General features: G+C 68.0%; 213 protein-coding genes, 1 tRNA gene and 1 other RNA gene (1 of these 215 only partly in view). 86 read left to right on the top strand and 129 right to left on the bottom strand.

Annotation, left to right across the window (positions count from 1 at the left end; translation table 11 throughout):
- On the bottom strand, window positions 1-454 hold the beginning of the coding sequence (locus AC07OZ_RS01815; protein WP_495465458.1) for a CapA family protein. Its footprint begins 836 nt before the window's first position; only the first 454 of its 1,290 coding nucleotides appear in the window; it begins with the start codon at window positions 452-454; its stop codon lies beyond the left edge, outside the window.
- Window positions 455-851: 397 nt separating this feature from the next.
- Here AC07OZ_RS01815 and AC07OZ_RS01810 point away from each other — a divergent pair, with 397 nt between their 5' ends.
- The 6 genes from AC07OZ_RS01810 to AC07OZ_RS01785 all read left to right on the top strand — a co-directional run bounded on the left by AC07OZ_RS01810 (window position 852) and on the right by AC07OZ_RS01785 (window position 7,704).
- Window positions 852-1,670 (top strand): hypothetical protein, encoded by an 819-nt coding sequence (locus AC07OZ_RS01810; protein ID WP_495465457.1) that lies wholly within the window; start codon window positions 852-854, stop codon window positions 1,668-1,670.
- A gap of 109 nt (window positions 1,671-1,779) precedes the next feature.
- Window positions 1,780-2,334 (top strand): ECF-type sigma factor, encoded by a 555-nt coding sequence (locus AC07OZ_RS01805; protein ID WP_495465456.1) that lies wholly within the window; start codon window positions 1,780-1,782, stop codon window positions 2,332-2,334.
- A 28-nt stretch (window positions 2,335-2,362) separates the two neighbouring features.
- A complete protein-coding gene (locus AC07OZ_RS01800; RefSeq protein ID WP_495465455.1) occupies window positions 2,363-5,392 on the top strand; it encodes a protein kinase domain-containing protein in 3,030 nt (1,009 codons plus the stop codon).
- A gap of 83 nt (window positions 5,393-5,475) precedes the next feature.
- On the top strand, window positions 5,476-6,171 hold the full coding sequence (locus AC07OZ_RS01795; RefSeq protein WP_495465454.1) for a phosphatase PAP2 family protein: 696 nt from the start codon (window positions 5,476-5,478) through the stop codon (window positions 6,169-6,171).
- Between the two features lie 364 nt (window positions 6,172-6,535).
- Complete coding sequence (locus AC07OZ_RS01790) at window positions 6,536-7,237, top strand: DUF4349 domain-containing protein (RefSeq protein WP_495465453.1); 702 nt, start codon at window positions 6,536-6,538, stop codon at window positions 7,235-7,237.
- Window positions 7,238-7,269: 32 nt separating this feature from the next.
- Window positions 7,270-7,704, top strand: a complete 435-nt coding sequence (locus AC07OZ_RS01785; RefSeq protein WP_495465452.1) for a hypothetical protein — start codon at window positions 7,270-7,272, stop codon at window positions 7,702-7,704.
- A gap of 76 nt (window positions 7,705-7,780) precedes the next feature.
- On the opposite strand, the gene AC07OZ_RS01780 is transcribed toward AC07OZ_RS01785, so the two are convergent.
- A complete protein-coding gene (locus AC07OZ_RS01780; protein ID WP_495465451.1) occupies window positions 7,781-8,230 on the bottom strand; it encodes a hypothetical protein in 450 nt (149 codons plus the stop codon).
- 127 nt (window positions 8,231-8,357) lie between these two features.
- Here AC07OZ_RS01780 and AC07OZ_RS01775 point away from each other — a divergent pair, with 127 nt between their 5' ends.
- The 3 genes from AC07OZ_RS01775 (at window position 8,358) to AC07OZ_RS01765 (ending at window position 10,868) form a co-directional block, all read left to right on the top strand.
- Complete coding sequence (locus tag AC07OZ_RS01775) at window positions 8,358-9,290, top strand: homocysteine S-methyltransferase family protein (protein WP_495465450.1); 933 nt, start codon at window positions 8,358-8,360, stop codon at window positions 9,288-9,290.
- Window positions 9,291-9,448: 158 nt separating this feature from the next.
- Window positions 9,449-10,462 (top strand): tRNA pseudouridine(13) synthase TruD, encoded by a 1,014-nt coding sequence (truD, locus tag AC07OZ_RS01770; RefSeq protein ID WP_495465449.1) that lies wholly within the window; start codon window positions 9,449-9,451, stop codon window positions 10,460-10,462.
- Window positions 10,463-10,499: 37 nt separating this feature from the next.
- Entirely contained in the window at window positions 10,500-10,868 is a 369-nt protein-coding gene (locus AC07OZ_RS01765; RefSeq protein WP_495465448.1) for a glyoxalase superfamily protein, read from the top strand.
- Window positions 10,869-10,900: 32 nt separating this feature from the next.
- Here AC07OZ_RS01765 and AC07OZ_RS01760 read toward each other — a convergent pair whose 3' ends face one another.
- The 3 genes from AC07OZ_RS01760 to AC07OZ_RS01750 form a co-directional block, all read right to left on the bottom strand.
- A complete protein-coding gene (locus AC07OZ_RS01760) occupies window positions 10,901-11,272 on the bottom strand; it encodes a YciI family protein (RefSeq protein ID WP_495465447.1) in 372 nt (123 codons plus the stop codon).
- Entirely contained in the window at window positions 11,269-11,703 is a 435-nt protein-coding gene (locus tag AC07OZ_RS01755; protein ID WP_495465446.1) for a YciI family protein, read from the bottom strand. Before AC07OZ_RS01755 ends, AC07OZ_RS01760 begins: the two co-directional genes overlap by 4 nt.
- A gap of 68 nt (window positions 11,704-11,771) precedes the next feature.
- The gene (locus tag AC07OZ_RS01750) at window positions 11,772-13,034 is read right to left on the bottom strand and encodes a putative Na+/H+ antiporter (RefSeq protein ID WP_495465445.1); all 1,263 of its coding nucleotides are present in this window, start codon (window positions 13,032-13,034) and stop codon (window positions 11,772-11,774) included.
- An 83-nt stretch (window positions 13,035-13,117) separates the two neighbouring features.
- Here AC07OZ_RS01750 and AC07OZ_RS01745 point away from each other — a divergent pair, with 83 nt between their 5' ends.
- A complete protein-coding gene (locus AC07OZ_RS01745; protein WP_495465444.1) occupies window positions 13,118-13,240 on the top strand; it encodes a hypothetical protein in 123 nt (40 codons plus the stop codon).
- On the opposite strand, the gene AC07OZ_RS01740 is transcribed toward AC07OZ_RS01745, so the two are convergent.
- Both AC07OZ_RS01740 and alkB read right to left on the bottom strand, forming a co-directional pair.
- Window positions 13,225-13,671, bottom strand: a complete 447-nt coding sequence (locus AC07OZ_RS01740) for a hypothetical protein (RefSeq protein WP_495465443.1) — start codon at window positions 13,669-13,671, stop codon at window positions 13,225-13,227. The two genes, AC07OZ_RS01745 and AC07OZ_RS01740, sit on opposite strands and share 16 nt — an antisense overlap.
- 151 nt (window positions 13,672-13,822) lie before the next feature.
- Window positions 13,823-14,473, bottom strand: coding sequence for a DNA oxidative demethylase AlkB (gene alkB, locus AC07OZ_RS01735; protein WP_495465442.1), 651 nt, complete (start codon window positions 14,471-14,473; stop codon window positions 13,823-13,825).
- A gap of 176 nt (window positions 14,474-14,649) precedes the next feature.
- Here alkB and AC07OZ_RS01730 point away from each other — a divergent pair, with 176 nt between their 5' ends.
- The 9 genes from AC07OZ_RS01730 to AC07OZ_RS01690 all read left to right on the top strand — a co-directional run bounded on the left by AC07OZ_RS01730 (window position 14,650) and on the right by AC07OZ_RS01690 (window position 25,104).
- A complete protein-coding gene (locus tag AC07OZ_RS01730; protein ID WP_495465441.1) occupies window positions 14,650-15,045 on the top strand; it encodes a nuclear transport factor 2 family protein in 396 nt (131 codons plus the stop codon).
- A gap of 9 nt (window positions 15,046-15,054) precedes the next feature.
- The gene (locus tag AC07OZ_RS01725) at window positions 15,055-15,705 is read left to right on the top strand and encodes a DMP19 family protein (protein WP_495465440.1); all 651 of its coding nucleotides are present in this window, start codon (window positions 15,055-15,057) and stop codon (window positions 15,703-15,705) included.
- Between the two features lie 191 nt (window positions 15,706-15,896).
- Window positions 15,897-17,108 carry a hypothetical protein gene (locus AC07OZ_RS01720; RefSeq protein WP_495465439.1) on the top strand — a complete coding sequence of 404 codons (1,212 nt, stop codon included), beginning with the start codon at window positions 15,897-15,899 and terminating at the stop codon, window positions 17,106-17,108.
- Window positions 17,109-17,114: 6 nt separating this feature from the next.
- On the top strand, window positions 17,115-18,434 hold the full coding sequence (locus AC07OZ_RS01715) for a hypothetical protein (RefSeq protein ID WP_495465438.1): 1,320 nt from the start codon (window positions 17,115-17,117) through the stop codon (window positions 18,432-18,434).
- Entirely contained in the window at window positions 18,434-20,569 is a 2,136-nt protein-coding gene (locus AC07OZ_RS01710; protein WP_495465437.1) for a carboxypeptidase-like regulatory domain-containing protein, read from the top strand. The genes AC07OZ_RS01715 and AC07OZ_RS01710 overlap by 1 nt, the downstream gene beginning before the upstream one ends.
- Window positions 20,570-20,585: 16 nt before the next feature.
- Entirely contained in the window at window positions 20,586-21,719 is a 1,134-nt protein-coding gene (locus tag AC07OZ_RS01705; protein WP_495465436.1) for an aminotransferase class I/II-fold pyridoxal phosphate-dependent enzyme, read from the top strand.
- Complete coding sequence (locus AC07OZ_RS01700; protein WP_495465435.1) at window positions 21,716-22,963, top strand: hypothetical protein; 1,248 nt, start codon at window positions 21,716-21,718, stop codon at window positions 22,961-22,963. The genes AC07OZ_RS01705 and AC07OZ_RS01700 overlap by 4 nt, the downstream gene beginning before the upstream one ends.
- Window positions 22,964-22,987: 24 nt before the next feature.
- Window positions 22,988-24,313: a peptidoglycan recognition protein family protein gene (locus tag AC07OZ_RS01695; RefSeq protein WP_495465434.1), complete on the top strand. Its 1,326-nt coding sequence runs from the start codon at window positions 22,988-22,990 to the stop codon at window positions 24,311-24,313.
- Window positions 24,310-25,104 (top strand): amidohydrolase family protein, encoded by a 795-nt coding sequence (locus AC07OZ_RS01690; protein WP_495465433.1) that lies wholly within the window; start codon window positions 24,310-24,312, stop codon window positions 25,102-25,104. Before AC07OZ_RS01695 ends, AC07OZ_RS01690 begins: the two co-directional genes overlap by 4 nt.
- Here the strand turns inward: AC07OZ_RS01690 and AC07OZ_RS01685 are convergent.
- Window positions 25,052-26,452 (bottom strand): sigma 54-interacting transcriptional regulator, encoded by a 1,401-nt coding sequence (locus AC07OZ_RS01685; protein ID WP_495465432.1) that lies wholly within the window; start codon window positions 26,450-26,452, stop codon window positions 25,052-25,054. The genes AC07OZ_RS01690 and AC07OZ_RS01685 overlap by 53 nt on opposite strands.
- A gap of 234 nt (window positions 26,453-26,686) precedes the next feature.
- On the bottom strand, window positions 26,687-28,918 hold the full coding sequence (locus AC07OZ_RS01680; RefSeq protein WP_495465431.1) for a bifunctional diguanylate cyclase/phosphodiesterase: 2,232 nt from the start codon (window positions 28,916-28,918) through the stop codon (window positions 26,687-26,689).
- A 152-nt stretch (window positions 28,919-29,070) separates the two neighbouring features.
- Between AC07OZ_RS01680 and AC07OZ_RS01675 the strand changes: the two genes are divergently transcribed.
- Window positions 29,071-30,984 (top strand): T6SS phospholipase effector Tle1-like catalytic domain-containing protein, encoded by a 1,914-nt coding sequence (locus AC07OZ_RS01675; RefSeq protein ID WP_495465430.1) that lies wholly within the window; start codon window positions 29,071-29,073, stop codon window positions 30,982-30,984.
- Window positions 30,985-30,993: 9 nt separating this feature from the next.
- Here the strand turns inward: AC07OZ_RS01675 and AC07OZ_RS01670 are convergent, their stop codons facing one another.
- Window positions 30,994-31,425, bottom strand: a complete 432-nt coding sequence (locus AC07OZ_RS01670) for a hypothetical protein (RefSeq protein ID WP_495465429.1) — start codon at window positions 31,423-31,425, stop codon at window positions 30,994-30,996.
- Window positions 31,426-31,523: 98 nt separating this feature from the next.
- On the opposite strand from AC07OZ_RS01670, the gene AC07OZ_RS01665 reads away from it, so the two are divergent.
- Window positions 31,524-32,759: an esterase-like activity of phytase family protein gene (locus tag AC07OZ_RS01665; protein ID WP_495465428.1), complete on the top strand. Its 1,236-nt coding sequence runs from the start codon at window positions 31,524-31,526 to the stop codon at window positions 32,757-32,759.
- Window positions 32,760-32,936: 177 nt separating this feature from the next.
- Window positions 32,937-34,121 carry a class C beta-lactamase gene (gene ampC / locus AC07OZ_RS01660; RefSeq protein WP_495466472.1) on the top strand — a complete coding sequence of 395 codons (1,185 nt, stop codon included), beginning with the start codon at window positions 32,937-32,939 and terminating at the stop codon, window positions 34,119-34,121.
- Window positions 34,122-34,198: 77 nt separating this feature from the next.
- On the opposite strand, the gene AC07OZ_RS01655 is transcribed toward ampC, so the two are convergent.
- Both AC07OZ_RS01655 and AC07OZ_RS01650 read right to left on the bottom strand, forming a co-directional pair.
- Complete coding sequence (locus AC07OZ_RS01655) at window positions 34,199-34,615, bottom strand: YfeK family protein (protein WP_495465427.1); 417 nt, start codon at window positions 34,613-34,615, stop codon at window positions 34,199-34,201.
- A gap of 95 nt (window positions 34,616-34,710) precedes the next feature.
- Window positions 34,711-35,136, bottom strand: a complete 426-nt coding sequence (locus AC07OZ_RS01650; protein ID WP_495465426.1) for a MerR family transcriptional regulator — start codon at window positions 35,134-35,136, stop codon at window positions 34,711-34,713.
- A 92-nt stretch (window positions 35,137-35,228) separates the two neighbouring features.
- Between AC07OZ_RS01650 and AC07OZ_RS01645 the strand changes: the two genes are divergently transcribed.
- The 3 genes from AC07OZ_RS01645 to AC07OZ_RS01635 all read left to right on the top strand — a co-directional run bounded on the left by AC07OZ_RS01645 (window position 35,229) and on the right by AC07OZ_RS01635 (window position 39,385).
- On the top strand, window positions 35,229-36,485 hold the full coding sequence (locus AC07OZ_RS01645; protein WP_495465425.1) for an NADH:flavin oxidoreductase/NADH oxidase family protein: 1,257 nt from the start codon (window positions 35,229-35,231) through the stop codon (window positions 36,483-36,485).
- Between the two features lie 88 nt (window positions 36,486-36,573).
- A complete protein-coding gene (chrA, locus tag AC07OZ_RS01640; RefSeq protein WP_495465424.1) occupies window positions 36,574-37,929 on the top strand; it encodes a chromate efflux transporter in 1,356 nt (451 codons plus the stop codon).
- A gap of 73 nt (window positions 37,930-38,002) precedes the next feature.
- Complete coding sequence (locus AC07OZ_RS01635) at window positions 38,003-39,385, top strand: 3-deoxy-D-arabino-heptulosonate 7-phosphate synthase (RefSeq protein ID WP_495465423.1); 1,383 nt, start codon at window positions 38,003-38,005, stop codon at window positions 39,383-39,385.
- A gap of 27 nt (window positions 39,386-39,412) precedes the next feature.
- Here the strand turns inward: AC07OZ_RS01635 and AC07OZ_RS01630 are convergent, their stop codons facing one another.
- The 5 genes from AC07OZ_RS01630 to AC07OZ_RS01610 all read right to left on the bottom strand — a co-directional run bounded on the left by AC07OZ_RS01630 (window position 39,413) and on the right by AC07OZ_RS01610 (window position 46,678).
- On the bottom strand, window positions 39,413-40,039 hold the full coding sequence (locus AC07OZ_RS01630; RefSeq protein WP_495465422.1) for a chemotaxis protein CheX: 627 nt from the start codon (window positions 40,037-40,039) through the stop codon (window positions 39,413-39,415).
- Window positions 40,029-40,406, bottom strand: a complete 378-nt coding sequence (locus AC07OZ_RS01625) for a response regulator (protein WP_495465421.1) — start codon at window positions 40,404-40,406, stop codon at window positions 40,029-40,031. Before AC07OZ_RS01625 ends, AC07OZ_RS01630 begins: the two co-directional genes overlap by 11 nt.
- Window positions 40,399-42,099 (bottom strand): GGDEF domain-containing protein, encoded by a 1,701-nt coding sequence (locus AC07OZ_RS01620; RefSeq protein WP_495465420.1) that lies wholly within the window; start codon window positions 42,097-42,099, stop codon window positions 40,399-40,401. Before AC07OZ_RS01620 ends, AC07OZ_RS01625 begins: the two co-directional genes overlap by 8 nt.
- Window positions 42,080-42,562, bottom strand: coding sequence for a putative pterin-binding protein (locus tag AC07OZ_RS01615; protein WP_495465419.1), 483 nt, complete (start codon window positions 42,560-42,562; stop codon window positions 42,080-42,082). The genes AC07OZ_RS01620 and AC07OZ_RS01615 overlap by 20 nt, the downstream gene beginning before the upstream one ends.
- A 306-nt stretch (window positions 42,563-42,868) precedes the next feature.
- Complete coding sequence (locus tag AC07OZ_RS01610; RefSeq protein WP_495465418.1) at window positions 42,869-46,678, bottom strand: P-loop NTPase fold protein; 3,810 nt, start codon at window positions 46,676-46,678, stop codon at window positions 42,869-42,871.
- Between the two features lie 186 nt (window positions 46,679-46,864).
- Here AC07OZ_RS01610 and AC07OZ_RS01605 point away from each other — a divergent pair, with 186 nt between their 5' ends.
- The 3 genes from AC07OZ_RS01605 (at window position 46,865) to AC07OZ_RS01595 (ending at window position 49,646) form a co-directional block, all read left to right on the top strand.
- Window positions 46,865-47,833 (top strand): 5'-nucleotidase, lipoprotein e(P4) family, encoded by a 969-nt coding sequence (locus AC07OZ_RS01605; RefSeq protein WP_495465417.1) that lies wholly within the window; start codon window positions 46,865-46,867, stop codon window positions 47,831-47,833.
- A 123-nt stretch (window positions 47,834-47,956) separates the two neighbouring features.
- Window positions 47,957-48,415 carry a BlaI/MecI/CopY family transcriptional regulator gene (locus AC07OZ_RS01600; protein WP_495465416.1) on the top strand — a complete coding sequence of 153 codons (459 nt, stop codon included), beginning with the start codon at window positions 47,957-47,959 and terminating at the stop codon, window positions 48,413-48,415.
- Window positions 48,408-49,646: a M56 family metallopeptidase gene (locus AC07OZ_RS01595; RefSeq protein ID WP_495465415.1), complete on the top strand. Its 1,239-nt coding sequence runs from the start codon at window positions 48,408-48,410 to the stop codon at window positions 49,644-49,646. The genes AC07OZ_RS01600 and AC07OZ_RS01595 overlap by 8 nt, the downstream gene beginning before the upstream one ends.
- A 21-nt stretch (window positions 49,647-49,667) precedes the next feature.
- On the opposite strand, the gene ggt is transcribed toward AC07OZ_RS01595, so the two are convergent.
- The 36 genes from ggt to AC07OZ_RS01415 form a co-directional block, all read right to left on the bottom strand.
- The gene (gene ggt / locus AC07OZ_RS01590; RefSeq protein WP_495466471.1) at window positions 49,668-51,338 is read right to left on the bottom strand and encodes a gamma-glutamyltransferase; all 1,671 of its coding nucleotides are present in this window, start codon (window positions 51,336-51,338) and stop codon (window positions 49,668-49,670) included.
- Between the two features lie 144 nt (window positions 51,339-51,482).
- Complete coding sequence (locus AC07OZ_RS01585; RefSeq protein WP_495465414.1) at window positions 51,483-51,989, bottom strand: DUF1178 family protein; 507 nt, start codon at window positions 51,987-51,989, stop codon at window positions 51,483-51,485.
- A 12-nt stretch (window positions 51,990-52,001) separates the two neighbouring features.
- Window positions 52,002-52,661, bottom strand: coding sequence for an NUDIX domain-containing protein (locus AC07OZ_RS01580; RefSeq protein ID WP_495465413.1), 660 nt, complete (start codon window positions 52,659-52,661; stop codon window positions 52,002-52,004).
- Entirely contained in the window at window positions 52,642-52,977 is a 336-nt protein-coding gene (locus AC07OZ_RS01575; protein WP_495465412.1) for a DUF2818 family protein, read from the bottom strand. The genes AC07OZ_RS01580 and AC07OZ_RS01575 overlap by 20 nt, the downstream gene beginning before the upstream one ends.
- Window positions 52,978-52,999: 22 nt before the next feature.
- Window positions 53,000-54,481, bottom strand: a complete 1,482-nt coding sequence (gene nuoN, locus AC07OZ_RS01570) for an NADH-quinone oxidoreductase subunit NuoN (protein ID WP_495465411.1) — start codon at window positions 54,479-54,481, stop codon at window positions 53,000-53,002.
- Between the two features lie 12 nt (window positions 54,482-54,493).
- Window positions 54,494-55,963: an NADH-quinone oxidoreductase subunit M gene (locus tag AC07OZ_RS01565; RefSeq protein ID WP_495465410.1), complete on the bottom strand. Its 1,470-nt coding sequence runs from the start codon at window positions 55,961-55,963 to the stop codon at window positions 54,494-54,496.
- Between the two features lie 18 nt (window positions 55,964-55,981).
- The gene (gene nuoL, locus AC07OZ_RS01560) at window positions 55,982-58,042 is read right to left on the bottom strand and encodes an NADH-quinone oxidoreductase subunit L (RefSeq protein WP_495465409.1); all 2,061 of its coding nucleotides are present in this window, start codon (window positions 58,040-58,042) and stop codon (window positions 55,982-55,984) included.
- A gap of 25 nt (window positions 58,043-58,067) precedes the next feature.
- Window positions 58,068-58,379 (bottom strand): NADH-quinone oxidoreductase subunit NuoK, encoded by a 312-nt coding sequence (nuoK, locus tag AC07OZ_RS01555; protein WP_067273420.1) that lies wholly within the window; start codon window positions 58,377-58,379, stop codon window positions 58,068-58,070.
- On the bottom strand, window positions 58,379-59,020 hold the full coding sequence (locus AC07OZ_RS01550; protein ID WP_495465408.1) for an NADH-quinone oxidoreductase subunit J: 642 nt from the start codon (window positions 59,018-59,020) through the stop codon (window positions 58,379-58,381). Before AC07OZ_RS01550 ends, nuoK begins: the two co-directional genes overlap by 1 nt.
- A gap of 79 nt (window positions 59,021-59,099) precedes the next feature.
- A complete protein-coding gene (gene nuoI, locus AC07OZ_RS01545) occupies window positions 59,100-59,582 on the bottom strand; it encodes an NADH-quinone oxidoreductase subunit NuoI (RefSeq protein ID WP_431257859.1) in 483 nt (160 codons plus the stop codon).
- 15 nt (window positions 59,583-59,597) lie between these two features.
- Window positions 59,598-60,695, bottom strand: a complete 1,098-nt coding sequence (nuoH, locus tag AC07OZ_RS01540; RefSeq protein ID WP_495465407.1) for an NADH-quinone oxidoreductase subunit NuoH — start codon at window positions 60,693-60,695, stop codon at window positions 59,598-59,600.
- Window positions 60,696-60,708: 13 nt separating this feature from the next.
- A complete protein-coding gene (nuoG, locus tag AC07OZ_RS01535; RefSeq protein ID WP_495465406.1) occupies window positions 60,709-63,042 on the bottom strand; it encodes an NADH-quinone oxidoreductase subunit NuoG in 2,334 nt (777 codons plus the stop codon).
- A 21-nt stretch (window positions 63,043-63,063) separates the two neighbouring features.
- Window positions 63,064-64,461: an NADH-quinone oxidoreductase subunit NuoF gene (gene nuoF, locus AC07OZ_RS01530; protein WP_495465405.1), complete on the bottom strand. Its 1,398-nt coding sequence runs from the start codon at window positions 64,459-64,461 to the stop codon at window positions 63,064-63,066.
- A 12-nt stretch (window positions 64,462-64,473) separates the two neighbouring features.
- Window positions 64,474-65,004, bottom strand: coding sequence for an NADH-quinone oxidoreductase subunit NuoE family protein (locus tag AC07OZ_RS01525; RefSeq protein WP_495465404.1), 531 nt, complete (start codon window positions 65,002-65,004; stop codon window positions 64,474-64,476).
- 11 nt (window positions 65,005-65,015) lie between these two features.
- Window positions 65,016-66,272, bottom strand: coding sequence for an NADH-quinone oxidoreductase subunit D (locus tag AC07OZ_RS01520; RefSeq protein WP_431257862.1), 1,257 nt, complete (start codon window positions 66,270-66,272; stop codon window positions 65,016-65,018).
- 2 nt (window positions 66,273-66,274) lie between these two features.
- Window positions 66,275-66,871: an NADH-quinone oxidoreductase subunit C gene (locus tag AC07OZ_RS01515; protein ID WP_067273439.1), complete on the bottom strand. Its 597-nt coding sequence runs from the start codon at window positions 66,869-66,871 to the stop codon at window positions 66,275-66,277.
- 19 nt (window positions 66,872-66,890) lie between these two features.
- Window positions 66,891-67,367 carry a NuoB/complex I 20 kDa subunit family protein gene (locus AC07OZ_RS01510; RefSeq protein ID WP_067273441.1) on the bottom strand — a complete coding sequence of 159 codons (477 nt, stop codon included), beginning with the start codon at window positions 67,365-67,367 and terminating at the stop codon, window positions 66,891-66,893.
- 182 nt (window positions 67,368-67,549) lie between these two features.
- Window positions 67,550-67,909 carry an NADH-quinone oxidoreductase subunit A gene (locus AC07OZ_RS01505; protein ID WP_067273444.1) on the bottom strand — a complete coding sequence of 120 codons (360 nt, stop codon included), beginning with the start codon at window positions 67,907-67,909 and terminating at the stop codon, window positions 67,550-67,552.
- Window positions 67,910-68,199: 290 nt separating this feature from the next.
- Window positions 68,200-68,284: transfer RNA gene (locus AC07OZ_RS01500), tRNA-Leu, on the bottom strand.
- Between the two features lie 134 nt (window positions 68,285-68,418).
- Window positions 68,419-68,811: a preprotein translocase subunit SecG gene (secG, locus tag AC07OZ_RS01495; protein ID WP_495465403.1), complete on the bottom strand. Its 393-nt coding sequence runs from the start codon at window positions 68,809-68,811 to the stop codon at window positions 68,419-68,421.
- 33 nt (window positions 68,812-68,844) lie between these two features.
- The gene (tpiA, locus tag AC07OZ_RS01490) at window positions 68,845-69,585 is read right to left on the bottom strand and encodes a triose-phosphate isomerase (protein WP_495465402.1); all 741 of its coding nucleotides are present in this window, start codon (window positions 69,583-69,585) and stop codon (window positions 68,845-68,847) included.
- Window positions 69,586-69,633: 48 nt separating this feature from the next.
- On the bottom strand, window positions 69,634-70,620 hold the full coding sequence (locus AC07OZ_RS01485) for an NAD(P)H-quinone oxidoreductase (protein WP_495465401.1): 987 nt from the start codon (window positions 70,618-70,620) through the stop codon (window positions 69,634-69,636).
- A gap of 37 nt (window positions 70,621-70,657) precedes the next feature.
- Entirely contained in the window at window positions 70,658-72,796 is a 2,139-nt protein-coding gene (pnp, locus tag AC07OZ_RS01480; protein WP_495465400.1) for a polyribonucleotide nucleotidyltransferase, read from the bottom strand.
- 306 nt (window positions 72,797-73,102) lie between these two features.
- Window positions 73,103-73,372, bottom strand: coding sequence for a 30S ribosomal protein S15 (gene rpsO, locus AC07OZ_RS01475; protein WP_067273461.1), 270 nt, complete (start codon window positions 73,370-73,372; stop codon window positions 73,103-73,105).
- 187 nt (window positions 73,373-73,559) lie between these two features.
- A complete protein-coding gene (locus tag AC07OZ_RS01470; RefSeq protein ID WP_495465399.1) occupies window positions 73,560-74,849 on the bottom strand; it encodes a branched-chain amino acid ABC transporter substrate-binding protein in 1,290 nt (429 codons plus the stop codon).
- 41 nt (window positions 74,850-74,890) lie between these two features.
- Window positions 74,891-75,949 (bottom strand): tRNA (adenosine(37)-N6)-threonylcarbamoyltransferase complex transferase subunit TsaD, encoded by a 1,059-nt coding sequence (gene tsaD, locus AC07OZ_RS01465; RefSeq protein WP_495465398.1) that lies wholly within the window; start codon window positions 75,947-75,949, stop codon window positions 74,891-74,893.
- 33 nt (window positions 75,950-75,982) lie between these two features.
- Complete coding sequence (gene fdx / locus AC07OZ_RS01460; RefSeq protein WP_067273474.1) at window positions 75,983-76,321, bottom strand: ISC system 2Fe-2S type ferredoxin; 339 nt, start codon at window positions 76,319-76,321, stop codon at window positions 75,983-75,985.
- 58 nt (window positions 76,322-76,379) lie between these two features.
- Window positions 76,380-78,248, bottom strand: a complete 1,869-nt coding sequence (gene hscA / locus AC07OZ_RS01455) for a Fe-S protein assembly chaperone HscA (RefSeq protein WP_495465397.1) — start codon at window positions 78,246-78,248, stop codon at window positions 76,380-76,382.
- Window positions 78,249-78,274: 26 nt separating this feature from the next.
- Window positions 78,275-78,796 (bottom strand): Fe-S protein assembly co-chaperone HscB, encoded by a 522-nt coding sequence (hscB, locus tag AC07OZ_RS01450; protein WP_067273477.1) that lies wholly within the window; start codon window positions 78,794-78,796, stop codon window positions 78,275-78,277.
- A 49-nt stretch (window positions 78,797-78,845) separates the two neighbouring features.
- Entirely contained in the window at window positions 78,846-79,169 is a 324-nt protein-coding gene (gene iscA / locus AC07OZ_RS01445) for an iron-sulfur cluster assembly protein IscA (RefSeq protein WP_067282339.1), read from the bottom strand.
- Window positions 79,170-79,180: 11 nt separating this feature from the next.
- A complete protein-coding gene (gene iscU / locus AC07OZ_RS01440) occupies window positions 79,181-79,597 on the bottom strand; it encodes a Fe-S cluster assembly scaffold IscU (protein WP_495465396.1) in 417 nt (138 codons plus the stop codon).
- 70 nt (window positions 79,598-79,667) lie between these two features.
- Window positions 79,668-80,888 (bottom strand): IscS subfamily cysteine desulfurase, encoded by a 1,221-nt coding sequence (locus tag AC07OZ_RS01435; RefSeq protein ID WP_495465395.1) that lies wholly within the window; start codon window positions 80,886-80,888, stop codon window positions 79,668-79,670.
- A gap of 55 nt (window positions 80,889-80,943) precedes the next feature.
- The gene (locus tag AC07OZ_RS01430) at window positions 80,944-81,477 is read right to left on the bottom strand and encodes a Fe-S cluster assembly transcription factor (protein ID WP_067273486.1); all 534 of its coding nucleotides are present in this window, start codon (window positions 81,475-81,477) and stop codon (window positions 80,944-80,946) included.
- A gap of 113 nt (window positions 81,478-81,590) precedes the next feature.
- Window positions 81,591-82,112 (bottom strand): low molecular weight protein-tyrosine-phosphatase, encoded by a 522-nt coding sequence (locus AC07OZ_RS01425; RefSeq protein ID WP_495465394.1) that lies wholly within the window; start codon window positions 82,110-82,112, stop codon window positions 81,591-81,593.
- Window positions 82,113-82,286: 174 nt separating this feature from the next.
- Window positions 82,287-83,387, bottom strand: a complete 1,101-nt coding sequence (locus AC07OZ_RS01420; protein WP_495465393.1) for an oxidoreductase — start codon at window positions 83,385-83,387, stop codon at window positions 82,287-82,289.
- 1 nt (window position 83,388) lies between these two features.
- A complete protein-coding gene (locus AC07OZ_RS01415) occupies window positions 83,389-83,802 on the bottom strand; it encodes a RidA family protein (protein WP_495465392.1) in 414 nt (137 codons plus the stop codon).
- Window positions 83,803-83,934: 132 nt separating this feature from the next.
- Between AC07OZ_RS01415 and AC07OZ_RS01410 the strand changes: the two genes are divergently transcribed.
- From AC07OZ_RS01410 to AC07OZ_RS01395, 4 genes are all read left to right on the top strand, one after another.
- Complete coding sequence (locus AC07OZ_RS01410) at window positions 83,935-84,822, top strand: LysR substrate-binding domain-containing protein (RefSeq protein WP_495465391.1); 888 nt, start codon at window positions 83,935-83,937, stop codon at window positions 84,820-84,822.
- 106 nt (window positions 84,823-84,928) lie between these two features.
- Window positions 84,929-85,906: an aliphatic sulfonate ABC transporter substrate-binding protein gene (locus tag AC07OZ_RS01405; RefSeq protein WP_495465390.1), complete on the top strand. Its 978-nt coding sequence runs from the start codon at window positions 84,929-84,931 to the stop codon at window positions 85,904-85,906.
- Window positions 85,907-85,956: 50 nt separating this feature from the next.
- Window positions 85,957-87,642 (top strand): rhodanese-like domain-containing protein, encoded by a 1,686-nt coding sequence (locus tag AC07OZ_RS01400; RefSeq protein ID WP_495465389.1) that lies wholly within the window; start codon window positions 85,957-85,959, stop codon window positions 87,640-87,642.
- 171 nt (window positions 87,643-87,813) lie between these two features.
- On the top strand, window positions 87,814-88,959 hold the full coding sequence (locus AC07OZ_RS01395) for an acyltransferase family protein (RefSeq protein WP_495465388.1): 1,146 nt from the start codon (window positions 87,814-87,816) through the stop codon (window positions 88,957-88,959).
- 24 nt (window positions 88,960-88,983) lie between these two features.
- Here the strand turns inward: AC07OZ_RS01395 and uvrB are convergent, their stop codons facing one another.
- Complete coding sequence (gene uvrB, locus AC07OZ_RS01390) at window positions 88,984-91,149, bottom strand: excinuclease ABC subunit UvrB (protein WP_495465387.1); 2,166 nt, start codon at window positions 91,147-91,149, stop codon at window positions 88,984-88,986.
- Between the two features lie 133 nt (window positions 91,150-91,282).
- Between uvrB and AC07OZ_RS01385 the strand changes: the two genes are divergently transcribed.
- From AC07OZ_RS01385 to AC07OZ_RS01350, 8 genes are all read left to right on the top strand, one after another.
- Window positions 91,283-92,485: an amino acid aminotransferase gene (locus AC07OZ_RS01385; RefSeq protein WP_495465386.1), complete on the top strand. Its 1,203-nt coding sequence runs from the start codon at window positions 91,283-91,285 to the stop codon at window positions 92,483-92,485.
- 248 nt (window positions 92,486-92,733) lie between these two features.
- On the top strand, window positions 92,734-94,056 hold the full coding sequence (locus AC07OZ_RS01380; RefSeq protein WP_495465385.1) for a polyhydroxyalkanoate depolymerase: 1,323 nt from the start codon (window positions 92,734-92,736) through the stop codon (window positions 94,054-94,056).
- Window positions 94,053-94,751 carry an electron transport complex subunit RsxB gene (gene rsxB / locus AC07OZ_RS01375; protein WP_495465384.1) on the top strand — a complete coding sequence of 233 codons (699 nt, stop codon included), beginning with the start codon at window positions 94,053-94,055 and terminating at the stop codon, window positions 94,749-94,751. The genes AC07OZ_RS01380 and rsxB overlap by 4 nt, the downstream gene beginning before the upstream one ends.
- A gap of 19 nt (window positions 94,752-94,770) precedes the next feature.
- Complete coding sequence (gene nth, locus AC07OZ_RS01370) at window positions 94,771-95,409, top strand: endonuclease III (RefSeq protein WP_495465383.1); 639 nt, start codon at window positions 94,771-94,773, stop codon at window positions 95,407-95,409.
- A 47-nt stretch (window positions 95,410-95,456) separates the two neighbouring features.
- Window positions 95,457-95,711: a DUF904 domain-containing protein gene (locus AC07OZ_RS01365; RefSeq protein WP_495465382.1), complete on the top strand. Its 255-nt coding sequence runs from the start codon at window positions 95,457-95,459 to the stop codon at window positions 95,709-95,711.
- On the top strand, window positions 95,708-96,049 hold the full coding sequence (locus AC07OZ_RS01360) for a cell division protein ZapA (protein WP_495465381.1): 342 nt from the start codon (window positions 95,708-95,710) through the stop codon (window positions 96,047-96,049). The genes AC07OZ_RS01365 and AC07OZ_RS01360 overlap by 4 nt, the downstream gene beginning before the upstream one ends.
- Before the next feature lie 29 nt (window positions 96,050-96,078).
- Window positions 96,079-96,259: non-coding RNA, 6S RNA (gene ssrS / locus AC07OZ_RS01355), on the top strand.
- A 126-nt stretch (window positions 96,260-96,385) separates the two neighbouring features.
- A complete protein-coding gene (locus AC07OZ_RS01350; RefSeq protein WP_495466470.1) occupies window positions 96,386-96,823 on the top strand; it encodes an EVE domain-containing protein in 438 nt (145 codons plus the stop codon).
- Between the two features lie 25 nt (window positions 96,824-96,848).
- Here AC07OZ_RS01350 and AC07OZ_RS01345 read toward each other — a convergent pair whose 3' ends face one another.
- Complete coding sequence (locus AC07OZ_RS01345; protein WP_495465380.1) at window positions 96,849-97,868, bottom strand: GGDEF domain-containing protein; 1,020 nt, start codon at window positions 97,866-97,868, stop codon at window positions 96,849-96,851.
- Window positions 97,869-98,328: 460 nt separating this feature from the next.
- Between AC07OZ_RS01345 and rpsU the strand changes: the two genes are divergently transcribed.
- The 5 genes from rpsU to AC07OZ_RS01320 all read left to right on the top strand — a co-directional run bounded on the left by rpsU (window position 98,329) and on the right by AC07OZ_RS01320 (window position 101,957).
- Window positions 98,329-98,541, top strand: coding sequence for a 30S ribosomal protein S21 (gene rpsU, locus AC07OZ_RS01340; RefSeq protein ID WP_012346814.1), 213 nt, complete (start codon window positions 98,329-98,331; stop codon window positions 98,539-98,541).
- A gap of 166 nt (window positions 98,542-98,707) precedes the next feature.
- Window positions 98,708-99,154 carry a GatB/YqeY domain-containing protein gene (locus AC07OZ_RS01335; RefSeq protein WP_495465379.1) on the top strand — a complete coding sequence of 149 codons (447 nt, stop codon included), beginning with the start codon at window positions 98,708-98,710 and terminating at the stop codon, window positions 99,152-99,154.
- A gap of 43 nt (window positions 99,155-99,197) precedes the next feature.
- On the top strand, window positions 99,198-99,539 hold the full coding sequence (locus tag AC07OZ_RS01330) for a protein tyrosine phosphatase family protein (protein WP_067273537.1): 342 nt from the start codon (window positions 99,198-99,200) through the stop codon (window positions 99,537-99,539).
- A gap of 280 nt (window positions 99,540-99,819) precedes the next feature.
- Window positions 99,820-100,428 carry a TRAP transporter small permease subunit gene (locus AC07OZ_RS01325; RefSeq protein WP_495465378.1) on the top strand — a complete coding sequence of 203 codons (609 nt, stop codon included), beginning with the start codon at window positions 99,820-99,822 and terminating at the stop codon, window positions 100,426-100,428.
- A complete protein-coding gene (locus AC07OZ_RS01320) occupies window positions 100,425-101,957 on the top strand; it encodes a TRAP transporter large permease (RefSeq protein WP_495465377.1) in 1,533 nt (510 codons plus the stop codon). Before AC07OZ_RS01325 ends, AC07OZ_RS01320 begins: the two co-directional genes overlap by 4 nt.
- Here AC07OZ_RS01320 and AC07OZ_RS01315 read toward each other — a convergent pair.
- Window positions 101,954-102,274, bottom strand: a complete 321-nt coding sequence (locus AC07OZ_RS01315; RefSeq protein WP_331612873.1) for a hypothetical protein — start codon at window positions 102,272-102,274, stop codon at window positions 101,954-101,956. The genes AC07OZ_RS01320 and AC07OZ_RS01315 overlap by 4 nt on opposite strands.
- Before the next feature lie 140 nt (window positions 102,275-102,414).
- Here AC07OZ_RS01315 and AC07OZ_RS01310 point away from each other — a divergent pair, with 140 nt between their 5' ends.
- Window positions 102,415-103,473, top strand: a complete 1,059-nt coding sequence (locus tag AC07OZ_RS01310) for a hypothetical protein (RefSeq protein ID WP_495465376.1) — start codon at window positions 102,415-102,417, stop codon at window positions 103,471-103,473.
- Between the two features lie 7 nt (window positions 103,474-103,480).
- On the opposite strand, the gene sugE is transcribed toward AC07OZ_RS01310, so the two are convergent.
- Window positions 103,481-103,801 carry a quaternary ammonium compound efflux SMR transporter SugE gene (sugE, locus tag AC07OZ_RS01305; protein WP_495465375.1) on the bottom strand — a complete coding sequence of 107 codons (321 nt, stop codon included), beginning with the start codon at window positions 103,799-103,801 and terminating at the stop codon, window positions 103,481-103,483.
- 100 nt (window positions 103,802-103,901) lie between these two features.
- On the opposite strand from sugE, the gene AC07OZ_RS01300 reads away from it, so the two are divergent.
- On the top strand, window positions 103,902-104,921 hold the full coding sequence (locus AC07OZ_RS01300) for a LysR family transcriptional regulator (protein ID WP_495465374.1): 1,020 nt from the start codon (window positions 103,902-103,904) through the stop codon (window positions 104,919-104,921).
- Here AC07OZ_RS01300 and AC07OZ_RS01295 read toward each other — a convergent pair.
- From AC07OZ_RS01295 to AC07OZ_RS01275, 5 genes are all read right to left on the bottom strand, one after another.
- Window positions 104,836-105,825: an amino acid ABC transporter substrate-binding protein gene (locus tag AC07OZ_RS01295; protein ID WP_495465373.1), complete on the bottom strand. Its 990-nt coding sequence runs from the start codon at window positions 105,823-105,825 to the stop codon at window positions 104,836-104,838. The two genes, AC07OZ_RS01300 and AC07OZ_RS01295, sit on opposite strands and share 86 nt — an antisense overlap.
- A 5-nt stretch (window positions 105,826-105,830) precedes the next feature.
- Entirely contained in the window at window positions 105,831-107,234 is a 1,404-nt protein-coding gene (locus tag AC07OZ_RS01290) for a replication-associated recombination protein A (RefSeq protein WP_495465372.1), read from the bottom strand.
- Between the two features lie 21 nt (window positions 107,235-107,255).
- On the bottom strand, window positions 107,256-107,876 hold the full coding sequence (gene lolA, locus AC07OZ_RS01285) for an outer membrane lipoprotein periplasmic chaperone LolA (RefSeq protein ID WP_495465371.1): 621 nt from the start codon (window positions 107,874-107,876) through the stop codon (window positions 107,256-107,258).
- A 26-nt stretch (window positions 107,877-107,902) separates the two neighbouring features.
- Window positions 107,903-110,278 (bottom strand): DNA translocase FtsK, encoded by a 2,376-nt coding sequence (locus AC07OZ_RS01280; protein ID WP_495465370.1) that lies wholly within the window; start codon window positions 110,276-110,278, stop codon window positions 107,903-107,905.
- A 100-nt stretch (window positions 110,279-110,378) separates the two neighbouring features.
- Complete coding sequence (locus AC07OZ_RS01275; protein WP_088383470.1) at window positions 110,379-111,047, bottom strand: Crp/Fnr family transcriptional regulator; 669 nt, start codon at window positions 111,045-111,047, stop codon at window positions 110,379-110,381.
- 192 nt (window positions 111,048-111,239) lie between these two features.
- Here AC07OZ_RS01275 and trxB point away from each other — a divergent pair, with 192 nt between their 5' ends.
- From trxB to rpmG, 3 genes are all read left to right on the top strand, one after another.
- Window positions 111,240-112,199: a thioredoxin-disulfide reductase gene (trxB, locus tag AC07OZ_RS01270; protein WP_495465369.1), complete on the top strand. Its 960-nt coding sequence runs from the start codon at window positions 111,240-111,242 to the stop codon at window positions 112,197-112,199.
- 257 nt (window positions 112,200-112,456) lie between these two features.
- Window positions 112,457-112,690 carry a 50S ribosomal protein L28 gene (rpmB, locus tag AC07OZ_RS01265; protein WP_088407487.1) on the top strand — a complete coding sequence of 78 codons (234 nt, stop codon included), beginning with the start codon at window positions 112,457-112,459 and terminating at the stop codon, window positions 112,688-112,690.
- A gap of 22 nt (window positions 112,691-112,712) precedes the next feature.
- On the top strand, window positions 112,713-112,883 hold the full coding sequence (gene rpmG, locus AC07OZ_RS01260; protein ID WP_067273562.1) for a 50S ribosomal protein L33: 171 nt from the start codon (window positions 112,713-112,715) through the stop codon (window positions 112,881-112,883).
- A gap of 90 nt (window positions 112,884-112,973) precedes the next feature.
- Here the strand turns inward: rpmG and AC07OZ_RS01255 are convergent, their stop codons facing one another.
- The 3 genes from AC07OZ_RS01255 to AC07OZ_RS01245 form a co-directional block, all read right to left on the bottom strand.
- The gene (locus AC07OZ_RS01255; protein WP_495465368.1) at window positions 112,974-113,603 is read right to left on the bottom strand and encodes a DUF3016 domain-containing protein; all 630 of its coding nucleotides are present in this window, start codon (window positions 113,601-113,603) and stop codon (window positions 112,974-112,976) included.
- A gap of 42 nt (window positions 113,604-113,645) precedes the next feature.
- Complete coding sequence (locus AC07OZ_RS01250) at window positions 113,646-114,857, bottom strand: DesA family fatty acid desaturase (RefSeq protein WP_495465367.1); 1,212 nt, start codon at window positions 114,855-114,857, stop codon at window positions 113,646-113,648.
- Window positions 114,858-115,086: 229 nt separating this feature from the next.
- Window positions 115,087-116,355, bottom strand: coding sequence for an RsmB/NOP family class I SAM-dependent RNA methyltransferase (locus AC07OZ_RS01245; protein WP_495465366.1), 1,269 nt, complete (start codon window positions 116,353-116,355; stop codon window positions 115,087-115,089).
- Window positions 116,356-116,427: 72 nt separating this feature from the next.
- Here AC07OZ_RS01245 and AC07OZ_RS01240 point away from each other — a divergent pair, with 72 nt between their 5' ends.
- Both AC07OZ_RS01240 and AC07OZ_RS01235 read left to right on the top strand, forming a co-directional pair.
- Window positions 116,428-116,706 carry a DUF1653 domain-containing protein gene (locus tag AC07OZ_RS01240; protein WP_495465365.1) on the top strand — a complete coding sequence of 93 codons (279 nt, stop codon included), beginning with the start codon at window positions 116,428-116,430 and terminating at the stop codon, window positions 116,704-116,706.
- Between the two features lie 17 nt (window positions 116,707-116,723).
- Window positions 116,724-117,374, top strand: a complete 651-nt coding sequence (locus AC07OZ_RS01235) for a DUF1345 domain-containing protein (protein WP_495465364.1) — start codon at window positions 116,724-116,726, stop codon at window positions 117,372-117,374.
- Between the two features lie 30 nt (window positions 117,375-117,404).
- On the opposite strand, the gene purN is transcribed toward AC07OZ_RS01235, so the two are convergent.
- The gene (purN, locus tag AC07OZ_RS01230; protein ID WP_495465363.1) at window positions 117,405-118,043 is read right to left on the bottom strand and encodes a phosphoribosylglycinamide formyltransferase; all 639 of its coding nucleotides are present in this window, start codon (window positions 118,041-118,043) and stop codon (window positions 117,405-117,407) included.
- Window positions 118,044-118,187: 144 nt separating this feature from the next.
- Between purN and trpS the strand changes: the two genes are divergently transcribed.
- Genes trpS through AC07OZ_RS01215 form a run of 3 tightly spaced genes read left to right on the top strand, consistent with a single transcriptional unit; the run spans window position 118,188 to window position 121,049 of the window.
- Complete coding sequence (trpS, locus tag AC07OZ_RS01225) at window positions 118,188-119,204, top strand: tryptophan--tRNA ligase (protein WP_495465362.1); 1,017 nt, start codon at window positions 118,188-118,190, stop codon at window positions 119,202-119,204.
- 10 nt (window positions 119,205-119,214) lie between these two features.
- On the top strand, window positions 119,215-119,664 hold the full coding sequence (locus tag AC07OZ_RS01220; protein WP_495465361.1) for a DUF3717 domain-containing protein: 450 nt from the start codon (window positions 119,215-119,217) through the stop codon (window positions 119,662-119,664).
- Window positions 119,661-121,049 (top strand): MATE family efflux transporter, encoded by a 1,389-nt coding sequence (locus AC07OZ_RS01215; RefSeq protein WP_495465360.1) that lies wholly within the window; start codon window positions 119,661-119,663, stop codon window positions 121,047-121,049. Before AC07OZ_RS01220 ends, AC07OZ_RS01215 begins: the two co-directional genes overlap by 4 nt.
- Before the next feature lie 3 nt (window positions 121,050-121,052).
- Here AC07OZ_RS01215 and AC07OZ_RS01210 read toward each other — a convergent pair whose 3' ends face one another.
- The 4 genes from AC07OZ_RS01210 to ettA form a co-directional block, all read right to left on the bottom strand.
- Window positions 121,053-122,576: a sensor histidine kinase gene (locus AC07OZ_RS01210; RefSeq protein ID WP_495465359.1), complete on the bottom strand. Its 1,524-nt coding sequence runs from the start codon at window positions 122,574-122,576 to the stop codon at window positions 121,053-121,055.
- Between the two features lie 13 nt (window positions 122,577-122,589).
- Window positions 122,590-123,303 (bottom strand): response regulator, encoded by a 714-nt coding sequence (locus AC07OZ_RS01205; RefSeq protein WP_067282373.1) that lies wholly within the window; start codon window positions 123,301-123,303, stop codon window positions 122,590-122,592.
- A 94-nt stretch (window positions 123,304-123,397) separates the two neighbouring features.
- Window positions 123,398-123,934 carry a Spy/CpxP family protein refolding chaperone gene (locus tag AC07OZ_RS01200; protein ID WP_495465358.1) on the bottom strand — a complete coding sequence of 179 codons (537 nt, stop codon included), beginning with the start codon at window positions 123,932-123,934 and terminating at the stop codon, window positions 123,398-123,400.
- A 249-nt stretch (window positions 123,935-124,183) separates the two neighbouring features.
- A complete protein-coding gene (gene ettA, locus AC07OZ_RS01195; RefSeq protein ID WP_495465357.1) occupies window positions 124,184-125,848 on the bottom strand; it encodes an energy-dependent translational throttle protein EttA in 1,665 nt (554 codons plus the stop codon).
- Window positions 125,849-126,057: 209 nt separating this feature from the next.
- On the opposite strand from ettA, the gene AC07OZ_RS01190 reads away from it, so the two are divergent.
- Window positions 126,058-127,683 (top strand): ABC transporter substrate-binding protein, encoded by a 1,626-nt coding sequence (locus AC07OZ_RS01190; RefSeq protein WP_495465356.1) that lies wholly within the window; start codon window positions 126,058-126,060, stop codon window positions 127,681-127,683.
- Window positions 127,684-127,798: 115 nt separating this feature from the next.
- On the opposite strand, the gene AC07OZ_RS01185 is transcribed toward AC07OZ_RS01190, so the two are convergent.
- Window positions 127,799-128,506, bottom strand: a complete 708-nt coding sequence (locus AC07OZ_RS01185) for a winged helix-turn-helix domain-containing protein (RefSeq protein ID WP_495465355.1) — start codon at window positions 128,504-128,506, stop codon at window positions 127,799-127,801.
- A gap of 447 nt (window positions 128,507-128,953) precedes the next feature.
- Here AC07OZ_RS01185 and AC07OZ_RS01180 point away from each other — a divergent pair, with 447 nt between their 5' ends.
- Together AC07OZ_RS01180 and mnmC are read left to right on the top strand one after the other, a co-directional pair.
- Window positions 128,954-130,528, top strand: a complete 1,575-nt coding sequence (locus tag AC07OZ_RS01180) for a DEAD/DEAH box helicase (RefSeq protein WP_495465354.1) — start codon at window positions 128,954-128,956, stop codon at window positions 130,526-130,528.
- Between the two features lie 123 nt (window positions 130,529-130,651).
- Entirely contained in the window at window positions 130,652-132,589 is a 1,938-nt protein-coding gene (gene mnmC, locus AC07OZ_RS01175) for a bifunctional tRNA (5-methylaminomethyl-2-thiouridine)(34)-methyltransferase MnmC2/FAD-dependent 5-carboxymethylaminomethyl-2-thiouridine(34) oxidoreductase MnmC1 (RefSeq protein ID WP_495465353.1), read from the top strand.
- 45 nt (window positions 132,590-132,634) lie between these two features.
- Here the strand turns inward: mnmC and AC07OZ_RS01170 are convergent, their stop codons facing one another.
- A complete protein-coding gene (locus tag AC07OZ_RS01170; RefSeq protein ID WP_495465352.1) occupies window positions 132,635-133,024 on the bottom strand; it encodes a putative quinol monooxygenase in 390 nt (129 codons plus the stop codon).
- 195 nt (window positions 133,025-133,219) lie between these two features.
- Here AC07OZ_RS01170 and AC07OZ_RS01165 point away from each other — a divergent pair, with 195 nt between their 5' ends.
- On the top strand, window positions 133,220-134,770 hold the full coding sequence (locus tag AC07OZ_RS01165) for a methyl-accepting chemotaxis protein (protein WP_495465351.1): 1,551 nt from the start codon (window positions 133,220-133,222) through the stop codon (window positions 134,768-134,770).
- Between the two features lie 66 nt (window positions 134,771-134,836).
- Here AC07OZ_RS01165 and rpiA read toward each other — a convergent pair whose 3' ends face one another.
- The 5 genes from rpiA to AC07OZ_RS01140 form a co-directional block, all read right to left on the bottom strand.
- Window positions 134,837-135,496 (bottom strand): ribose-5-phosphate isomerase RpiA, encoded by a 660-nt coding sequence (rpiA, locus tag AC07OZ_RS01160; protein WP_495465350.1) that lies wholly within the window; start codon window positions 135,494-135,496, stop codon window positions 134,837-134,839.
- A 76-nt stretch (window positions 135,497-135,572) separates the two neighbouring features.
- The gene (locus tag AC07OZ_RS01155; RefSeq protein WP_495465349.1) at window positions 135,573-136,046 is read right to left on the bottom strand and encodes a DUF6152 family protein; all 474 of its coding nucleotides are present in this window, start codon (window positions 136,044-136,046) and stop codon (window positions 135,573-135,575) included.
- Between the two features lie 76 nt (window positions 136,047-136,122).
- Window positions 136,123-136,551 carry a hypothetical protein gene (locus AC07OZ_RS01150; protein ID WP_495465348.1) on the bottom strand — a complete coding sequence of 143 codons (429 nt, stop codon included), beginning with the start codon at window positions 136,549-136,551 and terminating at the stop codon, window positions 136,123-136,125.
- A 4-nt stretch (window positions 136,552-136,555) separates the two neighbouring features.
- A complete protein-coding gene (locus AC07OZ_RS01145; protein ID WP_495465347.1) occupies window positions 136,556-137,689 on the bottom strand; it encodes a 3-deoxy-7-phosphoheptulonate synthase in 1,134 nt (377 codons plus the stop codon).
- A gap of 52 nt (window positions 137,690-137,741) precedes the next feature.
- Window positions 137,742-138,734, bottom strand: coding sequence for a DMT family transporter (locus AC07OZ_RS01140; RefSeq protein ID WP_495465346.1), 993 nt, complete (start codon window positions 138,732-138,734; stop codon window positions 137,742-137,744).
- 126 nt (window positions 138,735-138,860) lie between these two features.
- Here AC07OZ_RS01140 and AC07OZ_RS01135 point away from each other — a divergent pair, with 126 nt between their 5' ends.
- From AC07OZ_RS01135 to AC07OZ_RS01115, 5 genes are all read left to right on the top strand, one after another.
- Window positions 138,861-139,811: a LysR family transcriptional regulator gene (locus AC07OZ_RS01135; protein WP_495465345.1), complete on the top strand. Its 951-nt coding sequence runs from the start codon at window positions 138,861-138,863 to the stop codon at window positions 139,809-139,811.
- 167 nt (window positions 139,812-139,978) lie between these two features.
- Complete coding sequence (locus AC07OZ_RS01130) at window positions 139,979-141,019, top strand: quinone-dependent dihydroorotate dehydrogenase (RefSeq protein ID WP_495465344.1); 1,041 nt, start codon at window positions 139,979-139,981, stop codon at window positions 141,017-141,019.
- A 197-nt stretch (window positions 141,020-141,216) separates the two neighbouring features.
- Window positions 141,217-141,531 (top strand): iron uptake protein, encoded by a 315-nt coding sequence (locus AC07OZ_RS01125; protein WP_495465343.1) that lies wholly within the window; start codon window positions 141,217-141,219, stop codon window positions 141,529-141,531.
- A gap of 17 nt (window positions 141,532-141,548) precedes the next feature.
- Window positions 141,549-143,234, top strand: coding sequence for a PepSY-associated TM helix domain-containing protein (locus tag AC07OZ_RS01120; RefSeq protein WP_495465342.1), 1,686 nt, complete (start codon window positions 141,549-141,551; stop codon window positions 143,232-143,234).
- Window positions 143,227-143,538, top strand: coding sequence for a DUF3325 domain-containing protein (locus AC07OZ_RS01115; protein ID WP_495465341.1), 312 nt, complete (start codon window positions 143,227-143,229; stop codon window positions 143,536-143,538). The genes AC07OZ_RS01120 and AC07OZ_RS01115 overlap by 8 nt, the downstream gene beginning before the upstream one ends.
- Before the next feature lie 70 nt (window positions 143,539-143,608).
- Here the strand turns inward: AC07OZ_RS01115 and AC07OZ_RS01110 are convergent, their stop codons facing one another.
- The 5 genes from AC07OZ_RS01110 to AC07OZ_RS01090 form a co-directional block, all read right to left on the bottom strand.
- Entirely contained in the window at window positions 143,609-144,106 is a 498-nt protein-coding gene (locus AC07OZ_RS01110; protein ID WP_495465340.1) for an FxDxF family PEP-CTERM protein, read from the bottom strand.
- A 239-nt stretch (window positions 144,107-144,345) separates the two neighbouring features.
- Window positions 144,346-146,706, bottom strand: a complete 2,361-nt coding sequence (gene parC, locus AC07OZ_RS01105) for a DNA topoisomerase IV subunit A (protein ID WP_495465339.1) — start codon at window positions 146,704-146,706, stop codon at window positions 144,346-144,348.
- Between the two features lie 122 nt (window positions 146,707-146,828).
- Window positions 146,829-147,557 carry a lytic transglycosylase domain-containing protein gene (locus tag AC07OZ_RS01100; protein ID WP_495465338.1) on the bottom strand — a complete coding sequence of 243 codons (729 nt, stop codon included), beginning with the start codon at window positions 147,555-147,557 and terminating at the stop codon, window positions 146,829-146,831.
- Complete coding sequence (locus AC07OZ_RS01095; protein WP_495465337.1) at window positions 147,554-148,099, bottom strand: GNAT family N-acetyltransferase; 546 nt, start codon at window positions 148,097-148,099, stop codon at window positions 147,554-147,556. Before AC07OZ_RS01095 ends, AC07OZ_RS01100 begins: the two co-directional genes overlap by 4 nt.
- A 33-nt stretch (window positions 148,100-148,132) precedes the next feature.
- Window positions 148,133-150,133, bottom strand: coding sequence for a DNA topoisomerase IV subunit B (locus tag AC07OZ_RS01090; RefSeq protein ID WP_495465336.1), 2,001 nt, complete (start codon window positions 150,131-150,133; stop codon window positions 148,133-148,135).
- Window positions 150,134-150,347: 214 nt separating this feature from the next.
- Between AC07OZ_RS01090 and AC07OZ_RS01085 the strand changes: the two genes are divergently transcribed.
- The 7 genes from AC07OZ_RS01085 (at window position 150,348) to bamC (ending at window position 157,018) form a co-directional block, all read left to right on the top strand.
- A complete protein-coding gene (locus tag AC07OZ_RS01085; RefSeq protein WP_495465335.1) occupies window positions 150,348-151,820 on the top strand; it encodes an amidohydrolase family protein in 1,473 nt (490 codons plus the stop codon).
- A gap of 114 nt (window positions 151,821-151,934) precedes the next feature.
- Window positions 151,935-153,170: an MFS transporter gene (locus AC07OZ_RS01080; protein ID WP_495465334.1), complete on the top strand. Its 1,236-nt coding sequence runs from the start codon at window positions 151,935-151,937 to the stop codon at window positions 153,168-153,170.
- Entirely contained in the window at window positions 153,167-153,298 is a 132-nt protein-coding gene (locus AC07OZ_RS01075; protein ID WP_495465333.1) for a hypothetical protein, read from the top strand. The genes AC07OZ_RS01080 and AC07OZ_RS01075 overlap by 4 nt, the downstream gene beginning before the upstream one ends.
- A gap of 69 nt (window positions 153,299-153,367) precedes the next feature.
- Window positions 153,368-154,171, top strand: coding sequence for an SDR family oxidoreductase (locus tag AC07OZ_RS01070; protein WP_495465332.1), 804 nt, complete (start codon window positions 153,368-153,370; stop codon window positions 154,169-154,171).
- 2 nt (window positions 154,172-154,173) lie between these two features.
- On the top strand, window positions 154,174-154,830 hold the full coding sequence (locus AC07OZ_RS01065) for a class I SAM-dependent methyltransferase (RefSeq protein WP_495466469.1): 657 nt from the start codon (window positions 154,174-154,176) through the stop codon (window positions 154,828-154,830).
- A 62-nt stretch (window positions 154,831-154,892) separates the two neighbouring features.
- Window positions 154,893-155,774, top strand: a complete 882-nt coding sequence (dapA, locus tag AC07OZ_RS01060) for a 4-hydroxy-tetrahydrodipicolinate synthase (RefSeq protein ID WP_495465331.1) — start codon at window positions 154,893-154,895, stop codon at window positions 155,772-155,774.
- Between the two features lie 83 nt (window positions 155,775-155,857).
- Window positions 155,858-157,018 carry an NlpB/DapX family lipoprotein gene (bamC, locus tag AC07OZ_RS01055; protein ID WP_495465330.1) on the top strand — a complete coding sequence of 387 codons (1,161 nt, stop codon included), beginning with the start codon at window positions 155,858-155,860 and terminating at the stop codon, window positions 157,016-157,018.
- 212 nt (window positions 157,019-157,230) lie between these two features.
- On the opposite strand, the gene AC07OZ_RS01050 is transcribed toward bamC, so the two are convergent.
- The 3 genes from AC07OZ_RS01050 to AC07OZ_RS01040 all read right to left on the bottom strand — a co-directional run bounded on the left by AC07OZ_RS01050 (window position 157,231) and on the right by AC07OZ_RS01040 (window position 159,278).
- Window positions 157,231-157,431: a hypothetical protein gene (locus AC07OZ_RS01050; RefSeq protein ID WP_331612821.1), complete on the bottom strand. Its 201-nt coding sequence runs from the start codon at window positions 157,429-157,431 to the stop codon at window positions 157,231-157,233.
- 156 nt (window positions 157,432-157,587) lie between these two features.
- Entirely contained in the window at window positions 157,588-158,112 is a 525-nt protein-coding gene (locus tag AC07OZ_RS01045) for a hypothetical protein (protein ID WP_495465329.1), read from the bottom strand.
- Window positions 158,113-158,150: 38 nt separating this feature from the next.
- Entirely contained in the window at window positions 158,151-159,278 is a 1,128-nt protein-coding gene (locus AC07OZ_RS01040) for a cupin domain-containing protein (protein ID WP_495466468.1), read from the bottom strand.
- A 134-nt stretch (window positions 159,279-159,412) separates the two neighbouring features.
- Between AC07OZ_RS01040 and AC07OZ_RS01035 the strand changes: the two genes are divergently transcribed.
- Window positions 159,413-159,946 carry an FKBP-type peptidyl-prolyl cis-trans isomerase gene (locus AC07OZ_RS01035; protein ID WP_495465328.1) on the top strand — a complete coding sequence of 178 codons (534 nt, stop codon included), beginning with the start codon at window positions 159,413-159,415 and terminating at the stop codon, window positions 159,944-159,946.
- 54 nt (window positions 159,947-160,000) lie between these two features.
- Here AC07OZ_RS01035 and AC07OZ_RS01030 read toward each other — a convergent pair whose 3' ends face one another.
- The 28 genes from AC07OZ_RS01030 to AC07OZ_RS00895 form a co-directional block, all read right to left on the bottom strand.
- Window positions 160,001-160,492: a hypothetical protein gene (locus tag AC07OZ_RS01030; protein WP_495465327.1), complete on the bottom strand. Its 492-nt coding sequence runs from the start codon at window positions 160,490-160,492 to the stop codon at window positions 160,001-160,003.
- 31 nt (window positions 160,493-160,523) lie between these two features.
- On the bottom strand, window positions 160,524-160,976 hold the full coding sequence (locus AC07OZ_RS01025; RefSeq protein ID WP_495465326.1) for a hypothetical protein: 453 nt from the start codon (window positions 160,974-160,976) through the stop codon (window positions 160,524-160,526).
- Window positions 160,977-161,012: 36 nt separating this feature from the next.
- Complete coding sequence (locus tag AC07OZ_RS01020; RefSeq protein ID WP_495465325.1) at window positions 161,013-161,408, bottom strand: hypothetical protein; 396 nt, start codon at window positions 161,406-161,408, stop codon at window positions 161,013-161,015.
- Window positions 161,409-161,445: 37 nt separating this feature from the next.
- Complete coding sequence (locus AC07OZ_RS01015; protein ID WP_495465324.1) at window positions 161,446-162,120, bottom strand: hypothetical protein; 675 nt, start codon at window positions 162,118-162,120, stop codon at window positions 161,446-161,448.
- Window positions 162,121-162,154: 34 nt separating this feature from the next.
- A complete protein-coding gene (locus AC07OZ_RS01010) occupies window positions 162,155-162,568 on the bottom strand; it encodes a hypothetical protein (RefSeq protein WP_495465323.1) in 414 nt (137 codons plus the stop codon).
- A gap of 119 nt (window positions 162,569-162,687) precedes the next feature.
- Entirely contained in the window at window positions 162,688-163,338 is a 651-nt protein-coding gene (locus AC07OZ_RS01005) for a hypothetical protein (protein WP_495465322.1), read from the bottom strand.
- Window positions 163,339-163,830, bottom strand: a complete 492-nt coding sequence (locus AC07OZ_RS01000; protein ID WP_495465321.1) for an SEL1-like repeat protein — start codon at window positions 163,828-163,830, stop codon at window positions 163,339-163,341.
- Complete coding sequence (locus tag AC07OZ_RS00995) at window positions 163,814-164,251, bottom strand: hypothetical protein (protein WP_495465320.1); 438 nt, start codon at window positions 164,249-164,251, stop codon at window positions 163,814-163,816. The genes AC07OZ_RS01000 and AC07OZ_RS00995 overlap by 17 nt, the downstream gene beginning before the upstream one ends.
- A gap of 150 nt (window positions 164,252-164,401) precedes the next feature.
- Entirely contained in the window at window positions 164,402-164,680 is a 279-nt protein-coding gene (locus tag AC07OZ_RS00990) for a hypothetical protein (protein ID WP_495465319.1), read from the bottom strand.
- Window position 164,681: 1 nt separating this feature from the next.
- The gene (locus AC07OZ_RS00985) at window positions 164,682-168,734 is read right to left on the bottom strand and encodes an RHS repeat-associated core domain-containing protein (protein ID WP_495465318.1); all 4,053 of its coding nucleotides are present in this window, start codon (window positions 168,732-168,734) and stop codon (window positions 164,682-164,684) included.
- Between the two features lies 1 nt (window position 168,735).
- Entirely contained in the window at window positions 168,736-171,147 is a 2,412-nt protein-coding gene (locus AC07OZ_RS00980; protein WP_495465317.1) for an FG-GAP repeat domain-containing protein, read from the bottom strand.
- Between the two features lie 80 nt (window positions 171,148-171,227).
- Entirely contained in the window at window positions 171,228-172,457 is a 1,230-nt protein-coding gene (locus AC07OZ_RS00975; protein ID WP_495465316.1) for a SpvB/TcaC N-terminal domain-containing protein, read from the bottom strand.
- Window positions 172,458-172,721: 264 nt separating this feature from the next.
- On the bottom strand, window positions 172,722-173,777 hold the full coding sequence (locus tag AC07OZ_RS00970) for a YuxH family protein (protein WP_495465315.1): 1,056 nt from the start codon (window positions 173,775-173,777) through the stop codon (window positions 172,722-172,724).
- Between the two features lie 78 nt (window positions 173,778-173,855).
- Complete coding sequence (locus AC07OZ_RS00965; protein ID WP_495465314.1) at window positions 173,856-175,958, bottom strand: sensor histidine kinase; 2,103 nt, start codon at window positions 175,956-175,958, stop codon at window positions 173,856-173,858.
- On the bottom strand, window positions 175,951-176,619 hold the full coding sequence (locus AC07OZ_RS00960) for a response regulator (protein ID WP_067273685.1): 669 nt from the start codon (window positions 176,617-176,619) through the stop codon (window positions 175,951-175,953). Before AC07OZ_RS00960 ends, AC07OZ_RS00965 begins: the two co-directional genes overlap by 8 nt.
- Window positions 176,620-176,735: 116 nt before the next feature.
- The gene (locus AC07OZ_RS00955; RefSeq protein WP_495465313.1) at window positions 176,736-176,996 is read right to left on the bottom strand and encodes a hypothetical protein; all 261 of its coding nucleotides are present in this window, start codon (window positions 176,994-176,996) and stop codon (window positions 176,736-176,738) included.
- A 304-nt stretch (window positions 176,997-177,300) separates the two neighbouring features.
- Window positions 177,301-178,449: an ABC transporter substrate-binding protein gene (locus AC07OZ_RS00950; protein WP_495465312.1), complete on the bottom strand. Its 1,149-nt coding sequence runs from the start codon at window positions 178,447-178,449 to the stop codon at window positions 177,301-177,303.
- A 108-nt stretch (window positions 178,450-178,557) separates the two neighbouring features.
- Window positions 178,558-179,880, bottom strand: a complete 1,323-nt coding sequence (locus AC07OZ_RS00945) for a TRZ/ATZ family hydrolase (RefSeq protein WP_495465311.1) — start codon at window positions 179,878-179,880, stop codon at window positions 178,558-178,560.
- Between the two features lie 96 nt (window positions 179,881-179,976).
- Window positions 179,977-180,957 (bottom strand): nucleoside hydrolase, encoded by a 981-nt coding sequence (locus AC07OZ_RS00940; protein WP_495465310.1) that lies wholly within the window; start codon window positions 180,955-180,957, stop codon window positions 179,977-179,979.
- 20 nt (window positions 180,958-180,977) lie between these two features.
- Window positions 180,978-181,988: a ribokinase gene (locus tag AC07OZ_RS00935; protein ID WP_495465309.1), complete on the bottom strand. Its 1,011-nt coding sequence runs from the start codon at window positions 181,986-181,988 to the stop codon at window positions 180,978-180,980.
- Window positions 181,985-183,001, bottom strand: a complete 1,017-nt coding sequence (locus AC07OZ_RS00930; protein WP_495465308.1) for a LacI family DNA-binding transcriptional regulator — start codon at window positions 182,999-183,001, stop codon at window positions 181,985-181,987. Before AC07OZ_RS00930 ends, AC07OZ_RS00935 begins: the two co-directional genes overlap by 4 nt.
- A 343-nt stretch (window positions 183,002-183,344) precedes the next feature.
- Complete coding sequence (gene gltA / locus AC07OZ_RS00925) at window positions 183,345-184,655, bottom strand: citrate synthase (protein WP_421037247.1); 1,311 nt, start codon at window positions 184,653-184,655, stop codon at window positions 183,345-183,347.
- 30 nt (window positions 184,656-184,685) lie between these two features.
- Window positions 184,686-184,967, bottom strand: a complete 282-nt coding sequence (locus tag AC07OZ_RS00920; protein WP_495465307.1) for an FAD assembly factor SdhE — start codon at window positions 184,965-184,967, stop codon at window positions 184,686-184,688.
- Between the two features lie 40 nt (window positions 184,968-185,007).
- The gene (locus tag AC07OZ_RS00915; RefSeq protein ID WP_067273709.1) at window positions 185,008-185,712 is read right to left on the bottom strand and encodes a succinate dehydrogenase iron-sulfur subunit; all 705 of its coding nucleotides are present in this window, start codon (window positions 185,710-185,712) and stop codon (window positions 185,008-185,010) included.
- A gap of 22 nt (window positions 185,713-185,734) precedes the next feature.
- Window positions 185,735-187,543 (bottom strand): succinate dehydrogenase flavoprotein subunit, encoded by a 1,809-nt coding sequence (gene sdhA / locus AC07OZ_RS00910; RefSeq protein ID WP_495465306.1) that lies wholly within the window; start codon window positions 187,541-187,543, stop codon window positions 185,735-185,737.
- Between the two features lie 3 nt (window positions 187,544-187,546).
- The gene (gene sdhD, locus AC07OZ_RS00905) at window positions 187,547-187,909 is read right to left on the bottom strand and encodes a succinate dehydrogenase, hydrophobic membrane anchor protein (RefSeq protein WP_495465305.1); all 363 of its coding nucleotides are present in this window, start codon (window positions 187,907-187,909) and stop codon (window positions 187,547-187,549) included.
- A gap of 75 nt (window positions 187,910-187,984) precedes the next feature.
- Window positions 187,985-188,425 (bottom strand): succinate dehydrogenase, cytochrome b556 subunit, encoded by a 441-nt coding sequence (gene sdhC, locus AC07OZ_RS00900; RefSeq protein ID WP_495465304.1) that lies wholly within the window; start codon window positions 188,423-188,425, stop codon window positions 187,985-187,987.
- A gap of 126 nt (window positions 188,426-188,551) precedes the next feature.
- The gene (locus tag AC07OZ_RS00895) at window positions 188,552-189,334 is read right to left on the bottom strand and encodes a GntR family transcriptional regulator (protein WP_495465303.1); all 783 of its coding nucleotides are present in this window, start codon (window positions 189,332-189,334) and stop codon (window positions 188,552-188,554) included.
- 255 nt (window positions 189,335-189,589) lie between these two features.
- Between AC07OZ_RS00895 and AC07OZ_RS00890 the strand changes: the two genes are divergently transcribed.
- The 6 genes from AC07OZ_RS00890 (at window position 189,590) to acnB (ending at window position 196,025) form a co-directional block, all read left to right on the top strand.
- Entirely contained in the window at window positions 189,590-190,576 is a 987-nt protein-coding gene (locus tag AC07OZ_RS00890; RefSeq protein WP_495465302.1) for a malate dehydrogenase, read from the top strand.
- A 100-nt stretch (window positions 190,577-190,676) separates the two neighbouring features.
- Window positions 190,677-191,687, top strand: coding sequence for an HpcH/HpaI aldolase/citrate lyase family protein (locus tag AC07OZ_RS00885; protein WP_495465301.1), 1,011 nt, complete (start codon window positions 190,677-190,679; stop codon window positions 191,685-191,687).
- A gap of 189 nt (window positions 191,688-191,876) precedes the next feature.
- Entirely contained in the window at window positions 191,877-192,458 is a 582-nt protein-coding gene (locus AC07OZ_RS00880; protein ID WP_495465300.1) for a hypothetical protein, read from the top strand.
- 237 nt (window positions 192,459-192,695) lie between these two features.
- On the top strand, window positions 192,696-192,953 hold the full coding sequence (locus AC07OZ_RS00875) for an AbrB/MazE/SpoVT family DNA-binding domain-containing protein (RefSeq protein WP_495465299.1): 258 nt from the start codon (window positions 192,696-192,698) through the stop codon (window positions 192,951-192,953).
- Between the two features lie 4 nt (window positions 192,954-192,957).
- Window positions 192,958-193,380, top strand: a complete 423-nt coding sequence (locus tag AC07OZ_RS00870; RefSeq protein ID WP_431266330.1) for a type II toxin-antitoxin system VapC family toxin — start codon at window positions 192,958-192,960, stop codon at window positions 193,378-193,380.
- Between the two features lie 56 nt (window positions 193,381-193,436).
- Window positions 193,437-196,025 (top strand): bifunctional aconitate hydratase 2/2-methylisocitrate dehydratase, encoded by a 2,589-nt coding sequence (acnB, locus tag AC07OZ_RS00865; protein WP_495465298.1) that lies wholly within the window; start codon window positions 193,437-193,439, stop codon window positions 196,023-196,025.
- A 91-nt stretch (window positions 196,026-196,116) separates the two neighbouring features.
- Here acnB and sodC read toward each other — a convergent pair whose 3' ends face one another.
- The 7 genes from sodC to AC07OZ_RS00830 form a co-directional block, all read right to left on the bottom strand.
- Window positions 196,117-196,653, bottom strand: coding sequence for a superoxide dismutase [Cu-Zn] SodC (sodC, locus tag AC07OZ_RS00860; RefSeq protein ID WP_495465297.1), 537 nt, complete (start codon window positions 196,651-196,653; stop codon window positions 196,117-196,119).
- Window positions 196,654-196,690: 37 nt separating this feature from the next.
- The gene (locus tag AC07OZ_RS00855) at window positions 196,691-197,194 is read right to left on the bottom strand and encodes a tetratricopeptide repeat protein (RefSeq protein ID WP_495465296.1); all 504 of its coding nucleotides are present in this window, start codon (window positions 197,192-197,194) and stop codon (window positions 196,691-196,693) included.
- Window positions 197,195-197,333: 139 nt separating this feature from the next.
- Entirely contained in the window at window positions 197,334-198,077 is a 744-nt protein-coding gene (locus AC07OZ_RS00850; protein WP_495465295.1) for an anti-sigma factor, read from the bottom strand.
- Window positions 198,074-198,649 carry a sigma-70 family RNA polymerase sigma factor gene (locus tag AC07OZ_RS00845; protein WP_495465294.1) on the bottom strand — a complete coding sequence of 192 codons (576 nt, stop codon included), beginning with the start codon at window positions 198,647-198,649 and terminating at the stop codon, window positions 198,074-198,076. Before AC07OZ_RS00845 ends, AC07OZ_RS00850 begins: the two co-directional genes overlap by 4 nt.
- A 47-nt stretch (window positions 198,650-198,696) precedes the next feature.
- The gene (locus tag AC07OZ_RS00840; RefSeq protein ID WP_495465293.1) at window positions 198,697-199,308 is read right to left on the bottom strand and encodes a DUF3455 domain-containing protein; all 612 of its coding nucleotides are present in this window, start codon (window positions 199,306-199,308) and stop codon (window positions 198,697-198,699) included.
- A 91-nt stretch (window positions 199,309-199,399) separates the two neighbouring features.
- Window positions 199,400-200,284 (bottom strand): YbgC/FadM family acyl-CoA thioesterase, encoded by an 885-nt coding sequence (locus AC07OZ_RS00835; protein WP_495465292.1) that lies wholly within the window; start codon window positions 200,282-200,284, stop codon window positions 199,400-199,402.
- On the bottom strand, window positions 200,281-201,324 hold the full coding sequence (locus AC07OZ_RS00830; protein WP_495466467.1) for an alpha/beta hydrolase: 1,044 nt from the start codon (window positions 201,322-201,324) through the stop codon (window positions 200,281-200,283). The genes AC07OZ_RS00835 and AC07OZ_RS00830 overlap by 4 nt, the downstream gene beginning before the upstream one ends.
- Before the next feature lie 141 nt (window positions 201,325-201,465).
- On the opposite strand from AC07OZ_RS00830, the gene gbd reads away from it, so the two are divergent.
- Both gbd and AC07OZ_RS00820 read left to right on the top strand, forming a co-directional pair.
- A complete protein-coding gene (gene gbd, locus AC07OZ_RS00825) occupies window positions 201,466-202,626 on the top strand; it encodes a 4-hydroxybutyrate dehydrogenase (RefSeq protein ID WP_495465291.1) in 1,161 nt (386 codons plus the stop codon).
- 56 nt (window positions 202,627-202,682) lie between these two features.
- Complete coding sequence (locus tag AC07OZ_RS00820) at window positions 202,683-203,270, top strand: TetR/AcrR family transcriptional regulator (protein ID WP_495465290.1); 588 nt, start codon at window positions 202,683-202,685, stop codon at window positions 203,268-203,270.
- A gap of 19 nt (window positions 203,271-203,289) precedes the next feature.
- Here AC07OZ_RS00820 and AC07OZ_RS00815 read toward each other — a convergent pair whose 3' ends face one another.
- The gene (locus tag AC07OZ_RS00815) at window positions 203,290-205,017 is read right to left on the bottom strand and encodes an IlvD/Edd family dehydratase (RefSeq protein ID WP_495465289.1); all 1,728 of its coding nucleotides are present in this window, start codon (window positions 205,015-205,017) and stop codon (window positions 203,290-203,292) included.
- 7 nt (window positions 205,018-205,024) lie between these two features.
- A complete protein-coding gene (locus tag AC07OZ_RS00810; RefSeq protein WP_495465288.1) occupies window positions 205,025-206,044 on the bottom strand; it encodes a Bug family tripartite tricarboxylate transporter substrate binding protein in 1,020 nt (339 codons plus the stop codon).
- 151 nt (window positions 206,045-206,195) lie between these two features.
- Between AC07OZ_RS00810 and AC07OZ_RS00805 the strand changes: the two genes are divergently transcribed.
- From AC07OZ_RS00805 to AC07OZ_RS00795, 3 genes are all read left to right on the top strand, one after another.
- Window positions 206,196-207,086 (top strand): LysR family transcriptional regulator, encoded by an 891-nt coding sequence (locus AC07OZ_RS00805; protein ID WP_495465287.1) that lies wholly within the window; start codon window positions 206,196-206,198, stop codon window positions 207,084-207,086.
- 233 nt (window positions 207,087-207,319) lie between these two features.
- Window positions 207,320-208,285 (top strand): tripartite tricarboxylate transporter substrate-binding protein, encoded by a 966-nt coding sequence (locus AC07OZ_RS00800; protein WP_495465286.1) that lies wholly within the window; start codon window positions 207,320-207,322, stop codon window positions 208,283-208,285.
- Between the two features lie 340 nt (window positions 208,286-208,625).
- A complete protein-coding gene (locus tag AC07OZ_RS00795) occupies window positions 208,626-209,531 on the top strand; it encodes a Bug family tripartite tricarboxylate transporter substrate binding protein (RefSeq protein ID WP_495466466.1) in 906 nt (301 codons plus the stop codon).
- Between the two features lie 3 nt (window positions 209,532-209,534).
- Here the strand turns inward: AC07OZ_RS00795 and AC07OZ_RS00790 are convergent, their stop codons facing one another.
- Entirely contained in the window at window positions 209,535-211,919 is a 2,385-nt protein-coding gene (locus AC07OZ_RS00790; RefSeq protein ID WP_495465285.1) for a M66 family metalloprotease, read from the bottom strand.
- Window positions 211,920-212,106: 187 nt separating this feature from the next.
- Between AC07OZ_RS00790 and AC07OZ_RS00785 the strand changes: the two genes are divergently transcribed.
- On the top strand, window positions 212,107-213,642 hold the full coding sequence (locus AC07OZ_RS00785) for an alkaline phosphatase D family protein (protein ID WP_495465284.1): 1,536 nt from the start codon (window positions 212,107-212,109) through the stop codon (window positions 213,640-213,642).
- Window positions 213,643-213,885: 243 nt separating this feature from the next.
- On the opposite strand, the gene AC07OZ_RS00780 is transcribed toward AC07OZ_RS00785, so the two are convergent.
- The 3 genes from AC07OZ_RS00780 to AC07OZ_RS00770 all read right to left on the bottom strand — a co-directional run bounded on the left by AC07OZ_RS00780 (window position 213,886) and on the right by AC07OZ_RS00770 (window position 218,419).
- Window positions 213,886-216,240 (bottom strand): tetratricopeptide repeat protein, encoded by a 2,355-nt coding sequence (locus AC07OZ_RS00780; RefSeq protein ID WP_495465283.1) that lies wholly within the window; start codon window positions 216,238-216,240, stop codon window positions 213,886-213,888.
- A 249-nt stretch (window positions 216,241-216,489) separates the two neighbouring features.
- Window positions 216,490-217,269 (bottom strand): M15 family metallopeptidase, encoded by a 780-nt coding sequence (locus tag AC07OZ_RS00775; protein ID WP_495465282.1) that lies wholly within the window; start codon window positions 217,267-217,269, stop codon window positions 216,490-216,492.
- A gap of 91 nt (window positions 217,270-217,360) precedes the next feature.
- On the bottom strand, window positions 217,361-218,419 hold the full coding sequence (locus AC07OZ_RS00770; protein ID WP_495465281.1) for an AraC family transcriptional regulator: 1,059 nt from the start codon (window positions 218,417-218,419) through the stop codon (window positions 217,361-217,363).
- A gap of 137 nt (window positions 218,420-218,556) precedes the next feature.
- On the opposite strand from AC07OZ_RS00770, the gene AC07OZ_RS00765 reads away from it, so the two are divergent.
- A complete protein-coding gene (locus AC07OZ_RS00765) occupies window positions 218,557-219,420 on the top strand; it encodes a class I SAM-dependent methyltransferase (protein ID WP_495465280.1) in 864 nt (287 codons plus the stop codon).
- Here AC07OZ_RS00765 and AC07OZ_RS00760 read toward each other — a convergent pair whose 3' ends face one another.
- The 3 genes from AC07OZ_RS00760 to AC07OZ_RS00750 form a co-directional block, all read right to left on the bottom strand.
- The gene (locus AC07OZ_RS00760) at window positions 219,421-220,137 is read right to left on the bottom strand and encodes a GAF domain-containing protein (RefSeq protein ID WP_495465279.1); all 717 of its coding nucleotides are present in this window, start codon (window positions 220,135-220,137) and stop codon (window positions 219,421-219,423) included.
- Window positions 220,138-220,189: 52 nt separating this feature from the next.
- Window positions 220,190-221,161, bottom strand: a complete 972-nt coding sequence (locus AC07OZ_RS00755) for a bifunctional helix-turn-helix transcriptional regulator/GNAT family N-acetyltransferase (protein ID WP_495465278.1) — start codon at window positions 221,159-221,161, stop codon at window positions 220,190-220,192.
- Between the two features lie 111 nt (window positions 221,162-221,272).
- The gene (locus tag AC07OZ_RS00750; RefSeq protein WP_495465277.1) at window positions 221,273-221,749 is read right to left on the bottom strand and encodes a response regulator; all 477 of its coding nucleotides are present in this window, start codon (window positions 221,747-221,749) and stop codon (window positions 221,273-221,275) included.
- Between the two features lie 202 nt (window positions 221,750-221,951).
- On the opposite strand from AC07OZ_RS00750, the gene AC07OZ_RS00745 reads away from it, so the two are divergent.
- On the top strand, window positions 221,952-222,912 hold a 961-nt coding region (locus tag AC07OZ_RS00745; RefSeq protein WP_495465276.1), incomplete at its 3' end, for a HAMP domain-containing protein.

Genomic DNA, 222,912 nt, shown 5'->3' with positions numbered 1-222,912 from the left:
ACGCGATCCGCACCGCGGCCGCGCTGGGAGCCGGCCGGGCCACACGAGCCGACTGCATCGCGGGGATCGCGATGTCGCCGGTCGCGTCGGCGAGATCCCAGGCCTCCGGCGTCTCGCCCGGTCGCACCAGCGCGCAGCCCCAGGCCAGCTCCCGTCCGAGCCCGGGCAGGTAGGCGCGCTGCCACCCCGACAGCGTCGGCCTCCAGCGCGCCTCCTGCTCGATGACCTCCTGGCCCGCGGTCGACCATCGACTCTGCGACAGCACGACCCCACCCTCACCACCCGAACGGCCCAGCACCGTGACCACGACGCGGCTGATCGTTTCGTTCTCCACGGCGTCACGCAAGGCGACGGCGCGCAGCTCGAAGCTGTCCCCCACGTTGACCGTCGACGCTGCCAGCGGGTCGCTGCCCGCCGCCACGCGGAGCGTCGCGGTCGTGCCACTGGTGCGCATGCTGCAAAGCAACTCGGTGGATGTTCCCGGTGCCGCAAACGCCGGACCACTCAGGGTCAGACCGGCGAGCAGGGCCAGTCCGACTGATCGCTGCCGAAGGTCCGGCTTCGCGCCCAGGGGATCAGGTCGCAAACGGCGCTCCATCGACAACCAGGCAAGACGGGACATGGCCACTCCGCAATGACGAGGAGGAGGCGCTGCGCCGTCACACCGTCGCAGCACCTGCTACCTCACTGAACGAAGTCCCGGACAGGCGCCGGACATCCGACGGCCGCCGACGGTCGGATTCCCTGTCCCCTCCTTGAGGTTCCGGACACGTGGCCGTCCTCGGCCGCCCATCTCGTTCATCTGGGCAGGACGGCGTGTTGTCTCGCCGTTCCCAAAGGGAGCGAGCGCGATGGACGAGTTGTTCAAGGGCCTGCTGACGGCAGGCACGGTGTTGCTGGTGATGGCGGCAGCGCGACACGGCGGTCGCCGGGTGGCAGGTCTTGTCGCCGCGCTGCCGACGATCACCGCGCCGACGCTGGCGTGGCTGGCGCATGACGAGGGCATGGCCTTCGCGATCAGCGCGGCGATCGGCAGCGTCGCCGCCTGCGCGATGCTGGCGGTCTTCGCGCTGGGCTATGCGCGCGCGGCGCGCTACGGCGGCGGCGCGATCGCGCTGGTCTGCGGGCTGGGCGGCGCGGTGGCGATGGCGCTCCCGGCGAAGGCCGCCAGCGCCGACCTGAGCGCCGCGCTGATGCTCGCGCTCGGCAGCTGCGCGGTCACGTTCCTGGCGATGCCCCGACTCGGGGCGGAGATCGTGTCGCGCCAGCGGGCTCGCTGCTCCATGTGGCTCGTCGCCGCGATGGCCGGCGGGCTGACCGCGATCGCGACGCTCATCGGCCCCGCCATGGGCGGCTTCGCGGCGGGTCTGCTGTCGTCGCTCCCGCTGATCACCGGCCCGGTCGCCATGGCCGAGCACGCCAACGGCGGCCACCGCGCCGCCGCGCTCTTCCTGCGCGGGTACGTGGGCGGACTCTTCGACAAGGCGGCCTTCGGCACCGTGTTCGTCCTGCTGGCGCCTCGCATGGGGGCGATGGCGGCGCTCTCTCTGGCCTGCGCCTGCGCGTGCCTGCTGTCGACCGTACGACTGCGACTGCCGCCACTGGGCGTCACCTCGCCGGCGATACGACCCATGCAAGCGATGGCTCGCGCCTCACGCCGGACGGAGTGACACCAGATGAAACAAGCCTGGCAGGACTCAGGGACGTGCGGCCGTACGGACCGAGAGGAGCGCGCGCTACCATCGCCGTCACCAACCTCGATTTGGACGGAAGCACGGCATGGGGGAAGTGACGCAGTTGATCGGACGGGCGCGCCAAGGCGACCGCGGCGCGTTCGACAGGATCTTCGAGCTGCTCTATCCCGAGCTCCGGCAGGTGGCCCACCGGCGCCTCTCGCGCGGTGCCGGCAACGACCTGATGGCGACGACGGCGCTGGTCAACGAGTGCTACCTCAAGTTCCTGCAGCGCGAGTCGCTGACGCCTTCGGACCGCGCCCACTTCCTGGCCTACGCGGCCACGGTGATGCGATCGATCATCGTCGACGCGGCACGCCAGGCGAAGACGGACCGCCGCGGCGGCGACGCCGAGCAGGTCACGCTGAACTCCGAGCTCATCGGTGCCCTCCCCGCCGCGTCCGACGAGATCCTGGCCGTGCATGCGGCGCTGGAGGACCTCGGCCGCGTCGACGAGCGGCTGGGGCGCGTGGTCGAGATGCGCTACTTCGGCGGCCTCGAGGACGAGGAGATCGCCGAGGCGCTGGGCCTCTCCTCGCGCACCGTGCGCCGCGACTGGGACAAGGCCCGGCTGCTGCTGGCGCACGCGCTGCGGGACTGACGACACCGTCACGGGGTCGGATGAACACATGACGACCCTCTCGAAATTCGAAGGCGACTGGCCCGCGATCAGCGCCTTGCTGGACGAGGCGCTCAACCTCTCGCCGACCTCGCGCAAGGCCTGGCTCGAAGGACTGCTCGGCGAGCACGCCGTGCATCGCGAGGCGCTGCGCGCCCTGCTCGCGCACCAGGCCGAGGTCGAGACGGACGACTTCCTCGACACGCTGCCGCGGCTGTTCGCATCGGAAGCGCCGGCCGACCAGCCCTCGCCCTTCGACGGCGTCGGCCCGGGCAGCCGCGTCGGCACCTACCGGCTGCTCGCCGAACTGGGCCGCGGCGGCATGGGCACGGTGTGGCTGGCAGAACGGACGGACGGCCTCATGCACCGGCGGGTCGCGCTGAAGCTGCCGCGCATGGTCTGGGGCGACAGCCTCGCCGAGCGGCTGGAGCGGGAACGCGAGATCCTCGAGACGCTCGAGCACGAACACATCGCGCGCCTGTACGACGCCGGCATCGACGCGCACGGCCGGCCGTTCCTCGCGATGGAGCATGTCGACGGCATGCCGATCGACGCCTACTGCCGTGCCCATGCGCTGTCGGTGCGGGCGCGCGTCGAGCTGCTGCTGCAGGTGATGGCGGCGGTCGGGCACGCGCACGCGCGGCTCGTCGTCCATCGCGACCTGAAGCCCGGCAACATCCTGGTGACGCCCGGGGGCCAGGTGAAGCTGCTGGACTTCGGCATCGCCAAGCTGCTCGAGGGCGACAGCACGCAGCGCACCGCGCTGACCGAACTCTCCGGCCGTGCGCTGACGCTGGACTATGCGAGTCCCGAGCAGATCCGCGGCGACCCGCTGGGCACGGCCAGCGACGTGTACAGCATGGGCGTGGTGGCCTACGAGGTGCTGGCGGGCGCGCGCCCGTATCGCCTCAAGCGCGGCAGCGCGGCCGAGCTGGAAGAGGTGATCGCCGCGGCGGAAGTCCCGTTGGCGAGCAGCATCGCCATTGCTTCCGCCGCCACCTCCTCCTCCGCTTCCACTGCCAGTGCCGCCACGGCGGGCGACGGCAATGCCGGCAGGAACGCGGATCCGGGCGCCGACCGCTCGCTGCGCCGACAGCTGCGCGGCGACCTCGATGCGATCCTGAACCATGCGCTGAGGAAGTCGCCCCTCGATCGCTACCCGACGATGGACGCCTTCGCGCAGGACCTGCGACGCTGGCTGGACGGCGAGCCGGTCCAGGCGCGGCCCGATGGATTCGCGTATCGCATGGCCAAGCTCGTGCAACGGCACCGGCTGCCGGTGGCGGCCGGCGCCATCGCCGCGGTGGCGCTGATCGGCGGTGCGTCGGTCGCGCTGTGGCAGGCCCACCAGGCGGGTCTGCAGGCGCAGCGCGCGCAGGCCGAAGCGGCCACCGCGCGCGCCGTGCAGGGCTTCCTCGAAGGCGTCTTCCGCGCGAACACGGCCGACCAGGCCGATCCGGCGAAGGCGCGCGACACGACCGCCCGTGAGTTGCTGGACCGCGGCGCGGACCGGATCAATGCCGAACTCAAGGACGCGCCTGCCGCACGACTGCGGCTGCTCACCGTCCTGGCCTCGATGTACCAGGACCTGGGCTTGAACGAGCGCGAGGTCGACCTGCAACGTCAGCGCCTGACGGTGGCGCGCGAGTGGCACGGACCGACCAGCGACGAGGCGGTGCTGGCGATGACGGCGCTGGCCAACGCCTTGGCGCTCAACACCAAGCGGGATGAAGCGACTGCGCTGTTGAAGGAAGCCACGGCCGTGCTGGATGCGCGGCAGGACAGCACCTCGCCGACGCGCCTGCAGGTGGAGATCGGCCAGGCATCGCTGAACCGGCGCGCGGACCCGGTCCTGGCGATGGCCTTCGCCGAGCGCGCATTGACGATCGCCCGCCGCGGCAACTCCAACGCCGACCTGCTGCTGGTGCTGCACATCCTGGGCGACGCGGCCCTGTACGACAGGTCCTTCGAGCGCGCGCAGGCGGCCTACACGGAGGCCGTCCAGCTCTGCGAAGCGAACCCGCCGCTGGGCGCCGGCGAGCTGTCGCTGCTCTATGAGTTCCTCGGCCACTCCCAGCGCGCGCTGAACCGGTACGCCGAAGCCGAGACCAGCATGCGCAAGGGCATGGAGGCGGAGATCGCGCGCAACGCCAACGCGGTGCGCGTGGCGGAGACGCAGACGCACCTCGCGATCTTCCTCAACCTGGGCGGGCGCTTCCGCGACGCCCTGACGGCGCTGGCGCCGGCCTGGCGCTGGAGCGGGACCGCGCCGGCCGATCTGCCGCAGCGCCGCTGGGTCCGCATGTGGCAGGCGCGCGCGCTGGCGAACTACGGTCATACGCAAGCGGCGCTGGCCGTCAGCAGCGACGACGTGGCGGTGCTCGGAAAGCCCCACCCGGTCGACGGCATGGACGAGCAGGTGCTGACGGACCGCGCCTTGGCGCTGACGAGCCTCGGTCGATTGGCCGAAGCGCAGACCTTGCTGGAGCGCCAGCGGCAGGCCACACCCGCCGGCAAGCCGCCGGGCAGGCTCTACAGCCTGGCGCTGCGGCAGTGGCAGGTGCAGAGCGGCCAGGCGCGCGAGGCGCTGGCGGGCCTGCAGGCGCAGCGCGCCGCGAGAAAGGTGCCGCCTGCCCCCACCGCGAGCGAGCCCGTGACGGAGCAGGCCGAGTCCGCCTGGCTCGAACTGAACGCCGGCCATCCCGACGTGGCGGAAGCGCAGGCGCGGCAGGCGCTCGCCGCCATCGTCAGCGGCGGGCATGCCGACTACCAACGGGACAACCAGGCCATCGCCACGCTGGTGCTGGGTCAGGCCTTGCTCCGGCAACACCAGGCCGAGGCCGCGGCGCCGCTGCTGCGGGACGCCGTGCGACTGCACCGGCAGCTCTACGACCCCGCGCTGAGTCCCGCGGTGGCCGATGCCATCGATGCCTTGGCTCAAGCCGAACGCGCGCTGCGCAACGACGCCGAGGCCAACCGGCTGCAGGCGCAGGTCCGCGCGATCCGCGCTGCCCAGCGAAAGCCGGTCGACCTGCCGTGACGACGGGCGGCGATGTCCGCTTCGGGATCGGGATCTCGTAATCAGGGATAGGCGGATGAAGGCATCCGCGCCGGAGATCCCCGATGAGCTATCCGATCCCCTGGTCCGAAGGCCACGCCACATCCGACGGCCATGCCAGATCCGAAGGCCGCGCCACACCGGCCGTGCAGCCGCTGCGCTGGCGCCCCCTGCCCTGCGCCGTGGGGACGTCGGCGGCCTACGCCGCGCTGTACACGCTGTCCAACCAGCTGACGAGTCTGCGGACGGACGTGGGCGCCGGTGTGTTCGCGTGGGAACGCGCGATCCCCTTCGTGAGCTGGACCGTGGTCCCCTATCTGTCGATCTGCGTCTTCTTCGTGCTGTCGTTCTTCATCGACGCGGACAGCGGGCGACTGCGCCGCCATGTGCTGCGGCTGCTCATCGTGCTGGTCGTGTCGGTGCTCTGCTACGCGGTGTTCCCGCTGCGCTTCACCTTCGAGCGGCCGCCGACCGACGGCGTGATCGGCGCCATGTTCGATCTGCTCGGCCACTGCGACATGCCGTACAACCGGGCCCCGTCGCTGCACATCGGCGTGCTGGTGCTGATGTGGGCGCGCTTCGCGCCGGTGCTGCGCGGCGCATGGGCCGCGGGCCTGCATGCGTGGTTCGTGCTGATCGGCGTCTCGGTGCTCACCACGTATCAGCACCATGTGCTGGATGTGCCGGCAGGCGCGGCGTTGGGCGTGGCGGCGATTCTTCTGACGGCGTCGCCGCAGTGCCGAGCCCTCTCAGCAACCTGAGGTGCGGGAAATGAGGCGTGGCCATTCTCTGCTCAACGTCCTCGGCGTCGCCGGAACGGGCATGACGGTCTTCGTCGCGCTCTCGCGGACCGTCCTCTTGTGCCGGGGGATGTGACTGCCCCTCCTTCGCCGTCCAGGGAGCAAACCCTCGCACTCCGGATCCGGTGAGGCAAACTGCGGTCCTCTCAAATGGGCGCTTCGGGCCGTGCAATGCGCCCCGCATTCAACCCGCCTCATGCCCTTCACCGTCGGAGTGCCGATGAATCGTCTGCTGATCGCGTGTCTGTTCCTCGTTGTCTTCACAGGGTGCGCCCCGAAGAGCGAGTCCGCTCCTGCCGGTGTCATGCACAAGGAAAGGGTCGCGGTGGCTGACCCCGCGCGCCCTCCCGGCGCTGTTGCACCGCGCCGCACGCTCGCGTACGAGCACTCCCTCCAGATCGAGGTCGCCGAGGAGAAGCTCGCTGCGACTCATCAGGCGGCGCTGGCCGCCTGCCGCGAGGCCGCCGCGGATCTGTGCGAGGTGCTGGACTCGCGCATCATCACGGGCAAGTACGCCTCCTCGAGCCTGCGCCTGCGCGCGAAGCCGAGCGGCATCCAGAAGCTGATCGCCTCGATGGGCAAGCAAGGGGAGATCACCGGTCAATCCACGACCACCGAGGATCTGGTCGGGCCGATCCAGGACGTCGAGAAGAAGCTGGCCATGCTGACCACCTATCGCTCGGAGCTGGAAACCTTGCGCAAGCGGCCGGGGAACGATGCGGATGCCCTGATCAAGCTCACCCGCGAGTTGGCGCAGGTGCAGAGTGAGCTCGAGGCCGCGACTGGCACACAGGCCAACCTGGTGCGTCGCGTGGAGACGGAGATCCTCACCATCAACCTCCAGGCCGGGCGCGACAAGTCGTTCTGGCAGCCGATCTCGCTCGCCGCGTCGGATTTCGGCGGGAGTCTTTCGCAGGGCATCTCGTCGGCCATCACGGGCGTGGCCTACCTGCTGCCCTGGTCCGTCGTCCTCGGGCTGCTGTTCTGGATCGGTCGCAAGCTGTGGCGGCGACGCAAGCCCCGCTGAGCCCCCTTCGTCCCCTCTGAACCTGAAGCCCAATGACGACAGACGCCATTCAATCAACACCTCGCTGGCGGCGGACCTGGATTGCCGTGATCGCCGGCATCGTCGCTCACTTCGGAGCGTCGATATTGCTGCTGTACGCAGTCATTCTCATCCGGGACCTGGCCGGCACATTCATTGAGCCTCGCCATCTGGACGGGCTCCGCGAAATGAGGGACACACGGTCTGCCGGCTGGTTCGTCGTCCAGGCGGTCAGCCTCCTCAGCGGTGTCGTTTCGGGAATCGTCGCGGCGGTGTTGTCTCCCCCACGGTCCCGCGTCGCCATCAGCATCCTGTTGCTTCTGGCAGTGGGTACCGTCTTCTTCGCTCAGCTCCCGAACCCTCGCTCGGCGCTGGTGGTCGGTATCTGGGCACTGGCCACACCCGTCGGGATCGTCATCGGCGGGTATCTGGGCAGGCGAGCGCGATGACTGCGTCGCAACCGCCTTGCGATGCCTTCAATGTTGAATCCGAATGAGACCGGCGATGGCGACAGTCCCATCGCGTTCAGGTGTCATAGACCCCGCTGTCCCAAGGCGCAAAGAACGCCATGTAGTTCCCCGGCTGCGCTTCGACCGCCAGCACATCGTCGGGATCGTCGCAGTCCCGTCCGATCAGGCCGAATCTCGTGCCAAACCGCTCGACCTCGAACGGGGCCACCTCGATCCGTTGGAACGTGACCGGCCCCAGTCCGTCGAGCAGCCGGCGGTAGGCCTGCGCTTTCGCTTCGGCGTCAAAAGAGCCTCTCGGGCCGAATGACTCGATCTGCGCGCTGATGAACTCCCCCGTCGAATCGAACAGGTAGAGCGCATTGAACTCGCCGCCCGGGCTTCCGCTCCTCGCCGGCTCGAACGGATAGGTCAGGAAGAACTGGCGCCCGTCGGCCGTCCTTCCGACATGTTCCGCGTGGTAGTCGTCATGGTCGATCGCGATCCTGGTGGGCGAGTCTGGATTCATGGCGGCGACGATACCGCACGATCCACGAGCCCTACAAAGCCTCACGGCCCCCTTGATTGCCCAGAGCCCCCCGCCGGCGTATCGTCGTGCCGCCACGAAAGAGCAACGTGGCCGAAGGAGACAGCGCATGAACAGGGCACTTCCCCAACTCGCTGGTGGCATCTTCCTGAGCGACGGCGGCCTCGAGACGTCGCTCGTCTTCCTCGACAAGATTGAACTGCCCTACTTCGCCGCGTTCACGCTGCTGGAGGATGAGCTTGGCCGCGAGCGCCTGAAGAGCTACTACGTCCCCTACCTCGAGCTCTGTGGCGAGACGCCCGGGGCCGGCTTCGTACTGGAAACGCCCACGTGGCGCGCCAGTCCGGACTGGGCCACGCTGCTGGGCATGGATGCCGCGCGCCTGCGAGCGCTCAACACCCAGGCCGCGCAATTGATGTGCAGCATGCGTTCGCGCTGGGCGCCACGCCTCAGCGGGCCGATGGTCGTCAGCGGTGTCATCGGTCCTCGGGGAGACGGCTATGTGGCGCAGGCGCCCGACAGCGTGGACAGCGCCGCCGACTATCACCGGCTGCAGGCCGAGGCGCTGGCCGCAGGCGGGGTCGACATGCTCGCGGCCGTCACGATGACCACCTCGGCTGAAGCCCTGGGCATCTCCCTGGCGGCACAGCGCGTGGGATTGCCCGTCGCCATCTCGTTCACCGTCGAGACGGACGGCCGACTGCCAAGTGGCGAGGCGCTGGGTGACGCCATCCAACGCGTGGACGCGTCCGCTCCGCCGGCCTACTTCGCCATCAATTGCGCACACCCGACCCACTTCGAGAATGCCCCGTCAGCCGGCGAGCCGTGGACAGCGCGCATCCACGGTCTACGTCCCAACGCCTCGACGAAGAGCCACGCCGAGCTCGATGAATCGACCGAACTGGACATCGGAGATCCCAAGGACCTTGCTCAACGGTACCGGGGCCTCAAGAGTGCCCTGCCGCGGTTGAATGTGCTGGGCGGCTGCTGCGGCACCGACTGGCGACACCTTCGTGCCGTGCGGGATGCATGGGTCAGCTAGGGGCGGGGGCGGATGGCGCCACGGCGATGACGTGTCGCCCTTGTTCGTCACCGTGATGCTCGTCGAGGCCTGCGGGCCGGGAGAGAATCACCGTTTCGACTGCCCCTGGTCGGCCAGACAGCCTGTCCCCATCCACAGCTGGTGCCGTCAGACTGCCCATGACCGACGCTCAATACACGACCCTGCCACACTGGCCCAACGCTTATCCGGCGAGCGGCGCCAGCGCCACGCTGAAACTCCTCAACGAGGATTTCATCGTGACCGAACTGCCGCTGCAACTGCCCTCCGGTGCGGGCGAACACATCTGGCTCGACATCGAGAAGAACGGCGCCAACACCGCCTTCGTCGCCCAGCAGCTGGCCGAGGCCGCCGGCGTGGAGGACAAGGACGTGGGTTATGCCGGCCTCAAGGACCGCTACGCCGTCACCCGTCAGTGGTTCAGCATCTATCTACCCAAGGGCGAGACGCCCGACCTGACTCTGCTTCAGCACCCCGAATTCAAGGTACTGAGCCAGACCCGCCACGTGAAGAAGCTGCGCCCCGGCGATCTGCAGGGCAACCGGTTCCGCATCGTGCTGCGTGACGTGACCGGCGACCGCGACGCCATCGAGGCCAATCTCAAGGCCGTGGCGTCACAGGGCGTGCCCAACTACTTCGGCGCCCAGCGTTTCGGCTTTGAGGGCGGCAACGTCGAGCAGGGCCGCGCCATGCTGGCGCGCGAGATCCGCGTGCGCAACCCGAAGAAGAAAGGCATCTACCTGTCGGCGGTGCGCTCCTTCGTCTTCAATGAAGTGCTGGCGCTGCGCATCCGTCAGGGACTCTGGGGCAAGACCCTGCCCGGTGACGTGATGGACGAGGCGGGCCGGCCCACCGGACCGCTCTGGGGACGGGGCCGCGTGAGCACCACCGATGAAGCGCAGGCCCTGGAAAACGACGTGGCCGAACCTCACGCCACCTTGTGCGACGGCATGGAACACGCCGGTCTGGACCAGGAGCGTCGCTCCCTGGTGACGAGCCCGCTGGACATGTCCTGGGAATGGCCGCAAGCCGATCAACTGGTGCTCACGTTCTCCTTGCCCGCCGGGAACTACGCGACCTCCGTCCTGAACGAAATCCTCCGCACCACGGAGCCCGACCGCCACACGGAGAACGAGCCCGCGGCTGTCGAATGACGGTGTCCGCATCTGCAGCCCTAGGATGATCACGCCCATGAAATTCGCCAAGACCACCCCGATCCTGCGCATCTTCGACGAAGCCAAGGCGCTGGAGTTCTACGTGCAGTTCCTGGGCTTCCAGGTCGACTGGGACCATCGCTTCGAACCTGGACTTCCGCTCTACCTGCAGGTCTCCCGGGACGGCTGCGTGCTGCACCTCTCGGAACACCATGGCGACGGCTGTCCGGGTGCGGCGATGCGCATCGAGACGGACGATATCGAAGGCTTCCACGCGGAATTGATCGGCCGGCAATACGGCTACGCCCGTCCCGGGCTCGAGGAGACGCCGTGGGGATCCAAGGACGTTTCGGTGACGGACCCGTTCGGGAACCGGTTGACGTTGACGAACGCGATCAGCACCTGACGCAGGTCCGTCGAGGCCAGCCTTGAGGGCCCTCAGCGGCTCAGGTAGAAGTCCATCGGAATCAGCTCGACGGCCCATCCGCCTGCTTCACCGAGCGTGGCGGCCGGATGCATGGACGCGATGCGCAGCGCTTCTTCCTGGCTGTCCGCCTCGATGATGAACAGACCGCCGACAACTTCCTTTGCCTCCGTGTAGGGCCCATCGGTGACGTGGGTCTTGCCGGCGCTCGGGCGAAGCGTCTTCCAGCCCTCCAGATCGCCCAGCGACGCGGACACCAGCACCTTGCCCGTGGCGCGCATCTTCTCGTCCAGCGCCGGGCATTGGCTCACCAGCGCCTTCACGTCTTCGGGCGACATCTTGGCGAATGCTTCGGGGGTGTAGTAGGCGAGGCCGAGGTATTTCAAGGGAAGTCCTTTGAGGGGTTGATGCACTGACGACGAAGCTGAGCGTCGGAATTCGACAGCGCCCTGCAGAAATCTTGCCGCAGGGTCCGGTCATCGTCACTGCGGCGGTTCCTGAAGCGGCCAGATCTCCACAACGCCGTGCGCCAGGCGCAAGGTGTCTTCGACACCAGCTCGATAGCTTCCTGCAGGTCCTTCGCCTCGATCACGGCAAACCCCGCTATCGGCAAGGTGCTGCGCAGGTAGGCGCCCGATGTCGTCTGAATGCCCGAGTCGTCAGGGTTGCGGACCTGCACCGGCGCACCCGCGATGCCGATCAGCGCGCCACCGGCCTTGAGCTTCGCATCGTGCGCATGCGCCGCGTCTCGCACGGCGGCATCGGTCTGCTGGTATCCGGCCTCGTCGCCGTACCCCACGGTGATGAACTTTGCCATTGACGTCTCCTTTTCGAAGCCAATGGGTTCGGGGGAGCAAGCAAGCCTCCCGATGCCCTCAGCGCCCATCAAAGCAGCAGGAACGCCGCGATGGCCGTCGCGGTGGGCAACAGCGCGCCCAGGAGCAGTCCGCCGGCGCCGACGGTCTCATCGGCGAAGCCGCCCTTGAGCAGGGCCATCCCCGCTGGATTGGGCGCGTTGGCGATGACCGTGAGCCCGCCACCGGCGACCGCGCCCGCGACCAGCAGGTACTTCGCCTGATCGGACAGGCCGGGGATCAGCGAGCCGAGGTAGGTCAGCGCCGCGTTGTCGGTGATGGCGGTCAAGCCCACGGCGCCGAAGAAGAGCGCCAGCGGCTCCAGCCCGGACACCAGCGGCTGCAGCCACCACTTCTGAAGCCCGCCCAGCACCACGAGCCCCGCCAGGAAGAACGCGACCAGCAGCGCCTCGCGGATCAGCAGCGGATCCTGATGCCGGGCATAGGCCTGGGCCACGCCCAGGAAGAGCAGGAACAGCCCCAGGAAGACCACCGGGTGATGCGCCATCAGGACGATGCCGGCCAACAGGGCCAGGTGGAAGGCGATGGCCGGCCACGGAACGGCAGGCGCTTCTTCGCGCGATGCCAGCGGCTGAATTCGCAGATGTCTGCGGAGGACGAGCACGGCCAGGGTCGCGTTGAACATCACGGCCAGGGCGGCCTTCCATCCGAAGGTGCCCGCCATGAACGCGCTGCTCCAGCCCCAGGCACCGGCGACCATCAGCACCGGCGGTGCCGCGAAGGCGGTCAAGGTACCGCCGATGGACACGTTCACGAAGAGCACGCCCAGTGCGAAGTACTTGGGCGGCTCCGGGACGTCGCCGCGGAAGACCAGCGGCGCCAGCAGCAAGGCCGCGAGCGTCATCGCCGCGGGCTCGGTGACGAGGGAGCCCATCAACGGCACCGCGGCCAGGCCCAGCCACGCGGTGACCAGGGGCCGGGGCAACGGGACGAGTCGGGCCACCAGATCGACGGCGCCCAGCACCGCCGCGAGCACCGGACGCGAGCCCGCGACCACCATGACCACGAACACGAACAGCGGCTCGCTGAAGTTGCGGGACTCCGCGTAGCTCACGGCGCTGTCGCCACCGAAGACGAGCGCGAGCGTCGCGATGAGCACCAGGGCCCAGAAGCCGAAGACGATCTCGACTTCGCCCAGCAGATGCAGGAGCCCGGCGTGACGGGGGAATTTCCTGGAGAGCCGCTCGAACTGCTTGGCGGCGAAGGTGTGCAGGAGGGCCGCGGCGAAAAGGCCGGCGGCGATCAGGTCGATGGCCTGAGGATGCATGGACATGGGCAGCGTTGAACCGCGAGGCGGCCCGACCTTCGCTACACCTGCAGACACCCCGTGTGCTGCACCCGGGCTGGAGTTTAGCGGTGCGCCTCGTGTCGCGCTGGATCAGCGTGCCCATCTACCACCGGCTGGCCGAGGCGCAACTGGGACGGCTGCCGGGCAGCGCCCCGGAGGCAGAAGCGCCAACACCTCAATCCCGGCAGTAGCCCTCGCCCGGGTGAACGGTCAGGCACCTCGCCTTGCCCGCCAGCCATTTCATGCCCGTCGCGTTGCCGTCGGTGGGCTTGATCGACTCCTGCTTCCCATCCCGCTCGAAGTGGATGGCGCCGTCCTTGGCGACGCCCTTGAACGTCCGTTCCGCGTCCAGGTCCTTGATGCGGACGTCGTAGCTCGCATCGCCCGTGGCGTCCAGCTGAAGGTAAGTGCCTTCCGGGCCGTTCCAGCGACCCGCCCAGGCCTGCGCGGGGTCAGGCGTTGCCGCTGACGTCGCAGGGGTCGTCGATGTTGACGCTGCAGGCGATGAGGCGACCGAGGACGGGGCAGCGGGATCCGATGGCGTGGGAGCCCTGCGGTCGCAGCCGGCGAGTCCCGCGGCCAGCATGATGATCGAGGCGGCCGTCAACGTCGTGATGTTCATTTCCAGTTTCTCCTTGAGTTCGTGGTGTCCGGGGCGCACGGATACAAGACCGAGCGTGAGCAAGCCAGGTGCCAGGGTCGGAAGCCGGGCGGGCATGGACCTCGCCCGTTCCGGCAGCACGGCGGTGCAGAGCGGCCTGAGCGCGGGCGGCTCACCCTGCCTTGCGGAAGGTCAGGTTGATCCGCTGACTCCCGAGGTCGGGATGGGGATGGTCCTTCAGCGCCATGACGCCGTGATAGCGCAGCCGGTCCTCGGCGCCCCACACGACCACGTCGCCGTGGAACAGCGGAATCTTCGCGGTCGCGTCTTCGCGTCGCAGTCCGCCGAACAGGAAGACAGCTGGCATGCCCAGCGACACCGACACGATCGGCGCGTCCAGGTCCTGCTCGTCCTTGTCCTGATGGAGGCTCAGCTTCGCGCCGGGCGCGTAGCGGTTCACCAGACAGGCGTCGGGTTCGAATCGCTCGAAGTCGGCTGCGGCCGCGGCGTCGTGCGCGAGACGCCTGAGCACCTCAGGCATCGCCGGCCAGGGCGACCCCGTCTCGGGATCGATCGTGGTGTACCGGTAACCCCGACGATCCGACATCCAACCGAGCGTGCCGCAATTGGTCATCGCGACGGACATGGTGTAGCCGCCCGGGGTCACCAGGTGGCGGAACGCAGAGATCCGTTCCACCTCGGCGATCGCCTTCAGCAACTCGCCGGCGACGGGCCGCGCGAATCCCCGCAGCACGCGCGCCCGTGGGCCGATCTCCTGGACGCCATCGATGTCCATGTCGTCGAACAGTCCCCGTGTGCTCACGCTGTGACCTCGTGTCGTGAAAGATCAGGTTGAAGGAATGGGCCAGTCCGGACCTCTGCCCTTGCAGGCCAAGAAGCCCGCCACAATGCCCGAAGCCACTGCCTTGAAGTGTGCAGGAACGGCGACCTCGACAACATGCAAGACACCGACCGACTGATCCACCTCGAAAGCTGATGATGAGCAGCCGCAGCGAAGACCTCCCCAACGCCCTCCACCCCGAGGACTTCTTCCCCGCCCTCGAGATCCGCCGCACCCGCGCCATCGTCGAGCGCGACATGCCGCTCATCGAATCGCTGCACGCGCCGGAGTACGAGCTCATCACGCCCGCAGGCCGGCTCTTCCGTCGCGACGAGTACCTCGCGCTGATCGCCGAGGCGCCCTTCTACGCCGGCTGGGAACACAGCGACATGCAAGTCCGCGCGTCGGAGGACCTCGCTGTCATCCGCTACCACGCGCGACTGAGCTTCCCGTCTGGCAAGATCGTCGACTGCTGGCACATGGACGTCTACGAGCGCCGCGCGGCCGGCTGGATGGCCGTGTGGTCGAAGGCGACGGCCGTGCCAGCCTTGTGACCTGACGCCATGCGATTCGCACTCCTCACCGCCGCCGTGCTCCTCGGAACCACCGCCTGCAATCCCAGCTCATCGTCCGCGCCTGGCGCTCAAGGCGCGATGTCGCCCGAGCTGCGCCAGTCGCTGCAGGAGATCGAACGGAAGGCACGCGAAGAGGAAGCCCGGCGCCCGCGCTTGACCACACTGAACGACGACGCGTGGCGCGCCATCCCCGAGGACAAGCTCGATGCCGCCGTGATCGCGTACATCGAAGGTCGCATCCACGGACAGATCGGCGAGCCGAAGCCGCTGGCCGCCCTGCCGCGCGGATTCCAGATCTTCCACGTCTCGTTCATCGTCGAAGCCGAGGTGGCGAACGGCGGCTTCAATCAGTTCTTCTGGAACAGTTCGGGAGAATCCGCGCCGCAAGTGCCGGCCGCATTGCGGGCCCTGGGCGCGGACGAAGCGGCCGCCCAGTTCGAACAGGTGTGGCGCGTCGCGGAACAGGATCGTCCGCGGCTCGCGCCATTCAAGGCGCGAGGCTCCTTGCAGGCCTTTTCAGAGTCCTACAAGGGCTCGCCGCTGAACGCCTACGACGACCCGTTCATGGCACTGGCGATGAAGTTTCCCGCCCTGCGCGTCGAGTATCTGAAGCGGCACATCGAGCAGTTCCGGGAGTGATCGCCGCGGTCGACGCCGCACGCGCCAGACAGCCACGGACGAACGTCCTTTCGGCCATGAAGCCCTCGCCACGCCGAAAAGCGAATCGCGCTTCGCCGCCTTCGACGCTTCCGGGGCCATTTCCCAGGTAGATCCACACGCCAACGCAGTGGCACGGTGCTTGCAAAAGATGAGGCAAGGAGCACCGCCCCATGTCGCATCCACTGGCCGAATACAGCCCGGAGACCGAGGTCCAGGAAGCCCCCCAGCCGGGGCCGCTGGCCGCCGTCGCGAAGCGCACCCCGGCCTCGGTCGGTGTCTTCAACGAAGGCCAGGTGCTGGAGCTCGCCGCGCAGTTGCTGGAGGCGCGCAGCGCGCCAGCGCTGGCCGCTTCGCTCAACCACCTGATCGCCCGCACGGCGCATCAGATCGGCACATCCGTCAATCCTGCCGCGGCGCGCGCGCTGCAAGGCGCGCTCAGCCAGGCCGCCCTCCGCGTCCTCCCCTGCACCGCCTGCCCGCGTGGCAACCAGCCTCTGGCCGCGGCGACGCGCGCCGCCGGCCTCGAGCTCGAAGGCCTCAGTCCCGAGGACAAGGAATTCGAGCTCGCCCGCAACTTCGTGCGCCTGGCCGCCGACGCCGTGCGCCACCTCGTCACCTCCCCTGACCGCCCGTCACCCCAGCGCGCCGCGCAGGCCGCGCTGGCACTGGCCGCGCGCCATCACGCCCCCGGTCTGCTTTCCTCACCCCCTCTCACCCAGGAGCCCACCATGCACGACATCGATCGCAACCAGATGGAGTACGAGAACGAGCAGTTCGAATACGGAGAGAACGAGTGGTCGACAGAATCCGGCGCGTTCAGCGAGGCCGAAGAACTCGAGCTCGCCGGCGAGTTGCTGTCCGTCGCCAACGAAAACGAGCTCGACCGTTTCCTCGGCGACCTCGTCAGCCGCGCGACCAAGGCCGTCGGGTCCTTCGCGCGCTCCCCCATCGGGCAGGCCGTCGGCGGCGTGCTCAAGGGTGTCGCCAAGAAGGCGCTGCCCATGGCGGGCACCGCCATCGGCACCTACTTCGGCGGGCCGCTGGGCGCCAAGATCGGCAGCGGCCTGGCCAACGCCGCCAGCAACGCGCTCGGCCTCGAAGCCGAGATGGCCGGCGAGGACCGCGAGTTCGAAGGCGCCAAGCAGTTCGTGCGCCTCGCCGCGCAGACCGCCGCGCAGGCCGCCTCCGCGCCGCCCAACGCCGACCCGCGCGCCGTCGCGCAGCAGGCCGCCGTGGCCGCGGCGAAGCAGCACGCGCCGGGCCTGCTCACCGGTGGCGCCGCGGCTGGCGCGAACACCCCGCAGACCGCCGGACGCCCGGGCGCCGCCACCAGCGGCCGCTGGGTCCGCCGCGGCCATCGCATCGTCATCTTCGGCGCGTGAACCACCATGGCCATCGGCACCTATCCCGCGTGGTTCCTGATGCAGGAATCGCGAGCGCTGCTGACGCGGCTGGCGCGGGTCAAGCCCTTCGCGCTGGTCGAGCCGATGCTGCCCGCGGCCAACCTGCTGCCGGCCACGCAGAGCGCGATCGAAGGCCACCTCATCGCGGGCCGGCGCGAGTTGCGCCGCCTCGTCCACGGCTTCATGGGCTGGCTCGCCAGCAGCGCCGCGCAACGCGCCAGCGCCGCCGAGGCGCAACGCCGCTTCGCCTATCTGCGGTTGAAGTTCAACGCCGTGCTGACGCAGTTCGACCTCTTCAGCGACGTCGTCACGCAGCGCAGCGAGAACGAGAGCGGCGTCTGGCTCTCCGGCCTCGACGTGCTGTCGGCCGACGCGCTCGCGCTGCGCGGGCGCTACTACCAGTCGCCGCCGGTGATCTGCTACCTCGACCGCGGCCCCGGCGCGGCCATCCGCCGCGCGCGCACCCGCCTGCCCGGCGGCGGCACGAGTCCCGTGGCCGTGATCCGCGTGCCGCGCGAACGCATGATCGGCAGCGGCATCGCCTCGTCGCTCGTGCATGAGGTCGGCCATCAGGCCGCGGCGCTGCTCGGCCTCGTCGATTCGCTGCGCCCGGTATTGCGCGGGCTGCAGCAAGGCGCCGGCGACGGCGCGGTGGCGTGGGGCCTCTACGAACGCTGGATCAGCGAGATCGTCGCCGACTTCTGGTCCGTCGCGCGCATCGGCGTGGCTGCGCCGACCGGGCTGATGGCCGTGGTCAGCCTGCCGCGCGCCTTCGTCTTCCGCATCAACGTCGACGACCCGCACCCGGTGCCGTGGCTGCGCGTGAAGCTCAGCTGCGCGATGGGCGACGCGCTCTACCCGCATCCGCAGTGGGCGCGGCTGGCCGCGATGTGGGAAGCCTTCTATCCGACCCGCGGCCTGGATGCCGAGTCGCTGCGTCTGCTGGATCGCCTGCAGGCGCTGATGCCTGCCTTCGTCAGCGTGCTCGTGCAACACCGCCCCGCGGCGCTGCGCGGCCGCACGCTGGCCCAGGTGCTGGACGTGGCCGAACGGCGGCCGGCCCGGCTCACGGCGCTGTTCCGGCTCTGGACGCGGGTGCCGGCGCTGATGTACCGGGCGCCGCCGTCGCTCGTCTTCGCGGTCATCGGCCAGGCGCGCTGCGACGGCCGACTCAGTCCCGAGGACGAATCCCTGCTGCTCGGCAAGCTGCTCACGCACTGGGCGCTCACCAGCACGCTGGACACCTCGTTGGCCTGCGCCGCGGCGCAGGGCCGCCGCTTCACTTCCACCGAAGGAGAACCCTGATGAGCAAGCACCACCACGACCACGACGACGATCGCCGGGCCTCGATCGAGGTCCGGGTGCGCGACCACGGCGGCGCGCACCGTCCGATCGCCCAGGCCCAGGTCGGCCTGTTCAACGCCGCCGGACTCGAGGCCGGCACATGGCCGGCCGACGACGACCTGCGGCAGCTCAAGCACAGCGACGACGACGGCCATCTTCGATTCGACGACGTCGAATCGGGCAGCTACAGGCTCTGCTTCCTGCACCACCCGAAGACATGGTCGGAGAGCTTCACCGTCGGCGAACGCGGCGCGTGCAGGCAAGACCTGGAACCGGACTTCTGCGCCCAACTGGAGCCGCGCTGGTTGTCGCGCGACTGCAAGGAACTGGATTGCCGCGCGCCCCAGGCCGGCGACCATCTGAAGGCCACGGTCAGTCACGCCAAGGACGCCAAGGTCCGCATCGTTCCGCCGCCCGGGTCGACCGAGCTGTCCCACGACAACACCGCCACGACGTTCTCCACCGCCGTGTCGCACGCCGGCCGTTTCGAGTTCGCCTACGAGCTGCGGTCTTCGGCGCTGGGCGTCGCCGCAGGCAAGCCCCCGTCCGCGCTGACGCTGACCCACGCCGGCCATGTCGCCCCGCTGCCGGCTCAGCCCGTCACCGGGCAGCTCGGCATCGCGCTCACCCGCACCGAGACCGAGCCGACCGAAGACATGACACTGTGGCTCGCCATCCGCAACGGCACCGATGCGCTGGGCTTCAACCACTACCTGCGCTTCATGGACGTGCTGTTCGGCGGCCGGCGCCACGGTCCGCGCCACGGCGACCGAGGCAGCGATCGGAGGGGCTTCGGCGATGGCGGCGTGAACGGCCAAGGTGGCCACGGCGGCCACGGCGGCCGCGGCTTCGAAGCCGAGAAGGAGGCGTTCGAGAAGCTCTCGCTGAAGCGCTTCCTGCCCTTCAACGACAGCGACGCGTACCGCGTGCTGAAGGCCGCGACCGAAGCCTTCGTGATGGTCAACTGCGGCGTGCTGCAGGGCGGCGAACACGACAACGCCTTCCATCCGCGCCACGACAACGCCTACCTGGACCGGCGCGACCTGCCCGCCTTCGACGACGCGCGCGGCAGCTTCGACGGCTACCTCGAACGGCCCGGCGGCATCCTGCCCTACCTCGCCCTCGTGGCGCGCAAGCTGCCCGACATCCCGATCATCGAAGGCAACCCGGACGGCGCCAACCTGGCCGTCGGCTTCGTGCACGACAAGCTGGCCAACCCCTGCCTGGTCGAGCTGATCTGGTCGTACTGGCACGAGGAGGCGATGCTGGTGCAGACGATGAACGCGGTGACGCGGCGCTTCCAGAACCGCGGCGCGCCGGGCACGCCCGATCCGCTGGCCAACCTCGAGATCGACCCGCTGCGCCCGCTGAACAGCGTGCTGTGGGGCTACACGCAGGACGAGCAGCATCGGCTCACCGTGAACCGGCGCAATGCCGAGTACGCCCACCAGTACGGCCTGACGCTGCGCGGCAAGGCGGTGAAGGACTTCCGGATCGCCGACTCGCGCTCGCAGTTCCTCGAGGGCTTCCACCACCTGCTGCGGCTGCTGACCTCGTTCTACAAGCAGGACGACGACACCACGGTCAAGGCCGACGCCTTCCCCGTGCTGAACGCGCTGAAGGAGGTCCACCTGGTGATGTCGCAAGGCGCGCACAACAACTTCGGCGAGCTCGCGACCACCGCGCGCATCGAGATGCTGATGCAGCAATGGCTGCTCGGCCGCCCCGAGTTCCGCGAATTCCTGCCCAGCCGCATCATGGTGGCCTACCCCGAGCCGTGGATGGACCGCGTCGATGCGATGAAGAAGCTGCAGGGCTGGACCGACACCAGCGTCGTGCACTTCCGCAACCTGGCGATCTTCGGCGAGCAGATGATGCTGTCCATCCGCTTCGGCGCGTGGAGCGAGGTCTACGAGCCGACCCAGGCCTTCAACTGGGCGCGCTTCTGGCGGCCGCAGGTCCAGGGCTACATCCACGCGTACCGCGCGGCGACCGGCGTGGACCTCGGCAGCGAGACCTTCGACCCGAGCGCCGATGCCACCCCGCCGTCGCTGCTGATGCAGCGCCGGCTGGCCCAGCAGCAGCGCAACGCCTGACCCCGGGAGCGCGGCCATGCTCGACTTCACGTCGTCGCTGTACCTGGGGCTGCGTCATCCGGTGGGCTCGCACCACCCGCTGGACGGCATCCGGGGCTGGCCGGCCCTGAGCCTGGGCCGCCCCGCGGCGCTGCAGGCGCCGCCAGGCGCCGACGCGGTGGCGCGCGAACTCGCTGCGCTGCAGGGCTGCGAGGCGGCCACGCTGCTGCCGTCGACGCTGCACCTGTTCTGGGACCTGTTCGGGCAGCTGGCAAGACCTGGCACCGTGATCTGCGTCGAAGACGGCACTTACGCCATCGCGCGCTGGGGCATCGAACGCGCCGCGGCGCGCGGCGCGACGGTGCATGGCTTCGCGGCGGCCGATGCCGATGGGCTTGAACGCCTCGCCGCCCGTGCAGCCCAGGCCACCAAGGACACTGGGACCGGCGGCGCGGGTCCGCGGCTGCTCATCGTCTGCGACGGTTTCCGTCCAGGCCGCGAGCATCAGTCGCCGATCGGCCGCTACGCCGCGACGGCCGCGCGCCATGGCGGCTGCCTGGTGCTCGACGACACGCAGGCGCTCGGCGTGCTCGGGCCCGCGGGCGGCGGGTCGCTGCGCCAGCACGGCCTCGAGGGCGCGCCGGTGATCGTCGGCGCATCGCTGGCCAAAGGCTTCGGCGTGCCGATGGCGGTGCTGTCCGGCAGCGCCGCGACGCTGCGCTGGTTCGAGGCCCGCAGCGAGACACGCGTGCACACCAGCCCGCCGACGCTGGCGGTGATCGAGGCGGCGCGCCACGCGCTGGCGCTGAACCGCCGCTTCGGTGATGCGCTGCGGGCTCGCCTGATGCAACGCGTGCGGCAGTTCCGAAGCCGGCTTGCGGCGCTGCGCCTGCGCTGCACGGGTGGCGATTTCCCGGTGCAATCGCTCGCGCCGCTGCCCGGCGTCGACATGTCGGCGCTGCACGCCGCGCTGCTGCGGCGACAGGTCCGCACCGTGCTGCACGCCGAAGGCGCGTCGGATCAACCGCCCCCGCCATCGCAGGCGCGCCTGAGTTTCGTGATCACCGCGACACACACCGCGGCCTGCATCGAGCGAGCCGTGTCGGCGCTCGTGCAAGCCCTGACCGCGTTGCGGCGCCCCATCCACCCCTTCCTTGCGGAGGCTCCATGAATCCCACGACATCCTTCGAGTTGCTGTCCACCGGCAACGAATTCGAAACCGCGTCCGAAGAGTTCGAGCGCGGTTATCGGGGCGGCCGCTCCGGCGGTCCCCGTTACGGCGGTTCGCAGCGCCGCTATCCGTCGTCACAACGGAGATCGCCCCAACGGTCGTCGCAACGGCCCCCGTCGCCATCGTCCCGGCCCTCGCGCTCGTCGCCCTGGGGCCGTTATGGCGGCCCCGCCTGGGAACCCGCGCCGTGGCCGGCCTGGGGTGGTCCCGGCTCGCGCTACCAGCGCTGCATGCAGCAGTGCCTGGCGTCGCCCTATGCGCCCCCCTATGCGCCACCGTATGCGCCACCAGAACCTGCCCCCGTTCCCGCTGCCGACCCTGGTCCGGCGGCGGCGCCCGATGCCCCCAGCGAGGAGATGAGCATGCACCCGATCCGTTGCAACTGCCCCCGATGCGGTGGCGCCCAGGAGACCTTCGAGTTCGCCGCCGAGGGCGCAGGGGAATACGAAAACGAAGGCCTGGGCGAGTACGAAGGCCAGTACGAAGGGCAGTTCGCGGGCGAGTACGAATACGAGGGTCAGCACGAGAGCCAACACGAGGGCGCATTCGCAGGGGAATACGCCGGGGAATACGCAGGCGAATACGAAGGCCAGGGCGAGTCCGGTTCGCCGTTCAGCGAGGCCGAGGAGATCGCCCTCGCCGCCGAACTGCTGTCGGTGTCCAGCGAGGCCGAACTCGAGCAGTTCCTCGGCAAGCTGTGGAAAGGCGTCAAGAAGGTGGCCGGCACGGTCGGCAAGATCGCCAAGCCCTTCTCGGGCGTGCTGAAGGCGGTGGCCAAGAAGGCGTTGCCCTTCGTCGGCGGTGCGCTGGGGTCGATGATCCCGATCCCGGGCGTCGGCACCGCGCTCGGCACGGCGCTGGGCAGCGCGGTGAGCTCGGCGCTGGAGATGGAATTCGAAGGCCTGGAGCTGGAGGACCGCGAGTTCGAGATGGCGCGCCGCTTCGTGCGCATCGCCGGCACGGCCGCGCAGCAGACCGCCGACGGCACCGCGCCGGCCGAGTTCGAGGCCGCGGTGGCCGCCGCCGCGCAGCAGCACCTGCCGCATTTCAGCGGCCGCGTGCTGCCAGGCATGCCGGGTGCGCCGGGCACGCCGGCTCGTCCGGGCGGACCGGGCGCCGCGGGCCGCCGCCATGGCGGCACCTGGACACGCCGCGGCGCCACGCTGGTCTTGCACGGCGTCTGATCAGGCGCTCACCGGGAGACGCACATGGACACGCGTGAATTCGAGATCGTCGGCGAATGGGGCCTGGGCAGCGTGATCGGCGGCATCGGCAGCCGCATCGGTCAGATCGCCGGACAGGTCGCCGGCAAGCTGGCCGATGCGGCCGGCGGGGGCGCCGGCATCATCGACCTGACCGACAAGGCCGACAAGAGCAACCGCCACGGCATGCGGCCGGCCTCGCAGGTGAAGGCGCTGGTGCTGCACCAGATGGCCTGCTGCCGCAACCGCAAGAACGCGTTGACGGACTACCTGAAGATCGGCTCTCACTTCGCGATCATGGCCGACGGCCGCATCCTGCAACTGCACCCGGAGCTCGCGATGGTCTGGGCCAGCAACGGCTTCAATCACGGCAGCGTCGCGGTGGAGTTCGCGGGCAACTTCCCCAACACCAAGGGCAAGTGGTGGCAGGGCGACAAGTACGGCCGCGACCAGGTCACGCCGGCGCAGCTGGAAGCCGGCCGCCGGCTGGTGCGCCATCTGGTCGCGAAGATCGGGCTGAAGACGATCCTGGCGCACCGCCAGAGCAGCGCCTCGCGCGAGAACGATCCCGGTCCCGACATCTGGTACCACGTCGGGCAATGGGCCGTCGACACGCTGAAGCTGAGCGACGGCGGATCGGGCTTCAAGGTCGGCGACGGCAACGCGATCCCCGAGCTGTGGCGCACCTGGGGGCGCAGCGCGCCGGTCAAGGAGGCCGAGTTCGGTGAGGTCGGCGAGGTCGGTGAACACGGCGAACAGGAAGGCGAGCAGGAGAGCGCCTTCGGTCCCCTGAGCGCCGACCTGGAATGGCTGAAGGGGTCCTTCACGCGCGCGCAGATCCGCAAGGCCGGCAGCGCCTTCCAGCACTTCGGAGGCGTCTACATCGCCTTCAAACCCGGTGCCACGCCGACCACGCCGACGATCCTGAAAGTCGGCATGAGCGACACCTTCGGCCGGCGCATGGGCGACAAGGAACACGTCGACCTCGAGCGGGACCACAAGGCGCTGCGCTACTACCTGGCCAAGGTCCGCGGCCATCGTGGCGCGCAAGGGGTGGCCGGCGTGGTGCGCATGGTCGAGCTCGCGCTCGTCCGCCTGATGCATCGCGCCGGAAAGCTGGGCGACAAGGACCTGCCCTACAAGCTGACGCCCACGCTCGGCGCGATTCGGATCAAGCATGTCCTGCCGCCCGACCTGGCGGATCTGATGTCCGTCGCGGTGACGAAGACCGCGATCGATCCGAAGGTCCGCCTCCCGATGCCGGCGGGACAGCTCGTCCTGCCCAAGGGCGTGGCGTGGGAGTTCGAGCACGTCGCCCCGGCACGGCCATGATCATCGACTGCCACTGCCATGCCGGCCCCGGCGACGGCTTCACCGGGCCGTGGGACAGCGGCGCGCCGCTGCGCGACTACGCGCGGCGCGCCGCGCAGGCCGGCATCGGACGCACGGTGATCTTCGCGGCCTTCCACTCCGACTACGAGCGAGCGAATGCCGAGGTCGCGCGCATCGTGGCCGCGCAGCCGCGGCGCTGGATCGGTTTCGTCTTCGTGAACGCGGCGCGCGACCGCGGTCGCATCGGCGAACTGGTGCGCACGGGCGTCGAGGAGCACGGCTTCGTCGGCATCAAGCTGCATCGCCACGATGCCAACATCTCGCGCGAGGTCTGCGAGGCGGCGCGCGAATACGCGCTGCCGGTGCTCTACGACGTGGTCGGAGAAACGGCGCAGGCGGAGCTGCTGGCGCAGGAGTTCCCCGACGTGGACTTCATCGTGCCGCACCTGGGCAGTTTCTCCGACGACTGGCGCGCGCAGCGCGCGCTGATCGATCCGCTGGTGCGCCACGCCAACATCCACGCCGACACCTCCGGCGTGCGCCGCTTCGACATCCTGGCCGAGGCCGTGCAGCGCGCCGGCGCGCACAAGCTGCTGTTCGGCAGCGACGGCCCGTGGCTGCATCCCGGCGTCGAGCTGGCCAAGGTGCGCGCGCTCGGCCTGTCCGCGTCGGACGAGGCGCTGGTGACCGGCGGCAACCTGCTGCGCCTGACCGCGCGTGCACGGCGCCGCGCCACGCTCACACCAGCGCGCGCTGGCTGGCTCGCCGGATCTGCAAGGCACGGTCGGTGACGCCCAGGCGCGCCGCGGCGCGCTGCAGGTTGCCGTCTTCGCACTCCAGCGCCATCTCCACCGCGAGCTCGGTGGCGCGCTGGCTGATGTCCTTCATGCCGATGCCCAGTTGCACCGCCGAGCGGACCGCCGACCGGAAGCTGTTGTCCGGCCACAGCGGCGGCGCGCCGGGCACCGCATGGTCCTCCGGCGGGATGTCGCCGACGGTGATCGGCCCGCGGCCGCAGTGGCGCTGGCAGATGCGCGTGACCAGCTGGCGCAGGTCGCGCACGTTGCCGGGGTAGTCGCGGGCGACGAGGAACTCGCGCACCGCGGGATCGATGGTCGGCTCGACGGCCGGACCTTCTGGCCCGTCCCGCCCTTCCCGCCCGTTCGATGCCGGCAGCAGCTCGCGCATGAAGTGCAGCGCCAGCGGCAGCACGTCGTCCTTGCGCTCGCGCAGCGGCAGCGTGCGGCACTGCCAGCCGGCGATGCGGTAGTAGAAGTCCGCGCGGAAGCTGCCGTCGGCGATGCCGCGCACCAGATCGCGGTGCGTGGCCGAGACCAGGCGCAGGTCGCTGTGCTGCCAGGTGTTGCTGCCCACGCGCTTGTACTGGCGCTCCTGCACCGCGCGCAGCAGCCGGGCCTGGAGCTCGCACGGCAGCTCGCCGACCTCGTCGAGGAACAGCGTGCCCTTGTGGGCCAGCGCGAAGGCGCCTTCGCGCGATCCCACCGCGCCGGTGAAGGCGCCACGCTCATGGCCGAAGAACTCGCTGCCGGAGAGCTCCGGCGACAGCGTCGTGCAGTCGACGACGACGAACTCGCCCTTGTCGGGACGCGGGTCGAGGTCGTGGATCAGCCGCGCGATCAGCTCCTTGCCGGTGCCGCTTTCGCCGGTGATCAGCACCGACGCCGAGGTGGAGACCGTCGCCTCGATCACGCCGCGCATCGTGCGCCGCCACGCCGGGCTGGTGCCGACCAGGCAGGACGCGACCGCGGGCGAATCGACCAGGGCATCGACCCGGCGCCAATGCTGCAGCCGCGCGCTGATCTCGTCGGCCGTCGCGGGCAGCTCGGGCCACTGCAGCACATCGCGCGCGCCGGCATGCACGAGGTGCCATTGCGCGGCGCTCGACAGGGCCTCGGCGCCGACGCAGATCGCCAGCACCAGTGCGCTGTCGCCATGCCGTCGCAACAGCGTGAGGACTTCGTCGTCGCAGGCGCCGAAAAAGACCAGACCCAGCGTCGCGCCGTCCTCGGGCGTCGACGCGCTCGCGGCGATGCCCGCGCGCGCCAGCAGCGAGAGGCATCGCTCATGCAGACCGGCGTCGCACGACCCGGTAAAGGCGATCCAGGCCGACGGCGCCAAGTGCTCCCCCCAAGGAATGTCTTGTCCGATTCGTAACCGGCGACCTTCCCATTCCCTTTCGAGAGGCCTGAACCGCGATCACGTCCGAGTCAGTCTAGGTTCTGTGGTCCTGGGCGACATCCCTAACCTCGTGATGCAACGAGATGCTTCCGCAGTGCTGATGAGGCAGAGCGGAGAAAGATCGACGACTTCATCTTGTGGTCACACCGCCATCACCCCGCCCTCATCCCGCCCTCACCCGCCCTCACCCGCCCTCACCCGGCCCTTCCCATCGCGCTTCCCGCGCAGCATCTCGTGGTCCGCGCGCTCGATGAGCTCATGCGCGCCGGCCTCGTCGTCCGGCGAGAACACCGCGACGCCCGCGGTCACGCCCACCGTCACGGTCACTCCGGAGGTCAACACGATCGGCTCGCCGATCGCGTCGACGACACGTGCCAGCACCGCCCGCCATTCCCCGTCCTCGATGCAGGTCAGGACCAGCACGAACTCGTCGCCGCCCAGCCGCGCCACCGTGTCCAGCGGGCGGATGCCCGCCATGAGGCGCGCCGCCACGGTCTGCAGCAGCTGGTCGCCCGCGTCGTGCCCCTGCGCGTCGTTGACCGCCTTGAAGCCGTCCAGATCCAGGTAGCAGACGGCCACCTGCTTGCGCTCGCGCCGCGCCAGCGCCAGCGCCTGCTCGATCCGGTCGTACAGCAGCACGCGGTTGGGCAACTGCGTCAGCGCGTCGTGGAAGGCCGCGTGCGCAAGGTTCTCATGCGCCGTCTTCATCGCGGTGATGTCGACCGCCATCGCGAAGATCTCGGTGTCCGACAAGGGCACCGCGCCGAAGTCCACCCACACCGCCTCGCCGGACTTGCTCCGCATCCGGATCTGCGAGCGGTAGTAGCCGTGCTCGGCCATCGCCGCGTAGACCTGCCGGCCCACCTCCTCGAACTGCTCTTCGTCCCAGTAGAAGACCCGCGCGGACGCGCCCTGCAACTCGCCCGGGCCGTAGCCCAGCAGCCGTTCCACCGCCCGGTTGCGCCAGGTGATCGTGCGGCGCGCGATCTTCGCCATGCCGACCAGGTCGCTGTCCAGCATCGCCGCCTGCTCGCGCTGCAGGCGCCGCTGCTGCGTGACGTCGCGGCCCGACGAGAACACCAGCAGCTCGCCGCCGATCTCGGTGACGCTCAGTTGCAGCTCCACATCGATGACCTCGCCGTCGTCGCGCCGGTGCTGCACGTCGATGCGCTGCCGGTCCCCCGCCTTGATCCGGGAGAGCCAGCCGGCGATCGCGGCCTCGTCCTGGTTGACGTCCCAGCTGGCGATGTGCCGCCCCAGCAGCGATACGCGCGTCGACTTCAACATCTCCGCGAACGCGTCGCTGAACTCCACCAGCCGCCCCCGCCGGTCGACGATGTGGATGCCGTCGGCCGAGACGCGCATCAGCGCCTGGATCCGCTGGCCCTGATCGGCCAGCGCCTGCATCGCCCGGTCCTGCCGCCGCGTGGCGCGATGGACCTGCCACATCGCCAGCGCCACCAGCAGCCACGCGAGCGCGGCCAGCGAGACCACCGTCCCGGCCTGCTGCCGCCAGGGCTGGAAAAAACGATCGTTGTTCACGCCGGCGTAGACGACGAAGGGCCAGTCGTCCAGCGCGCGGTAGGCCGTGGTGCGGTCCTGTCCGTCGATCGTCACGATCGACACGAAGGTCCCCTGGCGCGGCTGCGCGGCCAGCATCTCGCGCAGCTTGTCCGTGACCTGCGTGTCGCCCACCTTCCCCTGCGCCGCACTGCCCGGCGCCATGCGCGCGACCAGCCGCAGGTCGTCGCGGCGCAGCGTCATCGCGTCGAGCGGCGCGAGGTCGTAGCGTTCGAAGAGATGCCGGAAATGATCGACGCCCACGGTCACGTAGACGAAACCCGCGAAGCGGTCGCGCACCACCAGCGGCCGCCCGAAACCGATCACCCAGTTGCCGGACACCCGCGAGACCAGCGGGCCGGTGACCTGCGTCACGGGCTTCGAGAGGTCGCGGGCCTTGATGAAGAAGTCGCGATCGGTGATCGACGCGGGCGAGTTGGCCGGCAGCCGCGTGCCCCAGCGCACCTGCCCGGTCGCGTCGGCGGCGCGCAGCGCCTCGATGCCGAAGAGCAGGCCGAAGCGCGCGTTGAGGACCTCGTTCAGCACCGCGTCGGAGGCGCCGCCCGGCGCGGCCAGCAGCCGTTCCATCTCGCCCGCGGTCGCGCGCAGGACCGCGTCGACGCGGCCCATCTCGGCGGCGACGTTGAGTTGCGCGACGGCGGCCAGCCCTTCGGACACGTCGCGCGCCTGCGCCGCGTAGGCGCGGTGGGACGTGGCCAGCACATGCGCGACGAGCGCGCCCAGCACCAGCGCGACGGTCAGGTTGGCGCCGACCAGCCAGGCCGTCATGCGGCGCCGGCGGCGCACGGCGCCGTCGACGAGGACTTGCGGATCGGAAAGCGGCATGCCGGGATGGTGCCTCAGCCGGACGCCGTCCGACACCCGTGACGCGGCCTCGGCCCCTGTGTTTTCCCGAGTCCCCACATTCGGGGATGACCGGCGCGCGCATCCGTCCTAGCCTTCGACTTTCACTCAGAAGAATCATCGGGGGGATGGCCATGGACACGAACGACGGCACCGAGCCCAGGAAGCGCAACCTCGTGCTCTTCTGCGACGGCACGAACAACACGCTCACCGGCGGCATCGAGGACACCAACGTCCTGAAGCTGTTCGGCTACCTGCGCAGCCAGCAGCCCACCATCGATTCGCTGCTGTACTACGACCCCGGCGTCGGTTCGCCCGACTCGGCCCCGCCCACCGGCCTCATCGACCTGATCAAGCGCCGCTGGGCGCGCATCGCCGGGCTGGCCTCGGGCCAGGGTGTCTACGACAACATCGGCGAGGGCTACCGCTTCCTGATGCGCCACTTCGACGAGCGCATCGACGATCGCATCTTCTGCTTCGGTTTTTCGCGCGGCGCGTTCACGGCGCGCGCGATCGTCGGCATGGTGAACCTCTTCGGCATCCTGCGCCCCGAGCACGAGGAACTGATCCCGACGCTGGTCCGGATCTACTTCTCGCAGCCGCCGATCGAGGAACAGGCCGAGGGCCGCAAGAGCTGGCGGCGCGCGCTCGCCCGCGTCGTGCACCGCTGGTTCGCCAGACCGGGCCAGGAAGGCGCGCGCGGCGCCCAGGGCGGCGAGGAGGCCACCGCGGCCTCGCGCAACCGGCTCGCGGAGCAGGTCCGGCGCAACTTCGCGCGGCCCGCGGACGTCTTCTGGGTCGGCGTCTGGGACACCGTCGAATCGGTCGGCCTGCCGCCCTTCGGGTCGCGGGACAACCCGGCCACGGCGACCTTCGCCGACAAGAAGCACATGCTCCATGTCCGCCACGCGCTGGCCTTCGACGAGCACCGCTGGCCCTTCCTGCCGCGCGTCTACGACTCGCCGAGCCGCGTCGACGTGCCGGGCGTCGACCGCTTCGACCGGCTGATCGTGCGCACCCTGCGCCAGCTCTGGTTCCCGGGCGTGCATTGCGATGTCGGCGGCAGTTATCCGTCGCAATCGGACGAGAGCCGGCGGTATCCCCACGGCCGCACCGGCCTGCCCGACGCCTCGATGGTGTGGATGCTCAACGAGGCGGCGGCGGAGCTCGGCGTCCCGCCGCTGACCCGCCTGCCCGCCGGCAGCGATGCCTTCGGCATGCCGCTGCCGGAGCCCTTCGTGGGCACGCTGCCGCTGCGCCACGACGCGCTGCACGACACGCCGCTCTGGGCGCTCGCCGGCATGACGGTGCGGCGCACGACGACGGAGGAAGTGCGCATCCCCAAGGGCCGGCAGCGGATCCCGGTCGACGTGGTGGCCGAGTCGCCGCCCGCGCCGTTCCAGGGCCCCAGCGTCTGGGACGAACGGCGATCGCTGCCGTGGCTGCTGTCCGCGATCGCCGCCGGCGCCGTGCTGCTGCTGCTGTCCGGCTGGAACCTGCAGCAGCTGCCCTTCCTGCAGTCGAGGCTGCCGCCGCAGGGCGACTGGTCGGACTGCCTGATGCGCTGCGCGGTGGCGCCGCTGGAATTCGCCCGGCACCAGCTGGGTCTCCTGTTCCATGGCTGGCCGCATTACCTCGGCTGGATCCGGCAGGAGCGCGCGGCCCTCTTCCTGGGCCTGGCCTGGGACCTGGCCTTCCTGGTGGCGGCGGCCTATCTGCTGTCGCGGCTGGCCACGCGCGTGTTCACGTGGATGGCGGGCTGGCGCAAGCCCGGGGACCATCGATCGCGGCTGCTGCTGGCCATCGGCTGGCTGCCGGCGCTGGCCTTCGGCGCCGATGCGCTCGAGGACCTGTCGACGATGGCCGCCGTGGTCATCGACCTGGTCGGCATGCCCAGGGTCGCGAGCCTGACGCTGCTGCTCATGAGCGCCTTCTCGGTGGTGAAGATCGCCGCCTGGACACTGGGCATCGTGATCTTCGGCGGCGGCCGCTCGCTGCTGGCGGTGCTGCCGATCAAGACGGTCGGCAAGGTCGGGCGCAAGGCCTGACCCCACCGCTCAGAGGCTTTCCATCGCCTTCTCTTGCGCCTGCTCCTTCAGCGTGCCGCCCTTGGGCTTGAGCAGGTCGCGGGCGTTGGGGATGCCGGAGCCGGCCGTTGCAGGCGACGGCGGCGCCTTGTAGGCCGGCATGACGGAGATCGTGCCGCCCTTGACCGCCTGCTCGGTGCTGCCCGCCGGGCAGGCATCGTTGGTGTAGAGCACGCTGCCGTTGACCAGGCAGCGGCGCGCGCGGCCGGGGGTCGGATTCGCCCGCGGGCCGTCCGCCGTTTCGGGCGGGCTCTCGGCGAAGGGGTTCCTGGGAACCTCGACCTTCTCCGCCTGGCGCTCGACCTGCCGCGCGGCATCGCGCAGGAACGGGATCTCGTCCCGCTTCTTCCAGCCGACGACGCCCAGGACGGCGACCACGATGATGAGCAGAACGGCTCTCACGTCTTGTTCTCCCTGTTTCTCTTTGACGGACGGATTGTCACCGCGCCGCAACCTCCCGCAACGAACATGACACGCACATCACGACCTTCATCGCTGTCATGCCCTTCACCTCGACGTCTTCGCTCCGCCCTGCCCGCACTTCACTTCGCGGCGTCGCCACACCGCGCCTGGCGCTGCTGCCGGTGCTGCTCGCGGCCGCCACCCTCGCGGCCTGCGGCGGCAGCGACGACGATGCCGGCGCGCCGATCAACAGCGGCAACACGACCGTGTCCAGCCTGCGCCTCATCGGCCAGCAGGTGCTGCCGCGGCGGATGGACTACGCGGGCACGACCGTCGGCGGTCTGTCCGGCGTCGACTACGACCCCAAGACCGACACCTACGTGCTGATCAGCGACGACCGCACGACCACCGACTCCGCCGGCGCGCCGCGGATGTACACGGCCAAGCTGAGCTTCGACGCGAGCACCTTCAGCGCGGTGACCTTCACCGGCGTGGTGACGATGAAGCAGCCGGACGGCAGCGTCTATCCGAAGGTGCCGGACGCGAAGGTCGCGGATCCGGAGTCGGTCCGCGTGGATCCGGTCACCGGCAACTGGGTCTGGCTCAGCGAGGGCGACCGCACGCTGACGAGCGCGCCGCCGCGCGTGATCAACCCCTTCATCCGCGAGATCTCGCCGGCTGGCGCCCACGTGCGTGAGTACACCTTGCCGACGATGTTCCAGATGAGCGCGCAGGAGACCGGTCCGCGCGGCAACCTGGTCTTCGAAGGGCTGACCTTCTCGACCGACACGCAGTCGGCCTGGGTGCTGATGGAAGGCGCGCTGATCCAGGACGGCGCCGCGCCGACACCGACGACGGGCAGCGCCTCGCGCCTGACGCGCTTCGATCGCGCGAGCGGCGTGGCCAACGCGCAGTACGTCTATCCGATCGAGAAGGTGCAGGCGACGCCGGTGCCGGCGGACCAGTTCACGGTCAACGGTCCGACGGAGATCCTGGCGCTGTCGCCGACGCGCTTCCTGGTGCTGGAGCGCAGCTTCTCGGTCGGCGTGATCGGCAATCAGGTGCGGCTCTATGAGATCGACACCGCCAACGCGACCAACGTGCTGACGGCGGCCTCGCTGACCGGCGCGACGCCGGTGACCAAGAAGCTGGTGCTGGACTTCGAGACGCTGAAGACGCAGCTCGGCGGCATCGCCAACCTCGAAGGCATGACCTTCGGACCGAAGCTGGCCAACGGCAAGCGCAGCCTGGTCGTCGTCGCGGACGACAACTTCCCGACGGCGGATTCGCCGACGGACCGCAACCAGATGCTGGTCTTCGAAGTCCAGCCTTGAACGCCTGCTGACGCGATCGCGTCGGAGACGCCTCGCGCACGGCATCGCTCGCGCGTTACGGCGGCTGGCCGTAACGCGCTTTTCGTCTTCAGCGAATGGCGCCAGCCTCTAAGGTTCGGGATGAACGCCGCGCTTCCCGCGCGGCCCGATTCCTACGACTCCAACGAGGCTTCATCGATGCATGGGATTCCACGCGCCGCAGCGCTTGCCGCTTCCGTACTGACACTGCTGTCCGCGCAGGCCGCGCCCGACCAGTCGCCCGACGCGGCTTCCATCCGCGCGGCCGTCGACGCGGCGGTCCGCCCGATGATGGCGAAGAACGACATCCCCGGCATGGCCGTCGGCGTGACGGTCGGCGGGAAGTCCTTCGTCTTCAACTACGGCGTCGCAGCCAAGCAGTCCGGCAGGCCGGTCGACGACAGGACGCTGTTCGAGGTCGGCTCCGTCAGCAAGACCTTCAACGCGACACTGGGCGCGAAGGCGCTGGTGGAGGGCAAGCTGCGGCTGTCGGATCACCCCAGCCGTTTCCTGCCCGCGTTGAAAGGCCATCCGATCGACCGCGCGACGCTGCTGAACCTCGTCACCTACACGGCTGGCGGCCTGACGCTGCAGGTGCCGGACGCGGTCACCGACGAGGCGTCGCTGATGCGCTACCTCCAGCAGTGGAAGCCCGACTTCGCACCGGGCGAGAAGCGGCGTTATTCGAATCCCAGCATCGGCCTGTTCGGCCGCACGGCCGCCGCGGCGATGGGGCGTGACTACACGGACGCGGTCGAGTCGGACCTGCTGCCCCAGCTCGGTCTGCGCGAGACCTACCTGCGGGTGCCGGCGGCGGCAATGGCCGACTATGCCACGGGCTACGACAAGGTCGAGCATCAGGGTGCGGCCCAGGACATGGCCGTGCGAGTCTCGCCGGGTGCGTTCGACTCGGAGTCCTACGGCATCAAGACGACGGCGGCGGATCTCGTGCGCTTCCTGCAGGTCAACATCGACCCCACCGGCCTTGACGGGACGACCCGCCAAGCGGTCGAGGCGACGCACATCGGCCACTTCCAGGTCGACGGCATGACGCAGGGCCTGGGCTGGGAGCAGTACCCGTGGCCGGTGTCGCTGGCGCAGCTCCAGGCGGGCAACGCGCTCGGGCGCGTGACGACGGCGGTGAAGCCGCTCGACGGCACGCCGCCGGGACCGCGGCTGTTCAACAAGACCGGCTCGACGCGCGGCTTCGGGACCTACGTCGTGTTCGTGCCGACGCAGCGCATCGGCGTCGTGCTGCTGGGCAACCGGAGCTGGCCGATCCCGGAACGGGTCGATGCGGCCTACGCGATCCTCGGCAAGCTTCAGTCGCTCGGCGCCCGCTGAAGCGGGTTCAGCGGAACGCCTTCAGCAGGACAACTGCCGCGAGAGAAGGTCAGCCAGAGCAGTTCAGCACGACGACTTCAGCGCGCGGGCGAAGGCGCCGAGGCGCCCTTCCCCGCAGCGCGCACGAGCGCGAGCTCGCGTGTGAGCCAGGTCTTGCTCTCGACGGGCGCCGCGCCGCCGCAGCGGACCAGATAGGGCTTGCCGCTCATGCTGCTCTTCGAGGCGCCGAGGTCGATGAACTGTTCCGCGGTCTTCACCAGGTTCTTGTCCTCGAGGTAGCTCAGCTTGCGCTCGAGGTGGGACTTCGCCTCGGCCGCGGAGTGCCAGTCACCGTTGCGGTTGAACTGGCAGGACGAGGCGGTCAGCTTGTCGAGCAGCGCATTGACCTCGGCCTTCGCGGCCGGCGGCAGCGGGTCGGCCCGGACGGCCGTCGGCGCGGCGAGACAGACGGCGCAAGCGGCGGCGAGGACGAGGGAGAACGATGGGATGCGCATGGGCAGAGGCTGTCTTCGGGTCCGGTGATCGCGTTGGTTGATCGGGTCGGATGACCGACGCCCATCAGGAGCCGCGATGTTGCCATGCGGCGCGGTCAGGCCTTTCGTCCGACCGGCGCAGGACCTTCGAGCGCCGTCCCGAGATAGGCGCTCCCGTCCAGGCACTCGCCGCGCGTCCATCCTTCCGTGAAGGCCTGGGTGAGGCGCTGCAGCTCGGCGTCCTGCACGTCGAGTTCGACGCGCATGCGGGCGATCTCCTCGCGCCGCCGTTGCAGGCTGGCGAGCACGAGTTCCTTCGGAATCTTCCCGTCGCCCTGCGCGAACACCTGTCTCAAGCTGTCCAGCGAGAAGCCCAGCCGCTGCGCGAGCTGGATGACCTGCAGGCGCTCCATCGCGTCCGTGCCGTACTCGCGGTAGCCGTTGAGCCCGCGCGCGCCTTCCGGCAGCAGGCCGCTGGCCTCGTAGAACCGGATCGCCGAGGCCTTGATCCCGATCCGTTTCGCCAGTTCTCCGATGCGCATCCTCGACTCCCTGAAAAGCTGAAAAAAGGCGCTTGACCTTCAAGCCAACTTGAAGCTTACGCTGCCGGCATTGCTGAACTCAAGCCCGGACCATGCCGACAGAATCGTCCCCCGCCCTCCACGACCCGCTCGTCCTGCCCAACGGCCAGACGCTGAAGAACCGCATCGCGAAGGCCGCGATGGAAGAGGCGCTCGCCGAGCCGGGCCAGGTGCCGGGCATCGGCAGCCAGACGCTCTACCGCCGCTGGGCCGAGGGCGGCGCGGGCCTGCTCATCACCGGGAACGTGATGGTCGCGCCCGATGCCCTGACCGGTCCCGGCGGCCTGGTGCTCGAAGCCGGCACGCCGCTGGCGCCCTACCAGGCCTGGGCCGGCGCGGCCCACGCGGGCGGCGCCCGCATCTGGATGCAGATCAACCACCCGGGCCGGCAGGTGTTCGCGGCGCTCGGCAATCCGGGTTACGCGCCGTCCGAGGTCGCGATGGAGATGGGCAAGCACGGCAAGCTCTTCGCGCCGGTCCGCGCGCTGACCGAAGCGGAGATCGCCGCCATCGTCCGCCGCTTCGGCGACACCGCGCGCGCCGCCCGCGAGGCGGGCTTCGACGGCGTGCAGATCCACGCGGCGCATGGCTACCTGCTCTCGCAGTTCCTGTCGCCGCTGGCCAACCGCCGCACCGACGGCTACGGCGGATCCATCGCGCATCGCGCCCGCCTGCTGCTCGAGGTCGTGCGCGCCGTCAAGGCAGTCGCGGGGCCGGACTTCGCGGTCGCGGTCAAACTCAACAGCGCGGACTTCCAGCGCGGCGGCTTCGACGAAGCCGATGCCCGCGCGGTCATCGGCCTGCTCAACGCCGAAGGCATCGATCTGCTGGAACTGTCCGGCGGCAGTTACGAGAGCCCGGCCATGCGGGGCCGCACGGCCGACGGTCGCACGCTGGGCCGCGAGGCCTACTTCCTGGAATTCGCGCAAGACCTGGCACGGCTCGCCCGCATGCCGGTGATGACGACCGGCGGCATCCGGCGGCGGGCCATCGCCGAACACGTGCTCGCCAGCGGCGTGGCGCTGGTGGGACTGGGCACCGCCCTCGCCTACGAGCCGGACCTGCCCAGGCGCTGGACGACGGCGGAGGCCGTGGCCGCGCCCATCGCCGTGAACTGGAAGAACAAGGCGATCGGCGGCCTGGCGACGATGGCGTTGGCCCGGCGCCAGTTGCGGCGCATGGCCGCGGGCTCGACGCCGACGCGGCATGCGTCGCCGTTCTTCACGCTGCTGCTGGACCAGTGGCGTGCGTCCAGACTGACGCGGCGCTACCTGCGCTGGCGGCAGGACACGGCGGCGCAGCGGCGATAGACACGGCGCCGCCCCGCGGGGGCGATGAGGCACACTTCGCAGCCATCGCCCGGGCCTCGCGTCCGGCCCGCCGTCACCCGATCCCCGCATGACCAGCCCTGTTTCCAGTCCGCCGGACCGGCCCACCGCGGTCGGATTCCGGGAAGCCCTCCGCTTCTGGCTGAAGCTGGGATTCATCAGCTTCGGCGGCCCCGCCGGGCAGATCGCGATCATGCATGCGGAGCTTGTCGAACGGCGCCGCTGGATCAGCGAGCGGCGCTTCCTGCACGCCCTCAACTACTGCATGCTGCTGCCCGGCCCGGAGGCCCAGCAGCTCGCCACCTACATCGGCTGGCTGATGCATCGCAGCTGGGGCGGGCTGGTGGCCGGCGGACTCTTCGTGCTGCCGTCGCTGCTCATCCTGATCGCGCTGTCGTGGATCTATGCCGCCTTCGGCACGCAGCCGATCGTCGCGGGACTGTTCTACGGGATCAAGCCAGCCGTGACGGCGATCGTGTTGCACGCGGCACATCGCATCGGCGGGCGCGTGCTCAGGAACGGCTGGCTGTGGGCCGTCGCGATCGCGGCCTTCGTCGCGATCTTCGCCTTCGACACGCCCTTCCCGTTGATCGTGCTGACGGCCGCCGTCATCGGTGTCATCGGCGCGCGTGTCGCGCCGGCGGCGTTTTCCGGCGGCGCCGGGTCCCACACGGCGCAGGTCGGCTACGGGCCCGCGCTCATCGACGACGACACGCCCTCGCCGCCGCACGCGCGTTTCACGCGGCGCCGGCTGCTGGGCGTGCTCGGCATCGGCCTCGGCCTGTGGACCGTCGCGATGGGCGGTCTGATGCTGCTGTACGGCACCGACGGCGTGCTGACGCGCATGGGCAGCTTCTTCACGAAGGCCGCGCTGATGACCTTCGGCGGCGCCTACGCGGTGCTGCCCTACGTGGTCCAGGGCGCCGTCGACCAGCATCAGTGGCTCAGCGGACCGCAGATGATCGACGGGCTGGCGCTCGGCGAGACCACGCCCGGACCGCTGATCATGGTGGTGGCCTTCGTCGGCTTCATGGGCGGCTGGAACACGCAGGTCTTCGGGCCCGACGCGCCCTTCCTCGCCGGTGCGGTCGCGGCCGCCGTGGTCACCTTCTTCACCTTCCTGCCGTCCTTCGTCCTCGTGCTCGCCGGGGGACCGCTGATCGAATCCACGCACGGCAATTTGCGACTGAGCGCGCCGCTCACCGCCATCACCGCAGCCGTGGCCGGTGTGATCGTCAATCTTGCGTGCTTCTTCGCGGGGCACGTGTTCTGGCCGGAGGGACTGCACGGGCGCTTCGACCTCGGGGCCGCGCTGATCGCCGCCGGCGCGGCGATCGCGCTCTTCCGCTTCAAGTGGGGCGTGCTCCCCCTGCTCGGTGTCTGCGCGGCGATCGGGCTGGCGCGGTCGATGGTCATGGGGGCCTGAGGTGTCGCAGGCACTGCCACCGCTCCTCGACGACGCGCTGCGGCGGGCAGTCCGCCGTTACCGCGCGCCCGGGTTGCCCGCAACCTTGGAGGATGCGCGGGCCGTCGGAGCGGCGACCGCGATCGCCGTGGCCATCGAGCACGCACGCTCGGCGCTCGCGCGCGGGGAGGCCCCGGGAGACGACGTGCAGACGCTGTTCCTCGATTCACTCGCGCAGTTGATCGGCGAGGCGATGCGCCCGATCAAGGCGCACGGCAGCGAAAGCGACGACAGCACCCAGGACCACTCAGGCGGCGACCATCAAACGACCGGCGGCGATCCCGCCTTCCAGGCCATGGTGCTGCGCCACCGCTCGCCGGTCGTGCGCGAGTACGCCTCGCTCAGCGCGCATGCGGAGCGCGACCGCCGCGCGGTCCGCGCCGCGGTCAACGCCCTTGCCCATCCCGAGAAGACGCAGCGCCGATCGCCGGGGCCGACGAAAGAGGCGCTCCTGGCGCTCCACGCCGCGGCCGAGGCCAGCGACTGGGCGCGGGTGGCCGAGGCCCTTGTGCCGTTGCGCGATGCGTCCGACGTGCGCGCCGAGCCGCCGCTCCATCGCGGCCTGGAACGCCTGATCGATGAATCCGCGCTGACGCGCCTGCGTCGACTCGACACCCTGGCCGCCGACGCGCTCGTGGCGCGTTATCGCGCGCTCTGGGATCGGCAAGGCCCGGTCGCGGGCAGCGAGCAGGCGGCCGCCAACGGCGCTGGCGCCCAGCAGCGCGGCGATGCGGTGGAAGCGCTCGCGGTCGAAGCGCTCGACGCACTGGTCGAGCGCATGAACGCACAAGCCGGCACGGCGCGCTACCGCGTGGCGGCCTCGCTGCGGATTCCGCCGTCTTTCCCCGGCGACGCCCAGCGCGCGAAGAGCGAATGGGATGTGGCGCTGCTGCGGCGCAATGAGGCCACGACGCCCGACGAGGACTGGGATCTCTGCCTGCTGGTCGAGGCGAAGGCCTCGCCCGACGCGGCGACGACCGACCTGCCCCGTCTGCTGCGCGGTCTGCGTCTGCTGGCGCAGGCCGACATCGACACGACCTATGTGTTCGCCTCGAATGGCGGCGAGGTGCGCCTGCGCGGCGCTTCGCTGAACGCGCTGCCCACCGAGGAAGGCGAACTCGCGCGCGCCGTGCTCTATTGCTGCGATGGCGCCGAGGAACGCGCGCCGCGCCTACTCAATGCGGCGAGCCGCATGCAGCTGCTGTCCGCAGACGCCAGCCTGGACTTCGCCGTGCTGATCGAGGACGGCGCGCCGGCCGGTCCGCAGCTGCTGAGCCCGGTGTGGCATCTGCTGCTGGAAGCGCCCGCCTTCACCTCGGTGCTGCGCCAGTACGTGACGCTGCGCGCCGTGCGCGAACTGATGCTCCATCCGCGCGATCTGCTGACGGCCGTGCAGGCCCTGCCCAGCGGCGCGTGAGCGCGCGCCGTCGCGCCAGCCAGCCGCTCAATGCACCGCCGGCCCCGGCGGCATCGCATCGCCGACGAAGCGGCGGATCGCCGCCTTGAAGTCCTCGAGCGAGGTCGTGTTCATGATGAAGATGACGAAGCCCTCGGTGTTGCTCTCGTGCAGGACGAAGCGGATATGGATGAACATCACCGCGTGGTTCTGCGCCCGCGCGCCGATGATGCGGCGCGCCGTGTCCACCTGCAGCTGCGGCGACTGTGTCTCGAAGGGCTGCGCGAACAGCTCCGCCAGCGCCGCCATGCAGGCGTTGAGGATGATGTTGCCGACCTCGGTCATCGCGTCGCGCATGACCTCGTCGAGCTGCTCCTCCGCCACCGCGTCGCCGCCCATGCTGCGCACCAGCGCGCGGCTGCCGTCCTCCGGGAAGATCAGCAGCGCGTCGCCACCGAACACGCCCTTGAAGGATTGGCGCACGCTGTACATGCGCTTGTCGTCCTTGGACAGCTTGGCGCCCGCCTGACCGACGGTCATGAAGCTGATCTCGGGCACGGACAGCAGCACCTCCTCGCCCACCAGCTGGCTCATCGCCTGCGCCGACTTGCCGACGCCGATGTTGAGGATCTCCGACAGCGCGTCGCGCTGCAGTGGGTCCAGGTCAAGCAGCATGACGGCCTCCGTCGGCGAGTTGGACGAGTCGCTGCGCCGTTTCGGCGCCGATGGGCTTGGGCAGGAAGACCAGGCCGCTGGAGGCCGCCCGCTCCTGCACCGCGGCCTGGACGTTGGCGGTGAGCAGCGCGATCGGCACGTCGGGCTGCACGGCGCGGATCGCCAGCGCGGTCTCGATGCCGTCGCGGCCGGGCATGTTCAGGTCCATCGACACCACGTCGAAGCGGTGGGCCGCCGCCAGCGCGATGGCTTCATCGCCGTTGGCGGCCTGATGCAGCTGGAGGTCGGGGATCAGCTGGCTCAGGAAGTTCTGCAGGATCATGCGCGACATGCGGCTGTCGTCGACGATGAGGACGGTTCTAGGCATGGTGGGGCATCGGTTGGGGATGATCGGAAACCGGCGCGACGACCACGCGGTCGCGTCCGGCGGCCTTGGCGGCGTACAGCGCCGCATCGGCCTCGTGGAGCAGTTGCTCCAGCGTCTGCATCTGCGGCAGCGCTGGTGACGGCGATGAAGGCGATGAAGGCGATGAAGGCGACGAGTGCAGCGACGGCGGCGTCTGCGCGGCGATGGCCATCAGTTGCGCCACGCCCACGGACATCGTCGCGCGCAGCGGTCCGCCGGCGGTGGGTCCGAGGTCGGTGATCCGGAGCTGCTCGACCAGGCGCTGCGCCGCGTCACGCGCCGACTCCAGCGCGGTCTCGGGCAGCAGCGCGCAGAACTCCTCGCCGCCGACGCGCGCGATCAGGTCGGCGTCGCGCAGCACCGTGCGCAGCAGTTGCGCCACGCGCCGGATCGCCTCGTCGCCGCAGGCATGGCCGTGCTCGTCGTTGACGCGTTTGAAGTGGTCGATGTCCAGCATCAGCAGCGAGATCGGATGCCCGTAGCGCCGCGCCTGCTCGATCATCTGCGCGCCCTTGTCGAAGAAGGCGCGCCGGTTGTCCAGCCCGCTCAGCACGTCGGTGCCGGCGAGCGCGCGCAGCCGGTCCTCGAGCGCCTTGTGCGTCGTGATGTCGTAGCACCAGACGAGGTGGGCGAGCCGGCCCTCCTCGACCTCGATCAGCTGCGCGGAGACGGAGACCCAGTCCTGCTCGCGCCCGTCGAACTGCGCCTCGACCGCGTCGACGCGGCCGAACTGCTCCAGCTCGATCGCGAAGTGCTCGCCGCGCGCCGGCGCCTGGAAGACCTCGCGCAATGCGAGCGGCTGTCCGACGCGGGCACGCTGGCCGAGCCGGTCGAGGAAGCGCTGGTTCATGAATTCCACGCGGCCGTCGGCGGCGTTCAGCAACGCGACCTCGCTGGGGCTGGCGTCGAGGATGAAGTTCAGCAGCGCCTTGCCTTCGGCCAGCTGGCGCGTGCGGCGCTGCACGCGCGATTCGAGGCGGCGGTTCAGCAGGCCGCGGTGCTGCGCGAGGCGCTGCGTCCAGCGGGACTGCACGTAGAGCCGCGCGATCAGCGCGAACATGCCGAGCACCAGGCCGCCGAGCACCCAGCTCAGCAGCGCGAAGCGGTCGCGCAAGGCGAGGCGATCGGCGTCGGCCTGCTCGGTGATCGCCAGGTGCAGGTCGACGAGCGCCTGATCGGCGCCGTCGATCAGCCAGGGCGACTGACGGCGGACCTCGACGGCCAATGCGGTTGCGGCGCCTTCGTCCGCGCGCAGCCGGTCGGCCCATTGCAGCACCTGCGCGCCGATGCGGTCGAAGCGCTCGCGCGTCTGCGCCGTCATCAGGCGCGGCGACACGTCGTTGCGCGGCGTGTCGCGGTCGGGCCGCAGCAGGCTGACCATCACCTCCAGCCGCAGTCCCAGCTCCTGCGCCGACACGCCGGCCGGCGACTGGGCGGACTGCTGCAGCTTCTGCAGCTCGCGCTGCACGCTGACGGCGTGCCAGAGGTCCTGGTCGGCGCCGGGGCTGCCGAGCACGCGCACCTGGTGCAGCGTCCACCACAGCGCCCAGCCGGCGGCGACCGCGAGCACCAGCACGGCGGCCAGCATCGGCCGCAGCCAAGGGCTGTCCGCGCCGTGGCGCGCGGCCTGGCGGTCACTCGAGGGTGATCTCATGGACCTGCCAGATGGTGCGGTTGATGTAGGCCTGCGTGTTGAGCTCGGCGGGGAAGCGGTCGAAGGGATAGATCAGGATCAGCGGTCCCTTGTCGCGCACGGCGATGTCCTGCCCGTCGCGGCGGTAGGCCAGCACGGGGTCGTAGCGCGTCAGGTCTTGCGCGGGCACGGTCACGGCGTAGGCGTTGAGCGCGGACAAGGCCAGCGACCGGGGCACGGCGCCGGCGAGCTTGACGAGCTCGCTCAACGGCACGCCTTCCCACTCGCTGGCGCCGGCCATGCCGAGGGAGGCCGGCAAGGCGGTGCGCAGGCGCCTGGCGGGCAGCCGGCGCAGGTCGTCCAGGGTGAAGCGCCAGCTGCGGCCGTCACGGGCGCGCAGGACCAGCACCGGGGCCGGCACCTTCGGGGACCGGGCCGCGCGATTCGCATCGCTGGCATCGCGAATGGCCGCTGACGCAGCCATCCTCGTGTCGGCCGCGGGCGCAGGGTCCGCGGCGTTCACGGCGTTCGTCAGCGTGAGGAGCGGGCTGACCAGCCACCACCATCCCGCACGCCCGAACGAGGGAAAGCATCGTCTCATCGGGGGGAACATCCAACTTCACCCGGCGCCTCCGCGGCGCCCGGTCACCCCGTTATATCGTCCTGCGAACGCCGGGGTTGACCGGAAGATCCCCCTGCCTGTGGGGGAGATCGGACAACTGCAACGTGTCCGGGAATGACCCCATAACCGGAGGTCAAGGGGTGGGAACAATGGGTGGGTTGTGGGGGGTCACTTGACGTCGGGACGAGCCGACATCGTCTGGCTCTCCGCCTCCCGGCCGATGCTCTCCTCGAACGAGGGCCGCATGTCGAGTTCCTCGGATTCGCCGGGCATGCGAATGCCGTCAAGGAGACGGGCGAAGACCTCCACCTCTTCCACACGCGGTGGCCATCCGGTCTCGAACAGCAGCGCGTGCTTCGCGATGAAGAGCTCCGCCTCTTCAGCCAGGCGCACGTCGTCGTACTGGGAGAAGGTTGAGAAGTCGCCTTGCCGGTTGTAGACCAGGTCAGATCGGAAGCGCGACAGCCAGTCCCCGCCAAAGGCTTCGTGCAGAGCACCCAGCGCCACCAGCTGCTGGGCAGCGATACGTCGATTCGGCTCTGCGCGAGGCATGTCCGCTGCTGAGGCCGAGTCGTTGCCCTTCGTGGCAAGACGACGCAGCCGCGCCTTGATGTCGTCGAGCAAGGTGCGATCGCGTTGCTCGCCCTGCTGGAGCATCTCGAAGTAGCGCAGCTTGTTGCCGAAGCGCTTTACGGCACGAGGGGTATGGGCAGACTCGCGAACCAACTCGGTCCAGACCTTGAGCGCGTCGCGGAAGTCCTTTGAATCGGTGGCTTCCCGATGGCGACGGCTTGCGGCTCGCAGCATCAGCAGCCCCGCCGACGCGGCGCCGACGACCAGCACGCCGGCAACGATCCATTGATGCGCATGACTCTCGGCGCCGGATTGCACGACCACCCTCGCCTCGGACTGCGCGGGAGAACGTCCCCATGCCCGCGACGGATCGGACGCCGAAAGGCCAGCCGTGGTCGCCGAAGCCGGTGCGCTCGCGTTGGACGCGATCATCGGGGCGGACGCGGCAGTTGGCGCCGATGCGGGGGCCAGGTCTGGCACTTCCACCTTCGACGGTGAATCCGGGCGCAGCAGTACACCGAGACTCACTCCGCCCGCGATCGCGACAGCCAGCGCCAGCCACATTGCGTGGCGACGGAGCCCCTGCATCGCCTCACGTCGCCACGACGACGGGACTGCTATCGCCGGATCGTCGGTCAGCAGGCGCCACGCCTCGTACGACTGCGCGGTCGGCACCTTGATCTCCAGGTTGATCAGTTTCTGCAGATAGTTGGCCGCATAGGCTCGCCGCTGTTCTCGCGCGGCATGCTCGGGATCGGCCTTGGCGTCCGAAGCGGACGCACTCGCAAGTTCTTTGGCGATGCGCTCGAATGCAATCGCCAATGCCGCCTGCACCTTATCGGTCGCCATACCGAAGAGCACGAAGCACTGCCCCGACGAGGTCAGAAAGTTCACCGCCTCCATGATCTCGAGCACGGCCTCGGGCCGGCAACGGTCGAGATCGTCGATGACGACGACCACGCGCTCGGGCAGCGCGCGCGAGACTTCGCCGAACTGCTCGGCGAAGCGCGTGCGGAAACTGTTCTGCTCTGCGGCGAGCTTGGGCTTCATGCCTTGCAGCCCACCAGCCAGCAGCGCCGCCGGATCGGCACCGAAGGCCGTCAGCGCCTTGCGCAGCGCGGCCAGCGTGGTGCCCGCAACGGTCAACAGCGCGAGCCACTCTGCCCAGGGCAACGGCGGCGCATTCGCGGATGCACTTGTCGGCGAGACCGCGACCTTCGACGGTTCCTGTCCCCCGAGCGGACCCAGCGCCTGCCCGATGCGCTGGAGCATCCGCGTCTCTGCCACCAAGTCGTTCACTCCCACATGCAGCGTGACGAGCGCCGCCACCGCCGTGCATAGCAACACCGTGAACGCCCAGTGCTTGCGCGAGCGAAGCCAGAGCAAGCGCAACCGAAAGCCGATGCCATCGAGGCTCAACCACGGCGGCAAGGCCTGCTTGCTCAACGCGCCCAGCAGCGCGGCGAAGAGGTGATCTTCCTTCTGGTGGTGCCAGGCATTGAACCAGATCGGTCGCGAGCCGTGCTTCCGCAGATCCGCGCAGACGAGACCCATCAACGAGCTTTTGCCCGAGCCCCAGTCGCCAGTGATGGCGAGCGTCAGCGGCGGCTCGGTCGCGGGATTGCGCAGGAAGCGGGAGATGCCCGCAGCAAGCGGCTCGAAGTTGAGCCGGTCCTGCTTGGGATCGGTCAACGCCGCGTCGGTTGCTGGTGTGTCGGCCATTCCGCCCGCACCCGGACGCGACTGCATGAACAGGCGCCAAGCGCGCAGGAACATCGGCACCGAAAGCAGCAGCGCGAGCCAGTACCACGGCGCTGGATAACGCGCGTACGTGCGGGGATCGCTCCACGTGCGGCCGCCGTCGAGCGTGGCGAGCAGCATGCCGCCGTCGCCGACGGCCCAGCCGCGCAGGCCATCCTCGCCGATGTAGCCCGCGCGTAGCCCCTCTGGCAGAGGCATAGGGGGCATCAAGGACCCGCGTGGACGCTCCATCGCCGCTCGCGCATCCGACGTGGTCAAGTTTCCAGGCCCCCACAGCGCGCCGCCGTTGGTGGTCTCGATTACGCGCTTGCCGTCCATGTCCACCGCCCAGGCCTTCATGCCGTCGGCGCTGACGTGCAACAGTCCCAGGCCACCCGACATGTTGACCAATTGCGGGTACCACGAGTCGCCGCCATCTTCGGTCCTGAGCACCGTACCACTGATGCCAAGCGCCCAGCCCCGACGGTTGTCATCGGCGAAGCCCACGCTCGACAACGCGTGCAAGGCGCTCCGCGTCGCTGGAGACCACGACGCGCCGCCGTCCTTTGACACGACCAGAGCGCCCCTTTCACTCAAAGCCCAGGCAAGTTCACCATTGCTGCTGATCCGGACCGCCGCCATCCTCCTGTATTCCTGGTCAATCTGGGATCGCCACGTGCGCCCGCCATCCACCGAATGGGCTGTCCAGGAGAAGAGGCGGGTCGCAACGCCTCGTTGGCCGTCCCGGCTGAAGTCGACGCGCTCCAGCGGAGGAAGCTTGGCCGGAGTCGGTGCGGTCCAGGTCTTGCCGCCGTCATCCGAGAATGACAACGCGCCACGCTCGCTGAGCAACCCTACTCGCTTGCCGTTCGCGCTCCAAAAAGCCGTTGCCCACCCATTCCCGTATGGAGAGCCTGCAACATTCTGGTCCCTCTCCTCCGATTGCACCGGCACTGGCTGCGCGGGTGTCGATTGAACAGTCGTCGACATCCCTAGAGTGGGCGTCGCGCCTCCGAAGTCGCGCCAGTTCTGCCCGCTGTCCTCAGTCATGAAGACCTGCCCCAGTTCGCCGACCGCCACACCCACGCGTCCGTTCACATCAAAGCGCACGGCCTTCAACCGCGCACGACCCAGACCATTCATGGGTCGCCATGTCTCGCCGCCATCATCCGTGGAGATGCCCGCCCCATCATTGCCGACCGCCCATCCTCTGCGCGCATCGGACGCAAACTCGACGTCCCGCAAGTAACGGTCGGTTCCCGAGCGTTGGAGCCGCCAGTGCGTACCGCCATCAAATGACGACACGACCGTGCCTCTTTCTCCTACGGCCCAAAGCCGCTGGCCATCGTCACTCGCATGAAGAGCGGCCAACTGACGATCAGTGCCTGTCGACTGCGGGTGCCAGCGGGCACCACCATCTGGCGTCGCGACCATGACGCCACCTTGACCCGCGAGCCACCACCTTTTGCCGCCGGCGTCGACTGCGATCGAGGTAAAACTCCCACTGACGTCTGGCAGGCGCAGGAACGCATTGCGCTCAACGGGATACCCCCACCAGCCCCAGAGACCGCGGTCCGCCCGGGTAACGGCCAGCGACGAATTCACCGGCCCCGGTGGTTGCAGCAGCGCCGCCGCGGTGGTCAGGGTGCACCAGACGAGCCCCATCACCAGCCATGCACGACCACCGCGTCGACGCGTCGCAGGCGAGCCGGGAGGAGGAGCTTGCATGGCAGGGTACGAGTCGGTGACCTCGCTCGTATATCCCGCGCTTTCGGCCCGCGCATCCTCAATTCGGATGACTCCGCGCCGCCGCACAATCCACGCGTTCCGAACCACGAGAGAGCCACCGGCATGCGCCTTGCCACGATCCGACTCCGCCTCACACGCACGACGCTGGCCGCGATCGCGGCGGTGAGCCCGATGACCGCCACGGTCTCGATGGCGCAAGTCTCCCCGACGGCTCCGCCGACTCCGCGGGTCCAGGCTGCACCCGCCGACGAGCCACCGATCATCGGGCGCGAAGGCGTGACGGCCACCTTGTGGTTCCAGACCGCCGTCGAGCGGCGGGCCGCGACGCTGGCGGTCTACCGCGCCGCGACCGCCCGCCTCCCTGCCGCCCGCAAGGCTACGCGCGAGACCGCCTCGCTCGAGCAGTCCGCGCAAGGCGGCTTCGCCCGCAAGCCGCCGGCGATCGTGCTGGACGTCGACGAGACGGTCGTCGACAACTCACCCTACGAGGCGTGGCGGATCCGCGCCGGCAAGCCCTACGACAGCCCGTCGTGGGCTGCGTGGGTGGCCTCCGCGCAGGCCACCGCGATCCCGGGCGCACCCGAGTTCATCGCCCGCGCCCGCGCCCTCGGATTCCGCGTCGTCTTCGTCACCAACCGGACCTGCCCCGCCACGGGTCCCTATGGTCCCGACGGCGCCCACGCCGCGTGCCCGCAGAAGGCGCAGACGCTGGCGAATCTGGAACGGGTGCTCGGCCACCCTGTCGCGCCCGACGACCTGATGCTGCGCGGCGACCGCGCCGAATGGGCCGAGTCCGACAAGAGCGCAAGGCGCCTCGCGGTAGCGCGCACGCATCGCATCGCCATGCTGGTCGGCGACGACCTCAACGACTTCGTTCCGCGTGCGAAATACGTCGAGCAGGACCACGCGAAACACTGGGGACTCACCTGGGTGCCCATTCCCAATCCGACCTACGGATCTTGGGGCGACTCACTGACGCTGCCCCAGCGCTACGACGCGCTGAAGCCCTGGAGCGGCCCCGTCGCCGCCGAACCAGCCGCCCCCGCGCCGGGAGCGTCCGCCGCCCAGTAGACGATCAACTCAAGGCCACCGGACGCGGCCCCTTGAGGGCTTGTGGGCTTGGCGATTTGAGGGCTTGACGATTTCATTTACAGCTGTAATCATTCATTCGATTACACGCGTAAACGGAACCCCATGCCCGACGACCTCCCCGCCATCACCTCCGCCGAAGCCGAGGTCATGGAAGTGCTCTGGCGCTCCTCGCCGCTGTCGGCCGAGGACGTCGCCGCCGCGCTCGCCGACCGGCAGGACTGGCAGCTCGCCACGGTGAAGACGCTGCTGAACCGGTTGCTGAAGAAGGACGCACTCGTCGCCGAGCGCGACGGTCGGCGCTTCCTCTATGCGCCGCGCTTCCCGCGCTCCGACTGGGCGCACGGGGAGAGCCTCTCGCTGCTCGACCGGCTCTTCGGCGGCAGCCTCGCGCCGCTGGTGTCGCACTTCTCATCGCAGCGCAAGCTCAAGGCCGCCGACGTCAAGGCGCTCAAGCAGCTCATCGAGGACTACGAGCAGCGCGACACGAAGCCGGCCAAGTCGGCCATCGCGGGCAAGAGCGTCAAAGCCGGCAGCGCCAAGGGCGGCAAATCCAATGACTGACGCCCTGCTCCACACGCTGCTGCGTCAGACCGCCCTGCTCTCCGTGACCGCGCTGGTGCTGCTCGCGCTGCGCCGTCCGTTGGCGCGCCAGCTCGGACCCGGCTTCGCTTACGTCAGTTGGGCGCTGCTGCCGGTGTTGCTCATCGTCGGCCTGCTGCCGGCGAGCGTGCCTGCAACGCAGTTCTCGGCGGAACTCGTCCGCCAGATCGCACCTGCGCTGGGTCAGGCGACGACGCCCTCGTTGCAAACACTGGTGCCGACCAGCAGCGCCCCGCTGTGGCTGACGGCATGGGCCGTCGGTGCGCTCATCGTCGTCGCGCGGATGGCGTGGCTGCAGCGGCGTTTCAGCGCGCAAGGCCCGGCGCTGGTGGGACTGTGGCCATCGCGGTTGGTCCTGCCGCCCGACTTCGAGCAGCGTTTCGACGCAGCCCAGCGCCCGCTGGTCCTCGCGCATGAGGAGGTCCATCGCCGCCGCTTCGACAACCACTGGAACGCCCTCGCCGCCGCCCTGTGCGTGCTGCACTGGTTCAACCCGCTGGTCTGGCTCGCGCTGCGCGCGATGCGCGCCGACCAGGAGCTCTCCTGCGACCACGCCGTGATGCGCCGCCATCCCGGCCGCGAAGCCGACTACGGCCGCGCCTTGCTCCGCGCCCAGCAGTCCCTGTCCCCGCTCCAGCCGTGGTCCGGCTGGCGCTCGTCCCACCCATTGATCGAAAGAGTCGCCATGCTCGCCGTCCGCCCCCGTTCCCGCTCGCGCCGCCTGTTCGGCGCCTGCGCCCTCGCCGTGCTGACCCTGGGCGCCGCAGGTGCCGTTCATGCCGTCAACGCGGTGATGCCGGAACTCGCCCGGGACCCGATTCCGCTGGACCTCTACATCGAGGTCAACGGGCGCGACAGCACCCTGACCAAGGACAAGCGCGTGTCCAAGATGCGCCTCGTCACCGAGGAAGGCAAGACGGCGCTGGTCGTGCTCGGCGGCCGGCCGGATCAGCCGACGCCGGACCAGGTCCGCGTCGAGATCACCGCCAAGCGTCGCAACGACCAGCAGCTGACGATGACCTTCGCCGTGAGCGAGGGCGGCCGGCCTCTGATGAAGAACACGGTGCAGGTGAAGGAAGGCGTCGAGGCGACCGTCTGGTCGGCCCCGGACGACCTCAAGCAGAGCGAGGTTCTCATCCGCGTGCGCAGCATCACCTTGGCGGAAGTGCCGGGCTACAAGAGCGCACGCTGAGGTCCGGCTCGCTCCGATCCTTCAATACCCGGCCGCCAAGCCCGAGTTGCGCCGCGGATCATTCGCGCCGTAGAAGCGGTTGTTCCCCACGGGCTTCCCGTTCAACGACGGCGCGCCGACGATGATCGCCGCCAGGTGGTTGGCCGGATGCGGCGCGCCCAGCTTGTGCCCCATGCCTTCGAGCACCTTGCGCGTGTCCGGCGAGAACGCATACGGCTCGACGTTGGTCACGTCCGGCAGCCACTGCTGGTGGAAGCGCGGCGCGTCCACCGCCTCCTGCACGTTCATGTCGAAGTCGATCGCGTTGAGCATGGTCTGCAGCACCGCCGTGATGATGCGGCTGCCGCCCGGCGTTCCCACCACCATCACCGGCTTGCCGTCCTTGGTCACGATGGTCGGGCTCATCGACGACAAGGGCCGCTTCCCGGGCGCGATCGCGTTGGCCTCGCCCTGCACCAGTCCGTACATGTTGGGCACGCCGATCTTGGACGTGAAGTCGTCCATCTCGTTGTTGAGCAGCACGCCGGTCTTCGCCGCCGTGACCTTCGCGCCGAACCAGTCGTTCAGCGTGTAGGTCACCGACACCGCGTTGCCCCACTTGTCCGCGATCGAGTAGTGCGTCGTGTTGCTGCCCTCATGCGGCGCGACGCCGGGCTTGATGTCCATTGACACGCCGGCCTTCGCCGGATCGATCGCCGCGCGGATCTTCGCCGCGTAGTTCTTGTCGAGCAGCCGTTGCAGCGGGTTCTTCACGAAGTCCGGATCGCCCAGCGTGCTGTTGCGATCGACGTAGGCATGGCGCATCGCCTCGATCTGGTAGTGCGCGCCCTGCGCCGATCCCCAGCCGAGCTGCCGCAACGGGTAGCCCTCGAGGATGTTCAGCATCTCGCAGATGATCACGCCGCCCGAGCTCGGCGGCGGCGCGGAAACGACGTGATAGCCGCGGTAGTCGCATTCCACCGGCGGCAGCTCGCGCGTCTGGTACTGGTCCAGGTCGGCCTGCGTCAGGATGCCCTTGCCCGCCTGGCTGGACTCCACCAACGCCTTCGCCACCCAGCCCTTGTAGAAACCGTCCGTGCCCTTGGCGCCGATCTCGCGCAGCGTCTTCGCGAGGTCCTTCTGCACCAGCTTGTCGCCGGCCTGGAAGGGCTTGCCCTTGTTCAGGAAGATCGCGCCCGAGGCCGGGTCGGCCACGAAGTCCTTGGTGGCCGTCTGGAACATGTCGACGTCGCCCTGGTCCAGCGCGAAGCCGCGGTCCGCCAGCGCGATCGCCGGCGCGATCAACGCGGGGCGCTTCATCGTGCCGTACTTCTCCCGCGCGTACTCAAGACCTGACACCGTCCCCGGCACGCCCACCGCGAGGTGCCCGTGCGTGCTCAGGCCCTTGACGACGTTGCCGTCCTTGTCGAGGTACATGTTGGCCGTCGCGGCCAGCGGCGCCTTCTCGCGGAAGTCGAGGAATGTCTTGCGGCCGTCGGCCAGCTGGATCGTCATGAATCCGCCGCCGCCCAGGTTGCCCGCCGCCGGGTACACGACCGCGAGCGCATATCCCACCGCGACCGCGGCATCGACGGCATTGCCGCCGTCCTTCAGCACGTCGACGCCCACGCGCGTCGCGAGGTGCTGCGCGGTCACCACCATGCCGTTCTGCGCGGCCACCGGCGCGGCCGATGCTGCGAGAGACGGCGCCATCGGCGCAAAGGCCATGGACGCGGCCACCGCCGCGGCACACGTGAGCAAACGGAAAGTCTTCATGAACCTGATTCCTCAAGAGATGCGACGGGGCATTCGACACCCGCAGTGGTGTCGCCCGCAATCCCAAGCGGCGTCAGGTCGTTACTGGAGAGGGTCTTTCAGCGCGTCGGGCACCGGCAGTGCGACGATGTCGATGCCCTCGTCCGCAAGCTCGCGCGCCTCGTCCAGCGTCGCGTGGCCGCGGATGCCGCGCTCCTCGGCTTCGCCGTAATGGATGCGGCGCGCCTCGGTGGCGAAGCGGTCGCCGACGTCCTCGGTCTTCGCCATCAACGAGCGCACCGCCTGCATCATCTGCTTCTGCAGTTCGACTGCGATGGCGGGCACGCCGTCCGGCACGGTCGGACCCGAGGGCAGCGAGTGTGGCGACGGCGGGGTTTCCGATCCGGTCGCGCGGGACTTCGCCGTCGTCGGTGCGGCGGTGGAGGAGAGATTCAGCCGCGGGGCGCTCGGCATCCGCCGCACGGCCGCGCTGTTGCACAGCGGGCAACTCAGCAGTCCGCGCTCCTGTTGCGACTCGAAATCGGTGGCGGACGCGAACCAGCCCTCAAAGGCATGGCCGGCCTCGCAGGCCAGGTTCAGTACCAGCATGATGGACCGATGCTAGCGGCTGGACGCGTCTTCCGCCGGTATCCAGTCCAAAGGCCATGCGCCGGCCCGCCAGCGCTGCAGCCATTGCAGGCAGATCAGGGTCTTCGCGTCGGTGACGCGACCGTCGAAGGCCATGCGGTCGAGCTCGTCCTCGGCCACCGGCAGCAGGTCGAGGAATTCTTCATCGTCGAGTTGACGCTCGCCGGCGATCAGGCCGCGCGCGAAGAAGATCTCGATGCGCTCGTCCGAATAGGCGATCGCGTTGTGCAGCACGCCCGCGTAGGCCCATTCACGCGTGCGGTAGCCGGTCTCCTCGAACAGCTCGCGCATGGCGCAGCGCAGCGGCGTCTCGTCCGGATCCAGCTTGCCCGCGGGAAACTCCAGCACCACGCGGCCGAGCGGATAGCGGTACTGGCGTTCCAGCAGCACGCGGCCGTCGTCGAACAGCGGCACGATCACCGCGGCGCCGGGATGGCGGATGTACTCGCGTGTGGCCTCCCGGCCATTGGGCAGCGCGACGCGGTCGCGCTTCACATGAAGAAAATTGCCCCGGAGGATCCAGTCGGACGCCAGCGGGGCTTCGCGCAGATGCTCGTCGGCATCGGGCGCCGGCGGGATGCCGATCACGCCGTCATCATCGGGTCGGTTCGCTTCAGGCAGCTTCTTCGTCATCGAACTCTCGCACCTTGGCCCGCGAGCGGCGCAGGTAGCGCCACACGAAACCCGGGAAGCCCAAGGTCACGAACATCGCGAGCGCGGCGGCGTAGAACTCCCAGCCTTGCGGGAAGCGCTGGCCCTGCGTCGACTCAAGGCCGAAGCCCACGGCCAGCGTGACCAGCGCCAGCAGGAAGAGCTCCAGCAGGCGCCAGCCGCCCGCCTTCGGATCGCGGCGCGGCCCGACCAGCAGGATGCGCGAGCTCAAGTACGGCAGGTTGGCCGCGACGAGCGCGACCACCAGCACCATCCAGACTGAAACGCCTTGATCCATGGTCGTGCTCTCTTGCTCTCGCTCAGTGCGCCAGCGCGCGGACGACGGCCTGCGTGCACAGCGCCAGCAGGCCGCTCGGCACCAGGCCCAGCACCAGCACGGCAGCGCCGTTCAGCGACATCACCACGCGGGCGTCCGCCGGGGCCGTCAGCGGGCTGTGATCGGTCGGCTCATCGAAGAACATGACCTTCACGACACGCAGGTAGTAGAACGCGCCGACCAGCGACAGCAGCACCGCGATCACGGCCAGCCAGATGTACAGCGACTGGCCCGTCGTGACCATCGCCTGCAGCACGGCCAGCTTGCCGTAGAAGCCCACCATCGGCGGGATGCCGGCCAGCGAGAACATGTAGATCGCCATCACGAAGGCGAACCACGGGCTGCGCTTGAACAGGCCGGCCAGATCGCTGATCTGCTCGGACTCGAAGCCCTGGCGCGCCAGCAGCATGATCAGGCCGAAGCTGCCCAGCGTCGTCAGCACGTAGGTGATCGCGTAGAACATCGCCGAGCTGTAGGCGTTCAGCGCATGCATGTCCGGCTGGCCGTTCACCACGCCCGAGGCCAGACCCAGCACGACGAAGCCCATCTGCGAGATCGTCGAATAGGCCAGCATCCGCTTCAGGTTGCTCTGCGCGATCGCGGCCAGGTTGCCCACGACCAGCGAGGCCACCGCCATCACCAGCATCATCTGCTGCCAGTCGGTCGCCAGCGGCAGCATGCCTTCCACCAGCAGACGCAGCGTCATGCCCAGCGCGGCCAGCTTGGGCGCGCCGCCGATCAGCAGCGTCGCGGCCGTGGGCGCGCCCTGGTAGACGTCCGGCACCCACATGTGGAAGGGCGCGGCGCCCAGCTTGAAGCCCAGGCCGGCGACGACGAAGACCACGCCCAGCACCAGCACGCCCTTGTTGACGGTGCCGGTCGAGATGACCTCGAACACGCGCGGGATCGACAGCGAACCCGTGGCGCCGTACATCATCGACAGGCCGTACAGCAGGAAGCCCGAAGCCAGCGCGCCCAGCACGAAGTACTTCATCGCGGCTTCGGTCGAGATCGTGTGATCGCGACGCAGCGCCGTCAGCGCGTACAGCGACAGGCTCATCAGCTCGAGGCCGAGGTAGGTCGTCAGGAAGTTGTTGGCCGCCACCATGACGTTGACGCCCAGCAGCACCAGCAGGCTCAGCGTGAACAGCTCGCCCTTGAGGATGTCGCGCGACTCCGCGTACGGACGCGAGTAGACCAGCGTGATGATCAGCGCGACGGCGCTGACGCCGCTCAGCAGATGGCTCAGCGGGTCGACGACCAGCATGCCCTGCATCGTCTCGGTGGGCACGTCGCCCATCGCGGCGAAGTGCATCACGCCGACCACCGCCAGGCTGAGCTGCGTCAGCCAGTAGGTCGTCGTGCGGCGCGGATCGGTGACGAACAGGTCCACCAGCGCGACCACGCAGGCCAGCGCCAGCAACAGGATTTCGGGATAGACCGCGACCCAGTTCATGTCGTTCATTGTGTTGGGCCCTTATTGGATCTTGGACACCGCGACGTGCTTGAGCAGCGCGTCGACGGATTGATGCATCACGTCGGTGAACGGCTTCGGGTACACGCCCATGTAGAGCGTCGCGATCGCCAGCACGCCCAGCATCAGGAACTCGCGGCCGTTGATGTCGGTCAGGTTGCGCACGTTGTCGTTGGTCACCGCGCCGAAGTAGACGCGCTTGATCATCCACAGCGTGTAGGCCGCGCCGAAGATCAGCGCCGTGGCCGCCAGCAGGCCGATCCAGAAGTTGTGGCCGACGGCGCCCAGGATCACCATCCACTCGCCCACGAACCCGGCCGTCGCCGGCAGACCGCAGTTGGCCATGCCGAAGAACACCGCCAGCGCCGCGAACTTGGGCATCGTGTTGACGACGCCGCCGTAGTCGGCGATCTCACGCGAATGCACGCGGTCGTACAGCACGCCGATGCACAGGAACATCGCGCCCGACACGAAGCCGTGCGAGATCATCTGCACCAGGCCGCCGGCGATGCCGAGCTCGTTGAAGATGAAGAAGCCCAGCGTCACGAAGCCCATGTGGGCGACCGACGAGTAGGCCACCAGCTTCTTCATGTCGCGCTGGACCATGGCCACCAGGCCGATGTAGATCACCGCGATCAGCGACAGGCCGATGATGAACCAGTCGTAGTGACGCGCGGCGTCAGGCGCGATCGGCAGCGAGAAGCGCAGGAAGCCGTAGGCGCCCAGCTTCAGCATGATGGCCGCCAGGACCACCGAGCCGCCGGTCGGGGCTTCCACGTGGGCGTCCGGCAACCACGTGTGCACCGGCCACATCGGGACCTTCACCGCGAAGGCCGCGAAGAACGCGAAGAACAACAGTGACTGCGCCGACATCGGCAGCGGCAGCTTGTGCCACAGCAGGATCTCGAAGCTGCCCGACTGGCTGTACAGGTACAGCAGCGCGATCAGCATCAGCAGGGAGCCGGCCAGCGTGTACAGGAAGAACTTGAAGGCCGCGTACACGCGACGAGGTCCGCCCCAGACGCCGATGATGATGTACATCGGGATCAGCGTGGCCTCGAAGAACACGTAGAACAGCATGCCGTCGAGCGCGCAGAACACGCCGATCATCAGGCCCGACAGGATCAGGAAGGCGCCCATGTACTGGTGCACCCGCGTGTCGATCACTTCCCAGGCCGCGATCACCACGATGATCGAGATGAAGGCCGTCAGCGGGACGAACCACATCGAGATGCCATCCACGCCCAGGTGGTAGTGGATGTTGAAGCGCGGGATCCAGGTCGCGGCCTCGACGAACTGCATCGCCGCCGTCGAGGTGTCGAAGCCGCTGATCAGCGGCAGCGTCACCAGGAAGGACAGCACGGCGCCGACCAGCGCCATCCAGCGCACCGCGCCGGCGTTGTTGTCGCGCCCGAGCGCGAGCAGGAGGCCACCGCAGACGATGGGCAGCCAGATGGAGAGACTTAGCAACATTCTTATTCTCCGCCCGCGTCAGAGGCCGAACAGGGCCTTGAATTGGGGCCCCATGTAAGGCCACAGCTGCCAGGTCATCAGACCGACGACACCCAGGATCATCACCAGCGCGTACCAGTAGAGGTGGCCGGTCTGGACCAGCCGCACCAGGCCGGCGACGCCGCCCACCGTGCGCGCGGAACCATTGATCAGCACGCCGTCGATGACGCCCTGGTCGCCGCCCTTCCACAGGCCGGATCCGAGCGCGCGCGCGCCACGGGCCAGCACGTTCTCGTTGAACCAGTCCATGTAGTACTTGTTCTCGAGGATCGTCACGATCGGGCGGAAGATGCGCGCGATCGCGGCCGGGATGGCCGGGCTGATCATGTAGAACCAGTAAGCCACGGCCACGCCGGCGATCGCCAGCCACAGCGGCAGCGTCTGCAGGCTGTGCACCGCCATCGCAACGGCGCCGTGGAACTCCTCGCCCAGCTCGCTCATCGCGTGATGGACCTCGTGGTTCACGAAGATCGAGTCCTTGAAGAAGTCGCCGTGCAGCATCGGCTTGATCGTGAAGAAACCGATCAGCACCGACGGGATCGCCAGCAGCACCAGCGGCACGGTCACCACCCACTTCGACTCATGCGGCGTGTGGTCGTGCGCGTCACCATGATGGTCGTCGTGATCATCGTGGTGGTCGTGCTCGCCCGGGAAGGGCTTGTGGTGGAAGTTCTCCTTGCCGTGGAAGACCAGGAAGTACATCCGGAAGCTGTAGAACGCCGTCACGAAGACACCGGCCACCACCGCGACGTACGCGAAGGTCGAGCCCGGCAGATGCGACGCGTGCACCGCTTCGATGATCGAGTCCTTCGAGTAGAAGCCCGAGAAGAACGGCGTGCCGATCAGCGCCAGCGAGCCCAGCAGCGAGGTGATCCAGGTCACCTTCATGTACTTGCGCAGGCCGCCCATGTTGCGGATGTCCTGATCATGGTGCATGCCGATGATCACGGAGCCCGCGCCCAGGAACAGCAGCGCCTTGAAGAACGCGTGCGTCATCAGGTGGAACACCGCGACCGAGTAGGCCGAGGCGCCCAGCGCCACCGTCATGTAGCCCAGCTGCGAGAGCGTGGAGTACGCGACGACGCGCTTGATGTCGTTCTGGATGATGCCCAGGAAGCCCATGAACAGGGCCGTGATGGAACCGATCACCAGCACGAAGCTCAGCGCCGTGTCGGACAGCTCGAACAGCGGGCTGAAGCGCGACACCATGAAGATGCCGGCCGTCACCATGGTCGCCGCGTGGATCAGCGCGGAGATCGGGGTCGGGCCTTCCATCGAGTCCGGCAGCCACACGTGCAGCGGGAACTGCGCCGACTTGCCCATCGCGCCGATGAACAGGCAGATGCAGGCCACGCTCAGCATCATCCACGGCTCGGCGCCGAAGGGGTTGGCGAAGCCGATCTTGGCGAGTTCCGCCGACTTGGCGAAGGTCTCGGTGTAGTTCAGCGAGCCACCGTAGGCCACCAGCAGGCCGATGCCCAGGATGAAGCCGAAGTCGCCGACCCGGTTCACCAGGAAGGCCTTCATGTTGGCGAAGATCGCCGTGGGCTTCGTGTACCAGAAGCCGATCAGCAGGTAGGACACCAGGCCCACCGCTTCCCAGCCGAAGAACAGCTGCAGCATGTTGTTGGACATCACCAGCATCAGCATGCTGAAGGTGAACAACGAGATGTAGCTGAAGAAGCGCTGGTAGCCGGGGTCTTCCTCCATGTAGCCGATGGTGTAGATGTGCACCATCAGCGAGACGAAGGTCACCACGCACATCATCATCGCGGACAGGCCGTCGATCATGAAGCCGACTTCCATCTTCAGGCCGCCCAGCACCATCCACTCGTAGACGGTCTGGTTGAAGCGCGCGCCTTCCAGCACGGCCTGCAGCGTGATCACCGAGATGATCAGCGCCACCAGCACGCCGAGGATGGTCACCACGTGGGCGCCGCGGCGGCCCACCTGCTTGCCGAACAGGCCCGCCACGATGGCGCCGGCCAACGGCGCCAGGGGCACCGCCAGCAGCATGTTCTGAGAGAGAGTTGCAGACATTGTTTTTCTCGCTTCCTGACGCTCGTCAGCCCTTCAGGGCGTCCAGCTCTTCCACGTCGATGCTGCTGCGGTTGCGGAACAGCACGACCAGGATCGCCAGGCCGATCGCCGATTCGGCGGCCGCCACGGTGAGGATGAAGAACACGAACACCTGGCCGGCCATGTCGCCCAGGTAGTGCGAGAACGCCACGAAGTTCATGTTGACCGCCAGCAGCATCAGCTCGATGGCCATCAGCAGCACGATCAGGTTCTTGCGGTTCAGGAAGATGCCGATCACCGACAGCGCGAACAGGAACGCGCCCAGGATCAGAAAATGGTTCAGGCTCAGCGCACCCATCACGCGGCTCCTTCGTTCTTGTCAGCGGCCGGCAGGGACGGCGCTTCGACGGTCGGGGCGACCTTGACGATCTTCAGGCGGTCGGCCTTCTTCACGCGCACCTGCTGCGAGGCGTCCTGGTGACGCGAGTCCTTGCGGCCGCGCAGCGTCAGCGCGATCGCCGCGATGATCCCCACCAGCAGCAGCACCGCGGCGATCTGCACCGGGAACAAGTAGTTGGTGTAGATCTCGATGCCCAGCAGCTTGGTGTTGCCCAGCTGCGCCATGTTGGGGATCTCCGGCGCGTTCTCGACGCCGCGGAAGCCGCCCATCAGCACGGCCGCGATCTCCAGCGCGATGACCGCGCCGACGAGGCTGGCCACCGGCAGGTGCTTCCAGATGCTCTCGCGCACGGCGGTGGACTCGAAGTCCAGCATCATCACGACGAACAGGAACAGCACCATCACGGCGCCGATGTAGACCAGCACCAGCGTGATGGCCAGGAACTCCGCCTTCAGCAGCATCCACAGACAGGAAGCGCTGAAGAAGGACAGGATCAGGAACAGGGCCGAGTGCACGGTGCTCTTGGCCGTGATGACACGGAACGCAGAGGCCAGCAGCACCAGCGAGAAAACGTAGAAAAGCGCGGTAGTGATATCCATGCGATGTCCTGCAAGCAGGCCGCCGGTCGCGGTCCTCTCCCCTCGCCTGTCGGCGCGGTGAAGACAACCGCCGGACCGGTCAGCGGTACTTGGCGTCGGCCTCCTTGCTGGCTGCGATCTGCGGCTCGTACCGGTCCCCCACCGCCAGGAGCATCTCCTTGGTGAAGTACAGGTCGCCGCGCTTCTCGCCGTGGTATTCGAAGATGTCGGTCTCGACGATGGAGTCGACCGGGCAGCTCTCTTCGCAGAAGCCGCAGAAGATGCACTTGGTCAGGTCGATGTCGTAGCGCGTCGTGCGGCGCGAGCCGTCTTCGCGCACGTCGGATTCGATCGTGATCGCCATGGCGGGGCACACGGCCTCGCACAGCTTGCAGGCGATGCAGCGCTCTTCACCGTTCTCGTACCGGCGCAGCGCGTGCAGACCGCGGAAGCGAGGAGACAGCGGGGTCTTCTCTTCCGGGAACTGCACCGTGATGTTCTTCGAGAGGAAATGCCGGCCGGTGAGGGCCATGCCCTTCAGCAGCTCGGTGAGCATGAAGCTCTTGACTAGGTCCTTGATCACAGCGGGTACCTCGGATTACTTCCAGATATTGAACGGCGACTGGATCCACAGACCCACGACCACGAGCCAGATCAGCGTGATGGGGATGAAGATCTTCCAGCCCAGACGCATGATCTGGTCATAGCGGTAGCGGGGGAAGGTCGCGCGCACCCACAGGAAGCAGGTCACGACGAAGAAGGTCTTGGCGAACAGCCAGAACCAGTTCCAGAACGCCATCGAGTGCTGGATCCACGCGGGCGTGTCCATGCCCAGCAGCGACCAGGAGATCGGGGCCGACCAGCCGCCCAGGAACATCAGTACCGCGAGGGCCGACACCAGAATCATGTTGGCGTACTCGGCCAGGAAGAACATCGCGAACGACATGCCCGAGTACTCGATCATGTGGCCGGCGACGATTTCCGATTCGCCTTCGACGACGTCGAAGGGGTGGCGGTTCGTCTCGGCCAGGCCGGAGATGAAGTACACCAGGAAGATCGGCAGCAGCGGCAGCCAGTTCCAGGACAGGATGTTCACGCCGTGCGAGGCGAACCAGCCCTGCTCCTGGCTCATCACGATGGCGCTGACGTTCATCGAGCCCGTCACCATCAGCACGACGACCAGGCAGAAGCCCATCGCGATCTCGTACGAGACCATCTGGGCCGAGGCGCGCAGCGCGCCCAGGAAGGCGTACTTCGAGTTCGAGGCCCAGCCCGCGATGATCACGCCGTAGACCTCGAGCGAGGTGATGGCCATCAGGAACAGCAGGCCGGCGTTGACGTCGGCGATCGCGGCGCCCGGGCCGAAGGGCACGACCGCCCAGGCGGCCAGCGCCGGCATGATGGTCATGATCGGGCCGAGGAAGAACAGGCCCTTGTTCGCGGCGCTCGGGACGATGATCTCCTTGAAGATCAGCTTCACGGCGTCGGCGATCGGGGTCAGCAGGCCCAGCGGACCGACACGGTTCGGACCCGGACGGATCTGCGACCAGCCGATGGCCTTGCGTTCCCACAGCGTCAGATAGGCGACGCAGCCCAGCAGCGGCAGCAGCACGGCGATGATCTTGAGCACGCTCCAGACCACCGGCCAGACCACACCTCCCAGCAGCGAGGCGCCGGCGTTATAGAAGTTTTCCATCGTCGTCTCGTCCTCAGGCCTTGGTCACGGCGATCGCGCCGGTGAACGCGCCCAGTGCGGCGGTCTCGGGGATGCCGGCGGGGATGCGCACCACGGTCGCGGGCAGCGATGCGTCCAGCTGCGCGGCCAGCACGGCCTCGCCGCCGTCCTGCGTCACGCGCACCTGCGCGCCCTTCTCGGCCAGGCCGAGTTCGGTCCACAGCGCCTGCGGCAGCGACGCGATCGCCGCATCACGGCCGTCGCGGGTCAGTTGCAGCGAAGTGGCGCGGCGCACCAGGGCGTCGGTCGCATAGATCGGCACCGTGGTCAGGCGTTCCAGGCCTTGCACCGGCGCGGCCGCAGCGGATTGCGCCGACACGGTGTTGCCCAGTCGCTCGGCCAGGTCCAGCGACGAGCCCAGTGCCGCGGTGCGGACCTGCTCGGAGCTGTCGAAGTCGAAGCCTTGCAGGCTCAGCAGGTTGCCCAGCACGCGCAGGATCTTCCAGCCCGGACGGGTCTCGCCGCGGGCCTTGGCCACGCCGACGAAGCTCTGCAGGCGGCCTTCCGCGTTGACGAAGCTGCCCGAGGTCTCGGTGAAAGGCGCCGTCGGCAGCAGCACGTCGGCGAACTCGACCACCGGGCCGGTCTTGAACGGCGTCAGCACGACGACCATCTCGGCCGCGTTGATCGCCTTCTTGGCGGCGGCGGCGTTCGCGCCGTCCAGCACCGGGTCGGTGTTGAGCAGCAGCAGCGCCTTGGCCGGCTGGTCATTCAGCAGTTGGGCTGCCGTGCGACCGCCCTGCCCCGGACGCGCGTTGACGAGCTGCGCGCCGACGCTGTTCGCGGCGGCCGACAGCACGCCGACGGTGGCGCCGGTCTGCTCGCCGATCCAGTTCGCCAGCGACAGCAGCGTCGCGGCTTGCGGATGCTGGACCGCGGCGTTGCCGATCAGCACGGCCTTGCGCTCGCCCGACAGCAGCGTGTCGGCGATGGCCTTGGCGGCGTCGGTGGCGGTACCTTGGACCGGAGCGCTGACGCCCTTCGCCGCGCCGATGGCGGCGGCGACGTTGGCCAGTTCAGCGACCCAGGTCGACGGGGCGGCGGTGATCGCGGCGGCGACCGGCATCTTCCAGTCTTCGACCGAACCGGCCAGCGACACGACCTGCGCGCCGCGGCGGGCCGCCTGGCGCAGGCGTTGCGCGAACAGCGGATGGTCCTTGCGCAGCGACGAGCCGACGACGAAGGCACGGTCCAGCTGCGACAGCGACGCGATCGCGGTGCCCAGCCACAGCGCCTTGCCGTCCGCGGCGCGCAGCGCCGGGTCGGTGACGCGCAGCTGCGTGTCGATGTTCTCGCTGCCCAGGCCGCGCACCAGTTGCGCCAGCAGGTGCAGTTCCTCGACGGTGCTGTGCTCGGAGCCCAGCGCGGCGATGGAGGCACCGCCCTTCTCCGTCTTGACCTGCTTCAGGCCGTTGGCGACGTACTCGAGCGCGGTGGTCCAGTCGACCGGCTTCCACTCGCCGCCCTGCTTCAGCATCGGCGTGGTCAGGCGTTCGTCGCCGTTCAGCGCTTCGTAGGAGAAGCGGTCGCGGTCCGCGATCCAGCACTCGTTGACGGCTTCGTTCTCCAGCGGGACGACGCGCATCACTTCGTTGTTCTTGACCTGGACGATCAGGTTCGCGCCAGTCGAGTCATGTGGGCTGACGCTCTTGCGACGCGACAGCTCCCAGGTGCGGGCGCTGTAGCGGAAGGGCTTGCTGGTCAGCGCGCCCACCGGGCAGATGTCGATCATGTTGCCCGACAGCTCCGAGTCCACGGTGCGGCCGACGAAGGTCTGGATCTCGCTGTGCTCGCCGCGGTGCGCCATGCCCAGCTCCATCACGCCGGAGATCTCCTGGCCGAAGCGGACGCAACGCGTGCAGTGGATGCAGCGGCTCATCTCTTCCATCGAGATCAGCGGGCCCACGTTCTTGTGGAACACCACGCGCTTCTCTTCCGAGTAGCGCGAAGCGCTGGCGCCGTAACCGACGGCCAGATCCTGCAGCTGGCATTCGCCGCCCTGATCGCAGATGGGGCAGTCCAGCGGGTGATTGATCAGCAGGAACTCCATCACGCCCTGCTGGGCCTTGATGGCTTTCTCGCTCTTGGTGCGGACGATCATGCCCTGCGTCACCGGCGTGGCGCAGGCGGGCAGCGGCTTGGGCGCCTTCTCCACGTCCACCAGGCACATGCGGCAGTTGGCCGCGATGCTCAGCTTCTTGTGATAGCAGAAGTGCGGGATGTACGCGCCGGCCTTCTCGGCGGCATGCATCACCATGCTGCCTTCGGGCACTTCGACCTTCTGGCCGTCGAGTTCGATTTCAACCATAGTTCTTCTCAGCGGCTCCGATCAGGCGTGCGCCGGCGACTTCGCCGTGGCGGACGGGGACGACGCGGCAGGCGCCTTGTTCTGCTGGGCCTGTTCGATCATCGCGATGAACTCGCCCTTGAAGTGCTTCAACATCGCGCGCACCGGCATCGCCGCGGCGTCGCCCAGCGCGCAGATGGTGCGGCCCTGGATGTTGTCGGCCACGGAGTTCAGCAGGTCGATGTCCTCGACGCGGCCCTTGCCGTGGGCGATGCGCTCGATCACGCGGTGCATCCAGCCCGTGCCTTCGCGGCAGGGCGTGCACTGGCCGCAGGACTCGTGCGCGTAGAAGTAGGACAGGCGCAGCAGGCTGGTCACCATGCAGCGGGTCTCGTCCATCACGATGACGGCGCCCGAACCCAGCATCGACCCGGCCTTGGCGATGGAGTCATAGTCCATCGTGCACTGCATCATGACGTCGGCCGGCAGCACCGGGGCGGACGAGCCGCCGGGGATGACCGCCTTGAGCTTGCGGCCGCCGCGCATGCCGCCGGCGAGTTCGAGCAGCTTCTCGAACGAGGTGCCCAGCGGGATCTCGTAGTTGCCCGGACGCTCGACATCGCCGGAGATCGAGAAGATCTTGGTGCCGCCGTTGTTGGGCTTGCCGACTTCGAGGTAGGCCTGGCCGCCGTTGCGGATGATCCAGGGCACCGCCGCGAAGGTCTCGGTGTTGTTGATGGTCGTCGGCTTGCCGTACAGGCCGAACGAGGCCGGGAACGGCGGCTTGAAGCGCGGCTGGCCCTTCTTGCCTTCGAGCGATTCCAGCAGCGCGGTTTCCTCGCCGCAGATGTAGGCGCCGAAGCCGTGGTGGCCGTGCAGTTGGAAGCTGAAGTTGCTGCCCAGGATGTTGTCGCCCAGGTAGCCGGCCGCGCGGGCCTCTTCCAGCGCGGCTTCGAAGCGTTCGTACACCTCGAAGATCTCGCCGTGGATGTAGTTGTAGCCGACCTTGATGCCCATCGCGAACGCCGCGATCGCCATGCCTTCGATGACGATGTGCGGGTTGAACATCAGGATGTCGCGGTCCTTGCAGGTCCCCGGCTCACCCTCGTCGCTGTTGCAGACCAGGTACTTCGCGCCCGGGAACTGGCGGGGCATGAAGCTCCACTTCAGGCCGGTCGGGAAGCCCGCGCCGCCGCGGCCGCGCAGGCCGGAGGCCTTCACTTCGGCGATGACCTGGTCGGAGGTCATGCCCTGACCCTCGCCCTGGGCGAGGATCTTGCGCAGGGCCTGGTAGCCGCCGCGCGCTTCGTAGTCCTTCAGCGACCAGTTCTTGCCATCGAGGCCCGCGTAGATCTGCGGGGTGATGTTGCGGTCGTGGAAGCAGGTCTCGGCACCCGTGGCCTGCCACTTCGAGAGGTCGATGTTCGCGATGTTGGTCATCGTCCAGGTCCCTCAGTTCTTGTTGGCCGCGTGGTGCGCTCTCAGCGCATCCACCAGCTCATCGAGACGTTCGGCGCTCATGAAGCTCAGCATCTGGCGGTCGTTCACCAGCATCACCGGCGAGTCGGCGCAGGCGCCCAGGCACTCGCTCTGCTGCACGGTGAAGACGCCGTCGGCGGTCGTGCCGCCGGCCTCGACGCCCAGCTTCGAGCAGAGGTGGTCCAGCGCCTTCTGGCCGTCGCGCAGCTGGCACGGCAGGTTGGTGCAGACGTTCAGCTTGAACAGGCCCAGCTTGCGCTGGTTGTACATGTTGTAGAAGGTCGTGACCTCGTAGACGGCGATCGCCGGCATGCCCAGGTACAGCGCGATCGCGTCCTCGGCCTCGCGGGACACGAAGCCCTGCTCCTGCTGGACGATGGACAGGCAGGCCATCACGGCCGACTGCGCCTGCTCGGCCGGGTACTTCGCGACTTCGCGCGCGAAGCGGGCCGCGGTGGCCTCGCTCAACACGAACCCGGTGCTCACAATTTCAGTGCTGCTCATGCGGTCACCACTCAACGGTCAATTTCACCGAACACGATGTCCATCGTGCCGATCACGGCCACCGCGTCGGCAATCATGTGTCCGCGGGCCATCTCGTCCAGCGCGGCCAGATGCGAATAGCCCGGCGCGCGGATCTTCAGCCGGTACGGCTTGTTGGCGCCATCGCTGATCAGGTAGATGCCGAACTCGCCCTTCGGGTGCTCGACCGACGCGTAGGCCTCGCCCTCGGGGACGCGGAAGCCTTCGGTGAACAGCTTGAAGTGGTGGATCAGCTCTTCCATGCTGGTCTTCATCGCCACGCGGCTCGGGGGAGCGACCTTGTGGTTGTCGGTGATGACCGGACCCGGGTTGGCCTTGAGCCACTTCACGCACTGCTGGACGATGCGGTTGGACTGGCGCATTTCCTCGACCCGCACACAGTAGCGGTCGTAGGTGTCGCCGTTGGTACCGACCGGGATGTCGAAGTCCATCTTGCCGTACACGTCGTACGGCTGCGTCTTGCGCGTGTCCCAGGCGATGCCGGAGCCGCGCAGCATCGGGCCGGTCAGGCCCAGGTTCAGCGCGCGCTCGGGCGTCACGACGCCGATGCCGACCGTGCGCTGCTTCCAGATGCGGTTGTCGGTCAGCAGCGTCTCGTAGTCGTCGACGTTGGCCGGGAAGCGGTTGCAGAAGTCCTCGATGAAATCGAGCAGCGAGCCCTGGCGGTTCTCGTTGAGCTTGTCGATCGCCTTCTGGTTCTTGATCTTGCTGACCTTGTACTGCGGCATCGAGTCCGGCAGGTCGCGGTACACGCCACCCGGGCGGAAGTAGGCCGCGTGCATGCGCGCGCCCGACACCGCCTCGTACATGTCGAAGATGTCCTCGCGCTCGCGGAAGCAGTAGATGAGGATGTTCATCGCGCCGCAGTCGATGCCGTGCGCGCCCAGCCAGAGCAGGTGGTTCAGGATGCGGGTCAGCTCGCCGAACATCACGCGGATGTACTGCGCGCGCTCAGGCACTTCCAGACCGAGCATCTTCTCGATGGCCAGGCAGTACGCGTGCTCGTTGGACATCATCGACACGTAGTCGAGGCGGTCCATGTAGGGCAGCGACTGGATGAAGGTCTTCGTCTCGGCCAGCTTCTCGGTGCCGCGGTGCAGCAGGCCGATGTGCGGATCGGCGCGCTGGATGACTTCCCCGTCCAGCTCCAGCACCAGGCGCAGCACGCCGTGCGCGGCCGGATGCTGCGGGCCGAAGTTCAGGGTGTAGTTCTTGATTTCGGCTGGCATGCTCACAGGCCCCCGTAGTTGTCTTCGCGGATCACGCGCGGCGTGATCTCGCGCGGCTCGATGGTCACCGGCTGGTAGATCACGCGCTTCTGCTCGGGGTCGTAACGCATCTCGACATGGCCCGTCACCGGGAAGTCCTTGCGCATCGGGTGGCCGATGAAACCGTAGTCCGTCAGGATGCGGCGCAGGTCCTCGTGGCCTTCGAAGATGATCCCGTACATGTCGAACGCTTCGCGCTCAAACCAGTTGGCGGCGTTCCAGATCGGGGTCACGGCGGCGACCGACGGGAAGTCGTCTTCCGGCGCGAAGACCTTGACGCGCACGCGCCAGTTCTTGTTGATCGACAGCAGGTGGGAGACGACCGCGAAACGCGCGCCTTCGTAGGCGCCGTCCTTGTAGTCGGAGTAGTCCACGCCGCAGAGGTCGATCAGCTGCTCGAAGCGCAGCTCCGAGTGGTCGCGCAGCAGCTTGGCGACGTTGAAGTAGTCCTTGGCCGCGACGGTGATCGTGATTTCACCCAGCTCGCGCTTGAACGCGACGATCTGGTCGCCCAGCACGCTGTGCAGGGCCGCCTGCAGGGTGTCGAGTTTGATGGTCATGAGGTCTGCCTGCTTCTGCTCAGCGAGCGATGGTGTTCTCGCGGCGGATCTTGGCCTGCAGCTGCAGGATCCCGTAGAGCAGCGCTTCGGCGGTCGGCGGACAGCCCGGGACATAGACGTCGACCGGGACGATGCGGTCACAGCCCCGCACGACCGAATAACTGTAGTGGTAGTAGCCGCCGCCGTTGGCGCAGCTGCCCATCGAGAGCACCCAGCGCGGCTCGGCCATCTGGTCGTAGACCTTGCGCAGCGCCGGCGCCATCTTGTTGCACAGCGTGCCGGCCACGATCATGAGGTCGGACTGGCGCGGGCTGGGACGGAACAGCATGCCGAAGCGGTCGATGTCATAGCGGGCGGCGCCCGCATGCATCATCTCGACCGCGCAGCAGGCAAGACCGAAGGTCATCGGCCACAACGAACCGGTCTTGGACCAGTTCACCAGCTTGTCCAGCTGGGTGGTCATGAAGCCTTCCTTCATTACGCCTTCGTTACCCATATCGAATTCCCATCTTTCGAGATCAGCGGAGAAGGCACGTCGGACTGCGGTCGCTGCGTGAAAGCCACGCTAACGCCGCGTTGACGCGTTGCCCTTCCCTAACGGACACGCGCCCGAAACGGGCGCCGTGTCTTCATGCGTTCACGGATCCGGCGCGTCATCGCGGATCCGCCGTCGGATCGTCACTCCCAGTCGAGCGCGCCCTTCTTCCATTCGTAGGCGAAGCCCACCACCAGGATGCCCAGGAAGAGCATCATCGCCCAGAAGCCTGCCGGACCGATCTCGCGCAGCGAGACGGCCCACGGGAACAGGAAGGCGATTTCCAGATCGAAGAGGATGAAGAGGATGGCGACGAGGTAGTAGCGCACGTCGAACTTCATGCGCGCGTCCTCGAAGGCCTCGAAGCCGCACTCGTAGGGGCTGTTCTTCGCCGCATCAGGGCGACGCGGGCCCGCCAGGAAGCCCAGCACTTGCGGAGCGATACCCACTCCGCAACCGACCAGGATGAAAAGGATGACGGGCAGGTATTGTTCCAGGCTCACGACTTGCTCTCGTTGTATGGCCGGGATTAGATACTGCCGCCATGACGCGACAAAACCAATTCCCGACGTGTCACCGAAGATTGGCGGGCCGGGGCCGACCAACGATTCGGCAAAAGCAACGGGCGCGCCGCCAGCGATTATCCAATCGCTCACGGACCGCGCCCGCCTTGTCCTCCGGAAATTCGCACACGTGATGTGTGCCGGGATTTCCTGAGTCCTACGACCTGCTTGATCACTCTCGATCCGGCTTTCCGGCTAGATCGCGAAGACCATGGCAGGCCGATTTATTCTGGTGCCGACGGCGAGACTCGAACTCGCACAGCTTTCGCCACTACCCCCTCAAGATAGCGTGTCTACCAATTTCACCACGTCGGCTTGTGATCACCTTTCAGTGACCTTGTCTTGACGGTTTGCGCTTCAGACAGCCTCGAATTCTATAGCGCTTTCAGAGCTCCAAAAGGAAACCAAAGCAATTTTGTCGAGGTGCTTGCGCTTGCCGCCCAGCTCTGTCAGTTGGAGGCGCCGGATGCGGCAGCCGAAGGCGCCGCCTGCGGAGCGATCGAGGCGCCCGGCAGCACGGCGGCCGAGGCCGGCGCGGCGGGGTTGGCGGCGCGTTCGAGCAGCAGCTCGCCCGCCGACGGACCCGAACCGATGCCGCCGTCACGATGGCTGCCCATGTAGGCCAGCGCCAGCGTCGACACGAAGAAGATGGTCGCCGCGACAGCCGTCGAACGCGACAGGAAGTTCGCGCTGCCGGTCGCGCCGAACAGCGAGCCCGAAGCCCCGCTGCCGAACGACGCGCCCATGTCCGCGCCCTTGCCATGCTGCACGAGCACCAGGCCGATCATTGCCAGCGCCGCGAGCAGTTGCAGCACCAGCACCAGATTCATCATCACTTGCATTGCTATTTTCTCCAGGAACCTTGAACGCCAGCTTCAGCCGGCAGCGCGGCAGATCGCCGCGAAATCGACCGCCTTCAGCGCGGCGCCTCCGATGAGGCCGCCGTCGATGTCAGTCTGCGCAAACAGTTGGACGGCGTTGTCAGGTTTGACGCTGCCGCCATAGAGGATCTGCATCTGTTCGGCCTTCTGCGTGGCCGCGCGCAGCTGCTGACGCAACAGCGCGTGCACATGCTGCGCCTGCTCCGGCGAGGCCGTCAGGCCCGTGCCGATCGCCCACACCGGCTCGTAGGCCACCACGATCTCGCCGATGCAATGCGTCAGCGTGTGGATGACCGCCGCGAGCTGGCGCTTGACGACCTCTTCGGTGCGACCGGCTTCGCGCTCGGCCAGCGTCTCGCCGACGCAGACGATCGGCGTGACGCCGTGCGCCAGCGCGGCCTTGGCCTTGTCGGCGACCAGTTGGTCGCTTTCGGCGTGGTACGCGCGACGCTCCGAGTGACCCACGATGGCATAGCGGCAGCCCAGATCCGCCAGCATGGCCGACGACACCTCACCGGTGTAGGCGCCCTGCTCGTGCGTGGACACGTCCTGCGAGCCGTACGCGACCTGCGTGCCAGTCAGCGCGAGCGCCGTGTCCGTGATGTACGGGAACGGCACGCACACGGCGACCTGGGCGTTCCACGGACCCGCTTCCTTGAGGCCCGCCAGCAGCACGGCGTTGGACGCACGGGTGCCGTGCATCTTCCAGTTGCCGACCACCAGTTTCTTGCGCATCAGATCAACTCCCTTGAATCCGAAAAATCCTGCGGATGAGCGGACCGCTCACCAGCTCAGCACGATCTTGCCGACGTGCTCGCCCGACTCCATCAGCGCATGCGCCGCGGCGGCTTCCGACGCGGGCAGTTGCCTGAAGATCACCGGCGAGATCGTCCGCGACTCGAGCAGCGGCCACACGCGCTCACGCAGCGCGCGGGCGATGCCAGCCTTGAACGCGATCGGACGCGGGCGCAGCGTGGAGCCCGTGATCGTCAGCCGGCGGCGCAAGACCTGACCCGCATCGAACTCCGCCTTCACGCCGCCTTGCACCGCGATGATCACGGCACGACCGTCGTCGGCCAGGCATTGCACGTTGCGCGCGACATAGCTGCCGGCGACCATGTCCAGGATCACGTCGACGCCGCGACCGCTCGTGGCCGTCTTCACTTCCTCGACGAAGTCCTGGTCGCGATAGTTGATCGCGACATCGGCGCCGAGCGCCAGGCAGGCCTTCGCCTTTTCCGCGTTGCCGACGGTGACCAGCACCGTCGAGCCCAACGCCTTCGCCAGTTGGATGGCCGTCACACCGATGCCGCTGCTGCCGCCATGAACCAGCAGGCTGTCGCCGGGCTGCAGGCGCGCGCGTTCGAAGACGTTGCTCCAGACGGTGAAGAAGGTTTCCGGCAGGCTCGCCGCCTCGACCATGCTCCAGCCTTTGGGCACCGGCAGGCACTGGGCCACCGGCGCGACGCAGAGCTCGGCATAACCGCCACCTGCGACCAACGCGCAGACCGCGTCACCGACCTTGAGGCCGGCAGCGGCCAGCGCCTCGACGTCACCCGACTCGACCGTGCCCGCGACTTCCAGCCCTGGAAGATCGCTGGCACCGGCCGGCGCCGGATACGCGCCCTTGCGCTGCAGCACGTCCGGACGGTTGATGCCGTAGGCCTGCACGCGGATCAAGCACTCGCCGGCCCCGGCGACGGGGTCGGCACGCTCGACCAGCTGCAGGACCTCCGGTCCGCCGGGCTGGGTGATGGCGATCGCCTTCATGACGTGAAGCGAGGTGACGTGCCGGACAGCCGGCCGATTACTCGGCCGAGCCTTCGCCGTGGCCGTGGTTCGGCGCCGGAGCGTCGCGGTCCAGCAGCGCCTTCATCGACAGCTTGATGCGGCCCTTCTCGTCGGTCTCGAGCACCTTGACCTTGACGATCTGGCCTTCGCTCAGGAAGTCGGTGACCTTCTCGACGCGCTGGTGCGCGATCTGGCTGATGTGCAGCAGGCCGTCCTTGCCGGGCAGGATGTTGACCAGCGCGCCGAAGTCCAGGATCTTGGTGACCGGGCCTTCGTAGACCTTGCCGATCTCGGCTTCCGCGGTGATCTCGGCGATGCGCTTCTTGGCGATCTCGGCCTTGGCGCCGTCGGTCGACGCGATCGTGATCGTGCCGTCTTCGCCGATGTCGATCTGCGTGCCGGTCTCTTCGGTCAGCGCGCGGATGGTCGCGCCGCCCTTGCCGATCACGTCACGGATCTTCTCCGGATTGATCTTCATCGTGTACAGGCGGGGCGCGAACTGCGAGATCTCGGCATTGGCCGAGCCTTGCGCGCCGACCATGGCTTCCAGGATGTGCAGGCGGGCTTCCTTGGCTTGCGCCAGCGCGACCTGCATGATTTCCTTGGTGATGCCCTGGATCTTGATGTCCATCTGCAGCGCGGTGATGCCCGAGGTCGTGCCGGCCACCTTGAAGTCCATGTCGCCCAGGTGATCTTCATCGCCCAGGATGTCGGTCAGCACGGCGAAGCGGTTGGCGTCCTTGATCAGACCCATGGCGATACCGGCGACGTGCGCCTTCAGCGGCACGCCGGCGTCCAGCAGCGACAGGCAGCCGCCGCAAACCGACGCCATCGAGGAAGAGCCGTTCGACTCGGTGATCTCGGAGACCACGCGGATCGAGTACGGGAAGTCTTCCTTGGTCGGCAGCACGGCGACGAGCGCGCGCTTGGCCAGACGGCCGTGGCCGATTTCGCGGCGCTTGGGGCTGCCCACGCGACCGGTTTCGCCGGTGGCGAACGGGGGCATGTTGTAGTGCAGCATGAAGCGCTCGGAGTACTCGCCGGCCAGCGCGTCGATGGTCTGTGCGTCGCGGTCGGTGCCCAGCGTCGCGGCGACCAGCGCCTGCGTTTCACCACGGGTGAACAGCGACGAACCGTGGGCGCGCGGCAGCACGCCGTTGCGGATCTCGATCGCGCGCACGGTGCGGGTGTCGCGACCGTCGATGCGCGGTTCGCCGGCCAGGATCTGACCACGGACGATGCGGGCTTCGATCTCGAACAGCAGGCCGTCGACTTCGACGCCGTCGAAGGCGGTGCCTTCGGCGGTCAGGGCGGCCTTGACCTTCGAGTAGGCCGAGCGGCAGGCTTCGGTGCGGGCCTGCTTCGAGCGGATCTGATAGGCGGCGCGCAGCTCTTCTTCGGCCAGGGCGGTGACCTTGGCGATGAAGGCTTCATCCTTGGCTGGAGCGACCCAGTTCCAGGACGGCTTGCCGGCGTCGCGGACCAGTTCGTTGATCGCGGCGATGGCGGTCTTGCCCTGGTCGTGACCGAAGGTCACGGCGCCCAGCATGATGTCTTCGCTCAGTTGGTCGGCCTCGGACTCGACCATCAGCACGGCGGCTTCGGTGCCGGCGACGACCAGGTCCAGCTTGGAGTCGATCAGCTGGGTCTTGCCCGGGTTCAGCACGTACTCGCCGTTGACGTAACCCACGCGGGCGGCGCCGATCGGGCCGTTGAACGGGATGCCGGAGATGGCCAGCGCGGCGCTGGTGGCGATCAGGGCGGCGATGTCGGCCTGGACTTCAGGGTTCAGCGACACCGTGTGGACCACGACCTGGACTTCGTTGAAGAAGCCTTCCGGGAACAGCGGGCGGATCGGGCGGTCGATCAGACGCGAGGTCAGGGTCTCGAGTTCGCTCGGGCGGCCTTCACGCTTGAAGAAGCTGCCGGGGATCTTGCCGGCGGCATAGGTCTTCTCGATGTAGTCGACGGTCAGCGGGAAGAAGTCCTGGCCGGCCTTCGGCGAGGACTTGGCGACGACGGTCGCCAGCACCACGGTGTCCTCGATGTTCACCAGCACGGCGCCGGAGGATTGACGGGCGATCTCGCCGGTCTCCATCACGACTTGATGCTGGCCCCATTGGAAGGTCTTCACGACCTTGTTGAACATGCTCATTCGAGTTCTCCTCAGTTCAGGGATGCGCCGCTCACGGTGCGGCACAAGGACCGGGAGTGAAACTGGGTTTGGCGGGATGCCATTCCAGAGCGGCTGCTGGCCCCGGCTGCTGCCGGCGAACGCGTTGCAAACGCTTTGGAATGACACATCGGCGCCACGTCAGTTCAACTCCGTTGTGTGACCGGTCCGCTGACCGGTCGGGCTGCCTGCCGGAACACTCCGGCCGACAGCACGCTGAAAGCACGCAGAAACGACAAAGAGCCTGTTGGAGTCAGACCAATCAGGCTCTTTGCTTTCATGCGCCGATTACTTGCGCAGACCCAGCTTCTGGATCAGGGCGGTGTAACGGTCGGCGTCCTTCTTCTTCAGGTAGGACAGCAGGCTCTTGCGCGCGTTGACCATCTTCAGCAGGCCGCGGCGGCCGTGGTGGTCCTTGGCGTGCAGCTTGAAGTGGGGGGTCAGTTCGTTGATACGCGCGGTCAGCAGGGCCACTTGGACTTCCGGCGAGCCGGTGTCGTTGGCGCTGCGCGCGTTGGCCTTGACGATCTCGGCCTTGTTTTGGTCGAAGCTGGACATGATGCGTTCCTTGTTCCGGAATGATTCGGAAGGTCCGCCGGCATGGCCAGTGAAGGCGTCAGGTGCGCAGACGGTTTCCGAGGTTTGACTTGCGATCACAGGTGAAACCGACCCGTGTCGTGCTGATTGCCGCCGCCAGGACGAACCTGACAGGACAGCCGGGGAGTATAGCCGCAAACCGCCCTTCTCAGTAGGGGCGCTTCATCCGGCAGCTGGAAGGCTGCTCCGCCTGGCCGGCATCGAGGAACCGCAGCGTCCGGAAACCGTAGCCGGAGCCTTCGTTGTCGTGGGGCGCGCCCGCCTCGCCGGCGCGGCGCATGACGCTGACGTACAGCGGCTGCTGGAGCTGATGATCTGAAGGACGCATCCAGCCCTGGTGCGCCACGCCGAGCGATCGGCCGTCGAGCGTTAGCCCTTCCAGCGCCAGCGCGACCGCCTTTGGCTCGACGCTGCCAGCCTTCTCCATCGCAGCAACCAGCATCTCGACCATCAGCTGCATGCGCGCATGGAGGTAGTCGTGCTCCGGCTTCGGGAAGCGCTGGCGGAACGCCGCGTAGAAGCGCTCCGAGTCCAAGGTGCCGACGTTCGGGTGCCACTCGGCGACCGCCAGCACACGGTCGACGCCCGCCTCGCCCAGCACGCCGGGCACGCCCAGCGCATTGCCGTAGAAGGTGTAGAAGCGCGCATCGAGCCCGATGTCCTTCGCCGCCTTGATCAGCAGCGTCAGATCGTTGCCCCAGTTGCCGGTGAGCACCGCCTGGGCACCGCTCGCGCGGATCTTCGTCGCGTAGGGGAGAAAGTCCTTCACGCGGCCGAGCGGGTGGAGTTCGTCGCCGACGATCTGCAGATCGGGACGACGCTTCGCCAGCATCGCCCTCGCCTGCTCGCGCAGATGCTGGCCGAAGCTGTAGTCCTGGCCGATCAGGTAGAGGCGCTTGAGGCTCTTGTCCTGGGCGATCACCTCGACCAGCGCCGCCAGGCGCATGTCGGTGTGGGCATCGAAACGGAAGTGCCAGAAGCTGCACTGCGCGCCGGTCAGCGCCGGATCGACGGCCGCGTAGTTGAGGAACAGCGCACGGCGGTCGGGCTCGCGGGCGTTGTGCTTGTCCAGCGCGCCGATCAGCGCGCTCGCCACGGCGGAGCTGTTGCCTTGAAGGACCACCGGGATCGCCTGATCCGTCGCTGCACGCAACATCGACAGCGACTCCTCGACGGAACCCTTGCTGTCGAAGCGGACGATCTCGAGCCGGTGCGCACCACCTGGCAGCTTCACGCCGCCGCGGGCGTTGACGCGCTCGGTCGCCCAGATGAGATTGCGGAAGACCGCCTCGCCGCCGTTGCCGAGCGGGCCGGAGAGCCCTTCGATCAAGGCGAGGCGGATCGGCGCGGCAGGAGCAACAGGCGCGGCCGCGACCGCGGCAGCCGTGACGGCTTGAGCGGGCGCAACGCCCGCGGCGAGCGCGGACACAACAGCCATCGCGGCAGTCAAGGCGACCGCCGCCCTCCCCGTCCAGCGCGTCACAGCTGGGCCGGGCTGGCGAGTTGCGACAGATCCCAGCGCGGCTTGACCTCGAAGCCGCCGCCGCGCGTGAGGTTCGCCATGTCGCGCTGCAGGCGCAAGCCGGCCGCGAGCGCGATCATGGCGCCGTTGTCCGTGCACAGGTGCAGCTCGGGATAGTGGACGCGCACGCGGCGCCTCTCGCAGGCCGCATCCAGCTGCTCGCGCAAGCGCTTGTTGGCGCCGACGCCGCCCGCCACGACCAGACGCTTCAGGCCGGTCTCCTTCAGCGCCAGCAGCGCCTTCTTGACCAGCACCTCGACGATCGCGGCCTGCGTCGACGCCGCGAGATCGGCGCGCTGCGGCTCGGTGATGCCGCCGGGCTGCGCCTCGAGCTTGCGGACTTGCGTCAGCACTGCGGTTTTCAGGCCAGCGAAACTGAAATCAGGCTTGCCGCTGTGCATGAGCGGACGCGGCAGCGCGAAGGCTTCCGGATTCCCCTGCTCTGCCAGCTTCGACAGATGCGGGCCACCGGGATAGGGCAGGCCGAGCAGCTTGGCCGACTTGTCGAAGGCTTCGCCCGCGGCGTCGTCGATGGTCTCGCCGAGCAACTCGTAGTTGCCGACGTCGTCGACGCGCATCAGCTGCGTGTGACCGCCGGACACCAGCAGCGCGACGAATGGGAACTCGGGCGGGTCCGCCGAGAGGAACGGCGACAGCAGGTGACCTTCGAGATGATGGATGCCCATCACCGGCCGATCGAGCGCCGCGCCCAGCGATGCGGCGACACCCGCACCGACCAGCAACGCGCCGGCAAGACCCGGCCCCTGCGTGTAGGCGACGACGTCGACATCCGCCAGCGACAACCCGGCGCCCGCGAGCACCTCGCGGGTCAGCGGCAGCACGCGGCGGATGTGGTCGCGCGAGGCCAGTTCGGGCACCACGCCGCCGTAGGCCTGGTGCATCGTGATCTGGCTGTGCAGCGCATGCGCGAGCAGCGTCGGCACGCCGTCGCCGGACGCGTCGACCAGCGCCACGCCGGTTTCGTCGCAGGAGGATTCGATGCCGAGGACGCGCATGGGATCAGTCGTTCCGCTTCGCGGGGCGAAGGCTCAATGGTTCTCTTTGGCGTGATTGATCGAGTACTTCGGGATCTCGACCGTCACATCCTTGTTGGACAGGATGGCCTGGCAGGACAGGCGCGAGTTGGGCTCCAGGCCCCAGGCGCGGTCCAGCATGTCTTCCTCGTTCTCTTCCATTTCCGACAGCGACGCGAAGCCCTCGCGCACGATCACGTGGCAGGTCGTGCAGGCGCAGACCTGGTCGCAGGCGTGCTCGATGTCGATGTGGTTGTCGAGCATCGCCTCGCAGATCGTCGTGCCGGAGGGAGCCTCGATCGACTTGCCTTCGGGCGCGTATTCGGGATGGGGAAGGATCTTGATGACGGGCATGGGGAGGTGTCCTTGAGGCTGGCGGGCGGCGCTGTTCCGGCGGGGCGTCGGCTTGCGGTCAGACCTGATCGATGCTGCGGCCCGTGAGGGCCTGCTGGATGCCGCGGTTCATGCGCGCGGCGGCGAAGGCCTCCGTGCCCTTGGCCAGCGTTTCGACCGCGGCGGTGATCGCATCGGCATCCGCGACCGCGTCGTCAGCCTGCGCCTTCGCGAGCAGATCCGTCTGCAGCGCGGCGATCTCGGCGCGTTCGGCGTCGCTGAGCAGATCGCCGTCGGCGCGCAGCGCGGACTGGGTCGCGAGGATCATCCGCTCGGCGTCGACGCGCGCTTCGCGCAGCTTGCGGGCGACCATGTCGCCCTCGGCGCTGGCGAAGCCCTCGCGCAGCATCGTCGCGATCTGGTCGTCGGAGAGGCCGTAGCTGGGCTTGACCTGCACCGCCGCCTCGACGCCCGAGCCCAGCTCGCGCGCGGAAACGCTCAGCAGGCCGTCGGCGTCGACCTGGAAGGTCACGCGGATGCGGGCGGCGCCGGCCACCATCGGCGGAATGCCGCGGAGCTCGAAACGTGCGAGCGAGCGGCACTCGCTCACCAGCTCGCGCTCGCCCTGCAGCACGTGCACGGCCAGCGCGGTCTGACCATCCTTGAAGGTGGTGAAGTCCTGCGCCTTCGCCACGGGGATCGTGGCGTTGCGCTCGATGATGCGTTCGACCAGACCACCCATCGTCTCCAGACCCAGCGACAGCGGGATCACGTCGAGCAACAGGATCTCGCCATCGGCGCTGTTGCCGGCCAGTTGATTCGCCTGCACGGAGGCGCCGAGCGCGACGACTTCGTCGGGATTCAGATTCGTCAGGACTTCGCGGCCGAACAGCTCACCGACGACGCGGCGCACGATCGGCATGCGCGTGGAGCCGCCGACCATCACCGTGCCCTGCACTTCTTCCGCGGGAATCTTGGCGTCGCGCAGCACGCGGCGCACGGCCAGCAGCGTCTTGTTGACCAGCGGCTGAGCCAGCTCGTCGAACTGACCACGGGAGACCTCGACGCTCAGCGCGCCGGCGTCGAGCGCGGCGCCCAGCGTCACGCGTTCATGATCGGTCAGCGCTTCCTTGGCTTGACGTGCGGCCACCAGCACGCGGCGCTTGTCCGCCGCGCTGCTGACGCTCAAGCCCGCCTGCGTCAGCGCCCAGTCGGCCAGCAGACGATCGAAATCGTCGCCGCCGAGCTGCGCGTCGCCACCGGTGGCTACCACCTCGAAGACACCCTTCGTCAGGCGCAGCAGCGAGATGTCGAAGGTGCCGCCGCCCAGGTCGTAGACGGCATAGAGACCTTCGCTGCCGTTGTCGAGCCCGTAGGCGATCGCGGCGGCAGTGGGCTCGTTGATCAGGCGCAGCACATTCAGGCCCGCGAGCTGCGCGGCATCCTTGGTCGCCTGGCGCTGCGCGTCGTCGAAATACGCGGGCACCGTGATGACGGCGCCGAACAGGTCGTCGTTGAACGTGTCCTCAGCGCGCTGGCGCAGCGTGGCGAGGATCTCGGCGCTGATCTCCACTGGCGACTTCAAGCCCTCGCGCGTGACCACGCTCAGCATGCCGGGCGTGTCCTCGAAGCGGTACGGGAGCTTGTCGCGGTTGGCGATGTCGTCGAGACGGCGACCCATGAAGCGCTTCACCGAGACGATGGTGTTCTCCGGATCCTCGGCCTGCGCGGCCAGCGCGTCGTAGCCGAACTGGCGGCGGCCTTCCGGCATCACGCGCACGGCCGACGGCAGGATCACGCGACCCTGGTCGTCCGGCAGGCACTCGGCGACACCGTGACGCACAGCCGCCACCAGCGAATGCGTCGTGCCGAGGTCGATGCCCACCGCGATGCGGCGCTGATGGGGATCGGGCGACGCGCCGGGCTCGGAGATTTGCAGCAGGGCCATGTTGTCTTGTTCTTCGAATGTGGGATTCAGGAATGCTCGAGCGCATCCAGCCGATGGTCGATGTCCGAGCGGAAACGCGTCAGGAACATCAGCGCGCGCACCGATTCGGCGGCGCCGGCGGCGTTGTCCTCGTCATCGAGCTGGCGGCCGGCCTGCGCCAGCAGCGCGCGTTCGCGGTCCGCGACCTGCTTGTCGATGGCGAGGATCGCGTCGGGCGTCTTCGCCTCGTCGAGCGACTCACGCCACTCCATCTGCTCCATCAGGAACGCCGCGGGCATGCGGGTGTTCTCGTTGGCCTGGATCGGCGCGCCGCGCAGTTCGCAGAGGTAGGACGCGCGCTTGAGCGGATCGCGCAGGCGCTGGTGCGCCTCGTTGACGCGCAGCGCCCACTGCATCGCCAGGCGCTGCGATGCCGCGCCGTCGGCGGCGAAGCGGTCGGGATGCACCTTGGCCGCGAGCGCCTTCCAGCGCTCGGCGATCTCGGCGCCGTCCTGCGCGAAGCGCTGCGGCAAGCCGAACAGGGTGAAGTCGTCGTCATCGAGTTTCATGAACAAAAAAGCGCGGCACCGCGGCCGCGCCCTTCCTCGCGTATCGAGCTCAGACTCGGAAGGATTCGCCGCAGCCGCAGCGGTCCTTCTCACGCGGATTGCGGAACTTGAAGCCTTCGTTCAGGCCCTCGCGGACGAAGTCCAGCTCGGTGCCGTCCAGGTACGGCAGGCTCTTCGGGTCGATCAGCACCTTCACGCCATGGCCCTCGAAGATCACGTCCTCGGGGGCCACCTCGTCCGCGTACTCCAGCTTATAGGCCAGGCCCGAGCAGCCGGTGGTCTTCACGCCCAGGCGCACGCCCACGCCACGACCGCGCTTGGCGATGTAGCGCGTGACGTGCCGGGCCGCGGCTTCGGTCAGGGTGACGGACATCGCGGACACCCTCAGGCGGTGGCGGTCGCGCCGGCGTCCGCCGTCTGGCCGTGCCTGGCGCGGTAGTCGTCCACGGCGGCCTTGATGGCGTCTTCAGCCAGGATCGAGCAGTGGATCTTCACCGGCGGCAGGGCCAGTTCTTCCGCGATCTGGTTGTTCTTGATGGACAGCGCCTGGTCCAGCGTCTTGCCCTTGACCCATTCGGTGACCAGCGAACTCGACGCGATCGCCGAGCCGCAGCCGTAGGTCTTGAACTTGGCGTCCTCGATCAGGCCGGTCGCGGGGTTGACCTTGATCTGGAGCTTCATCACGTCGCCGCAGGCCGGCGCGCCGACCATGCCGGTGCCGACGGACTCGTCGCCCTTGTCGAAGCCGCCCACGTTGCGGGGATTCTCGTAGTGGTCGATGACCTTGTCGCTGTATGCCATGTCGTGTTCTCCAACAACTTGTTCGTAATGATCAGATGGCGATCAATCAGTCGCTATCAATGAGGGGCGCTCAGTGCGCGGCCCATTGAATGCTGCTGATGTCCACGCCTTCCTTGAACATGTCCCACAGCGGGGACAGTTCGCGCAGCTTGGCGACCCGGTCCTTCAGCAGCGAGACGGCGTAATCGATTTCCTCTTCGGTCGTGAAACGACCGATCGTCATGCGCAGCGAGGAATGCGCCAGTTCGTCGCTGCGGCCCAGGGCGCGCAGCACGTAGCTCGGTTCCAGGCTCGCGGACGTGCAGGCCGAGCCCGACGACACGGCGATGCCCTTGATGCCCATGATCAGCGACTCGCCCTCGACGTAGTTGAACGAGGCGTTGACGTTGTGGGGCACGCGTCGGGTCAGGTCGCCGTTGATGAAGACTTGCTCGATGTCCTTCAGGCCGTCCAGCAGGCGCTGCTGCAGCGCCTTGATGCGGGGCAGCTCGGTGGCCATCTCCTCGCGGGCGATGCGGAAGGCCTCGCCCATGCCGACGATCTGGTGCGTCGGCAGCGTGCCCGAACGCAGGCCGCGCTCATGTCCGCCGCCGTGCATCTGCGCTTCCAGGCGCACGCGCGGCTTGCGACGCACGTACAGGGCGCCGATGCCCTTGGGGCCGTAGGACTTGTGCGAGGCCAGGCTCATCAGGTCCACCGGCAGCGTGGTCAGGTCGATCTCGACCTTGCCCGCGGCCTGCGCGGCGTCGACGTGGAAGACGATGCCCTTCTCGCGGCACAGTGCGCCGATGGTCGGGATGTCCTGGATCACGCCGATCTCGTTGTTCACGAACATCACCGAGATCAGGATCGTGTCGGGGCGGATCGCCGCCTTCAGCACGTCCAGGTCGATCAGACCGTCTTCCTTGACATCGAGGTAGGTGACCTCGAAGCCCTGGCGCTCCAGCTCACGCGTCGTGTCGAGCACGGCCTTGTGCTCAGTCTTGATCGTGATCAGGTGCTTGCCGCGCGACTGGTAGAAGTTGGCCGCGCCCTTGATGGCGAGGTTGTTCGACTCGGTCGCGCCGGAGGTCCAGACGATCTCGCGCGGGTCCGCGCCGATCAGCTTGGCGACTTCGACGCGCGCCTTCTCCACGGCCTCTTCCGCTTCCCAACCCCACGCGTGACTGCGCGACGCCGGATTGCCGAAGTGCTCGCGCAACCACGGAATCATCGCGTCGACGACGCGCGGGTCCACCGGCGTGGTGGCGCCGTAGTCCATGTAGATGGGGAAGTGCGGGGTCATGTCCATGGGAACGTTCTTCTTGTCGACTACTGAATGGTTGACGTGGACCGGAGGGCCGGAATCACTTGCTCATCGCATTGCCGAGCGCGAACACGGAATTCGGCGCGGTGATGCGGATGGGCTTGACGACGGGGGTGCTCGAGATGGCGCGCTTGATCGGCGCTTCCTCGACGGTGACGCCCTTGGCGAGCTGGTCGTCGACGAGCTTGCGCAGCGTGACCGAGTCGAGGTACTCGATCATCTTGTTGTTGAGCGCCGTCCACAGGTCGTGCGTGATGCAGCGGCCGGTGTCGTCGCCCATGCAGTTTTCCTTGCCGCCGCAGCCGGTCGCATCGATGGGCTCATCGACGGCGACGATGATGTCGGCGACGGTGATCTCATCGGAACGGCGGCCGAGCGAGTAACCGCCGCCGGGACCGCGGGTGGATTCGACCAGTTGATGACGGCGCAGCTTGCCGAACAGCTGTTCGAGATAGGACAACGAGATCTGCTGGCGCTGGCTGATCGCCGCCAGCGCGACGGGCCCGCCGTTTTCGCGCAGGGCCAGATCGATCATCGCGGTGACGGCAAAACGACCTTTGGTGGTGAGACGCATCGAACTTCTCCTTGGCGCCCTTGTCGGGCTACAGGACATGGAGGCGGCGGCTCGGCTGACGCCGGGTCGACTCACGGAGCAGGGTTAACCCCGGCTAAGTCCGACCATTTTACTCAATTAAGAAGAAGCTTGCTCGGGTTACCCCGGACAGGGGGCGAGGAGGCCTGTTCAGGCCAGTCGACTGGCTGCGATTTGCGCCAAACGGCCACACAACCCGACTCCAGCAGATCGAGCACGTGCTCGAAGCCGTCCGCACCGCCGTAATACGGATCTGGTACCTCGATCTCCCCGGGCAGCAGGGAAATCTTGTGCTGCAGCGCAGCAGGACAGCGGCGGCGGAGCTCGCGCAGATGGCCGCCGTCCATGGCAACCAGCAGGTCGAAACGCTCGAAATCATCGGTGCGAAGCGCGCGCGCCCGTTGATCGCAGAGCTCATAGCCCCTCATCAGGGCGTGGTCTTGGGACCGTTCGTCGGGGGCTTCGCCGGCATGCCAGCCCTGGACACCGGCCGAGTCGACGTGAACCCGGTCCGCCAGGCCCATGGCCGTCAGTTGGTGGCGGAACACACCTTCCGCAGTCGGCGAGCGACAGATGTTTCCGGTGCACACAAAGAGGATGGAGAGCTCGGCAGCCATGAGGAGGTATTGTGGCTTGGCCCGGGATTTGCCCTTCCACCGTTCCCAACCTTTGGAAAGCTGCCATGAGCCTCACGCAACTCGAAACCATCCGTCTCGCCCGCCTGCAACTGATCGACCTCGGCGACGAGAAGACCGCATCGTTGCTGGCGTGGGCCCTGGAGGACAAGGCCGTCAGCGCCTCGGACGCAGTCGATCCGCGTTCGCCAGATCCGCGATCGGCGAAAGCATCGCGCGATTGAAATCTTCCAGCGGAAGGTCCTTGCGGACGCGATGGGGCCAGTCCGCATGCGTCAGCGCGCCGCGCCCCAGCGCGATCACGGTCGCCTCCTCGCGATCGAGCATGCCGACCGCCCGATCCGCGTCATGCAGCGAGCCGTTCGCGATCACCGGCACCGAGCCGTGGCGCCGCGCCAGCGACGCCAGGCTCGGCCCTTCCCCGAAGGCGTGCTGCCAGGCCTCGAACTCCGTCGTGTGCAGATAGTCGATCGGCGCAGCCGACAGCGTGCGGAACACGGTGGCCGCGTCCGCCTCGCCGCCGCGCCACTTGTGGGTGAAGTCGTTGACCTTGCCCTGCGACACCCGGTAACCCACCGCGAAATCCGCCCCCACCGCGCGGCGGACGGCCTCGATCGTCTCGACGCCGAGCCGCAGGCGCGCCTCCAGGGCACCTCCGTAGCCGTCCTCGCGCCGGTTCGTCTGCTCGGTGAGGAACTGGTCGAGCAGATAGCCATTCGCCCCATGGATTTCCACGCCGTCGAAGCCCGCCTCCCGGGCGCGCGCTGCCGCGCAGGCAAATCCTCGGACCGCCTCGGCGATCTCTTCAGCCGACATCGCCTCCGGCACCCGGTAGGGTCCTTCTCCGCGATAGAAGGACATCTGCGCGCCCACAGGCTGGATTGCTGAAGGCCCCTTCGCGCTCGCGCGATGCGGGTTCCCTTGCGAAATCGTCCCCGCATGCATCAACTGGGCAACGATCTTCCCGCCCGCGGCATGCACGCGATCCACGACCGGCCGCCACGCGTCGCGGTGCGCCTCGTCCGCCAATCCGGGTTGATGGAGATACCCCTGCGCGAACGACCGGTCGGTATAGATGCCCTCGGTGATCACGAGACCGAAACCACCGGCGGCGAAGTCGGCGTAGTACTCGGCCATCCTTGGCGTCGCACGCCCATCCGCCAGCGCGCTGACGCGCGTCATCGGCGCCACCGCCAGCCGGTTGGCGACCCGCAACGGACCCAGTGCCGTCGGGGAAAACAGGCTCGAAGCGCTCATCTCAGCGCTCCTGCCCGTCGGCAGCGACATCGACGGCGGCCACCTCGGCGATGGCTTCGATCTCGATCATCGCGTCCGGCGTGTAGAGCGCCTTGATTTCCGCGATCGTGTCGGCCGGATAAGGCGCCGAGAAGAACTTGCGGCGCAACGCCACGACGTCCTCGAAGTGCCCCATGTCGGTCACGAAGATGGTGACCTTGATGACGTGCTTCAGATCGGAGCCGCCCGCCTCCAGCGCCCGGCGCAGGTTCGCGAAGGCCTGCTCGCCCTGCGCGAGGAAGCCGCCCGGGACGATCCTGCCGTCCTCGCCCGCCCCCGCCTGGCCGGAGATGAACAGCAGCCCGCCCACCTTGATGCCCTGCGACAGCAGGAAGGGCTCGTAGGGATCGGGATTCGTGATGACGCGTTCCAGCATGGTTGCATTCCTTTCATTCATGGCGGAGGGTCGTGTGCCGTCCGTGGGAGAACGATAAGGAAGCCGGCGAGGCGCGACAAAGGTTCAATTGTCAGCCGTAAGATGAGTCCACCTCATCCGTTCAACCTTCCGATGGATCGTCGATCCCTTCCGCTGTCCGCACTGCGCGCCTTCGAGGCCGCCGCCCGGCTGGGCAGCTTCAAGGCCGCCGCCGAAGAACTCGCCGTCACGCCGACAGCGATCAGCCACCAGATCCGCGGACTCGAAGCGCTGAGCGGCGTCGAGCTGTTCGAGCGGCAGGTGCGGCGGGTGACGCTTACCGAGGCCGGCGCGCAGCTCTACCCCGTCCTGAGGGACGGGTTCGACGCGATCCAGACGGCGCTGGAGCGTCTGACGCAGCCGCGTCGACGGCCGCAGGTGGTCATCTCAGCGACGAACGCCTTCACGGTGAAATGGCTTGTGCCGAGGATGGCGGACTTCCGTCGCCTGCATCCGGGCATCGACCTGCAGCTGCAGGCATCCGATGACGTGGTCGACCTGCGATCGACGGCCGTGGACATCGCGATCCGTTATGGGCGCGGCCCCTACCCCGGCCTCATCGCCGAGCCGCTCTTCACCGACCATTTCGCTCCGGTCGCGAATCCGCGACTCGGGGTGCGATCCATGGCCGACCTGGCGCGGGTGCCGCTGATCCACTTCGACTGGAAGCGCGCGCAGCCGGAGAACCCCACCTGGGAGCGCTGGTTCGTCGCGGCAGGGATCGCAGGGCCGCCATCGGCAGGCCAACTGCGTTTCTCCGATGAAGGACATGCCATCCAGGCGGCGGTCGCCGGTCACGGCATCGCGCTGGTGAGTCAGGCCCTGATCGCCGACGAGCTGGCGGCCGGTCACCTGGTCCAGGCCTTCGGCCCGGTGATCGCCGGCCACACCTACCACGTGGCCGTCAACAACGAGCGCTCCCCGTCCGCGAGCGCGCAGGCCGTCGTGGCGTGGTTGAAGGCGCAGACGGCGGCGCCCTGAAGCGGGCCGCGTTTATCGATCCTCGCTTTGCTTCGTTCCAGGTCATGACCAGGGTCCTTAGGCTGCGGTGATCTCCCGTTTCCTCGTCCCTGCGAGTCCCCCCGCCATGTCCTCTGCCGCTTCCTCGACCTCCCGCCGCCATTGGCTGGCTCAAGCCGCCGCCCTCGCCGGGGCCTCGACCTTGCCTGCGCTCCCGGTCTTCGCGGCCGAGGCCAAGACCCTGCGCATCGGCTACCAGAAGTCCAGCACCCTGACGCTGTTCCTCAAGTCGCGCGGCATCCTGGAGAAGGCACTGGCGCCGCACCAGGTCACCGTCAGTTGGCATGAATTCACCTCTGGCCTGCCGCTGCTGGAAGCGCTCAACATCGGCGCGCTCGACCTCAGCGCCGACGTGGCCGACGCCGTCCCGCCGTTCGCGCTCGCTGCCGGCGCCAAGCTCACCTACTACGCGATCGAGACGCCCTCACCCACCGCGCAGGCCATCGTCGTGCGCAAGGACTCGCCGATCACCAGCGTCGCGCAGTTGAAGGGCAAGAAGATCGGCTTCGCCAAGGGCGCGGGCGCGCATTACCTGCTGCTGGAAGCGCTCAGCCAGGCCGGCCTGTCCATCCGCGACATCGAACCCGCCTACCTCAATCCCGCCGACGGCCGCTCGGCCTTCGAGAACGGCGCCATCGCCGCCTGGGTGGTCTGGGATCCGTTCCTGGCCGCGGTGCAGCGCCAGTCGGGCGCCCGCATCCTGGTCGACGGCACCCGCATCGCCGCCTATCGCCGCTTCTATCTGGCGGCCACCTCGTTCGCGCAACAGAATCCGGAAGTGCTCCAGCGCGTCTACGACGAACTCCAGCGCGCCGGCGACTGGGTCAAGAAGAACCCCGCCGCCGCGGCCGAGTGGCACGCGCCAGTGCTGGGTCTCGACGCGTCCATCGTCGCCGCCGCCAACGAGCGTCGCAGCTATGCGGTGCGTCCGGTCGATACGGAATCGCTCTCCGAGCAGCAGCGCATCGCCGATGCCTTCAGCGGCGCCCAGATCCTGCCGCGCCGCGTCGCCATCCAGGAATCGCCGGTCTGGCGCCCGGCTTGAGCCGCGCCCGCCCGACTGGAACGATAGCCCGACTGCAAGGAGTCCTGCCCATGTCCCTCCTGAACTCCGACGCGACGACGCCGGCCCAAGACCTGCCGCGCCCGCCCGTGCCCAAGCATCCGACGCCGCTGCCCACGCGCACGCCCGCCGATGTCCGTGCCGCGCTGCTGGCGCGCGTCGAGATCGCGCTGCTCGATGTCCGAGAGGAAGCCGCCTACGCGGAAGCCCATCCGCTGTGGGCCGCCAACCTGGCGGCCTCGCGACTGGAACTCGACGCCTGGGGCCGTCTGCCCCGGCGCGACGTGCCCATCGTGGTCTACGACGACGGCGAAGGTGTCGCGGCACCGTCGGCACGCAAGCTGCAGTCGCTCGGCTACACGGATGTCGCCCTGCTCGCGGGTGGCCTCACCGCGTGGCGCCAGGACGGCCTGGAGCTCTTCCGCGACGTCAACGTCCCGAGCAAGGCCTTCGGCGAGCTCGTGGAGGCGCGTCGGCATACGCCGTCGTTGCCAGCGGAGGAAGTCCAGGCGCAGCTTGCCCGTGGCGACAACATCGTGCTGCTGGATGCCCGTCGCTTCGACGAGTACCGCACGATGAGCCTGCCCGGCTCGATCAGCACGCCCGGCGGCGAACTGGTGCGCCGTGCGCGCGACCTCGCGCCCGATCCATCGACGACGATCGTCGTGCACTGCGCCGGCCGCACGCGCAGCCTGATCGGCGCGCAATCGCTGATCGACGCCGGCCTACCGAACCCCGTCGCGGCCCTGCGCAATGGCACGATCGGATGGACGCTCGCCGGGCTGACACTGGCGCAGGGCCAGGGGCGTTCGCATGAGGACGTGCCGGTGGGGGATCTGGACGCCGCGCGGGACGGCGCTGCCGCGCTTGCCCGCCGCGCCCAGGTGCAGCGCATCGACGCCGGCGTCCTCACGGAATGGCTGGCCGACGCTCGGCGTTCGACCTACCGGTTCGACGTCCGCAGCGCCGCCGAATACGGCCGCGGCCACCGTCCGGGATTCCGCAATGCACCGGGTGGGCAGCTCGTCCAGGAGACCGATCACCACGTGCCGGTGCGCGGCGCCCGCATCGCGCTGGCCGACGACGACGGCATCCGCGCTCCGATGGCCGCAGCCTGGCTGGCGCAGATGGGCTGGGAGGTCGCCGTGCTGCCGCCCGACGCTTCCGCCCACACGGAGACCGGCCCCGACCTGCCGCCGCAACCGCTCTCGCCGACGGTCGCGACCGTGACGCCCGCCGAACTCGCCCGCTGGCGCGCCGACGAGGCGGATCGGGAGCAGCCGGACACGGTCGTCGTCGACGTGGCGCCGAGCATCACCTACATCGTCCGGCACATTCCCGGCGCCTGGTGGAGCCCGCGAGCCCGGCTCGCGGACGCGCTCCGGACGGTGATCCCGCCGGCGCGGCGTGTCGTTCTCACCGGCAATCTGGGCGTGCTCCCGCGCTTCGTCGCCGCGGACCTCGCGGCGGAGCTCGCCGCGGAGGGGCGAGAGCTGCTCGTGCTCGAAGGCGGCACGACGGCCTGGTACGACGCGGGCCTGCCGATCGAATCCGCCAATCCGCGCCTGGCCTTCCCGCGAGACGACCGCTATCGCCGCCCCTACGAGGGCACGAATCACCCGCACGACGCGATGCAGGCCTACCTCGACTGGGAATTCGGATTGATCGCCCAGCTCGATCGCGACGGCACGCACTTCTTTCGTGTGATCGAAGATTGAGCCAACCCGCGTTTCGCCCCCTCGTGAGCCCCTGATTGCCGGGGCATCCCGCGCCTCTCCCGGACGGAACAATCCTGACTCGCAGCCGCCAACCGGCGGCAGGGAGTCCGGATGCCTGCCCAGGAGTTCAGCGGGACATACGCCGCGTGGCCAGTGATCGCAGGGATCGCCATGGCCGCGAACGCCGTCTGGTTGCGCCGTAGCGGCGCGCGCATCGCGGATTCCCGCTATCCGACCATCGACGGACTGCGCGGGTACCTGGGGCTCGCCGTGTTCATCCAGCATGCCGAACTCTGGTGGAGCATGACGCAGCGGGGCGTCTGGGCGCTCGATCCCTCGGCGGCCCGGTCCCTGGGCTCGATCGCGGTGTCGCTGTTCTTCATGGTCACCGCCTTCCTGTTCGTCGGCAAACTGCTCGATGCCCGCGCCAGCGGGCGTTCGATCGCCTGGGACGAATTCTTCGACGCCCGACTGCGTCGACTGCTCCCGATGTATCTGGTGGCCGTGACCTGCGTGGTCCTGATCTGCGGCGTGCTGTCGGGCTGGACCGTGCGCGTCGGCCTGGGACAGTTGGCGCGGCAGCTCGGTGCCTGGGTCACCTTCACCTTCGCCGGGCAACCGGACATCAACGGCGTCGCCGAAACCGGGCGCATCCTGGCGGGCGTCACATGGTCGCTGCCCTATGAGTGGCTGTTCTATCTGCTGCTGCCAGCGGCCGCCTGGGTGCTGCGCCTGAGGCCGCCGCCGTGGGCGCTGGCCGTCAGCCTGTGCGTGCCGCTACTGATCCTCACGTCGGTCTGGCAGCCGCAACTCGCCCAGTCCAAGCCTTTCCTCGGCGGCATCGTGGCGGCGCTTCTCGTCCGCATCCCGGCATGGCGTCGGGTCGCCTCGTCTGCGGCGGCATCGGTGGTGGCCCTCGCGGCGCTCGTGTTCGCGCTCGTCGACGGCGACACCGGTTATGCGGATCGTCCGCTGTGCGCCGCCACGCTCGCCTTCTGCCTGATCGCCTCCGGCGCCACACTGTTCGGCACGCTCACCGCGCCGATCTCGCGGAGCTTTGGAGAACCGACGTATTCGATGTACCTGCTGCAGGGACTCCTGCTGTACCTGGTCTTCTCGGGCCGTTCGCCAGCAGCGGACGCCGCACCGATCGGTCCATTCGCCTATTGGGGCATCGTCTGCGGCCTGACCGTCCTCCTGGTGGGGACCAGCCGCCTCACCTACCAGCTCATCGAACGGCCCGCCATATTCCGCCGCAAGTCCCCGGGCCACGACACGACCGCCACGCCGATGCCCACGGCCATCGCGGCGCCTTGACAGCCACAGCGCCCACCGCGACGTTCACTTGCCCTTGCCGGCCGAGATCGGCACGACGTTGTCGTGCACGGCCGCGCCGAAGGCCTGCTCCTTGAGCTGCGAGAGCTGGTCGCGCAGGCGCGCGGCCTTCTCGAACTCCAGGTTGCGCGCGTGCTCCAGCATCTGCTTCTCGAGCTGGGTGATGCGCTTGCTCAGATCCTTCTCGCTCAGCGCCTCGACCTCGGCCGCATCGTGGATCACCTTGGCGTCGTCGCGGCCCGGCTTGTCGCTGTAGACACCTTCGATCAGATCGCGGATGCGTTTGACGACGCCGCGCGGCGTGATGCCGTTGGCCTCGTTGAACGCGACCTGCTTGGCGCGTCGGCGTTCGGTCTCGCCGATGGCCTTCTTCATCGACTCCGTCATGCGGTCCGCATACAGGATCGCCTTGCCGTTCACGTTCCGCGCGGCTCGCCCGATGGTCTGGATCAGGCTGCGTTCCGCACGCAGGAAACCTTCCTTGTCGGCATCGAGGATCGCCACCAGAGACACCTCCGGGATATCCAGGCCCTCGCGCAGCAGGTTGATGCCCACCAGCACGTCGAAGGTTCCGAGCCGCAGGTCGCGCAGGATCTCCACCCGCTCAACCGTGTCGATGTCCGAATGCAGGTAACGCACCTTCACGCCGTTGTCGCTGAGGTACTCCGTCAACTGCTCGGCCATGCGCTTGGTCAGCGTCGTGATCAGCACGCGTTCCTTGATCTCGACCCGGTCTCGGATCTCCTGAAGGACATCGTCGACCTGATGAACGGCCGGCCTCACCTCGACGATCGGGTCCACCAGCCCCGTCGGCCGCACCAGCTGCTCGACGACGTTGCCGGCCTGGCGCTTCTCGTAATCGCCCGGCGTCGCGCTGACGAAGATGGCCTGGCGCATCTTGCGCTCGTACTCCTCGAACTTCAGCGGCCGGTTGTCCATCGCCGACGGCAATCTGAAGCCGTACTCGACCAGCGTGCTCTTGCGCGCCCGGTCGCCGTTGTACATGCCGCCGAACTGGCCGATCAGCACGTGGCTCTCGTCCAGGAACATCAGCGCATCGGCCGGCAGGTAGTCCACCAGCGTCGGCGGCGGATCGCCCGGCGCGGCCTGCGACAGGTGGCGCGTGTAGTTCTCGATGCCCTTGCAGTGGCCAACCTCCTGGAGCATCTCCAGGTCGAAGCGCGTGCGCTGCTCCAGCCGCTGGGCCTCGACGAGCTTGCCCTCCTTGATGAAGAAGGCGACGCGCTCGCGCAGTTCCTCCTTGATCGTCTCGATCGCGGCGACCACACGGTCGCGCGGCGTCACGTAATGGCTCGAGGGATAGACCGTGAAGCGCGGGATCTTCTGCCGGATCTGGCCGGTCAGCGGATCGAAGAGCACCAGGCCCTCGACCTCGTCGTCGAAGAGCTCGATCCGCAGCGCCAGCTCCGAATGCTCCGCCGGGAACACGTCGATCGTGTCGCCGCGCACGCGGAAATGGCCGCGGGTGAATTCCATCTCGTTGCGCGTGTACTGCATGCGCGCCAGCTGCTGGATCACGTCGCGCTGGCCGACCTTGTCGCCCACCCGCAGCGTCATCACCATCTGGTGGTAGTCGCTCGGGTTGCCGATGCCGTAGATCGCCGACACCGAGGCCACGATCACCACGTCGCGCCGCTCCAGCAGGCTCTTCGTGCAGGACAGTCTCAGTTGCTCGATCTGCTCGTTGATCGCGCTGTCCTTCTCGATGAACAGGTCGCGCTGCGGGACGTAGGCCTCAGGCTGGTAGTAGTCGTAGTAGCTGACGAAGTACTCGACCGCGTTCTTCGGGAAGAACTCGCGGAACTCGCTGTACAGCTGCGCCGCCAGCGTCTTGTTGGGCGCGAAGACGATCGCCGGACGCCCGAGCCGCGCGATCGTGTTGGCCATCGTGAAGGTCTTGCCCGAGCCCGTCACGCCCAGCAGCGTCTGGAAGCTTTCGCCATCGTTGACGCCTTCCACGAGTTGCTGGATCGCCGTCGGCTGGTCGCCCGCGGGCGGGTACGGCTGGAAGAGCTGGAACGGAGAGCCTTCGAAAGAGACGAATTCGCCCTTCGGCGGCTCGCCCGCGCCGGCGGTGCCCGTCTCTGGAGAGGCAGGTTTCTCCCCCTTGGCGACGGGAGTTTCAGGCTTGGCGGCGGAGGATCGACTCATCAGGGTTTCCCAGGGGCAACGCATGTTCCCTGCCTACAATCGGCGGGCTTCGCTGGGCGCTCAGGAGGCGCCTCGGGCGTCAGGACGCGACAGCGTAGCGCAGTCCTCTCCACCGTTTGTCAGGAAAGCCTCCATGTCCTTGTTCGCCGCCGTCGCCATGGCCCCTCGCGACCCCATCCTGGGTCTGAACGAGCAATTCAACGCCGACCCGAATCCCAACAAGGTCAACCTGGGCGTCGGCGTCTACTACGACGACAACGGCAAGCTGCCGCTGCTGGCCTGCGTGGCTGCGGCGGAAGCGCAGATGCAGGCGGCTCCGAAACCGCGCGGCTATCTGCCGATCGACGGCATCGCCGCCTATGACCTGGCGGTGCAGGGCCTGGTCTTCGGCGCCGACAGCGAAGTGCTCAAGAGCAAGCGCGTGGCGACGGTGCAGGCCATCGGCGGCACTGGTGGCCTGAAGATCGGTGCCGACTTCCTCAAGCGCCTGAATCCGGGCGCCACGGTGCTGATCTCCGACCCGTCCTGGGAAAATCACCGCGCGCTGTTCACCAACGCCGGCTTCCCGGTCGAGACCTACCCCTACTACGACGCCGCCAACCGCGGCATCAACTTCGACGGCATGCTGTCGGCGCTCAACGCTGCGCCGGCCGGCACGGTCATCGTGCTGCACGCCTGCTGCCACAACCCGACCGGCTACGACCTGACGCCCGCGCAGTGGGCCCAGGTCGTCGACGCAGTCAAGGCCAAGAACCTCGTTGCCTTCCTCGACATGGCCTATCAGGGCTTCGGCGAAGGCATCGCCGAAGACGGCGCCGTGATCCAGCAGTTCCTGGCCGCCGGTCTGGACTTCTTCGTGTCCACCAGCTTCTCCAAGAGCTTCTCGCTCTACGGCGAACGCGTCGGCGCACTGAGCGTGGTCTGCGCCTCGGCCGAGGAAACGGTCAAGGTCTTGAGCCAGCTCAAGATCGTGATCCGCACGAACTACTCCAACCCGCCCACCCACGGCGCCCAGGTCGTGGCCACGGTGCTGTCGACCCCGGCGCTGCGCGCCCAGTGGGAAGAGGAACTCGCCGGCATGCGCGTGCGCATCAAGCAGATGCGCGAAGCACTCGTCGCCGAACTCCAGGCCGCCGGCATCACCGACGACCTGAGCTACGTCACCCGCCAGAAGGGCATGTTCAGCTACAGCGGCCTGTCCGCCGAACAGATGCAGCGCCTGCGCTCGGAGTTCGGCGTCTACGGCGTCGATTCGGGTCGCATCTGCGTCGCCGCGTTGAACAGCAAGAACCTGAAGCCAGTTGCCGCCGCGATCGCCGCAGTGAAGAAGGCCTGATCACCGGGCTTCCTTCGACACCACACTTCGATGCGCTGATCGCACGATCGGCCATCGAACACAGGGCCGGACTTGCTGCAAGCAGGCCGGCCCTGCGCATTTATGGCGAAATGCATCGGTTCGAAGCCCCTCCTCCCGCCTTGCACGGCGCACTGGAGACACACACTTCCAGAACCCGGGGCCTAGAATTGCTGCATTGCACAACGGGTGCCAGCCTTCGCCTCACTCCCCCTCGAGAGGTCCGCCAGATGCTCTACCAGCTTTATGAAACCCAACGCGCGCTGCTGAGCCCGTTCTCCGAATTCGCCAGCGCCACGGCCAAGCTGTACAGCCACCCGCTGTCGCCCTTCGCCCATACGCCGCTGTCGCACCGCATGTCCGCGGGCCTGGACCTGATGCACCGGCTGGCCAAGGAGTACGAAAAGCCGGAGTTCGAGATCAACAGCGTCGAGGTCGACGGCGTCGACGTCGCGGTGCAGGAACTGGTGGCGCTGGAGCAGCCTTTCTGCCGCCTGCTGCGCTTCAAGCGCTATACGGACGATCAGGCCGTGCTGGCCAAGATGAAGGCGCAGCCGACCGTGCTGGTCGTGGCGCCGCTGTCCGGCCACCACAGCACGCTGCTGCGCGACACCGTCAAGCAACTGCTGAAGGACCACAAGGTCTTCATCACCGACTGGACCGACGCCCGCATGGTGCCGCTCGAGGCCGGTGCATTCCACCTCGACGACTACATCTATTACGTCCAGGACTTCATCCGCCACGTCGGCGAAGACTGCCATGTGATCTCGGTCTGCCAGCCGACGGTGCCGGTGCTCGCGGCGATCTCGCTGATGGCCTCCAAGGGCGAGACCACCCCGCGCTCGATGACGATGATGGGCGGCCCGATCGACGCCCGCCGCAGCCCGACGGCCGTCAACAACCTGGCGATGAACAAGAGCTACAGCTGGTTCGAGAACAACGTGATCTACCGCGTTCCGACCAACTTCCCGGGCGCTGGCCGCGAGGTCTATCCGGGCTTCCTGCAGCACACCGGCTTCGTGGCGATGAATCCGGACCGTCATCTGAGCTCGCACTACGACTACTTCCTGGACCTGGTCCGCGGCGACGACGACAACGTCGACGCCCACCGCCGCTTCTACGACGAGTACAACGCCGTGCTGGACATGCCGGCCGAGTACTACCTGGACACGATCAAGACGGTGTTCCAGGACTTCGCGCTGGTGAACGGGACCTGGGAAGTCGGCGGCGACCTTGTGCGCCCGCAGGACATCACCCAGACGGCGCTGCTGACCGTCGAAGGCGAACTGGACGACATCTCCGGCGCCGGTCAGACCAAGGCGGCACATGAGCTGTGCAGCGGCATCGACTCGAAGGACCAGTCCCATTACGACGCGGTCGGTGCAGGCCACTACGGCATCTTCTCGGGTCGTCGCTGGCGCGAGAAGGTCTATCCGGTGATCCGTGACTTCATTGCGAAGTACGATGCGGCCCCGTTGCACAAGCCCGCCGCGGCCAAGCGTGCCGCCGCCCGTCCGGCTGCGGCACGCCGGTCGCGCAAGCCGACCGAGTGAATCCTGCCGCTTCCGCCTCCGCTGAATCGACTTCCGCCACGTTCGACGATCTCGTCGAACGCCTGAACCTGGCCCTGCCGCAGACGCAATGCACGCGCTGCGGCTATCCCGACTGTCATTCGTACGCTCACGCGATCGCGCGTGGCGAGGCGGCGATCAACCAGTGCCCGCCCGGCGGCGCCGAAGGGATCGCCCGCTTGGCCGCGCTGACGGCTCGCGAGACATTGCCGCTCAATCCGGACAACGGCATCGAGGGGCCTCGCCGGCTCGCCGTCATCGACGAAGGCTGGTGCATCGGCTGCACGCTGTGCATCAAGGCCTGCCCCGTCGACGCGATCATCGGCACCAACAAGCAGATGCATGTCGTCATCGACGCCGACTGCACCGGCTGCGAACTCTGCATCCCGGTGTGCCCGGTCGACTGCATCTCGCTGACCGACGTGACGCCAGCGCGCAGCGGCTGGGCCGCGTGGAGCGCGCCGCAGGCCGAACGCGCTCGCGAGCGCTATCGCTGGCATGAGATCCGCGTCGCGCGCGACCTGCGCGAACATGACGCGCGGCTCGAAGCCAAGGCACAGCACAAGCTTGACCACCTCGAAGAGGAGACGCGGCTCACCGACGCCGCGCAGATCGACCGCAAGCGCGCCGTCATCGAGGCCGCGCTCGCGCGCGCCCGCGCCAAGCGCGGTGTCTGAACGAAGCCTCGACCTCACCATGAACCAAACGCAAGTCCGCGAATTCTTCGAGATCCTCCGCCGCGCCAATCCGTCGCCGCAGACCGAGCTCGAATACGCCAGCGTCTTCGAGCTCCTTGCCGCGGTGCTGCTGTCCGCGCAGGCCACGGACGTCGGCGTCAACAAGGCGACGAGACGGCTGTTCGTCGTCGCCAACACGCCGCAGAAGGTCCTCGACCTCGGCGAAGAGAAGCTGGCCGAGTTCATCAAGACGATCGGGCTCTACAAGACCAAGGCGAAGAACCTGTACGCGACCTGCCGCATCCTCGTCGAACAGTACGGCGGCGCCGTGCCGCAGAGCCGGGAGGCGCTCGAATCGCTGCCCGGCGTCGGCCGCAAGACGGCCAACGTGGTGCTCAACGTCGCCTTCGGCGAAGCGACGATGGCCGTGGACACGCACATCTTCCGCGTCGGCAACCGCACGGGCCTCGCGCCAGGCAAGAACGTGCTGGAAGTGGAGCAGCAACTGCTCAAGCGCGTGCCGGAGGAATTCCTCGTCGACGCGCATCACTGGCTGATCCTCCATGGCCGCTATGTCTGCCAGGCGCGTCGGCCACTGTGCGAGCGCTGCGCCGTCGTCGCGCAATGTGACAGCGCGCCGATGGCCGCGGCACGTTGAGCGAACCCCGCCCCCTACAATCCGCGCGTTCATCCGTCAGGGAAGCCATGTCCAGCATCAACGACCTAGTCGACCGCGTCGAGCGCCTGCTGGTGCGTCACGAGGAACTCAAACGCACGAACGGCTTGCTCGAGCAACAGGTCCAGGCGCTCACGCTGGAGCGTGACAGCCTGCGCTCCAGACTGGCCGCGGCGCGCGCGCGCGTCGACGCCCTGCTGGACCGTCTGCCGCTGGAGGCGGTCGATCTGCTGGAGAGCGGCGAAGGCAATGAACCCTCAGATTCTCGAAAGACGGGCGCATGAAGCAAATGGAAGTCACGATCATGGGCCAGAGCTACCTGCTCGGCTGCCCGGAAGGCGGCGAAGCCGCGCTGCAAAAGGCGGTGGCACGGGTCGACAAGGAAATGTGCGCGATCCGCGATGCCGGGCGCATCAAGGCGCGCGAACGGATCGCGGTGCTCGCCGCCCTGAATCTCGCTTATTCGCTCACCGAATCGAACGCGGCAGCGGCAGTTGGCGATGCAACGGATGCAACCGCCGGTGACGCACGCATCGCTGGCGCCAATGGCGCCATACCTGATCTTGAAACGCTGATGAAGCGGCTCGATGAAGCCCTTGTCCAAGACGGGCAACTGCTGTGAACGTCGGATCGCGGCGCGTAGAATCCACCTTGTCCACTGCGTTCGCGTGAGTTTTATATTTCCTTGAACCGATGCTTTCGCGAGCAAGGGCTTGGAACATTGCAGAGCTGGTGTGAGCGTCTCGCGTCAGATGAACCCGAAGCCCTGCTGACCTCGCCCACCTGTACCCCTAGGGTTCAGGAATGCGGCTCACGGTTCGCCGTGGACACCTCTTCCCGAAACCGCGCCTGATCATTCCGTCTCGCGCGGTTTTTTCATGGCCGACCGCAAGTCGACCGTCGTCGCGAGGGTTCCGCCTTGAGCACCGCACCGCACGCTTCCCCTCAGTACTGGCTGATGAAGTCCGAACCGGACGAGGCCTCGATCGATCATCTGCAGGCCGCCGGTGAACTTCCGTGGACCGGCGTGCGCAACTATCAGGCGCGCAACTTCATGCGCGACCAGATGCGCATCGGTGACGGCGTGCTCTTTTATCACTCCTCGTGCCCGGAACCGGGCATCGTCGGCTTTGCGGAGGTCAGCAGCACCGCCTATCCGGACGAGACCCAGTTTGATCCCGCGAGCCACTACTACGACCCGAAGGCCAAACGCGAGGAACCGCGGTGGCAGCACGTCGACGTGCGCTTCGTGCGCAAGACGCGCTTGCTGAGCCTGGCGGAGATGAAGCGCGATCCCGCGCTGGCGGGGATGCGCACGCTGCAACCCGGCAACCGGCTGTCGATCACGCCGGTGACACCCGCGGAGTGGCGGCACCTGCAGAAGCTGCTCGCCTGAACTGCAAGCGTCGCTGGCAGCGACCTCAGTCGCCCATGCCGAAGGGGATCGAGGCCAGCACCACCTGGTTGCCGCCGCGCCGCTGCGCTTCCTTGACCGCCATCTCGGCGGCACCCAGCAATTCCTCCTGCCGGGAGGCGGTGTGCGGGAAGCTCGCGACGCCCATCGACAGCGACAACCCGATGTCTTGCCCATGCAGCACGACGATCTGGGCATGGCACTGGCGGCGCAGCTGTTCCATGCGTGCGTGCGCGGTCGCAAGGCCGACGCCCGACAGCAGCACCGCGAACAGGTCGTCACCGATGCGGCAGGCCGCATCCATCGCACGGGTGTTGGCGCGCAGCATGCGCCCGAGGCCTTCGAGCAGGCGCTGACGCGCCTCCTCGCCGAGGCCAGCCTCCGGCGCCACCGGATCCAGGGCGATCAGCACCAGCGTGAACTCACGATGTTCGCGGGTCGAGAGATCGATCTCGCGCAGCAGTTGATCGTCGAACTGCGCACGCATGTACAGGCCCGAGACCTCGTCGCGACCGCTGCCCTGCTGCAGCTCGCGCCGCATCTGTTCGAGCGACTTCTGCTGCTGCTCGAGCTGCTGCAACGCGCGCTGCAGGTGCGTCTCGCGATGACGCTCCTCGGTCTTGTCGCTCCACAACGCCATCACGTGCTCCGCACCGAGCGGAACGCGCATCACCATGAACTCGCGGCGGCGGCCGCCGATCTCCAGCCGGTGCTCGGAACTGACGACGCCGCGCTGCGCAAGCGTGGCCTGTTCGGAACGACGCATGGCCTGCACTTCGTCGCCGCGCATCAGCTCGGCATCCGCGGCACCGACGATGCCGGCCTCGACGCGGCCGAAGAGTTCGCTCATCCCGGCACTGGCGAAGACATACCGGCCGGTGGCCATCGACTTCACGGTCAGGCAGGCGCCAGTCGGCTCCAGCAGGCTGAGCAAGCCGGCCGCAACGGGCGTCTGGGACGTTCCCGACGATTCCAGCCAGGCATCGAAACTGGCAGGCGCGGGTGTCGCGGCGGCTTGTAATTCCATGGGTCGGGCCGGGCCAGGGGGGCGGCCCCTCGCGGTCGAATGGTGGTGGATCGAATGTAGATGGGCGTCCGTCGCCGGGGCAAGTGCCGTCGGCAGGACAGAGGTGCCACTCCCCCTAAGCTTGGGGTGCGGGCATCCTAGCTTGCCCGGGCTCGGACCAAGAGCGATGCGCTTCGCCCAGAGAGGCGGGCTTGCGCTCCGACGGGGGCAAGGCGTGAAAATGTCACATCCCCTTGCAAGGAAGCCGTGGGGCTTTCACAGGGGACAAGGCGATCGGCACGGGGCGTTGCGTCCTGTGCACCGCGCTTGCGTCGCGGCAGATGGCGAACGGTCAAAAATAAGGCTAGAATCCTCGTTTTGCTGGCAAACCCTGCGCGTCGATTCGGAAGTGGAATCCGGATACTCCGCTTCGAAGGCAAGCCCTTCCTCGCGAACACCGAGCGCTATTTGAAGGAATTTCATGACCACCATTCGCGTCAAAGAAAACGAGCCGTTCGACGTGGCCCTGCGCCGCTTCAAGCGCACGATCGAAAAGCTGGGCCTGCTCACCGAGCTGCGCGCCCGCGAGTTCTACGAGAAGCCGACTGCCGAGCGCAAGCGCAAGAAGGCGGCTGCCGTGAAGCGTCACTACAAGCGCGTGCGCAGCATGCAGCTGCCCAAGAAGCTGTACTGATCGCTTGATCGGACCGCTTCGGCGCCGGGGACCCGTCCACTGACGATCCCCACCGCCGGAACAGCACAGAAAGCCCGCGCAGGACGCTGCCGCGGGCTTTTCTGTTTCTGCGCGACATTACGACATCCCCCACATCTCCCTCGAGACCAGGAATCAAGGAGCCCTCATGAGCCTGAAGGAACAGATCACCGAAGACATGAAGACGGCGATGCGCGCCAAGGACAGCGAACGCCTGGGCACGATCCGGCTGTTGCTGGCCGCGGTGAAGCAGAAGGAAGTGGACGAGCGCGTCGAGGTGGACGACGTGATGCTGGTGGGCATCGTCGACAAGCTGATCAAGCAGCGCAAGGACTCGATCAGCCAGTTCACGGCTGCCGGTCGCATGGACCTGGCCGACAAGGAAACGGCCGAGTTGAAGGTGTTGGAGGTCTACCTGCCGCAGCGCCTGAGCGAGGACGAAATCAAGGCCGAAGTCGCCGCCATCGTGGCCGATCTGGGCGCCAAGGGCCCGGCCGACATGGGCAAGGTGATGGGCGCCGTGAAGGGCAAGCTGGCCGGCAAGGCCGACATGGGCCTGGTCTCGGCGGCGGTGAAGGCGGCGCTGGCGGGCTGAACGCCCCCCTCGCTCCCCACTGATTCAACGACAGGAGTCCGCGATGGAACTGACCGTTCAACAATTGACGCCCGATTTCTGCGTCGCGCCGCAGCTGACGCCGGAAGCAATGGCTGCGCTGGCGGAGGCCGGCTTCAAGTCGGTGATCAACAACCGGCCCGACTTCGAGCACGGCCCCGATCAGCCGACCAGCGAGCAGGTCCGCGCCGCGGCCGAAGCTGCGGGGCTGGTATATCACCACCTGCCGGTGCAAGGCGGCTACCAGTCGCCGGAAGAGATCGCCGCGATGCGCGCGTTGCTCGACGAAGTGCCGAAGCCGGTGCTGGCGTTCTGCCGCTCTGGCGCGCGTTCCACGCGCCTCTTCGCCGCCGCCACCCAACTCTGATCCGACGACGAGCCCCTCGGTGCCTCGGATCGAGGCGACCGGGGGCCCTTTCCGGAACTTAAGGAGGGAATTTGCTTGCCGGGAGGCAAGCAAAGGAGGGAGATGGAGGAAAGGGCCCCCGGTCGCCTCGATCAACGCTCCCTCCTCGGCATGTCGGGGCTTTCCCGCAGCCCCTCCCGAATTCAGTTTTCCGACAGCCCTCGCTGGCTACAGTCCACGTCTACACACAAAAGAACCGAGCCCTCCCGTCGGGGTTCGAGATGGAGACCTGGACTCGTCGATGAAAGCCCTGCTTGCATTTGCCAAGGGCATCGACTGGCTGACGGACCGGTTCGGCACGCTTGCCGCCTGGGCTGTCCTGCTGTCGTGCTTTATCAGCGCCGCGAACGCGGTGATCCGCTACGGCCTGGACATCAGCTCCAATGCCTTCCTTGAGATCCAGTGGTACCTGTTCGCCGTCTGCGTGATGGGCGGTGCGGCGCAAGTGCTGCGTCTCAACGAGCACGTCCGCGTCGACATCATGTACACGCGACTGCGCGGCCACGGCAAGGTCTACGTCGACCTGTTCGGGCTGATCGTGTTCCTGCTGCCCGTGATGGGTTTTGCGGGTTGGCTGTCGTGGGACTTCTTCCTGGTGAAGCTCACCACCGGTATGCGCGCAGACGACACCGTCGCCGCGCTGGGCTACGGCGGCTACGCGTGGAAGCTGTTCACCAGCGGTGAGGTGTCGGGCAATGCTGGCGGCCTGATCCGCTGGCCGGCCGCGCTGACGCTGCCGGTGGGCTTCGCGCTCGTGTTCCTGCAGGGGATCTCGGAGGTGATCAAGCGCGTCGGCTACCTCGCCCATCTCGTCGAGATGGACACGCACTACGAGAGGCCGCTGCAATGATCACGATGGAGCAGTTTCCCCCGCTGATGTTCGCGGGACTGATCATCATCATGCTGATCGGCTTCCCCGTAGCGTTCTCGCTGGCCGCGCTGGGCCTGGCCTGCGGCCTCTTCGCGGTGAGCCAGGGCTGGTTCCCGCCGTCGTTCATGTCGGCGCTGCCGCAGAACGTCTTCGGCATCCTGTCCAACGATCTGCTGCTCGCGATCCCCTTCTTCACGATGATGGGCGCGCTGCTGGAGAAATGCGGCCTCGCAGAGGACATGCTCGATTCGATGGGCCAGCTCTTCGGACCGGTGCGCGGCGGGCTGGGCTACTCGGTGATCATCGTCGGCTTCATCCTCGGCGCGATCACCGGCACCGTGGCGGGCCAAGTGATCGCGATGGCGATGATCTCGCTGCCGGTCATGATGCGCTACGGATACAACATGCGCTACGCCACGGGCGTGCTGGCGGCCTCGGGGACGATCACGCAGTTGGTGCCGCCCTCCCTGGTGCTGGTGGTGCTGGCGGACCAGCTCGGCAAGCCCGTCGGCGACATGTACAAGGGCGCATGGGGCCCGTCGATCCTGCAGGTGCTGATCTTCGCGCTGTACACTTTCCTGGTCTCGCGCATCAAGCCGGAGCATGTGCCTGGCGTGCCCAAGGAGGCGCGCACACTCAACGGCTGGGCGCTGTGGAAGAAGTGCCTGCGCGGGATCATTCCGTCGGCGATCCTGATCTTCGCGGTGCTGGGCTCGATGGGCGGGCTGCCCGGCATGGACACGGCGGTCTGCACGCCGACCGAGGCCGGCGCGATGGGCGCGGTCGGCGCGTTCATCCTGGCGGCATCGCATCGACGGCTGAACTGGCCGGTGGTCAAGGACGCCATGATCGGCACGATGCGCATCACCGCGATGGTGGTGTTCATCCTGATCGGGTCGCGCACCTTCTCCCTCGTGTTCCAGGGCGTTGAAGGCGGGAAGTGGATCGAGCACCTGCTCTCGAACCTGCCCGGCGGTCAGATCGGCTTCCTGATCGTCGTCAACCTGTTCATCTTCTTCCTGGCGTTCTTCCTCGATTTCTTCGAGATCGCCTTCATCATCCTGCCGCTGCTGGGCCCGGTCGCCGACAAGATGGGCATCGACCTGGTGTGGTTCGGCGTGATGCTCTGCGTGAACATGCAGACCAGCTTCATGCACCCGCCATTCGGGTTCGCGCTGTTCTACCTGAGGGGCATCTCGGACACGCTGTTCAAGAACGGCGCGCTGCCCAGGCGGGTGATGTCGAGCGACATCTACCTCGGCTCGATCCCCTGGGTGGTGATGCAGCTGATCCTGGTGGCCATCGTCATCTTCTTCCCGGTCACGGTGACGGCGTTCCTCGACAAGACCGAGGCGGTCGACATGGACAAGGCGACCGAGATGCTTCAGGGCATCGATGCCGGTCAAGCCGGACGCACCGACCCCAACGCAGACACGAACGCGCTGTTCGGGCTGCCGGCAGAGGCCGCGTCGGCGCCGGCCTCCGCAGCCTCGGAGGGAGCGCCTTAGCGCGTCGAGGGCGGCATGTTCGACGCCTCCTTGATGCGGTCCCAGGCGTCCTTCACTGCGGGCTTCGCCCTCGCCCATTCCAGCGAAGAGCCCTGCCGCTGATTACCCCAGTCGCGGTGCAGTTCGGCCTCGAAGTCCTCGAACTCGCGATCGGGGTAACGGGCGAACGCATCGACTCCGTAGGCATACGCGGGACCGAAGTCGTCGTGCGTGTCGCCTTGCTGGATGTAGGGCCGCTTGGCGTAGTTGTCGCGCCAGTAGGTGGCCTCTTGCTCGTGGTCGTAGGCCTTGTCGCGGGGCTTGTCGAAGTCGGGCATGGCAATCTCCAGGATGTCTCGATGACCTTCGTCGGCAAGCGCCATGCCCTGCGCTCGCTACAGTCGTCGACATGCGCGCACGTCCTTCTACCCTCCTCCGCCACCTCCCCGCCACTCGCCTTCACGCGTGGATCACGCTGATGCTGGCGACGACGCTCATCCCGACAGCAGCACACGCCGCCGAGCCTTGCGACAAAGGCTCCTGGCGCGGCACGCTGGGCAGCACGCCGGTGTCGATGGAGCTCAATCCCGCCGAAGGCGAGCGCCCTGCGGTCGGCCGCTACTACTACCGCAGCTCGCTCGGCGACCTCACGCTGGTCCGCGACGCCAGGACCGGCGAGTGGCAGGAACTCGACGCCAAGGAGAAGCGGACCGGACGACTCAAGCTCAGTTGCGACGCCGACACGCTGAGCGGCGAATGGCGCTCCGTCGACGGCACGAAGACGCTGCCGATCGCCGCTGCGGCGATCAAGGAACGCGACTACAACACAACCCGCAAGGCCGCGATCAAGCCCACCTCGGCGAAGACCGCGCAGATCGGAGGTCGCCGCTACGAGGCGCTGACTTTCCCCGTGCCAGGAGGCCATACCGGAGACGCAACCCCTGACACCACGCAGGTCGGCGTCCGCCTGATTGGCACGACCCCGGCCATCTCGACACTGAACGCCATCTTGTGGGACAAGGCCACGGATGCGGTCCTCGATCACGTCGACTGCATGGCGCAGGGTCGGCGCGAACGCGGCCCCGAAGCCGGCTACGAGTCCTCGCAAACGCAGAAGGTCGTCGCCTGGAACGCCGCCTTCGTCGTCATCGACACCTGGAACGAGGGCTACTGCGGCGGCGCCCACCCGTGGCACGGCAACAGCGTCACCACGTATCGCCTGGACACCGGGTCGGAGGCCGACGTCGCCTCATGGCTGAAGTCCGAATTGCGCAAGGAGATCCCGAAGAACTCCCGGCTCGGCAAGCTGCTCGTGAAGGCCTATACCGACAACGGTGGCAACGGCGAGGAAGCCGAATGTCGCGACGAGGTACGCTGGATGGGCAGTTCGATCCACCCGGAACCGAAACAGTTGGTCTTTCATACGCAGGCCTCGTACGCGATGACGCCTTGCGCAGAGGACGTGGCGCTGACGATCGAAGCCGTCTGGCCTTACCTGACGCCGACGGGCCAGCAGGCGCTGAAAACCTTCCGCTGAGCCAGGCTCACTGCGGTGTGACCATCTTCAGTCCGACGATGCCTGCCGCGATCAGGCCGATACAGGCCAACCGCGCCAGCGACGCCGACTCGCCCAGCAGCACGATGCCCGCGATCGCGGTCCCGACGGCGCCGATGCCCGTCCATACCGCGTAGGCCGTGCCGACAGGCAGGTGCTTCAGCGCCCAGCCCAGCAACACGACGCTCACCACCATCGCAGTGATGGTGCCCAGCGTCGGCCAGGGTCGCGAGAATCCTTCGGTGTACTTCAGACCCACCGCCCAGCCGATCTCGAACAGCCCGGCCAGAAACAACACACCCCACACCATCGCCATCTCCTTGAAAGTAGACGGACATGACTGTATGTTCAGATTCCTGATAGTTAAAGTCAGGATCAATCAGATCCGCTGACAGATCAAGGATCTTGCCTTGGCTTTCGATCTCGACAATCTCCGCGTCTTCCTCGCTGCAATCGATCACGGATCGTTCTCCGCCGCGGCGCGTGCACTCGGCCGCGTGCCGTCGGCCGTCAGCATGACGATCGCGAACCTGGAAGCGCAGCTCGACCTCGCGCTCTTCGATCGCACCGGTCGAGAACCCGTTCCCACCGCGCAGGCCCTCGCGCTGGTGCCGCAGGCCCGCAGGCTGGCCGAGCAACTCGGTCAACTCAACCGCCACGCGCTGTCGATGACCCAGGGACTGGAGCCCTCGCTGACCATCGCGGTCGTGCCGGAACTCGTCGCCGCAACCCCATGGAGCGACGCGCTGACGACGCTGTCGGCCGAGTTCCCGCTGCTGGACGTCGAAGTGCTGACGGCACCGCAGGCCGACGCGCTCGCCATGCTGAAGTCGGGGCGCGCCCAACTGGCCCTGGTCTTCGAGCGCCAAGGCCTCGACCCGTCGGAGCAGTTCCAGGAAGTGGCCCGCGAGACGCTGATCGCCGTCGTGGCGGCGACGCATCCGATGCTCGCGCACGAGCCGTCCGCGCTCCGCGACGAGCACCTCATTGCCGAACGCCAGATCCTCGTCGCCGGCCGCGACGCCTGCGACGTCGACAAGCGGATCGCCGTGTCCCGCGTGCAGTGGCGCACCGACAGCCCGGTGGCAGCGCTGAGGATGGTGGCCGCGGGCCTTGGATGGGCGTGGCTGCCTTCGGGATTCGTGCGCGCGGCGCTGGCCTCGGGGGAGCTGGTGCAGATTCCTGCGGGCAACTTCACGACGGCGCTGCAGCTCTACGTCGACGTTGTCTGGACGCAGACGCGTCCGCTCGGACTCGCCGCGCGACGCTTCGTCGAACTGCTGGATGGCCGCGACGGGTGTTCCGGCGCCCTCGCCGGCGATCGGACGCCGTCCGGAACGCCGCTCAGCGGTAACGCTCCGGATCCGGTGAATCCGTCGGCTGCGCGACCACGCGCCGGAAAGCGGCGTTCATCGGCAGCTTCAGGTTGATGCCCGTCGGTGGCAGCGGGGACTCGAACCAGCGCTTGTAGATCGAGTGGATCTCACCACTGCGGTAAAGGCCGATCAGCACGTCGTCGACCATCGTCTTGAACATCGGATCATCGCGATTGAGTCCGATCGCATAGGGCTCCACCGTGAGCGCCCGATCGGAGATCACATAGTCATCCGCCGAGACCGCCGCGCCCTGTTGCGCCAGCAGGCTTCGGATGATCACGTCGTCCATCATGAACGCATCGGCGCGGCCGCTGCGCAGCAGCTGGAACGCGTCCGGGTCGTCCAGTCCGGCAACGATGCGGATGTTCAATCCCTGCTGTTCATTGACTTTGGCCAGGTGCTGGATGCTGGTCGTGCCGATGGTGCTCACCACCGGTCTGCCGCGCAGGTCGAGCAGGCTCTGCACCTTCTCGCCGTGCCGGGTCATCAATTTGGTCTCGGCCACGAAGATGGTCACCGAGAACGCCTGGCTGCGCGCACGCTCGGCGGTGTTGGTCGTGATACCGCACTCCATGTCCAGCGTGCCGTTGCTGACCATCGGCATCCGCGTCGCCGAGCCCACCGCGACGCGACGCACCTCCAGGTCCGGCAGCTTGAGCTTCACGCGCAGCGAGGCGATCACGCGCTCGCACAGCTCGACGGAATAGCCCGTCGGCCGCAACTGCGCGTCGAGGTAGCTGAACGGCGCCGAGGCCGGCCGATAGCCGATGACGACGACGCCGGTTTCGCGGATGCGCGTGAGCGTCGGGCCCTCGGGCGGTTGCGCAGGGCTGGATGCCGACGGCGATGGCGCCATGAGCTTCGGCTTGACGGGCGCAGCGTCTGCGGAAGGCACGCCGATCGTCGACCCCAGCGCCAGGATCAACGCGGCCACGACGCTGACGATCCGCGAGCTCATATCGATCAGGCCTCGCCGTCGTCGCCGATGCTGGCGCCGCCGCTCTGACCACCGCCGTCATCCTGCCCAAGCGCCCCGGCGTCGAGCCGCCGCAGTTCGTCGAGCCGCGCCCCGATCTTGATTTCCAGCCCGCGTGGCACGGGTTCATAGAAGCGCTCATCCTCAAGACCGTCCGGCAGGTACTGCTCGCCGGCCACGTACGCGCCGGGGAAGTCATGCGCGTAGCGGTAGGCCTTGCCGTAGCCGAGCTCCTTCATGAGCCGGGTCGGCGCATTGCGCAGGTGTACCGGCACCGGCCGCGAGCTGTCCTGCTTGATCAACGCGCGCACCTGGTTGTAGGCGTTGTAGACGGCGTTCGACTTCGGCGCGATCGCCAGGTAGACGACCGCTTGCGCCAGCGCGAGCTCGCCCTCCGGCGTCCCGAGGCGCTCATAGGTTTCGGCCGCGTCCAGGCAGATCCGCAGTGCGCGCGGATCGGCGTTGCCGATGTCTTCGCTCGCCATCCGGACCAGCCGACGCGTGATGTAGCGCGCGTCGACACCGCCGTCGAGCATCCGCACCAGCCAATACAGCGCCGCATCCGGATGCGAGCCGCGCACCGACTTGTGCAGCGCCGAGATCACGTCGTAGAACTGGTCCCCGCCCTTGTCGTAGCGCCGCAACTGCTCGCCGAGCGTGCGCTCCAGCAGCGCCTCGTCGATCTCCGCCGTGCCGGGCGGTGTCAGTTGAGCCACGGTCTCCAGCGTGTTCAACAGACGCCGCGCATCGCCGTCCGCGTAACCGATCAGCCGCAGCGTGGCAGCCTCGTTCACCGGCGGCGCGCCAAGCGCTTCACGGCCGCGCGTCAGCAGCTCTCGCATGTCCTGCTCGTCCAGCGACTTCAGCACATGCACCGTCGCCCGCGACAGCAGCGCCGAGTTCACTTCGAACGACGGGTTCTCGGTCGTCGCACCGATGAAGCTGAACAGCCCCGACTCGACGTGCGGCAGGAAGGCATCCTGCTGCGCCTTGTTGAAGCGGTGGACCTCGTCCACGAACACGATCGTGCGCCGGCCCTGCCCTGCCGCGACCTGCGCGCGGTCGACCGCCTCGCGGATGTCCTTGACACCACCCAGGACCGCGGAGATCGCGATGAACTGTGCGTCGAAGTGCTGCGTCATCAAGCGCGCCAACGTCGTCTTGCCGACGCCCGGCGGCCCCCACAGGATCATCGAATGCGGCCGGCCGCTCTCGAGCGCGACACGCAGCGGCATGCCCTCGCCCAGCAGGTGGCGCTGGCCGACGACCTCGTCGAGCTTGCGCGGTCGCAGCCGTTCCGGCAGCGGCGCGTGCTGGCTGGTCGTGGCCGCCGTCTGCCGTCCGCTGGGGACGGCATCGAACTCGTCCGGAAAGAGCGACGCGTTGCTCATCGATGCTGACTCAGGCGCCGCTCAGGGCTGGCGCGCGATGTCGGTACCCGGCGGCGGGTTGAAGCGGAACCGGTCGGCCGACACCTTGGCATTGGGTTCGATCGCGCTGAACTGCATCACCGATTGCTGGCCGAAACCGTCGACGATCTCCAACGCGCCCAATTCGCGCCCCTTGAATCCGAGCTTCAGGCTCTGGAGGCCGCTGTCGTTGCGCTTGGGCGTGGCCTGGACCCAGTCCAGTCCGTTCGCCGCCGGCAACGACTTCAGCGTGAAGTCCTTCGACAGGTCCCCACCCGCCAGCAGCGACACCGGCGTTGCGCCCAATGCCTGGTCCATGTTGCGGACGCTGGCCTGCTGCAGGTCGGGGTCGTAGATCCACACTTCCTTGCCGTCGGCCACGATCAATTGCTCGGCCGGTTTGGCATAGCTGAAGCGGAACTGGTTCGGACGCTGGAACTCGAAGGTGCCCGTCGTCGTCTTCTTGCGCTTGCCGTCAGGCGCGGTCACGGTCTGCGTGAACGTCGCGCGGCCGCTCTTCACTTCGCTGACGAACTGCTGCAGCGCGCTCACGCCGTCGGCGTGGGCCAGGGTCGTGAAGCAGACGGCGATCGCCGCGATGCTTCGGGTCAAGGGTCGGAACATGGGAGAGACCTTCATCTACGTCGCGATCAGTCATCCCGCTTGGGCACGATGATGTCGCGGTTGCCATTGGTGGCCATCGCCGAGACGACACCGGACTTCTCCATCTGCTCCAGCAAACGGGCGGCCCGGTTGTACCCGATGCGCAGGTGTCTCTGCACCAGCGAGATCGACGCCCGCTTGTGCTGCAGCACGATGCCCACGGCCTGGTCGTACATCGGATCGGACTCGCCGTCGCCGCCCGCCGTCAGGCCGGGCAGTCCGTCGCCGCCGCCATCGCCGTCGAGCACGCCGCCCTCCAGGATGCCTTCGATGTAGTTGGGCTCGCCCTGTTCCTTCAGGTACTCGACGACGCGATGCACCTCGTCGTCGCTGACGAACGCGCCGTGCACCCGCACCGGCAGGCCGGTGCCCGAGGCCATGTAGAGCATGTCGCCCATGCCCAGCAGCGCCTCGGCGCCCATCTGGTCGAGGATGGTCCGCGAGTCGATCTTGCTCGACACCTGGAAGGACAGCCGCGTCGGGATGTTGGCCTTGATCAGGCCGGTGATCACGTCGACCGACGGACGCTGCGTCGCGAGGATCAGGTGGATGCCGGCCGCGCGCGCTTTCTGCGCCAGGCGCGCGATCAACTCTTCGATCTTCTTGCCGACGACCATCATCAGGTCGGCCAGTTCGTCGATGACGACGACGATGTGCGGCAGCCGCTCCAGCGGTTCCGGCTCTTCCGGCGTCAGGCTGAACGGATTGGGGATCTTCTCCTCGCGCTCGGCCGCGTCGGCGATCTTCTTGTTGAAGCCCGCCAGGTTGCGCACGCCCATCTTGGACATGAGCTTGTAGCGGCGCTCCATTTCGTTGACGCACCAGTTCAACGCGTTGCTGGCCTGCTTCATGTCGGTCACGACCGGTGCCAGCAGATGCGGGATGCCCTCGTAGACGCTCATTTCCAGCATCTTCGGATCGATCAGGATCAGGCGGACATCGCGGGCCTCGGCCTTGTAGAGCACCGACAGGATCATCGCGTTGATGCCCACCGACTTGCCCGAGCCGGTCGTGCCGGCCACCAGGCAGTGCGGCATCTTGGCCAGATCGGCCACCACGGGCAGGCCGACGATGTCCTTGCCCAGGCCCATCGTCAGCGGCGACGCGGCGTCGGCGTAGACCTGGGAGCCCAGGATCTCGGACAATCGGATGGTCTGGCGGCGCGCGTTCGGCAACTCCAGCGCCATGTAGTTCTTGCCCGGGATGGTCTCGACGACGCGGATCGAGGTCAGGCTCAGCGAACGCGCGAGATCCTTGGCCAGGCCCAGGATCTGCGAGCCCTTCACGCCGGTCGCCGGCTCGATCTCGTAGCGCGTGATCACCGGCCCCGGAGAGGCCGCCACCACCCGCACATCGACACCGAAGTCCTTCAACTTCTTCTCGATCATGCGGCTGGTCATCTCCAGCGATTCAGGCGTCACCGTCTCGACGCGCGGCGGCGGCGCATCCAGCAGGTCGACCTGCGGCAGCTTCGCGTCGGTCGGGTCGGTGAACAGCGTCTGCTGGCGCTCCTTGATGACGCGCGTGGACTTCGGCACCTCGGCGACCGGCGGCTCGATGACGATCGGGATGTGATGCTCTTCCTCGACCAGGCGTTCCACCTCGACGACCGCCTCGCGCTCGCGCTTGGCTTCCTTGCCGACGCGCTTGTCCTCGGCGATCTCGCGACGGACCTCGCGCTTCTCGATCAGACGCTCGATCTTGGTTCCGATCTGTTCGGCCACGCGCAGCCAGGAGAACTTCAGCGCCAGCGACACGCCGGCCACCAGCGCCGCAATCCACACGACACCCGATCCCGCGAAGCCCAGGAGCTTCATGCTGAACGGTCCCAGCAGATAACCGAGCACGCCGCCCGCATGGCCACCCGGCAGGTAGACGTCCCATCGCCACAGGCGCGTCCATTCCAGCGAACAACTCGCGGCCATCAACAGGACGACGCCGGCAATGGCGGGCAGGCGATCCTTGAGGGTGGGAATGGTCGAGCCGTCCGCACGCAGCATGCGCGCCAGGCCGCTCAGCCAGGCGCGCAACGACACGAGCATCAACCACCAGCAGGAGTAGCCGAAGCCGAACAGCATCAGGTCGGAGATCCACGCGCCGAGCGTGCCGACACGGTTGTGCGCCGGCGCCGAACTGCCGGCCGTGCTGAAGGCGGCATCCGCTCGGTCATGACTGACCATCGCGAGCAAGACCAGGCACCACACGAGCGCGCCGATCAGCAGCCACAGCGGCGTGCGCAGCGGGCTGGGGGGCGCGGGCGGCGCGGCAGGCGGCGCGGCCTTCTTGGACTTGCGTGCCGGCGCGGGGCGCTCGGTCGGCGCGGCGTCGTCACCGCCGCCCAGCAGGGAACCGGGAAAACTCATGCCTCGATTGTGACGCACTCGCCCCGCGTCCCGGACACGAGGCTCCCTGCCAAGGTGAAGAAACGTTGAAGCGCCGGTCGATGGCGCCTCAACGCGGACCTCAGTCGTGCTGCAGGCGTTCCTTGATGACCACGGAGCCGTTCTCGAGCGTCTCGATGACGCCCTTGTCTTCCAGGTCCTTCATGACGCGGCTGACCATCTCGCGCGACGCGCCGACGACCTTGGCCATGTCCTGACGCGACACCTTGCCGCGGATGATCTTCACGCCCTTCTCTTCCTCGGCCATGTCCAGCAGCGTGCGAGCCACGCGACCATAGACGTCGAGCAGCGCGAGCGATTCGATCTGGCGGTCGGCGTTTCTCAGCCGCGCGACGAGGCCACGCAGGATGCCGTAGGCCAGGCTCGACGACTCCGGCAGTCCGCGCCCGAAATCGGCGCGGCCCAGCACGAGCATGTCGGTCTGCACCTCGGCGCGGACCGTGGCCGAATGCGGCTCGTTGTCGATGAGGCTCATCTCGCCGACGTAGTCGCCCGGCTGCAGCACGGCGAGGATGACTTCGCGGCCGCGGCTGTCCGCGGTCAGCACGCGGGCGCGCCCGTTGAGCAGGATGAAGAGCGCGTTGGACTTGGTGCCCTGCTCGACGATCAACTCGCCGCGTTTGAAGCGCCGTTTGACGACGCTGTCCGCGATGGACTGGGCCTGGTCGGCGGTCAGCAGGGAGAACAAGGGAACCCTGCGGATCAGATCCAAATTGGACAACATGGCCATGAAGGGGTGCCTCCTGTCGGGGGTTAGGGTCAATCGTGGATCTCAGGATGGCAGAGGGACCCGCCACCTAGAATGGATGCATTGTGCCAATTTGTTCACGCCTGTTCATAGGGTCAACGCCATAGGGCGCCCATCGTCCCCCTTAGGCTGTCGTCCCTTGCGTCCGCTGAACGCATCCCCATCTCCCCCGTCATGAGCCAAAACACCCGTCACGCCCAACTGTTGATCCTCGGTTCCGGCCCCGCCGGCTACACCGCCGCCATCTACGCGGCGCGCGCCAACTTGAAGCCGCTTCTGGTGACGGGCATGGCGCAAGGGGGTCAGTTGATGACCACGACCGAAGTGGACAACTGGCCGGCCGATGTGATGGGCGTGCAGGGTCCCGAACTGATGCAGCGCTTCCAGGAGCACGCCGAACGCTTCCAGACCGAGATCGTCTTCGACCACATCAACAGCGTCGACTTCTCCAAGCGTCCGTTCACGCTGACCGGCGACAGCGCGGTCTACACGGCCGACGCGGTGGTCCTCGCCACCGGCGCCTCCGCGCAATACCTGGGCCTGCCGTCCGAGGAGTCGTTCATGGGCCGCGGCGTCAGCGCCTGCGCGACCTGCGATGGCTTCTTCTATCGCGAGCAGGAAGTCTGCGTCGTCGGCGGCGGCAACACCGCCGTCGAGGAGGCGCTCTACCTCTCCAACATCGCCAGCAAGGTCCACCTGATCCACCGCCGCGACAAGTTCCGCGCCGAGCCCATCCTGGTCGACAAGCTGATGGACAAGGTCAAGGCCGGCAAGATCGAACTGCACGTCTTCCACACGTTGGACGAGGTGCTGGGCGACGCCAGCGGCGTCACCGGTGTGCGGATCAAGAGCACGCAAGACGGCACGACGACCGACCTCAAGCTGCAAGGCTGCTTCATCGCAATCGGCCACAAGCCCAACACCGACATCTTCGAAGGCCAGATCGAGATGAAGGACGGCTACATCCGCACGAAGAGCGGCCTGGAAGGTTTCGCCACGATGACCAGCGTGCCGGGCGTATTCGCCGCCGGCGACGTGCAAGACCATGTCTATCGCCAGGCCATCACCAGCGCCGGGACGGGCTGCATGGCCGCGCTGGATGCGCAGCGCTTCCTGGAGCAGGAGTCGGCCTGATCCTTCGCGAGCGTCCCGGATGCGGTGCCCCGCTGGCGGGCGCCTCTCCAAGGCCTGCCGACCGGCCCGCCTTTGCGCGGGCCGGTCTGTTTCTGCTACACTCTTCGTTTCCCCGCGCCATCAACCTGTGAAGGATCTTGACGCGAGGAAGATGGGATACCGCCACCCTATGGCGAGGTGAGGCCGCCGCCCGCGACTCGACAGCAAGGTCGGGACGATTGGGACGGTCGCCGGATGACAAGTATCGGAGTGTCCTCATGGCACGCGTCTGCGAAGTCACGGGCAAGAAGCCCATGGTCGGGAACAACGTTTCCCACGCCAACAACAAAACCAAGCGCCGGTTCCTCCCGAACCTGCAATACCGCCGTTTCTGGGTCGAGAGCGAAAACCGCTGGGTCCGTCTTCGCATCAGCAACGCAGGTCTGCGTCTGATCGACAAGAAGGGCATCGACGCCGTGCTGGCCGACCTGCGCTCGCGCGGTCAAGCCTAATCACTGAACCAGGAGCGACACCATGGCATCCAAAGGCGGACGCGAGAAGATCAAGCTGGAATCCACTGCCGGCACCGGTCATTTCTACACCACCAACAAGAACAAGAAGACCACGCCCCAAAAGCTGGAATTCATGAAGTTCGACCCCAAGGCACGCAAGCACGTGCTGTACAAGGAAACCAAGCTGAAGTGATTCGGCCCGGTCCTTGAAGAAGAAAACCCGCCTCTCGGCGGGTTTTTTCATGGGCGCTTGAAAGAGGCCGCCCCAGCAGCCCCCTCGTGATCAGCGGGTTGGCGGCAGGTGCGCCTTGCCAAGCAACTCACGAGCCATCCAGTCGTCGATCATCTTCTTCTCGTAGCGCAGCGGCTCGGAGTCGAAGTAGCGGTTGCCGACGCCGTTCTGGTAGTCCATGTCCTTCAGGTCGGCCTTGCCAGACTTCAGGACCTGGCCATTCTCGCTGAGCGTGTAGCTGAAGCTCATGCGCGGGATCGTCACCGACCGAAGAATCCGGAGCCGATCCGAGCGGACACGTGGCTCCACTTCACCCGCCAGATCCACATCCGTCACGTCGATCTTGAGCTGCTTGCCCGGCAGCTCGCGCGCCGCGAGCGCCTTGAAGTGGTCTTCCAACTGCTTCATGGCGTTGTCGCGGTCCACGCCGACCCAGCCGATGTCGGAGAAATTCTCCGGCTTGATGAAGTTGACTTCCGCCTGCGCCTGAGCAGCCGCAGCGATCGCGCCCAGGCTCACGGTCGTCAGGCCGGCCAGCACAGCACGCTTGAAAAGGGTCGAGGCCATCATGTCAATCTCCTTGTCTGAAGAGTCCGGACAAATTATGGGCGTCGCCAAGAAAAAAGGCGCCCTGTAGGGGCGCCCTTTGCATTGCTTCATCTGCGCCTGGGTGTCGGCCATCACTCTGGACGGCTCACCCGGGCTCGATGTGTTGCCTGTCGATCAGGCACGCACGGTGCGCAGGCCCGTAGCGAAGGCCTTGAGTTCGGCGATGCCGCTCTCCTCGGCCTTGCGGCACCAGGCTTGCAGGTCATGCACCAGTTGCTCGGCCGAGACGTTCGTGCGGGTCCACAGCTGACGCAGTTCTTCGCGCATCGTCACCAGCTTGTCGAGCACCGGGCTCGCTGCACGGGCGCCGTCCAACTGCTCCTGATAGGCCGCCGGAATCTTCTCGGCGTCACGATGCAGCCAGCGCGTGGCCAGCTTGAACTGATGGAACTTGACGCTGTGCTGCTCGCCAGCCGCCTTCAACTGAAGCAGCTCGGCCTTGCAGGCGCCACGCAGCCCGCGCGCGTAACGCGCCATCACTTCATAGCGGTTGGCGATGATGGCCTCCAGCGTGTCCTTGTCGGCCACGGCCTTGAGCTCGCCCGTCTTGATCTGCGGCGCGGTCTTGCGAACCTTCGCCCAGCCGATCATTTCCATCGCGCGGATGTAGCCCCAGCCGATGTCGAATTCGAACGGCTTGACCGAGAACTTGGCCGACGTCGGATAGGTGTGGTGATTGTTGTGCAGCTCCTCGCCGCCGATGATCACGCCCCACGGCGAAACGTTCGTCGACGCATCCTGCGCCTCGAAGTTGCGATAGCCCCAGTAGTGGCCGACGCCGTTGATCACGCCGGCAGCCCAGAACGGGATCCAGGCCATCTGAATCGCCCAGACCGCCATGCCGGCCACGCCGAACAGCGCCAGGTCGATGATCATCATCAGGGACACGCCCCAGACCGAACGGCCGGTGTAGACGTGACGCTCGATCCAGTCGTCCGGCACGCCATGGCTGAACTTCCTGATCGTTTCCTCGTTCTTCGCTTCAGCGCGATACAGCTCGGCGCCGCGCGTCATCACCGTCTTGATGCCGCGGGTGACGGGGCTGTGAGGATCGTCCTCGGTCTCGCACTTGGCGTGATGCTTGCGGTGGATGGCGACCCATTCGCGAGTGACCATGCCGGTCGTCAGCCACATCCAGAAGCGGAAGAAGTGGGAGGGGATCGGCCCGAGGTCGAGCGCCCGGTGCGCCTGGGCGCGGTGCAGGAAGATCGTCACGCCAGCAATGGTGATATGCGTCACCACCAAGGTGAAGACCACGATCTGCCACCAGTTGGCGCCGGTGAGGCCGTCGATCATCCACGCCAGGATGGCGTCGTGCACAGACATCAATACGTTCATTCGGTCCTAACCCTGCTCGCGAGGAGCCAGTTGTCCACAGGAAGCCCCGATTGTAGGCGACGCACTCTAGAAATCGCCCGAATGTAAGCGGCTTTCCCGCCGGTCTTTTGACGCTTCCGGACCGGAAGGGCCGGAAGTCGTGATCGATCAACGGCCACTTGTTCGCAATCAGAAACAAACGCGCCCCTCCCGCCGTGGCGCGTTCGGGTCGACCGATTTACTTTTTCCGCTCCCAGACCGCGGCGAAGAAGCCGTCGCTCTGATGGCGATGAGGCCACAGGCGCAGATAACCGTTCTCGGACAGTTGCGCCGCCTGAGTCGCATCGACCTGCGCATGGGTGAGCACGTCTTGCGCGGGCACGAGCGTGAACTCCGGGTGCGCCAGGGCGAAGGCTTCAGCCACCGACTCGTTCTCCGCGTCAAGCAACGAACATGTCGCATAGACCAGGCGGCCACCCGGCTTGAGCAGGCGCGAGGCGCTGTTCAGGATGGCCAGCTGCTTGTCGTGCAGTTCCAGGATGCCGTTCGGTGACTGCCGCCATTTCAGATCGGGATTCCGGCGGAGCGTTCCCAGGCCGGAACACGGCGCATCAACCAGCACGCGGTCGATCTTTCCGGCCAGGCGCTTGACGCGCTCATCCCGCTCGTTGCTGATCTGCACCGGGTAGACGTTGGACAGCCCGCTGCGCGCCAGGCGCGGCTTGAGCTTGTCGAGCCGGTGCCCCGAGACGTCGAACGCGTACAGCCGACCGGTATTGCGCATCGCGGCCCCCAGCGCCAGGGTCTTGCCACCGGCACCGGCGCAGAAGTCGACGACCATCTCCCCGCGCTTGGCTTCGGTGAGCAGGGACAGCAGCTGGCTGCCCTCGTCCTGCACCTCGACCTGGCCGCTGGTGAAGACGTCCAGCTTCTGCAGCGCCGGCTTGCCTTCGAGTCGCAGGCCCCAGGGCGAGAACGGCGTCGGCGACGACGCGAAGCCCTTCTCCTTCAACTCGGCCTGCACGTCCTCGCGCTTGGCCTTCAGCAGGTTCACGCGCAGGTCCAGCGGCGCCGACACGTTGACGGCGTCCGCCAGTTGCCAGAACTGCTCGTCGCCCAGACGCTGTTTCAGCGGCTCGACGATCCAGTCGGGCAGGTTGTGTCGCAGCTTCTCCGGCAGCTTGCTGCGATCGACCTTCGCCACCTGCTTGAGCCACTGCTGTTCCTGGTCATCGGTCGCGGCGCGGAGGAAGGCCTCGTTGCCGGCCCAGGCGAGGATCGCCAGGCGTCGAGACATCGGGCCGCGGCCCGACTGGGCCAAATGCTGCAGCACCGGACGCTGGCGCAGCACGGCATAGGCGGTTTCGGCGATGGTGTGGCGCTCGCGCTGGCCGAGCGCCTTGTGCGCGCGGAAGAAGTCGGAAACGAGGGAGTCGGCGGGCTTGTCGAACAGCAGCAGGCTGTCCACCAGTTCGGCGCAGAGTTCAAGAAGGGCATTAGGATGCATCGCCCGATTATCCCAGGCTCCGGGCCCAGGCCCGCGTCCTGCCCTGTTCCCGACGCCACGCCCCCTCTTTTCATGAGCCACTCCCACCCGACCCCGCCCCCCGCCACGCACGGCGCGGGCGATCCGTTGCAGCCCCTGCCCAAGGCGCCCGCCGGGCGTTACCGGCACTACAAGGGCGGCGAATACGAAGTTCGCGGCGTCGTCCGCCACAGCGAGACGCTGGAGCCCCTCGTGCTCTACGCGCCGCTCTACAACGACAGCGGCCTGTGGGTGCGCCCCTACGACATGTTCTTCGGCACCGTCGAGATCGACGGTGCGACGCTGCCCCGCTTCGCCCGGGTCCCGGACTGATGCCGGCCGGAGATTCCATGCCCTTGCTGCACCAGATCAAGCGCCGCCCTCGCCTGCTGATCGGCGCCGCCACCGGCGCGCTGTTGGCCGCCGCCTGGCCCGTCGAACTGGCTTGGCACACCCGCGCACTGCTGGGCTGGAGCGCGGGGGTCTGGACCTACCTCGTGCTGATCGGCTGGATGATGTTCCGCACCGACGCCGAAGACGTCGAGGAGCAGGCCAGCGCCGTCGCCGACGGCGCGCCGACGGTGCTGGTGCTGGCGATCCTCGGCGGCGCCGCGAGCATGGCGGCGATCGCGCTGGAACTCGCTCAGGTGAAGGAGTCCGGCCTGCTGCAAGCCTGGCCGCATCTGCTGGTGGCGTCGGCGACGCTGACCGGTTCGTGGCTGCTGCTGCCGGTGGAGTTCGGACTGGCGTATGCGTCGCTGTACCACTGCGGCCCGAAGGCGCCCCACGGGCTGGAGTTCCCTGGCGACGAGGACGCCCCCGACTACCTGGACTTCTTCTACTTCGCGGCGACGGTCGCCGCCACCTCGCAGACCTCGGACGTCGTCGTCAGCGCAAGACCGATCCGGCGGCTGGTGCTGGTGCAGGCGATCCAGGCCTTCGTGTTCAACACCGTCGTGCTGGCGCTGACGATCAACTTCCTTGCCGGGATGCTGGGCTGAACTCGACCGTCGCGACCCGCGGCCGTGCGATCAGTTGAACATCTGCGACTCGCCGCCACGATGGAGGACGCGTGCGCCCTCGACGGCGAGCTGCCCCTCGACGAACCAGCGCACGGCGCTCGGGTACATGCGGTGCTCGACCTTCAGCACCCGGGCGGCCAACGCCGCCTCGTCGTCGCCATCCAGCACCGGCACGACGGCCTGCGCCACGATCGGACCATGGTCCAGCTCCGCCGTCACGAAATGCACCGTGGCGCCGGCGACGCGGCAGCCGGCCTCGATCGCTCGCTGATGGGTGTGCAGGCCCGTGAAGGCCGGCAGCAGCGACGGATGGATGTTGAGCATGCGACCCGCGTAATGGCCGGTGAACATCGGTGTCAGGATGCGCATGAAACCGGCCAGCACCACCAGATCAGGGGCGAATCCGTCGATGACCCGCTGCAGTTCCGCGTCGAAAGCGGCACGTGCCGCGTCGCCCTTGCCGAAGGTCTTGTGGTCGACGACCGCGGTGGCGACGCCATGCGCCCGCGCGAATTCGAGCCCCGCGGCATCGGGCCGGTTGCTGATCACCGCGGCGATGCGCGCCGGCCATCCGCCGGCGGCGCAGGCCTGGACGATGGCCTCCATGTTGGAGCCTCGCCCGGAGATCAGGATCACGATGTTCTTCATGGGGCGGCAGTGTAGCCAAGCGCATGGTCATGACCGCCGTCGACCGGGCAGCGGCTCCCTACAATCGCCATCCCGCCATCGCACGCCCGACCTCGTCCCGAGAGGGTCGCGCGCCGGTGCGGCCACCGCCCCCAGCCCTCCGCCATGACCGACCACCCCACCCTCACCCCGCGCCAGCGCGTGCTCTCCGGTATGCGGCCGACCGGCGCGCTGCACCTCGGCCATTACCACGGCGCGCTGAAGAACTGGGTGCGGCTGCAGGACGCCTACGACTGCTTCTTCTTCGTCGCCGACTGGCACGCGCTGACGACGCATTACCAGCATCGCGAAGGTCTGGAGCAAAGCGTTTACGACATGGTCGTCGACTGGCTGGCGGCCGGCATCGATCCGGAACAGGCGACGCTGTTCATCCAGAGCCGCATGCCGGAGCACGCCGAGCTGTTCACGCTGCTGGCGATGAGCACGCCGTCGAGCTGGCTGGAGCGCATGCCGAGCTACAAGGACCTCGTCGCCGAGAACCGCGAACTGGCGACCTATGGCTTCCTCGGCTACCCGCTGCTGCAGGCCGCCGACATCCTGATCTACAAGGCGGCCTTCGTGCCGGTCGGCGAGGACCAGGCGCCGCACGTCGAGGTGACGCGCGAAGTCGCGCGCCGCTTCAACCACCTCTACCGGCAGCCGTCGGCGCCGCTGTTCCCGGAACCGCAGGCGCTGATGACCGAGACCTCGCGGCTGCCCGGCCTGGACGGTCGCAAGATGAGCAAGACCTACGGCAACGCGATCGCGATGCGCGACGCGCCGGAGGTCGTCGCCGACAAGGTGCGCAAGATGCAGACGGACCCGCAGCGCGTGCGCCGCGGCGACCCGGGCGAGCCCGAGCGCTGCCCGGTCTGGGCGCTGCACAAGGTCTACGCCGACAGCGACACGCGCGCGTGGGTCGAATCCGGCTGCCGCAGCGCGGGCATCGGCTGCCTGGACTGCAAGCAGCCGCTGATCGAGGCGATCCACGACGAACAGGCGCCCTGGCGCGCCCGCGCCGACGAGCTGCTCGCCGATCCGAAGAAGGTGCACTGGATCGTCGAGGTCGGCACCGAACGTGCCCGTGCGGTGGCCCGCAAGACCTTGCGCGAGGTGCGCGGCGCGATGGGCATCGACTATTGAGTTGAACGAGATGGCAGGCATCCACATCACCGACATCGAGTCCGCCATCAACTGGTGGCGCCATCGCTCGCCGGGCGACGGCGTGACACTGGGCCCGGAGCTGCGCGCGCTGGCGGAGGTCTATGCGCTGATGGTCTTCCATCACGAGACGGAGTGCGACGAGGACTCGATGCCGCCGCGCGCGCTCGAGGCCTGGATGCGCTGGTACGACACGACGCCGGACGCGCCCTGCATCGCGATCTGCTCGACCAGCCAGGGCGATGAGCTCTGCAAGGGCTGCGGACGCAGCTTCGACGAAGTCCAGAACTGGCCGGTGCTCACGCCCGGCGAGAAACGCGCGACCTGGCGGCGGATCACGATCGAAGGCACGGCCTGGCGTTTCAACCGCTATTCGGAACGGGCCATCGAGCTGCGCAACGCCACCGGCACCGACGCACCGGCCGGCAAGGATTCCGCTTGAGCGCTGCGCTCCACGGCCGGCTCGCGAGCCTGCGCCAGATCCTGCCGCTCGCGTGGCCCGTGTTCATCGGGCAACTCGCGGTGCTGGCCTACTCGACGATCGACACGCTCCTCGTCGCCCGCCATTCCGCGATCGACCTCGCGGCGCTGGCGGTGGGCTCCGCGGTCTACACCTCGGTGTTCGTCGGTCTGATGGGCGTGGTGCTGGCGATCTCACCGGTGGCGGGGCAGCTCTTCGGCGCGAAGCGCATGGCGGAGGCCGGCGACAGCCTGCATCAGGCCGCGTGGCTGGCGCTGGCGCTCACGGTCGTCGGCGAATTGATCCTGTGGTTTCCGCAGCCCTTCCTGGCCATCTCGCAGGTCAGTCCCGAGATCGCCGCCAAGATCCGCGACTACCTGCGCATGCTGGGCATCGCGCTGCCGGCCGCCTTGCTGTTCACCGCCTATCGCGGCTTCAACACGGCGGTGTCGCGGCCCAAGGCGGTGATGGCGCTGCAGATCGGCGGGCTGTTGCTGAAGTTCCCCGCCAGCGCGCTGTTGATCGGCGGTTTCACGCTGGGGCCGCTGCAGGTGCCGGCGCTGGGCGCCGTCGGCTGCGCGATCGCGACGGCGATCGTGATGTGGAGCCAATTGCTGATCGCGGTGACCGTGTTGCGGCGCGATCCGTTCTATGCCGCGTTCGGCTTCGCTCGAACAGGTCTGCATCGCCCGCGCAAGGACACGCTGACGCGACTGCTGAAGCTGGGCGTGCCGATGGGCGCGTCCGTGCTGATCGAGGTGACCGGCTTCACCTTCATGGCGATCTTCATCGCGCGTCTGGGCACGACGCCGGTGGCGGGACACCAGCTCTGCGCCAACCTCGTCGCGATGATGTTCATGCTGCCGCTGTCGCAGGCGAACGCCTGCAGCACGCTGGTGGCACAGGCGATGGGCGCGCGCGACTACACGGCGGCGCGCCGGCTCGGCTGGCACGGGTTGGAGATCGCGCTGGCGATCGCGTTCGTCCTCGGCGGCGTGGTCTTCTCGCTGCGGGAGCAGGTCCTCGGCCTCTACACCAGCAACACCGCCGTCATCGCCGCCGCCCTGCCCCTGCTGGGCTGGCTGTGGCTGTTCCACGTGTCCGACGCCGGACAGACCGTCGCCGCTTTCGTGCTGCGCGCCCATCACATCGCGACCGCGCCGATGCTGATCTACGCGTTCGCGATCTGGGGCCTCGGCCTCGGCGGCGGCTACTGGCTGGTCTTCGGCGACCACGCCGTCGCGCTGCCCGCGATCATGCAGGGCGCGATGGGTTTCTGGAGTGCCGCTTCAGTCGGGCTCGCCGCCGCCGCGATCGGACTCAGCATCCTGCTGGCCCTCGTCCATCGCCGCGAGATCGGCCCCTGACGCTCAGCCCGCCGCGTTCAGCGGCAAGGTGATCACGAAGCAGCTGCCGCCGCCTTCGCGCGCGTCGCATCGCACAGTGCCCTGGTGGGCCGTCGCGATCTGTTTCACGAGGCTCAGCCCCAGTCCGACACCGCCCGACACCTCGGCATGGCCGGGGAGGCGGAAGAAGGCCTCGAAGATCCGTTCACGCATCGGCTCCGGCACACCCGCGCCACGATCGCAGACCTGCAGCTCGATGCGAGCCTGGCCCGCTCGGCGCAGCTTGAGCTCGACCACCGGACCGCCATAGCGACGCGCGTTCTCGAGCAGGTTGCGCAGCGCCCGGCGCAAGAGACGTTCGTCGCCGTCCAGCGTCAGCCGCTCGATGCCTTCCTCGATCTCCAGTTCCGCGTCCCCTTGCGCGGCCGCCTCGGCCGCGAGCGCCAGCAGATCGACCGGCTCCAGGCGCAAGGACTGCGCGCCGGCTTCCAGCCGGCTCGCCAGCAACACCTCCTCGACGAGCGCGTCCAGCTCCACGATGTTGGTGTTGATCTCCTGCCCCAGCCGCGTGCGCTGCGCCGGCGACGCATCGTCCAGCATCGAGAATGCCATCTTCAGCCGCGCCAGCGGCGAGCGCAGTTCATGGCTCGCGTTGGCGAGCAGGCTCTTCTGCGATCTCAGCAAGGCCTCGATCCGTTCGGCGGCGAGATTGAAGCTGGTCGCCAGCGCGGCGACCTCGTCCTTGCCGTTGTCCTGCACACGGAAGCTCAGGTCGCCGGAGCCGAACTGCTCGACACCGGACTTCAACGATTCGAGCCGGCGCGTCAGCCGGCGCACGACCGGATAGGCACCCACGGCCACGGCCACGAACAGCACCGCCAGCAGCACGGCCAGCGCCTCGCCGCTCGGGCGGGGGATCCAGCCCGGCAGCCAGGAGCCGTTCGCCGCGTCCTCGCGACGTTGCTGCTCCAGACGGTCCAGCATGCGCTGGCGCATCTGCTCGACTTCGGGCCGCGGCTCGCGGCGGACGGGATTGCGCGCCTCGGTCGGCGGCGCGCCGTCTACGAACGGATCGCGGCGCTCGCGCTGCATCCGATGCGGGCCGCTCGCGGCGCGAGCATCGGCTTCGAGCTTGTCCTGCCCCGTCGGCCCCGACGCGCCGGGCGGACGGGCCAGGCGCAGGAACAGCAGATGCCGGCCGTCGTCCAGCGGCACGCGCTGCACGCGCGAGCCGGGCAGATCCTCGCGGCGCTCGAACAGCGGCGAGGCACCGATGCGGCGCCCGCGCGAATCCTCCAGCGCCAACGCCATCCGCAGGCGCTGGCCCCAGTCCTCGACGGCATCGGCTTGTTCGTCCGACGACGCAGTGACCGGCGGCAGCGCGCGCTGCACCAGCACCGCGAGCGCGACCAGGCGTTCCGAGGCGGCCTGCTCGAAGGTCCCGCGCTCCTGCTCGATGCGGCCCTGGAAGAGCCACGCCGAGCCGAGCGCAAACGCCAGCAACACCACCACGACGGTGATGTAGATGCGCAGGTACAGCGCCTTCACCGCGTCGCAGCTTTCATTCCAGGCCTTCGGCGTCCTGCTTTCGTGCGAACACGTACCCGGCGCCGCGCACCGTCAGCACGCGACGCGGGTTCTTGGCGTCGTCCTCGATGACCGAGCGGATGCGCGAGATGTGCACGTCGATCGAGCGATCGAAGGCCTCGAGCGGATGGCCCTTCAGCGCATCCATGATCTGGTCGCGCGAGAGCACCCGGCCCGGGCTCTGCGCCAGCACGACCAGCAGGTCGAACTGGTGGCTCGTCAGGTCGCAGGCGTTGCCGTCCAGGCGCACCTGTCTCGCCGCCAGGTCGATCTCCAGGCGGCCGAAGCGCAGCACCTCGTCGCCCATCGCCTGCGGCTCGGTCCGGCGCAGCAGCGCCTTCACGCGGGCCTGCAGCTCACGCGGCTCGAAGGGCTTGGGCAGGTAGTCGTCCGCGCCCAGCTCCAGGCCGAGGATGCGGTCCATCGGCTCGCCGCGCGCCGACAGCATCAGCACCGGCAGGCGGCGCCAGCGCTTGTCGCTGCGCAGTTGGCGGCAGAACTCGAGGCCGTCGCCGTCGGGCAGCATCAGGTCCAGGACCAGCAGTTCGAACTGGCCGGCCTCGAGCTCGGTGCGGCCCTGCGCCAGCGAACCGGCGAAGCTGACGTCGAAGCCGGCGCTGCTGAGGTAGTCGCCCAGCATCGCGGTGAGCCGGGCGTCGTCGTCGATCAGGAGCAGTCGTGGGTTCATCGGGCGTTGCGGTGCAGCCACCGACCGGGCCGGATCGGCCAGGCCGCGCGCCGCGGACTCATCGAAAGACTGAAGCATAGCCGGCCTCGTGCGTTCAGCGGTCAGTGAAAGGCTTCGGGACCGGGTTGGCCTCGTTGGCCGCCCGGCGCTCCTTGGCGCGCTCGGCACGATCCTTCATGCGCTCCTTCATCTTCTCGCGCTGCTGGTTCTTCAGCTGGGCGATCTTGGTGCGCTGCTCGGGGGTCAGGACGCGCGACACGTCGATCATCGCCAGCGTGATGCGCTTGGACTCGACGTCATGCGCGGCATGCATCTGCTGGCGCACCTGCTCGACGGCGTTGGCATCGACGGTCGGCGCGGTGAACAGGGCCTGCATGCGCTCATGCAGCTGACGCTCGGTGTCGCGCTGGGCCTTCAGGTCCTTGTGCGCGGCTTCGAAGATCTGCTTGATCTGCGCCTGCTGTGCGTCGGTGACGCCGGCGTCCTTCAGCAGCTTGCCGTGCATCGGGCCCATGGGACCGAAGCCGGGACCACCGAAGTCCGGACCGCCGCGGTGCATGCCGTGCGGCGGGGGCGGCGGCGCATCGCCAGGGGCCGGCTGGGCTTGCGCGGCCAGGGCGGCGACGCTCATGGTCGCGGCCAGGGCCAGCATTTTGAGGGGGCGGGAGAAGCTCTTGACCATCTCGGAATCTCCAAATCGTTCTGGGGTGAGGAAATGGTCGGCGGCGCGCGTCAATTGGCCGTGGGTGCGCCGTAAAGATTCGTGAAATGAATCGACCCCAATGAAAAACGCCCGCGGCGCCTCTTGAAATCGAGACATCGCGGGCGCCTGGCAAGGCCTGGCCCAGAGGGCCGGCCTGGGGGCTGGGAGCCGTGGAGATTAAGTGATCGGCTTGAAGCGGACGCGCTTGGGACGCGCGCCTTCTTCACCCAGACGCTTCTTCTTGTCAGCTTCGTACTCGTGGAAGTTGCCGTCGAAGAAGAACCACTGCGAGTCGCCTTCGCAGGCCAGGATGTGCGTGCAGATCCGGTCCAGGAACCAGCGATCGTGGGAGATCACCATCGCCGAGCCGGCGAACTCCAGCAGCGCCTCTTCCAGCGCGCGCAGGGTTTCGACGTCCAAGTCGTTCGACGGTTCGTCGAGCATCAGCACGTTGCCGCCCTGGGCCAGGGTCTTGGCCAGGTGCAGACGGCCGCGCTCACCGCCGGACAGCTGGCCGACCATCTTCTGCTGGTCGTTGCCCTTGAAGTTGAAGCGGCCGATGTAGGCGCGCGACGGCATCACGAACTTGCCGACGATGATGTTGTCCAGACCGCCGGAGACGTCTTCCCACACGGTCTTGTTGGCGTCCAGGCTCTGGCGGCTCTGGTCGACAAAGGCCAGCTTGGCCGTCTTGCCGATCTTCACCGTGCCGCTGTCCGGCGTCTCGACGCCCTGGATCATGCGGAACAGCGTCGACTTGCCGGCGCCGTTCGGGCCGATGATGCCGACGATCGCGCCCGCCGGGACCTTGAACGACAGGTTGTCGATCAGCACGCGGTCGCCGAAGGACTTGGTCACACCCTCGAACTCGATGACTTCATTGCCCAGGCGCTCGGCCACGGGGATGAAGATCTCGTTGGTCTCGTTGCGCTTCTGGTATTCGACGTCGCTCAGTTCCTCGAAGCGGGCCAGGCGCGCCTTGCTCTTGGCCTGGCGGCCCTTCGCGTTCGAACGCACCCACTTCAGTTCTTCCTTCATCGCCTTGGTGCGAGCGTCCTCGGACTTCTGCTCCTGCTCCAGGCGGCGTTCCTTCTGGTCCAGCCAGTCGGAGTAGTTGCCCTTCCACGGGATGCCGTGGCCGCGGTCCAGTTCCAGGATCCACTCGGCGGCGTTGTCCAGGAAGTAGCGATCGTGGGTGATGGCCACCACGGTGCCGGGGAAGCGCTGCAGGAACTGCTCCAGCCACTCGACCGATTCGGCGTCCAAGTGGTTGGTCGGTTCGTCCAGCAGCAGCATGTCGGGCTTGGACAGCAGCAGGCGGCACAGCGCGACGCGGCGCTTCTCGCCGCCGGACAGCACGCCGATGTTGGCGTCCCACGGCGGCAGGTTCAGCGCGTCGGCGGCCAGTTCCAGCTGCAGGTCGGTGTTCTCGGAGCCGGCGGCGGCGATGATCGCCTCCAGCTCGCCCTGCTCGGCGGCCAGCGCGTCGAAGTCGGCGCCCTCCTCGGCGTAGGCGGCGTAGACCTCGTCCAGGCGCTTCTTGGCGGCCAGCACGCCGCCGATGCCTTCCTCGACCGCTTCACGCACGGTCTGGTCCGGATTCAGGTGGGGTTCCTGCTCCAGGTAGCCGATCTTGATGCCCGGCATCGGGATGGCTTCGCCCTCGATCTCCTTGTCGACGCCGGCCATGATCTTGAGCAGCGTGGACTTGCCCGAGCCGTTCAGGCCCAGCACGCCGATCTTGGCGCCGGGGAAGAAGGACAGCGAGACGTTCTTGAGGATGTGGCGCTTCGGAGGAACCGTCTTGTTGACGCGGTTCATCGAAAAGACGTATTGAGCCATGGCGATGGTTCTTCAGCGTTTCGTGGGTTGACCTGGGGGCCTCGGGGCGCCTGTCGCGGCGGTGGCAGCGACAGGTTCGACAGCGGGGCCGGAGCCTGCATGGGCGGCGGGGCGCCCGGGCAATAGTCGTGCATTGTCGCAGCTTCCGCCGCTGCCCATAAACTCGACGGCCCTTCCCGCCCCTTCCGGTTTCCTCAGAGATGACCACCATGTTGTTCCGTTCCATCTCGCGCACCGTTCCGGTTCGTTCGCGCACAGCCGGCGCCCTGGCGGCGCTCCCGCTCACGCTGGCCCTCATCGTGGGCAGCGCGCAGGCGCAGACGCTGCGCTGGGCCAGCCAGGGCGACATGCAGACGGCCGACCCCCACTCGCAGAACGAGATCGTCACCAACGCGATGAACGGCCAGGTCTACGAGCGCCTGGTCTCGCGCGACCGCAACCTCAACCTGGTGCCGGGTCTTGCCACCGAGTGGACGCAGCTCAAGCCGACGCTGTGGCGGCTGAAGCTGCGCCAGGGCGTGAAGTTCCAGGACGGCACGCCGTTCACGGCGGACGACGTGGTGTTCTCGATCAACCGGGCGAAGGATCCGTACTCGCAGATCAGCGTCTACGCGCAGGCCGTCGGAACGCCGAAGAAGATCGACGACTACACGGTCGAGTTCCAGCTCGACAAGGTCAACCCGATCTTCCTGCAGCACCTGGACACGCTGTTCATCATGAGCCGCAAGTGGTGCGAGCAGCACAACGTCGCCAAGCCGCAGAATTTCAAGGACAAGCAGGAGACCTACGCCGCCACGCATTCGAACGGCACGGGGCCGTACGCGATGGTGGCCCGCGAGCCCGGCATCCGCACCACCTTCAAGCGCAACCCGACCTGGTGGGGCAAGTTCGACGGCAACGTGCAGGACGCCGTCTACACGCCGATCGCCAACGACGCCACGCGCCTGGCCGCGCTGGTGTCGGGCGAGATCGACTTCGTGCTGGACCCGTCGCCGCGCGACATCCCGAAGCTGAAGCAGACGCCGCAGGTCAAGGTCCAGGAAGGCCCGGAGAACCGCATCGTCTTCATCGGCATGGACCAGTCGCGCGACAAGCTGCTGTACGGCAAGGTGCCCGGCGACAAGAACCCGTTCAAGGACCTGCGCGTGCGTCAGGCGCTCTACCAGGCCATCGACATCAACACGATGCGCACCAAGCTGATGAACGGCCTGAGCCTGCCCACCGGCGGGCTGACCCCATCGCCGCTGGGCGCGTTCAACGACCCGCAGCTGGAGACGCGCCTGCCCTTCGACCTGGCCGCGGCGCGCAAGCTGATGGCCGACGCGGGGTATGCCAACGGCTTCGAGGTCACGCTGGACTGCACCAACAACCGCTACATCAACGACGAGCGCATCTGCCTGGCGCTCGCGTCGATGTGGGCGCAGTTGAAGGTCAAGGTCAGCGTGAACGCGCAGCCGCGCGTGCTGATGTTCCCCAAGCTGGAGAAGCTGGACACCAGCCTCTACCTGTACGGCTGGGGCGGCAGCATCACCGATGCGGAAGTCGCGATGACGCCGCTGATGCGCAACCGCGGCGAGAAGTCGGTCGGCCAGTACAACTTCGGCAACTGGCGGGACGACAAGTTCGATCAGCTCGCCGCCGCGTCCAGCGAGGAAGCCGACCCGAAGAAGCGCGAGGAACTGATCAAGTCCGCGCTGCGCGAGTTCCGCACACAGACGCACCTGATCCCGCTGCACCGCCAGATGATCCCGTGGGCGACCCGCGCCAACGTGACCGTGATCCACCGCCCCGACAACTGGTTCGAACTGCGCTGGGCGTCGGTCGCCGCGAAGTAAGCCACGCTGAACACCTGGAGGGCCCCCTCTCTTTCACCCTCTCTTTCACCCTCTCTTTCACCCTCTCCCGCTTGCGGGAGAGGGAGGGGTGAGGGCCAGCGGCCGTGTCAGTCCATCAACGCAGCGGCGGATCGAACAGATACCCGATCCCGCGCACCGTGCGGATCAACGGCGAACTCGGATCGTCGTTGAGCTTCTGCCGCAGCCGCGACACCATCAGATCGACCGACCGCTCCAGCGCCGTGACGCCGTCGCCGCGCGCCAGATGCAGCAGCTCCTGCCGCTGCAGCACGCTGTGCGGGCGCTCCAGGAACGCCCGCAGCAGCTTGTATTCGCTCTGCGAGAGCACCACGCAGAACCCGCCCGGCCCCGACAGCCGGCGCGTCATCGGCTCCAGCTTGAACCGGCCGAACATCAGCACCTCGGCCGCATCGCCCTCACGCGGCCGCAACAGCGCCTTGATGCGCGCCTGCAGCTCGCGCGGCTCACCATCCTTCGCGAGCACCGCATCCGCGCCGCGCTCCAGCGCCAGCACGCGCTCCAGCGTGCTGTCGTGCTGCAGCAGCACGATCACCGGCATGCGCGAGCGCTGTCTCAACCGGGTGAGCGCGCCCCAGCCCGCCTCGCGCGCGTCGCTGGGATCGATGAGGGCGAGGTCCACCGGCAGCAGCGGCACGCGGTCCAGCAGGGCGGCCTCGGCGCTGTCCGTGACGCGGAAGCCCCAGGCCCGCATCAGGCCGGCGAATCGCAGGCGCGCATGCGGGTCGGGGTCCAGCAGCAGCAGATGGGTGCCGGCGGCAGGATCGGGAAACAGGGCGCTCATGACGATGGGACGAGTGGACACATTGGCGCAAGACTATGCCGGTGCAATCGCGTTTGAATGCCGATCAGGACGGGCCTCACCGCCCTTTTTACCCGCGGTTTACCGCACTGAAACACGGCTGCGGACACCGACACGCTTGCCTGAGTGAGGCCTGTCACCCAGCTTGCTGAAAGCTGTCCGGATCACCCTTGCGGACGCCCCTCCGACGCATTCCTTCGCCCAGGCCGATCGCCGATGCCGCTTCACCCTCCGACGAGCGCACCGAACCCATCGCTCACCAGGGCCACAGACCCCGTCAGCTACAATGCATCCATCGCCGCGGCTCAGTCTTGCCGCGGCTTTATCTTTTGAGCTCACGCTCTCCCACGGCAGCCGAAGACTGGCGCCAGCCCTCACCGGGCCGGCGTGCTGCACACAAAGCCCGTTCGGGCACCAACAAAGCAGCTTATGAGTTTTGACGCATTGGGGCTCTCCCAGCCCCTGCTCCGCGCGATCGCCGATGCCGGCTACTCGACCCCCACCCCCATCCAGAGCCAGGCGATCCCCGCCGTCCTGACCGGCGGCGACCTGCTGGCCGGCGCCCAGACCGGTACTGGCAAGACCGCCGGCTTCACGCTGCCCCTGCTGGAGCGCCTCTCCACCGGCAAGCCCGTCCGTGACGCCAAGGGCCGCGTCGCCATCCGCGCGCTGGTGCTGACGCCGACCCGCGAACTCGCGGCCCAGGTCGAGGAAAGCGTGCGCACCTACGGCAAGTACCTGCCGCTGACCAGCATGGTGATGTTCGGCGGCGTCGGCATGAATCCGCAGATCAGCCAGCTGCGCAAGGGCGTGGACATCCTGGTGGCGACGCCGGGCCGTCTGCTGGACCACGCGCAGCAAGGCACGCTGGACCTGTCCAAGGTCGAGATCCTGGTGCTGGACGAAGCCGACCGCATGCTCGACATGGGCTTCATCCACGACATCAAGAAGGTGCTCGCCCTGCTGCCGGCGAAGAAGCAGAGCCTGCTGTTCTCCGCCACCTTCAGCGATGAGATCAAGGCGCTGGCCGACCGCCTGCTGGACAAGCCGGGCCTGATCGAGGTCGCGCGCCGCAATGCGACGGCCGACACGATCGCGCAGCGCATCCACCCGGTCGACCGCGACAAGAAGAAGGAACTGCTGGCCCATCTGATCACGAAGAACGACTGGCACCAGGTGCTCGTGTTCACGCGGATGAAGCACGGCGCCAACCGTCTGGCCGAGTACCTGGACAAGTCGGGCATCACCGCGATGGCGATCCACGGCAACAAGAGCCAGGGCGCCCGCACGAAGGCGCTGGCCGAGTTCAAGAGCGGCGACCTGAAGGTGCTGGTGGCGACCGACATCGCCGCGCGCGGCATCGACATCGACCAGCTGCCGCACGTCATCAACTACGAGCTGCCCAACGTCGCCGAGGACTACGTGCACCGCATCGGCCGCACCGGCCGCGCGGGCGCGCAGGGCGAAGCGCTCTCGCTGGTGTGCGTCGACGAGGAAGGCTTCCTGCGCGAGATCCAGAAGCTGATCAAGCGCGAGATCCCGCGCGAGGTCGTGCCGGGCTTCGAGCCGGATCCGAACGCCAAGCCCGAACCCATCGTGCTGGGCCGCATGGTGCTGAACGGCGGCCTGGGCAAGTCCTCGGGTTCGCCGCGTCCGGCGGGCGGCGGCGGCGGCGGTGGTGGCCGTCGTGGTGGCGGCGGTGGTGGCCGTTCGCAAGGGCAAGGCGGCCGTCCGCAGGGCGGTGGTCAGGGCCAAGGCCAGGGCCGTCCGGCGCAAGGCGCGCAAGGTGGCGGCCAGAGATCGGGCGCTCAACCGCAGGGCCAGCGCCAGGGACAAGGCCAGGGCGGACAAGGTCAGGGCCAGGGCCAGCGTCAGGCGCAAGGCCAGGGCCAAGGCGGTCAACGCCAGGGTCAAGGCCAGGGTCAGGGCCAGGGCAGCCGTCACGGCAGCCAGGGCAACCGTCCTGCAGGTGCGGCGCTGACGCGTCCGAAGTCGAACTCCTGATCCCGGACTTTCCGTGATGCAACGGCGCCCTCAGTGGCGCCGTTGTCGTTTCCGCCCACTCCGCCGCCCACCCTGCTTCTCCGCGAGACCGCATTCGGCATACTCGCGGCCACGCCCAGCCCCATGAAGACCGCGCCCATCATTCCGGCCCGCGTCGATTTCTCTGGCGCCATCCCGAACGCGCCGGACTTCGGCGACCTCTATCACGCCCCGTTCGGCGCGTTCGCGCAGGCGCGGCACGTGTTCCTCGACGGCAATGGCCTGCCGGATCGATGGGCTGGACGGCGGCGCTTCGTCGTGCTCGAAACGGGCTTCGGCCTGGGCAACAACTTCCTCGCCACCTGGGCCGCCTGGCGCAACGACCCGGCGCGCTGCGAACGACTGGTCTTCCTCAGCGTCGAGAAGCATCCGCTGACGCGAGCCGATCTCGAACTTGCACATGCGGCCTCGCCGGAGCCCACGCTGGCGCGGCAGCTGATCGAGGCCTGGCCGGTGCTCACGCCCAACCTGCACACGCTGGACTTCGACGACGGCCGCGTCCGCCTGATGCTGGCGTTGGGCGACGCGCACGATTGGCTGCCGGAACTGGTGGCATCGGTGGACGCGTTCTTCCTCGATGGCTTCGCGCCGGCGAAGAACCCCGAGCTGTGGGACGACGCCATCCTGAAGCAGGTCGGCCGCCTGGCCGCATCCGGCGCCACGGCGGCGACCTGGAGCGTCGCCCGCGGCGTGCGCGACGGACTGACCGCGGCGGGCTTCGAGGTCGAGAAGCGGCCCGGCATCGGCGGCAAGTGGCAGACGACCGTGGCGCGTTTCGCGCCCCGGCACCGGCCGCCGGTGCCGCCGGGCCGGACGCCCATCGCGCCGGCAGCCAGGGACGTGCTGATCATCGGCGCCGGGCTGGCGGGCGCGGCCTGCGCGCGCGTGCTGGCGCGCGAGGGGCTGCGCGTCACGGTGCTCGAAGGCGGCGCGACAGCGGCGGCTCAGGCCTCCGGAAATCCGGGCGGGCTGTTCCACGGCACGCTCCATGCGGAAGACGGTCCGCATGCCCGCTTCAGCCGCGCCGCGGCGCTGGCGACCGAGCGCGAACTGCGCCGCGTCGCGCCGGCTCTGCCCTGGCTGCAATGGGGACTGCTGCGCGTCGAACGCGATCCCGAGGCGCTGACGCAGATGCGAACGCTGCTGGCGCGCAGCGGCCTGCCCGCGGACTACGTCCAGGCCCTGAGCGCCGACGAGGCGAGCGCGAAGGCAGGTGTCCCGCTGACCCAACCCGCGTGGTTCTTCGCGGGCGGCGGCGCGGTCTCGCCGCCGGCGCTCGTGACGGCGTGGCTCGACGAAGCCGCGCAAGCCGACGGCTTCCAGCTGCGCTTGAACACGCCCGTCGCGGACCTGAAGCGCGACGACACGAGCGGCCGCTGGTCGGCCTTCAACGCGGCGGGTGAGGCCCTCGCGACAGCCGATGCCGTGGTGCTGTGCGGCGGCATCGGCAGCGGCTCGCTGGCCTCGGCGTGGACCGCCGGTCCGCCGTGGCCGTGGACGGCACAACGCGGCCAACTGAGCGTGATGCCGCAAGACCTGGCCCCGCCGACGCTGGCACTGCCGGTGGCGGGACTCGGCTACGCGCTCAGCCTGCCCGACGGCACGCTCTGCTTCGGCGCGAGCACCGACGGCGGCGACATGGATCCCACACTTCGTGCGTCGGATCAGTTCCAGAACGTCAGCCGCTTGCGCTCGCTGCTGCCATTGGCCGAGATCCCCGATGACATGCCGCCCGCAGGCCGCGTGGGCTGGCGCAGCCTGGTGCCGGACCGGCTCCCGCTCGTGGGGGCCCTGCCGGCCGAGATGCCCGAGCGACGCGCCGAGCAGGCACGCTTCTGGCCGCGTCAGCCCGGCCTGATGGTGGTGGGCGCCCTCGCCTCGCGCGGGATCACCTGGGCGACGCTGTGCGCCGAGCTTGTCGCCGCGCAGCTCACCGGCGCGCCGTGGCCGGTGGAAGCCAGCCTCGCGGAAGCGCTCGATCCGGCCCGCTTCGCCGCCAAGGCGCGCCGCACCAGCGACTAAGGCACCTCGCTCGCCCGCGCAGGATCTATCTGGTCGGGCCGGGGGTCAGGCCTTGACGGCATCCACCGGTTTTCCGTCCGCGCCGATGCGCACGACGTAGCTCGTCACCTCGCGGGACACCAGCATCGGGATGATGGCGCCGAAGCCCAGACGCTGGAAGTGCTCGGAAGCGCGGTGTTCGTCCAGGCCGCTCGCGTCGGTGTACTGCTCGAGGATCACGTAGCGATCGGGATCCTGCGGCGAACGGTAGAACGCGTAGGCCAGGTTCTTGGCCTCGCGGCGCGTGGCCTCGGTCAGTTCGACCAGCAGCACGCCGACCTGGTCGCCCAGCCCAGGCTTGACGTGGTAGTGGGCAATGACCTGCAGGAAGCTGCCGTCCGCGGAGGTCGGGGCAGCCGGGGCGGTCGAAGTGATCGGGGAAGGCGTGTCGGACATGGCGGACGTCGGCGATGGCCGGGGTCGTGACGGATGGCGCATTGTCCGGCGCACCTCCGCCGAACCATTTAAGTTTCTTCACGTACGCGTCGATATGGAGCGAAGGTGCCATCCAGGGCGCTGCGCGCCCGCATGAGCGCAGGCAGACGAATCCAAACGGATCCAAGCGGATCCAACATCTCGGGAGACACATTCATGATTCATCTCGTGGCGGGCCGATCGATCGGCCAGCGGCTCGGCGTGGTGCTGGGGCTGGTGCTGCTGATCGCCTTCGTGGGCTCGGGCCTGAGCTACCTGGCCCTGGGCCGCGTGGCTTCCGAGACCGACGTGATGCTGAACCAGGACCTGGCGGCCGAGCGCGTCGCCTCCGACTGGTACCGCAACATCACCAACGGAGTGAACCGCACCAGCGCGATCGCGGTCAGCGCGGACCCGAGCCTGGCCCAGTTCTTCGCCACAACCTCGGCCGAATCGACCAAGCAGTCGGGCGAGCTGCAGAAGCAGCTCGACGGCTTCATGGTCACGCCCGAAGAGCGCAAGATGTTCGAGACCCTCAGCGAAGCCCGCAAGGGTTACCTGAGCACGCGCGACGCGGTCGCCGCCGCCAAGAAGGCCGGCGACGCCGACAAGTCGCGTGAGGTTTTCGACCGCGAGTTCCAGCCCGCCGCGGCCAAGTTCCAGGAGGCGATCCAGGCCATCGTGCAGCACAAGCGTTCGCTGCTGGACGACGCCGCCAAGCAGCTCGACGCGACCAACAGCCGGGCGCGGACCGCGCTGCTGGTGTTCTCGCTGGTCGCGCTCGGACTGGGCGTGTGGTTCGCGGTGACGCTGACGCGCTCGATCACCGGACCGCTGCGCGGCGCCGCCGAAGTGGCCGACGCCATCGCCCACTTCGACCTGACGCAACGCGTGCCGCAAGGCGGCCGTGACGAGACGGGGCAATTGCTCGGCTCGCTGGGGGGCATGCAGTCGCAATTGCTGAAGCTGATCGGCGACGTGCGCGGTTCGGCGGAGAGCATCGGCACCGCCAGCGCCGAGATCGCCACCGGCAACCACGACCTGAGCGCGCGCACCGAGCAGACGGCCTCCAACCTGCAGGAAGTCGCCGCGTCGATGACCCAGTTGACGGGCACGGTGCGTCAGACGGCGGACTCGGCGATGACGGCCAACCAGTTGTCGAGCTCGGCGGCCGAGACGGCCCAGCGCGGCGGATCGGTGATGGGTCAGGTGGTCAGCACGATGGGCGAGATCAGCGACAGCTCGCGCCGCATCGCCGACATCATCGGCACCATCGACGGCATCGCGTTCCAGACCAACATCCTCGCGCTGAACGCCGCCGTGGAAGCGGCGCGCGCCGGCGAACAGGGCCGCGGCTTCGCGGTGGTCGCGAGCGAGGTGCGCTCGCTGGCGCAGCGCAGCGCCGAGGCGGCCAAGGAGATCAAGACGCTCATCGGCGCGAGCGTCGAGCGCGTCGAATCGGGCTCGCGCCTGGTCGAGGACGCGGGCGGCGCAATGACCGAGATCGTGGCCAGCGTGCAGCGCGTGGCCGACATCATCGGCGAGATCAGCGCCGCCTCGCGCGAGCAGAGCGACGGCATCAACCAGGTCAACGCGGCCATCGGCCAGCTGGACCAGATGACGCAGCAGAACGCGGCCCTGGTCGAGGAATCGGCCGCCGCGGCCGAGAGCCTGAAGGAGCAGTCGCAGCGGCTGGCCACCGCGATCTCGGTGTTCCGGCTGCGCTGAGCGTTCCTGGAGCAGGATGAAAAACGAGGCCCCGCGGGGCCTCGTCGTCGTTCCAGGGGGCGACGTTCAGAACGTCATCGTCTTCACGCCCTGCGCCGTGCCGAGCAGGCAGACACCGGCCTTGTTGCGGGCGAAGACGCCGACGGTGACCACGCCGGGCCACTGGGTGACCTCCGCCTCGAACGCGGCCGGATCCGTGATCTTCAGGCCCTTGACGTCCAGGATCTGGCAGCTGTTGTCCGTCACGCAGTCCTTGCGCAGCACGGGCTCCGCGCCCATCGCCCGGAAGCGGCGCGCGATCTGCGCGGCGGCCATCGGGATCACCTCGACCGGCAGCGGGAAGCCGCCCAGCACGTCGACCAGCTTGCTCTCGTCGGCGATGCAGACGAAGGTCCTGGCCAGGTCGGCGACGATCTTCTCGCGCGTCAACGCGGCGCCGCCGCCCTTGATCATGTTCCCTTGGCGGTCGATCTCGTCGGCGCCGTCAATGTAGACCTGCAGCGACTCGACCTCCGACGCGTCCAGCACCGGGATGCCCAGCGCCTTCATCCGCTCCGTGCTGCGCACCGAGCTCGACACCGCGCCCGAGATGCGGATCGCGCTCGCGGCCAGCGCGTCGATGAACTTGTCCACCGTCGACCCCGTGCCCACGCCCACCACCGTGTCCGGCGTCACGTACTGCAATGCGGCCTGGCCGACCAGGGTCTTCAATTCGTCTTGGGTCATGGCGGGGGAGCGAGCAAACGCTCGTCGTTGATGGCGGGAGAGGAAAGGCGGGATTATCTCCGCCGCTCAGGGACGCTCACGCCGGCGACGACCTCAGCCCGTACACCTTCCCGCGGACGAAGAGGTACTCCGCCCGCAACACGGCCGCCCCCTGCTCTCCCGGCGCGGCGAAGCCGATCACCGACACCTCGGTGCCAGGTCTGATCTCCTCGACCTTCCAGGCCTCCAGCCGCGTCAGCGGCGCCAGTTCGACCTCCCAGCGCCGGTCGCGCCGGGTCGGTACCTGCGTCTTCGCGAGCAGGGCCTCGCCGTCGACGGCGGTCGTCTGCTTCGGCAGCGCTCGCTGCTTCAGGTCGGCGGGCAGCACGAGCCGCTCCGGCACGTCCAGATCCAGTTCCGCATGCGGATTACGCCAGATGACCTTGGCCGCGCGGCCCTCGAGGTACAGCGGTCGATCCTGATCGAAGCCGCTCCACCCGTGATGGGCGCGGACCGTGGCGGGCACGAGGGGCGCGGCCGCGAGCGCGGCCAGCAACAGACGACGTTCCATCGAAGCCTCCTGGAAGGAAGAGAAGGAAGTGAAGGAAGTGAAGGACGCGCCGGCGGGTGGCAAGTCCACGAACGCGTCAGACGAACGCGATCCAGCGCCCGCAGATGATGACAGCGACCCAAATCCCCAACGACAGCAGGCATTGCCAGCGACCGAGCCGGTCCTGCGCCCGGACGCCGCCGCGCCAGTGGAACCACGCGGCGTTCAGGCCCGCCAGCGCGATCAGCGCCACCTTGATGCGCATCGCCGGATTGACCCACAGCTCCTGCGGCTGGATCGCGAACATCGCCGCGCCCGACGCCGCGCACAGGGCGAAGCCCGCCAAGGCCGTGGGAATCGCCAGTCGGGCCAGCGACGACGGATCGAGCTCGCGCCGCACGCCCAGCGTCCTCAACTCGAAGACCAGCAACCCGCCGAACAGCGCGCCGAGCCCGATCAGGTGCACGACCGAGAACGCCGGGTAAGCCCACGGATGGGCCACCAGCGTCGTCATCGTGCGCCACATGCACTCAGGCCACGCGACGCTCGCGACGTTGGCGCACCGCGGCGGCCAACGAGCGCATCAGCGGCTCGGTCTGGCTCCAGCCCAGGCAGGCGTCGGTGATGGACACGCCGGGCAGCAGGTCGGCCTTGGTCTGCCCCGTGAGCAGGTCCTGGCGACCCGGCTGCAGGTGCGACTCCACCATCACGCCGGTGATGCGCTCGTCGCCGCCGGCGATCTGCGCGCCGACGTCGTGGCCGACGTCGATCTGGCGCTCGTACTTCTTCGACGAGTTCGCGTGCGAGAAGTCGATCATCAGTTGCTCGCGCAGGCCCGCCGCCTTCAGCACCTCGGCCGCTGCCTGCACCGAGGCCGCGTCGTAGTTCGGCGCCTTGCCGCCGCGCAGGATCAGGTGGCAGTCGTCGTTGCCGCGGGTCTCGAAGATCGCGGCCAGGCCCATCTTCGTCATGCCCATGAAGGCGTGGCTCGCGCGCGCCGCCAGCACGGCGTCGGCGGCGATCTTCACCGAGCCGTCGGTGCCGTTCTTGAAGCCGACCGGGCAGGACAGGCCCGACGCCAGCTGGCGGTGGCTCTGGCTCTCGGTCGTGCGCGCGCCGATGGCGCCCCAGGCGATCAGGTCGGAGATGTACTGCGGCGACAGCAGGTCCAGGAACTCGGTGCCCGCGGGCAGGCCCAGCGCCGTCACGTCCAGCAGCAGCTGGCGCGCCAGCCGCAGGCCTTCGTTCATGTGGAAGCTGCCGTCCAGATGCGGATCGTTGATGTAGCCCTTCCAGCCCACCGTCGTGCGCGGCTTCTCGAAGTACACGCGCATGACGATCAGCAGGTCCTGCTCGAGCTCGCCGCGCAGGTCCTTCAGCAGCCGGGCGTAGTCCATCGCCTGGCCGTGGTCGTGGATGGAGCACGGCCCGACGATGCACAGCAGGCGGTCGTCGCGGCCGTGCAGCACGTCGCTGATCTCGCGGCGCGCGGTCTCGACGACCTTCAGCGAAGCCTCCGGCAGCGGGAGCTCGTCGAGCAGCAGCGCCGGCGAGATCAGCGGTCGGACCGCGTCGATGCGGGTGTCGTCGGTGCGGGTGTCGTCGCGGGTGGAATCGGCGGAACCGATCTCGCGATCGTGCTGCGGGTGGTCGAGGTGCTTCATGGCGGCGGCGGTGCGCCCTGTCGGGCGCCGAAACGCGAAATGGAACCGCCGATTATCCGCCCGACCGGGACATCGAGGCGAGTCCCACCGAGGTCGCCGACAACACGAAGCCCGCCAGCGCCAGCGCGCCGAAGTGCTCGCCGAGCAGGCCCATGCCCATCAGCGCCGACACGCCGGGGATCAGGTAGAAGAGCTTGGCCACCGCGCCGGCCTGGCCGCGCCGGATCATCACGAACATCAGGCTGAACGCGCCGATCGAGTTCACCAGCCCCAGCCACAGCGTCGAACCGATCAGTTCCAGGCTCCAATCCGGCGCGCCGGGTTCGCGCCAGAGCGCCAGCGCCAGCACGGCGACCGCGGAGACCGTCATCTGGATGCCGCTGCCGGTGCGCAGGTCCATGCCGGCGCAAAAGCGCTTCTGGTACAGCGTGCCGGCGACCAGGCCCGTCAGGCCGAGCAGCCCCGCGCCGTACGCCATCCACGCGCCACCACCCAGCGGCCGGTCCACGATCACCAACGCCACACCGGCCGCGCCGCCGAGCATGCCCAGCCACTGACCGGTGCTCATGCGCTCCGCCAGCCAAAGATGGGCGCCCATCGCGGTGGCGAGCGGCATCATCCCGATCAGCAATGCGGCCACGCCGGTCGGCAGACCCCACGCGATTGCACAGTAGACGCCGGAGAAATGCAGCACCTGCATCAGCAGGCCGACGACGCCGAGGTGGATCCAGGCCCGCGCGGTCTTGGGCCAAGGCGCGCGCGTCGCGAACGACACGGCCAGCAGCACCACCGCCGCCAGCCCGAAGCGCAGCGCCAGCAGCGTGAACGGTCCCGCGTGCGGCAAGGCCAGCTTGCCGGCGACGTAGCCGGTGCTCCACAGCAGGATGAAGAGCGCCGGCAGGCTCAGCGCGACGAGGGCGCCGAGACGGTCCGGCCGCGTGGCAACAGGCACATGAGGGAGCGCGCGCGACATCGACGCCGCTGATGGCGCGGGCGACACAGGCGCCCTATGCGGGGAGGCAGTGAGCAGGGTCGAGGTCGTCATGGCGTACTCCCAGTGGATCGGCAGTTGATCGGCGATGGGATGAACTCTAGAAATGGAAGCCCTTGGACACAATCCGCTTCCGATTCGTTTTAGAGTTTCCAGATCGAGAACAATCAAGGGATCGCCATGGGACGCCTGGAAGACCTGCAAGCCTTTGCCCGCGTCGTGGACGCGCGCAGCTTCTCGGGCGCGGCCAAGCTGCTGGGTGCGACCAAGTCCGCCGTCAGCAAGCAGGTTGCGCGGCTGGAGCAGCAGCTCGGCACGCGGCTGCTGCACCGGACCACGCGCAGCATCAGCCCCACCGCGGAGGGTCGCGGCGTGTACGAGCGCGCCCAGCGGCTGATCGAAGAGGCGCAGGCGCTCGATGCGGAACTCGCCGGCCAGCGCGAGCAGCCGCGCGGCGTGCTGCGGCTGAGCACCTCGACCGCCTTCGGCAACCTGCAGTTCACCGCGCTGATGGCCGAGTTCTGCGCGCTGCATCCGCAGTTGCAGGTCGTGCTCGGCCTGAACGACCGCTACGTCGACCTCGCCGAGGAAGGCTTCGACGTCGTGATGCGGCTGACGGGGCGTCCGAGTCCCGGCCTCGTGGCGCGCAAGCTGGCGGACATCCGCTTCGTGCTGTGCGCCTCGCCCGACTACCTCGCGAGGCACGGAACACCAGCGGCGGTCGCGGATCTGGCCGACCACCGCTGCCTGCGCTTCGGCTACCTGCACGCGCCGGAGCGCTGGCGCTTCCGGCATCCCGCCGACGGTGAGACGGAGGTCGAGATCTCCGGCGCGCTGCGCTTCGAGAGCGGCCTCACGGCCAACAGCAGCGAGTCGCTGCGCGTGGCGGCGCTGGCGGGCATGGGCTTGGCGGTGCTGCCGACCTACGCGATCGGCCGCGACCTGCGCGAGGGCCGCCTGACCGCCCTGCTGCCGGACTGGACGCCGCTGGGCGGACCGGCGGAGGCGAACGTGCTCTACGCCGTCTACCTGCCCAGCCGTTTCCCCAGTCCGAAGGTCCGCGCCCTGATCGATTTCTGTGTCGAACGGTTCGGCGACGTCCCGCCGTGGGACCGCCCGGATCCCGCTTGAAACTGATTTCCCACCCGCCTCTACGGGCCTGCGGCGGACTTCCGGTGGAACGCCTCCTCCGGGCCCCGGCCCGTTCGGGCCACGGAGAGTCCCCCATCATCGTTCGCACGGCAGGAGTATGGGCGGCATGGGCGGTCCAAGGCACGATGAGACAATCCGCCCCCATCATGGCTCTCATCCCCTACGGCTTTGCCCGTCCCTTCCTGTTCGGGCTGGATCCCGAACACGCGCACGAACTGACCCTCGGCAGCATCGCCCGTCTGCAGAACACCCCCGCCCAATGCGCCTGGGCGCAGACGCGGGTCTCGGATCCGGTGACCGTCGCCGGACTGCGCTTCCCCAACCGCATCGGCCTGGCCGCCGGCCTCGACAAGAACGGCCGCTGCATCGACGGTCTCGGCGCGATGGGCTTCGGCTTCATCGAGGTCGGCACCGTCACGCCCAAGGCGCAACCCGGCAACGACAAGCCGCGCATGTTCCGTCTGCCCGCGAAACAGGCGCTGATCAACCGCCTGGGCTTCAACAACGAAGGGCTGGACGCGTTCATCGCCAACGTCAAGCGCTCGTACAGCTTCCGCCACCACGGCGGGCTGCTCGGCCTGAACATCGGCAAGAACGCCGCGACGCCGATCGAGCGCGCCGTCGACGACTACCTGATCGGCCTGGAAGGCGTGTTCCCGCACGCCGACTACATCACCGTCAACATCTCCAGCCCCAACACCAAGAACCTGCGCCAGTTGCAGAGCGACGAGGCGCTGGATGCCCTGCTCGGTCCGCTGCAGGCGCGCCGGCTGGCGCTGCAGGATGCCAGCGGACGGCAGGTCCCGCTGTTCGTGAAGATCGCGCCCGACCTCGACGAGGACCAGGTCGCCGTCATCGCCGCGAGCCTGAAGCGTCACGGCATCGACGGCGTCATCGCGACGAACACGACCATCTCGCGCGAGGCCGTGCAAGGCTTGCTGCACGCGAACGAGGCCGGCGGCCTGTCGGGCGCGCCGGTCTTCGAAGCCAGCAACCGCGTGATCCGCCTGCTGCGCGCCGCATTGGGCAACGGCTACCCGATCATCGGCGTGGGCGGCGTCCTGGGCGGCGAGGACGCCCGCGCCAAGCTGCAGGCCGGCGCGGATCTGGTCCAGCTCTACACCGGCCTGATCTACAAGGGTCCGGCGCTCGTTCCCGAGTGCGCGAAGGCGATGGCGCGGCTCTGATCTGCCGCTCCAGTCACGATCGCCCCCTCCGCCCCTCCTCCCCCCCAAAAAAGCGCTCCTCGTGAGCGCTTTTTCGTTGGGCCCATCAGCAAAGACCTGCTGCTGGGTGACGGAACCTGACTCGAAGGAGGAATTGACCAGACGATAATGCCTCGCATTCCCATTTGTCTGATGACTGCCCGCCCATGATGGATCACGTGACCAGCCCCACCCGGGGGAAGAGCCGACCCCAGCCTCTCCCGCTGCTGTCGCGCATCGGCGCGGCGATCTTCGGCGGCTACGCGTTCTGCTGGGGCTTCATCGCGATCGCGCACAGCGGCCTCTATGCGCTGGGCATGCCTTTCCATGATGCCGAGCACTTGAGCGCCATCCTGGGCGTGCTGCTCTTCCTGGTGGTGTTCCTGTGGACCTTCGCGGCACGCCGCGTCGGCGTGAGCTGGGCGGTACTGCTGGTGGGCGGCGGCGTCATGACCGGGGCGGCCGCGCTGATCCAGCGCGCGCTGCTCGCCTGACCCGAAAGGAGCGAACCGTGTTCCAGAATTTCCGGCTCTCGATGGCCTGGCTGCACACCTGGTTCGGCCTGGTGCTGGGCTTCGTGCTGATGGTGGTGTTCTTCTTCGGCTCACTCTCGGTCTTCGACCGCGAGATCGACCGCTGGGCGATTCCGTCCTCGCGCTTCGAGCCGCAGCCCATGCCGTCGTTCGACCAGATCCTGAAGCCCGCTTTCGAGAAGATGCAGCCGGCCAAGGAGGCCGTCGCGCTGCTCGAGGGCCGCGTCAACGGGCCGCTGCCCGAGCGCTTCGACGTCGTGAACAGCTGGGGCGCGTACACGACGCACCGCGATCCGGTGGTGTCGGTGTTCGCCGGCTACAAGGTGCCGAACGCCAAGGACCCGGACGAGACCGTCTTCGCCGTCCATGCGCTCGATCCGCGCAGCGGCGCGGTGCTGCCGCAGGGCCAGTTGCGCATCGGCAGCGAGTTCTTCTATCCGCTGCACTACAGCCTGCACCTCACGTGGAAGGACCTGGGCTACTGGATCGTCGGTTTCTCGGCGCTGATGATGCTGGCGGCGCTGGTCAGCGGCGTGGTGATGCACCGCAAGATCTTCCGCGAGTTCTTCACCTTCCGCCGCAACAAGACCGTGCAGCGCAGTGCGCTGGACCTGCACAACCTCACCGGCGTGGTGGCGCTGCCCTTCCACTTCTTCTTCGCGTTCACGGGACTGGTGATCTTCGCGGGCATCTACTTCCCGGTCGCGCACACGCAGCTGCATGACCTGCACGACCTGCACGAGCGCGTGGAGGCGCAGGAAACCGGTCTGCCGCACGAGCGCGCCGGCGTCGCCGCGCCGTTGGCCTCGGTGGACGCGATGGTGGCCGAGGCGCAGCGGCGCTGGGCGGCCAAGGGCATGGCGGGCGATGTCGGCTTCGTCAACCTGCAGCACGTCGGCGACGCCAACGCCTATGTGAGCGTGTATCGCGCCGGCACCGACCGCGTCGCGCTGACCGGCGAAGGCATCCACTTCAAGGCGACCACCGGCGAGCTGCTGCGCGAGGATCCCCCGCGCACCGCCGTCGACAGCGTCAACGAGTTCCTCACCGGGCTGCACCTGCAGCACTTCCGGCACTGGCTGCTGCGCTGGCTGTACGTGCTGGGCGGACTGCTGGGCTGCGTGTGCATCGCGACGGGCTTCCTGTTCTTCGTCGAGAAGCGCAAGCAGCAGCACGCGAAGGCGGGCGGACAAGGCAGCCGCATCGTCGATGCGCTGGCGGTGACGACCGTGACCGGCATGCTGGTCGCGACGATGGCCATGCTGATCGCCAACCGCCTGCTGCCGGAGTCGCTCGCCGACAAGGGCGAGTGGGAGCGCAACGTCTTCTGGAGCGCGTGGGCGCTGACGATGGTGCATGCCTTCGTCCGGGGCGGCGCGGTCGCGCGGGCGAAGATGAATCCGGCCTGGCGCGAGCAATGCTGGGTGATCGCCGCGGGCGCGGCGACGGCGGTGGTCGCGAACGCGGTCACGACGGGCGATCACCTCGGAAAGACGCTGTCCGCGGGCTACTGGCCGGTGGCCGGTGTGGACCTCAGCCTGATCGCGACATCGTTGATCGCACTCTTCGCCGCCGGCAAGCTCGCTCGACGGGCCAGGCACTCAGTCTCGGCAGAGCCTGCCTCGCCGTCCGCCCTCAAGACCGCAGGGGCTCGTCATGGCTGAGCCCGTGATTCTGCTGAGCGCCGCCGCCGCGAACGCCGTGCTGGGCTTCGGCTGGCTGGCGTTGGCCATGGACACCCACTGGGAGCAGGTCCACGGCGAAGAGGCGCCGACAGCGGCCACCGCCCGGAATCTCCGCGCGGCAGGCGTGCTGGCGCTGGCGCTTTCGCTGGGCCTGTGCCTGAAGGCGGATCACCCGTCGATGGCCGCGCTCGTGTGGCTGATGCTGCTCGCAGGCGCGGCAGCGGCCATCGCGGCCACACTGTCGTGGCGCCCGCGATGGCTGAAGGCACTGTGGCCGAGTTGAGCGGCCGAAAGAGAAACGGCCGCGTGAGCGGCCGGACAGGCATGGCCGCTTCGAGCGGCCGGGCCCCCGATCAGTCGTGGCGGCGACGACGCGCCACGACACCGATACCGGCGATGCCGGCAAGCATCAGCGCGTAGGTGGCGGGTTCGGGGACGGCCGCCGCCGCGGCGACGTTGACCGTCGTCGAGAAGACCGCGCCGCCGAAGCCGGCACCACTCAGCGTGCCGCTGGCGAGCAGCTGATACGTGCCGGCGGCCAGGTTGGCGTAATGGAAGCCGGTGGCGCTCGCATCCAGATCGGTCAGGCCGTTCAGGCCCGCGAAGCTGAAGCTCACCGACTGCAGCGGCACAGTGAAGCCGTTGCCGAAGCTGATGGTGGTCGCCGCCAGCACCGAGCCGGTGACGTCCGAGGCCTGGGTCAGGGTGAAGGATCCGAGGACGACGTCCGAGAAGCTGTTGCCGCTCGGGGTCACGGTCGGCGTGACGAACACCGGATCCAGGGTGGCGGCGCCTGCGGCACCGGCGAGCAGCGCGGCGCCAAGCGCCAGCACGAGAGACTTCAATTTCATGGCTGCCGATCCCGTCAGTCGAGTTGATTCGTGACGAAGTTTGCACTGCAGCATGAGTTCGTGTCCTGGACAAACCAGCGACTTTTGTTGCAGTGCGTCACTGAGGCGTCACATGCGCAGGGGACAAGGGACAGGTTTTGTCCCTTGTCGTTGTCCCTGTCATGCCTGCTCCAGGCACGCCGACGATCGAACGGCCATCGGGCTGACGATCAAGCAGTGAACGCCGTGACGGCGCGCGATCAGCCCGCCGTGACGCGCATCGGCTTCGTCATCACGTCGCAGGGTTTGCCCTTCTTCGCGCGCTTGCCGGCATAGGCCGAGAGCGCCGCGTTGCGCAGCGGCTCCTCCTTCGCCTTGCCGCCGCGGACCGTGCCGCTGACTATCAGCACGGTGGTGAAGGCGGCGATGCTGACCAGGGCATCCTTCGCGTCCAGGTCGATCAGCGTCAGGCCGCGACCGCCCTTGGGCTGATGCTTCAGCTCGTCGATCGCGAAGGTCAGCAGGCGGCCGGTCATGGACAGGCAGGCGACCTGCACACCCGCCACTTCGCCGGCCGGCACCACCGACGGCGGCAGCGGGCGCTCCTCGCCTTCCAGGCTCAGGAAGCTCTTGCCCGCCTTCTGGCGGCCGACCAGGTCGCCGACCTCGGCCACCAGGCCGAAGCCGCCCGTTCCCGCCAGCAGCAGCTTCTGCGTCGCCGCGGCAGCGTAGTAGTGCGCGATCTGGGTGCCCGACTCCAGCTCGATCAGCGTGGTGATCGGCTGGCCGTCACCGCGGCCGCCCGGCAGCGCCGAGACCGGCACCGAGTACGCCCGGCCGTTGGTCCCCAGCACCACCAGCGGATCGACGCTGCGGCACGGGAACACGCCGTACAGCGAGTCGCCCGACTTGAACGCCAGCGCCGCCGGATCCACCTCGTGGCCCTTGAGCGCGCGCACCCAGCCCTTCAGGCTGACGACCACGGTCACCGGCTCGTCGACGATGCGCACCTCGGCCACCGCGCGCTTGTCTTCCTTGATCTCGGTGCGGCGGTCGTCGCCGTACTGCTTGGCATCGGCCTCGATTTCCTTGACCACGGTGCGGCGCAGCACCGACGGGTTGGACAGGATCTCCTCGAGCTTGCCGGCTTCCTCGCGCAGTTCCTTCAGTTGCTGCTCGATCTTGATGAACTCCAGCCGCGCCAGTTGACGCAGGCGGATTTCCAGGATGTCCTCGGCCTGACGGTCGCTGAGCGAGAAACGCTCGATCAGCGCCGGCTTGGGCTCGTCCGAGTTGCGGATGAGCGCGATGACCTCGTCGATGTGCAGCAGGATCTTGTGGCGACCCTCCAGGATGTGGATGCGCTCTAGGACCTTGTCCAGGCGATGCTGGGTCCGCCGGGTCACGGTATTCAGGCGGAAGCCGTTCCACTCGGTCAGGATCTTGCGCAGCGTCTTCTGCGTCGGCCGGCCGTCGTCGCCGACCATGGTCATGTTCAGCGGCGCCGTCGTCTCCAGGCTCGTCTGCGCGAGCAGCGTGTTGATGAAGTCCTGCTGGTCGACCGTGCGGCTCTTGGGCTCGAAGACCAGGCGCACCGGCGCGTCCTTGTTGGACTCGTCGCGGGCCTTGTCCAGCACCGCCAGCATCGCGCCCTTGAGCTGCAGCTGCTCCGGCGTCACCGTCTTCTTGCCGGTCTTGACCTTGGGGTTGGTGAGCTCCTCGATCTCCTCGAGCACCTTGGCCGTGCTGACGCCTTGCGGCAGCTCGGTGACGACCAGTTGCCACTGGCCGCGGGCGAGGTCCTCGATCTTCCAGCGCGCGCGCACCTTCAGGCTGCCGCGGCCGGTACTGTAGGCCGCACGGATCTCGTCCGCCGAGCTGATCAGCTGGCCGCCGCCCGGATAGTCCGGTCCCTTGATCGCGCTGAAGAGTTCGTCGTCGCTGGCGTCGGGGCGCTTGAGCAGCAGCACCGCCGCCTCGGCGACCTCGCGCAGGTTGTGGCTGGGGATCTCGGTCGCCATGCCGACCGCGATGCCGGAGGCGCCGTTCAGCAGCACGAAGGGCAGCCGCGCCGGCAGCTCGCGCGGCTCGCTCTCGGAGCCGTCGTAGTTGGGCTGGAAGTCGACCGTGCCCTGGTCGAGCTCGTCCAGCAGCAGGCGCGAGTAGGCCGACAGGCGCGCTTCCGTGTAGCGCATCGCGGCAGCGTTGTCGCCGTCGCGGCTGCCGAAATTGCCTTGGCCGTCGACCAGCGGGTAGCGCTGGCTGAAGTCCTGCGCCATGCGCACCATCGCGTCGTACGCGGCCTGGTCGCCGTGCGGGTGGTACTTGCCGAGCACCTCGCCGACCACGCGGGCGCTCTTGACCGCCTTGGCGCCCGTCGTGCCGGTGAAGCCCAGGCCGAGCCGCTCCATCGTGAACAGGATGCGGCGCTGCACCGGCTTCTGGCCGTCGCTGTAGGACGGCAGCGCACGGCCCTTCACCACCGACAGCGCGTACTCCAGGTAGGCCTGCTGCGCGTACTGCGCCAGCGTCAGCGCGTCGCCGGACGGGGACTGTCCGCCCGGGCCGCCAGCGCCGTTCGGGTTCTCGAAATCAAAGGTCTCTTGGGTCATCTCTCTCATGCCGGCCTGCGCCGGTCGTTCGAAACTTCTTGCGAATGTCTTGAGGAACGCTCCTGGGAACGTTCTCGGGAATCTGATGCTTCGGAATCCGCCTCGTCAGAAGCGCCGGCCGCCGCGACTGCTCATTCGAGCGGCGCCGCCACCATCGTCAATTGCCTGGCCCGGCTGCCGAGGCTGCGCTGCAGCAGCGCCCAGTAGAGCTCCAGCACTAGGTGGACGTGAGCCTGCGTTTCGTCGATGTCGGGCATGTGTCCGCCGGCGCGCCGCACCGCGCCCTCGCCGGCATTCCACGCCGCCAGCGCCGCGTCGAGGCGGCCGAAGCGCCGCGTCAGATCCGCCAGCATCCGCGCGCCGATCAGCACGTTGGTGCGCGGGTCCTGGAGGTAGCCGACGCGCCGCAGTTCTTCCGGCGTCGCATAGCGCTGCGCGGTCACCGCGGTGATCTGCATCAGGCCGGTCGCGCCGCGGGGCGACACCGCATCGGGCTTGAAGCCGGATTCGACCGCGATGATCGCCTTCAGCAGCTCCGCGTCGATGCCGGTCGCCGCCGCCGCTTCGCGCAGATACGGTTGCACGGCCTTGACCTCGGGCGCGATGTCCAGCCACGTCAGCATGCGCTGGCCGTGGTCGGTCTTGCCCGGCACGCGCCGGATGCCGCTCAGCGGCGACATTACCGGCTGGAAGCGGCTGTCCACCTGCACCGGCGCGAAATGCGCGATGCCGTCGGCGTCCACGTAGCCCCACAGCTCCGCATGCGCCGGCGACATCTTGGCGGCAAAGGCCACCGCGATGCTCAGCGCCAGCCGCTTGCGCGACCCGCGTCCGCTTGACGTGGAACGGCCGTGGCTCATGCCACCTCCAGCCCCTGCGCGGCGCGCGCCTCGTATTCGCGCTTGAGCAGCGACATCACGATCAGGTCGTCGAACCCCTCGTCCATCACGCCGCCGGCATCGGGCATCGGCTCGACCCGCACGCATTCGCGCAGGCGGCCTTCCTCGACGTAGCCCTCGCTGCGGTACAGCGACTGCGCCCGCGTGTTGCGGCCCTTCACGTCCAACCAGAAGCGGTGCGCACCCAGTTGCGTGAACGCCATCTTCTTGAGCAGCCGCACGCACAGGCGTCCGACACCCTGCCCCTTCGGACCGAGCACGATGCGCTTGAGCTCCATCGAGCGGTTGGGGTTGCGGCAGCCCTGCAGGATCACGAAGCCGGCGCGCTCGGCGTCCAGTTCCACGATGAAATGCCGCGCGTCCGGGAACCGGACGGCGCCCTCGTGCTGCGTGCGCTCCCACGGCGTGATGAAGGGGCGGTTGCCCGCGTCCTGCTCCACGCCCACGACGAAGTCCAGGTCGGACAGCATCGTGGGTCGGAGCGTGACGCGGTGGTCGAGCATGGCGGGGTCCGGGGTTGAAGACGCTGGAGCGGCTCAGACGTCGACTTCGATGGAGTCGCCGTGCAACTCCATCAACTCGCGACGCGCAGCCGCTTCGCCCTTGCCCATCAGCTTGTTGATGGCGCCCTCGGTGTCGCCGAAGTCGAGCTCGCCGTACTGCACCTGCAGCAGGCGGCGCGTCTCCGGATTCAACGTGGTGTCCCAGAGCTGCTCGGCGTTCATCTCGCCCAGGCCCTTGAAGCGGCTGATGCTCCAGCTGCCTTCGCGCGCGCCTTCCTTGCGCAGCTTGTCGAGGATGGCGGTCTGCTCGCCCTCGTCCAGCGCGTAGAGCTTGGCCGCGGGCTTCTTGCCGCGCGCCGGCGCATCCACGCGGAACAGCGGCGGCCGCGCCACGTAGACGTGGCCGGTGGCGATCAGCTTGGGGAAATGGCGGAAGAACAGCGTCAGCAGCAGCACCTGGATGTGGGCGCCGTCGACGTCCGCGTCCGACAGGATGCAGATCTTCCCGTAGCGCAGGCCGGACAGGTCCGGCTCGTCGTTCTTGCCGTGCGGGTCGACGCCGATGGCCACCGAGATGTCGTGGATCTCGTTGTTGGCGAACAGCCGGTCGCGCTCGACCTCCCAGGCGTTGAGCACCTTGCCGCGCAGCGGCAGGATGGCCTGGGTCTCCTTGTCGCGGCCCAGCTTGGCGGAGCCGCCGGCGGAGTCGCCCTCGACCAGGAACAGCTCGTTGTGCAGCAGGTCGGTGCTCTCGCAGTCGGTCAGCTTGCCGGGCAGCACGGCGACGCCGGAGCTCTTGCGCTTCTCGACCTTCTGCGCCGCGCGCTGGCGCGTCTGCGCCTGCTTGATGACGAGTTCGGCCAGCTTCTTGCCGTGCTCGACGTGCTGGTTGAGCCACAGCTCCAGCGCCGGCTTCACGAAGGCGGACACCAGCCGCAGCGCATCGCGCGAGTTCAGCCGCTCCTTGGTCTGGCCCTGGAACTGCGGATCCAGCACCTTGGCCGACAGCACGAAGCTGGCGCGCGAGAACACGTCTTCCGCCATCAGCTTCACGCCCTTGGGCGCGAGGGCGTGCATCTCGATGAAGCCCTTGATCGCGCCGAACAGGCCGTCCTTCAACCCGGACTCGTGCGTGCCGCCCGCCACGGTCGGGATCAGGTTCACGTAGCTTTCGCGCATGACCTGGCCCTCCTCGGTGAAGGCCACGCACCAGCTGGCGCCCTCGCCCTCGGCGAAGTTCTCGCTTTCGGAGGCGGTCGCGAACTGCTCGCCCTCGAACAGCGGGATCAGCGGATCGGCCGGCAGCGCCTGCATCAGGTAGTCGCGCAGGCCGCCCTTGTAGGTCCAGGTCTGCGTCTCGCCGGTCTTCTCCTGCGTCAGCGTCACCGTGACGCCGGGCATCAGCACGGCCTTGGAGCGCAGCAGGTGCACCAGCTCGCCCTTGGGCAGGTCGGCGCTCTCGAAGTACTTGCCGTCGGGCCAGACGCGCACCGTCGTGCCCTGCTTGCGGTCGCCCGTCTTGAGGTCGGCCTTGCGCGTGGCGACCGGCTCGATGACGTCGCCGCCGGAGAAGGCCAGCGTCGCGACGTTGCCCTCGCGGTAGACCGTCACCTGCAGCCGCTTGGCCAGCGCGTTGGTCACCGACACGCCCACGCCGTGCAGGCCGCCCGAGAAGCTGTAGGCGCCGCCCGAGCCCTTGTCGAACTTGCCGCCGGCGTGCAGCCGGGTGAAGACGATCTCGACGACCGGCACGCCTTCCTCGGGATGCAGGCCATAGGGAATGCCGCGGCCGTCGTCCTCGATGGTGATCGAACCGTCGGTGTGCTGGATGACGGCGATGCGCTTGCCGTGACCGGCCAGCGCCTCGTCGGCCGCGTTGTCGATCACCTCCTGGATGACGTGCAGGGGGTTGTCGGTGCGGGTGTACATGCCCGGGCGCTGCTTGACGGGCTCCAGTCCCTTGAGGACGCGGATCGAGCCTTCGCCGTAGCTGCCCGGCGCGCTGCCGGTGGAAGTGACTGCTTTGGTTGCCATGGGGCGGGATTCTATGCAGCGTCGGCGACGCTTCCGGACGCCTGCCGGCACGGGTCGTTCCCATGGGGGTTTCCACCCCCATGGGCAGGCCTTCGCGCGCATGCCGCACGGCACACGCGCTCCCGCACGTCCGGTTACCGATCGAGCCCCGAAGGCATGGGAGCGCTGTCGTAGCATCCGCCGCTTGTCCGCACGCACCCGACCGACCGGCCCGATGTCGCCCCTGCCCCGCTCCCCCCGCCCGCTGCTGGCCCCGCTCGTCCTGACACTGCTCTCCCTCCTCGGAGCGGGTGCGGCCCAGGCCGACAACTACAAGGCCAGCCCGGAGATGGCGATGGAGCTGCGCCACGCCCGCTGGTTCGACGGCGAGAAGCTGCAGAGCGGCACGCTCTACGTCGAGGACGGCCGCTTCGTCGAGAAGCGCCCGCGCAAGGTGAACCGCCTGCTGGAACTGCGCGGCCAGACCCTGGTGGCGCCGCTCGCCGACGCGCACAACCACAACCTGCAGAGCGCCTGGGGCCTGGACAAGTTCGGTCAGGACTACCTGCGCGACGGCGTGTTCTACGCGGCGATGCTGTGCGCCGACCCGGCCGCGATCGAGCCGATCCGCGCGCGCATCTCGCAGCCGGAGGCGCCGGACGTCCTGTTCGCCACCGCCTGCATCACCTCGTCCGATGGCCAGCCGCTGGCGATGCTGCAGTCCGGCACGCCGCCGATGGCGCTGGACCAGATCGTCGACAAGGCGGTGCTGGTCATGGACACGCCTGAGCAGGTCGGCCAGAAGTGGCCGCTGATCGCCGGCCGCCACAGCGACCTCGTGAAGGTCATCATGAGCTACCACGACCGGCCCGAGCTGCGCCAGGTGCCCGAGCAGCGCGGCCGGCTGGGCGTGACGCCCGAGGTCGTGGCCGAGGTGGTCCGCCGCGCGCAGGCGGAGCAGCGCCGTGTCGTGGTCCACATCGAGAGCGCCGCCGACTTCGCCGCCGCGGTGCGCGCCGGCGCCGACTTCATCGCCGAGCTGCCGGGCTACTTCCCGCAGCACGGCGAGGAGCCCGAAACCCACCTGATCCCGCCGGACGTCGCGGCGCTGGCCGCCGAAAAGAAGATCGGCATCGTCACCGCGACCGTGGCGACGCGATTGTTCCAGCCGGCGCCGGAACTGCTGGCGCGCATCGAGGCCGTGCAGAAGCAGAACCTGGAGCGGCTGAAGGCCGCCGGCGCGCGGCTGCTGGTCGGTTCCGACCTGTTCACCGGCAACGCGCTGAACGAGGTGCACCACCTCGACCAGTTGGGCGTGCTCGACAAGGCCGCGCTGCTGCGCCTGGCCACGGTCGAGACGCCCAAGGCGCTCTTCCCGCAGCGCAAGCTCGGCTGCTTCCAGCCCGGCTGCGAGGCCAGCTTCCTGGTGCTGATCGGCAACCCGCTCGAAGACCTGGACACCCTGGACAAGCCGATCCTGCGCATCAAGCAGGGCCGCGTGCTGACGCAGCTTGAGGACGTCGCCGCAACCGCGGGCGAAGAAAACAACGCCTTGAACTCTGCCGCCGGCGCCGAGAAGAAGGCCTCCGGCAAGAAGTCCAGCGCGAAGTCCACCAAGAAGTCGTCCGGCACCAAGGCCAAGCCGGCGGGCAAGCCCGCCAAGGGCACGAAGACGAGCGCGCGCCAGTCCTCGACGGCACGCGCCTGATCGCCCGTCGGGTCGTCGGTTGATGGGCCGGTCGATCGCCCTTCGGAGGGAGACTGACGTCCGCAAGTCATCCAGGCGTCAGCGGATCGCGCATGAAGCCATTACATTGACCGGATGAGCGCGATGCCGATTCCCCCCTCCTCCCCCCGCACGTTGTCCATGCGGCAGGTGCTGATCTGCGGCGCCGCGATCGTCACGCTGTCGATGGGCATCCGGCACGGCTTCGGCCTGTGGCTGACGCCGGTCACGATGGACCGGGGCTGGACCCGCGAAGCCTTCTCGCTCGCACTGGCCGTGCAGAACATCGCCTGGGGCGCGGCCGGTCCGTTCGCCGGCATGCTGGCCGACCGCTTCGGCGCCTTGAGGGTGCTGATCGTCGGCGCCCTCCTCTACGCCGCGGGCCTGGCGCTGATGGCGGTGTCGACCTCCACCGCCGGTTTCCTCGGCAGCGCCGGCGTGCTGATCGGGCTGGCCCAGTCGGGCACCACCTATGCGGTCATCTACGGGGTGATCAGCCGCAACGTCTCCGCGGAGAAGCGCTCCTGGGCGATGGGGGTGGCCGCGGCAGCGGGCTCGTTCGGGCAGTTCCTGATGGTGCCGGTCGAGAACTGGCTGATCGGCTACAACGGCTGGCAGAACGCGCTGTTCGTGCTGGCGATCGCCGCCTGCCTGATCATTCCGCTGGCCTTCGGCCTGCGCGAGCCGGCCCGGGACGCCGCGCACGGCGCCCACCACCAGAGCATCGGCCAGGCGCTGCGCGAGGCCTTCGGCTACCGCAGCTTCCAGCTGCTGATGCTGGGCTACTTCGTCTGCGGCTTCCAGGTCGTGTTCATCGGCGTCCACATGCCGAGCTACCTGAAGGACCACGGCCTGACGCCGCAGGTCGCCACCAACGCGCTGGCGCTGATCGGCCTGTTCAACGTCTTCGGCACCTACGCCGCGGGCACGCTGGGCCAGAAGCTGCCCAAACGCTATCTGCTGTCGGGCATCTACCTGCTGCGGTCCATCGCGATCATCGTCTTCCTGAACGTGCCGCTGACGCCCGCGAGCGTCTACGTCTTCGCGGCCGTGATGGGCGTGCTGTGGCTGTCCACCGTGCCGCCGACCAACGCGATCGTGGCGCAGATCTTCGGCGTGCAGCACATGTCGATGTTGGGCGGCTTCGTGTTCTTCAGCCACCAGATCGGCAGCTTCCTGGGCGTGTGGCTGGGCGGCAAGCTCTACGACGCGACAGGGTCCTACGACGTCGTCTGGTACCTGGCCATCGCGCTGGGCGTGATGGCGATGCTGGCCAACCTGCCGGTGCGCGAGACCGCGATCCCGCGGCGCGCGGTGCCGGCCGCAGCATGAAGCACCGCGGGCTCTGGCGGATCGTGGCGTGGCTCGCCGCTTGCGGCGTGCTGGCGGCGGTCTTCCTGACCTACACGCAGCCCTCGCTGATGCAGCAGCTGGGCGACGCGATCTGGGCCTGCTTCTGATCTGATTCCGGGTTTCGATCTGACGACGGATACAACAGGCGCCACGAGCGCAACGACAACGGAGACAACATGGTCGTGATCATCACCGGCGCCTCCGACGGCATCGGCGCCGAGCTGGCGCGTCAATGGGCGCGGCGCGAAGGCGCCAAGCTCTCGCTCGTGCTGGCGGCGCGCAGCGTCGACAAGCTCGAGAAGGTGGCGGCGGAGTGCGAGGCGCTCGGCGCCCACACTCGCGTGCAACGCTGCGACGTCGAGTCGCAGGAAGACTGCCAGGAGCTCGTGCGCACGACGCTGGGCGCCTTCGGCGCGATCGACGTGCTGGTCAACAACGCCGGCATGTCGGCGCACGCGCTCTTCGACCAGGTCAAGGACCTCGCCTGGTACCAGCGCCTGATGCAGATCAACCTGTGGGGCTCGGCCTGGTGCACGCAGGCGGCGCTGCCGGCGCTCAAGGCCAGCAAGGGGCGCATCGTCGCGGTCTCGAGCCTGGCCGGGCTGCTGGGCATCCCGGGCCGCACCGCCTACAGCGCCAGCAAGTTCGCGATGACCGGCTTCTTCGAGGCGCTGCGCACCGAAGTCGCCGCCAGCGGGGTCAGCGTGACCATCGCGTATCCCGGCGTCGTCGACACACAGATCCGCTACCGCGGCTTCAACGCGCAGGGGCACGCCTCGGGGCTGAGCAGCCTCGACGAACGCGGCGCGATGCCGGTCCAGGAGTGCGCCAGACTGATCCTCGACGGCACGCTGGCGCGCGAGCGCGACATCGTCATGACCGCCAAGGGCAAGCTGGGCCGCTGGCTCAAGCTGCTGGCGCCGGCGATGGTCGACCGGATGGCGATGAAGGCCCTCAAGAAGGAACAACGACCCGCATGAGCATGTCTTCTTTCCCCGGCACCCCCTTTTCCGGCGCGCCAGCCGCCAGCGCCGCCTTCCCCAGCGACTGGGTGCTGCGCTGGGCGCAGGCCTGGCGGGACCGCGACGGCATCACGGCGCTCGACCTCGCCTGCGGCTCGGGCCGCCATCTGAAACTGCTGGCGGGCGAAGGCCTGGCCGTCACGGGCGTCGACCGGGACGCGGCGGCGCTGGCGACGCTCGCCGGGCTCTCCGGCCGGGTCGAACTGATCGAGGCCGACATCGAGCAGGGTCCGTGGCCGCTGGCGGGGCGCGCCTTCGACGTCGTGCTGGTCACCAACTACCTGTGGCGGCCGCTGCTGCCGCGTGTCGTCGAGGCCGTCGCGCCGGGCGGCTGGCTGATTTACGAGACCTTTACCGACGGACAGCAGACGGTCGGCCGGCCGGCGCGTCCGGACTTCCTGCTGCGCCCTGGCGAACTGCTCGAGGCCGTGGGTGGCCTGCGCGTGATCGCCTACGAGGACGGCTTCATCGAGGCGGAATCCCCCGTCCCTGGGGACGGGGTCGTCAACGGCCGGTATGTGCAACGCGTTGCTGCCGTTCGGGAGAACCGGCCTGACGGCGCTGGCGGCGACGCGGGTGCGCCGCCTGGGGTCTACCCGAGATACCGGCTGCGCTGAGCGCGCAAGCCCGGAAGCGCCCCGGCGCTTCAGTAGAATCCGCCGATCCAGAGGAATCCTCAATGAACGCAATTGTTGGCAGCATCGTCGCGCTGGTCACGCCGATGCATGAAGACGGCCGCATCGACTTCGATGGGCTGCGCAGCCTGATCGACTGGCACATCGACCAGGGCACGGACGTCATCGGCGTCGTCGGCACCACGGGCGAGTCCCCGACGGTCACGATGGAAGAGAACCGCGAAGTCATCCGCGTCGCGGTCGAGCACGTCAAGGGCCGCAAGCCGGTCCTCGCCGGCACCGGCGCCAACGCCACCGCCGAGGCCATCGAGCTGAGCCGCTTCGCCAAGCAGGTCGGCGCCGACGCCACGCTGTCGGTCGTCCCCTACTACAACAAGCCCTCGCAGGAAGGCATCTACCAGCACTTCAAGGCGATCGCGGAAGCGGTCGACATCCCGATGATGCTGTACAACGTGCCCGGCCGGACCGTGGCGGACATGGCGCCGGAAACGGCCCTGCGCTGCGCGTCGCTGCCCGGCGTGTTCGGCGTCAAGGAAGCCACCGGCAACATCGAGCGCGCCGCCTGGCTGATCAAGAACGCGCCGAAGCACTTCGGCATCTACTCCGGCGACGACGGCACCGCCATCGCGCTGATGCTGCTGGGCGGACGCGGACACGTCAGCGTCACCGCCAACGTCGCCCCGAAGGCGATGCACGAGATGTGCACGGCCGCCATCGAAGGACGCGTGCGCGAAGCCACGGCCCTGCACTTCCAGCTGCTGGGCCTGCACAAGCAGCTGTTCTGCGAGCCCAGCCCCGCGCCGACCAAGTGGGCGTTGAACAAGCTGGGCCGCTGCCCCAACAACCTGCGCCTGCCGCTGACGCCGCTGACGCCCGCCGGCCAGGATCTGGTCGAGGGCGCCCTGCGTGAAGCCGGCCTGCTCTAATCACCCCCGGCCGGCGCGCGCCGGCCGCACCTTTTTCCTTCAGCGGCCGCGGGCCGCAGCGACCTACCTCGGAGATCTCCAGCGTGACTCGTTCCCTTTCTGAATCCGGCGCGCCCACTCCGGTGCGCGTGGCCTGCCTGATGGCGCTGGCCTCGCTGACGGCGTGCAGCACGTTCGAGAGCATCACCAGCAGCGACAAGGTCGACTACCGCACCCAGGCCAAGCAGACCACCGGCCTGGACGTGCCGCCGGACCTGACGCAGTTGCCCAAGGAAAACCGCCCCACCGGCCCGATCAGCGCCGCGCAGCTGGCCGCGCAGCCGAACGCCCAGCGCCAGGCAGTCGCCACCGCCGGCGCGCCGGTCGCGCTGGACAAGGCCGGCACCGTCGAATTCCGTCGCCTGGGCAACTCCCGCTGGCTGCACAGCGCGCTGCCGCCGGAGCAGCTCTGGCCGCAGATCAAGGGCTTCTGGCAGGACCGTGGCTTCACGATCGAGTCCGAGGACCAGAACGTCGGCCTGATGGAAACCAACTGGGCCGAGAACAAGGCCAAGCTGCCGCAGGACTTCATCCGCAAGACGCTGGGGTCGCTGCTGGACTCGCTGTATTCCACCGGTGAGCGCGACCGTTACCGCACCCGCCTGGAACGCAACGACCAGGGCGGCACCGACATCTACGTCACGCACCGCGGCCTGATCGAGGTCTACACGAACTCGCAGCGCGACGAGACCGGTTGGCAGCCCCGCCCGTCCGATCCGGAGCTGGAAGCCGAGATGACCTCGCGCCTGATGCTCAAGCTCGGCGGCAAGGAAGAGGACGCCAAGACGATGGTCGCCAACGCGCAGCAGCCGGCGCCCTCGTTCGCCGAGGCGCCGCGTGGCAACGCGCCGCGTTCGCTGGCCGACGTGCCGGATCAGCTGAAGATCAACGAGGACTTCGACCGCGCCTGGCGCCGTGTCGGCCAGTCGCTGGATCGCCATGGCTTCACGATCGAGGACCGGGACCGCAAGCAGGGCCTGTTCTTCCTGCGCTACGCCGATCCGAACCAGGCCGGCAAGGAAGAGCCCAACTTCTTCCAGCGCCTGTTCGGCGCGACCAGCGCGTCCACCGCGGTGCGCTATCGCGTGTCGGTCAAGACCGAGGGCACGACCTCGACCGTCATGATCCTGGACGACAAGGGTCAGCAGCAGACCAACGAAATGGCCAAGCGCATCCTGCAACTGCTGATGGAAGACGTGCGCTGATCTCTCTCGATGGCGGACCACCGTACGCCATCAGTTTGCGCAAATCAAAACGCCACCTTCGGGTGGCGTTTTTCATTGGGGCGCATTCGACGCACGCCCTCGCGCACATTCGCTGCGGAGCGGCTCGGCAAACTCCACTCTAATACCAGTGCGAGGCAAAGAAAAAGCCGCAAGGGCGAACCCTTGCGGCTTTTTCTGGACGAGTGATCGTCTTAGTTGCTGGCGGCCGAAGCAGGCGCAGCAGCGTCGGAAGCGGCAGCCGAAGCTTCCACGGCCGGGGCCGAGGCTTCAACGGCGGGAGCCGAAGCTTCCGGAGCCGGGGTCGCCACGGGAGCGACAGCTTCTTCCTTCTTGCCGCAAGCGGTCAGGGCAACAACGGCCAGCAGGGAGGCCAACAGGATCGACTTTTTCATACTTGTCCTCAAGTAACTTTTAGACGAACAATCAATTACCGGTAATTAATGAAGTCGTACCAGATGACAAGTACAACTTCAGCAGACCAAGACGTGAGAAACCTCGAGCGCTTCCCTCGCCTAGCCAATGATTATAGCCACCAGTTTGTAATCTCCTTACAAGCCTAGGGTGCTGCTGGCGAACGAGTCGGCAGACCGTTGCTCAATAGCATCAAACCACTCACCAGCCATGGCCTCTTCGCGGGCGTCACGCAGCGACAGTGAGGCCCTCGCCGGTGTCCACAGCTTCATCGTCAGCAATCCGGGTGCCAGCAGGAGGCCCATGGGAGCGGGTGTGCTGCGCTCGGCGAGGTCGGCCGGATCGTAGGCGCGCGCCTGGACCACATGGTCATGCGTCTGGCGCCACTGGACGAAACGAGGATGGACGCGCCGCAGCGTCTCGTAGTCATGGCTCGCCAGCAGACGCAACTTGCGGTGGGGCAGCGCCCATCGATGCAGCGCGTCCAGCAAGCCGGACTCGGACAGCGGCCAGTCGGCGAAGTCCGGGTCCAGCCAGCACAACTCGCGTCCACCCTGCTCCGCCGCCAACTGCAGCGCTTGCCGCAGCATTTGCCGGACTTCCGCGGGGGATTCCACGAGTCCAGGCTGGAGGTCGGGGGCGGGGGTGATTTCCGGCGACATGTCGTGCTCCTGACGATGGCGTGGGCGATGCGGATCGGTCAGGCGGGCAGCACCCAGCCGTCCTCGGTCCATTGGTCCAGCAAGTCGCGTGCGCCGTCACTCAGCCTGGCAACCTCGGCCGCGGACAACGCACGGCAGTCCGCCATCCGGCGCATCAGCGTCGCATCGCGTCCGCCGGCCCGGAAGGATTGTCCGTTGATGAAGACATGCGCGGCGTCGTACATCATTCGCGAGCGGGCGCTCAGCCGTGCGCCCTGCCCCGGCGGCAATGCCTCGCCAGGTTCGAAGACGACGCGGGGCTTGGGTTCGGTCAGCGCCTCACCGAGCGCGCGCTCCAGCGCCAGCGGCTGCGAGGCGGCTCTGAGCACCGCTTCGCGGGCGAAGGCCGTCAAGGCGTCGGGAATGCGCCCTGGTTCGCCCGTGGCGGTCTGGCGGGGATCGACGTACATCCGGTCGCCACGCGGGGCCTCCTCGTCGTCCGTGAGACGCACGAGCAGTTCGTTGGCGAGCTCGCTTCGCCACGGCGAGCGGAATCCCACCGAGGCGGTCATGCAATCGCCGCCGACGGCCACGCCGTCGTGCGCCCAACCCGGCGGCAGGTAGAGCATGTCGCCGGGCTCGAGCACGAACTCCTGTTCGGGTTCGAAGTCCGCCAGCACCTTCAGCGGGACGTCCTCACGCAGCGCGCCGGTGGTCGACACGCCCAGGCGGCCGATGCGCCAGTGGCGTCGGCCGTTCACCTGGATCAGGAAGACGTCGTAGGAATCGAAGTGCGGGCCGACGCCGCCGCCCTCGCTGGCATACGACAGCATCAGGTCGTCCAGCCGGGCCTCAGGGACGAAGCGAAAGCGGCTCAGCAGCGCCTGGGCGGGCTCGACGTGCAGGTCCAGGCCTTGGACCAGCAGCGTCCATTGCGGCTTGCTCCAGGCGGGCAGCTTGGCGATCGGGCCCTGGCGCATCGTCCAGCGGTCGCCGTCCTGCTGCGACACGAGGCGGGATTCCACCTCGTCGCTGGCCGCCAGGCGGGCCAGGCCGGCGCGATCGATCGGCGGCACCACGCCGGGCAGCGCCTGGCGCACGAGCAGCGGCTGCTTCTGCCAGTGGCGCTTCATGAACTGGGCGGGACTCAGGCCGCCGAGCAGCGGCAGCTTCGCGTTGATGTCGATGCCGGAGGAACCGGCAGCGGCGGCCGCGGCCGGGGCGCGCTTCGGTGCGGCCGGTGGGGCCGGTGGGGCCGGCGGTGTCTGGGGGGACTTGGACTTGGAGCTCATGGGCGCGCATTGTCTGAGAGAATTGCACGATGCAAATCACTGCCCCCTGCGTCGTCTCCCTGACTTGGAGACTCGAGGACGCCCAAGGCCAATCCGTCGAGGTGCTGGACCCGCCGATGGAGTTCTTCTACGGTGGCCAGGACCTGTTCACGAAGGTCGAGGAAGCGCTGGCCGACAAGGTCGCCGGCGACGAGGTCAGCGTGGCGCTCGAGCCCGAGGACGCGTTCGGCGACTACGACAGCGCCCTCGTCTGCTTCGAGCCGCGCGAGGTCTTCCCCGAGAACGTCGACCCCGGCATGCAGTTCGAAGGGTTGCCCGAAGGCGCATCGACGCCGGACATGCCGGCCGACCGCATCTACACCGTGACCGAGGTCTATCCGGAGCACGTCGTCCTGGACGGCAACCATCCGCTGGCGGGTGTCGGCCTGCGCATCCACGTGACGGTGCACGACGTGCGCGAGGCCACCGAGGAAGAGTTGGAAGCCGGTTCGCTGGGCGATTCGGGTTTCACCGTTGCCACCGGCCTCACCGCCGGTCCGGGACCGGACGAGCCGATCCACTGAGTTCTTCCGAAGTCCGAATCCATGGAAGCCCCGCGATGCGGGGCTTTTTGCTGTCTAGTCGCCGAGCAGGCGCCATCGCGCCTCCAGCGAGGCGAGTTCCGGTTCGGCATGGGGATCGCCCGCTTCGGCCGCGAGGGCATACCAGCGCCGCGCGGACTCGGCGTCCGGTGGATCCTCACCGATGCCGAAGCCATATCCCCGAGCGACTTCGAGCCTGAAGTGCGGATCGGGCTGATGCGTGGCCAGGGCCATCATGTGCTTGAAGCGCATGCGCATCGCGTCCTGGACGGACTGGTCGCCGATCATCAGCTCATAGGCTTTCAGGAACTCGATCTGGGTGTCCCGGTCGTCGTCGCGGGCGATCGCTTCGGCTTCGGCGAGGAGTCGTCCGACCGTCGCGGGATCCTCGTCGCGACTGGCGCGCGACAGGGCCATCGCGACGAGCGCCCAGACCTGGCCCTCCTCGATGGCTTGACGGAGCAAGCGGTCGACGAGTTCCTCGTCGCCATTGACCGCCGCGTCCAGGTAGTCCATCCGATCGATCATGGCCCGCCTCGTCCTTCTTGTGCCCGCGGCCTCATTGCTGCACTCGCGCCCGGAGCGCCGCCGGCGTCATCGTCGTCACCGAGATGGCCCGGACGCCACCGATCGGGGAATGCAGAGACAGCATCATGTCGTCTCGCCAATATTCAAGGATCTCATCATTCATGCTGTGTGAGCGCCGCCATCCGCGGCTGTCGATGAACTCGACCATGAGGGTCTCCGGAGGCCGGCCCAGCGGCGTCGACAGCGCCACCCTCCCGAACCAGCGATGTTTCCCCGACCAGTCCACGGGCCCGCACTTCGCCAGGGGAGGCTGCGCGAGCTGCTCGCAGAGGAGGGACAACTCCCGTTCGATACGCTGTCGGGCTTCAGAACTGAACGTGCCGAGGGTCTCCCGGTTGCTGGCGGGCCCGGTGATGAAAACAAAAACGACGTAGGTCGCCAGCGCGATGGCGCCGAACACCTTCAAGTGGACCTTGATGCGCATCTCCCCGCTTCCTCAAGACAAAGATTCGTGGCGAGATCAACGGTCCCAGATCGCCCGCTGGAACTCCTCGCTGGATTCGAAGGCCAGGCTGGTCCTCTTGCCGCGAAATTCCGCCACGCGCCAGCGGTCGACCTCCAGCCAGACGAGGAGTTCATCCGTTCCGGATGGAGACTTGCAAGGCACCCAGACGCGGACGGACCAGTTGCCTGGAATGTCGTCGGCCAAGGCGGCCTTCAGGTCCTGACCAAACGCCAGGCCCGCCTGGCGGCTCAATGCCGCGGTGTCGAGCAGCGTCAGATCGACAACGAAAGGATCGAAGCGACTTGAACCGACGTCGTAGCTCTCCGGCGTCAAGTGATCCAGGCCATGCCGCACCAGGGTCACCACCGAGAGCCATTCAGCTTCATCACCCCAATCTTCATCCTCGTCCATCAGCGCTCCCATCTGGCGTTCACCGGCCCACAGATTCTCACGCCTGAGTCAGGCCTGACGAGCAGCCGTCCCGCAAGTTGCCGCCATCGTCGAAGAGACTGTCGAGTCGACCGAATTCCGCAGTGACGTAGGTGGCCAGATCACGCCACTCGGCAATGACACTCCCACTGCGCTCCAGTGCGAATACGCGCTTGTCACTTTCAAGACAGGCGATGAGAACACCATCCCACCGGTAGCCACCAAAGACCAGCGCCCTCTTGCCGAGCACGGTCCGCGCGGGCGCGTTGGCAGAAATCAATTCCAGCGGCTGCGAGGTCTTCCCGGGATCTTTCGTACGAATCCCAAAGAAGTTCAGGTGTCCGGAAAAGAAGCGCGCGCCGTTCAGCACCTGCAGCAGTTCCCGATAGACACTGGGGAAACTCCAGAATCCAGCGTCGGCAATGTCGGCGATCGCACTCGCAGGCAACCCCTCGGGTCGCCAGACACTGGCACCCAGATCCCTCCAGCATTCGTCGAGCGCCGATGACGGGAGCGGCGCATAGAGGACAGAGAACCACTTGTCCTCACCAGGAAACTGCGGCACGCGCTCGCCGAACATCAATGCGTTTCCAGCGGCCACTCGCGGCATTCCCTCGCGTCGCTCCAGCGCTTCAAGAATGAGTCGAAACGCATCTGAACGATTGCGTCCCGACTCAAGCAAGTCTTCATCCACCGATGGACTCCTAATTATGCGAACTGCGTGCACGCTACTTCGCCGTGGTCGCAATGAATGTCCGAACGCCTTCCCTGGGGACATGGATCGAGAGTTCCATGTCCCCCCGCTCGAAAGACACAACCTCCCCGGAGGTTGTGGAGTGAGTCCATCCGAGCTCCCCGAGCATCCGCTCGACATCGCTCCGCTCCGGCGCACCGTTGAAGCCCTCGAGTTCAATCTTGCCGAACCAGCGATGTTTCCCGTGCCAGGTCACTCCGCCGCAGCGAGCGATGCGTTGACGCTCGCTGGCTTCGCACGCCACCGCCAGCGTCTGCTCGATCTGCACTTTCGCTTCCGGACGGAAAATGCCAAGCGCTTCGCGATTGCGGATGGACATGCCCACCATCGCCGTCAGGGCCGCCAACACCAGAGCGACGTGGGCCGCGATCTTGAATTTGAGCTTCATCAACTCTCAACCCTCAACGTCCCCAGAACGCCTGCTCGAACTCTTCGGTGGAGTGAAGCGCAAGTCATCACTCTTCAACGTCTCGAAGCGCGCCGGACTTGACGTTGGTGAACGGAAAGTCATTGCACCAGCTTCTGAACGTTTCTCAAGAAGATCAGATCCTCGTCACGAAGTTGCAGGCCACGCTCGGCCACGACCGCAATCATTTGTCTTTCGGCCTTGGCTGCATGCTCGACGGCGTCGGTCACTCGTCCGAGAACGATCAGCGCCGCCGTGTAGGGCTCCAGCACGGTCAGGAATGGCCAGCGGGACTGCTCCACTGCCGCCACATAGGACGGGACGTCCACCACGGACGAGAGCAGCGCCTGCACCTCGGGCGTCGTCAGCACGTCGTCCACATGCTGCTGCGCAGTGCGAGCGATTTCAGCCTCATCGCCCGGATAGAAGCACCACCCAGTCCTTCGCCGCTCCGCCGGCACCATGTGATTGATGAGCGCATAGGCTGTGAACGACTCGTCCGCGACGGTGTGTCCCAAGGCGACTTCCTGTCGAAGGATCGCTTCAAGGCGGATGCCGATGCCTGCCTGAAAACAGAGGGCGTCCTTCTTGTTGTAGATCGCGACGAAGGAGATCACGTGATCAACGCCGTCGGCGACCCGGACGCTGGCCTGGACACTCGACGCGGCCTGATTGACCACCACAGTCCGGCCTCGCGCCTCGAGCGCTTGCGCCAGCGCCTGCAACGCGACTCTCCCAAAGCCTCGTGCCATTCAATTCTCTTTCCACTCGCGCAAGGACCGGGCTGATCCGTTCTTCGCTGCCATCTCTGCCCAGTAGCGTGCCTTGACCGGATCACACGGCGCGCCGTTGAGTCCTTCCAGGTAATGCAGCATCAACGATTCCTGGACGAAGAGGTTGCCGGCTTCGCCGACCTGCTCGAGATGAGCCAAAGATCGCTTCTGACGCGAAACAGGATCTCCCGCGCCAAGGCCGATCAAATATGCGGAGGACAAGGACACATGGCCATCCCAGTCGTCAGCTTGCAAACTGCGCTCCGCTCGTTCGATGCACTGTTCGCTCAACGCCGACTCGCCCGCGTCCAAATAGTGATCGGCGAGAGCAACGAGCGCGTCGATCGATCCAGCATCGGCGCACTCATTCATGTGGCGCAACGCTTTGGCCACATCGCCTTCCTGGAGCCAACGTCTCGCTTCTTCCTTGTCAAAGTCCATCGCTTGGAACCGATCAGAGGAGTCGCTCATCGAATCGCACCAGGCGGCAGACGATGACCATCGCCCCGTTTCGGAACTGCAGGTGATGGCGAAACCGCCCCTCTGAATCTTGAACAAGCTCATGAGCATCGAGGTCGTTCAATGCGGCCCAGTCACGATCCGAATGGAATTCCTCGACGTCGTTGTAAGAAAGCTCGAATATCCGATCGCCGTATCGTCCGACCAGCTCCAGCCGGATCGACTGCCGACGTGGGACATCGGCGATCACGGCCGGTTCGAAACGACGCCCGAGCGATGAAACGTAGGCATCGTGCAAGGTGTGGTCGCCGGTCATCAGCAGCCGTTCTTCGCTCAACAGATCGGCGAGATCCAGCGCCAAGCCCGGCCTCCACCTCTCCAGATACTGCTCATACGAACGGTAGTCCCAACCGTCCTCGTCAGAGTAGCTCATGTACTGCATCGTCGATTCCATCTACGGAGACCCGTCTGAAGCGCGCAGAGGCTCACTGTCGCGAACCAGCGATGCTTGTGCTCACGACACAGCGTTGCACGCCACGGTGCCGCATACAAACTGCTGAGAGGCGCCAGCCGGGAAACGATTTCAGAGCCTCAGCATCCAGTCCGGCAACAGGGCAACGAGGCCGAGCGCCAGGAGGAAGGCGCAACCCCATGCGAACCAGCGCTTCACCGATCTGACCGCGGCCTTCTCGGCTTCCCGCTCCCAAAGGTCCTCGATCAGGAAGGCAAAGGGGCCCATCAAGCCCATCTTGACGCGCGCCTTCAGGGGCAACTCCACATTCACCAATCGGATCATGTGATAGATCCCGAGGCAGATGCAGATGAAAGCCAGCGAAAAGAGGGTCATGACGACGAACCACATATCAGCGGAACTTTGCTTTCAACCAGTCGGCAAGACCACGCAAAGAAATCGTGCGCGTCTCCTGGGGCGCCGCGGAGACACCGATCTCGAACACCGACTTTCCTGCCTTGATGCTAGAGAAACTGCCATCCATGTTGGTGCTGTAACCCACATTCCAGAATCCACCAGCGGCGGAGTATTGCACTCCCATCGTTCCATTCAAGCTCCTCAGATCGCCACTCCAGATGGTGCCGTTCATGGAAGTTCCGAACTTGTAGGCCGAGAAACTCGCTTCGGCGGGCAAGGTGTATTCGGTCACCAGGCCAGCGTCGGTCGGCATGAATCCCTTGAAGCTCACGGCTGCCGACAGGCTTCCCGATCCCATGGGGCCGAGAGACACTTCTGGCCCGACACCCGCCGTCCAGGTCTGCTCCATCACCGACCCCCAATAGGAGGTGAAGAAACGCCGGAAGCTTTCCGCTCCCGACGACGGCGTTGTCTGGAACCCGGCGCATTCCATCTCCCGGCCCGCCACGCATCCTCCGCGCGACATCTGGTTGAACAGGTAGGCCAGGCCCGCCTGCCCGGCGCCGTTGACGAACTTGCCGCCGCCGATGACCGATACCGTTCCGCCGGCCACCATCGTCATGACGCCACGAGTCGACCAGTGCATGTCCAAGCCCTGGGTACCCTCGGAAACTCCTTTGGAGACGAACGCAGCCATGGCGCTGGGTCCACATTGCCCTCCGCTCACTGCGCCTTGAACACATCCCACCATGGCATGCGCCACCATGCGGCCAGGCACGTTCTTGACGCCATCGGCAATGCCATTGAATGCAGCAGCAAACAGCATCGACTGCGCCACTGACTCGAACGTCGCGCCGGGCGTCAACGCGGTCGCCACGCCAGCAGAAACCACCGCATTTCCGAGACCACCGGCGGCAAAGGTGGGGCCGACGGATCCCAGCCCGCTTTCCACCAGACCGCCCGCCTTCCCGGCGCCCGACAGGGCCGCCATCATCATGATCTGTCCCGCCATGCGCCAGTACTGGTTGCCCTCCTGAGCCAGCACGAAACCGACGATGAAGACCGGGACCTGCCACCACTCTCCCGTCGGATCGCGGTAGATCAGCGGGTTGTTCAGCACGTAGCTGTAGCGGTTGTAGCCCTGCAGCAGCGTCGGATCCTGAATCAGCGGATCCGCGCTGAGGAAGCGCCCCAGCAGCGGGTCGTAAATGCGCCCATTCATGTGCACCAACGCCAGCTCATCCAGGTGTTCGTGACCAGTGAACCCCCGATCGCCGTGCGCCGGGCTCTCCGTCAGCGCTGCCTCCGCGCCGGTGGGCGCCTGGCGCCGCCCCCACGGGTCGAACAGCGCACGCTCGATCACCTGACCGCTCGCGTCGCTGACCGCGACGATCGAGCCCAGCGCATCCTTGTGCCAGTAGCTCACCAGTCTGGGATCAGCCTGCACTGCACCGGCACCAGCGCCCTCGCCCAGCGTCTTCACGACTGCGACCACTTCCCCACCAACGCTCACGAAATGCCGGTGCTCCACGCGCCGGTTGGCACCTTCCATGACGTCCTCGCGCTCATAGCCTAGGCCGCCCGCGCTATCTGGATGCAACTGGAAGACGCGCCGCTGCAGCACCTCGGCCGAATAGAAGTCCTCGCGCAGCCGCTTGTGATCGCCGTCGTAGACGAAGGTGACCTTGTTGCTGCCGTAGCTCATGCTCGACGGCCGATTGAAGGCATTCCAGGTATTCGTGCGCCGCTGCACGCCCGTCACCGAAGCCAACTGCCCGTTGTCGTCATAGGAATAGTCGCTGCCCCCTGCGGACTTCACCGCGAACGGCTGCGGGGTGCCGGCCGCGTTGTAGCGATAGCCGCCAACGTCTTCCTTGCTCAGGATGCTACCCAGCGCGTTGTAGGTGACCGCCACATCGCGCGTCGCCGCCGCGTTGCTGGCCGAGCCCAAATGGTGATGCGTCAGTCGATTCAGCCGGTCGTACTGGAAGGTATCCAGTACACCCATGCGAGCTTCCATGCGGGTCTTGATGTTGCCGGCGACGTCGTACTCGTAGCGGTGGTCCAGCACATCGCCCCATCCGTCGCCGGTACCCGCACGCAGAAGGAAGGCCTTGCCCGAGACCACGTCCACGCTGTGGCTGGTCAGGATGCCATTGCCCAGGCGTGACTTCTGCAGGTTGCCGCGCGAGTTGAATACCGTCTCACGCGCGAGCCCGTCGATCTGCCAGAACACCCGTCCAGCGTTCGCCGCGTCGGCCACGCGCACCAGCGTACCGGGCACTGCGTCGGTGGATCCCGCGTATCCGTAGCTCAACGCAAAGCCGGTCGGGAAGCTTTGCGTAGCCACGCGGCCGAGACCGTCATAGCCCACGCCGGTCGTGAATGCTCGATCGCCACTGCTCAGCGTCGTCTGCGAGGCCCGAGCCAGCGTGTCATAGGCAATGCGCGTGTGCGCCACCTTCGGCACCGACGCGTTCGTCGGATCTCCGCCGGCGGCCACTTCGCACAGCCGGTTGTGTCCGGACGCGCACGAGAGCCCTGCCGCGTTGCGGTCGTAGTACCAGACCGTGTTCAGGTCGGGATTGCGCTTGGCCGTCATGCGCCCGAGTTCGTCGTACTCCAGCGATGTCGGCTGCCTCTTGGCGTCGATCTGCCGACGCAGTTGCCCCAGTCCGTCAAACTCGTAGTTCCAGGTGCCGACGCTCGGGTCGCTCATCTCGAGCTTGAAGCGCGCATGACCTGGCGAGTAGGTGATGGAAGTCTTGTTGCCCATCGCATCCACGATGCGCACCGGGTTGCCCACCGCGTCATAGGCGGTGTTCAGAGTCGCCCCATAGGCGTCGACCGTCTGGACCACCAGGCCTTGCGCGTCCTTGCGCGCAATCGTCTGCCTTGGGGCATTGTCCGGGGTCGAGGCGGCCGGGATCTCCGCGATCGATTCGAGCCCGCGAAAGATCGTCAGTTGATCGCGGAAGAACGGCTGCTCTCCGTCGACGTTGCGCCAGTAACCGCGCTGATGCACCGCGCGATGCATCAGGTCGAACGCCACCGTCCACTGTCGGTGGTACTCCGCGTCGCCCAGCGTGACGGTTCCCGAGGCATCGCGCCCATAGAAGTTGTTCCAGCCGGCCACGACCATGCCGAGCTCATCGTAGGCGGTCAGTTCCATGACCCACCGGCCGCTGAAATGCCGGATCTCTTTCGCAACCACACGATGCAGGCTGTCGTAATGCACGCGGGAGGGCGGACCAGCCGCCTCGCCTGACGGGCCGTACGACTGCGTCTCGATGTAGTAGGCGGAAACGATGGTCGGCGCCACGTGGCTCACTGGCTCACCGTTGCCATCGGTGTTCAGTCGCGAGCGGTAGTCCACCGGGATCGAAGGCAGCGAGCGGATATCCAGGCATGCGCCCAGTTCACCCGGCTGCGCCGTCTTCATCGGCCCGAGGCAATAGACGCGGCGCGTGTCCGCGTACCCGTCGACGCTGGCGCCCGAGCCATCACGACTCACTGGCGTGTACTGACGCCTCACACGACCGAAGCCGTCGTACTCGATCCTCGTCGTCAACTGGCGGCCGGCATCGGCCTCGATGGTCTTGTCCAACGGCTGGCCGGATCCCGGGTCGATGCGATTGGACGCGCGGCTCATCGCCAGTGCCGGGTTCGTGTCCAGTCCCGGCTTGCCCACCCGCAACGCAGTGACGAACGCGCCTTCGGCGTGTCCGTTCTGCGCCGCATACACGTACTGCGTCGCACGCGGCACGAAGTTGGCACCGGATGGGCTGCACGAGCTGGTCGTTGTCAGCTTGCGGTTGCCGTAGGCATCGAGCACGTGCTCGGTGAGGACGCAGTCGTTCGAACCGGGCTCGACCGTTTCCTTGATCACCTGCCCGGTGACCGGGTGGTACTCGTAGGCGACAGTGCGCGTCACCTGACTCTGCGCCAGCACGGTGGACATCGACCAAGCCGTCAGCATCGCGGCGACCATGCGCAGCACACCGCGCAGGACTCGGGTCTTGAGCATCGGGAAATCCTTGCGGCTCATGTCAGTCCTCCAGCAGCAGTTGGAGGATCGCCGACAGCACTGCCGGCGAGATCTGGTTCGGCGGCGGCGTCTGGCCCTTGGGCGGCATCGTCGACATCACCTCGGCCGCGTGAGGCGAGGTGCCCACATTCGGTACGCCATGCATCTGGAGTTGTTGTTCCGGCGTCGGTGCCACGCTGGTCACCGTGCTGCGCGTCAGGCGGCCCAGCATCCATGCGTCGACGTTGTCTTGATAGGAGTTGACTGTCGACTTGCGCCAGTTCAGACCGGTACCGGCACCTTCGAGAATCATGGTGTCCTGCACCACCTCGGTGACGTTGCCGTAAGCATCCATCTGCGTGCGCACAGTCTGTTGCGGCAGCCGAATGCGCGACCTGCCGTCGAGGTCCCATTTGTCCGTCGTCGTCGTCGTGGCAAGGCGCACCCGTGGATTCGCCGGCACCGTATCGCCCAGTCGGTTGACCGTGACCTGGGTCAGCAGGAAGTCAGCCGAGTTCAGGTCACCGCCGCTCGCGGTGGACGCGATCGTGTTCAGGATGTGCCCCAACGCCGTGCCGAGTTCGCTCCCGGGCACGTTACCCGGCTTGCTGCCCGTCATTGCGAAGCGCCGCTGGATGCGCAACTGGCCGACCTCCCGGTAGTCGCCCTTGGTCGAGCCGTCGACGTCGTCGTTGCCGCTCGTACCCGGGCCGGTCCCGTTCCGATTGCCCAGTCCTTGGAAGTAGATCAGATGCTCGATCGCATTGCTGCCCTCGGTCAGCATCCAGCGCTCCGAGAATCCCTGCGAGCCCAGCAGCGGGCTGTAGCGCAGGTCCTTGTAGTAGTAGCGGGCATTGCCGGTCAGCCGCTGGTTCGTGCCCTCGCGCCAGGCGCGCGTCTCGAAGACCACCTGCTGCTTGGGCTGCAGGATCAGCGAGCCGTTCTTGCTGTTCACCGCGCTGGCCTCGCCGTAGCCGCTGCGGTAGTACACGCGGTTGGTCGTCATCGACGTGTAGCCGATGCGCGTCTCCGCGCCGACGCCGTCGCCGAAGCGCGTCATCAGCGGCGACTCCGGCAGGCGCTGCTCGGGGAAGCCCGCCATCACGCCGTAGATGTCGCGGGTCTGGTTCCAGCAGCCGTTCTCGTTGCAGGTCTCGGTGCCGGGAATCTCTTCGGTCCGCATCGTGATGCGGCAGAAGGTCGACACCCCGCTCCCGAACATGTCGCAGAAGCCGCGTCCGCCGTCGGGGATGCCGAAATTGACCCAATGCAGCTGGACATCGGAGCTGGCGAAGATCGTCGAGTCGCCCGAGGTCAGCCGGCAGACCATCGAGTTGGTCGAGTTCTGCCACGGCGTCGCATGCGGATCGCCGCCACCGACGGCGCGGCAGTAGTCCGGGTTGCCGTCGCCGTTGACGTCGATCCACCAGCGCGCGAACCAGCCGGTGTCGGTGGGCTCGGTCATCGAGTCCGAGCCGGAGCCCAGCCAGCCGCTGCCCGTCGAGAGCCGGCAGGCCACGCGCCGGACATTGGAGTTGTTGGTCGGCCGGCAGTAGTCGATCTTGCCGTCGCCGTTGATGTCGATGAACGCGGAACCGGCTTCCTCGTTGCCAGGCCCCAGGTCGGTCGAGCGCGACTCGCCGCCGGTGAAGGGACCGTCCTTCGTCCCGAGCAGGCAGCGGATCGCGTTGTTGTTGACGAAGCAGTAGTCCTGGTAGCCGTCGCCGTTGACGTCATGGAAGCCGCCTTTGCGCAGGGTGTCCTTGCTGACGTCGGAGAGCGCCACCTTGCCCCAGTTGGGCAGCAGCGTGAAGCCGCCGGTGCTGGCCTGCGTGCATTCGATGCGGCTGTTGCTGCCGCCGCCGGTCATCAGCACGCAGTAGTCCGTGCGGCCGTCACCGTTGAGATCGGCGAAGATGAAATCGCCGCGCTCGGTCGGACCCATCGGATTCAGGCGGACCACATATCGCATGTGGCTGGGACCGACGGGAAAGTCGACTGTCGCGCGAAAGTCCGTCCCCAGCCGGCATTCGACGCCCAGGCGCGCACCGCCGTCGCGCTCCGAAACCTTGCACAGGTCGACCTTGCCGTCGCCGTTCTGGTCGACCCAGCGGAGCGACTCCGGATCGGTCCAGCCGATCTCGCCGAAGCTCACGGGCGAAGTCTCCAGCGCGGTCCCGTTCGACAGATAGCAGTCCAGCCGCGTGTTGCCGACCAGAAAGCACAGGTCGTCGCGGCCATCGTTGTTGATGTCGACCCAGTAGCGGCCCTCCTTCGGGCCGGGATCGACGAAGCCCTCGCGGGCATAGGACTGCGCACCCTGCGCCTGCGCGCCCGGCGCGGACAGACCCAGTGCCAGGCCCAGCACCAGCTGGAGCAGGCCCAGCACCATGAACGGCGAGAGGCGTTGAAGGAATCCGGAAGCGATGACCATGGCGATGCTCGTGGACGCGGATGTGGACGTGGACGCGCGAGGGCGGAACGGAAGGACGCAGGCGTGCGACATGGGCGACCTCACGGGCACAGCAGCCGGCGGCCGGTGCGCGGATCGATGCCGCAGTCGGTGCCGCCGATCGGCGGATTCACGACCCCGCCCTCCCCCGCGACCTGCGTCGTCGCCTGTCCCCACACCAGGTCCGCGGTGTGGTTGAACTGCAGCGGCGGCAGCCGCGTGCCGTCGCGGCCGATCTCCTGGATGCTGGCGAGACGGCTCGTGCGCGTGGCCCGCACCGGCGTGCTGCCGTTGGTGAGCGCCTCGTAGGTCAGTTCGTAGGTGCGCACCCGCGTGCCGCGTTCGGCGACCGACGGGCCGGAGAAGCCGGTGTAGGTCTGCAGCGACTTCAGCCGCTGCCCCTGCTCCTGACGCGAACCGGCGTGATAGCTCAGCAGCCGGTCCCGACGCGCTTCGTAGGTCAGGAGCACCGCCGAATTGCCGGGCGCGCCCGGCCGGTTGGTGTAGCGCACGTAGTGCAGCAGGTGCGAGCCCGCCCACATCGACTGCGTCGACTCGGTGCACCGGGCGCCGTCCTCAAGGATCTCGCCGGCGCAGTAGACGAAGTCCACGCTGTTGCCGTTGCGATCCTCGATCCGGCGCAGCATCCAGCGGACCGCGAACTGCGTCGACGCCAGGCCGGATCCGATGTTGCTGCGCACGATGGCATTCGCCTCGCCGCCGAAATGCATGATCAGTCCGGACTTGCTTTCCACCGTCCAGCTCTGCGGCGCGTTGCTGCCGACCGGATAGGTCCCGACGGCGCGCACGCGGGAGAAGCTGTCGCGCTCGGTGCGGTATTCCGTGCCCGCCAGGCCGTAGGTGGCATCGCTGCTGCTGCCGCTGACCAGCAGCAGGCGCTGGCCGTCCAGGCAGTAGCGGTCGCCCACGCCGAAGGTGACCGCGCCGCGTTCACCGTCGTGCAGATCCGTCTTCGGGCAACGCGTCACCGCCGACGGCCCCGTCAGCATCCAGCCCAGGCCGACCATGCCGTTGCCCTGCTGGCTGCCGTAGGAGAGGCTCAGTTGAGGCTCCATCCCCGCAATGCCCGGCACGACCTTGATCGGCACGTTGATGCTGGCGGCACCGCTCGCGTTGACGGAGAACTCGTGGGGCGTCGTCATCTCGGCCCGCGCGCCGGGGCTGATGGCCGCCAGCGCCAGCGCGACCGCCGCCGCCGTGGTCGCGCGTCCGGACAAGCGCCGCATCCCCTCCGGGAACGGGCTCAACATGTTGTGGAGATTCAATCGCATCGTGTGTCTTCCGCCTCGTGCCGCGTCCAGGGCCGGACAGGCACGGGCTGACCCGATGCGGATCGACCGCGAGCGGTCGATCGCAGCAAGCTGCGCGTTTCCTCCCTCCCCTGACGCGGCGTTGCGCCGCGTGTCAGGTCTTGCCGCGCGTGTTCGCGTCTGCTGACAGGACCTTTGGGCGCGCAGTATACAAACGACTTAACGCTTGTTTAACGATAAATCAACACCAAGCAAACCACCTCTCCGGTGACGGGAGACGGCCCTTCAAACGTCGCGGGCGCAGAGCCGCCGATACAGGTCGAAGACCTTCGCCTCCAGCTCGGCCGGACTGCAGCAGACGCGTGCGCCGATCAGCCGCGCGCGGTAGTTGTGGATCTGCTCCCGCACGGCGTGCGACCAGCTCTGGGTGCTCGGCGTCAGGTCGAAGGTGCTGCTGCGCAGCACGTGCAACCAGCCGGTCAGCACCGGCTCCGGCAGAGCCGCCAGTGTCTCGGTGAGGGTCTCCGGCGCTTGCGCACGACCGGCATGCAGACGGTGCAGCATCAGCAGCCGGATCACCAGCGCCGGATCCGAGGCCGCGGTCATGGCCAGCGCCTCATGCGGCGCGCCATGCCGCACCAGTCGGAACAGGCGCCCCAGCACATCCAGATCGCAACTCGGCAGCGATCGCGGCGACTCCTCCTGCGGCGCCATCAGCAGGTCGCCCTGGAAGTAGCGCACGCCCAGCGCCTTGAGGCGCAGGTAGTCCCCCGGCTCGGTCATCCGGTCCGCGATCAGCGTCGCGCCGGCCTGGCGCGCCAGCTCCTGGACCGCCGCCCAGGCACTCACCGGCGCGAGCGACACATCCAGCTTCACGAACGAGACCATCGGCAGCCAGACGGTCCGCGGATCGTCCGGCGTCACCACGCCCGCCAGCGCGAAGCGGTAGCCGCGCGCATGCAGTTGGGCAATGCGGCGGGTCAGCGATTCCTGGACGGGCACGCCAACGGGCAGTTGGATGGCGCCGAGCGAGCCGCACAGGACATCGGCGATCGGACTGAGCAGCGTCGCCGCGTCCATGTCGACGAACAGGCAACCGGGACGGCGATGCGCCAGGCCGCCGTCCAGCAAGGCCTGGCTCAGCAGCAGGCTGGTCGCGTAGGCGCTGGGCGGCGGCGTGCGGCGCGAGCCGGCGTTCCAGCGGAAGCACAGTTCCTGACCCATCGGCTCGACGGAGCCGTCGATGATGGGCTGGCGTGCGAAACGGGAGTGCGCCGGTTCGGGTTGGATCAGCAGCCGGGTCACCGTAACGCCGCTGCGGGAGGGTCGGGAGGATGGCATGAGCATGGAAAGCGTCGACAGACCCGGATGCCCGGGCGGGACATCAGTATTTCCAGGAACGGCTCAACGTTCGATGGCTCAGCTCAGTGGCAATGCAGCGGTTTCCGACTGGGAACAGTCGTCGACCGACTCGTTTGCTGAGTCCTGAACCGGCAAAGCCGTCAACGGAAGGCTCAAGGAGGTACGCGCGCCCTGCGGCGTGCGCTCGAAATGGAAGACGGCGCCGATGCGTTCGGCGCGGCGTCGCAGGCCTTGCAGGCCGGTTCCTCCCGCCAGCGGCGACTCGTCGCCGGACGCGTCGGCCCGGGCATCACGCTGCGCCGCCCCGGACTGGCCGTTGTCCTCGATCTGGACTTCCAGCCGATCTCCCTGCGGCACCGTCATGCGGATCGAGAGCCGGCTCGCCTGGGCGTACTTGATGGTGTTGGCGACGGACTCCTCGACGATGCGCATCACCTGCTTGGAGAGATCCGCCAGCAGCACGATCTCGGGTCCTTCGGGAATGTCGTACTCGATCTGGAAGTCAGCCCGGGTGAGCGATTCGTCGAGGTTGCTGCAGTAGGTGAACAGGATGTCGTGGAGGGTCCGCTGCTCGTGGACCTCGGTCACCGAAATGATCTCGCGCAGGTCCTTCAAGGCGTCCATCAGCCCGCGCTCGAGACGGTCATGGTCGATGTCGCGGTCGCGCACGCTGAACAGCGTCGTGACCAGCTTGGAACCGATGCCGTCGTGCAGGTCGCGATAGATCCGGTCCCGCTCGGCCTGGGCGGCGGTCTCGGCCTCCATCTCGCGCTGACGGTTGTAGCTGATCAGCAGCTCCCGTTCGCGCTGCTGCAGCGTGTCCGTGAGAATGCGGTTGTTGTCGCGCACGCGCTTCACGTTCGTCTGGAACTTCGTCAACAGGATCTGCGCGACGACGAACAGCAGCAGCGGCACGCTCAGGTGGCTCAGGAAGATCGGCGTCACCAACAGGTGCGAGAGCGACCAGCCCGCGTCGGGCATCGGGAAGGACACCAGCTGCCGCACCGCGTTGTGGTCGCGCAGCGCGAAGACCTGCGCCAGCACGGACTGGAACAGCAGCGACATGGCCGTGCGAGACCGCGTCCGCGCCACGTGCAGGGCCAGGCGCGAGCAGGCGTAGAGATGGAACACCAAGAGCACGGGCAACCAGTAGGCGTCGAGCCACTCGCGCCCGCGCGCATCCAGCAACGGGTAGGTGACCGCCGCGAAGGCCGCCGCGCCGAACAGGGCCAGGCTCCCGCTCCGGCCCAGGGGCTCGTCGACGAAGGCGAAGATGAACAGCGTCAGCACCACCACGACGCCGCCGATGCAGGCGTACTGGGCCCAGAGCCAGAGCGGCACCATCGCGGCGGGGACGTAGGGCAGCAGCACCAGCGAGAACAGCACCGACCACAGCACCGTCGTCGCGCCCGCATGCAGGAACACGGCGCCCTCCCGCCGGTTCGCCAGCCAGGCGCCCAGCATGAACATGCCCGCCAGCAGGCAGAAGACGTTGGATGCATTGGCCAGCGACGTCCCGACGAACAAGGTCAGTTCGCTGATGTAGGAGATGGTGTCGAGGTCCCCGATGTAGATCGGCGCGATGTGGATCTGCCGGTCCCAGGTCGTGAGCTCGACGGTCAGCACGTTGCCTTCGGGCCGCACGAGGCTGCGCGCCAGCGGCACCTGCAAGGGGCGGTACCACTTGTAGCGCGCGTCGGCGGTCGATTTCGGCAGCCCGGCGACCCAGACACCGTTGAGGTAGACGTCCATGCCATCCAGGGCCTGGCTGATCAGCAGGCTGGTGCCGGGGATCCGCGACTCCCCCCGGAAGGGCGTGCCCGCCCGGGACTCGCAGCACGGCGCCGGGCGGGAGAGATAGCGGTCCAGATCGATCCGGAATCTCGCCCGCTTCAAGCCGACGGACTGGCTGACGTCGTGGAAGTACGGGAGGGCGAAGCCCCCCTCGTGGGCAAGGACTGGCCCCCCTTCCAGGCGGGGAACCTCCGGGCCCGCATCGCGCGAACCGGCGGAGGCCTCGACGATCTCCAGGTCCTGGGCCCCCTCGACGCGGTAGACCCGCGTCGCCAGGCTGCTGGTCGCCACGACCAGCAGGGCCAGGATGAAGAAGGTCAGCCAGAAGAACACCGTCTTCAGCGAACTCCGCCTCGGACTACTCATCGATGAGCCCGTGCAACCGCGCGGCATTGGCCGCCATGGCCCGCGACTTCACACCGAGCTTGCGGTAGACGCTGCGCAGGTGCTGGTTGACGGTGTGATGCGAGATGCTCAGCCGGCGCCCGATCTCGACGATGGGCAGGCCGTCGACCAGATGCCGCAGGACCTCCCATTCCCGCTCGCCCAGCCCGAGGTCGCGCAGCACCTTCTGCCGGTCGACATGCGGCCGCACGTTGTTCTCGAGCATCGTGATCCGCTCGACGACCAGTTGCGCGACCGCCGGGCTCAGCGGTGCCTGCCCGTTGTGCGCGCTGACCAGCTTGTCCACCATCGACGGCTGGATCTCCTCCTTGAGCAGGTAGCCGCTGGCCCCCGCCCGCAGGCTGCGCATCACATGCTTGCTGTCGCCGAAGGTGCTGACGACGACGCTGCGCGACTCGGGGCACTTGTCCTGGATCAGCCGGATCAGTTCGACACCGTCGACGTCCGGCAGCCCCAGGTCGACGATGTAGAGGTCCGCACGGTTGGCGAGGATCGCCGCCACCGCCTCTCCACGATTCTTGGCAATGCCCACGACCTCGCAAAAACTGCTGTTCGAAATCACGTCCACCAACCTCTTCATGACGGTGGGGTCGTCTTCGATGATCACGACGGCGATACTCATTCATTGGCTCCTTCTCACTCGTTATCCCATTGCCCAGAGGCGGGCACAGTTTCGCGAGCGAGCAGAAACCAGCAATCACCGAAGCAAGTAAACCCGAAAACGCCAGACTACTGAATTCAGTGGTGGTCCAGGACCCGCGGGGGCGCCTGGTCCCACTGCCCGTCGACGGGCCGCGCGGCCCGATGCCATCGGCCTTTGACCCAATCTTCCGTGCTGGCGCCCAGGCAGACGATCAGCAGCATCAGTCCACCGATCGCCAGCAGATAACCAATGACAGTAAGTTCAAATAAGGGATGTCCGGGGGCCGGCGACTCGGTCCGCTCGGCCAACAGGCATCCCACGCCGGCGAGCGTCAAACCGATAGCGATCGCATACATGTTTCTCATCACACCAATCCATCTGCAAACTGTTGGCGCCAGTGCCACCGACTGCGATCAGTTTGCTAATCACTCATGAATGCATTTATCGACTCAAACAGGTGGGACTCAGCGATTCGAATGTCGAATTAACTGATCGGCCAACGAATTCGTATCGTTTCCAATATCGAAGCCATGATCGACGGACGTCGACTCAGTCGCGAAAGACCGGTCCGCAGCGGTCTGTCCGGCCGGCTTTCGCGTCAGGAAAAGCAGAACGGGCGCCCGAAGGCGCCCGTCGCGAAGGGGAACTCCCGAACGGGGATCAGCGCAGGAAGCGGCCCCGCGGGTCGATGATCGCGATGTCCGCGTAGTTCGTGCCCGTGTGGTCGGTGGGCGAGTAACCCACTTCCATGCCGCCGAGGTCGAAGCGGGTCATGCTGTTCAGGACCTTCTGGATGGCGGCGCGGCTGGGATCCTTGCCGGCGCGCTTGAGCGCCTCGACCAGGACCTTGGCGGAAGCGAAGCCCTCCATCATGGCCGGCGTGACCTGACCGTTGGATTCGGCGGGATGCGCCTTCACCAGGTCGCCCAGTTCGCGCACCATCGGCACGTTGGTTGAGCGCTCGCTCGGGAAGACCTGCGAGACGATGATCCCCGCGGCGTTCTGGCCCAGCAGTTGGACGAAGCCGTTGGAGGCGTTGTTGGACAGGGTCGCGCCCAGGATGCGCGAGCCGGCCGCGCGCAGCGCGTTGATCGTGTCGGCGGTGATCTGCTGCGACGCGACCATCAGCACGACCTGCGGGTCGGCGGCGATGAGCTGCTTGACCACGCCGGCGATGTCCGGCTTGTCGCGCTCATAGGTGAAGTGGGCCACCGGCTTCATCTTGCGGTCGTTGAAGCCCGCCATCGCGCCGGCGATGCCGTCGGCGCCGAAGGTATCGTTCACCTGCACCAGCGCGATGCGCGTGTTGCCCATCTCCAGCAGCAGCTGGACGGCGCGCTCGGCCTCGCGCTGGTAGGTCGACCGCACGTTGAAGACGAAGGGATGGACCGGCTTGTGCAGCAGCATCGCGCCGGTGGACGGCGCGATCAGCGGCACCTGGCTCTTTTCCAGCAGCGGCATCACGGCTTGCGTGTGCGGCGTGCCGCGCGTCAGGAACAGCGCCACGGCGCCCTTGTCGATCAGCGTCTGCGCGTTGGCGGCGGCACGCTTGGGATCGAAGCCGTCGTCCAGCGACTGCAGGTCGATCTTCTGGCCGTTGACGCCGCCGGTGGCGTTGACCTTGTCGATGTAGAGCTTGGCGCCCAGCGTCAGTTCCTTGACGCTGGCGGCGACCTGGCCGGTGAAACCGGCGGTCTGGCCGATCAGGATGTCCGCGCGGGCGGCGGCGCTGAGGCCGAAGGCCACCAGGGCGGTGGCGATGGAAGCGGCGAACCGGCTCAAGGGCCGGCTGCGTGTTGACTTGCTCATGGTGGTCTGTCCCGCCGGCTCGCGGTGGCGGCCGGCTGTGTCTCCAGCACGCCGGCGGTCAGATCGCCGCCGGCCCCTCGGCGCCGGCACCCCCATGTTCAGGGGGGATCAGCGCCCCGCGCGCATCTTAGCCACGATGTCCTCTACTCGCCCAAGCAAGGCCCGGGTGTCGAAGGTCAGAACGTTGCGCTCGGACAGCACCTGACGGCCGCCCACCCAGACATCCGTGACATGTTCACGCCCCGCGACATAAACGAGTTGCGCATCGGCGTGATAGACGGGCTGGCACTCGATCGAGTCCAGCGCCACCGCGACCACGTCGGCCAGCTTCCCGGCCTCCAGCGTGCCCAGGTCGTTCGCGCGGCCCATGGCCTTGGCGGCGCGCACCGTGGCCATCTCCAGCGCGGTGCGCGCGGTGACGGTCAGCGGGTCGCCGGTCACGCCCTTGGCGAGCAACGCCGCGGCGCGGATCTCGCTGAACATGTCCTGGCGGTTGTTGGAGGCCGCGCCGTCAGTCCCGAGGATGGTGTTGACGCCGGCGGCCTCCAGGGCCTTCACCGGCGCGACGCCCGAGGCCAGCTTCAGGTTGGAGCTCGGGTTGTGGACCAGGTGCACGCCCTGCTTCGCGACGAGGTCGATCTCGTCCGGAGTGAGGTGGACCATGTGGACGGCGATCATTTTCGCGTTCAGCAGGCCGAGCTTGTTCAGGCGGGCCAGCGGACGCTCGCCGTACTGTTTGACGCTGCCGTCGATCTCGTCCTGCGTCTCGTGGATGTGGCAGTGCATCTGCAGGTCGTACTTCTCGGCCAGCTCGCGCAGCTGGATGAAGGTCTCGTCCGAGACCGTGTACGGCGCGTGCGGCGCGCTGGTCCAGTCCAGCAGCTTCTCGCCCTTGAACTGCTCGTAGGCGGCCAGGCCCTTGTCGATGTAGTCCTGCGCGTTGGCGGCGTAGCCGGTGGGGAAGTCGATCACGTTGATCGACACGCCGGCGCGGATGCCGCTGTCCACCGCCGCGCGAGCCATCGCGGTGGGGAAGAAGTACATGTCGTTCAGATAGGTCACGCCGCCGCGCAGCGCCTCGGCCGCGGACAGCAGCGAGCCCTGGTAGGTCCAGTCCTCGCTCACCCACTGGCGCTCCAGCGGCCAGATGTGGTTGTTGAGCCAGTCCATCAGCGCGAGGTCGTCCGCGACGCCGCGCAGCAGCGACATCGCCGAGTGCGTGTGGGCGTTGATCAGGCCGGGGATGAGCACGTGGTTCGGGAGCTCGACGCGTTCGGCGTCGGCATAGCGCTTCAGGGCTTCCTCGCGCGGCAGGACGGCGGCGATGCGCTCGCCCTCGATGGCCAGCGCGTGCTGCTCAAGCACCGGGCTGTCCGGGGTCATGGTGATCAGCCAGCGGGGCAACAGCAGCTTCACGGCTTGGGTCGTCATGGGGGGTTCTCCTTGCTCACGCCGCTTGGCGCGACGTGCATTGTCTGGATTCTTGAAGGCGTCCCCGCATCATCGCCTCCTGGCGACGATGCGGATTCAGAAGATCTCGTCGAAGAGCGCCAGCACGCGCGCCGCGTCGACCTCGACGCAGACCTGCTGCGCCGGGTGGCCGCTCCAGGGCGTGCCGCTGCCGTGCTCGTTGCGCCAGTCCTGGATGGTCTGGCCCGTGGCGATGCCGTCCAGCGCCACGCGCACCGGGCCGGTCCGCAACGTGAAAGCGTCCGGCACCAGCAGGATCGCCGCCGCGCTCGCGTCGTGCGCATAAATGCCGCCGATGCCGTCGCGCGCATCGTAGAACTGCTGGTAGTGGCGCGTCGCCTGCCAGAGGACGTCGCCGGCGCCCTCGCCGCGGCCGCGCAGCTTCGCCAGATCGGCCTCGCTCATGATCGCTTCCTGCGTCACGTCCAGGCCGACGATGGTGACCGGCCAGCCGGCGGTGAAGACCTGGTCCGCGGCTTCGGGATCGGCCAGGATGTTGGCCTCCGCCACCGGCGTCACATTGCCGCCGTGGCCCTTGAGGCCGAAGGCGCCGCCCATCACGACGACGCGCTTCACCTTGCCGGCGATCGCCGGGTCATGTGCCAGCGCGAGCGCGAGGTTCGTGAACGGACCGACGGCCACCAGCGTGATCTCGCCCGGCCGTTCGTTGACGAGGTCGCAGATCAGCTGATGCGCGGGCCGCGGATCGAGCGGACGCGTCGGCGCCGGCAAGCGGTCGGCGACGCCGCCGAGGCCGTCGTCGCCGTGCACGTGCGCGGCGTCCTTGCGACGGCGTTCGTCGCGCAGCGGGCCTTCGGCGCCGGCGGCGACGGGCACCTCATTGCGGTAGAGGGCCGTCAGCCCTCGCGCGTTGCGCGTGGTCGTGGCGACCGGCCCGTTGCCGAAGGCCGTCGTGACGGCCACCAGCTCGAAACGCGGATGGCAGGCCAGCAGCGCGAGCGCGAGCGCGTCGTCGATGCCGGGGTCGGTGTCGAAGAGGACCGGGATGCGGTCCGGAGCAGGAATCTTGCTGTCCATGGGAGTACTGCGCTCCAGGGTCAGGAGTTGCCGTCTTGGGAGTGTGCCCCGTTCGCGACGAATGCGGTGAGCGTGGCGAGCTCGGGCAATTCCGGCAACTCGGAGCGGTGCGGCATCGCCTGCTGCACGCCGGTCCGGCTGACTGCGAGCGCCGCGGCCAGTTGTCCCAGCGCGGCCGCGCGGGCCGGCACCAGGCCTTCGGCCAGGCCGACCGCAAGCCCGCCCACCAGCGTGTCGCCGGCGCCGACCGTGTCCACCGCGTCGACGCGCGCGGCGCGCAGGTGCAGCCCCTCGGGATGCTCGTCGCTGAGCAGCCAGGCACCGGCACCGCCCAGCGTCACCAGCACGTGGCGCGGCCCCAGCGTCCGCAGATGCGCGGCGGTCGCGCGCGCGATGGCGATGCCGTCGGCATCGCCGGGCAGCGCCACATCGCGCGCCAGTTGCAGCGCTTCGGTCTCGTTGACGATCAGCCAGTCGCTCAGGCCCAGCAGCGCGGCCGGCAGATCCTGCGCGGGCGCGGCGTTCAGCACCGTGGTCACGCCGGCCTCGCGGGCGATCTCGAAGGCCCGCTGGATGGCCGGCACCGGCACTTCCAGCTGCGCCACGACGACCTTGGCCTGACGCAGCAGCGCCCCGCCCTGCTCCACGTCGGCGGCGTCGAGATCCGCATTGCTGCCGGGCACGACGACGATCGCGTTCTCGCCCCCCTCGCTCGCGACCATGATTACCGCCACGCCGGGCCACGCGGCCTCGTCGCGGCGGATCGCCTGGACCTGCACGCGCTCCGCTTCCAACGCCTTCAGCAGGTCCTGGCCATGCTGGCGCATGCCGACGCGGCCGATCAGCGCGACCTCGGCGCCCAGCCGCGACGCGGCCACCGCCTGGTTGCCGCCCTTGCCGCCGGGCGTGCCGGCGAAGGCCTCGCCGATCAGGGTCTCGCCCGGCGCGGGCAGGCGCGCGGCGTGGGCCACGAGGTCCATGTTGACGCTGCCCACCACCACGACGGTGGCCGCAGCCTTTGCTGAAGTCATGAAAGCTCCGGAGACAACGGCGCCGCGGTGCTCTCGCGCAGCACGACCTGCGGCACGAGTTGCAGGTCCTTGAAGGGCGCCTGGGGATTCTCGATGCGCTCGATCAGCGCGCGGCCGGCCTCCCGGCCCAGCTCGCGGATCGAGCAGCCCACGCTGGTCAGCGCGGGATAGACATAGCTGCCGAGCTCGATCGCATCGAAGCCCACGACCGACAGCTGGCGCGGCACGTTCAATCCGAGCTCGGCCGCGGCGCGCAGCGCGCCCATGCCCATCAGGTCGTTGCAGGTGAACACGGCGGTCAATTCGGGCTGGCGCGTCAGCAGCGCCTTCACGGCGTCGTAGCCGCCCGCGGTGCTGAAGTCGCTTTCGGCCAGCCACTCCGCGCGCGCCGCCAGGCCGCGCTGCTGCATCGCATTGCGCCAGCCGGCGACGCGTTCGGTCGTCACCTCGAATTCAGCGGGGCCGCTCACGCAGCCGATGCGGCGATGACCCAGTTCCAGGAGATGGCGGACCACCTCGAAGGCGCCGAGCTGGTTGTTCACGCTGACGCGGTCCGCGCGCGCGCCGGGCACCAGACGGTCCACGGTCACCACCGGCACGCTCGCGTGGCGGAAAGTGCTGGCCAGCGTCTCGGCGTCACCGGCGGAGCTCAGCAGCAGGCCGTCGATGCGCTTCTCGAGTAGCGTGCGCAGGTAGGCCTGCTGGTGCTTGGGGTCGTTGTCCGAGTTGCAGAGGAAGACCGAGTAGCCCGCCTGGCGGCACCACTCCTCGGCGCCGACGACCAGCTCCGCGAAGAACGGGTTGCGCACGTTGGGCACCAGCACGCCGACGATCTTGGTCTCGCTGCGGCGCAGCGACCGGGCCACCGCGCTCGGCAGATAACCGATCTCGTCGACCGCCGCCAGCACGCGCGCGCGGGCTTCTGCGCTCACCGGCCGCGTGTTGTTCAGCACATGCGACACCGTGGTGAAGGACACCCCCGCCAGCGCGGCCACATCCTTGATGGTGCTCATCGGTCGATCCGGTCCTCTGCTCGTGCCAAACTGGCTGGTTCAGTCAATTGCAAACGTTTGCAGAGCATAACCCAAGGGCGATGCGCTTCCGGTGGGGGCGAACCCCGCGCATCAAATATTCAAGCGCGCTTTTCGAAGGCAGCCCTACCCCGGGTAGCCAAGCGCGGGCTCTCCGCGACGCAGGGGGCATCGCGTCCGCGAACCCCCAGCATCACTTCGGCCCCACCCTCGCACGTTGACATCGGGTCAGGTCTTGCGGCGTGCGGGAAATGAAAAAGCCCCTGGGCGGAGCGCAGGGGCTTGGTGCGGTGAGCCGGTGTTCCGGCTCGATGTCCGCTCTCGATCAGCGTTGGGCGATCGGCGTGACGTCGCGCTTGGTGGCGCCGACGAACAGCTGACGCGGGCGGCCGATCTTGTACTCGGGGTCGCCGATCATTTCGTTCAGCTGGGCGATCCAGCCGACCGTGCGGGCCAGCGCGAAGATCGCCGTGAACAGCGGCACCGGGATGCCGATGGCGCGCTGCACGATGCCGGAGTAGAAGTCGACGTTCGGGTACAGCTTGCGGGCGACGAAGTATTCGTCTTCCAGCGCGATCTTTTCCAGCTCCATCGCCAGCTTGAACAGCGGGTCGTCGTGCAGGCCCAGTTCGTTCAGGACTTCGTGGCAGGTCTCGCGCATCAGCTTGGCACGCGGGTCGTAGTTCTTGTAGACCCGGTGGCCGAAGCCCATCAGCTTGACGTTGCTGTTCTTGTCCTTGACCTGCTTGATGAACTCGCCGATCTTGGCCACGCCACCCATCTGCTGGATGTCGTTGAGCATGTTCAGGCAGGCCTCGTTGGCGCCACCGTGCGCCGGGCCCCACAGGCAGGCGACGCCGGCTGCGATCGCCGCGAACGGGTTGGTGCCCGACGAGCCGCACAGGCGCACGGTCGAGGTCGACGCGTTCTGCTCGTGGTCCGCATGCAGCGTGAAGATGCGGTCCATCGCGCGGACCAGCACGTCGTTGGGCTTGTACTCCTCGCACGGCGTGGCGAACATCATGCGCATGAAGTTGCCGGCGTACGAGAGGTCGTTCTTCGGATAGATGTAGGGCTGGCCGATCGTGTACTTGTAGGCCATCGCCACCAGCGTCGGCATCTTCGCGATCAGGCGGATCGCGGCGATCTCGCGGTGCTCGGGGTTATTGATGTCGGTGCTGTCGTGATAGAAGGCCGACAGCGCGCCCACCAGGCCCGTCATGACCGCCATCGGATGCGCGTCGCGACGGAAGCCGCGCAGGAAGAACTGCATCTGCTCGTTGACCATCGTGTGGTTGGTCACGCGGTTGACGAACTCTTCCTTCTGCGACGGGCTGGGCAGCTCGCCGTAGAGCAGCAGGTAGCAGGTCTCGAGGTAGTCGCAGTTGGTCGCCAGCTGTTCGATCGGGTAGCCGCGGTACAGCAGCTCGCCCTTGTCGCCGTCGATGTAGGTGATCGTGGAGTTGCACGACGCCGTCGACAGGAAGCCCGGGTCGTAGGTGAACTTGCCGGTCTGCGCGTAAAGCTTGCGGATGTCGATCACATCCGGACCGATGGTGCCCTTGTACAGGGGCAGATCCATTTGCGGGCTGCCATCGGAGAACGACAGGGTGGCTTTGACGTCAGACGGGGTCATGGGCATTCCTTATGACTTCGGGGGTTCTGGTTACTGAGGAGTCCGCAGCATCGCGAGCACGGCATGAACGTCGGGCCGGTCCAGCTCGTCGGCCGGTTCCTTGCGGGCCAGCAGCAGATCGAGCAGGTCGTTGTCCGACAGGTCCATCAGCTGACGCAGGCCTTCCGCGTGGAATTCGGTCAACGTGCCTTCGTGCCGCCGGAAGAACCGCTCGATGAAAAGATCATTCTCCAACAGCCCGCGGCGGCAGCGCCACTTGAGCTTGGAGAGATCCCTCTCATCGATGAGGGTGTTGGTAGCGACGGCGTTCATGCGTGTGCGTGTATGCACTCGGAAACGAGTGCGAGCGGGCTCAGACGGTGCGACGCACCATCAGTTCCTTGATCTTGCCGATCGCCTTCGTCGGGTTGAGACCCTTCGGGCAGACGTCGACACAGTTCATGATGGTGTGGCAGCGGAACAGGCGGTACGGGTCCTCGAGGTTGTCGAGGCGCTCCGCGGTGGCCTGGTCGCGGCTGTCGGCGATGAAGCGGTAGGCCTGCAGCAGACCGGCGGGGCCGACGAACTTGTCGGGGTTCCACCAGAAGCTGGGGCAGCTGGTCGAGCAGCTCGCGCACAGGATGCATTCGTACAGGCCGTTGAGCTCGTCGCGCTCTTCCGGGGACTGCAGGCGTTCCTTCTCGGGCGGCGCTTCCTCGTTCACCAGGAACGGACGGATCGAGTTGTACTGCTTGAAGAACTGCGTCATGTCCACGATCAGGTCGCGGACGACGGGCAGGCCCGGCAGCGGCTTGAGGATGATGACGTCCGGCAGCGAGCGCAGGTTGGTCAGGCAGGCCAGACCGTTCTTGCCGTTGATGTTCATCGCGTCGGAACCGCAGACGCCTTCGCGGCACGAGCGGCGGAACGACAGCGAGGGATCGACCGCCTTGAGCTTGAGCAGGGCGTCCAGCAGCATGCGTTCGTTGCCGGCGAGCTCCAACTCGATGGTCTGCATGTACGGCTTGGCGTCCTTGTCCGGGTCGTAGCGGTAGATCTTGAAGGTGCGCTTGATCATGTTTGAATGCTCCTGCGGCCGGTCAGAAGGTACGGACCTTCGGGGGGACGCTATCGACGGTCAGCGGTTGCAGATTCACCGGCTTGTAGGTCAGGCTGTTGGACTTGGAGTGCCACAGGGTGTGCTTCATCCACTCCTTGTCGTTGCGGCCCAGCGGGAATTCCGCATCGTCCGCACCGCGCTCGAAGTCGTTCACCGTGTGGGCGCCGCGGCATTCCTTGCGCGCGGCGGCGGACACGATCGTGGCCTGCGCGGCCTCGATCAGGTTGTCCACTTCCAGGGCCTCCACACGCGCCGTGTTGAAGACCTTGGACTTGTCCTGCAGGGTGATGTTCTTGACCCGCTCGCGGATCGCGGCGACGGCGGTGACGCCTTCGTCGAGCAGCTTGCTGGTGCGGAACACGCCGGCGTGCGACTGCATCGCGGCGCGCAGGTCGTCGGCGACGCCCTGGGCGTATTCGCCGCCGGTGTTGGACTCCAGGCGGTTCAGGCGCGACAGCGTCTGGTCGGCGGCGTCCTTGGGCAGCGGCTTGTGCGCCTTGCCCCCGTTCTTCACGGCGTCCACGATGTGGTTGCCCGCGGCGCGGCCGAAGACCAGCAGGTCCAGCAGCGAGTTGGTGCCCAGGCGGTTGGCGCCGTGCACCGACACGCAGGAGCATTCGCCCACCGCGTACAGGCCGTTGACGACGTCCTTGTAGTTGTCGCCCTTGGGGGTGACGACCTGGCCGTGGACGTTGGTCGGGATGCCGCCCATCTGGTAATGGATGGTCGGCACGACGGGGATGGGTTCCTTCGTGATGTCGACGTTGGCGAAGTTGTGGCCGATCTCCAGCACCGACGGCAGGCGCTTGGCGATGGTGTCGCCGCCCAGGTGGGTCATGTCCAGCACGACGTAGTCCTTGTTGGGACCGCAGCCGCGACCTTCCTTGATCTCCTGGTCCATGCAGCGCGAGACGAAGTCGCGCGGTGCCAGGTCTTTCAGCGTCGGGGCGTAGCGCTCCATGAAGCGCTCGCCGTTGGCATTGCGCAGGATCGCGCCCTCGCCACGGCAGCCCTCGGTCAGCAGCACGCCCGCGCCGGCCACGCCGGTCGGGTGGAACTGCCAGAACTCCATGTCCTGCAGCGGGATGTCGGCGCGCGCCGCCATGCCCAGGCCGTCGCCGGTGTTGATGAAGGCGTTGGTCGACGCGGCGAAGATGCGGCCGGCACCGCCGGTGGCCAGCAGCACGGTCTTCGCTTCGAGGATGTGGACCTCGCCCGTCTCCATCTCCAGCGCGGTCACGCCGACGCAGTCGCCGTCGGCGTCGCGGATCAGGTCCAGCGCCATCCACTCGACGAAGAAGTTGGTGCGGGCCTTGACGTTCTGCTGGTACAGCGTGTGCAGCAGCGCGTGGCCGGTGCGGTCGGCCGCGGCGCAGGCGCGCTGGACCGGCTTCTCGCCGTAGTTGGCCGTGTGGCCGCCGAACGGACGCTGATAGATCGTGCCGTCCGGGTTGCGGTCGAACGGCATGCCGAAGTGTTCGAGCTCGTAGACGACCTTGGGCGCTTCACGGCACATGAACTCGATGGCGTCCTGGTCACCCAGCCAGTCCGAGCCCTTCACGGTGTCGTAGAAGTGGTAATGCCAGTTGTCCTCGGACATGTTCCCCAGGCTGGCGCCGATGCCGCCCTGGGCGGCCACGGTGTGCGAGCGGGTGGGAAAAACCTTGGACAGGACGGCCACGTTCAGGCCGGCGAGCGACAGCTGCAGCGACGCGCGCATGCCGGAGCCGCCGGCTCCCACGATCACGACGTCGAATTTGCGCTTGGGCAGCGAGGTTCCGATTTGCATTTCTTACAGCCTCCAGAGCACTTGGATCGCCCAACCCGCGCAACCCGTCAACCACACCAGCGTGAACGTGTGCAGGAACAGCCGCACACCCACCGGTTTCACGTAATCCATCCAGATGTCGCGCACGCCGACCCAGGCGTGATACGCCAGGGAGACGATCAGCGCAAAGGTCAGGAACTTCATCCACTGCCGGGTGAAGATCTCGGCCCACAGGTCGTAGCCGATCGCGCGGCTGGTGAACAGCACCTGCGCGAGCAGCACGATGGTGAACAGCGCCATGAGCAGCGCGGTGGCGCGCTGGACCATCCAGTCGCGCAGACCGTAGTGCGCACCGGTGACGATGCGCTTGGTTCCGTAGGTTGTCATTGTTGATTTGCCTCTTGGGTCAATCGTCGGAATTCAATCCGACCGCACGGTCCGCGCCGTCCGGTCGCGGCCCGCTCAATACAGGCCGAACAGCTTGGCGCCGAGCGCGAGCGTCAGCACGATGCTGAGCACCAGCGTCACGATGGCGCTGACGTGGCCCTGCTGCTTGCTCACGCTGTGCGTCGCGTCCATCCACAGGTGGCGGACACCGGCGATGAAGTGGTGCAGGTAGCCCCAGATCAGGCCCAGCGCGACCAGCTTGATGAACCAGCCCGGCAGGAAGCCGATGCCGGACACGAAGGCCGCGGTGAAGGTCTCGTACGAGATCTCGGACGTGAGGCTGGTGTCGAACATCCAGATCACGAACGGGAGCAGGAAGAACATCAGCAGGCCGCTGATGCGATGCAGGATCGAGACGAGGCCGGCCGGCGGCAGGCGGTACCCCACGATCTGCGTGACATGGATGTTGGTGTAGACCGGTCGATTCTTCTTGGTGGCTTGGGTGGCGTCCGTCATGTCCGACCTTGTAATCAATGTGAAACCCGAAGATTTTATGGCAACGCAGCACCCACGAAGGGTGTCCTGGGCGCATCTCGTCTTCTGGCGTTGCCATGAAAACGTCAGCACCGCAACGCGAAAGCATCAGTTCAGGTCGTTGCGATAAAAGTGGTGGGAAGTGTTGTAGAGACCGCGGCGCAACTCCACCGGCTTGTCGCCGTAGGTGAAGGAGAGCCGCTCCACGCTCAGCAGCGGACTGCCGGGCGCTACCTGCAGCAGCGCGGCGGCATCGTCCTCCGCCGCGACCGCACGGATCTTTTCCTGCGCCCGGATCATGGGCACGTTGAATTCGGTTTCGAGCAGGCTGTAGAACGGGCCGCGATGCTCGAGCAGCCGCTCGGTCGTCAGCCCCTTGAACAGCGCGCCGGGCAGCCAGATGTCGTCCATCACGACCGGATGGCCGCCGCTGTGCAGCAGACGGCGGATCTCGATCACGGGGTCGCCGGCGCGCAGCTGCATCAGCTTGGCGATGAAGGCCGGCGCGCGCTGGCGCTTGCAGTCCAGCAGCTGGCGGCCGAGCGACGAGGCCTCGTCGGCGTCAGGCGTCAGCCGCAGGAAGCGGTATTGCTGCTGCTGTTCCGCATGGGTGGCGACGAAGGTGCCCTTCCCCTGTTTGCGGACCAGCAGGTTGTCGGCGGCGAGTTCATCGACGGCCTTGCGCACGGTGCCCTGGCTCACCCCGAAGCGGGCCGCCAGGTCCATCTCGCTGGGGATGGTCTCCCCCGCCTTCCACTCACCGGCCTGCAAGCCCTTCAGGATCAGCCCCTTGATCTGGCGATACAGCGGACTGAACGACGGCGCGGCCTCCGCGCGCGCCAGCTCATTGAGCGGCGTGACGGGGTGGACCGGGACGGCGGGGGGCGTCATGGGGCGCGATTCGAGCACAAACCCGAATACAGCGTCCACCCTCCAGAGGGAGTCCGACCGGATTAGTCTTATATAAGACAGAAGAGTGTCAGTTTTGCGCCATGCCGGGGCGCTACTTTTGGGGGCAGCTCCCCAAACCGGTGGGCGAAGAAGACCCTATCGCGATCCGTGCCGGGGCCGTGCTGTCCTACACTTGCCGCCGCTGGCGCGGACTGCGCCTCACGCATCATTCACTCGCACTTCTCGGAGACCCTGATGAGCAAGAAACCCGTTCGCGTCGCCGTCACCGGCGCCGCCGGCCAGATCGGCTATGCCCTGCTGTTCCGCATCGCTTCCGGCGAGATGCTGGGCAAGGACCAGCCCGTCATCCTGCAACTGCTGGAGATCCCCGACGAGAAGGCCCAGAACGCGCTCAAGGGCGTGATCATGGAGCTGGAAGACTGCGCCTTCCCGCTGCTGGCCGGCATCGAGGCCCACAGCGACCCGATGACCGCCTTCAAGGACACCGACTACGCGCTGCTGGTCGGCTCGCGTCCGCGCGGCCCGGGCATGGAACGCGCTGAACTGCTGTCGATCAACGGCGCCATCTTCACGACGCAGGGCAAGGCCCTGAACGCCGTGGCCTCGCGCAACGTCAAGGTGCTGGTGGTCGGCAACCCGGCCAACACCAACGCCTACATCGCGATGAAGTCGGCCCCGGACCTGCCGGCCAAGAACTTCACCGCCATGCTGCGCCTGGACCACAACCGCGCCGCCTCGCAGATCGCCGCCAAGACCGGCAAGCCGGTCGCCGGCATCGAGAAGCTGGCCGTGTGGGGCAACCACTCGCCGACGATGTACGCGGACTACCGCTTCGCCACCATCGACGGCCAGTCGGTCAAGGCCCTGATCAACGACGAAGAGTGGAACCGCACGACCTTCCTGCCGACCGTCGGCAAGCGCGGCGCCGCGATCATCGCCGCCCGCGGCCTGTCGTCGGCCGCCTCGGCCGCCAACGCCGCCATCGACCACATGCGCGACTGGGCCCTGGGCACCAACGGCAAGTGGGTCACGATGGGCATCCCGTCGGACGGCTCCTACGGCATCCCGAAGGACGTGATGTTCGGCTACCCGGTCACCGTCGAGAACGGCGAGTACAAGATCGTCCAAGGCCTGGAGATCGACGAGTTCTCGCAAGGCGCGATCAAGAAGACGCTGGACGAACTGCTCGAAGAGCAGAACGGTGTGAAGCACCTCCTGTGATCCTCGCGGATGCCGCCTGAGGCATCTCGCTGAGCGACACTCGACGGGCCGACCTTCGCAAGAGGGCCGGCCCTTCTTCTTTCCAGACTCCATTCATCCCATGACCGCCCTCCTCACTCCCGCCCAGGCCCTGTTCGAAGAAGGCCAGGCGCCCGTCGTGCTGCCGGTCGTCGACCACTACTGCGGCGTCGAGGCGCGCATGCTCAAGAGCCTGGAGCTGCAGGTGCGGATGGGGCCAGTCTTTGACATCACGCTCGACTGCGAGGACGGCGCGCCGGTCGGCGGCGAGGCCGAGCACATGCTGCTGGTGCTGCACCTGTTGAACGGCTCGCTGAACGCACATGGCCGCGTCGGCGTGCGGGTGCATCCGTTCAAGCATCCCGCCTTCGAGGCCGACGTCGAGGCGGTGATCGCCGGCGGCGGCGAGAAGCTCGCCTTCCTGATGATCCCGAAGCCCGAAGGCATCGAGGATCTGAGCCGCGCGATCGCCTTCATCGACGACAGCCTGAAACGCCACGGCATCAGGAAACCGCTGCCGCTGCACACGCTGATCGAGACGCACGGCGCACTGCGCGACGTGATGGCGATCGCCGCACATCCACGCATCGAATCGCTCTCCTTCGGCCTGATGGATTTCGTCTCCGCGCATCGCGGCGCGATCCCGCGCTCGGCGCTGACGGTCGAAGGCCAGTTCACGCACCCGCTGGTGCAGCGCGCGAAGCTCGCAATCTCTTCCGCCGCACACAGCTATGGCAAGACGCCGTCGCACTGCGTGGTCACCGAATTCAAGAGCGAACGCGCGATCCAGTCCGCCGCCGAGCGCGCCGCGCGCGAGTTCGGCTACACGCGGATGTGGAGCATCCACCCGAACCAGATCCAGCCGATCATCGATGCCTTCGCGCCCAGCGTCGCGGAGATCGACGAAGCGATCGACATCCTGCAGGCCGCGCAGGCCGCGCAGTGGGCACCGATCCAACACCGGGACATGCTCCACGACCGCGCCAGTTACCGTCTGTTCTGGCACCTGCTGCAGCGTGCGCACGGCACGGGCCAGAGCCTGCCGACAGAGGTGGAGCAGGCCTGGTTTGCCCCGCATCCATCGCCCCTCTGACCCCATGAGCACTCCGTGAAGACCCTAGCCACGATCAACGGTTTGACACATTAAATCCCCGCTTCAAGGGACGCGCGCGCGGTCACAATCCCGCATCGCCGAGCTCCGGCGTTTCGTTTTTCCGGCCGTTGCTTCGGCTGGTGATTCAAGGTCCCTCAGGTCCCCAGGTCCAACTTCCACGCCCTCCCCATGCGACTGACCGCCCTCCTCCTCTCCGGCGCCGCTGCCGCCGCGCTGACGCTGACCACCGGCATCGCCGCCGCGCAACCCGCGGCCAACTCCGGCACCGGCACCGCCAAGCCCGCCGCACCGGCCAAGCCCGCTGCCGCCAAGCCCGCGCCGGCGAAGGCCACCGCCAAGAAGCCGGCCGCCAAGACGCCCGCCCCGCCGCCTCCGCTGCCGGAAGCGAGCGAGGAACAACTCGCCGCCGCCAAGCGCGCCTACCTGGGCCTGTACGAGTGCGAGTTCAAGCAGTCGATCACCATCGAGCCGAACGCCAAGGACGTGGGCTACATCAACGTGGCCTTCAAGAAGGACACCTTCGTGATGAAGCCCGTGCTGTCGACCACCGGCGCCCTGCGTCTGGAAGACGTCACCGGCCGCACGCTGATGGTCCAGATCGCCAACAAGTCGATGCTGCTGGACGTGAAGGCCGGCCAGCGCCTGGTCGATGAATGCGTCCATCCGGAACAGCGTGCCGCGATCGAAGCCGCGCGCTCCGCGTCGGCGCCTGCCGGCGGCGGCCTGGGCATCACCCCGAGCGCGCAGTAAACACCGCGCCTCGCCGGACGAAGCCGCCTCTCGAGGCGGCTTTTTCTTGCCCACCCCTCTCGCCCCTATCCATACTGCGGCAGTCGGGCTTCAGGGGTCGACGCTGGCTTTCATGGGGCGGAAGTACGTACAATTCATGCATACTTTCTGATTCATACCCACCGTGCGCCTGCGCACTGAACGGTCATGAATCCGCCAGAGCCGTCGCCTAATCTCCCAGGATCACCAGGAGCCCGCATGGAAGCCACCGTCGCCGAACGAGGTCAGATCACCCTGCCCAAGGCCGTGCGCGACGCGTTGGGCCTGACCAAGGGCACGACGCTCAAGGTCGAGCTCGACGGCGCGCGCATCATCCTGCGCAAGAACGTCGACGACGCCATCTCCCGCGCCCGCGGCCGCTTCAAGCTGCCCGAAGGCACCGCCACCGACGACGTCATGCGCGACCTCCGCGGCCGCGCCCCGGACGAAGCCACCGACGACGGCAAGGACGCCTGATCCGATGATCGCCGTCGACAGCTCCGTCCTCATCGACCTCCTGGGCGACGCGCCCGGCGCGGACGCGGCCGAAGCCGCCCTGCGTCTGGCGCTCTCCAGCGGTCCGGTGGTGCTGTGCGACGTCGTGCTGTCCGAGGTGACCGCCGGCCTGGGCCACGGCTCCGAGGTGATGGACGCGCTGGAGGAGATGGGCCTGAGCTTCCTGGCCATCGACCAGCGCGCCGCGATCCGCGCGGGCGAGATGCAACGCAAGTTCAAGCAACGGCTGGCCGACAAGGGGGCCGATGCGGCCTCGTCGCGCGCCATGCCCGACTTCCTGGTGGGCGCGCACGCGATGCTGCAGTGCGACGGCCTGATCACCCGCGACCAGGGATTCTTCCGAGACTATTTCAAGGGCCTCAAGGTCATCGTGCCCAGCGCACCGTGACCGACGACAGACCCGTTTTTCCGACCCAAGCAAAGACCACAGAGACTGGAGTTCGCATGCTGCAAGCCTACCGCCAACACGAAGCCGAACGCGCCGCGCTCGGCATTCCGCCGCTGCCACTCGACGCCAAGCAGGTGGCCGAGCTGATCGAGCTCATCAAGACCCCGCCGGCCGGTGAAGACGCCTTCCTGCTGGACCTGCTGACGCACCGCGTGCCCCCGGGCGTGGACGACGCCGCCAAGGTCAAGGCCAGCTTCCTGGCCGCCGTCGCGCACGGCGACCTGAAGGTCGGCCTGATCTCCAAGGCCAAGGCCACCGAGCTGCTGGGCACCATGGTCGGCGGCTACAACGTGCATCCGCTGATCGAGTTGCTGGACGACGCCGACGTGGCCGGCGTCGCCGCCGAGGGTCTGAAGAAGACCCTGCTGATGTTCGACTTCTTCAACGACGTCGCCGCCAAGGCCAAGGCGGGCAACGCCAAGGCCAAGGAAGTGATGCAGAGCTGGGCCGACGCCGAGTGGTTCACCTCGCGCCCTGAAGTTGAAAAGAAGATCACCGTCACCGTCTTCAAGGTGCCCGGCGAAACCAACACCGACGACCTGTCGCCGGCCCCGGACGCCTGGAGCCGCCCGGACATCCCGCTGCACTACCTGGCGATGCTGAAGAACACGCGCCCCGACGCGGCCTTCAAGCCCGAGGAAGACGGCAAGCGCGGCCCGATGCAGTTCATCGAGGAACTGAAAAAGAAGGGCCACGTCGTGGCCTATGTCGGCGACGTCGTCGGCACGGGCTCGTCGCGCAAGTCGGCGACCAACTCGGTGATCTGGGCCACGGGCCAGGACATCCCCTTCGTTCCGAACAAGCGCTTCGGCGGCGTGACGCTGGGCGGCAAGATCGCCCCGATCTTCTTCAACACGCAGGAAGACTCGGGCTCGCTGCCGATCGAGGTCGACGTCAGCAAGCTGGAGATGGGCGACGTCATCGACGTGCTGCCGTACGAAGGCAAGCTGGTGAAGAACGGCGAGACGGTCACCGAGTTCAAGCTCAAGAGCGACGTGCTGTTCGACGAAGTCCGCGCCGGCGGCCGGATCAACCTGATCATCGGCCGCTCGCTGACGGCCAAGGCGCGTGAGTTCCTGGGCCTGCCCGCCTCGACGCTGTTCCGCCTGCCGCAAGCGCCGGCCGAAACGAAGGCCGGCTTCACGCTGGCACAGAAGATGGTCGGCCGTGCCGTCGGCCTGCCGGAAGGCCAAGGCGTCCGTCCGGGCACCTACTGCGAGCCCAAGATGACCACCGTCGGTTCGCAGGACACGACCGGCCCGATGACCCGCGACGAGCTGAAGGACCTGGCCTGCCTGGGCTTCTCGGCCGACCTGGTGATGCAGTCCTTCTGCCACACCGCCGCGTACCCGAAGCCGGTGGACGTGAAGACGCACCGCGAGCTGCCCGCCTTCATCTCCAACCGCGGCGGCGTCTCGCTGCGCCCGGGCGACGGCGTGATCCACAGCTGGCTGAACCGCCTGCTGCTGCCCGACACCGTCGGCACCGGCGGCGACTCGCACACGCGTTTCCCGATCGGCATCTCGTTCCCGGCGGGTTCGGGCCTGGTCGCCTTCGGCGCGGCCACCGGCGTGATGCCGCTGGACATGCCGGAATCGGTGCTGGTGCGCTTCAAGGGTGAGATGCAGCCGGGCGTGACGCTGCGCGACCTGGTGCACGCGATCCCGCTGTACGCGCTCAAGGCCGGTCTGCTGACCGTCGCCAAGGCCGGCAAGAAGAACATCTTCTCGGGCCGCATCCTGGAGATCGAAGGCCTGCCCGACCTGAAGGTCGAACAGGCGTTCGAGCTGTCCGACGCGTCCGCCGAGCGCTCCGCCGCCGGTTGCACGATCAAGCTGAATCCGGCGCCGATCAAGGAGTACCTGAGCTCCAACGTCGTCCTGATGAAGAACATGATCGCCGACGGCTACGCCGACGCGAAGACGCTGCAGCGCCGCATCGAGAAGGTCGAAGCCTGGCTGGCCAAGCCCGACCTGCTGGAAGCGGACAAGGACGCCGAATACGCGGCCGTGATCGAGATCGACCTGGCCGACATCACCGAGCCGATCGTCTGCTGCCCGAACGACCCGGACGACGCCAAGGTGCTGTCCGAAGTCGCCGGCACGAAGATCGACGAGGCCTTCATCGGCTCGTGCATGACCAACATCGGTCACTTCCGCGCGGCGGCCAAGCTGCTGGGCGGCCAGCGCGACATCCCGGTCAAGCTGTGGGTCGCGCCGCCGACCAAGATGGACCAGAGCGAGCTGATCAAGGAAGGCCATTACGCCGCCTTCGGCACGGCCGGTGCGCGCACCGAGATGCCGGGCTGCTCGCTGTGCATGGGCAACCAGGCGCAGGTCCGCGAGGGCGCGACGGTGATCTCCACCTCCACGCGCAACTTCCCCAACCGTCTGGGCAAGAACACCAACGTGTTCCTGGGCTCGGCGGAACTGGCCGCGATCGCCTCGCGTCTGGGCCGCCTGCCGACCAAGGAGGAGTACCTCAAGGAAATGGGCGTCATCGATGCCGACAAGGCCAGCGTCTACCGCTACATGAACTTCGACCAGATCGAGGAATACGCGGAGACGGCGAAGTCGGTCGCGTGATGACACGGGCGGCTTGAGGGCCGCCCCAAAGAACAAGGGCCCGGAGGTGCAAACCTCCGGGCCCTTTGCATGGCGCTCGTGCCGGAAGGCCTCAGCCGCCGATGACGCCGCAGGCGACGCGCGCCCCGCCACCGCCCAGCGGCGCGGGATGGTCGGAGTGGTTGTCGCCGCCCATGTGGACCATCAGCGCGTGGCCCTTCACCTCGTCGATCTTCTTCAGACGCGGCGAGAGGACCGGGTTCGTCGACTGGCCGTCGTGCGACACGTACAGCGGCGGCAGATCGCCGAGGTGGCCGTCGCCCCACGGCTCGCCGTGGTGCTTGCTGCCGAGCGGATCGAAGTGCCCGCCGGCGGCGCCGGCCGGCGTGACCGTGCCGTTGGCCGTGGACGGCGCGCACGACGGGTTCTCATGCACATGGAAGCCGTGCACGCCGTGCGGCAGTCCGGTCAGCTGCGGATAGAACGCCAGGCCGTAGGGCGTCTCGACGATGCGCACCGTGCCGGCAGAGGCACCGGGGCCGTCGGGCTGGGCCATGGACAGATTGACGGTCAGCTCGGCGGCATGCGCCGCCGCCACGGCGCCGCAGGACACGAGCAGGCCCAGGCACAACGACTTCACGAGGTTCATTCAAAACTCCTTGCGGGGGAAACGGAGAGACGACGGCTTACCAGCCGCCCTTGGCCACGTACTTGTTGCCGTTGGCCTGGAAGCGCGCGATGGCGTCCTTCAGCTCGGTGTGCTGCTCGCAGGACGACTTGCATTCCGTGGCCAGCGAGGCCAGCCGGGCCTGCGCCTTCGGCAGGTCGCCCTTCATCAGGTAGAGCTCGCCGGAGTACTCCAGCGCATTGCGGTGATGCGGGTCGATGCGCAGCGCCTCGTCGTAGTAGCGCTCAGACGCGGCCAGGTCCGGATTGCCGGCCTTGCGCGACACGTAGCCCATCAGGTTGTTCCAGTCAGCGCTGCGGCGGTCGTCGACGCGCTTCAGCTCGTCGCGGGCGGCTTCCCACTGACGCGCCTCGATCAGTTGGCGCGCGGTGGCCAGGCGGTTCACCGCCGGCGCGGGAGCAGCCGATTGCGGCGGTGCCATGTCGGCGGCCTGCGCGGATTGGATGGAACCGGCCAGCGCCCAGACGGCGGCCACCAGGGACAGCAGCTTCATAGTCTTCATGTGTTGCTCCTCGAGCGTGATGCAGGACATCCTGCTCCTTGACTTACGGGCTTGTCATGACGGCGGACGCACTCGGCTCCAAAATTCGTTGTAACGATTCGTCGAGCGCCCGAGGGCTGATGCCGCCCTCACCCCGGCCTCACCACACCTTGACGCAAGCCCCTTCAAGCACGAACGCCGACGGCATCGCCGGTGCAGGACCATCGCCCGCCTCCAGGCTGATCGCCACGCGATTCACGCTGAAGAAGAGCTTCTCGGATTCGGCCGGCAATGCGATCTGCGTCTGGCCCGATGGCAAGACGGTGCCGACCACGAATGGCGCGCCGTCCTTCGGGACGGCCCACAGCATGGCGCGACGGCCTTCAGGCACGGCGATGGGACGCAGCACCTTCACCGTGAGCAGCTTGCCGTGGCGCTTGGAACTCACGACGACGGACGGCGGCGCGGCCTCCGCGCTGAGCACGCCGACGTAGCTCGCGGGCAGCGCTTCCGAGGCGGGTTCCAGTCCCACCGTGGTGGGCACCGTCTTGACGACGACCACCGCGAGCAGCAGGCCGGCCAGGACGCCGCCGGCCGCGCGGCCGGTGAGCCAGCCCAGCACGGCGCCGAGTCCTCCGCTGGATTTGGTCGCTTGAGATTGAGAAGCCTGAGCTCGCGGGAACAGGCGCTGCTCGATGCCCTGCCACGTCGTGACGGGCGGCTGGATGAGCACCGGCGACCGCTCCATCACCGCGAGGCGATGCTCCCACTGCGCGACCGCGACGGCGATCGGCCGCGAGTCGCGCATCAACCCGACGAAGCGACGCCGCGCGGGCCCTTGCAACGTGCCCAGCACGTACTCGCGCGAGAGGTGTTCCACCAGCTCGGGTCGGTTGTAGTTCATGGCGCGGTCACTCCCCCGGCTTCGAGGCAGGCCTTGAGGCGATCGAGCCCCCGGCGCACCCACGCCTTGATCGTGCCGAGCGGCGCCTGCAGCGCCTCGGCGATCTCGGTGTGGACCATGCCGCGGTAGTAGGCCAGCGCCAGGGCCTGGCGCTGCTGCGCGGACAGCGCCTGCATGCAGGCGCCGATGTGGGCGTCGGCCAGGTTCTGCTCGAGCAGCTGCAGCGGCTCGCCGGCCGCGTCCGCCGGCACGGCGAGCGCGTCCTCGTCGAGCTCGACCGCCTGCTCATCCTCGTTCCGGCGCGAGCGCAGCTGGTCGATGGCCTTGTTGCGGACGACGTTGATCATCCAGGTCATCGGCGTGCCGGCATCGGGCCGATAGCCCTGCGCGTGGTGCCAGATGCTCACGTAAGCCTCCTGGAGGTTCTCCTCCGCGCGCTGTTCGTTCCTCAACATACGCAAGGAAACGGAGAACAGATGCGCGCTCGTCAGGCGATAGAGGAGCTCGAAGGCCGCGCGGTCGCGGAGCGCGACGCGGGCCATCAACTGGGGGAGATCTTGGTTCGCTTGCATCACCGGGAGTCACTGCGAGGACCCGGGATGATCCGTCAAGACGGCGCTCACCGCGACGGGGTCACGCCCCAAAAGAGGTAGTCGGCGGTGTAGTCGACCCGGACGGTCCGGCCGGTGGCTGCGGCGACGCATTCCGAGGAAGGCGGGGCGACGCCGCCGACGGTGCTGATGCGCTGCACGGCGTCGACGGGATCGAGGCCGCCGGTGCCGCTGCGCGACTTCACCGACAGCAGCAGCCAGGGAATGGCGCCCGCCGTCGGCGACGGGACTGACGCCTTGGCCTGGCCGACGATGCGGGAGCCGTCCTCCAGGCGCCAGAACGGGCCGGCGCCGTGGTCGCCGACCTTGGCGCCGCTCGCGTTGAACAGCGTCGCCTCAGGACCGCGGAACTGCCATTCCCAGGCGCCGTTCGCGCCCTGCGCGCACTCGTAGATCTGCACGCCGGTGGCATGGACCTGGAGGAGCAAACGCGAGCCTTCCGCTGGGCGGAGCGCTGCGGGGACCTCAGGGTTCCTGATCGCGATGGCGTTCCCGGCGGCAGTCGGCGCATCCGGCAGGCGGGACAGTTCGTCCGCGGACGGTCGGGACGCCTGCGCGCTCGCGCAGGTGGCGATGGCGACAGCGAGCACGGGGAACAAGGTGGCGGCGATTCGCATCATGGAAGTCTCCTTGGACGGGTGGCAGATGAAGCGGCCTCAGTGCCGCACATCATCCACTTACGGAGGTGGGTCCAGGATGGATGCACCCGTTTTACAAACCGCGCACCATCTCCACGTGCGCGATCCCCGCCTCCTCGAACACCGGCCCGCGCCGCTGGAACCCTGCGCGCGTGTAGAAACCTTCGGCGCTGAGCTGCGCGTGCAGTAGCACCTCGCGGTAGCCCTGCTCGCGCCCGGCCTGCATCAGCGCGTCCAGCACCTGGCGGCCGACGCGGCTGCCGCGCATCGGCGACAGCACCGCCATCCGCCCGATCTTGGCCACGCCCGGCACATGCTCCAGCAGCCGGCCCGTCGCCAGCGGCCGGCCCAGCCGGTTGTAGGCCACCGCGTGCGTGCAGCTCTCGTCGGCGGCATCCCACTCCATCTCGGCGGGAATCTTCTGCTCCTCGACGAAGACGGCTTGGCGGATGCGATGCGCATCCTCGCCCACCGTCGCCCAGTTGCCCACCCGCGCCTCGGTCATCGCCTCGCCGCGCTCGAAGCCCAGCAGCAGATCGCGCAGCGCCTGCGGCACCGCCTTGGGCACGCGCACCGCCGGGTCGGCGAAGACATAGACCAGCTCGCCGTGCACCAGGCACTCGTCGCCGCGGAAGACCGCGCAGCTCACCGTCAGCGAGGTCGTGCCGACACGCTCGGTGCGCACGCCGATGTCGAGCAGCTCGTCGTAATGCGCCGAGCCCAGGTACTCGAGCGTCGACTTGCGGACGAAGAGATCGCCCTCCAGCGACTGCATCGTCGGCGCATAGGGCAGCGCCAGCGCACGCCAGTAGCCGCCGACCGCCGTGTCGAAGTAGGTCAGGTAGTGGCCGTTGAAGACGATCTGCTGCGCGTCGATCTCGGCCCAGCGCACGCGCAGGCGTTCGAAGAAACGGAAGCGGTCGCGGGTCATGCCGGCGTCGGTGGCGGTGGTGCTCATGCGGAAGCCCGGGGAGAAGTCGAGAGGGTCGATGGGGTCGAGGAAGCCGTCGGTTCGGACACGGGACCCGATGCAGGCACGGCGGCGGGCGCCGGCAGGCCGAAGGCCGTCCTCAGCGCATCCGCGCAGGCATCGAGCGCCTGATCGGCCTCCGGAATGCTACGACCCATCTTGATGAAGTCGTGTGTCACGCCGCGGTACAGCTCCAGCCGCACCTCGTTGCCGTGGGCACGCAACAGGTCCGCGTAGGCGATGCCCTCGTCGATCAGCGGATCGGCCTCGGCCAGGATGAGCGTGGCGGGCGCCAGGTCCTCGTGGTCCTCGGCCTGCAGCGGCGCGAAGCGCCAGTCGTCGCGCTGCTCCGTCGGGATGTACTGGTTGAAGAACCACGCGATGGTGTCGGCATCCAGCAGATGGCCCTTGGCGAAGCGGCGGTGCGAGTCCGTGTCGGCATGCGCGGTCGCGCCCGGCGTGATCAGCAGCTGCATTACCAGCGACAGGCCCAGCCGATCGCGGATGTCGCGCGCGTGCAGCGCCGTCACCGCGGCCAGCGTGCCACCGGCGCTGTCGCCGCCGACCGCGATGCGCTCGCGGTCCAGGCCGCGGTCGGGCGCCGCGGTCGCGAGCCATTCCAGCGCGGCCCAGCAGTCGTCGACGGCTGCGGGGAAGGGGTGGTCGGGCGCCAAGCGGTAGTCGACCGCGATCACCGCCGCGCCGGTGCGCAGCGCGAGTTGGCGGCACAGGCTGTCGTGGGTCTCGAGGCTGCCGATGACGAAGCCGCCGCCGTGGAAGTACAGCAGCACCGGCAGACCGCGCGCGTCCCGCGCGGCCGCTTCCTCACGCGTGAGCGGCGCGTAAAGGCGCGCGGCGACGTCGCCGGCGGGACCGGGGATTGCCAGATTCTCGATGCGCGGCAGCGGCGCCCGCGGCAGGTCCAGGATCTCGGCGCCCATGAGGTAGGCGATGCGGGCCTGCCGGGGCGTGAGGCTGTGGAACGACGGGCGGTTGGCGCGGTGGATGCGCTCCAGCACCGCGGCCATACGCGGTGTCAACAAGGTGCTACTCAACGGGAACTCCAGGACGTAGGCTCGGCTGTTGCCAAGCCCCAATCGCGGGATTCTCCCAGACCCCGCGGGCCCGCGCCGCCGCGGCCCGCCATCACCAGGCAAAGGACTTCGCTCATGGCCCTGATCCAGTACCTCACCCACATCCACCTGGAGCCCGGCGCGCGCCGGCTGATCGGTGCGGAATGCGCGCGCGCCGGCATCGCCAGGCCGCTGATCGTCACCGACAAGGGCGTGCGCGCGGCCGGCGTGCTGGACCTGGTCCTCGAGGCCTGGACCGCGTCGCCGATCGCCGCGGGCGCCCTGCCCGTCTACGACGGCACGCCCCCCAACCCGACCGAGGCCGCCGTGCGCGAGGCCGTCGAACTGTTCCACGCCCACGGCTGCGACGGGCTGATCGCGATCGGCGGCGGATCGAGCATCGACCTGGCCAAGGGGGTGGCGATCGCCGCGAGGCACGACGGCCCGCTGACGCGCTACGCCACCATCCTCGGCGGCGCCGGCAACATCACGCCCCAGGTCGTGCCGCTGATCGCGGTGCCGACGACGGCGGGCACCGGCTCCGAGGTCGCGCGCGGCGCGATCATCATCGTGGACGACGGTCGCAAGCTCGGTTTCCACAACTGGGAGCTGATGCCCAAGTCGGCCATCTGCGATCCGGAGCTGACGCGCAAGCTGCCCGCCTCGCTGACGGCCGCGACCGGCATGGACGCGATCGCGCACTGCATGGAGACCTTCATGTCCTCGGCCTTCAATCCGCCGGCCGACGGCATCGCGCTGGAAGGCCTGCGCCGCGGCTGGGGTCAGATCGAACGCGCCACGACGCATCCCGACGACATCGCCGCCCGCCTCGACATGATGGCCGCGAGCACGATGGGCGCCCTGGCCTTCCAGAAGGGGCTGGGCTGCGTGCACTCGCTGAGCCACGCGCTTGGCGGGCTGATGCCGAAGCTGCATCACGGCACGCTGAACGCCGTGTTTTTGCCGGCGGTGATCCGCTTCAACGGCGCGCACGACTCGATGCGGCGCGACGACAAGATCGCCCGCATGGGCCATGCGATGAACCTGCAGGAAGGCACGCCGGCCGACGAACTCGCCGGCGCGGTCAAGGCGATGAACCAGCGCCTGGGCTTGCCGGCGGGACTCGGCGCGATGGGCGTGACGGTCGATCTCCATGAGCAGATCGTCGAACGCGCGCTGCACGACCACACCCACAAGACCAATCCGCGCGAGGCCTCGGCGAGCGATTACCGGAAGATGCTGGACGAGTCCATGTGATCTACCAACTAGTAGAGAAACGGTAGAATGCGGGCCCATTCATTCGAAGCAGCCCCATGACCGTCGAGCTCTCCCCCAAGGCCGCCGAGATCGTCGCGCACACGCGATCGCTGCTGGTCTCGGGCGGCTACAACAGCTTCAGCTACGCCGACCTCGCCGAGCGCGTCAGCATCACCAAGGCCAGCATCCACCACCACTTCCCGAGCAAGGCGGTGCTGGTCCAGCGTGTGGTCTCGCTCTATCGCGAAGAAGCGAGGAACGGCCTCGCCGGCCTGGTGCAGAAGATCAACAACCCGGTGGCCGAGCTCAACGCCTACGCGGACTACTGGGCCGGCTGCATCCGCAGCGGCGAGCACCCGTTCTGCATCTGCGCGATGCTCGCCACGGAGATGCCGACCATCCCTGAGGAGGTCGCGGTCGAGGTGCGAGGCCACTTCCACGACCTGGGCACGTGGATCGCGTCGGTGCTCAAGCGCGGCGTGGCGGCGGGACAGTTCCACCTGCCCGGCACCCCCGCGAGCTCGGCGCGTGCCTTCATGGCGGTGGTGCACGGGGCCATGCTGGTGGCCCGCGCGCTCGATGACCCGAAGTCCTTTGCCGCCATCGTGCAGCCGGCGATCGTCAAGCTGACCCAGCCGGCCTGACTGCCACGGCCGCTGGCCCTCAGCGGTCTTCGGGAGCCTTGCCTGTAGTCTTCACCGCGCGCAGGAAGTCGAAGTCCACGCCCTGGTCGGCCTGCGTGACCGTCTGCAGGAACAGCTTGCGATAGCCGCGCTCGGCTGTCGGCTCGATGACCGGGTTCTCGGCGGCGCGCTTCGCCAGTTCCTCGTCGGAGACCAGCAGCGCGATCTCCCGGTCCTTCACGCTCAGGCGGATGCGGTCGCCGTTGCGCACGTGGGCGAGCGGCCCGCCCACCGCCGCCTCCGGCGTCACGTGCAGCACGATGGTCCCGAAGGCCGTGCCGCTCATGCGGCCGTCGGACACGCGCACGATGTCCTTCACGCCAGCCCGCGCGAGCTTGCGTGGGATCGGGATGTAGCCCGCCTCCGGCATCCCGGGCGCGCCCTTCGGTCCGATGTTCTTCAGCACCAGGATGTCGTCGGCCGTCACGTCGAGATCATCGCTGTCGATGCGCGCGGCAAGGTCCGCGCTGTTCTCGAAGACGACCGCCCGGCCCTCGTGCTCCATGAGCTTCGGATCCGCCGCCGACTGCTTGATGATCGCGCCGCCCGGGGCCAGGTTGCCGCGCAGCACGGCCAGGCCGCCCTGCGGATAGATCGGCCGGCCGAAGGAACGCACCACGTCCTGCGCGAAGCCCTCGCCATTGCGTTCGATCTCCTCGCCCAGCGTCCGTCCGGTGACCGTCAACGCCTCGAGGCGCAGCAGCGGCTTGAGCTCGCGCAGCAGCGTCGCCATGCCGCCCGCGTGGTGGAAGTCCTCCATGTAATGCTGACCCGACGGCTTGAGGTCGAGCAGCACCGGCGTCTCGCGCCCGAGTCGATCAAGCCCGGCAAGATCGATGTCGATGCCCATGCGACCTGCGATCGCGGTCAGGTGCACGATGCCGTTGGTCGAGCCGCCGATCGCGAGCAGCACGCGCAGCGCGTTCTCGAACGCGGCGGGCGTGAGGATCTTGTCGATCGTCAGCCCCTGACGGGCGAGCGCCACCGCCTGCGCACCGGTCTGCTCGGCGACGCGGATGCGATCCGCCGTGACGGCCGGTGGCGAGGCGCCGCCCGGCACCGTCATGCCGAGCGCCTCCGCCACGCAAGCCATCGTGCTGGCCGTGCCCATCACCGAGCAGGTCCCCACGCTCGCGACGAGCTGGTTGTTGACGTCGGCGATCTCCTGGTCGTCGATCTCGTCCGCGCGGTACTTGCCCCAGTAGCGGCGGCAATCGGTGCAGGCGCCGACGCGCTCGCCGCGGTGGCTGCCGGTCAGCATCGAGCCGGTGATCAGCTGGATCGCCGGAATGCCCGCCGACGCCGCGCCCATCAGCTGCGCCGGCACCGTCTTGTCGCAGCCGCCGATCAGCACCACCGCGTCCATCGGCTGCGCGCGCACCAGCTCCTCGGTGTCCATCGACATCAGGTTGCGCAGGTACATGCTGGTCGGGGCCGAGAAGCTCTCGTGCACCGAGATCGTCGGGAAGTCCATCGGCAGCCCGCCGGCGAGCATGATCCCGCGCTTCACCGCCTCCAGCAGCTGCGGCATGTTCCCGTGGCACGGGTTGTAGCTGCTGCCGGTGTTGGTGATGCCGATGACCGGCCGGTCCAGCGCATCGTCGGTGTAGCCCGCGCCCTTGATGAAGGCCTTGCGCAGGAACAGCGAGAAGCCCTGGTCGCCGTAGTTGGTGAGGCCCTTCTTCAGGCCCTTGGGGGTGTCACTCACGATTGGCTCACTCGTCTGCCTTGATGTTGGCCGCGGCGATGACCTTGGCCCATTTCGTCACTTCGCCCTTGAGGCGCTCCTGCGCGGCGGCCGGCGTCAGCGGCGCCTGCGCCACCACGCCCTGCTGGGCCAACTGTGCCAGCACCTCGGGCTTCCGGAGCGCCTTGTAGATCTCCGCGTTCAGGCGCGACACGACGTCCGCCGGGGTGCCCGCCGGCACCAGCACGCCGAAGGTCGAGGTCACCAGGAGGTTGGGGAATCCCGCCTCGGCAGTCGTCGGCACGTCGGGCAGGCTCGGGTCCCGCGCGGAGGCCGCCACGGCCAGCGGCGTCAGCTTGCCGCCCTTGATGAACTGCAGCACCGCCGGCACGGTCTCCGCCATGAACTGGAGCTGGCCCGCGATCAGGTCGGTGACGGCCGGACCGCTGCCGCGGTAGGGAATGTTCTCGGTGGCGAGCTTGCCCTGGAGCTTCAGCATCTCGGAGGCCATGCGCTGCGGCGCGCCGGCGCCGGACGAGCCGAAGGACACCTTGCCCGGATTCGCCTGGATGTAGGCGACGAGTTCCTTGAGCGACTTCGCCGGCACCGAGGCGTTGGCCACGAAGACCAGCGGCACGCTGCCGACAACGGCAGCGGTCTGGAAGTCCTTGACCAGGTCGTAGCGGACCTTGCCCTTCTCCAGCGTCGCGATGGTCGAGTGCGAGGTCATCGCGCCCATCAGGATCGTGTAGCCGTCGGGCGTGGCCTTGGCGACGGCCTGCGCGCCGAGGTTGCCGCCCGCGCCGGCGCGGTTCTCGACGATGACCTGCTTGCCGAGTCCCGTCGAGAGCTCCGCCGCGAGGATGCGCCCGATGATGTCGGTGGCGCCGCCGGGCGAGAACGGAACGATCATCGTGATGACCTTGTCCGGCCAGGTCGCGGCGACGGCAGGGCCGCCGAGAACGAGCGAGGACGCCGCGACGCCCGCGGCGGCGGCAAGGACCTGGCGTCGATCGACGCCGGACGTCGGATGGGATGAGCTGGGCACGTTGTCTCCTGGCCTGGTGGATGGCGTTGTTATGGGTCGCCATGTTTGGTCAAACACGACCCGAGAACAATTTGCTTCCCATTGCTTCAGAGCAAAAAATTCCTTATGTTCCGAAGCGCCGGCTCGAACCGGCGCGAGGAGGGACGGCGGGATGGATCTGCGCTACGTACAGAGCTTCGTGACGACGGTGGAGTGCGGCTCCATCGCGGAGGCCGCGCGACGGCTGGACATGACCGCGCCGGCGGTGGCCGCGCGCCTGAAGGCGCTGGAGGACGACCTCGGCACGGCGCTGATCCGGCGCTCCGGGCGCTCGGTGAAGCCGACGGCAGCGGGGCTCAACATCTTCGACCGCGCCCGCAACATGCTGCGCGAGGAGCGCGACCTGCGCGCGCTCGCCAACGAGAAGGTGCAGTTGGGCGAACTGCGGCTGGGCGCCTTCGTCTCGGCGCTGACGACGGTGCTGCCGCCGGTGCTGCGGCGCCTTTACGCGAGCCACCCCGACCTCTCGGTCTCGGTGGTCTCGAACGCGTCGACGGAGCTGGTGCGGATGGTTGCGGCCGGCGACCTCGATGCGGCGGTCGTCGTCGAGCCTCAGTTCACGATCCCCAAGACCTGCGAGTGGCGCGAGCTGATGACGGAGCCGCTGGTCGTCGTCGCGCCCAAGGAGCTGGCCCGGCGCGACGCGCACGACCTGCTCCGCACCGAGCCCTTCATCCAGTACGACCGCTCGGTGCTCGGCGGCCAGTTGGCGGACCGCTACCTGCGCCAGCAAGGCCTGACCCCGCGGCGGCGGCTGGAGATCAACGGCCTGATGTCCATCGCCGCGATGGTCGATCAGGGGTTGGGAATCTCGCTGCTGCCGGACTGGTCGGCGCTGTGGTCCAGCGGGCTCTCGATCCAGAAGGTGCCGCTGCCCGGCACCGCGCCGGTCCGCAAGAGCGGCTTCGTCTGGAGCGCGCAAAGCCCGCGCGCGCCACTGGCGCGGATGTTCCTGGAGCAGGCGGAGGCGCTGTTCGCGCCGAAGGGCAAGAGGAAGCGGTGACGCCATAAATCCTGGCAAAGCAGGCGCTTACGCTTGGCGGGCCGCAGAAACGGCTAAACGCCTGGTAAACCATCCGGAATGCGTAGCCCCCAGCCATGCCACCGCGGCATAACAGCTAGCGCCCTTCCGGCATTGGTCGCGGCTGCGGCACCGACCAGAATGCGCGCGGGCGGACTTTCCCGGTCCTGCCCTCCGCGCGCCGTCCCCGGCGCCGATTCCCCCACAAGGTCCCCATGAAGAGACAAGCATTCCTCTGGGCCGGCGCCGCGTTGGCGTTCGCCGCCCCGCTCGCGTTCGCGCAATCCCTCCCTTCCGGTCCCGTCAAGATCGTCGTCGGCTACTCGGCCGGCGGCGCCGTGGACGTGGTCGCCCGCGCGGTCGCCGTGCGGCTGCAGACCGAGCTCAAGCAGCCGGTCATCGTCGACAACAAGCCCGGCGGCGGCAGCAACATCGCCGCCCGCACCGTCGTGTCCGCGCCGGCCGACGGCGCCACGCTGCTGATGGCCGCCAATGCCGTCGCGGCCAACATGGCCCTCTACCAGCCGCCGCCCTACGACGTCGAGAAAGACCTGGCCCCCGTCGCGCTGATCGGCCGCGTGCCGGTCATCATCGCGGTCAACCCCGAGTCGCCTTACAAGACGCTCGCCCAGCTGATCGAGGCCGCCAAGGCCAAGCCGGAATCCGTCGGCTACGCGACGCCGGGCAACGGCTCCACGCCGCATCTGGCCGTCGAGCTGTTCGCCAGCGCCGCCAAGATCAACCTGATGCACGTTCCCTACAAAGGCGGCGCCCAGGCGCTCACCGACGTCATCGGCGGTCAGGTGCCCGTGGTGGCGCTCAACGCGCTCGAGATCCTCCCGCACTGGAAGAGCGGCAAGCTGCGTCCGCTCGCCGTGCTGAGCGCCCACCGTTCCACCCTGTTCCCCGATGTGCCGACGATCGCGGAGTCCGGCTTCCCCGGCTTCGAGGCCTCGGTCTGGTACGGCCTGATGGCACCGGCCGGCACACCGAAGCCGGTGCTCGCCGCGCTCAGCGCCGCCGCCGTCAAGGCCGCCCAGTCGTCCGAGGTGAAGGAACGCCTGGCCCAGGCCGGTGGCGAAAGCACGCCCGGTGACGCCGCCGCCTTCGCCAAACACCTGCATGCCGAGCGCGAGCGCTACACGAAGCTGATCACCGCCGCGAAGATCAAGCCGGACTGAGCACGCCCCGCCCCTCGCCGGACAGCCCTCGCAGCGCGTCCGGCGCGTCCGGGCGAGGCGCGCGCGCATTCACGCACAACGGGCGCTCTGCGCGTCCGCCGCGCGGCCCGGCCGGGTATTCACGCTCGCGACACGCGGGGAATCGTCGTCTCATCGATCCACAAGATCAGGAGACACCATGTCCACTCCCCGCTCCACCCGCGTCGCCACCCGCGTCGCCACCCGCGTCGCCACCCGTCTCGCCACGCCCGGCGCCTCCCACAGCGTCGCCTCCCGGCGCACGTTCGTCACCGCGGCCACCACCGCGGCGCTGCTCGGTGCCTTCGCCGCGCTCCCCGCGATGGCACAGGACTTCCCCTCGAAGCCGATCCGCTTCATCGTGCCCTACGCGGCCGGCGGCACGACCGACCTGGTCGCCCGCACGGTCGGCGCACACATGTCGCAGACCCTGGGTCAGGCCGTCGTCATCGAGAACCGCGGCGGCGCCGGCGGCAACCTCGGCATGGACGCCGTCGCCAAGGCTGCGCCCGACGGCTACACGGTGGGGATGGGCGCCATCTCTACCAATGCGCTGAACCCGCACATCTACAAGAAGATGGCCTTCGATCCGCGCAAGGACTTCAGCGCGATCGGGCTGCTCGGCAACTCGACCATCGTGCTGGAGGTCTCGCCGTCGCTGCCGGTCAAGACCGTCGCGGAACTGCGCGCCCATGTCGCGAAGAATCCGGGCATGCCCTTCGGCACGGCCGGCGCCGGCACGTCGATGCATCTGGCCGGCGTGCTGTTCGGCCAGCTGAGCCACACCGAGTGGGTGCACGTGCCCTACAAGGGCAGCGCGCCCTTGATCACCGACCTCATCGGCGGCCAGATCCAGGTCGCCTTCGACAACCTGCCCGCGTCGCTGCCGCACATCCAGGCCGGCAAACTGCGCGCGTTGGCGGTGGCCGGCTCGCAGCGCAACCCGGCGCTGCCGGACGTGCCGACGCTGGCCGAGGCCGGCCTGCCCGGTTATGCGATCGAGCCGTGGTTCGGCGTGTACGGCCCCGCCGGATTGCCCGCGCCGGTCGTGCGCCGCCTGGAGCAGGCGCTGAAGGCCGCGCTCGCCGATCCCGGCGTGAAGGACAAGCTGATCGCCGCCGGCTTCTCGCCGAAGTCCTCGACCGCCGCGGAGCTCGCGACGCTGTCGGCGCACGAGTACGAGCGCCTGGGCAAGGTGGCGCGCAGCGCCAACATGACGGCGGACTGAGGATCAGCGCGCGGGCCGCTTGACCACGGCGCCGACCTTGCACGACGCCGTGTCGAAATGCGTCGTGCCCGGCGCGCCGCGGCCGCCGGTGCTGCCGTCCGCTGGCGTCCACTCGTTCACCAGCGGCAGGCTGCCGCCGAAGTCCGCGGCGTTCATCGCCGTGAAGTGCGTCTGCCACAACGAGCCATGCGGCGTGCTGAAGAGCTGCAGCTTCACCAGACCGCCGCGCCCCGTCGGCAGGTTGACCGCGTAGGTCGCGAAGTTGTCCGCGCTGGTCGCGTCCTTCGCGCCGCGCTTGTAGCCGGTGGCATCGTTGGGCTTGTTCCAGTCGCGGTACCCGATCGGCAGCAGGTGACGCAGCACCGTGCCGTCCGCGTAGGTCGCCACCAGCGTGTAGTCGCAGCCGCTGGTCACGCAGTAGTAGCCGCTCCAGCCGCCGGGCTTGTCGCTCAGGAGGCGGTCGACGTCGGCCTGCACCGTCGGGTCGATGCGCTGCGGCAGGTTGCCGGTCCACGCCGGCGTCACCACCATCGTGCTGGCCGTCGGCGCAACGTTGAAGTGCGACACCGTGCCGATCACCGTCTGGACCTGCTGGTCCAGCTGCAACACGTCCGTGCCCGCGCGCGCGCGGTCGTCGTTCGAGACCTTCTCGAACGCGCCCGTCGTGCGGTTCCAGCGCTTGTAGCCGCCGTCGAAGCTCGAGTCCGGGAACAGCTTGTCCAGGAAGCCCTGCTGCAGGATCGCCGCCTGGTAGTCCGAGAACGCGTTCCACCGGTAGCTCGCCGCGTTGCGGTCGTCATCGCCGCCGGACATCGGCGTGCGCTGATAGCAGACGCCGTCGACGGTGCGCGTGTCGCAGGACTGGCCGCTGAACTCGCGCGTCGTCAGCAACTGCTGCTTCACGCTGTCGAAGCCCCAGCTCGAGCCGCTCTTCGTGCCCAGCTTGTACGGATCGTCGCCCGCCTCGGCCGCGGCATCGGCGTGCGGCAGCCCGTAGGCATGCCCCATCTCGTGATTGAAGATCGCCGAGTAGATCGTGTCCGGCCGGTAGTCGCCGCCCGACACGGCCACGCCGTTGCCGCCCAGCCCGCCGCCCGTCGAGGCCGCGACCTGCTTGCCGCCGCTCAGGGTCTGGACGAAGCCGTAGAAGCCCGCCGCGAAGGACTGGTCGCGGTTGGCCGTCCAGCCGCGCAGGTCGCGCAGCAGGCGCAGCATCCGGGCGTTCGTGTCGCCGTCGATGGCGCGGTAGTCGGCCCACGACGACACCGTCATCGCGGGATGGCAGAACTTGTCGTCGTTGCGGCCGGGCACCGCCAGCTGGTCGATGGTCACCGCGCCCGCGAGGCGCGTGTCGAGCTTCGCGATGGGCAGCTTCTCGCGGTACTCGACGTCGATCGGATATCCCGCCGTCGAGAACGCACTGAGGTTGAAGTCCGGCACGACCGACTGCGCGGCGCGCGCGCCGAAGAGATAGATCGGCACCGTGTGGTGCTTCAGTGTCGTGGCCGGCGTGACGGTCAGCGCCATCGTGCGGGGCGACGAGAAGTCGTTCTGCCCGACTTCCAGCGTCGCGCCGATCTGCACCCATTCCTTGGGCAGCAGCGCGCTGTACTTGACCGATGAATACGCGACGCCGCCGCCGTCCGAGGTCGGCAGCCGGGCCGGCGCGTTCATCGTCAGCGGACCGAGCGTGCGGCCGTCCGCGAGCTTCGCGCGGACCAGCAGCGTGCCGACCGTCGCGGACGGTTGAAGCATCAGCAGCGCCGCGCGGTCGGCCACCAGCTGGAGCTTGCGGCTCTTGTTGAGCTTGGCTTCGTTGGGCGACTGCAGGATGCGACCGCTGGCCGGGATCACATGCGTCTGCGCCAGCTCGACGCCCAGCAGTTCCGGCGTGGGCGTCGGCGCGGGCGTGCTCGCCGGCGCGGACACGGGGGCGGGTGCCGGCGCGGGCGTCGGCGCAGGGGCTGGCGCAGGCGACGGGGCCGGCGCGGACGAAGGCCCCGGCAGGTAGAGCGCCATCGCGCGCACCGGCGCGGGCGCCGGATCCACCGGCTGCGTGGACACGCTGGAGATGGCGTAGCGCATCGGCACGGACGGACTCGATCGTGCCGTCACGGTCGCGGGAACGGGCGCCGGCGGAATCACCGGGGGCGGTGTCGGCAGCGCGCCGGTCGCCGCGAATCTGGGCTTCTTCGCAGCGGGCGCTGGCGGTTCCGGCGGCCTCTCCGGCCCCATCCGGGCACTGGCGCTCGCGTTTGCAGCGGCGCCCTGCGCGGTCGAGATCTCGCGTTCGGGTTGACTGCCGCCCCCCGCCTTGTAGGCGGCGAACGACGCCGCGGCGATGAACGCCGCAGCGGAAACGACCGCTTTGGAGGAGGGAACCGTCATGAGTGCGACATACGAATCTGCAAAGGCGGCGAATGATCAACGATCCTTCCAGGTTCTTTGCCTCGCCTTGACCAACTCTTACGCCTGATGCAGCCCGCTACAGGTCACCCGGGAGAGGTAGCCAGGGAGCATCGGATCCCGTCGGCGGTCACGGGGTCGTCAGGCTTCGCGGCTACGCTCCGGGGTCATGACTTGCCTCTGGACCCCCTCGCGCCGCGGCCTGCTGCAGGCCGCCCTCGCCGCCGGTTGCGCGCCGGCCCTGCTCCGTCATGCCGACGCTGCCAGCGCACCGCTGTTCGCCCTGGGCGTGGCGTCCGGCAGCCCGCGCGCCGAGCGCGTCGTGCTGTGGACCCGGCTGATCGGCGACCGGTTGCCGGCCGAGGTACCGGTGCAATGGGAACTGGCGGAGGACGAGGCCTTCAAGACCATCGTCGCGCGCGGCACCGAGCGCGCCGAGCCCGGCACCGCCCACAGCGTGCATGCCGAGCCGGCGGGACTGCGCGCCGACCGCTGGTACTGGTATCGCTTCCGTGCACTGGGCCAGCAGAGCGCGGTGGGACGCACGCGCACCTCGCCGGCCGCCGGCGCCGCCGCGTCGTCGCTGCGTTTCGCCATCGCGTCCTGCCAGCGTTACGACCACGGCGAATACGCCGCCTGGGGCGACATGGCGACGCAGAACCTCGACCTGGTGCTCTTCCTCGGCGACTACATCTACGAATCCGCCACCGCGGTCGACAGCAAGGCGCCGCGCCGGCATCGCGGCGGCCAGTGCCGCACGCTGGACGACTACCGCCAGCGTTATGCCCAGTACAAGGGCGATCCGCAGCTCCAGGCGATGCACGCCAACGCGCCGTGGATCCTCACCTGGGACGACCACGAGACGCAGAACGACTGGGCGGGCGACGTGTCGCAAGACCTGGAACCCGACTTCCACCAGCGCCGCATCGCCGCCGCGCAAGCCTACTGGGAACACCAACCCTTCCCGAAGCACATGCGCCCGCGCGGCGCCGACATGACGCTGAACCAGCGCTACGACTGGGGCAGTCTGGCGCGGCTGGTCACGATCGACGACCGCTCGTGGCGCGATCCGCAGGTCTGTCCGAAGCCGGGCCGCGGCGGCTCCAACACGGTCGACCTGAAGGACTGCCCTTCGATGCTCAATCCGCAGCGCACGCTGCTGGGCGCGCCGCAGGAGCAGTGGCTGCGCGACAGCTGGGACGCCACGCGGCCATGGAACCTGCTCGCCCAGCAGACGCTGATGGCGCGCTTCAATTCGCAGGATCCGGCCAAGGGTCCGGGCCGTTACTGGACCGACGGCTGGGACGGCTACCCCTTCGCCCGCGAACGGCTGCTCCGCGACCTGGAAGCGCGGCAGGTGCCCAACGCGGTCGTGCTCGGCGGCGACGTGCACGCGAACTACGTGGCCGACCTGAAGCTCGACTGGGACGATGCGAAGGCTCCCGTCCTGGCCAGCGAGTTCTGCGGTACGTCCATCTCCAGCAACGGCTCGGAGCAGTCGCGGCTGGACAAAGCGATGCCCTTCAATCCGCACATCCGCTATGGACGCAGCGACCAGCGCGGCTACATGCGATTCGAGCTGCGCGCGGCGCGGCTGGAAGCCGAGCTGCGCAGCGTGCAGACGCCGTGGGATGCGAAGAGCCCGATGTTCACGGCGGCGCGATTCGCGGTGGAAGCGGGACGGCCGGGGGCGCAGCCGGCCTGACGCGCAGGAGGTCCAAAGCGGCGCCCGGCCGTCGCGTCCCCCTCCGGCGCCAACATGCATGCGGTCACGGGCAGGGAAGCGGCAGTGGCGCGCATGGGATCTCCACGGGCGGTTGAGACCATCGAAGGTGTACGACCGTCGCCGACCTCCGGCAAGCTCGAAGGCAGGGACATGGCAGGCACGCCAATGCGCAAGGCGCCCATGCGGCAGATATCCCCAATGCTTGTCCAGAGTGGGACTCGTTCAACGCGCGATGACCGTGCCGGCCGCAACCAGCGCCCCAGCAAGGATCGCCCAATAGAGCCGCTTGATCCAATGCAACGATTCGAACCAGCGCGGATGTCCGCATTGAGCTTGAGGCGTGCGAACGATCGTGCCGTCGGTCAGATACGGCACCCAGTACTTGCGACAGAACTCTGCATCGAGATAGCTGCTGTGCACGAAGCGAGCATGCCATCGGTCATCGGCCAAGGGCCGATGGAATCCGAACGTGCCGACAGAGCCGTAACCCCAGGTCACTGCAGCGGCAATTGCTGGCCAAGGGTCATGAGTTCCCACCTCGTTCAGTACCGACCCGGCGTCGACCTTGGTGATGACATCTTCCAGCTTGAACCTGGCAGGCACGATGCTGCCGCAGAAGATGATGCGCTCGGCGCGCATCTCGGGATGCTCGTGCAGCAGGCGGGCAAGAACGTACGAGCCGAAGCTGTGTGCGATGAAGGAGACCTTCCGCGCGGGATACCGATTCCTGGCGGACTCGATGTCAGTCTTGACCTTCTTCATCGCGCCGGCTCGAAACCAGGGAAAAGGCAGCCAGAAGGCCAGCGTGCCGAGCCTCTCGTAGTTGGTGCATGCGACGGAGAAGCCCGCCTCCTCCAGCACGGGCTTCACCGTCTGCATCCATCCGGCATTGGTCCGGATGCCGTGCAGCAGGATGACCAGACAGCCTTGATCGGCAGCCCCCTGGCTGGTCGACGCGCCGCGCAGCTTACGGGCCCATTGGGTGGCTTCCTCCCGATCTCGATGCTGGCCCAGCATGTCGAACTTCGCTGCAGCCTGGTCGAGCGACCGGGCTGCATCTTCCTCGTGCTTCAGGGCGACCTGCACTCGCGCCCGCAACACCAGCATCTGCGCGAGTCCAAGCTCCTGCCCGATCTCTTCGTACTGCCGTTCCGCCTCTTCGCATAGGCGCTGTGCCTCGTCCAGGTGGCCCATCGCGAGTTCAAGTTCGGCCAGCCCTCGACTGCAGTCCGCCATCCCAGCGCGCGCCTTGCGCGGTTGGAACGCTGCCGCGGCCTGAGTGAGGTTGCGGCGCGCCTCCACGTGCAGCCCCTCTTCAATCTCGATGTTCGCCATTCCCAGTCGCGCATAGGCTTGCCCGATAGGATCGCCAGCTTCCTTGGACAGTTCCATCGCGCGCCGGTAGGCGCCTTTGGCCGCGATCAGGTCGTCGCACTTGTGCTCCAACTCCCCCATCTTGAGGAGCGCGTTGGCCTGGCCTTGGAGCTGGCCACACTCCTCATAGATCTTCAACGCCCTCTGCAGGTTCTCACGCGCTTCAGGATTCTGGTCCAGCAGATGATCGATCTCGCCCTTGCCGCGCAGCGCATGGGCCTGGCCCACCCTGTTGCGAGAGGCGCGGTAATAGAGTTCCGCAGCCCTGAAAGCTTTTCTCGCCTCGGTGTAGCTTCCGAGGTTGCGCTCCACGAGCCCCAATCCTCGCCACGCATTGCCCAGGCCGAGACGGGAATTCGCCCGCTTCAGCGCCACGATGGCCGCATCGAACTCTGTACGCGCCTTGGCGTCGTCACCCTCGCCGCGCGCGATTTCTCCCAGCGCGCAGCGCACCTGCCCTTCCCCCGCACAATGGTCGCATTCCTGGAAGCTCGCCAGCGCCAGTCGCAACGTGTCCTCCGCATGCGGCTCACTGCGCAAGCGAGCCAGGTCGCCCAATCCGAACTTCAAATAGCCGCGTTCGAGTAATGACAGCGACATCTCGCGTGCCTCAGCCTCACCATAGGCCGATTGCGCCTCCTCGTTACGCCCGACCTTACGCTCGAGATCTCCAAGGAGCCGAAACAGCCTGGCCGATTCGGCCGCATTGCCATGCTCCAGGTGCAGCACATGCGCGCGATCGAAACAGTCGCGAGCTTCGTCGTGGAGTGACATCGCCACCGCCAAGGCGCCGTCACTCAACCAGGACAGCGCCTCGCCCGTTTCATCGGAGCGTTCGCGGCAGATCGCGCGACTTACGTCGTACTGCCGCTTCGCCGCATCGCAATTCCCCAGCGTGGCTTCGAGGTCACCCATTCTTCTGAGATGCCGCGCGCGGCCATTCCCGTCCGCAATGGCCGCGTTTTCCACCAAGGCCTCGTTCAACAACTGACGCGCAATGTCCGTGCGACCCACGCTCACTTCCAGGACTGCCTGATCAGACATCACATCGCTCAATGCAGCGCGATCGCCGAGTTCGCGCAGACGCGAAGCGCTCGCCAAGAATGCATGGCGTGCATCCGAGACACGTCCGTCGAAGAACGCCTTGGCGGCCTCCTGCCGAAATCCGACGGCCTCGGCCCGAAGCAGAGCAAGATCAGTCAAGAGTTTTTCTCCGATGGCGCCTGCGGCAAGCGTCAGCCTTTGATCGTTGACGATGTCGCTGGTCTGCGTGGCGACGCCCTTGGGTCGCGCGCAATGCTAAAGGCCTCAGCGGCCTCACGCATCATTCACGCTGATGAGAGCGCCGAGCACTCAGGTAAGAGAAAGGACGTATCACAAGCATCGGCCGAGTACCACGTGACGAAGCGGAGAATGAATTCAAGATGCGGGACACGTCCACCGGTGTCGGAGTCAGTCCCTCACATTCGGCGTCTTGAAGCCGCCGCCCGCTTGCGCGGCGCGGGCCTTGGCTTCGTCGAACTCCCAATGCCACGGCTCCTTGCTGACCGTGCGCACGAAGCCGAACGAGGTCGCGTGCCGCTTGAGCCATTCGTAGGTCGGGTTGCCGTCGCCGCCGGCGACGGAGAGGTCGAACGCGATGCCGTTCTGGTGCTTGGAGAAACCCGGCTTCGCCGCCGTGTTGAACCCGGGCAGACCGCGCACGAAGCCGTCGTGCAGGAGCTTCTGCTCCGGGTAAGACCGGAAGCCGCTGTTGAGCGTGATCTTGACGCCGTCGTCCTTCGCGGCCGCCACCAGCGCGGCGAAGGGCGCGATGGTCTTCATCGCCAGGCGCTCGATCTCGAGACCGGAATCCACGATCGCGACGAGGTCGAGCTGCTCGAGGAACTCGCCGTTGTCCCACGCGGCATTCGGGCCGAAGCGGTTGGCGCCGGGCCCGGGCGGGACGAGGCCGATCGTCTCGTTCATGAAGGTGCCGGCGAGGTTGCGCGTCGACGTCCAGCCGAGCGTCTGTCCGTCCGCCGTCGCCGCGCGCCCGAAGACGATGCGCTTCTTGCTGCCCGCCTCCTCGAGCCGGACCTCGACGATCTTCACCGACGTGCCTTTCGCGATGGTCTTGAAGCCGCCGCCGGGAGACGGCACGAAGGCCATCAGATCGTCGTCGCGGCGGATGCGCGCATCCGGGTCGTCGACGACGAAGGTCCTGTCGCGGAAGCTTTCTTCGAGGCTCACGGCGGGCTCCAGGAGTGGGCGTCGCGAGCGTAAGCCCGGCGGCGCCCGCCGCGCCAGCGCGCGCAGCCGGCCGTCCTCCATCGAGGGGACGTCAGGCCGCCACGCGGCCTTGCTGCGCGCGTCGCCACGTCGCGGGCGGCAGTCCCGCGGCGCGTTTGAAGGCGCGCGAGAACGCGGCCTCCGAGTCGTACCCGACCTCCAGCGCGATCGCCGCCACGGCGGCGCGGCTCTCGCGCAGCAGCCGCGCACCGCATTGCATCCGCCAATGGGTCAGGTATTGCATCGGCGGCATGCCGGCAAGCGAGACGAAGCGCTCATGCAGCGCGGACCGCGACAGGCCGACGCGGTGGCCCAACTCCTCCAGCGTCCACGGCGCCGCCGGATCGCCGTGCATCAGCGTGATCGCGTGCCCGACCTGCCGGTCCTTCAGCGCGCCGAGCCAGCCGCGCGAGGCCGCGGGCATCGACTCCAGGTACCGGCGCGCGCCGTCGACGAAGACCATCTCGCTGACGCGCTCCAGCATCGCCGCCGTGCCCGCGCGCCGGCTCACCGTCTCGCTGGCCGCGTGCGACAGCATCGGTGCCACCCACTCGCCGACCGAGTCCCGCGGCAGCACCAGCAGCCGCGGCAGCGCGTCGATCAGCGGATTGAAAGGCTTCAGGTCGCAGGCGATGAAGCCACACAGCAGCACGACGCTCGCCTCCTCGGAAGGCAGTTGCCCCGGTTCGACCATGACGCCGCGGTAGGTCACCGGGATGGGCTTCGGATCCTCGGGCTGGAACAGCAGGCCGTCGCCGCGGGCCGGGTGCAGGCCGGGCGCGCTGGACACCGCGTGGGCATCGCCGTGCGGGAGCATCGCGATGTCGCCGGCCTGCAGACGCCGTGGCGCTTCACCGTCGAGGGCGATCCAGCATTCGCCCTTGACGACCAGGTGGTACTCGATGACGTGCTCGGCGCCGGGCATGACCGCCGGCGCGAGTTCCCGCGACGGCGGGGCCCAGGCGGCCCAGTCGTCGCGGCAACTGACATGGAAGAACACCGAGCCGCGCAAGCGCACGCTGCGCAGCACGTCGGACAGCGGGTCGGACGCGCGATCAGGCCAGCGGCCGGACTGGGCGTCCGCCGGGAGGTCGTGGGTGACTGGGGACATGGCCGGTGCCGCCGCAACGGCGGACGTTCGAGCAAACCCGCGCGACATCGGGTGAAGCGTCCGGCGCGGTGCCTGGGAATCATAGGCACACCGACGGGCGCACCGACGGACACCCCCAAGTTTGAAGGAACACAGACATGACGACCCCCGCGAGCATTCCCCCGACCATTCCCGCCCACGCCCCCGGCAGCACCGCCGCGCCGGACTACACCGCCATCAAGCAACGCCAGCAGGCCACCTGGGCCAGCGGCGACTACACCGTCGTCGGCACCACGCTGCAGATCGTCGGGGAGTCGCTGGCCGAGGCCGTCGACCTGCGCGCCGGCGAGCGCGTGCTGGACGTGGCCGCCGGCAACGGCAACGCGACGCTGGCCGCCGCGCGCCGGTATGCCGACGTCACGTCGACCGATTACGTCGAGGCGCTCCTCGATCGTGGCCGCCGCCGCGCCGAGGCCGAAGGCCTCGCGGTCCGCTTCGAGGTGGCGGACGCCGAGTCGCTGCCCTATGAGGCCGGCAGCTTCGACGTGGCACTGTCGACCTTCGGCGTGATGTTCGCGCCGGACCAGGCCAGCGCCGCGCGCGAGCTGCTGCGCGTGGTCCGTCCGGGCGGACGCATCGGCCTGGCCAACTGGACGCCGGAGGGCTTCATCGGCCGGCTGTTCAAGACGATAGGCGCGCATGTGCCGCCGCCGGCCGGCGTGCGTTCACCGGCGCTGTGGGGCGCGGAGTCGCACCTGGTCACGCTGTTCGGACCGAAGGCGCAGGAGCTGCGCGTCCAACGCAAGCACTTCAACTTCCGGTACCGCTCGGCGGATCACTACCTGCAGGTCTTCCGCGACTTCTACGGCCCGACGCACAAGGCGTTCGGCGCGCTGGATCCGGCGGGCCAGGCCGCGCTGGCCAGCGACATCCGCGCGCTGCTGGAGGAGCTCGACGTCGGCGGCGGCCGCGGGCTGGTCGTGCCGAGCGAATACGCGGAGGTCGTGATCACGGTGGCGTGATCAGGCCGGCCGGGCGATCAGGCCACCGGACAGCGTGATGGCGACGGCGATCACCAGCGCCAGTTCGTCGCCGCCGAAGAAGTCCTTGTCGAAGGCCTCGGAATCGAGGATGCCGACGATCCGCCGATCGGCGTCGAACAGCGGCAGGCAGGCCTCGGCGTTCACCTTCGGATCGCAGGTGTAGTAGCCGCCGCCCTCGGCCACGAAGGCGGCCACGTCGTTGATCAGGCGCGCGCGGCCGCTCAGGCCCACGGCGCTGTTGTTGCTGCCCGCGGCGAAGGCCTCGGTCAACGGGAACTCGGCGCGGCTTTCCGCGCCGAAGTAGGCCAGCTTCAACAGCACGGACTCGTCGGCGGACTTGCGCCTCGCCTGGTAGACGCCGAACCAATGGCTGCGGCTGTGCTCGCTGTAGTAGCGGGTGACGATCGTGGCCTCGGCCAGCAGCCGCTGGTTGTCCGCGCCCTGCCCGCCGAGGATGCCGGCGAGTTCATACGGCTGTTCGGCCAACTGCCCGAACAGCGAGCAGGCGCCGCCTTCGCCGAGTTCCGGCACGCGGAAGCTCCAGCTCACCGGCGTGGCGGAAAGCGCCTCGGGCGTCAGCAGCGCTTGCAGCGCCGCCTGGTGCGTGCGCACGGCCTCGGCGAACGAAGGGGAAGCGGCGGCATCGGCGAGGTCGCCGCGCAGGCCGGTCCAGTCCAGGTATTGATCGAGATTCATGGGTCGGGAAGGAAACAGGAGGACGCCGGGGACCACGCCGGAAGCGGCGCGGTCACGCGATCGTCTGGAGATCGAGTTCCCAAGTTTCGCCGACAAGGTCCAACCCGAATCCCTGGAAGGGTTCTGTCCCGGTGAGCCGGTACCCCGCCTTACGATAGATGTGCTTGGCCGCGTCGAGCTGGCTGTTGGTCCACAAGCGCACGCGCCGGTAGCCGGCCTCCCGCGCGAAGCGGTGGCACTCGGCGACGAGCCGGTCGCCCAGACCGAGTCCGCGCGCGGCCGGTTCCACCAGCAGCAGACGCAGCTGCGCGGTGCCGTCGATGGTCGCGTCCGTGGTCTCGTCGCGCGCCTGCACCAGCGCCACGCTGCCGAGGTTCATGCCGTCGCGCTCGGCGATCCAGCAGGCCTCGCGGCGGGCGTCGAAGCGCTCGATGAAGTCTGCGGCGATGTGCGCCACGAGCGCCTCGAAGCGGACGTCGAACTGGTACTCGCGCGCATAGAGCGCACCGTGCCGCGACACGATCCACCCCATGTCGCCGGGCCGGTGCGGCCGCAGGATGAAGCCCTGCTTCGCCGGCTTGTCGCCGGGCGATTCCAGCAGTCCCTGCACACGGCGGAAGGCCTGCAGCAACTCGGTCTGCTGCGCCTCGCCGAGCTGGTCGAGCAACGCGCCGACCTGCTCCTGCGAGCGCTTCTCCAGCGGCTTGAACGCCTTGCGTCCGGCCGGACTCAGCTGCAGCAGCGACTGGCGCGCATCGACCGCGCTGCGCGTGGCGCGCACGAGGTCGCGTTCCTTCAGGTCGCGCAGCAGGCGGCTCAGATAACCGCCATCGAGGTCGAGCAGCCGACCCAGATCGGTGGCGGTGATGCCCTCCCCGTTCTCCAGATGCGCGAGTTCGAAAAGGATGCGCCCCTCGGTCAGGCTGAACGGGGAATCGAGCAGGCCCTCGTTGAGCACGCCGATGCGATGGGTATAGAAACGGTTGAAGCGGCGGACGGCTTCGATGCGGTCGGGATCGGACATGGCCGGATCCTCCGACAATTGCTTGCTTTTGGCAAGCAATTGGTTGCCATGCCTCCTCCGGGCCGGGGTCGACCGTGACAGATCCTTGGCGCCATGGCGCCGCCGCCACACTCAATGCCGAGGCGTGCGATCTCTGTACATCGGACGCGTCGGCCGGATCGCCGGCGCGTTGCTGCCCGCCGAGAAATTGCCCGGTCTTGCCGCCAGCAATACCGCCAGCAGGTCGGTCACGTTCAGCGGCTTGTAGAGCAGGCGGTTGAATCCCGCCGCGCCCGCGCTCTCGTCGGTGATGTCCGTGCCGCCCGTCAGACACACGTACATGACATGGCGGCCGGCCTCGGCATCGATGAGCTTGGCTTCGGCCACCACCTCCAGGCCGTTCATGTCCGGCATGTCGAAGTCGACGAAGACCAGCTCCGGCTTGAAGAGCTTCAACAGCCGCAAGCCGACGCGGCCGCTGTAGGCGACCGAGGTCGCGCAACCGTAGCAGCGGAACAGCTCGCTGAGGCTGCGGGCACCCTCCGGGTCGTCGTCGATGACGAGGACCCTCAACGCGTGAGGTGACACGTGAGCCGATGTGTCGGACATCGAAGTCTTCTCCCTGAATGCAACACGACGCAACAGCGGTCCGCGCGTGACAAAGCGCGTCCGGCATCCGCCGTCCGTCCACACCCGACATCGGCAAGCTGCGTGCCCGGCCCTGCCCTCCTAAACCCAGGTCCCGCCAGCGTTGTCGTACGGCTAAAGTCGATTGGTTGAGCCGCGATCAGACGGCCGTCGGGAGTCCTCTATGAGCGTCTTGGAAGAAGGGGTGGCCGTGGTCCCGGCCGAGCACCTGAATGCGATGCTGCTGGCGCTCCATGCGCTGCGCCGCGGGGACCCGGACGTGCGACTGCCCTTCCACTGGACCGGCGTCGCCGGCAAGCTCGCCGACGCCTTCAACGAGGTCGTCGAGCAGAACGCCTCGATGGCCGCGGAACTCTCCCGGCTGCGCCAGGTCGTCGGCCGCGAAGGACGCCTCAAGCAGCGCGCCACGCTGCCCGAACTGCGCGGCTTCTGGGGCCAGCAGATCGACTGCATCAACGCTCTCATCGACGATCTCGTCCACCCCACCAGCGAAGCCGCCCGCGTGATCGGCGCCGTCGCCGAGGGCGACCTCACCAAGTCCATGGCGCTGGAGGTCGACAGCCGCCCGCTGCAGGGCGAGTTCCTCCACACCGCCAAGACCATCAACCGGATGGTGGAGCAGCTCGGCGACTTCTCGGCCGAAGTGACCCGCGTCGCGCGCGAGGTCGGCACCGAAGGCAAGCTCGGCGGCCAGGCCGAGGTCAAGGGCGTCGCCGGGACCTGGAAGGACCTGACCGACTCCGTCAACTCGATGGCCGGCAACCTGACCGACCAGGTGCGCAACATCGCCGACGTGACCACCGCCGTCGCGCAGGGCGACCTGTCCAAGAAGATCGAGGTCGACGTCAAGGGCGAGTTCCTGACGCTGAAGAACACCATCAACACGATGGTGGACCAGCTGCGGTCGTTCGCCTCCGAAGTGACCCGCGTCGCGCGCGAGGTCGGCACCGAAGGCTCGCTCGGCGGCCAGGCGCGCGTGGAAGGCGTGTCGGGTACGTGGAAAGATTTGACCGACTCCGTCAACTCGATGGCCGGCAACCTGACCTCGCAGGTGCGCAACATCGCCGACGTGACCAAGGCCGTGGCCGCGGGCGACCTGTCCAAGAAGATCACCGTCGACGTGA

The organism is Roseateles sp. GW821-FHT09G03, assembly GCF_059416045.1.
Note: the sequence above shows the minus strand (reverse complement) of the source record. Positions and strands in the feature narration are given on the sequence as shown.

Excerpts from the sequence above, each read along its gene's own strand:
- AC07OZ_RS01785 (WP_495465452.1), top strand. The coding sequence starts at position 7,270 with ATGACGACAGACGCCATTCAATCAACACCTCGCTGGCGGCGGACCTGG.
- AC07OZ_RS01525 (WP_495465404.1), bottom strand. The coding sequence starts at position 65,004 with ATGAGCAGCACTGAAATTGTGAGCACCGGGTTCGTGTTGAGCGAGGCC.
- AC07OZ_RS01420 (WP_495465393.1), bottom strand. The coding sequence starts at position 83,387 with ATGAGCGCTTCGAGCCTGTTTTCCCCGACGGCACTGGGTCCGTTGCGG.
- AC07OZ_RS01100 (WP_495465338.1), bottom strand. The coding sequence starts at position 147,557 with ATGAGCCACGGCCGTTCCACGTCAAGCGGACGCGGGTCGCGCAAGCGG.
- AC07OZ_RS01030 (WP_495465327.1), bottom strand. The coding sequence starts at position 160,492 with ATGATCGATCGGATGGACTACCTGGACGCGGCGGTCAATGGCGACGAG.
- AC07OZ_RS00890 (WP_495465302.1), top strand. The coding sequence starts at position 189,590 with ATGAGCAAGAAACCCGTTCGCGTCGCCGTCACCGGCGCCGCCGGCCAG.
- AC07OZ_RS01620 (WP_495465420.1), bottom strand. The coding sequence starts at position 42,099 with ATGAGATCACCCTCGAGTGACCGCCAGGCCGCGCGCCACGGCGCGGAC.
- mnmC (WP_495465353.1), top strand. The coding sequence starts at position 130,652 with ATGAAGACCGCGCCCATCATTCCGGCCCGCGTCGATTTCTCTGGCGCC.
- AC07OZ_RS01795 (WP_495465454.1), top strand. The coding sequence starts at position 5,476 with ATGAGCTATCCGATCCCCTGGTCCGAAGGCCACGCCACATCCGACGGC.
- nth (WP_495465383.1), top strand. The coding sequence starts at position 94,771 with ATGAACCAAACGCAAGTCCGCGAATTCTTCGAGATCCTCCGCCGCGCC.
- AC07OZ_RS00790 (WP_495465285.1), bottom strand. The coding sequence starts at position 211,919 with ATGACGGTTCCCTCCTCCAAAGCGGTCGTTTCCGCTGCGGCGTTCATC.
- AC07OZ_RS00880 (WP_495465300.1), top strand. The coding sequence starts at position 191,877 with ATGCGACTGACCGCCCTCCTCCTCTCCGGCGCCGCTGCCGCCGCGCTG.
- ggt (WP_495466471.1), bottom strand. The coding sequence starts at position 51,338 with ATGGCGCCGTCTCTCGCAGCATCGGCCGCGCCGGTGGCCGCGCAGAAC.
- AC07OZ_RS01065 (WP_495466469.1), top strand. The coding sequence starts at position 154,174 with ATGTCTTCTTTCCCCGGCACCCCCTTTTCCGGCGCGCCAGCCGCCAGC.
- pnp (WP_495465400.1), bottom strand. The coding sequence starts at position 72,796 with ATGAGCATGTTCAACAAGGTCGTGAAGACCTTCCAATGGGGCCAGCAT.
- AC07OZ_RS00850 (WP_495465295.1), bottom strand. The coding sequence starts at position 198,077 with ATGAACTACAACCGACCCGAGCTGGTGGAACACCTCTCGCGCGAGTAC.
- AC07OZ_RS01430 (WP_067273486.1), bottom strand. The coding sequence starts at position 81,477 with ATGCGTCTCACCACCAAAGGTCGTTTTGCCGTCACCGCGATGATCGAT.
- AC07OZ_RS00990 (WP_495465319.1), bottom strand. The coding sequence starts at position 164,680 with ATGTGGTTCGTCGTCATGACCCTCTTTTCGCTGGCTTTCATCTGCATC.
- AC07OZ_RS01405 (WP_495465390.1), top strand. The coding sequence starts at position 84,929 with ATGTCCTCTGCCGCTTCCTCGACCTCCCGCCGCCATTGGCTGGCTCAA.
- AC07OZ_RS01775 (WP_495465450.1), top strand. The coding sequence starts at position 8,358 with ATGAACAGGGCACTTCCCCAACTCGCTGGTGGCATCTTCCTGAGCGAC.
- AC07OZ_RS01655 (WP_495465427.1), bottom strand. The coding sequence starts at position 34,615 with ATGCGCATCCCATCGTTCTCCCTCGTCCTCGCCGCCGCTTGCGCCGTC.
- AC07OZ_RS01625 (WP_495465421.1), bottom strand. The coding sequence starts at position 40,406 with ATGCCTAGAACCGTCCTCATCGTCGACGACAGCCGCATGTCGCGCATG.
- AC07OZ_RS01145 (WP_495465347.1), bottom strand. The coding sequence starts at position 137,689 with ATGAAGCACCTCGACCACCCGCAGCACGATCGCGAGATCGGTTCCGCC.
- iscU (WP_495465396.1), bottom strand. The coding sequence starts at position 79,597 with ATGGCATACAGCGACAAGGTCATCGACCACTACGAGAATCCCCGCAAC.
- secG (WP_495465403.1), bottom strand. The coding sequence starts at position 68,811 with ATGCAAGTGATGATGAATCTGGTGCTGGTGCTGCAACTGCTCGCGGCG.
- AC07OZ_RS01240 (WP_495465365.1), top strand. The coding sequence starts at position 116,428 with ATGAGCCACTCCCACCCGACCCCGCCCCCCGCCACGCACGGCGCGGGC.
- AC07OZ_RS00760 (WP_495465279.1), bottom strand. The coding sequence starts at position 220,137 with ATGAATCTCGATCAATACCTGGACTGGACCGGCCTGCGCGGCGACCTC.
- AC07OZ_RS01550 (WP_495465408.1), bottom strand. The coding sequence starts at position 59,020 with ATGGATATCACTACCGCGCTTTTCTACGTTTTCTCGCTGGTGCTGCTG.
- chrA (WP_495465424.1), top strand. The coding sequence starts at position 36,574 with ATGACCAGCCCTGTTTCCAGTCCGCCGGACCGGCCCACCGCGGTCGGA.
- nuoF (WP_495465405.1), bottom strand. The coding sequence starts at position 64,461 with ATGACCAACATCGCGAACATCGACCTCTCGAAGTGGCAGGCCACGGGT.
- AC07OZ_RS01750 (WP_495465445.1), bottom strand. The coding sequence starts at position 13,034 with ATGTCCATGCATCCTCAGGCCATCGACCTGATCGCCGCCGGCCTTTTC.
- AC07OZ_RS00795 (WP_495466466.1), top strand. The coding sequence starts at position 208,626 with ATGGCACAGGACTTCCCCTCGAAGCCGATCCGCTTCATCGTGCCCTAC.
- AC07OZ_RS01320 (WP_495465377.1), top strand. The coding sequence starts at position 100,425 with ATGATCACGATGGAGCAGTTTCCCCCGCTGATGTTCGCGGGACTGATC.
- AC07OZ_RS01350 (WP_495466470.1), top strand. The coding sequence starts at position 96,386 with ATGAAGTCCGAACCGGACGAGGCCTCGATCGATCATCTGCAGGCCGCC.
- AC07OZ_RS01755 (WP_495465446.1), bottom strand. The coding sequence starts at position 11,703 with ATGGCAAAGTTCATCACCGTGGGGTACGGCGACGAGGCCGGATACCAG.
- AC07OZ_RS00785 (WP_495465284.1), top strand. The coding sequence starts at position 212,107 with ATGACTTGCCTCTGGACCCCCTCGCGCCGCGGCCTGCTGCAGGCCGCC.
- AC07OZ_RS01385 (WP_495465386.1), top strand. The coding sequence starts at position 91,283 with ATGTCCTTGTTCGCCGCCGTCGCCATGGCCCCTCGCGACCCCATCCTG.
- AC07OZ_RS00980 (WP_495465317.1), bottom strand. The coding sequence starts at position 171,147 with ATGGTCATCGCTTCCGGATTCCTTCAACGCCTCTCGCCGTTCATGGTG.
- sdhD (WP_495465305.1), bottom strand. The coding sequence starts at position 187,909 with ATGACAACCTACGGAACCAAGCGCATCGTCACCGGTGCGCACTACGGT.
- tsaD (WP_495465398.1), bottom strand. The coding sequence starts at position 75,949 with ATGCGCGTCCTCGGCATCGAATCCTCCTGCGACGAAACCGGCGTGGCG.
- nuoN (WP_495465411.1), bottom strand. The coding sequence starts at position 54,481 with ATGAACGACATGAACTGGGTCGCGGTCTATCCCGAAATCCTGTTGCTG.
- AC07OZ_RS00995 (WP_495465320.1), bottom strand. The coding sequence starts at position 164,251 with ATGAGCTACTCTGACGAGGACGGTTGGGACTACCGTTCGTATGAGCAG.
- parC (WP_495465339.1), bottom strand. The coding sequence starts at position 146,706 with ATGAGAGAGATGACCCAAGAGACCTTTGATTTCGAGAACCCGAACGGC.
- rpsO (WP_067273461.1), bottom strand. The coding sequence starts at position 73,372 with ATGTCCAGCTTCGACCAAAACAAGGCCGAGATCGTCAAGGCCAACGCG.
- AC07OZ_RS01310 (WP_495465376.1), top strand. The coding sequence starts at position 102,415 with ATGCTGGCGACGACGCTCATCCCGACAGCAGCACACGCCGCCGAGCCT.
- AC07OZ_RS01610 (WP_495465418.1), bottom strand. The coding sequence starts at position 46,678 with ATGGGGCTCGTCTGGTGCACCCTGACCACCGCGGCGGCGCTGCTGCAA.
- rpmG (WP_067273562.1), top strand. The coding sequence starts at position 112,713 with ATGGCATCCAAAGGCGGACGCGAGAAGATCAAGCTGGAATCCACTGCC.
- AC07OZ_RS01665 (WP_495465428.1), top strand. The coding sequence starts at position 31,524 with ATGCCCTTCACCTCGACGTCTTCGCTCCGCCCTGCCCGCACTTCACTT.
- AC07OZ_RS01515 (WP_067273439.1), bottom strand. The coding sequence starts at position 66,871 with ATGACCATCAAACTCGACACCCTGCAGGCGGCCCTGCACAGCGTGCTG.
- AC07OZ_RS01715 (WP_495465438.1), top strand. The coding sequence starts at position 17,115 with ATGGCCATCGGCACCTATCCCGCGTGGTTCCTGATGCAGGAATCGCGA.
- gltA (WP_421037247.1), bottom strand. The coding sequence starts at position 184,655 with ATGACCCCGTCTGACGTCAAAGCCACCCTGTCGTTCTCCGATGGCAGC.
- iscA (WP_067282339.1), bottom strand. The coding sequence starts at position 79,169 with ATGTCCGTCACCCTGACCGAAGCCGCGGCCCGGCACGTCACGCGCTAC.
- AC07OZ_RS00935 (WP_495465309.1), bottom strand. The coding sequence starts at position 181,988 with ATGACTTCAGCAAAGGCTGCGGCCACCGTCGTGGTGGTGGGCAGCGTC.
- AC07OZ_RS01470 (WP_495465399.1), bottom strand. The coding sequence starts at position 74,849 with ATGGCTGTTGTGTCCGCGCTCGCCGCGGGCGTTGCGCCCGCTCAAGCC.
- AC07OZ_RS01380 (WP_495465385.1), top strand. The coding sequence starts at position 92,734 with ATGCTCTACCAGCTTTATGAAACCCAACGCGCGCTGCTGAGCCCGTTC.
- AC07OZ_RS01095 (WP_495465337.1), bottom strand. The coding sequence starts at position 148,099 with ATGCTCGACCACCGCGTCACGCTCCGACCCACGATGCTGTCCGACCTG.
- AC07OZ_RS01730 (WP_495465441.1), top strand. The coding sequence starts at position 14,650 with ATGAGCAGCCGCAGCGAAGACCTCCCCAACGCCCTCCACCCCGAGGAC.
- AC07OZ_RS00750 (WP_495465277.1), bottom strand. The coding sequence starts at position 221,749 with ATGTCCGACACATCGGCTCACGTGTCACCTCACGCGTTGAGGGTCCTC.
- ettA (WP_495465357.1), bottom strand. The coding sequence starts at position 125,848 with ATGGCTCAATACGTCTTTTCGATGAACCGCGTCAACAAGACGGTTCCT.
- AC07OZ_RS01200 (WP_495465358.1), bottom strand. The coding sequence starts at position 123,934 with ATGAGCGTCGCCGCCCTGGCCGCGCAAGCCCAGCCGGCCCCTGGCGAT.
- AC07OZ_RS01520 (WP_431257862.1), bottom strand. The coding sequence starts at position 66,272 with ATGCCAGCCGAAATCAAGAACTACACCCTGAACTTCGGCCCGCAGCAT.
- AC07OZ_RS01115 (WP_495465341.1), top strand. The coding sequence starts at position 143,227 with ATGGCTGAGCCCGTGATTCTGCTGAGCGCCGCCGCCGCGAACGCCGTG.
- AC07OZ_RS00965 (WP_495465314.1), bottom strand. The coding sequence starts at position 175,958 with ATGAGTAGTCCGAGGCGGAGTTCGCTGAAGACGGTGTTCTTCTGGCTG.
- AC07OZ_RS01645 (WP_495465425.1), top strand. The coding sequence starts at position 35,229 with ATGCCGACAGAATCGTCCCCCGCCCTCCACGACCCGCTCGTCCTGCCC.
- AC07OZ_RS01805 (WP_495465456.1), top strand. The coding sequence starts at position 1,780 with ATGGGGGAAGTGACGCAGTTGATCGGACGGGCGCGCCAAGGCGACCGC.
- AC07OZ_RS00960 (WP_067273685.1), bottom strand. The coding sequence starts at position 176,619 with ATGAGTATCGCCGTCGTGATCATCGAAGACGACCCCACCGTCATGAAG.
- AC07OZ_RS01605 (WP_495465417.1), top strand. The coding sequence starts at position 46,865 with ATGCGCCTTGCCACGATCCGACTCCGCCTCACACGCACGACGCTGGCC.
- nuoH (WP_495465407.1), bottom strand. The coding sequence starts at position 60,695 with ATGGAAAACTTCTATAACGCCGGCGCCTCGCTGCTGGGAGGTGTGGTC.
- AC07OZ_RS01595 (WP_495465415.1), top strand. The coding sequence starts at position 48,408 with ATGACTGACGCCCTGCTCCACACGCTGCTGCGTCAGACCGCCCTGCTC.
- AC07OZ_RS01070 (WP_495465332.1), top strand. The coding sequence starts at position 153,368 with ATGGTCGTGATCATCACCGGCGCCTCCGACGGCATCGGCGCCGAGCTG.
- AC07OZ_RS00820 (WP_495465290.1), top strand. The coding sequence starts at position 202,683 with ATGACCGTCGAGCTCTCCCCCAAGGCCGCCGAGATCGTCGCGCACACG.
- acnB (WP_495465298.1), top strand. The coding sequence starts at position 193,437 with ATGCTGCAAGCCTACCGCCAACACGAAGCCGAACGCGCCGCGCTCGGC.
- AC07OZ_RS00915 (WP_067273709.1), bottom strand. The coding sequence starts at position 185,712 with ATGATCAAGCGCACCTTCAAGATCTACCGCTACGACCCGGACAAGGAC.
- AC07OZ_RS01135 (WP_495465345.1), top strand. The coding sequence starts at position 138,861 with ATGGGACGCCTGGAAGACCTGCAAGCCTTTGCCCGCGTCGTGGACGCG.
- AC07OZ_RS01335 (WP_495465379.1), top strand. The coding sequence starts at position 98,708 with ATGAGCCTGAAGGAACAGATCACCGAAGACATGAAGACGGCGATGCGC.
- AC07OZ_RS00940 (WP_495465310.1), bottom strand. The coding sequence starts at position 180,957 with ATGGACAGCAAGATTCCTGCTCCGGACCGCATCCCGGTCCTCTTCGAC.
- AC07OZ_RS01365 (WP_495465382.1), top strand. The coding sequence starts at position 95,457 with ATGTCCAGCATCAACGACCTAGTCGACCGCGTCGAGCGCCTGCTGGTG.
- AC07OZ_RS01220 (WP_495465361.1), top strand. The coding sequence starts at position 119,215 with ATGGCAGGCATCCACATCACCGACATCGAGTCCGCCATCAACTGGTGG.
- AC07OZ_RS01765 (WP_495465448.1), top strand. The coding sequence starts at position 10,500 with ATGAAATTCGCCAAGACCACCCCGATCCTGCGCATCTTCGACGAAGCC.
- sodC (WP_495465297.1), bottom strand. The coding sequence starts at position 196,653 with ATGAACCTCGTGAAGTCGTTGTGCCTGGGCCTGCTCGTGTCCTGCGGC.
- AC07OZ_RS00875 (WP_495465299.1), top strand. The coding sequence starts at position 192,696 with ATGGAAGCCACCGTCGCCGAACGAGGTCAGATCACCCTGCCCAAGGCC.
- AC07OZ_RS01485 (WP_495465401.1), bottom strand. The coding sequence starts at position 70,620 with ATGAAGGCGATCGCCATCACCCAGCCCGGCGGACCGGAGGTCCTGCAG.
- AC07OZ_RS01205 (WP_067282373.1), bottom strand. The coding sequence starts at position 123,303 with ATGAACCCACGACTGCTCCTGATCGACGACGACGCCCGGCTCACCGCG.
- AC07OZ_RS01435 (WP_495465395.1), bottom strand. The coding sequence starts at position 80,888 with ATGGACATGACCCCGCACTTCCCCATCTACATGGACTACGGCGCCACC.
- trxB (WP_495465369.1), top strand. The coding sequence starts at position 111,240 with ATGAGCCAAAACACCCGTCACGCCCAACTGTTGATCCTCGGTTCCGGC.
- AC07OZ_RS01140 (WP_495465346.1), bottom strand. The coding sequence starts at position 138,734 with ATGACGACCTCGACCCTGCTCACTGCCTCCCCGCATAGGGCGCCTGTG.
- AC07OZ_RS01510 (WP_067273441.1), bottom strand. The coding sequence starts at position 67,367 with ATGGGTAACGAAGGCGTAATGAAGGAAGGCTTCATGACCACCCAGCTG.
- AC07OZ_RS00805 (WP_495465287.1), top strand. The coding sequence starts at position 206,196 with ATGGATCTGCGCTACGTACAGAGCTTCGTGACGACGGTGGAGTGCGGC.
- AC07OZ_RS01150 (WP_495465348.1), bottom strand. The coding sequence starts at position 136,551 with ATGTGGCGCACGATGACGACGCTGGTGGCCCATCCGTGGGCTTACCCG.
- truD (WP_495465449.1), top strand. The coding sequence starts at position 9,449 with ATGACCGACGCTCAATACACGACCCTGCCACACTGGCCCAACGCTTAT.
- AC07OZ_RS01165 (WP_495465351.1), top strand. The coding sequence starts at position 133,220 with ATGATTCATCTCGTGGCGGGCCGATCGATCGGCCAGCGGCTCGGCGTG.
- AC07OZ_RS01325 (WP_495465378.1), top strand. The coding sequence starts at position 99,820 with ATGAAAGCCCTGCTTGCATTTGCCAAGGGCATCGACTGGCTGACGGAC.
- AC07OZ_RS01360 (WP_495465381.1), top strand. The coding sequence starts at position 95,708 with ATGAAGCAAATGGAAGTCACGATCATGGGCCAGAGCTACCTGCTCGGC.
- AC07OZ_RS00800 (WP_495465286.1), top strand. The coding sequence starts at position 207,320 with ATGAAGAGACAAGCATTCCTCTGGGCCGGCGCCGCGTTGGCGTTCGCC.
- AC07OZ_RS01110 (WP_495465340.1), bottom strand. The coding sequence starts at position 144,106 with ATGAAATTGAAGTCTCTCGTGCTGGCGCTTGGCGCCGCGCTGCTCGCC.
- AC07OZ_RS01245 (WP_495465366.1), bottom strand. The coding sequence starts at position 116,355 with ATGCATCCTAATGCCCTTCTTGAACTCTGCGCCGAACTGGTGGACAGC.
- AC07OZ_RS01400 (WP_495465389.1), top strand. The coding sequence starts at position 85,957 with ATGTCCCTCCTGAACTCCGACGCGACGACGCCGGCCCAAGACCTGCCG.
- AC07OZ_RS00755 (WP_495465278.1), bottom strand. The coding sequence starts at position 221,161 with ATGTCCGATCCCGACCGCATCGAAGCCGTCCGCCGCTTCAACCGTTTC.
- lolA (WP_495465371.1), bottom strand. The coding sequence starts at position 107,876 with ATGTTCCGACCCTTGACCCGAAGCATCGCGGCGATCGCCGTCTGCTTC.
- fdx (WP_067273474.1), bottom strand. The coding sequence starts at position 76,321 with ATGCCCGTCATCAAGATCCTTCCCCATCCCGAATACGCGCCCGAAGGC.
- AC07OZ_RS01575 (WP_495465412.1), bottom strand. The coding sequence starts at position 52,977 with ATGGATCAAGGCGTTTCAGTCTGGATGGTGCTGGTGGTCGCGCTCGTC.
- AC07OZ_RS01080 (WP_495465334.1), top strand. The coding sequence starts at position 151,935 with ATGAGCGCGATGCCGATTCCCCCCTCCTCCCCCCGCACGTTGTCCATG.
- AC07OZ_RS00840 (WP_495465293.1), bottom strand. The coding sequence starts at position 199,308 with ATGATGCGAATCGCCGCCACCTTGTTCCCCGTGCTCGCTGTCGCCATC.
- AC07OZ_RS00985 (WP_495465318.1), bottom strand. The coding sequence starts at position 168,734 with ATGAGCCGCAAGGATTTCCCGATGCTCAAGACCCGAGTCCTGCGCGGT.
- AC07OZ_RS01780 (WP_495465451.1), bottom strand. The coding sequence starts at position 8,230 with ATGAATCCAGACTCGCCCACCAGGATCGCGATCGACCATGACGACTAC.
- AC07OZ_RS01010 (WP_495465323.1), bottom strand. The coding sequence starts at position 162,568 with ATGAAGCTCAAATTCAAGATCGCGGCCCACGTCGCTCTGGTGTTGGCG.
- tpiA (WP_495465402.1), bottom strand. The coding sequence starts at position 69,585 with ATGCGCAAGAAACTGGTGGTCGGCAACTGGAAGATGCACGGCACCCGT.
- AC07OZ_RS01235 (WP_495465364.1), top strand. The coding sequence starts at position 116,724 with ATGCCCTTGCTGCACCAGATCAAGCGCCGCCCTCGCCTGCTGATCGGC.
- AC07OZ_RS01295 (WP_495465373.1), bottom strand. The coding sequence starts at position 105,825 with ATGAGCTCGCGGATCGTCAGCGTCGTGGCCGCGTTGATCCTGGCGCTG.
- rpsU (WP_012346814.1), top strand. The coding sequence starts at position 98,329 with ATGACCACCATTCGCGTCAAAGAAAACGAGCCGTTCGACGTGGCCCTG.
- AC07OZ_RS00945 (WP_495465311.1), bottom strand. The coding sequence starts at position 179,880 with ATGACGACCCAAGCCGTGAAGCTGCTGTTGCCCCGCTGGCTGATCACC.
- AC07OZ_RS01345 (WP_495465380.1), bottom strand. The coding sequence starts at position 97,868 with ATGGAATTACAAGCCGCCGCGACACCCGCGCCTGCCAGTTTCGATGCC.
- gbd (WP_495465291.1), top strand. The coding sequence starts at position 201,466 with ATGGCCCTGATCCAGTACCTCACCCACATCCACCTGGAGCCCGGCGCG.
- AC07OZ_RS00930 (WP_495465308.1), bottom strand. The coding sequence starts at position 183,001 with ATGAGCACCATCAAGGATGTGGCCGCGCTGGCGGGGGTGTCCTTCACC.
- AC07OZ_RS01275 (WP_088383470.1), bottom strand. The coding sequence starts at position 111,047 with ATGGCCATGTTGTCCAATTTGGATCTGATCCGCAGGGTTCCCTTGTTC.
- AC07OZ_RS01710 (WP_495465437.1), top strand. The coding sequence starts at position 18,434 with ATGAGCAAGCACCACCACGACCACGACGACGATCGCCGGGCCTCGATC.
- nuoK (WP_067273420.1), bottom strand. The coding sequence starts at position 58,379 with ATGGGTGCGCTGAGCCTGAACCATTTTCTGATCCTGGGCGCGTTCCTG.
- AC07OZ_RS01395 (WP_495465388.1), top strand. The coding sequence starts at position 87,814 with ATGGCCGCGAACGCCGTCTGGTTGCGCCGTAGCGGCGCGCGCATCGCG.
- AC07OZ_RS01585 (WP_495465414.1), bottom strand. The coding sequence starts at position 51,989 with ATGCTGGTACTGAACCTGGCCTGCGAGGCCGGCCATGCCTTTGAGGGC.
- AC07OZ_RS01600 (WP_495465416.1), top strand. The coding sequence starts at position 47,957 with ATGCCCGACGACCTCCCCGCCATCACCTCCGCCGAAGCCGAGGTCATG.
- AC07OZ_RS00765 (WP_495465280.1), top strand. The coding sequence starts at position 218,557 with ATGACGACCCCCGCGAGCATTCCCCCGACCATTCCCGCCCACGCCCCC.
- hscB (WP_067273477.1), bottom strand. The coding sequence starts at position 78,796 with ATGAAACTCGATGACGACGACTTCACCCTGTTCGGCTTGCCGCAGCGC.
- AC07OZ_RS01700 (WP_495465435.1), top strand. The coding sequence starts at position 21,716 with ATGAATCCCACGACATCCTTCGAGTTGCTGTCCACCGGCAACGAATTC.
- AC07OZ_RS00835 (WP_495465292.1), bottom strand. The coding sequence starts at position 200,284 with ATGAGCACCACCGCCACCGACGCCGGCATGACCCGCGACCGCTTCCGT.
- AC07OZ_RS00845 (WP_495465294.1), bottom strand. The coding sequence starts at position 198,649 with ATGCAAGCGAACCAAGATCTCCCCCAGTTGATGGCCCGCGTCGCGCTC.
- purN (WP_495465363.1), bottom strand. The coding sequence starts at position 118,043 with ATGAAGAACATCGTGATCCTGATCTCCGGGCGAGGCTCCAACATGGAG.
- AC07OZ_RS01800 (WP_495465455.1), top strand. The coding sequence starts at position 2,363 with ATGACGACCCTCTCGAAATTCGAAGGCGACTGGCCCGCGATCAGCGCC.
- AC07OZ_RS01085 (WP_495465335.1), top strand. The coding sequence starts at position 150,348 with ATGTCGCCCCTGCCCCGCTCCCCCCGCCCGCTGCTGGCCCCGCTCGTC.
- AC07OZ_RS01190 (WP_495465356.1), top strand. The coding sequence starts at position 126,058 with ATGTTGTTCCGTTCCATCTCGCGCACCGTTCCGGTTCGTTCGCGCACA.
- AC07OZ_RS01155 (WP_495465349.1), bottom strand. The coding sequence starts at position 136,046 with ATGGAACGTCGTCTGTTGCTGGCCGCGCTCGCGGCCGCGCCCCTCGTG.
- nuoL (WP_495465409.1), bottom strand. The coding sequence starts at position 58,042 with ATGTCTGCAACTCTCTCTCAGAACATGCTGCTGGCGGTGCCCCTGGCG.
- AC07OZ_RS01280 (WP_495465370.1), bottom strand. The coding sequence starts at position 110,278 with ATGAGTTTTCCCGGTTCCCTGCTGGGCGGCGGTGACGACGCCGCGCCG.
- rpiA (WP_495465350.1), bottom strand. The coding sequence starts at position 135,496 with ATGACCCAAGACGAATTGAAGACCCTGGTCGGCCAGGCCGCATTGCAG.
- AC07OZ_RS01675 (WP_495465430.1), top strand. The coding sequence starts at position 29,071 with ATGGACACGAACGACGGCACCGAGCCCAGGAAGCGCAACCTCGTGCTC.
- AC07OZ_RS00955 (WP_495465313.1), bottom strand. The coding sequence starts at position 176,996 with ATGTATGCGATCGCTATCGGTTTGACGCTCGCCGGCGTGGGATGCCTG.
- AC07OZ_RS01170 (WP_495465352.1), bottom strand. The coding sequence starts at position 133,024 with ATGTCCGACACGCCTTCCCCGATCACTTCGACCGCCCCGGCTGCCCCG.
- AC07OZ_RS01810 (WP_495465457.1), top strand. The coding sequence starts at position 852 with ATGGACGAGTTGTTCAAGGGCCTGCTGACGGCAGGCACGGTGTTGCTG.
- AC07OZ_RS01690 (WP_495465433.1), top strand. The coding sequence starts at position 24,310 with ATGATCATCGACTGCCACTGCCATGCCGGCCCCGGCGACGGCTTCACC.
- AC07OZ_RS01025 (WP_495465326.1), bottom strand. The coding sequence starts at position 160,976 with ATGCGCATCAAGGTCCACTTGAAGGTGTTCGGCGCCATCGCGCTGGCG.
- AC07OZ_RS01005 (WP_495465322.1), bottom strand. The coding sequence starts at position 163,338 with ATGGCACGAGGCTTTGGGAGAGTCGCGTTGCAGGCGCTGGCGCAAGCG.
- AC07OZ_RS00920 (WP_495465307.1), bottom strand. The coding sequence starts at position 184,967 with ATGAACGCCGTCGCTACCAACACCCTCATCGATGAGAGGGATCTCTCC.
- AC07OZ_RS01255 (WP_495465368.1), bottom strand. The coding sequence starts at position 113,603 with ATGGCCGACACCCAGGCGCAGATGAAGCAATGCAAAGGGCGCCCCTAC.
- AC07OZ_RS00950 (WP_495465312.1), bottom strand. The coding sequence starts at position 178,449 with ATGAGCAAGTCAACACGCAGCCGGCCCTTGAGCCGGTTCGCCGCTTCC.
- AC07OZ_RS00885 (WP_495465301.1), top strand. The coding sequence starts at position 190,677 with ATGACCGCCCTCCTCACTCCCGCCCAGGCCCTGTTCGAAGAAGGCCAG.
- AC07OZ_RS01330 (WP_067273537.1), top strand. The coding sequence starts at position 99,198 with ATGGAACTGACCGTTCAACAATTGACGCCCGATTTCTGCGTCGCGCCG.
- hscA (WP_495465397.1), bottom strand. The coding sequence starts at position 78,248 with ATGGCCCTGCTGCAAATCTCCGAGCCCGGCGCGTCGCCCGATCCCCAT.
- trpS (WP_495465362.1), top strand. The coding sequence starts at position 118,188 with ATGACCGACCACCCCACCCTCACCCCGCGCCAGCGCGTGCTCTCCGGT.
- AC07OZ_RS00855 (WP_495465296.1), bottom strand. The coding sequence starts at position 197,194 with ATGAAGACTATGAAGCTGCTGTCCCTGGTGGCCGCCGTCTGGGCGCTG.
- AC07OZ_RS01630 (WP_495465422.1), bottom strand. The coding sequence starts at position 40,039 with ATGCTGCTTGACCTGGACCCACTGCAGCGCGACGCGCTGTCGGAGATC.
- AC07OZ_RS01695 (WP_495465434.1), top strand. The coding sequence starts at position 22,988 with ATGGACACGCGTGAATTCGAGATCGTCGGCGAATGGGGCCTGGGCAGC.
- AC07OZ_RS01720 (WP_495465439.1), top strand. The coding sequence starts at position 15,897 with ATGTCGCATCCACTGGCCGAATACAGCCCGGAGACCGAGGTCCAGGAA.
- sdhC (WP_495465304.1), bottom strand. The coding sequence starts at position 188,425 with ATGACGGACGCCACCCAAGCCACCAAGAAGAATCGACCGGTCTACACC.
- AC07OZ_RS01565 (WP_495465410.1), bottom strand. The coding sequence starts at position 55,963 with ATGTTGCTAAGTCTCTCCATCTGGCTGCCCATCGTCTGCGGTGGCCTC.
- uvrB (WP_495465387.1), bottom strand. The coding sequence starts at position 91,149 with ATGAGTCGATCCTCCGCCGCCAAGCCTGAAACTCCCGTCGCCAAGGGG.
- AC07OZ_RS01050 (WP_331612821.1), bottom strand. The coding sequence starts at position 157,431 with ATGAAAAAGTCGATCCTGTTGGCCTCCCTGCTGGCCGTTGTTGCCCTG.
- rpmB (WP_088407487.1), top strand. The coding sequence starts at position 112,457 with ATGGCACGCGTCTGCGAAGTCACGGGCAAGAAGCCCATGGTCGGGAAC.
- AC07OZ_RS01315 (WP_331612873.1), bottom strand. The coding sequence starts at position 102,274 with ATGCCCGACTTCGACAAGCCCCGCGACAAGGCCTACGACCACGAGCAA.
- sdhA (WP_495465306.1), bottom strand. The coding sequence starts at position 187,543 with ATGCAAATCGGAACCTCGCTGCCCAAGCGCAAATTCGACGTCGTGATC.
- AC07OZ_RS01000 (WP_495465321.1), bottom strand. The coding sequence starts at position 163,830 with ATGAGCGACTCCTCTGATCGGTTCCAAGCGATGGACTTTGACAAGGAA.
- AC07OZ_RS01130 (WP_495465344.1), top strand. The coding sequence starts at position 139,979 with ATGGCTCTCATCCCCTACGGCTTTGCCCGTCCCTTCCTGTTCGGGCTG.
- AC07OZ_RS01075 (WP_495465333.1), top strand. The coding sequence starts at position 153,167 with ATGAAGCACCGCGGGCTCTGGCGGATCGTGGCGTGGCTCGCCGCTTGC.
- AC07OZ_RS01250 (WP_495465367.1), bottom strand. The coding sequence starts at position 114,857 with ATGTCTGTGCACGACGCCATCCTGGCGTGGATGATCGACGGCCTCACC.
- AC07OZ_RS00975 (WP_495465316.1), bottom strand. The coding sequence starts at position 172,457 with ATGCGATTGAATCTCCACAACATGTTGAGCCCGTTCCCGGAGGGGATG.
- AC07OZ_RS01185 (WP_495465355.1), bottom strand. The coding sequence starts at position 128,506 with ATGAGCGCCCTGTTTCCCGATCCTGCCGCCGGCACCCATCTGCTGCTG.
- AC07OZ_RS00895 (WP_495465303.1), bottom strand. The coding sequence starts at position 189,334 with ATGACGCCCCCCGCCGTCCCGGTCCACCCCGTCACGCCGCTCAATGAG.
- AC07OZ_RS01705 (WP_495465436.1), top strand. The coding sequence starts at position 20,586 with ATGCTCGACTTCACGTCGTCGCTGTACCTGGGGCTGCGTCATCCGGTG.
- AC07OZ_RS01725 (WP_495465440.1), top strand. The coding sequence starts at position 15,055 with ATGCGATTCGCACTCCTCACCGCCGCCGTGCTCCTCGGAACCACCGCC.
- nuoG (WP_495465406.1), bottom strand. The coding sequence starts at position 63,042 with ATGGTTGAAATCGAACTCGACGGCCAGAAGGTCGAAGTGCCCGAAGGC.
- AC07OZ_RS00770 (WP_495465281.1), bottom strand. The coding sequence starts at position 218,419 with ATGTCCCCAGTCACCCACGACCTCCCGGCGGACGCCCAGTCCGGCCGC.
- AC07OZ_RS00970 (WP_495465315.1), bottom strand. The coding sequence starts at position 173,777 with ATGCCATCCTCCCGACCCTCCCGCAGCGGCGTTACGGTGACCCGGCTG.
- AC07OZ_RS00830 (WP_495466467.1), bottom strand. The coding sequence starts at position 201,324 with ATGGCCGCGGTGCTGGAGCGCATCCACCGCGCCAACCGCCCGTCGTTC.
- dapA (WP_495465331.1), top strand. The coding sequence starts at position 154,893 with ATGAACGCAATTGTTGGCAGCATCGTCGCGCTGGTCACGCCGATGCAT.
- AC07OZ_RS01035 (WP_495465328.1), top strand. The coding sequence starts at position 159,413 with ATGCAAATCACTGCCCCCTGCGTCGTCTCCCTGACTTGGAGACTCGAG.
- AC07OZ_RS01425 (WP_495465394.1), bottom strand. The coding sequence starts at position 82,112 with ATGGCTGCCGAGCTCTCCATCCTCTTTGTGTGCACCGGAAACATCTGT.
- ampC (WP_495466472.1), top strand. The coding sequence starts at position 32,937 with ATGCATGGGATTCCACGCGCCGCAGCGCTTGCCGCTTCCGTACTGACA.
- sugE (WP_495465375.1), bottom strand. The coding sequence starts at position 103,801 with ATGGTGTGGGGTGTGTTGTTTCTGGCCGGGCTGTTCGAGATCGGCTGG.
- AC07OZ_RS00870 (WP_431266330.1), top strand. The coding sequence starts at position 192,958 with ATGATCGCCGTCGACAGCTCCGTCCTCATCGACCTCCTGGGCGACGCG.
- AC07OZ_RS01020 (WP_495465325.1), bottom strand. The coding sequence starts at position 161,408 with ATGGACGAGGATGAAGATTGGGGTGATGAAGCTGAATGGCTCTCGGTG.
- AC07OZ_RS01650 (WP_495465426.1), bottom strand. The coding sequence starts at position 35,136 with ATGCGCATCGGAGAACTGGCGAAACGGATCGGGATCAAGGCCTCGGCG.
- AC07OZ_RS01580 (WP_495465413.1), bottom strand. The coding sequence starts at position 52,661 with ATGACGAAGAAGCTGCCTGAAGCGAACCGACCCGATGATGACGGCGTG.
- AC07OZ_RS01680 (WP_495465431.1), bottom strand. The coding sequence starts at position 28,918 with ATGCCGCTTTCCGATCCGCAAGTCCTCGTCGACGGCGCCGTGCGCCGC.
- AC07OZ_RS01180 (WP_495465354.1), top strand. The coding sequence starts at position 128,954 with ATGAGTTTTGACGCATTGGGGCTCTCCCAGCCCCTGCTCCGCGCGATC.
- AC07OZ_RS01410 (WP_495465391.1), top strand. The coding sequence starts at position 83,935 with ATGGATCGTCGATCCCTTCCGCTGTCCGCACTGCGCGCCTTCGAGGCC.
- AC07OZ_RS01290 (WP_495465372.1), bottom strand. The coding sequence starts at position 107,234 with ATGAGCAACGCGTCGCTCTTTCCGGACGAGTTCGATGCCGTCCCCAGC.
- AC07OZ_RS01090 (WP_495465336.1), bottom strand. The coding sequence starts at position 150,133 with ATGGCAACCAAAGCAGTCACTTCCACCGGCAGCGCGCCGGGCAGCTAC.
- AC07OZ_RS01415 (WP_495465392.1), bottom strand. The coding sequence starts at position 83,802 with ATGCTGGAACGCGTCATCACGAATCCCGATCCCTACGAGCCCTTCCTG.
- AC07OZ_RS01045 (WP_495465329.1), bottom strand. The coding sequence starts at position 158,112 with ATGTCGCCGGAAATCACCCCCGCCCCCGACCTCCAGCCTGGACTCGTG.
- AC07OZ_RS01740 (WP_495465443.1), bottom strand. The coding sequence starts at position 13,671 with ATGAACATCACGACGTTGACGGCCGCCTCGATCATCATGCTGGCCGCG.
- AC07OZ_RS01615 (WP_495465419.1), bottom strand. The coding sequence starts at position 42,562 with ATGGCTGCGTCAGCGGCCATTCGCGATGCCAGCGATGCGAATCGCGCG.